Consider the following 227472-nt stretch of genomic DNA (forward strand, 5'->3'; position numbering starts at 1 on the left):
TACATGTCCCAGGCCTCGCGCTCGAACCAGCCCGCGGTCGGGAAGACCGAAACCACCGACGGCACCGGCGTCGCCTCGTCGGTCTCGACCTTCACCCGGATGCGCTGGTTGTGGTGCAGCGAGAGCAGGTGGTAGACGACGTCGAACCGGCGCTCGCGCTCGGGATAATCGACGCCGCAGATGTCGACCAGCTCTTTGAACAGGAGCGAGGGCTCGTCGCGAAGATAGGTCAGGACCTTGGCGATCGCCGCACCCTGCACGACGATGGTGAGCTCGTCCCGTGCGAGCGAGCTTGCGACCAGGACGTCGCCCAGAGCCGGCTCGATCAAAGCCAGCATCTCCTCGAGCGCCACCTTAGGCTGCGTCCAGATATGCGCGCTCATCTGCCCAAGCTCCCAAGAGGCTGCCGATCAGCGGACGATGGTGCCGGTGCGGCGGATCTTCTTCTGCAGCAGCAGGATGCCGTAGACCAGGGCCTCCGCGGTCGGCGGACAGCCCGGCACGTAGACGTCCACCGGCACGATCCGGTCGCAGCCGCGGACCACCGAGTAGCTGTAATGGTAGTAGCCGCCGCCGTTGGCGCAGCTCCCCATCGACAGCACGTAGCGCGGCTCGGCCATCTGATCGTAGACCTTGCGGAAGGCCGGCGCCATCTTGTTGCACAAGGTGCCCGCCACGATCATGACGTCCGACTGGCGGGGACTCGGCCGGAACACCACGCCGTAGCGGTCGAGATCGTAGCGCGAGGCTGCCGCATGCATCATCTCGACCGCACAGCAGGCGAGGCCGAAGGTCATCGGCCACATCGAGCCCGAGCGGGCCCAGTTGACGAGATCGTTGAGCTTCGTGACGAAGAAGCCGTCCTTCTGCAGACCGGCGTTGACCTGCTCGAACAGGTTGGCCTGGGTCGGAACCGGCGGAGCGATGTTGGTCCTCGTGCTCACTCCCATTCCAACGCTCCTTTGCGCCATTCGTAGATGAAGCCGACCGTGAGCACGGCCAGGAACACGATCATCGACCAGAACCCGAACAGGCCGATGTTCCCGAGGCTCACGGCCCACGGAAAGAGGAAGGCCACCTCGAGGTCGAAGATGATGAACAGGATCGCCACGAGGTAGAACCGGACGTCGAAGCGGCCGCGCGCGTCCCCGAACGGCTCGAAGCCGCATTCGTAGGCCGAGAGCTTCTCCCGCTCCGGATGCTGCGGCGCGACGAACAGGGAGGCGCCGATGATGATCACCGCAAGGCCGATCGCGATCGCGAGAAAGATCAGGATCGGCATATACTCGGCCAAGTACGCTTCCATCGCAGACCAGCCAGCTTCGAGGGTGCAGCGCCCGATGGCGCGGAGAAGCCCAGCATCGGACGCGGCGGAAGATAGGTCGGCAAGGCGCAAAAGCCAAGCGAAGGCACCTGTGCGCTTTCGCCGCGACCCCTTAGACCAACCTGCTGATTTTCAGAGACATTCGCGGAATGGGATGGCGAGGACGACGGGACTTGAACCCGCGACCTCCGGCGTGACAGGCCGGCGCTCTAACCGACTGAGCTACGTCCCCGCGTGCGGTGGGCGCTATGTAGAGAGGGCGGCCGATGCTGTCAACAGCGTCTTTTCCTGCGAGCGCGCCCTCCGGCCGTCAACGGTACGTGGCCTGCCACGTGCGGAGCTTGTCGTAGACGAAGCGCGTGATCCGCACGCCGCTGTTGAGTCCGGTGCCGTCCACGCCGTAGCCGTGGATCCCGTAGACGATCGGGCTGCCGCCGGCGAGCCGGGCATAGATGGCGCTGCCGCTCATCCCGCCCGAGGTATCGCAAGGGTAGTACAGCCGCTGGGTGTGGCGGCCCGTCGGCGGCGCCAGCTTGCACCCCGCATGCCACATCGTGCCGGGCGGCTTGTCGGCGGGGTAGCCGTCGATGGCGATCCCGTAGAGCGGCATCGGGTCCTTCCAGCCGTAACGGAACCAGCCGGTCCGGTTGCCCACGTCCTGGCTCAGGACAATCAGCGCGAAATCGAAGTCGCGCAGACCCTGGCTCATGTAGCCCAGGGTGGTGATCGCCTTCTTCCAGCCGATCACCCCATAAGGGGTTTTGCTGCCGTTGCGCGCCGGGGCGAAGCGGAAGCCGGGATAGAACGCCTCGCGCGCAAGATCGTAGACGCAGTGCCCGGCCGTCAGCACGTAGCGGCTGCCGATCAGCGTGCCGGTGCAGCGAGCCTCGTTCTCGATCCGGCCGATGGCCCGCCAGGGAGCGGCCGTGGTGGCGAAGATGCGGGTGCGGGTGTCGGGCCCGATCACCGTCTCGCTGCTCACCCGATCTCGGGCCGGATTTCGCCCGCCGGTGAAGCGCTCCTGCAGGGACGCGAGGAAGGCCGAGACCTCCTGCGCCGTCGGCGGCTGCTTGATCTTCCTGCCGTCCGGCGAGATCGCCACGGTGGTGAGCGCCTCCCGCAGCTTTCTCGGGTCCATGCGGGCATATTCCGCCGGCGTCCTGTCGACGAGCGCCGGGCGTTGCGGCGATATGGAAGCTTTGCTCCCGGCAGCCGTCGCGGCCGAGCCTGCGCCCGAGAAGCCGATGCCGAGCGCCAGCACGAGCGGGGACATGCGCCGGATGAAATCAAGACGGAACGAACGCATCAACCATCATCTCCGAACCTGATAATATGTTCCTCGGTAACGCTCCCGCAGAAACCGCAGGATGAACGATCGAGGACGGTCCGCTCGATAGCACGAGCGAGACGGAATTCGTTTATGTTTTTCGAGTCCGAATTACCATTTGATTTTTATCGATATTTTTCGCTTTTTGGTTCATTTGCGATAGCAGCCCGCGGGCGCTCGTGAAGCTCATGCCCGAGCGGATGGTCTTCCCTGCCTCGGTGTCACTTCCAGCACGACGCTGCCTGCGGCTATCCTCCTGCATCGCCGAGGCAAAGAACGTGATCGGGGAGGCCGGCAGCGTGACGAGCTTGCAGCAGCAGCGGATCGATCTGGCATGCGCCCTGCGTTGGGCGGCGCGGCTGGGCCTGCAGGAAGGTGTGTGCAACCATTTCTCGCTCGCGGTCGCCGACGAGGACGGGATCGTGCGCGGCGATCGTTTCCTGATCAATCCGTACGGGCTGCACTGGTCGGAGATCACCGCCTCCTCGCTGGTCCTGTGCGACGCCGAAGGCAACGTGCTCGAGGGCGAGCACGAGGTGGAGCCGACCGCGTTCTTCATCCACTCGCGCATCCATCGTGCGGCGCCGCAGGCGGTCTGCGTGCTCCATACCCACATGCCCTACGCCACCGCGCTGACCTTGCGCGCGGGCGGCAGGCTCGCGATGTGCGAGCAGAACGCCCTCATGTTCCATGGCCGCATCGCCTACGACGACGACTACAACGGCCTCGCCCTCGACGGCTCCGAGGGCGATCGGATCGCGCGCAAGCTCGGCAACGGCAGCGTCCTCTTCCTCGCGAGCCACGGTGTCATCGTCACCGGCCGCACCGTCGCCGAAGCTTTCACCGACCTCTACTATCTCGAATGCGCGGCCCGCGCGCAGGTGCTCGCGGCCTCGGGCGGCCACGCGCTCAGGACCATTTCCGAAGGCGTGCAGCGCCGCACGGCCCAGCAGCACATGCAGGAGTTTCCCGGCCTCGCCGAGCGCCTGTTCGGCGCCTACCGCCGCATGCTGGACAGGGAGGAGCCCGACTACCGCACCTGAGCTGCCTTGCGCCCGGCGGATGTGGCACCGGCATCGGGCGCGATCCGCCTGCCGCTCACCTCCGCGCCGGCATCGGGCGGCAACCGCATATAGGCGAGCGCCGAGAGGGCCGAGATCGCGGCGACGATCAGGAAGGTCGACAGGAAGTCGCCGGCCGCGAGCCGTGCGCCGCCGCGCGCCGCGAGCGAAAGATGCAGGAGAAGAGCGCCGGTGCCGACGCCGACGCTGAGGGAGAGCTGCTGCATCATGCTGGCGAAGCTCGTGGCGCGGCTCGTGGCCGCGCGCTCGATGTCGGCATAGGCCAGCGTGTTGATGCTCGTGAACTGGAGCGAGCGGAAGAAGCCGCCGGCCAGCAGCACGGCCAGCATGACGATGATCGGCGTGTCGGGCCGGAACAGGCCGATGGCGCCCAGGAAAGCGGCGCTCACGACGGCGTTGCCGATCAGCACGTTGCGAAAGCCCAGCCACTTCAGGATCGGCCCGGCCGTGAGCTTCATGGTGAGCGCCCCCAAGGAGGCGACGAAGGTGAGCTGGCCCGAGGCGAACGGGCTGAGCCCGAACCCCGCCTGCAGGAGGAGCGGCAGCAGGAACGGCACCGCCCCTACCCCGATCCGGAACAGAAAGCCGCCGACGATCGAGGCGTGGAAGGTGGGAACGCGCAGGAGCGAGAGGTCGAGAACCGGATGGGGCGTCCGTTGCGCGTGCCGGACATAGGCGAGGACGAACACGCCGCCGGCCGCGAGCAGCACCGTCGTCATCCACGCTGGGACGACGCCACGGCCGATGGTCTCGAACCCGAACACGAGCCCGACGAGCCCCACGGCGCTCAGAAGGAAGCCCGAAAGGTCGAGCGGCGGCGGGTCCGCCTCCTTGACCTCGGGGATGAACCGGCTGACCAGGACAAAGCCCAAAAGCCCGATCGGCACGTTGATCCAGAAGATCCAGCGCCAGTGCAGGTAGGTGGTGACGAAGCCGCCCAAGGGCGGACCCAGCGTCGGCCCGATCAGCGCCGGCACGGTGAGATAGGTCATGGCCCGGACCAGATCGGCCTTCGCCACCGAGCGGATCAGGACGAGTCGGCCCACCGGGACCATCATCGCCCCGCCGATACCCTGCAGGAGCCGGGCACCGACGAAGGCCGGCAGCGAGCCGCTGAGGCCACACGAGATCGACCCCAGCACGAACACCACGATGGCGGCCCGGAACACCCGGCGCGCCCCGTAGCGGTCGGCGACCCAGCCGCTGATCGGGATGAACACGGCGAGGCTGAAGAGATAGGCCGTGATCGCTAGGCTGAGCCGGAGCGGATCCTCGCCGAGCGAGGCCGCGATCGCCGGCAGCGAGGTGGAGAGAACCGTCGAATCCAGGTTCTCCATGAAGAGCGCGCAGGCGACGATCAGCGGGACGAGGACAGTGCGGGACAAAAGCCGGGACCCACGGCAGGAGGACGTCGGAGCATCTGCTTAGCACGGCCGGCGGCTGTCGCCTCGGGGCGAGAAGCATGGCGGCCGTGCGCCGGGAGCCGGCCTCTGCGGCAAAGCGAGGAGCGTGGCATGTAAGCTTCCGTCCACCCGACGGCGAACCTGTCGTTGCCGACTTTCTGGGCTACGAGGAGCATTCACCACCGGCGTCCACACTCCCACATGCAGGGGCGGCAAAAAAGCCCACATCATGACCGCCCGCATCATCGGCTGGAGCCATCTGCCGTTCGGCAAGCACGAAGGCCGCGATGTCGAGAGCCTGATCGTGGAGGCCGCGAACGCCGCACCCGCGGACACCGGGCTCGAGGGCTGGACGCATAAGGACGGCGAGCCAGCCCATGAGGCCGGAAGCCGCCTCGAGGCCGAAGGTCGAGCCGCCGGAGAGCGCTATCCCGTGCACCTCGCGTACGAGCCCGCCGAGTGCCAGGGCCGAAGCGTTGATCGTGCCGGTGGCACCGCCGCGTACGTCGACGGCCGCCATCGCCGCAGGCTCGGCGAGGATCGCCGTGACACCGGTGCGGGCCACAACGTCCTCGGCATTGCCGACGAGGAGTCCCTCGATGTCGGTCAGGCTGTTGCGCGGTCCCGGTCGGATCACGGCCTGCTCTCCTCGTAGGCACGTTCTCGTGACGCCCGCACGCGCCCGGGTGAAGCCCGTTTCATCATCCGGGAAGCGAATGGACAGCTATCAGGCGTACATAGTCCCGCAGCGAAGCGCCAGCGCGCCGCAAGAGGCGAGGAACCGAGCCATGACACCGCAAGAGCGCGAGCTGATCGAAGGCGTGATCCGGCGTGTCAACGAGGCGGCCGGGTCGACGCCGCCTCTCGACCCTGAAGCCGACCGGCTGATCCGCGACGGCCTCGGCCGGCAGCCGGCGGCCCTCTACCTGCTGGTCCAGGCCGTGCTGGTGCAGGACCAGGCGCTGCGACAGGCGCAGGCACGGATCGCTCAGCTCGAGGCCGACCTCGCCCGCGCACGCGAAGCGCCGCAGCCTGCGCCCGCTCCGGCCACGAGCTTCCTGCCGCCTGCCGGGACCACGAGCCCATGGGCGACGTCGCCACGGCCGGCCGCTCCGGCAACACCACCACCCCTACCCATGGCGCCCGCCATGCCCACGGGCCCGGCGATGCCGGCCACACCGGCCGCGGCAGCAGGGCCGTGGTCGCCGTTCGGCAGCGGCGGTGGCGGCTTCCTGCGCAATGCGCTGCAGACCGCGGCCGGGGTCGCCGGCGGGGCGCTGCTCGCGGAAGGCATCGGCTCCCTGCTGCACCATGGCTGGGGCAGCGGCTTCGTTCCACAGCAGCCGCAGACCGTGATCGAGGAGATCATCGTCGACCCGCAGCAGCAGGATGCCAGGCAGCACGAGCAGGCCGCCTTCGAGTCGGCGGGCGGCCTCTATCAGGACGCCCCCCCGGCCGGCGTCGATCCGGCGGTCTGGCCGGACGACGCTTCCGACCCGGGCAGCCAGGACGACGACACCTACGTCTGAGCCCGCAGCGACCTCTTCACGCGCTCGAGCGCCGTCGGCGCCGTCACCTCGGCCGAGGCTGGCAGCGTGGCGCGCGCCATGTCAAACTCGGGCGGCAGCGGGGAGAGCGGCATGCAGACGGAGGCCCTGACGGCAGCGGCCGAGACGGTGGTGGCGGCGAGGCTCGGCAGGCGGCGGCTCGGGCGGCTCCAAGCGCTCGAGCGGCTCGAGGACGGCTACGCGGTCCAGGCGGCGGCGAACGCCCGGCTCGAGGCCGTGCTCGGCCCGCGGGTCGGCCACAAGATCGGCGGCACCACGGCCGCGATGCGCCGCTACCTCAACGTGCCCGAGCCGATGGCGGGCGAGATCTTCACGGCACAGGCCCACCCCGACGGCGCTTCGGTCCGCCGCGACGACCATGTCCGGCTCGGGATCGAAACCGAGATCGCCGTCCGGCTCGGCCGCGACCTGCCGCCGCGCTCGGAGCCGTACCGCCGGGCCGACGTGGCGGAGGCGGTCGCGGCGGTCATGGCAGCGATCGAGCTGGTCGACGACCGCTACGAGGACTTCGCCACGATCGGCGCCGCCACCCTCATCGCCGACAACGCGTTCGACGCCGGCAGCATTCTGGGCGCGCCGGTGGCGGACTGGCGCGGCCTCGATCTCGGCCGTCTCGTGGCGCGGACCATCCGGGACGGGGTCGTGATCGCGGAAGGGACGAGCGATGCCCTCTACGGCCATCCCCTGGATGCGCTGGCCTGGCTCGCCGAGCGGCGCCGGATGCTGGGGCTCGGGCTCGCTGCCGGCAGCTTCGTGAGCCTCGGCAGCATCACGCCGGTGGCATGGGTGGAGGGACCCGCCCGCTACCGGATCGAGGTGGAGCGGCTCGGGGCGGTCGAGGTCGTAACCACGTAACGTTCGCGGCATCGTGTCAGCCTGGGACAGGCTGCCGCCGCGATCGGGCCTTGCCTTGCCAGTCGATCGCTGCGATGCGGTGGCGGACCCGTGTGGGAACGAGCGCCCCCGATGATGCTCTCGCCATGGACCGCCGAGCCGAATCGCACGCCCGGCCCGATGGACAAGGTCGTCGGCATCCTGCTCGGCGGCACCATCATCGCGCTTGCGCTGGCGACCCTCCTGTCGCTCCTCGCCCGTCACGGCTGGCTGCTCGACCTTCTGACGTTCGCCCGACAGCATCTGGTCGTGATCGGCCTCGTGCTGGCCGGGGCAGCGCTCCGGACGAAGCGCCGGCGCTGGGCGCTCGCCGCCGGGGCTCTTGCCGCCTGCAACCTCGTGCTGGTGCTGGCCCAGGCCGGTCCGGGCGCTCTCACGAGCCGCGCCTCGGCCTCGGGCGTCGAGCTTCGGGTGCTGACGCTCAACCTCCTGGCCGAGAACTACTACACCAAGCGGGTCGTGCGCTATCTCCGCGCCAGCGGTGCCGACATCGTGGCGCTGCAGGAGCTCACCCCCTACTGGGCGGAAAAGCTCGCGGAGCTTCAGGATATCTATCCTTATGTGAGCCCGCCGCTCCAGCCCTGGAAGTCGTCGTCGGTCATCCTGAGCCGGCATCCCTTCGTCGAGGCCGGCGCCATGCGCGCCCCGGCCGACACGGTGACCGGGAAATGGAACCGGCCGCTCCGGGCGGTGGTCGACGTCGGAAGCGAGCGGATCGCGGTCTATGTCGTCCACCCCGAGACGCCCCGCTCGTTGCAGCAGTGGCAGATGCGCAACCGCTACTTCGCCTGGCTCGGCGAGGAGGTGCGGCGGCTCGACGGCGAGCGGCCCCGGATCGTGCTCGGCGACTTCAACACCCCGCCCTGGTCGCCCTTCCTCCAGGATTTCGCGGCGGCAGCCGAGGTGCATCAGGCCGCAGCCGGCCTGCGTTGGCCGACGCGGCAGCCTCTGATCCTGGCACCCTATCTCTCCTGGCTCGGGGCACCGGTCGATCACATCCTGCTCTCGCCGGGGCTGGAAGCGGCCGCGTTCACGGTCGGCAGCGACGTGAAGTCGGACCACCTGCCGGTGATCGCGGATGTCTGGCTGCCGGCCCACCATGACGGGCCTTCGCCTCACCCCTCGGCGGCGAGACCCGCCCGGTAGCGCTTCCAGTTCCGGACGTACTTCGCCGTGCCGGCGTGGATGCGCTCGATCTGCTCGGGCCGCACCTCGCCCACGATCTTGCCGGGAATGCCCATGACGAGGGAGTTGTCCGGGATCTCCTTACCCTCGGGGATCAGCGCCTTGGCGCCGATCAGACAGTTCCGGCCGATCCTGGCTCCGTTCAAGACGACGGCGCCGATGCCGATCAGGGAGCCCTCGCCGATGGTGCAGCCGTGCAGCATGGCCTGGTGGCCCACGGTGACGTTCGGGCCGATCGTGAGCGGGAAGCCGGGGTCGGTGTGGCAGATGCAGCCGTCCTGGACGTTGCTGCCGCGGCCCACGGTGATGAGCTCGTTGTCGCCCCGGAGCACGGCCCCCCACCAGACCGAGGCGCCGGTCTCGAGCCGCACCTTGCCGATTACGACCGCAGTAGGAGCGATCCAGAACTCCTCGCTCTCGGTCTCGGGCCCGACCCCGTCCAGCCTGTAACGCATCGCGTTCTCCCCTCTCTCAGGCCTTGCCGGCATAGAGTCCGGCATGGGCCTGGCGCAGCAGGTTCTTCTGCACCTTGCCCATGGCGTTGCGCGGCAGCTCGTCCGTGAACAGCACGCGCTTGGGCACCTTGAAGCCGGCAAGCTGCGCCTTGCAGGCGGCGATCACCGCGGCCTCGTCCGGGGCGGCACCGGGCTTCGGCTTGATCACCGCGGTCACGGCCTCGCCGAGATCCGGGTGCGGCAGGCCGACCACGGCCGATTCGACCACGCCCGGCAGCTCGTCGATCACGGCCTCGACCTCGCTCGGATAGACGTTGAGCCCGCCCGTGATGACGAGGTCCTTGGCCCGGCCGACGAGGGTGAGATAGCCGTCCTCGCTCATGAGGCCGAGGTCGCCCGTGCGGAACCAGCCGTCCGCGGTGAACTCCTCCTCGTTCTTCTCGGGAGCGCGCCAGTAGCCTTTGAAGACGTTGGGGCCCTTGACCAGCACCGCGCCCACCTCGCCGGGCTTACACTCGCGGTCGGCCTCGTCCACGATCCTGACCTGCGAGCCCGGCAGCGGCCGGCCGACGCTGCCGGGGCGGCGCTCGCCATGGAGCGGGTTCGAGGTGTGCATCAGGATCTCGCTCATGCCGTAGCGCTCGAGAATGCGCTGGCCCGTCCGGCGCTCGAACGCACGATGGGTCTCGGCGAGGAGCGGGGCCGAGCCCGAGACGAACAGGCGGACGTGCGCGGCCTGCGCCGGGCCGAAGTCGGGCTGGTCGAGGAGACGGGTGTAGAAGGTGGGCACACCCATCATCACGGTGGCGCGCGGCAGGAGCTCCATCACCCTCTGCACGTCGAACCGCGGCAGCCAGAGCATCGCGGCACCGGCGAGGAGCGTGCAGTGGCAGGCGACGAACAGGCCGTGCGCGTGGAAGATCGGCAGCGCGTGCAGGAGGACGTCCTGATCGCCGAAGCCCCAGGCCTCTACGAGAACCTGCGCGTTCGAGGCGAGATTGCCGTGGGAGAGCGGGGCACCTTTGGGCCTGCCGGTGGTGCCCGAGGTGTAGAGCATGGCGGCGAGATCGTCGCTGCCGCGCGGCACGGGCTCGAAGTCGGCGGGCTCGGCCTCGGCGCGTGCCGGCAGGCTGCCCTGGCCTGCGGCATCGAGGGTGAGCACGGTCTTCACCCCCGTCTGCACGGCCACGGGCTGCAGCTCCGGGATGCGTGCAGGGTCGGTGACGAAGATCGCGGGCTCGGCGTTGCCCAGCATGTAGCCGACCTCGCCCGCCTGGTAGGCCGGGTTCATCGGCAGCGCCACGAGGCCGGCGCGTAAAGAGGCGAGATAGAGGAAGAGCGCTTGCGGCGACTTCTCGACATGGAACGCCACCCGATCGCCGGGTTCGGCACCGGCGGCCCGGAGCACCCGGGCGTAGCGCGCGGTCGCGGCGTCGAGCTCGGCGTAAGAGATGGTGCGGCCGTCCCCGGTCTCGATCACGACCCTGCCGCGGTCGACGGGATAACGGCTCTGGATCAGGGCGAAGAAGGACTGCTGCATGACCGGGCACCACCGAAGGGAATCTGCTGCCACGCCGTGGGCGGATCGCTCCTAGCACCGGGCGACGTGCTTGTCGAAGCGGCCGTGGGGCGAGGATGGAGAGCGGGCCCGCGCCGGCGGGTGCAGCCAAGCGCCCGTTCGAGAAGAAGGTCCGCGTGGGTCGCCTGAAGGGCGGTGAGGGTGGCGTCGAACGCCGTGGCCGCGCATTCAGGAAGGGGCATCCCGTTCCTGAAAGCAGCGACAAAGCCTCCATGGTGGCGCGGAGGGGAAGCGCCGCTTTCCCTCCGCTTCCCTCAGCCGATCTCGGCCGCGATCGCCTTGCCCTGCTCCTCGGTGCTGGCGCTTCCGCCCATGTCGCGGGTGAGCACACGGCCGCTCTTCAGGATGCGCTCGATGGCAGCGACGATGGCGGCACCCGCCTCGGGGTAGCCGAGATGGTCGAGCAGCATGGCGCCGGACCAGATCTGGCCGATCGGGTTGGCGATGCCTTGGCCCGCGATGTCGGGCGCCGAGCCGTGGACCGGCTCGAACATCGAGGGCCAGCGGCGCTCGGGATTGAGGTTGGCGGAGGGTGCGATACCGATCGTGCCGGTGACGGCGGGACCGAGGTCGGAGAGAATGTCGCCGAACAGGTTCGAGCCCACCACCACGTCGAAGCGCTCCGGGCAGCGGACGAAGTGCGCGGTCAGGATGTCGATGTGGTACTGGTCGAGGCGGACGTCGGGGTAGGCCGTCGCCATCGCCTTCACCCGCTCGTCCCAAAACGGCATGGTATGGATGATGCCGTTGGACTTGGTGGCGGAGGTGAGGTGGCGCTTCGGGCGGCTCCGTGCCAGCTCGAAGGCGTAGCGCAGGATCCGGTCGACGCCGAAGCGGGTGAAGATGCTCTCCTGCACCGCCATCTCGCGCTCGGTGCCGGCGTAGAGGCGGCCGCCGATCTCGGAATACTCGCCCTCGACGTTCTCGCGGACGATGAGGAAGTCGATGTCGCCGGGCTTCTTGCCGGCGAGCGGGCATGGCACGCCCTCGAACAGGCGTACGGGGCGCAGGTTGACGTACTGCTCGAAGCGGCGGCGGATCGGAATCAGAAGACCCCAGAGCGAGACGTGGTCCGGAACCGTGGGCCAGCCGACGGCGCCGAGGAAGATGGCGTCGAAGCTGGCGAGCCGGTCGATGCCGTCCTCGGGCATCATGCGGCCGTGGCGCTCGTAATGGCCGCAGCCCCAGTCGAACTCGGTGAACGCGAGGTCGATGTCGAAGCGCTTCGCCGCCATCTCGAGCGCCCGCAGGCCCTCGGGCACGACCTCCTGGCCGATGCCGTCGCCGGCGATCACGGCGATGCGATGCTGGCCGCCCATGCTGGTCCCCTCCCCTTCGTCGGTCGGCCGGCATCATAGAGGCACGGGTACCCGCAGCGAAGGGGGGGTCGGCTCAGGTCTCGCGCCAGTAGTGGCAGGCCGCCTCGTGGCCGGGCTCGACGGTCTCGAGCGGCGGCACGACGCGGGCGCAGAGCTCGGTGGCATGCGGGCAGCGGGTGCGGAAGACGCAGCCCGAAGGCGGGTTCAGGGGCGAAGGGAGATCGCCCTTGAGCACGATGCGGCGGCGGTTCTTCTCGAGCATAGGATCGGGCAGCGGCACGGCCGAAATCAGGGCCTGGGTGTAGGGGTGGCGCGGGTTCTCGTAGAGCTGGTCGCGATCGGCGATCTCGGCGACACGGCCGAGATAGAGCACCATCATCCGGTGGCAGATGTGGCGGACCACGGCGAGATTGTGGCTGATGAAGATGAGGGACAGGCCGAACTCGCGCTGGAGGTCCATGAGCAGGTTGACGATCTGCGCCTGGATCGAGACGTCGAGTGCCGAGACCGGCTCGTCGCAGACGATGAGCTTGGGTCTCAGGATCATGGCGCGTGCAATCCCGATGCGCTGGCACTGGCCGCCCGAGAACTCGTGCGGGTAGCGGTTGATCATCTGCGGCAGGAGGCCCACCGCACGCATCATCGCCTGCACACGGCTCCTGACCTCGGTGCGCGGCAGCTTCGGCTCGTGGGTCCGCAAGGGCTCGGCGATGATCTCGCCGATGGGCATGCGGGGGTCGAGGCTCGCGAGCGGGTCCTGGAAGATGATCTGGAGGTCGCGCCGGTAGCGGCGCAGCCGGCTCGTGTCGAGCCCGGTCAGGTTGTGGCCGAGCCAGGTGACCTGGCCCGCCGTGGGCGGGATGAGCTGGAGCACGGCCCGGCCGAGCGTGGATTTGCCGCAGCCCGATTCGCCGACGATGCCGAGCGTCTCGCCTTGCGCGAGGTCGAAGGAGACGCCGTCCACGGCCTTGAGCGGCACCCAGCGCCGGCGCAGGATCCCGCCCGCCGGGACGGGAAAGTGGACCTTGAGGTCGCGGACGGAGAGGATCGGAGAGGTCATGGAATGGCCTCGAGATGGCAGGACTTGGCGTGCACGGGGCCGTAAGGAGAGAGCGGCGGGCGCTCGATGCGGCAGCGGTCGTAGACGTAGGGGCAGCGGTCGGCGAAGACGCAGCCCGCGGGCAGGCGCTGCAGGTTGGGCGGCTGGCCCGGAATGGTCGGCAGCCTCGCGCCCACCGTCTCGTCGAGGCGCGGCGTCGAGAGCAGCAGGCCTTTGGTGTAGGGGTGCTGCGGGTGGGCGAAGAGATCCGCGGCCGGCGCGGTCTCGACGACGCGGCCGGCGTACATGACCATGACGCGCTCGCACAAGCCCGCGACCACGCCGAGATCGTGGGTGATGAGGGCTATCGCCATGCCGAGCTCGCGCTTGAGGCGGGCGAGGAGCTCGAGGATCTGGGCCTGGACGGTGACATCGAGCGCGGTCGTGGGCTCGTCGGCAATCAGAAGATCGGGCTCGCACAAAAGGGCCATCGCGATCATCACGCGCTGGCGCATCCCGCCCGAGAACTCGTGCGGGTACATGTCGAAGCGGCGGGCAGCCTCGGGGATGCCGACGAGATCGAGCATCCCGATGGCGCGCTTTCTGGCCTCGGTCTCGCCCATGCCCTTGTGCTCGCGCAGGACCTCGGTCATCTGGCGCGAGATCCTGAGAAACGGGTTGAGCGAGGTCATCGGATCCTGGAAGATCATCGCGATTTTCGCACCGCGGATCGCGTTCAGGCGCCTGGCCGGGAGGTTCAGGATCTCCTGGCCGCGGTAGCGGGCCGAGCCCGTGCTGCGGCCGTTCTTGGCGAGAAGGCCCATGATCGAGAGGAAGACCTGAGTCTTGCCGGAGCCGCTCTCGCCGACCACGCCCAGGCTCTCGCCGGCAGCGATCGTGAAACTCACGTGATCCGCCGCGAGCACCTCGCCGTCGGGTGTGGCGAAACGGGTGGTGAGATCCTGGACCTCGAGGACGGGGGTCATGTCAGGCTTCCAGGAGGAGGACACGGTAGCGCCAGAAGACGCGGTCGCTGGTGACGAGCGTCAGGCCTTCGAGCCGGGCCTGGGCGATCAGCATCCGGTCGAAAGGGTCGTTGTGGTGGAGCGGCAGAGATGCCGCCTCAAGGCTGTACCGGGCGGTCACGGGCAGCTCGACGAAGCCTTGCGCCGCTACGGCGGCCAACATGGCCGCATCCTCGAAACGGAGCTTGCCCTTGGCGCGCTTGATCGCCAGCTCCCATAAGTTGACGGCGCTGAAATAGACTTCGTGATTGGGGTCGTTGATGGCGGCGTAGGCGGCCGGCCCAAGACGCTCCGGCTCGACGACGAACCAGTAGAGCGCGTTCGAGTCCAGGAGGAGCCTCAAGCGTCGGCATCCTCTGGCGCCTGCCCTTTAACCCGCATGTCCTCCAGACAATCGTCGAGCTTGGAGGGAAAGCGGGGGTCACCCTCGTAGAACAGGCGCTCGAGCTCGGGATCGGGGTCCCAGGCGTCCGGGGCGGCCCAAGCCTGACCACGCAGAATGCCGGGCTTGCGCTCCTTTGGCAGCTCAGCGAAAGGCACGAGCTTCGCCACTGGCTTGCCGGCGCGGGCGATCACGATCTCTTCGCCCTTCTCCACCTCCTCGAGCAGGCTCGAGAGGTTGGTCTTGGCGGCATGGATGTTGACGGTGCGCATGAGGCCTCCAGCAAAGCCTAGCTAAGCTTAGCTCATGCTTGCCGCAAGGCCAAGCTCAGCGGTCCTTGGGGTCGAGGGCGTCGCGCAGGCCGTCGCCGATGAAGTTGAAGGCGAAGAGGGTGACGGCGAGAAAGATGGCCGGGAAGATCAGCATCCAGGGGGCGCTTTCCATCTGGCCCGCACCCTCGGAGATCAGCACACCCCAGGAGGTGTAGGGCTCCTGCACGCCGAGGCCGAGAAAGGAGAGGAAGCTCTCGGTGATGATGACCTCGGGCACGGTGAGGGTGACGTAGACGACGACGGGGCCGAGCACGTTCGGGATGATGTGGCGCAGCACGATGCGCCAGTTGGAGACACCGGCGGCGTGCGCCGCCTCGATGAACTCCTTGCGCTTCACCGAAAGGGTCTGGCCGCGGACGATGCGCGCCATGGTCAGCCATTCGACCGCGCCGAGCGCGATGAAGAGCAGAAAGATGTTCCGGCCGAACACCACCATCAGGATGATGACGAAGAACATGAACGGCAGCGAGTAGAGGATGTCGACGAAGCGCATCATCGCCTCGTCGACCTTGCCGCCGACGAAGCCCGCGACGGCGCCGTAGAGCACCCCGATGACGAGGCTCACCAGCGTCGCCGCCACGCCGACCGCGAGCGAGACGCGGGCACCGTAGAGGACACGCACGAACAGGTCGCGGCCGTTGTTGTCGGTGCCGAACCAGTGGCCGGTGGCGAGGTCGGGCGGGGCCGCGATCAGGTCCCAGTTGATCTCGTCGAAGGCATAGGGGCTGAGCCAGGGTGCCAAGATCGCGGCTGCCGTGATCAGGGCCAGCACCACCATCGAGACCACGGCGGCACGGTTCCGGAAGAGGCGCCGGCGCGCGTCCTGCCACAAGGAGCGGCCTTCCACCTCGCCCGCCTGGGCGAGGAGGTCGGCATGGGCTTGCCCGGACAGCATGTCAGTCGTGCCTCACCTTGGGATCGAGGAGGCCGTAGACGAGGTCGACCACGAGATTGAGCGTGATGATGAGCGCGGCGTAGACGATGACCACACCCATGACCACGGTGTAGTCGCGGTCCAGGGCGGCCTGCACGAAGTAGCGGCCGATCCCGGGAATGCTGAAGATCGATTCGATCACGACCGAGCCCGTGAGCAGCGCTGCCGTCATCGGCCCGAGATAGGAGACGACGGGGAGCATGGCGCCGGGGAGCGCATGCCGCAGGAGTACCAGCCGCTCGCGCAGGCCCTTGGCGCGGGCGGTGCGGACATGGTTGGCGTGAAGCTGCTCGATCATGGCTCCCCGCGCGAGCCGCGCCACGCGGGCAACCTGCGGCAGGGCCAGGGCGATCACGGGCAGGATCAGGAACTTCGGGGCGCCACCGCCCCAGCCGCCCACCGGCAGCCAGCCGAGATAGACACCGAAGATCAGGGTCAAAAGCGGCGCCATGACGAAGTTCGGGATCGCGATTCCGATCATGGCGAGGCCCATGGCGGTGTAGTCGACCCAGGTGTTCTGCCGGAGCGCCGCCACGATCCCGGCCGTGAGGCCCAGGGTCGTGGCCAGGATCACGGCGAGCCCGCCGACCTTGATCGAGGCCGGAGCCCCCTCGGCGAGGAGCTCCGTCACGGTGAAGTCCTTGGTGCGGTAGGAGGGGCCGAAGTCGCCTTTGAGCACGCCGCCGAGATAGCGCGCGTACTGCTGCCACAAGGGCTCGTCGAGATGGTAGGCGCGCTCGATGTTGGCACGGATCTCGGGTGGGATGGGCCGCTCCTGGTCGAACGGCCCGCCCGGTGCGAGGCGCATCATGTAGAAGCTCGAGGTGACGATGAGAAAGAGCGTCGGCACGCTCACGAGCAGCCGACGCAGCACGTGCCGGGACACGGGGGCTCAGCCTTCGAGCCACATCCAGCGCGAGCGGTGGATGTGCTTGGTGTTGTCGACGTAGCCCTTGAGCCTCTGCGAGACCAGCGCCTTCGAAACGTAGTAGTAGATCGGGATCCAGGCATCGGCGTCGATCGCGATCTTCTCGGCCTGGTGCATCAGCTCCATGCGCTTGCCCTGATCCCGGATCCGGCCCTGCTCCAGCATCAGCCGGTCGAACTCGGGGTCGCTGAACTGGCCGTAGTTCATGGGGCCGGTCCGGGTCTCGAGCAGCGAGAGGAAGTTCTGCGGGTCGTTGTAGTCGGCGACCCAGGCCGCGCGCGCCACGTCGAGCTGGTGCTGCTTGAGCATGTCGTAGTGGACCTTGGCCTCGCGGTTCACGAGCTCGGCCTGCACGCCGATCTGCTTCCACATCGCCTGGACCGCGACCGCGATCCGCTTGTGGTTCTCCGACGTGTTGTAGGCGAGCTCGAGCTTCAAGGGCTTGTCGGGTCCGAACCCGGCCTGCTTCAGAAGCTCCTTGGCCTTGGCCTGACGCTCCTTGAGCGGCAGCTTCGACCAGTCCGGCGCGTAAGGCTGTCCGTACTCGCCGGTACCGGGCGGCACCACGCCGTAGGCCGGCAGCTCACCGGTCTTGAGCACCTTGTCGGTGATCGCCTCGCGGTCGACGGCGAGCGAGAGGGCGCGCCGCACGTCGGGATTGTCGAACGGCGGCTTCTTCACGTTGATGGGGTAGTAATAGGTGCCGAGATAGGGATGGATCCGGGTCTCCTTGGGCAGCTCGCGCTTCAGGAAGTCGATCTGCTCGGAGGCGAAGTCGTCGGCATAGTCGATCTCGCCCGCGCGGAACCGCTTGGTGACGGCGTTCCTGTCCTCGTCGGGATAGTAGATCACCTTGTCGATCTTGACGTTGGCGGCATCGTAGAAGTTCGGGTTCCTGGCCGAAACCACGCGCGCGTGCGGCGTCCATTCGGTGACGTAGAAAGCACCGTTGCTCACGAAGTTGCCGGGCTTGACCCAGTCCTGCCCCTTCGCCTCGATCACGTGCCTGGGCACAGGGAACGCCGTGTAGTGGGTCAGAAGCTCGAGGAAGTAGCCGGTGGGTCCTTCGAGCGTGATCTCGAGCGTGCGATCGTCGATCGCCCGCACGCCCAGGTTCTCCATCCCCTTCATCTCGCCGGAATTCAGCTTGGCGGCGTTCTTGATCGGGTTCAGGATGTAGGCGTACTCGGCCGCCGTGGCCGGATCGATGATGCGGCGGAAGGAGTAGACGAAGTCCTCGGCGGTGACGGGCCGGCCGTCGGACCATTTGTGGTCGCGGAGCTTGAAGGTGTAGGTCAGGCCGTCGTCGCTGATGGTCCAGCTCTCGGCGGCACCCGGAATGGGCTTGGCGTCGGCGGCGTCGGTCATGAGGCCCAGAAAGGCGTCGCCGACGATGTAGTTCTCCCAGGTGCCCGAGACCATGTGCGGGTCGAGGCTCTTGGGCTCGCCCATCGTCGCCATGCGGTAGACCATCTCGGCACGGGCAACGCCATGGCCCGCGAGCGAGAGCGCTGCGAACGCGATCGCGGTGGCCGCCGCGGCGCGCAGCTTGCCTGAACTCATGTCTCCTACCTCCAAACCCTGGTGGCTTTCTTCCGGCTTGTCGCCGGTTTTCCGCGCATGGAGCCTAGGACTACCATGACATGGCCGCAATCTCGAAAGGTGGGATCAAGCGGACTGGCCTTTTCGGGGCGGCTGGCCCATCTTGCCGCCGCGCAACCCCGAGCTGAAGCTGATCGCCATGCCCTTGCATCGCATCATCCTCGACTGCGATCCCGGCCAGGACGACGCCTTGGCCATCCTCCTCGCCCTCGCCTCGAGGGAGGAGATCGAGGTGCTGGCGATCACCACGGTCGCCGGCAACGTGCCGCTGCCGCTCACGAGCCGGAACGCGCGACAGATCGTCGAGCTCGCCGGCCGGAGCGACGTTCCGGTCCATGCCGGCTGTGTCAGGCCGATCCTGCGCCCGCTCGAGACGGCGGAGTACGTCCACGGCAAGACCGGCCTCGACGGCGCCGAACTCCCCGAACCGCGCCTGCCGCTGACATCCGGCCACGCGGTCGACGTGATCGTGGAGACGCTCCTGCGCGAGCCGGCGGGGACGGTGACGCTCTGCCCGACGGGACCACTCACCAACATCGCGCTCGCCATGATCAAGGAGCCGGCGATCGTGCCGCGCATCCGGCAGATCGTGCTGATGGGCGGAGCGATCGAGCTCGGCAACACGACGCCCGCCGCCGAGTTCAACATCTACGTCGATCCACACGCCGCCGCCGTCGTGTTCGAATCGGGCGCCCCCATCGTCATGCACGGGCTCGACGTGACCCACAAGGCGCTGGTAACGGACGAGCGCCTCGCCCGGATCGGGGCGATCGGCACGCCGGTGGCCAAGGCCTGCGTGGGCCTCCTGGGCTTCTTCAACCGCTACGACCGCGACCGCTACCACATCCCCGGAGCGCCGCTACACGATCCTTGCGTCATCGCCTGGCTGATCCGCCCGGAGCTGTTCTCGGGCAAGCGCTGCCGAGTGGAGATCGAGACCGAAGGCCGCCACACGATCGGCCGCACGGTCGTGGACTGGTGGCACCGGATCGACCAGCCCGAACGACCGGCCAACGCGCTCGTCGTCAACGACATCGATGCGGACGGGTTCTTCGATCTCCTGACCGAGCGGCTGGCTCGGCTCTGAGGCGCCGCTCGGAAGCGCTCGCGTCAAGGGTTCGTCAATGGTACCAGGCACCATTCGTATTCGTTGACGCTGCCGAACGGCGCTTCAGCGGAGCGCGGCGACGCCGACAGATGCCGGGTTAGCCAACCCTGCCCGTTCTGTTAACGTATCTCGGGTCGTGGCAGAGGGAGCAGGCGGATGGCGCGAAAACGGGCGGACATCCTCGACCGGGCTCAGGAGCAGCCGCGCGGGCTCGTGCCCGAGCAGGTGCCACGGCCCGAGCGGCCGCACTACGCCGTCGTCGACATCGGCTCCAATTCCGTCCGGCTCGTGGTCTACGACCAGCTCGGCCGGGCACCCTTCCCGCGCTTCAACGAGAAGTCGCTCTGCCGCCTCGCGGCCGGGCTCGACGAGACCGGCGAGCTGCCGGCAGAGGGCTTCCGGCGCACGGTCGAGGCGGTCCGGCGCTTCCATGCCATCGCCGATGCCATGCAGGTCGCCCGGATCGACGTGCTCGCGACCGAGGCGGTGCGCCGGGCGACGAACGGCCCGGACCTCGTGGCGGCGATCCGCGAGCAGACCGGGCTTGCGGTCCGTGTCCTGAGCGGCGAGGAGGAAGCCCGCTACGCCGGGCTGGGAGTCATCGCCGGCTTCTACCGACCCGTCGGCCTCGTCGGCGACATGGGCGGCGGCAGCCTCGAGGTGATCGAAGCGCTCGAGGACCGGGTGGGCGAGCAGGCCGTGAGCCTGCCCTTGGGGGCCCTGCCGGTCCAGTCGCTGCTGGCGCGGCACGGCAAGGACGCCAGGGAGCACGTCGATGCGCTCCTCGCGGCACGGCTGCCCCCGGCTCTGATCGAGCCCGTCTTCCACGCCGTCGGCGGCGGCTGGCGCGCGCTCGCCAAGGCACACATGGCGGCCGGAAAAGCGCCTGTGCGCGTGGTGCACGGCTACACCATCGACGGCAGGGAGGCTCGGGCGTTCGCGAAGCGGCTGTGGCGCCTGCCCCCGGAGAAGCTCGCCGAGCTGCCGGGCGTGCCGGCGCGGCGGGTGCCCACCCTCGCGGCCTCTGCCCTCGTCATGGATCGCGTGCTCAAGCGCCTGGACTCGGAACGGGTGGTGTTCTCGGCTTTGGGCGTGCGCGAAGGCTGGCTCCTGATGCAGCTTCCCGAGGAGGAGCGCCGGCTCGACCCGTTGATCGAGGGTGCGTGCATCCTGGGCAGGCCTCTCGCGCGCGTCCCCGACTTCGGGGACGCGCTCGCCCGCTGGACCGAGCATCTGTTTCCGGGCGAGACCGCGGCCGACCGGCGGCTCCGGGTCGCGGCCTGCGCGCTCTCCGACATCGCCTGGCGCGATCATCCGGACGTGCAGGGCATCGAGAGCTTCCACCGTCTGCTCCAGTTCCCGTTCATCGGCATCGACCATCGGGAGCGGGTCTTTCTCGCGGCGGCGGTCCATGCCCGCTATCCCGGCCGGCTGGACGATCCGTGGCTCCAGCCCGCCATCGGCCTGCTCGCGCCGAGCGCCCGGCGGCGTGCCCAGATCCTGGGTCGCACCATGCTCCTGGGCTACAGGATCTCGGGCAGCGTGCCCGAGATCCTGGCTCGGGCCGGGCTGCGGATCGAGGCCGATCGCGTGCGACTCGAGGTGGCGCGTGCGGCGCGCGTGCCCGACAGCGAGGTCGTGGCGGACCGCCTCAGGCTGCTCGCGGACGCGATCGGCGTGCGCCGCACGGAGATCGTCGAGGCTGCCTGACACCGAGGCCTCGACGCCGGCCTCGCCTTGCGCCATCTAAAGAAGAGTGCCGAGGACAGCGGGCATCTCGGCGAGCGGTGGCGTGTGACGGACGATGACCAACTGGACCTTGCGCGACCTCGAGTACTGGGACGAGAAGATCCGGGAGAAGGTGGCCGAGATCGGGCTCGACTGCTACCCGCAGGAGTTCGAGGTGTGCGACCAGAACGCCATGCTGGGCTACATGGCCTATCATGGCATGCCGTCGCACTACCCGCACTGGAGCTTCGGCAAGGCGTTCGAACAGACCAAGACCATGTACGACCACGGCGTATCGGGCCTGCCGTACGAGATGGTCATCAACTCGAACCCTGCCCTCGCCTACCTGATGCGCGACAACTCCTTGTGCCTGCAGATCCTGACGATCGCACACGTCTACGGGCACAACGACTTCTTCAAGAACAATTTCACCTTCAAGACCACCGACGCCGGCGAGACCATCGCCTCGTTCAAGGCCAGGGCCGATCGGGTCAGAGGCTATATCGAGGACCCGTCGATCGGTGCGGAAGCCGTGGAGCTGTTCCTGGACGCGGCGCACGCGCTCTCGTTCAACCGCTCGCGCAATCTCGCGATCCGGAAGCTGAAGCCGGCCGAGCAGCGCGCACGCCTGCTCGATGCCGCGCGCCCGCCGGCCGACGCTTTCGCCGGCCTGCACAAGCGGGTCGAGGCCACTCATCCCGACCTCACGAAGGAGCCGCTCGAACCCGAGGCGGATCTTCTCCTCTTCATCCGCGACCACAACCGCGATCTCGCCGACTGGCAAAGGGACCTGCTCACGATCGTCGACGAGGAGGCGCGCTACTTCCTGCCGCAGATCGAGACCAAGATCATGAACGAAGGCTGGGCCAGCCACTGGCACCACCGGATCATGACCAGCCTCGACCTGCCGCAGGACCTCCATCTCGAGTTCCTGGTGCGCCACAACCAGGTGATCTGCCCGCATCCGGGCGGCCTCAACCCCTACCATGTCGGCTTCATGGTCTGGCGCGACATCGAGAAGCGCTTCGGCGGCGAGGGCTCGAAGGAGGCGCTCGCCAAGCTCATGGAGGTGCGCGAGGTCGAGCGGGACGTGAGCTTCCTGCGCCGCTTCCTCACCGAGGAGCTGTGCCGCGAGCTCGACCTCTTCACCTGGAAGCCGCGCGGCGAGCATCTCGTCGTCTCGGAGGTGTCGGACGAGGAGCACTGGTCCGACGTCAAGAACGCGCTCCTGAAGCAGATCGGCACGGGCAGCATGCCGGTGATCCGCATCCACGACGCCAACTACAGAGGCCGGCGCGGCCTCTATCTCGTCCACGAGCACGACGGCCGCGATCTCGACATGACCCACGCCGACAAGACGTTGAACCACCTCAAGACGCTCTGGGGCCACGAGGTCTATCTTCTGACCTACGTGCGCGGAAAGAAGACGCTGATGAGCGTCACGGACGCGGGCTTCGACGCGAAGCTCGTGAGCTGAGCGGTCTCCGCCCTCAGTGGAGGAGGGCGGCGAGCTCGTAGAACATGGCGCCCGTCACCGCCGTCGCCGGCAGGGTGACGATCCAGGCGACCACGATGTCGCCAGCGATGCTCCAGCGTACGGCGGAGAGCCGCCGGGCCGAGCCCACGCCGACGATGGCGCCCGTGATCGTGTGCGTGGTCGAGACCGGCACCCCGAGATGGGTGGCGAGGAACAGGGTCATGGCCCCACCGGTCTCGGCACAGAAGCCCTGCATCGGCTTCAGGTGCGTGATGCGCGAGCCCATGGTCTTCACGATCCGCCAGCCACCCATGAGGGTGCCCAAGGCCATCGCCGCCTGGCAGAGGAGGACGACCCAGAGCGGCACCTTGAACTCGCCGCCGAGGAGGCCCTGCGAGTAGAGCAGGACCGCGATGATCCCCATCGTCTTCTGCGCGTCGTTGCCGCCGTGGCCGAGGCTGTAGAGCGAGGCCGAGACGAACTGGAGGCGGCGGAAGTGACGGTCGACCGCGAACGGGGTGGCACGGAAGCACAGCCAGGAGACGACGAGGACCAGAAAGAGTGCCAGGAAGAAGCCCAGGAGCGGCGAGAGGACGATGGCGCCGCCGATCTTGGCGATCCCGCTCCAGACCACGGCACCCGTTCCGGCCTTGGCGATGCCGGCCCCCACGAGCCCGCCGATCAGCGCGTGCGAGCTGCTGGACGGGAAGCCCCACCACCAAGTGAGGACGTTCCAGACGATCGCCCCCATGAGCGCTCCGAAGACGACATGGGCGTCGGCCACCTCGGCGGCGACGATGCCCGTACCCAACGTGTTGGCGACGTGGAGGCCGAACACCAGGAAGGCGACGAAGTTGAAGAACGCGGCCCAGGCCACCGCGGCCTGGGGCGGCAGCACGCGGGTCGAGACGATGGTAGCGATCGAGTTGGCGGCGTCGTGAAAGCCGTTCAGGAAGTCGAAGGCGAGAGCGATGACGATCAGGCCCACGAGCAGCGGCAGGCCGAGCAGGACGGAGTCCATGTAGCGCCGTTCCCCGTTCAGACTTGCTCGATCACGATGCCCTGGATCTCGTCGGCGATATCGTCGAACCGGTCCACCACCCGCTCGAGATGATCGTAGATCTCACTGCCGGTGATGTAGGCCATCGGGTTGGTGGCGGCGTGGGTGCGGTAGAGGCGCTTCAAGCCGTTCTCGTGGATCTCGTCGGCGTGGCCCTCGATCTTGATGATCTGCCCGCACAGGCGGCTGATGCGGGCCGTCTCCTTGTGGATGTCGGCCAGGAGCGGCACCACCTCCTGCGTGAGGCCGGCGCACTGGACGATCGCATCGGCCATCTCGCGCATCTCGGGCTCGAAGTCGCGCACCTCGAACAGCATGATCGCCTTCGCGGTCTTCTGCATCTGGTCGATGGCATCGTCCATCGAGGTGATCAGGTCCTTGATGTCGCCGCGATCGAACGGGGTGATGAAGGTGCGCCGCACCGCGAGCATCACCTCGTGGGCGATTCCATCGGCCTCGTGCTCCTTGTCCATGATGGTCCGGCAGCACTGGACAACATGCTCGCCACCGTCCATGAGGCTGCGCAGCGCCTCGGCCCCGGCCACGAGAACGCGCGAGTGCGCCACGAACAGGTCGAAGAACCGCTCCTCCTTCGGCATCATAGCCTGGAACCAGCGCATCATTCCGTCTCCCCGCGCAGAACACGGCCAATCGCCGTATCCCGAACAGCTTGCAGGGCCGCCGGTTACGGCGGCCGGGCGCCGCACGCGACGCCCGGGCCCGTCTCTACATTATTCCGTGCCCCGTATGCGACGTCGCTGCGGCATCGGCGCCGAGCACGGCAGGTCCAGCATCCCGATCACCGGGGCGATGTGCGCCACGACCAGGAGCACGGCGACCAGACCGGCCCCAGCCATCGGGCCGCGTCGGCATCGCGTCGATGGCGAAAAATTCCTTCGAGCCAGCCCACCCGGCGTCATGGCTGCAATGCACAATAGGGCTAGCCAGATCAGGCTTTGCTCATTAGATTGTGCGTTGCAGCAAGGCTGTGGCTCTGGGCAGCCTTGCTCGCGACGGGGCCGGCTCCGGCCGCCCCATCTGCCTCGGGCGCAACGCCCGGGGTGTCGTCTCCCAGACGTTTAGCCTCCCTGATCTACTTGGCCGGGCCTTCGGGCCCGGCTTTTTCTTGTGTCTTCGCGCCCAGCGATCATCGCCGTCTCGTGCATCGCCCAACAGGGCGACTGCGTCAAGCCGCCTCGTGAGGCGCCCGGAGCGTACGCGCTGCGGCAGGTAGCCGATGATGCGATCGTTCCGCCCGATCACCGGACTTGCGGAATCTCCTACGACAGAATGTCGCAGCGGCTCGGCTGGGCCCTGCGGCGGCTTCCGACCGGCCTCTTTGCGGTTTTGCACGGCCGCGCTAGAGCGGGGGCTGGGGGGAAGCCGATACCGTGCTCGACGCTCTGGCACCCGTGGCGCTCTTGATCGCTCTCGGCTACGGGCTGAGGGCGAGCGCCTTCCTTCCCGAGGCGTCCTGGGCGCCGATCGACCGGCTGGTCTACTATATCCTGTTCCCGGCCCTTCTCGTGGACGGCCTGGCCTCGGCCGACCTGCGCGGCCTTCCGGTCCTGCGCGTGACGATCGTCCTTCTTTTCACGCAGCTCGCCATGGCGGCGCTCGCTGCGGCCTTGCGCGGACCGCTGCGCCTGAGCGGGCCTTCCTACACCAGCGTCCTGCAGTGCGTGGTGCGCTGGAACAGCTACGTGGCGCTGGCGCTCGCCCGCAGCCTGTTCGGCCCGGCCGGCCTGCCGCTGACGGCGCTCGCCGTCGCGGTGATGGTGCCCGCCTCCAACCTGCTGAGCATCGTCGCGCTGACGCGGCACGGCCGGGACGCCAGCGGCCGGGCCGGATCCCTTGTCGGCACGATCGCGACCAACCCCCTCATCCTCGCCTGTGCTCTGGGCGTGGCCATCAATCTTGCCGGCTGGCACCTGCCGAAGCCGCTTTCCGAGCCGCTCGCGATCCTGAGCCACGCCACCATGGCGCTGGGCCTGCTCACCGTCGGCGCCGGTCTCAGGCCTCACCTCGTCACGGCGCAGCCGCTCGTGATCGCGGTGGCGACCGCGATCCAGCTCCTCGTGAAGCCGGCCGTGGCGGCGGGGCTCGGGCTAGCGCTGGGCCTCGGGGCGACCCCGCTCATGGTGGTGATCCTCGCCTGCGCCGTCCCGACCGCGACCGCCTCCTACATCCTGGCGAGGCTCCTCGGCGGCGACGCCGAGCTGATGGCAGCGCTCGTCACGATCACGACCGTGGCGGCGCTCCTCACCCTGCCGCTCGTGCTGGGCCTCGTCCGGCTCGCCGGCTGAGCGCTTTCAGGGGCGTACGCCGCGCGGCCGCGCCGGTCTCGCCGGCCGCTCCGGGCGGACCACCTGCCCTTCCGGGCCGATGACACCCTTCACGAGGATCATGTTGGCGTAAGGGCGGCGCTCGAGCGTCGCGAAGATGGCGGCGCAGCCGCGCGCCTCCTCGTAGAAGCGGAAGCGCTCGATCGAGCCCATGGGCCAGGCACCCGCCACCTCCTGGACCATGGCGGCGAACGCCTCGTGCGCCTCGCCCAGCTCCTTGGGTCGGCCGTCGATCTCCATCCGCAGCACGGGCGCATCGACGTAGCCGTCGAGCGGCATGACCGAGAGAATCGCCCGCCCGGCGCGGACGAGATCGGTGTCCATCCGGATCACGGGCGGGCCCAGATAATGCGCCGGGAAGTTGGCGTCCACGATGGCGATGGTGTCGCCATGGCCCATGTCCCGCAAGGTCGCGAGCGCGTCGCCGCTCAGGAGCGGGTCGATGCCTAGAAGCATGATCTGCGGCCTCCTCCGTCGTCTGGGCCGCGCCAGACTAGCGGTCCGAGAACCTTCCGCCAGCGGATTCAACGTCTGGAGGAGAGGTCGGCGCCTCCATCCGTCCGGTACGCTTGTCCGTAGCCCGATCCTCGACTATTGGCTCTGCTGCGATCGCACGGACATGTGAGACGCAGGGAGATCGAATGGCCGCTTCCGACCGAGACCGGCATCCGTCATTCGCCGATCGATGTGCTGCGTGCTGAACCCGCTCGCCTGATTTGTCCGCTGTCGTTCCACCTGCCACCAGCGCACCACAACGGACAACGAACCGACGATGAGCCTCGGGACCCTCGAGCCCTACTTCGTGCTCGTGCTGCTGGTCGTGGTGTTCGCGACCATGGTGAGCGAGCGCTTCCGCATCGACGTCGTGGCGATGATGGCGGTCAGCCTCCTCCTGATCACGGGCGTGCTGCCGACCAAGGAGGTGCTCGCAGTCTTCAGCAACGAAGCGCCGATCACGGTCGCCGCCATGTTCATCCTGAGCGCCGCCCTCGAGCGGACGGGGGTAGTCGAGAGCGCCGGCGTGCTGTTCTCGCGCCACGCCTCGGGTTCGCCGCTCGCCGCCATGCTGGCGGTCACGATCGGCGCGGCCTCGGTCTCGGCCTTCATGAACAACACGCCGGTGGTGGTGATCCTCACCCCCGTGGTGATCGCGCTCGCCAACTCGATGGGAATCGCCCCCTCGAAGTATCTGATCCCGCTCTCCTATGCGACCGTGCTGGGCGGCACCTGCACGCTCATCGGCACCTCGACCAACATCGTGGCTTCGGGTGCAGCCGTGCAACAGGGGCTCGAGCCGTTCGGCCTGTTCGAGATCTCGCCCGTCGGCATCCCGTTGACGCTGATCGGCGTGCTCTACCTCGCCACGCTGGGCTTCCGCCTCCTGCCCAACCGCGAGACCTTCGCCGGCATCATGGCGGGCTCGCGGCAGCGGCAGTTCCTGACCGAGGTGCTCGTCCCTCTCGGCTCGCCGCTCATCGGCAAGTCGGTGGACGAAGCCGGGGTGGCCAAGAAGCTCAACGCGCGGGTGATCGACGTCATCCGCGACCGCATCTCGCTCGCGGGCGAGCTCGACCGCGTGGTGCTGCAGGCCGGCGATCGGATCGTGCTGCGTACCAACGTCGGCGACGTGATCGGCCTGCGCAACCAGTCGGACGTCGCCTTCGGCACCTCCGGCCAGCACGCGCTCGAGCCCATCGCGGCGCAGAACACGATCGTGATGGAGGGCATCGTCGGCCCGCACTCGCGCTTCGTCGGCTATCGCCTGGCCGATCTCAACCTGCGCCGGCAGTACAGCGTCTACATCCTGGCGGTGCATCGTCAGGGTGAGAATCTGGGCGGGAACTTCGATCAGGTGCGGCTCGCCTTCGGCGACACGATCCTGATGGAAGGCCCGCCCGAGGGCCTGAAGCGCCTGTTCGAGCAGGGGGCGCTCGTGAGCCTCGCCGAGCCGACCGAGCAGCCGTTGCGACGCAGCCGGCGCTGGCTCGCGATCACGGCACTCGTGGCCGTCATTGTACTCGCGAGCTTCGAGGTGATGCCGATCAGCGCCCTCGCCCTGATCGCCTCGGTCGCCGTGGTGGCGGGCGGCTGCCTCGACGCCGACGAGGCCTACAGCTCGATCCGCTGGTCGCTGATCATGCTGATCTTCGGCAGCCTCGCGCTCGGCCGGGCCATGGAGACGAGCGGGGCCGCGCGGCTCGTGGTGGAGGGGGTCATGCACCTGATCCAGGGCATGAGCCCCTACGTGGTCCTCTCGGTCACCTATCTCATGACGATGATCCTGACCGAGTTCCTGAGCAACAACGCGACCGCGATCCTCCTGACGCCGATCGGCGTGGGTCTCGCGCACGGGCTCGGCGTCGACCCGCGGCCGTTCGTGGTGGCGGTGATGCTGGCGTCCAGCAACGCGTTCGCGACGCCGATCGGCTATCAGACCAACACCTTCGTCTACAACGCCGGCGGCTACAAGTTCGGGGACTTCGTCAAGATCGGCCTGCCGCTCAACCTGATCACCTGGCTCGCCGCCAGCGTGCTGATCCCGTTCTTTTTTCCCCTGCACCCTTGAGGTTGCGCGGTCTCGACCGCGGGCCATCCACCCGGTAAGTATGTCACACGGGGCCGCCCGAAGCCGGCGGCTCCCTGGCAGCGTTCTGGAGGAGGCGGACATGCCGCGATGCGGGCGGCGCCGGCTGATCGCCGGTGCGATGGCGGTCGCTACGGCTTTCATGGTCCATGCGCCGGCAAGGGCCGAGCAGTTCATCAACGTGCTCACCGGCGGCACGGCCGGGGTCTATTACCCCTTGGGCGTGGCGCTGGCCAAGATCTACGGCGAGACCGTCCCGGATGCCCGGACCTCGGTGCAGGCGACCAAGGCCTCGGTCGAGAACCTCAACCTGCTCCAGGCCGGCAAGGGCGAGATCGCTTTCACGCTGGGTGATTCCCTGGCCCTGGGCTTCAAAGGCGACGAGGAGGCCGGCTTCAAGGCGCCGCTCCAGCGGCTGCGCGGGATCGCCGCGATTTACCCCAACTACATCCAGATCGTCGCGACCAAGGATTCCGGCATCCACACGCTCGCCGACCTCAGGGGCAAGCGCGTCTCGGTGGGCGCACCCAAGTCCGGCACCGAGCTCAACGCGCGCGCCATCCTAGGAGCCGCTGGCCTCGGCTACGACGACCTCGGCAAGGTCGAGTACCTGCCGTTCGCGGAATCGGTCGAGCTCATGAAGAACCGGCAGCTCGACGCGACCCTGCAGTCGGCGGGTCTGGGCGTGGCCTCGATCCGCGATCTTGCCGCGAGCGTGCCGATCGAGGTGGTCGCGATTCCGGGCGATCTCGTGGCACGGGTGGGGACTCCCTACGTCGCCGCCACCATTCCGGCCGGTACCTATGGCGGCCAGGCGGCCGACGTGCCGACCGCGGCCGTGGTCAATTTCCTCGTCACCCACGACAAGGTCTCGGACGAGCTCGCCTACGCCATGACCAAGGGCTTGTGGGAGCACGTGGACCAGCTCAAGGCCGCCCACGCCGCGGCCAAGGACATGAAGCTCGAGAAGGCGGCCAAGGGCATGCCGGTGCCGCTCCATCCGGGTGCGGAGCGGTACTACAAGGAGAAGGGCGTGCTCTAGGCGGGCCATCGACGACGAGCAGCAGGAGTCCTTCCCTTGAGCGCCGATCTCGGTGCGGGCGAGAATCCGGGAGCCTTGACCTGGGAGGGCGGCAAGGCCGGCCGAGCCGCCTACCTGATCGCCATCCTGTTCTCCACGTTCCAGCTCTGGACCGCGGCCTACAGCCCGCTGCCGAGCCAGATCGTGCGCTCGGTCCATGTCGGGTTTCTCCTGCTGCTCACGTTCGTGCTCCTGACCAACCGGCGCCGGGAGCGTGATGCGCGGTTCTGGACCGACTGGGGGCTCGGCATTCTCGCCTTCGTGGTCGGGCTCTATCACTGGGTGTTCTACGCGGATCTCATCCAGCGCGCCGGCGATCCCAATAGAATCGACCTGGTCGTCGGCGTGGTCGCCCTCCTCCTCGTCTTCGAAGCGGCGCGCCGGCTCATGGGGCCGGCCCTGCCGCTGATCTGCGCCGTCTTCGTGGCCTATGCCCTCTTCGGCCAATACCTGCCCTCGCCATTCAACCACCGCGGCTACGACTTCGCGCAGGTGATCGACCAGATGTTCCTCGGCACCGAGGGCATCTACGGTGTGCCGATCTACGTCTCGTCGAGCTTCATCTTCCTCTTCATCCTGTTCGGCTCGTTCCTCGAGCGGGCGGGCATGATCCGCCTGTTCACGGACGTGGCGCTGGGCACGGTCGGCCACAGCCGCGGCGGCCCCGCCAAGGTGGCGGTGATCTCCTCGGGTCTCATGGGCACGATCAACGGCAGCGGGGTCGCCAACGTCGTCACCACCGGCCAGTTCACGATCCCCTTGATGAAGCGCTTCGGCTACCCGGCCCACTTCGCCGGCGCGGTCGAGGCGACCTCGAGCATGGGCGGGCAGATCATGCCGCCCGTAATGGGGGCGGTGGCTTTCATCATGGCCGAGACCATCGACGTGCCTTACGCCGAGATCTGCAAGGCGGCGGCGATTCCGGCCATCCTCTATTTCGGCACGGCGTTCTGGATGGTGCATCTGGAAGCGGGCAAGCGCGGCCTCCTGGGGCTGCCGCCCGAGCAGTGCCCGAACGCGCTGCGGGCCCTCGAGCGCGACTGGCACCTGATCCTGCCGCTCGCGGCGCTCGTGTGGCTGCTCTTCAGCGGCTACACGCCGCTCTTCGCCGGCACGGTGGGCCTCGCCCTCACGGCACTCGTCGTCCTGGGCGCTCCCATTGCGGGTGCCATCGCCCCGCAGGCGCTGCGGCTCCTGTTCTGGGTCGCGATCGGGCTCGGCGCCTCCTCCTTCTTACGCTTCGGCATCGATGCCGTCGTCCTGCTGGTGGCGGCGCTCGTCCTCCTCTGCGCCTTCGTCAGGGGCGGGCGGGAGACGCTGGCCTTGTGCCGCGACAGCCTCGCCGACGGGGCGCGCCATGCGCTGCCGGTCGGCGTGGCCTGCGCTCTCGTCGGCACCATCATCGGCTCGCTCACGCTCACCGGGGCCGCCTCCAACTTCGCGAGCTACATCGTCGATGTCGGCCGCGGCAGCCTGTTCCTGAGCCTTCTGCTGACGATGGTGGCCTGCCTCGTGCTGGGCACCGGCATCCCGACGATCCCGAACTACATCATCACCGCCTCGATCGCCGGTCCCGCCCTCCTCGAGCTCGGCGTACCGCTGATCGTGAGCCACATGTTCGTGTTCTACTTCGGCATCATGGCCGACCTGACTCCGCCCGTGGCGCTCGCCGCGCTCGCCGCCTCGCCGATCGCAGGTGCGTCCCACATGCGGATCGGCTTCGAGGCGACGCGGATCGCGGTCGCGGGCTACGTGGTGCCGTTCATGGCGGTCTACGCGCCCTCCCTCATGCTGCAGCCGGGCGATCCGCTCGCGGCCACGATCGGGCCGGTCGCGGCCACGGCCTACGTGGTGCTGAAGGCGGTGGTGGCGATCGGGCTCTGGGGTGGTGCCGCCACCGGCTGGCTTCTCGGTCCGCTAGGGTGGGCCGAGCGGGCGCTCGCCGTGCTCGCAGCCTCGCTGCTGGTGGCAGCGCTGCCGGTCACGGACGAGGCCGGCTTCGCGCTCGCGGCCCTCCTCGTGGGCTGGCACTGGTGGAGTCGGCGCCGTCTGGCCGTGCGGCCAGCGTGATGGCCTTGTGCCTCGCTGCCGGCGCCGTGACGGTGCGGCTGGCGCTGGCCGCGTTCACGCTCGCCTGGACACACTCGGTCGAGAAGGTGCGGTGGGAGGAGGACTGGCGCATCGAGAACGGCGCTCTCGTCCTGGCCGAGGCGCGGGTCCAGGGCAGCGGTGCCGGGATGGAGCCGCCCGAGGGTGCCGTGTTCGCGGGCGGGTTCTGGCATTACCGGCCGGACCTGCCGCCTTTGCCCCGGCTCGAGCTCGCACGGAGCGGAGCGGTCCCGGACTGGAGCTTGTGCCACGACGGCCTCTGCGCCGAGCTCGGCGCGCTGCTGCCGGGCGAGACCGCGGGTCGAAGCGTCGTGCTGGGTCCCTGCCCCGGCTGAGCCTCTGCGCCCAAGGTCGGATTGGCAGCGGTGCCCGACAGAGGATAATCCCCCGATCGGGCCGGCGGGCGCTGGCTCCACGAGACGGGGAAAGAACGGTGATCCACAAGCTCGGCGCTTGTCTTCTGGCCCTGGGCCTCGCGGCCCCGGCACTCGCAGCCGATCCGGCGAAGAGCCTGGAAGAGGCCAGGATCGCGGCCGGCGAGGTCATGTTCCGCCAGAACTGCATGACCTGCCACTCGCCCGATACCGCGAAGAACGCCTTCGGCCCCAGCCTCAGCGGCGTGATTGGCCGGCCCGCGGGCAGTCTGCCGCGCTTCGCCTATTCGGATGCCTTGAAGAGCTCGGGGCTGGTCTGGACCGAGGACAATCTCAGGAAGTGGATGGCCGACAACGAGAAACTGGTGCCCGGCACGCGGATGCGGCACGTCAGCATCACCGATCCGGCCGCGCAGGATTTCCTGATCGCCTACATCAAGTCGCTCTGAGAGTCCCCATCCCTCCCTCACGGCCCGTGAGGGAGGGAACACAAGAGGCAGGCTGCGCGCTTCTACCCCCTCCCCGCCGAAGGCGGGAGAAGTTCGATCGCTGCGCGATCAAGGGTGGGGCCTCACTCGCCCGGCGCCGGCGCCAGCTCGCTCACGCTGACCCGGCGGGTGGCGGGGTCGATCACGAGGCGGCGGTCGTGGAAGCGCAGCACGCTCGGCTTGTGGGCGATGCTGACGATGGTGGTGCCGGGCAGCCGTTCCTCGATCAGCTCGTACATTCGGGCCTCGGTCGTCTCGTCGAGGGCCGAGCTCGCCTCGTCGAGGAAGAGCCAGTTCGGCCGGACCAGGAGGACGCGCGCGAAGGCGAGGCGCTGCTGCTCGCCCGGCGAGAGCACCATCGACCAGTTGGCGCTCTCGTCCAGGCGGCCGGCGAGATGCGCCAGCTTGCACGAGACCAGCGCCTCGCGCACCTCCGCATCGCCGTGTGCATCGGGCTTGTCGGGATAGCAGATCGCCTCCTTGAGCGTGCCGATCGGGATGTAGGGCTTCTGGGGCAGGAACAGCACCTTCGCCCCCTTGGGCACGCGGAGGATGCCCTTGCCGAAGGGCCACAGGCCCGAGAGCACGCGAAAGAGCGTGGTCTTGCCGCTGCCCGAGGGCCCCTGGATGACGAGCCGCTGGCCGGGCTCGACCACGAGATCGAGGTCCGACAGGAGCACGCGGCCGTCGGGGAGTGCCACCTCGACGTCCTCAAGTGTCAGCGCCGGGTGGTCCGCTGGAGCGACGTCGAAGCCGTGCTCCCTGGCCTGGGCTTCCTTCGTCGCCGCCATGGTGTTGGCGAAGGTGGTGAGTCGGTCGACGACGGCCTTCCAGTCGGCGAGGTTCGCGAACGAGTCGACGAACCAGGAGAGCGAGCCCTGCACCTGGGCGAAGGCGCCGGCCGTCTGGGTCATCACGCCGAGCGAGATCTCGCCCCTGAAGTAGCGTGGAGCCTGCACGACGATCGGGAAGACGCTCGCGACCTGGCTGTAGAACACGTTGAGCCAAGTGAGCCGCTTATAGACCCGCATATAATCCCAGAACAGATCGTAGATGCGTTGGAAAGCGTCCGAGAGCCGGCGCGCCTCGTCGGGCTCGCCCTTGTAGAGCGCTATGCTCTCGGCATTCTCGCGCACACGGATCAGACGGTAGCGGAAGTCGGCGTTGTAACGCTCGAGGTTGAAATTGATGCTGACCAGCCGCTTGCCGATGGCCCACGTCGCCCAGGAGCCGGCGATGGCGTAGAGCAGCGCCACCCAGACCATGTAGCCGGGCACCTCGAGCCCACCCAGAAAGTCCAGCGTCAGGCTGCCGGAGAGCTGCCACAGAACGAAGGTGAAGGTGCCGAGGGTCATGAGTTCGCTCAAGAGGCCGAGCACGATCGCGAGCGTCTGGGTCGTGAAGACGTTGATGTCGTACTCGATCCGCTGCTCGGGGTTGTCGGTGCCGTGGCCCGTCAGTTCCATGCGGTAGTAGGTGCGATCCGCGAGCCAGTCGCCGAAATAGACGTGGGTGAGCCAGCGGCGCCAGCGGATCGTGAGATACTGGCGCAGCCACATCCGGTAGACGGCGACGACGATGTAGATGAACACGAGGCCCGTGAACGAGAAGAAGAAGTCGGAGAGGCTCTCGAAGGAGATCAGGAGCTTCCAGAAGCTCGCCGCATCCTTGTTCTGCAGCGCGTCGAAGAACGCCCGGTTCCAGTCGTTGAGCAGCTTGGAGAGCCACACGAGAAAGACGCTCATCCCGATGATGACGGCGAGGAGCCCGCGGGCGAGCCAGCGCTCCTCGGACCACCAGTAGGGCGCCGTCAGCCGCCAGAGCTGGCTGAGGAAGCCGCGGGCATCGGCGACGCGGCTGATGACGGGATTGGTCATGAAGATCCCTCGACGCGGGCCAACGAGACGGTCCGACGCGAGGGGGTTAGCGGCAATCCGGCAAGCGGGCAAGGCGGCGGACCGTCCTGCTCCGGCCCGCCGGCCGTTGCCCACGCGAAGGTGAGCCTGCGCGAGTCCGGCGGGACTCTCAGGCGGCCTTCCGCTCGTCCTCGAGGGCGCCCACCACGGCACCGATCAGGAGCGCACAGGAGCAAGCACCGGGATCGAGCCGGTTGACGCTGGCAACACCCAGATCGGCGGCGAGCCCGTGCTTCGCCACCATGTGGGTGGTGGCGTGCAGGCCGTGCGCCGCCGCCGCCAGGACGCGGGCGCCGAGCTGATCGGTCCGGCCTTCGGCGAGAAGGCTCTCGAGGGCCTGCGCCACCGGGATCAGCACGTCGAGCAGCGTCTTCTCGCCCTTGCGCGCGTCACCCTTCCTCTCGACCGCGGCGACGCCCGCCCGGAGCATGGCCGCGAGCTCGGTCGGGCCGACCGGACCGGCGGGCGTCGCCCGGCCCATGCCGGTGAAGAGGGCGCCGTAGAAAGCACCCCCTGCCCCACCCGCCTCGGTCTCGAGCAGGTAGCCGATCCGCTCGAGGGCGGTGCGCAAAGGCATGCCCGCGATCTCGTCGCGCTGCGCTGCGACAGCCGCGAAGCCCTTCGCGAGGTTGGTCCCGTGATCGCCATCGCCGATCGCCTCGTCGAGCGCATCGAGCTCGGCGGCACGGTCCACGATCGTGCGATGCATCGCATCGATCGAGCGGGCAAGCATCTCCCTCATCCTGCACCCTCCCGGTGGTGCTGCTCTTGGCCGAGTCTGCCCACCAGCTAAGAACGCCCCGCCGCTGCGGTCAACTCCATCGGGCAAACGGGTCGCAGCCGCTGCCCGCCAAAAGGGCGAAGCTACTCGGCCGCGTGGCGCGCCTCGGGCGCGGCGACGATGACCGGATCCATCGCTGCGAGCTTCTCGGGGGCGATGTGGCAGAGGATGGTGTGGCCGGGAGCGAATTCGCGGCGTGGCGGAGGCTCGGTCTCGCAGATCTTGCCGAGCTTGCGGTGGCAGCGGGTCTGGAACGGGCAGCCCGGTGGCGGGCGCAGGGCCGAGGGGATCTCGCCTTCGAGGACGATGTGCTTCTTCCTGATCCGGGTATCCGCGATCGGCACGGCCGAGAGCAGGGCCTCGGTATAAGGATGGTAGGGCGGGTTGAACACCTCGTCGGTGGTGCCCTGCTCCATGATCTGGCCGAGATACATCACCACGACCCGGTCGGCGAGGTAGCGCACGAGCGAGAGGTCGTGGCTGATGAAGAGAAGCGTCGTGCGTTTCTCGCGCTGGATCTCCGTCAGGAGCTGGGTCACGGCCGCCTGGACCGAGACGTCGAGCGCCGAGACCGGCTCGTCCGCGACCACGACCTTGGGCGCTCCGGCGAAGGCGCGGGCGATGCCGACCCGCTGCTTCTGACCGCCGGAGAGCTGGCGCGGCCGGCGCCAGTAGAAAGCGCGCGGCAGCTTGACGAGGTCCAGGAGCTCGAACACGCGCTCGCGGATCCTCGCGGGATCGCTCTCGCCGCCGAAGCGCCGCACGACGCGGGCGATCTGTCCGCCCACGGTGTGGCTCGGGTTCAGCGTGTCGAACGGGTTCTGGAACACCATCTGCAGGGTGCGGATGGTCTCGGGCGGACGGTCCTGCACCGGTAGCTTCGCGATGTCCGTGCCGTTCAGGCGGATCTCACCGTCGGTCGCGGTCTCGAGGCCCATCACGACCTTGGCGAAGGTCGACTTGCCGCAGCCCGATTCGCCCACGATCGCCACGGTCTCGGCCTCGCGGGCGGCGAAGTCGAGCTGCTCGTTGGCCTTCACGGTCCGCACCGTCCGGCCGCGGACGAGGCCCAGGAGCGAAACGCTGCCGAGCTCGTAATATTTCTTGAGCCTGTCCACCTCGACGACGACGGGGCCGAGAGGTGCCGGCTCCGCCGCGCGCACGGGCGGCTTCGCCGCTTCCCAATCGATCTCGTCCCAGCGGCGGCAGCGGGCGGCATGGCCGGTCAGGGGATCGACGGTCTCCATCGCCACGCGGCCGTGGCCGCATTTCGCCTCGACGAAGAAGGCGCAGCGCGGGCCGAACCAGCAGCCTTTCGGCCGCTCGTGCGGCAGCGGGAGCTGGCCCGGAATGGGAACGAGCGGGCGGGTGTTCTTGTCGGCACCCGGCAGCGGGATCGAGCTGAACAGGCCGCGCGTGTAGGGGTGGCGCATCCGCTCGAACACCTCGCGCACGCTGCCGACCTCGGCGGCCTCGCCCGAGTACATGACGGTGATCCGATCGCAGGTCTCCTGGATCAGGCCGAGATTGTGCGAGATATAGAGCATCGAGGTGCCGAAGCGCGCCGAGATCTCCTTGATGAGCTCGACGATGCCGGCCTCGACGGTGACGTCCAGCGCCGTGGTGGGCTCGTCCAGGATCAGGAGCGAGGGGTTCGAGAGCAGCGCCATGGCGATCACGACGCGCTGCTGCTGGCCGCCCGAGATCTGGTGCGGGTAGGCGGCCATGATCCGCTGCGGATCCGGGAGCTTGACCGCGGCCAGCATCCGCACCGCCCGCTGCCTCGCCTCGGCCTGGCTCACCTTCTCGTGGTAGAGCGGGACCTCCACGAGCTGGCGGCCGATGGTGAGCGACGGGTTCAAGGACGCCATCGGCTCCTGGTAGACCATGGCGATCTTGGAGCCCCGGAGCTGGCGCAGCTCCTCCTCGCTCATCCCGGCCATGTCGCGGCCCATGAAGCGGATCGCACCTTTGGCGATCCGGCCGTTGCGGCCGAGATAGCGCATGATGGCGAGCGCCACGGTCGACTTGCCGCAGCCCGATTCGCCGACGAGCCCCACCGCCTCGCCCGGCATGACCCGCAAGTTGAAGTCGACCACGGCCGGGATCTCGCCCTGACGCGTGAGATAGGAGATCGAAAGATCCTCACACTCGAGGATCGGCTGGACGGGCTCGGCCATCGCGTCAGTCCTTCAGCGAGATCTCGCGCAAGCCGTCCGCGAGCAGGTTGAATCCGAGCACGAGCGACGACACGGCGAGTGCGGGCACCACCATCGCATGCGCCGCGAACACGCCGACCGGCACGGCCTCGGCGATCATCTGCCCCCAGTCCGGATCGGGCGGTGGCAGGCCCAGGCCCAAAAAGCCCAGGGTGGCGATGGTGATCGTGGTGTAGCCGAGCCGAAGGCACGCATCGACGATCAAAGGCCCGCGCGCGTTCGGCAGGAGCTCCACGAGCATGATGTACCAAGAGGACTCGCCTCGCGTCTGCGCGGCGTGGACATAGTCCCTGGTCTTGAGGTCGAGGACGAGGCCGCGCACGATCCGCATGATACCGGGGGCGGAGGCGAAAGTGACGGCGAGAACGATGTTGGCCCCGGACGAGCCGAGCCGGCTGATAATGACGAGGTAGAGCACCATTACCGGGAACGAGAGCAGCACGTTGGCGACGAACGAGATCGCCTCGTCCCACCAGCCGCCGCGATAGCCGGCGACGACCCCCATCAGCATGCCGACGACATAGGCCACGGCGGTGGCGAGCGTAGCCCAGACGAGGACGCGCTGCGAGCCCCAGATCAGACGGGAGAGGACGTCGCGCCCTTTGTGATCGGTGCCGAGCCAGAACACGTCCCCTTTGGGTCCGACGGCGCCCGGGAACTTGAAAGGGGCGATCGCCTGGTTCGGGTCGTGCAGCGGCAGGAGGGGTGCTATCAGCGCCACGATCACCCAGGCCAGCACGATGGCAGCACCGATCATCGCGACCGGGCTCTCGCGCAGAAGGCCGAGCGCTCCGAAGAGGGAGCGGAGCCGCGAGGGTGCGGCCGGGACATCGGTGCGGGTGAGGGTCGCCATCGTCTAGCGGAACCTGATGCGCGGGTTGAGCAGCATGTAGCCGAGATCCGAGACGAACTGCGAGAACACGGCCACGAACACGGCGACGAGCGTGCAGGCCTCGATGAGGTAGATGTCGCCGAAGGTGGCGGCGTCGTAGATCAGCTTGCCGAACCCTTTGTAGGCGAAGAACACCTCGACCACGATCACACCCGAGAGCAGCCAGTTGAGCTGCAACACGATGACGGTGAAGGGTGCGATCAGCGCGTTCCGGAGCGCGTGGGTCACGATCACCCGCCGCCGGGGCAGGCCCTTCAGGATGGCGGTGCGGATATATTGCGAGGTCATCACCTCGGCCATCGAGGCCCGGGTCATGCGGGCAACATAGCCGAAATCGTAGAGGACGAGGACCGTCACCGGCAGAACCATCTCGATCCAGTGGAAGCCGCCCGTCATCGACGAGGTGCCCGGCAGCCAGCGCAGCTTGAAGACGAACAGCGCCACGAGGAAAGTGGCCGAGGCGAACTCGGGCACGGAGGTCGTGACGATCGAGACGAAGGAGATGATCCGATCCAGGATCGAGCCCTCGCGCATCCCGGCGAGCACGCCCAAAAGCAGCGAGAGCGGGATCATGATCGCGAACACGCATAAAGCGAGGAGCCCGGTGTTCGCGAGCCGGTCCCACAAAAGCACGTTCACGGGCGTCTTGAAGCGGACGGACTGGCCGAAATCGCCTTGGAGCGCATGGCCGACCCACTCCGCATAGCGGACCAGGAACGGACGGTTGTAGCCGTTCTGCTCAAGCCAGAGCTCGCGCTGCTGCACCGACGAGTAGGGCCCGAGCACCTTTCCCGCCACGCCCAGCTTGTCGGTCTCGAAGATCAGGAACAGAACGAACGAGATCACCGCCATGATCAGCAGCATCGAGGCGAAGCGGCGGGCGGCGAGAAGGAGCATCGGACCTCGGGTCTGGCGGTGGGAGGAAGCGGGCCCGGGTTTCCGGGCCCGCCGTCGGGCGTCAGGCTTCGATCCAGACCTTGTGGAACTGGTGGTACTGGGTCGGATGCGCGGTCATGCCGTGCACCTTCTCCGAGGCGATGAAGAACTTGGGCTGCCACAGGGGCTGCACGATGACGGCGGCGTCCTGGAGGATCTTCTCGACCTTCTCCATGGCGGCCCGGCGCTTCTCGACGTCGACGTGGGATTCGGCCTCATCGAGGGCGGCGTCGAACTCCTTGCTCGCGAAGCTGGTCTCGTTCCAGGGCACGCCGGTGCGGTAACCGACCGAGAGCACCATCGTGCCGAGCGGACGGTGAGTCCAGGCAGTGATGCCGAACGGGGTCTTGTCCCAGATAGCCCAGTACTGCTCGGTCGGCATCAGGTTGATGTTGAGCTTGATGCCGGCCTCGGCGAGCTGACCTTGGAAGATCTCGCACACCTGCTGCTGCCAGGGGCCGTTGGTGTTGCCGCAGTCGATCGTGAGCTCGAGCCCGTCCTTGTAGCCGGCCTCGGCGAGGAGCTTCTTCGCCTGGGCCACGTCCCGCTTCAGCTTCGGCAGCGGGAAATATTCGGGATGAATCGGGGCCACGTGGTGATGCTCGCCCTCCGCGCCGCGGCCCTGGTAGACGAGCTGCGGGTAGACGGAGGCGTCGCAGCAGAGCTGGATCGCCCGGCGCACACGGTGGTCGGTGAAAGGCTTCTCCGTCACCTTCATGCGCATGACACCGGTCTGCGCCGTCTGCGCCTCGTAGATCTTCGCGTTCGGGATCGAGGACGCCATCTCGTAGGAGGCGATGTCGAACTCGTAGATCGCGTCGACCTGGCCCGAGGCGAAGGCCGCGAGCTGGGCTGCGGAAGCCGAGCCGTGGTCGTAGTAGTGGATCTCGTCGAGATAGATCGGGCCGAACATGTAGGGGTCGTCGATGTCCTTGCCCCAGTAGGGCATCCCGGTCCGCTTCAGGATGCACTTCTGGCCCACGGCGAAGTCGGCCAGGGTGTAGGGCCCGGTGCCGACCGGCCACTTCGAGAGATCCTTGCCGTGCTTCTCGAAGTCGCGGTGCAGGATCGCGGTCGGGTAGTTGTAGAGGTTCTCGGGCACCGACAGGATCGGCTTCGAGAAGTGGAGCCGGACCGTGTGGTCGTCGACCCGCTCGATGGCTCCCGGACGTTCGCGGCTGCCCATCTTCGGCGTGCCGTCGGCGTTCTTCTCGCCGGTGTCGTATTCCTCGGTGAGGCCGCTGAACAGGCCGATGTTGGACGAGCCGGTCTTGGGGTCGAGCCAGCGCTTGAAATTGAAGATTACGTCATCGGCGCCGAAATCGTCACCGTTGTTCCACTTCACGTTCTTGCGCAGGTAGAACGTCCAGGTCTTGAGGTCGTCGGAGACCTCCCAGCGCTCGGCGAGATAGGGACGCGTGACGTTGTCGGGCCCGGTATAGGTGAGATATTCGACGATGTGGCGCGACTGGTTCGACTTCTCGGTCCAGTCGAACAGCGCCGGATCGGCCATCTCCTGGATGCCCATGGAGACCCGCAGGATTCCGCCCATCTTCGGCTTCTCGTCGGCAGCGAGCGCCGGCGGCAGGATCTTCTCGCCCAGGATCTCGCCGGCCATGGCGTAGGCAGCCGTCGCCGACACGCCGAGCAGCGTCACCGTGCGCAGGAACTCGCGCCGGTCGCTCTTGCGCTCGGCGAGCTGCCGTCGCGCCAGATCCACGAGCGGATGCATCCGCCCCTCTCGTCCGTTGTCCCTCATCCTCATGCGCTCCCTAATCCTCGTTCGTCCCGCTGCAGACATATGATAGCCGCTCAACCTCCAGCCTGGAGGCTCAAGGAACGACCTCATGCCGCAACGCGACCGCTTTTGCGTGTCCAGCGACATGCGCCGTCCGGAACCGGTCCTCGATGCCTCCGGCCCAAGCCGCCGCATGGCTGCTTATGAGCAGGAACGATAGAGCCCGACCCGCGGGGTGTCAAAAAGGATGCCTGCCATCGCCGCCCCGCCGCCCCGGAACAAGTCGAGCGCGCCATTTTTGGACCTACCGGCACGCCGTGCGAGCGGCTATTCCTTGCCCCGTCCGCCCGAAGCCGTCGGCGTGGACGTCGTCGTCATCGGCCGACACGCATCGCCGGCACGACGCAAGAGGTTGCCCTGGATCGGGAAGGCGTGCCGGAGACCACCGGCGAGCCAGGGAATGATGCCTTGACCGTACGCAGCCTGCGTCATCTGTTCGAGCCCGAGCGGGTCGTGTGGGTCGGCCCGGAGGGGCCCGTCGCACCCTGGGCGCTCACCGCCGAGGCCAATCTCTGGGAGGCCGGCTTCGAGCGCCCGGTGCTGGCGCTGCGCAGCACCGGGCGGGCACCCGAGAAGGCGCGGATCGGGCATCTGTCCGAGCTGCCGCCCGGCGGGCACTGGCTCGCCGTGATCTGCCTGCCGCAGTCCGAGCCGGAGCGTCTCCTGCACGAGCTGGCGGCTGCGGGCTGCCGGGCGGCCGTCATCATCGGCGGCGGCTTTGGACCGTGGGCGCTCCCGCCCGAAGCCCAGCAGGCCGTGCTCGCCGCGGCGCGAACACTCGACATCCGGGTGATCGGGCCGGACCGGATCGGCCTCATCGTCCCGAGCCGGCGCCTGAACGCCGGCTCGGCCGCTGCCATGCCGCTTTCAGGCGATCTCGCCTTCGTCACCCAGTCGGATTCGATCGCCACCTCGATGCTCGAGTGGGCGGCGGTGCGCCGACTGGGATTCTCGAGCATCGTCTCGCTCGGCGACAGCACCGACGTCGAGCTCGGCGATATCCTCGACTATCTCGCCCTCGACACGACCACGCGCGCGATCCTGATCCATCTCGAGGGCATCGCCGACGCCCGCCGTTTCATGTCGGCGGCGCGTGCGGCCGCGCGCGTCAAGCCGGTCGTGGTGATCAAGGCGGGGCGCCAGGTCGGCATCGCCGCCTCGCAGGAACGTTCGGCCGGCATCCGGCTGCATCGCGACCGGGTCTACGATGCCGCCTTCGCCCGAGCCGGCATCGTCCGGGTCGAGACCATCGAGGAGCTGTTCGCGGCCGCCGGCCGTCTCGCCAACGCCGTGCGCCAGGTCCACGGGCTGCGCAACGGCCGGATGGCGATCCTGACCAACGGCCATGCTCCGGCCGAGCTCGCCGCCGACACCCTCCTGAAGGGCGGCGGCGTGCTCGTCCGGCCGACGGCTCGGATCTATACCGACATCACCCGTGCGGTAGGCCACACCGCCTCGCTCGCGAGCTCGATCGATCTCGGGCTCGAGGCGGACGCCCGCACCTACGAGGCGGCCCTCGACGTGCTGCTCGAGATGCCCGGCATCGACACGGTGCTCGTGATCCATGCGCCCGCTCCCGGCATCGACCCGGAGGAGGTGGCGAGAGCCGTGGCCGCGCGGGCGGATCGCAAGAAGCCGCGCAGCACGCAGCGGCCGGTGATCGCGGCCTGGCTCGGCGAGCGCAGCATGGAGAAGGCGCGGGGCGCTTTCGAGGCGGCGGCGATCCCGCACTTCACCGCACCGGAGCCGGCGGTGCGCGCCTTTCTGTACCGTGTGCAGTACGAGCGGCGGCAGTTCGTCTTGCGCCAGACTCCGTCCTCGCGGCCGGAGGATCTCGAGAACGGCCAGGCCGAGGCGGAGCGGGTCGTGAGCCGGGCGCTCGCGGCCGAACGCCGCTCGCTCAACGAGGCCGAGGCCATGTCGGTGCTGGAGGCCTACGGCATCGCCGGCGCTCCCACCCGGCTCGCCCCCGATCTCGGGGCGGCCGTGAAGGCCGCCAACGAGATCGGCTATCCGGTGGCGCTCAAGATCGTGAGCGCCAGGCTGCCGCAGAAGAGCGCCGCCGGCGGCGTGGCGCTCGACATCGCGAACGAGTCCGCGCTGCTCCGCCGCGGACAGCAGATGCTGGACCAGGTCCGGCGGGTGGCGCCCGACGTCCGGATCGAGGGGCTGCTCGTCCAGCGCATGGAGCGCTCGCTGTTCCCGATCGAGCTCTATATCGGCATGGAGCTCGATCCGACCTTCGGGCCGGTGATCGTGCTGGGCCACGCGGCGCTCGGCCCCACCAGCGGCGAGCTCGCCTATCTCCTGCCGCCGCTCGATTCGACCCTGGCCCATGCCATGCTGGACGAGACCGGCATCGGCCGGTTCCTCGTGCGCCAGCCCAACGGCGGGATGCTGATCGAACGCGTGGTCGAGACCCTCGTGCGCCTGTCGCAGCTCGTGGTCGATCTTCCGACCGTGCGCCGGGTCGCGATCGATCCGCTCCTGATCAGCCGCGACCGGCTGGTCGTGCTCGACGCCCATATCGACCTCGCTCCGGTTCCGCCCGGCACCGACCCCAATGCCCGGCTCGCCGTCCGACCCTACCCGCGCGAGCTCGAGCAGACCGCGCGTTTACGCGACGGCCGGTTGATCCGGCTGCGCCCGATCCGACCCGAAGACGCGCCGGCGCTGAAGGCGCTGTTCGAAGCGCTCACACCCGAGGACCGGCGGCGCCGGCTGTTCTCGTCGGTGCGCGAGATCTCGGACGAGTTCGCCGCCCGCCTCACCCAGATCGACTACGACCGCGAGATGGTGCTGGTGGCGGTCGATCCCGAGCATCCGGACGTGCTCCTGGGCGGTGCCCGGATCGCGGCCGACGCCGACAACCGCCGGGCGGAGTATTCGGTCACGATCCGCTCGGACCAGCAGGGCCTGGGCCTCGGACGAATCTGCTTCGAGCGGATCCTGGACTATGCGCGCTCACGCGGCATCGAGGAGGTCTGGGGCAGCGTTCTCGCCGAGAACGAGGGGATGCTGCGGCTGGCCGAGCGTCTGGGCTTCACGCGGCGGCGCGATCCCGAGATGCCGGACGTGTTCATCACGACGAAGCGCCTCGTCTGAGGAGCGGAGCGGGCGGGCTCGTCAGAGCTGGGGCGAGCCCTCGACCGGAAAGCGCTCGCGGATCCGGCGCAAAAGGAGATCGCGCAGCGCCCGGTAGGCGTCGAGCTTGGTCTCGCGCGAACCGTCGACCAGGCTGGGGTCGGGCATGTGCCAGAACTCGATCTCGCAATGGCTGTTGCGGGTGAGTTCGACCGCGCGGTGCTGGGCCTCGGGCGAGAGGGAGACGACGATGTCGAAATAGTCGTCGTCGAGGTCGTCGAAGCTCTTGGGACGGTGGCGCGAGAGATCGATGCCGATCTCGTCCATCGCCACCACCATGAAAGGATCGAGATCGCCCGCCCGCACGCCGGCACTCTGCACATAGACCTGTCGGCCGTGCAGGTAGCGCATGATCGCCTCGGCCATCGGCGAGCGGATGGCGTTGTAGGTGCAGGCGAACAAGACGCTGCCGGGCAGCTCTCGCATCAGCCGCGGATGTGCAGGACGCAGACGAGGGTGAACAGGCGGCGCGCGGTGTCGTGGTCGAGCTCGACCCGCCCCTGCAGCGCATCGCGCAGCAGGTCGGAGCCTTCGTTGTGCAGGCCGCGCCGCGCCATGTCGATCGCCTCGATCCGTGAGGGGGGAGCTCCCTTGATGGCCTGGAAGTAGCTGTCGCAGATCAGGAAGTAGTCCTTGATCACCCGCCGGAAAGGCCGGACGGCGAGCACGATCTCGGCGCTCTCCTCCCCCTCCTCCCTGCGGACGTCCATGACGAGGTTGGAATCCCGCAAGGAGAGGACGATGCGGTAGGGGCCGGAAAAGCCGTCGAGAAGCCGGAAGCGGTTCTCCTCGAGCAGGTCGAAGATCGCGACGTTGCGCTCGTGCTCGACCTCGGGGCTCCAGCGGACGATGCTCTTCTGGTCGAGCTCGATCGCGACGATGCGAGCGCTCGTGTCGGTCCGGTCGCTCACCCCTCGCCCCCGAGCCGGCGCTCGACGGCGAGCGCGTGCGCCTCGAGGCCCTCGGCACGGGCGAGGACGGCGGCCGCCGGCGCCAACGCCCTGAAGCTCGCGGGATCGCAGCCCAGAAGCGTGGTTCGCTTGAGGAAGTCGTACACGGCCAGACCCGAAGCGAAGCGCGCCGTCCGACTGGTCGGCAGCACGTGGTTGGGTCCGCCGACATAATCACCGATCACCTCGGGCGTAAAGGCGCCCATGAAGATGGCCCCGGCATGGCGGATCGTGGCGGCGAGCGCCTCCGCACGGGGGCCGATCAGCTCGAGATGCTCGGGTGCCAGGGCATCGACCAGGCGGTCGGCCTCGTCCAGCCGGTTCACGACGATGATCGCCCCGTGCGCCTGCCAGCTCGCCCGCGCGATTGAGCCGCGCTCGAGCGCGGCGAGCTGTGCCTCGACGGCAGCGGCGACGCGCTCGGCGAAGATGCGATCGTCGGTGATCAGGATGGCCTGAGCCTTCTCGTCGTGTTCGGCCTGCGAGAGCAGATCGGCCGCGATCCAGGCCGGATCGGCCACGGGCTCGGCCACGACCACGACCTCGGAAGGGCCGGCGATCATGTCGATGCCGACGCGGCCGAACACCTGCCGCTTGGCCTCGGCGACATAGGCGTTGCCGGGGCCCACGATCTTGTCGACCGGGGCGATGGCCGCCGTGCCGTAGGCCAGCGCCGCTACGGCCTGCGCACCCCCGATGCGGTAGATCTCGTCGACACCCGCGATCCCGGCGGCCGCGAGCACCAGCGGGTTGACGGCACCATCCGGGGTCGGGACGACCATGACGAGCCGCTGCACGCCCGCGACCCGAGCCGGGATCGCGTTCATCAGGACCGAGCTCGGATAGGCGGCGGTCCCGCCCGGAACGTAGAGGCCGACGGCATCGATCGGCCGCCAGCGCAGGCCCAGCGTCACGCCTCGGGCATCGACGTAGGCATCGTCCTGCGGGAGCTGCCGCTCGTGGAACGCCCGGATGCGCTCGGCCGCGAGCCCGAGCGCATCGAGGGCCGCAGGGCTGCACGCGGCACGGGCGGCCGCGAGCTCTTGAGCCGAGAAGCGCAAGCCTCCGGCGGCGAGCTTCAGCCGGTCGAAGCGCTCGGTGAAGCGCAGGACGGCCGCATCGCCTTCGGCGCGCACGGCGGCGATGATCTCGGCGACGACGGCACGAACGTCGGCCGTCTCCTCGCGCCGGCCCTCGACCAGCGCCCTGAAGGCATCGGCGAACCCGGCTTGCTTCTGATCGAGCAGCATCATGCGGGAGCGCTCCGGATCCAGCCCTCGCCCAGATGATCGCACGGCGTCACCCGGCAGGGCCGGGGCTCGCCGAAATCGTCGAGCCGGCAGGAGATCCGGTCGGTGCGAAGCTGGATCTGCACGTCGCCCTCGAAGACGAGGTCGATGTGGATCAGATGTTCCCGGCCCGGTTCGGTGGCGATGGTGAGAAGGGTCATCTCCTTGTCGAGCTGCGAGCCGTCGAGGCCACGATACTTGACCTCGGCGATGTCGTCGAACACGACGGCCGCCAGGCACTCGGTGAGGCCCTCGCACGAGGACCAGTCCTTCTGCCGCTCGCGTCGGTAGCGCGTGAAGGCGGCAGCGAAGCGGTGCTCTTCCGGCTGGAACACCATCTCCTTGAGGCAGACGCGAGCGTCCTGCAGACAGGCGGCGATCACCGCCAGGTCTTCGGCATCCGTGGCCTTGAGCCGCAGCTTCTCGCTCAACACGGGCCCTCCTTCACGGCACCCGCTCGATCTGGGCACCCACGGCGCCGAGCTTCTCCTCGAGCCGCTCGTAGCCCCGATCGAGGTGGTAGATGCGGTTGATCTCGGTCTGTCCCTTGGCCGCGAGACCGGCCAGAACGAGGGAGACCGAGGCACGAAGATCGGTCGCCATGACCGGAGCACCCTTCAGCTCCTTCACCCCGCGCACGAGCGCCGAAGCGCCGTGCACGTTGATCCGGGCCCCCAGCCGTGCGAGCTCCGGCACGTGCATGAAGCGGTTCTCGAAGATGGTCTCCGTGATCATGGCGGCACCGTCCGCCACACACATGAGGGCCATGAACTGCGCCTGCAAGTCCGTGGCGAAGCCGGGGAACGGCCGTGTCATGGCATCCGTGCCCCTGAGCCCGCCATCGGCGAGGCCCGCGACGAGGCCGTCGTCCGTTTCCTCGAGCATCATGCCCGCCTCCTCGAGCACTTCCTTGGCGGCGCCGAAGAAGTCGAGCCTGGCGTTCCCGAGCACGATCCGGCCGCCGGTGATGGCGGCCGCCATGGCATAGGTGCCGGCCTCGATCCGGTCCGGAATGATGCGGTGCACGGCACCGTGGAGCGCCGGCACACCCTCGATCTCGATGAAGCTGGTCCCTGCCCCTGTGATCTTCGCCCCCATGGCATTGAGGCAGTCGGCGAGATCGACGATCTCGGGCTCGCGGGCGGCGCCGGCGATGACGGTGGCGCCCTTGGCGAGGGCGGCCGCCATCATCAGGTTCTCGGTGGCCCCCACCGAGGGCTGCGGCAGACGGATCTCGGCTCCTTTCAGCCCCTGCGGTGCGCGTGCCTGGACGTAGCCCTCGACCAGCTCGATGGTCGCGCCCAGGCGCTCCAGGCCCATGAGGTGGAGGTCGATCGGGCGCGGGCCGATGGCGCACCCGCCCGGCAGCGAGACGCGCGCCTGCCCGGTGCGGGCGACGAGCGGGCCCAGCACCAGGACCGAGGCGCGCATCTTGCGCACGAGATCGTAGGGCGCGGTGTCGGAGAGGATCTCGGGCGCGTGCAGCACGATTCCGCCCGGCTCGCCCGCGACATAGGTCGCCGAGACACCCAGATGCTGCAGCAGGCGCTGCATCGAGGCGATGTCGGCGAGATCCGGGACGTTGTGGAGCTGCAGCGGCTCGTTCGTGAGCAGACTCGCGGCCATGATCGGCAGCGCCGCATTCTTGGCGCCACTGATCTCGACGGTGCCACGGAGCGGCACGCCGCCCCGGATGAGGATGCGGTCCATGAGGGTGCAGGAGCCTTCTGGCTAGAGCTTCGGCAGGGTCACGCCGCGCTGGCGCATGTACTTGCCCTTGCGGTCGGCATAGGAGACCTCGGGCTCGCCCTCGCCCTTGAGGAACAGGAACTGACAGATGCCCTCGTTGGCGTAGACCCGGGCGGGCAAAGGTGTCGTGTTCGAGATCTCGAGCGTCACGTGCCCTTCCCACTCGGGCTCGAGCGGGGTCACGTTCACGATCATGCCGCAGCGGGCATAGGTGCTCTTGCCGAGGCAGATCACGAGCACGTCGCGCGGTATCCTGAAATACTCGACCGTGCGGGCGAGGGCGAAGCTGTTGGGCGGGATGACGCAGCTCTCGCCGGTGCGCTCGACGAAGCTGCGCTCGGAGAAGTTCTTGGGATCGACCAGTGCGTTGTCGACGTTGGTGAAGATCCGGAACTCGGGCGCCACGCGCGCATCGTAGCCATAGGACGAGAGGCCGTAGGAGATCACACCCTCGCGGGTCTGCCGGTCGACGAACGGCTCGATCATGCCGTGCTCGAGGGCCATCTTGCGAATCCACCGGTCCGGCATGATCGCCATCGACGTGCACCTCGCTCGTTATCAGGGGGCCGGCCGCCCTTGTAAGGGATCGCTCACGGTTCCTCAATGTCCCGCGCACGCTCGCCGCCGCTACCTTCGGCCGGGGCGTTTTCCCGTGCCCGCTGCTGCTCCTTGCGCCGGCGCAGATTCTCGCGCATCGCCGCCGCGAGCCGTGCCGCACGATCCTCCCGCTCCGCGGGTCGCCGAACGCGATCCTTCCGATTCTCGCCCATCGCTCGAAACCGCCTTGCATCAGGGGCACGCGTGTGGCATTTACCACCGCGCCGCGGGGGCGCCATAGCCGGGTCGGACGTCGCCGTCCACCCGGGCTGGTTTTCTCGCCCCCACATCCGGCAGGCTGCTGTAGCTCAGTCGGTAGAGCGCGTCCTTGGTAAGGACGAGGTCGCTGGTTCGATTCCAGTCAGCAGCACCATCTTTCGAGCACTTAAGCGCTAAGTGGTTTCGCCGCTCCGCCGGCGCGCTACCACCTTGCAACCAAGGGCGGCGCCTTCCCACCTGCCGACAAGTACCACCAACCGGGCCATCACATGGCGCCTCGTCTCTGGTCTGCCGCCGACATCGATGCCGCGATCGCGCGGGTCACACCTGACCTGCTGGTGCTGCTCGGCGACGGCGTGCCGCGTACCGAGGCAGCGATCGCCACTGCCCTTGCCCGCCGACACGACAAGCACCGGGTCAGGCTCACCCTCATGCGCCTCGCCGTTCTCGAGCAGCTCGTCGAGCAAGGTGGCAAGTACAGCCTGGCAGTGCCGGAGATGGAGCCGGGCCGAGCTGCGGGCCGCTGTTCCGGCACGAGCAGGAGCATGGGGCAGGCGCAGGAGAAGCAGCTCGTAGCCGATGCTACCGAGCCGCCGACGTGCAGGAAGGACTGGCGAAGATCCAGTCGCTGGTCGCGAACGCGACCGACTTCTTCGAATGGGTCGACTGGTTCGACCACCTCGGCCGCAAGCTTGCGGTGGTGCCCGGCCAGGATCTGGTAAGAACCATCGTGTGGCCGCACGGCCAGCGCATAGCGTGGCGATTTGCCGGTCGATCCTCCAAAGGGGGATGCGAGATCGGGATCTCGGGTTGCCCGCAGCTGCGGGCCGAGCCTCATGCAGCGTCGACGGTTCTGGCCAGCAACTCCTCGCGGTCGCGCTCGTCGGCAGCGGGCGGCAGGAGCGCCTCGCGCATCAGCCACCGTTTCCGCTCCAGGAGCGCGTGCAGGTTCTGGTCGAACGAGGGTCGGCCGTCGGGGCGGACCGCCAACGGCAGGTGAATCGTCACGGGGCGCGTCTGGCCGATCCTGAGCACCCGCCCGTTGCACTGATCCTCGACGGCAGGGTTCCACCAGCGGGACAGATGGACGACGTGGTTGGCGCGGGTCAGGGTGAGGCCGACGCCGCCGGCTCGCGGCGAGAGGATCATGACGTCGAAGCCGTCGGGGCCCGCCTGGAAGCGATCCACCCTCGCCTGGCGCGTACCGCCGCCGACGCCGCCGTTGATGATCATCGGCGGCGCCGGCAGATCGTAGCGGCGCTGGATCAGGCCGGCGAGTCTCGCCTGCAGGTCCAGGTCGTCCAGGAACACGAGGGCGCGCTCGCCGCGCGCGGCGATGGCATCCAGCGCCCGCATCGCCAGCACGAGGCGCGCGGAGGCGGCCACGAACGCCGCGTCGTCCACGGCCGCCTCGGGGTCCGGGTGCAGGCAGACGGCGCGCAGCTTCTGGAGCGCTTCGAGCACCGCGCCGCGCCGCGCCGCCGCCCGAGCCCCGTCCACGACCGCCGCATAGGCCGCTGCCTGGGCGGGCGGCATCGCCAGCTCGCTCACCGCGATTCTGCAGGCCGGAAGATCGGGCAGTTCGTCCTCCTTCAGGCGGCGCAGGAGCAAAGGCGGAATCCGACCGCGGCGCCGGTCGAGCCTGCTCTTGAGCCATTTCAGCCGCTCGGTGTCGGGCTCGCGCTCGTACGTGGCGCTGAAGCTCCTGAGGTCGCCGAGATGGGCCGGATGAACCGTGTCGACGATGCACCAGAGATCGGCCAGCCGGTTCTCGACCGGCGTGCCCGTCATCGCCACACAGAAGTCCGCGTTCATGGCCTTGGCGGCGTCGGTCAACCGCACCCCCGGCGTCTTGATCTTCTGCGCCTCGTCGAACAGCAGCACGCCGAACCGGACGGCGCCGAAATCCCGGTCGTAATCGCGCAAGGTCTCGTAGGTCGTGAGCACCCAGTCGGCCTCCGCGAGCGCCTTCGTGCTCAGACTCGGGCGATCGTCCTCTCCCCTCGCCCGGATCGCGGCGAGATGACGACCGTAAGCCGCGACACAGCGCCCGAGACCGGATGCGGCGAGGTGCCGGTCGTGCTCGGCGCGCCAGTTCTCGAGCAGGCCCGTCGGCGCCACGATCAGCAGCGGCATCCGCTCGATCTTGCCCGCCGTCATCGCTTCCCGCAGCCAGGCGAGGAAGGCCAGCCCCTGCAGGGTCTTGCCGAGCCCCATGTCGTCGGCGAGGAGCACACCCGGACGGCCGGCGGTATAGGCCTCCTGCAGCCAGCGCAGGCCCTCCCGCTGGTGGGCCTTGAGCGGGGTTCGCAGGCAGCGCGGGATGGAAGGCTCGGGTGCCGGGCGCAGCCGGAACTCGCCCGCGACCTCGACTTCCTCCTCGTTGGGGGCGATCAGGAGCACGGTGCGCTCGGGCCGCGGCGATGGCTGGCGCTCCCCGCGCGCAGCCGCGAGATCGCGGAACGCTGCGAGCGTGTCGCCGTTCGCCGGAACATGGACGGTCTCGCCGTCCACTTCATAAGGAACGCTCGGCCGGCCGGCGCCTATCGCGTCCTCCACCTGCTGCCGAAGCTCCTCCGCGGCCGCCGGGTCGAGCTCGATCCTGCGGTCGCCGACGACGAGGCCGCCCGGCTTCGGCGCCGGTCCGCCCGCCGTCCCGCCGGTCTCGGGCCCGAACCAGTCGGTGCCCGCCATCTGCACCCAGGGCAGCACGCGCGGCTGCCACAAGCCCAGCCCGAGCACGCGCGAGCCGTAGCTCGCCGTCTCGCGGAACACGCGCTCGAGCACCGCGCTCTCGACCTCATCGCCCAAGGCCTCGCGCAGGAAGGCGCGCGGTGCCTCGAGCAGGCGGCGCTTCTTCGCGAGCGGCGCTCCCTGCAGCCGGCGAACCTCGCCCAGCGCCCGCTGCAGCGGCGGCTCCAGGACGACGTACCAGCCGTCGCCCAGCGCATAGAGCGGGCGGACGCCCGTGAAGCGATTGAACTGATCGTCGCCGAAGATGCGCTGCTTCTCGGGCGGCAGCAGCGGCGCATCTTCCTCGGCGTCGGCCCGGTGCAGGATCGGCACGAGCCGTGCTGCGCGCCCCTCGCCCACGAGGTCGAGCGAGAACGCATCGGCGATAGCAATCGTGAGCGTGCCGAGAGCACCCTGCGCGCTGGCGGCACCCGTCGCCTGAGCCGGCGGCAGCGCCTCGCGCAGCGCGGCGAGGGTGCGCATCCGTTCGGCGAGGTCGTCCGCGGCCGTCGCCTGGAGGCGGTCCACGGCCTCGGCGATCGCGAGGAGGGTGTCGGGCAGGCGCCGCCATGCCTCGCCGATCCGCAGCCAGGCGCCGGTGCGCTCGGCGCCCACAATCGGCTGTCCGCTCGGCCGCTGCCAGCGCAGGCTCGCCGTGAAGTCGGGCCGGTTGATGACGCCTCTGGTCTCGATCACCGCTACCGCCTCGGCCAGAGGCGGCAGGCCGAGCAGCGCCGCCTCGCGGGCGGTGAGCCGGGCCACTGCCGCGTGCTCGAGGCGCGCCGTCGCGCCTTCGGCGACGGCACTTCCGGCCGCGGCCAGCCGCTGCACGAGATCGACGCCGGGCAGGAGAGCGGGCGGCGCCGCGACGGCCCAGAGGTCGGTCGGGACCGGTCCCGTGGGGCCGAGGAGCGCCAGCTCCGTCGCGGCCGGCGTCACGGTGAGGGCGAAGCGGTGGCTCATCGCGGCTGCCAGTCGGTGGGGGTGAGATGCAGGCCGGCGCGCTTGGCGAGCAGCTTGGCGGCACGTCCCTGCCATAGACCGCTCTCCGACCCGCGGTGGGTAAGGCCTTCCGGCTCGGGTGCATCCGGAAACGGCAGTCCCCGTACCACGAGCTCGTCACGGTCGTAGCCGGCACACCCGAGCTGGGGAGCCTGCCGCCAGTCGGCAGGCCACGCACGCAGCCGGCCGTTGTGGCTCCACTCGCAGAGCACGAGCGGCCCGATCCGCATCAGCAGGACGGCATGGTTCGGGTCGCTGCTGCCCGAAAGGCAGCCGTAAGCACTGCCGAGCGCCCGGATCGCACGAGCCGAAGCATGCACGTTGCGCCCGAGCACGAGCCAGGCATCGTCGATCGCCCCTTTCTGCAGGCAGGCCGACCAGAACGCCTCGCGGTAACGCCAGTGGCGATCGAGAGCGTGCTCGTCGATCAACCGGAAGAAGGTTTCCAGCGACGCGCGGGCGAGCCAGCCACGGACGAGCCGGACCACCTCCTCGCCGGCTGCCGTCCAGTTCTGCGGCTTGAGGCGCGGATCGCCCAGATGGTGCAGGAGGAATTCCTGCACCTCGTCCCGCAGTGCCGCGTCCGGAGCGGCGCCCCCGAGCCAGGCCGCGACCAGCCCGGCCGCCATCGGCCCCCGCTCCTCGGGGAAGCGGAGCCGGCTCGCGGGGGCGAGGAAGGCCTGGGCGCGGCGGAGAGCCGTGCCGGCCGGCCCCGGCGCCTGCCGCAGCAGCGGCGGAAGCGTGGCAAGCGCCGCCCGCTGCACGGCGAGCATGTAGGCACCGGTGGCGCGGGCCGGATCGGCGAAGCCGCAGCGCTCGAGGATCTCCCCGACCGCTTCCGGGCCACGCAGGAGCCGCTCCGCGAGCCGCTTCGGCCCATGCTCGGCATCGAACAGCCCGACGAGCGCCTGCGCCTCGCGCCAGTGGCCGAGCCTGCGGTCCACGCTCGCCGCGATCAGGCGGGCGAGCGCGGACCCGGTCTCGCGCAGGCCCGGCAGCTTCGGATCGAAGTCGCGGACCCAGGCCTCGGCGAGGTTGCGCAAGGTGCGTCCGTGCCCGGCCGCCTGCGCCAGCACCGCCGGCAGCAGCCCCGGAAAACCCGCGGCCGGCGGTTTGCCGGACCACAGGATCCAGGGTGCGTCGCGCAGGTCCCGCGGCTCGGGCGGAGCCGCCGGAGGGCCGGCCGCGAACAATGCTCGCAGCCGGGCGCGAAGGGCTTCCAGGTGTGCCTCCTGCGGTGGCCGCGGCGGGCGTTCCCCGGCCCCGAGCTTCTGCAGCATGGCTGCGGTGTGCGAGGTCCCGCTCGGGAACCATGCGCGCGGCAGGGCGCCGAGCGCTGCCTTCAGTGCCTCGATCGCCTCCCGCGTCTCGCTCGCCGGGTAGTCGCTCACCGCACGCCCTCGAGCACGCGGCGGATCTCCTCCTTGAGCCGGCGCACCTCCTCTGCGGTGCGCGAGGAGAGCACGAAGCGGATGTCGATCCGGCGGTTCCTCGCGAGATCCTCTTCGCCCTCGCCGAGCGCGTCCGGCAGCGGCCGGGTCTCGCCATAGCCGGAAACGCCGAGCAGGCGCTGGTCCTCGGGGTTGAGCAGCGCGAGGAGGCCCGGCTGCCGCTCGACCGCGGCGCGGTAGACGGTAAGCGCCCGCTCGGCCGAGAGCTGGTAGTTGTCGCGGAACTGCCGGCGATCGCTGATCGGCCGCTTGTCGGTGTGCCCCTCGACCAGGACCGCCTCGAGCACGGGGGCATCACCCTCGCCGCAGCCCGCAACCTCGGGCCCGTGCGCATAGCAGGGAAGAACCTCGGCGAACACGTCGGCCAGCACGTTCACCGTCTGCCGCGCCTCCGGCGTGAGCTCGGCGCTGCGGGTGGGAAAGCGCAGGTCGCGCTCGGCCAGGCGCAGCACGCCCGAGCGCTGGTCGACCTGCACCTGCACGCCGCGCTCGCGCAGCCGCCGCTCCAGGCCGTCGAGCATGTCGATGCGCGCGCGGTTGCGCTGCTCGAGATCGGCCTCGAGCAGATCGAGCGCCTTGAGCAGCGTCGCCCGCTGCACCTCGAGCTGGGCCGCGAGCCGGAGGCTTTCGGCCTTGCGCTCCTCGGCCTCGCGCAGAGCGCGCGCCGCCTCCTCCCGCTTCGCCTGCACTTCCGCCTGCGCAGCGCGCAGCTCGGCCCGCAGCCGCTCGACATCGTCCTCGGAGGAGCGGAAGTTGAGCGCGAACACGGTGAGCATCAGGAGAAAGACGAACAGCACCCCGACCATGAGGTCGCTGATCGAGGCGAAATAGCCCTCGCCGGCCTCGTCGGCTTCGGAGGCGCGTGCCTCGGCCATGATCCGGGGCTCCCCTTAGCGCGACCTGTGGGCAGGTGCCGGCAGCCGCTCGGTCAGGTCCTGAAGCGTCTCCTCCAGGTTCCTGATGGCAGCGTCCAGATGCGTGGCCGCCTGGGCCATGTCCTTGTTGGTCTGGTTCACAAACCGCCCCACTTCATCCGTGAAGCCCTTGAGGCCGTCCTTCAGCGCCATGACCGTATTGGCGAGCGCCGTGTCGATGCCGGCGAAGCGGCCGGCCGATTTTCCCATCTCGTCCGTGAGCCCCTTGACCCCGGCGAGGAGGCTTTCCACGCGGTGCGCCACCCCGCCCAGCCGCTCGGTGGCGTCCGCGGCACGCCGCCCGCTCTCCGCGAGCGGCTGCAGCGCTTCCCGCACCGCGGTACCGGCCGTGGCGAGATCGCGCGCCGTGCCGGCGAGCGGTGTCGCTGCGGCGAGCGCTGCCTGCTCCAGCGCCGTGAGCTGACGGGCGGCACCATCGATGGCGGCGGCAAGGCGCGTCGTCTGGCCGTCGAGCTGGCGGGCACCGGTATCGAGCACCCCGCCCGCCGCCACGATCCGGCCGGCCGCTTCGCTGCCGGCACCCCGCAGCGCCTGCCCGGCCTCCTCGCCCGCGCTGCGCAAGGATCCGGCAGCCTGGGCGAGGGCCTCGACGAAGCCGTCACCGGCCTCGGCGAGCGAGGCCTTCACGAGCCTGGCACCGTCGCTCGTGCCCTGGAGCAGGTCCGCGGTCGTAGCACCCAGGGCACCGCGCATCTCTCCCAGCATCGTCTGCAGCTCGCCGCGCAGGCTCTCCACCGCCTGCGCCAGCCGCCCTGCCGCTTCGTCGGCCCCGCGCTGCAGCGCTCCGCCGCTCTCGACGGCGGCGCGATCGAGCACCTCCGCCACCTGCCGGGCGGTCGCTTCGAGCGCTGCGGTCGCAGCGGCCATGCGCTCGGCCAGGAGATCGAGCGCCGCCGTGCCGGTCGCCCGGCTGGTCTCGGCGAGCCCGTTCAGCGTCGCCAGCATCGCCTCGAGCTGCCGTGCCAGCCGCGCCGAGCTCGCCTCGGCCTCGCTGCCCATCCGGTCGGCCATGGCGCGCGCCGCCTCGGCCAGCGTGGCGGAAACGCCCTGGGCGGCGGTCTCGAAGCCCACAGCGGCGGCCTCCATGCGCCGGGCCAGCTCGCGGGCGGCGTCCGCACCGGCGTCGCGGGTCTGCTCGGTCGCCTGGCGCAGCGTCTCGACGAGGTTCGCCATCTGGTCGGTGATCCGCCCGAGCGCGGCTTCCGCTCCCTCGCCCATGCGCCGCGCCATGGCATCGGCCGCTTCCGCCATCCGTTCCGCGGCACCGCCGAGACCGGCCTGCAGTCTCTCGAGGCCGGCGCCGAGCCCGGTCAGGCTCGCGGCCACCTTCTCCATGTGATCGCCCGTCCCGCCTTCGAGCCGGCCGACGAAGGCATCGATCATCTGCCGCATCGCCTCCTCGTTGCTGGTGCCGACCCTGTCGGCGAGCCGCTCCAGCACCTCGACCAGAGGACCGATATGCTCGCCCAGCCGCTGATCGAAGGCGGCGTCGACGGCGCTGCCGAGGCTCACGGCGAGATCGTTCGAGAAGCTTTCGAGCTGGGCCGTCTGGCGATCGAGGAACCGGATCGTCTCCTGCTGCAGCAGCGCGGGGGTGATCAGCGGTGCTCGCGCCTCGAGCGCCGCCGTGAACCCGTCGAGCGCCTTTTCGACGGCGTGCAGTCGGTACTTGCGCGCAAACGCGAACCCGATCGACGCGGCGAGTCCTATGAGCGACGTGACGAACTTGAAGGAGGCCGTATCGAGCAGCGTCTTGAGCGCGTCGTTGCGCTGGTCGGCGCCGGCAGCGACGAGGCCACCGGCCGAGTCCAGCGCCACCGCGAGGCCCAGGAAGGTGAACAGCAGACCGGCGCCTACCAGGAGATTCGGCAGAGCGGCATGGTAGCGCAGATCGATGTCGGCGCGACGACAGAGGTCGAGATTGAACCACGTGCTCGGTCGCACCGTGCTGTGCACGATCCGCCCCGGCTCGCGCGGGAGAAGAAGCGTCTCGGCATAGTCGCGCCAGGCGAGTCCCAGGAGCTCGTCCCGACCGAGCTCGTCGCGCAGCTCCTCGAAAGCGGCGGCGAACCCTGCGGCGTCGCCGCTGGCTTCGATCCGCTGTCGCTCGCGGTCGAGGGCGGACTTCAATGCCCGGGTGCGGCGGACGAGGTGTTGGCCCGATATCAGCGCCCAGAGGATCAGAGCGGCCGACACCGTGGCGATGGTCAGAGGATGCGAGACGATCGGGGCAAAGATTTGCAGCATAATGGCTTGGTATCTTCCAAATTCTAAGATTTCTTAGCGAAAGCCGCGTGCAGCAGGCAATTGGCGATATTGCAACCTGGGCGTGAGCGACGGCCCACGATGCGGGGAAACGCCTCTGCCCGCAGCGCTGGCCCCGTATGCAGCTCGCAAGGCGGTTCGCATCGCAATTTGCGGCGCGCGATCGTGCCGGCGGCCATCTCGACCGTGTGGCCACAACCTCTACGTTGGCTCGATCCGTGCAAGGATCCCGGCGAGCCAGCGCCAGAGGAGCCGCCCGCCGTGCCGAGCCCGATCCAGGTCAGCGTGATCGTTCCGACCCGCAACCAGCTCGGCCGGCTGGCCGAGACGCTCGCCGGCATCGTCGCGCAGCAGGTAAGGTTCGAGGCCATCGTGGTCGATCGCGGATCGACGGACGGAACCTGGGCATGGCTCGGCGAAATGGCGCGGACCCGGCCCTGGCTGCGGCCCGTTCGCCGCGATGGCGCCAGCCTGCCGGAAGCGTGCAACCGCGCGCTACGGGAAGCACGGGCACCGCTCGTGGCCTTTCTCGATCCCGAAGACGCCGCCTGGCGCCCCGGCAAGTTGAAGACCCAGCGCGCGGCGCATGCCGCCGATCCCGACCTCGTGCTCAGCTTCACCGATCAAGCGCTGGTCGATACACGAGGCGACGAGCACGGCGGCTGGCTCGAGCGCCATCCCTTCTTGGCGTGTCGCATCGAAGGGGGCCGGGGCGTGCGTCGGCTCGATGCCGGTGCCGTGGCGGCGCTTCTCGCCGAAGACGCGATCGGCATCTCGACCGTGATGGCGCGCCGGGAGGCGCTGCTGCGCGCCGGGGGCTTCGATCCGGCGCTCGGCGGAGCGAGCGCGTGGGATCTCTGGCTGAAGCTTGCCCGGCAGGGTGCGCTCGCCTGCACGACGCAGCGCCTCGTCGAGCGGATGCCGCACGCCCGGACCCTGGTCTCGCCCCATGCGATGGCCGAGATCATCCGGCGCCATGGCGCTGCCATCGGCGGCGGTCATGCTTTCGCGCTGCGGGCGGCGTACGGCCGGCTGGCTCTCCTGGAAGCGGCCGCAGCGCGCGCCGCCGGCCGGCCCGGGACGGCGTTTCTCGCCCGGCTACGAGCCTTGCGTCTGACCCTCTCGCTCGGGTCGCCCGCACCGCCGCCGACCTCGGCGCCTGCCTCGTCGGGCAGCGGGCGCGCTTCTGTGTGGCGTGACGTAGCACCGGGCCCGCTCTAGACTGCCGGCCGAGACCATGGGAGGCCGGGCACGATGCAGCAGCGCGCGAACGAACGGATCGCCTACTTCAACGGCGAGTACCTGCCGGAGAGCCGGGTGGTGCTGCCGTTCCGCGACCGCGGATTCCTCTACGGCGACGGGGTGTTCGACACGACGCGCACCTTCGGCCACCGCCTGTTCAAGGTGAAGGAGCATATCGACCGGCTCTACCGCTCGCTGCGCTATCTCCGGCTCGATCCGGGCCTGTCGCCAGCGGAGATGGCCGGGATCACCGAGGCGGTGCTCGAGCGCAACCGGCATCTGCTCGGGCCCGACGAAGATTATTGGGTGTCGCAGCGGGTGAGCCGCGGCCCGAGCCGGATCGACGGCGAGGAGCCCGTGCAGGCCGGCCCCACCGTGATCGTCGAGTGCACGCCCCTGCCGCTGCGCGAGCGCGCCGGCCTCTATCGCGACGGCATCCGGGTGGTGGTGCCCTCGAACCGGCGCACGCCGCCGGACGCACTGACCCCGCGGGCGAAGACCACGAACTATCTCAACATGATCGTGGCCGACCAGGAGGTGACGGCGCTCGATCCCGGTGCCTGGGCGGTGCTGCTCGACATGAACGGGAACCTCGCCGAGGGGCGCGGGAGCAACATCTTCCTCGTCCGCAAGGGCGAGCTTTTGACCCCAGGCTCCCGCTACGTGCTGCCCGGCATCAGCCGCGAGACCGTGATCGAGCTCGCGGCCGAGCTCGAGACCCCTTGCCGCGAAGCCGATCTCGACCTCTACGATGCCTACAATGCCGACGAGGCGTTCCTCACCTCGACGAGCCTGTGCATCTGCCCGGTGCGCAGCATCAACGGTGTCCGGATCGGCGGCGAAGCGGTGTTCGGGCCGGTGACCCGGCGGCTCGTCGACGCCTACGTCCGGCTCGTCGGCTGCGACTTCGTCGGGCAGTATCTCAGGCGTCTCGGCTGACCCGCCGGTCGGCCGGAGCGGCCTTGCCGCTGCAACGGGCGCACAAGCCCGCGAGCTCCACCGTCGCGGTCTCGAGCCGGAAACGGGCGCGCTCGACGCAGCGGGACAGGGTGGCGGCGAGCTCGGGATCGTGGAACTCGGCGGCGTCGCCGCAGGCGCTGCAGATCAGGAAATAGGCCTGGTGCGGCCGCGCCGGCGAGGAGCAGCCGACATAGGCGTTGAGCCGGTCGATCCGGTGCACGAGGCCCTCGCGGGCGAGGAACTCGAGCGCGCGGTAGACCGTGGGCGGGGCGACGCGGCCGCGCGTGCCGGCGAGCTGCTCCAGGATCTGATAGGCACCGACCGGAGCATGGCTCTGCCAGACGAGCTCCAGCACCTGCCGGCGCAGGTCGGTGAGCCGGACACCGCGGGCAGCGCAGACGTCGGCCGCCTGCTCGAGCGCCGTGGCGACGCAGCGCCCGTGGTCGTGAGAGTCCGGCGTGAACGGATCGAGAGCCGAACGGGCCGTCATGCCTCCTTCCTTTCCCGTGATGCCGGCCTAGCGGCGCAGGCGAGGCGCCGCCTGTCAACCCCGTTCGTGGCGCGTGCGGCCGAGCAGGCTCGTGGCCGCGAAGAGCAGGACGGCAGCGGCCACCATCGCCGGCCCGGTCGGCAGGTCGAGCTCGAGCGACGCGAGCAGGCCGCCGAGCACGGCGAGGCAGCCCAGCGTGGCGGCGAGGAGCGCCATCTGCTCGGGCGTGCGCGCGAGCTGCCGGGCCGCGGCGGCCGGAACGACGAGCAGCGAGACGATGAGCAGCATGCCCACGATCTTCATGCCGATGGCGATGAGGCCGGCGAGCATGAGCGTGAAGAGGAAGCGCACGCGCTCGACCGGAACCCCCTCCACGGCAGCGAGCTCGGGATGGACGGTGGCCGAGAGCAGGGGCCGCCAGATACGGGCGAGACCGATGCCGATGACGAGGAGAAGCCCTGCGATCAGCCCGAGATCGCCCGGCGAGGTGGCGAGCACGTCGCCGAACAGGAAGCTCGTCACGTCGAAGCGGATGCGATCCATCCGGCTCAGGACGAGGAGGCCGACCGCGAGCGCGCCATGGGCGAACATGCTGAGCAGCGTGTCGAGCGGTAGGAAGCGCCGGCGCTCGAGATGCAAGAGGCCTACGGCGAGAAGCCCGGTGAAGAGCGCGACGCCGATGAGGATATGGAGGTGGAGCAGGGTCGCGAACACCACGCCCAAAAGGGCCGTGTTGGCCAGCGCCTCGCCGAACACCGCCATCCGCCGCCAGACGACGAAGCTGCCGAGCGGACCCGCTACCAGCGCCACGCCGATCCCGGCGAGACCCGCGCGGAGGACGAAGTCGTCGAGCATCAGCGCTCCTCCACCCCGAGCCCGGCATCGTCGGCCTCGAGCGCGGTGTGGTGGTGATCGTGGCGCCCCTCGCAACGAGGGTCGGGCCGGTGCGCGTAGAGAGCCATCACGTCGCTCAGGCGCTGGCCGAACAGACGCTGGAACACGGGGTCGCCCGCGACCTCGAGCGGCCGGCCGGCGCAGCAGACATGGCCATCGAGGCAGACGACGCGGTCGGTACGCGCCATGACGAGATGGAGATCGTGGCTGACCAGGAGCACGCCGGCCCCGGTCTCGTCGCGGATGCGCCCCACGAGCTCGTAGAGCTCCATCTGGCCGGCGACGTCGACCCCGCTCATGGGCTCGTCCAGGATCAGGAGCTCGGGTGCTCGCAGGAGCGCTCGCGCCAGCACGACACGGCGCAGCTCCCCGCCGGAAAGGCCGGTCATGGGGCGGTCGAGCGCATCCCCCATGCCGACCCGATCCAGCACGGCCAGAAGCTCCGGTCGGGGTGCGCGGGCGCCGAGCGCGAGGAACCGGCCGACGGTGAGCGGCAGCACGGGGTCGCACGAGAGCGTTTGCGGCGAGTAGCCGACCCGCAAGCCCGGCCGGCGCAGGACACGGCCGGCCTGTGGCGTCGCGATGCCGAGCAGGACGCGGACCAAGGTGGACTTGCCGGCGCCGTTGGGGCCGATCAGCGTCACGATCTCGCCGGGCCGCACTGCGAGATCGACCTCGTCGAGGACGACGAGGTCTCCGCGGCGCACCGTGACCCCTGTGGCCTCGACCAGGGCGTCCCGAGGACGAGACCGATCGGCGGATCGGGCGAGAGGCGCGCGGAAGGGCGAGGTGGCTTGCAGCATGCTCGTTATACTATAACATAACGTTCCGAAGCGGCATCTAGCACATCTCGAGGATGAAAAGCCAGTGCGTGCGCGTCTCGTTCCCACGATGCTCCTCGGCACCCTGCTCGCATGGGGCTGTCCCGTCGGGGCGGCGAAAGCCGGCCAGAGGGAAGCGCCCAAGGTGGTCGCGACCATCCTGCCGATCCATGCCTTGGTCGCGACCGTGATGCAGGGTGCCGGCGAGCCGGTGCTGCTCGTGCACGGGAACGTCTCGCCGCACGACTACCAGCTCAAGCCTTCGGATGCGCGCGCGCTACAGGAAGCGGACGTGGTGGTCCGGGTAGGCCCGAGGCTCGAAGCCTTTCTCGAGCGGGGGCTGGACGGCCTCGCGCGCAAGGCGCGGGTCGTGACGCTCATGGAAGCACCCGGCGTCAGGCTCCTGCCGGCGCGGGAAGGCGGGGTGTGGGAGCCGCACGAGCACGAGGATGCCGAGACTGCAGGGCACGCGGACCACGGCGAGGGGATGGACCCTCACATCTGGCTCGATCCCGCGAACGCCGAAGCCATGGTCCGTGCCATTGCCGCGGTGCTGGGCGAGGTCGACCTGGAGCGAGCCGCCCTCTATGCCACGAATGCGGAGCGGGCCACGGGCGAGCTAGCGGCACTGGACCAGGAGCTCCGGTCGGCGCTGGCGCCGGTGCGCGGCAAGCCTTTCATCGTGTTCCACGACGCCTACCAGTATCTCGAGCGCGCCTACGATCTCACGGCGGCAGGCTCGATCACCGTGAGCCCGGACCAGCCGCCCGGTGCCCGCCGTCTGGCCGAGCTGCGCCGGAAAATCGAGGAGAGCGGTGCGGTCTGCGTGTTCGGCGAGGCCAGGACCCCCTCCCCGCTGGTCGCGACCCTCGCCCAGGGCCGGAACGTGGGGACGGGGGAGCTCGACCCCGAGGGTATCGCGGGCATCGACCCCGGACCGGAAGCCTATGCCCGCTTGATGCGGCGGAACGTCGATACCCTGGTCCGGTGCCTCTCGGCAGGAAGCTGAACGGGCGATCCCACGACAAAACGGCCCGGGACTGGAAGGACCCGGGCCGAAGGAACGAGGAACTGGGAGGCGAGATCTCTTCTAATCGCAAGGGCCGGTCCGGTTCTGTGCGCTCGGTCACAAGCGTGCGCAAAAAGGCGTCGTACGGCCCTCCCCTGCGGGCACGCATGTCGAGCGGTGTTGAAACCAAGTAGGCGATGGGTTCTCATCACACTGCACAGCCGTGGTCGGCCGCCGACCCGGCCCAAAACGAACAGCGAACGTGCCCATGGAACCCGGACGCCCTCACCCGCTCGCCACGGTCGATCTCTTCCGCGGGCTCGACACGGCTCAGCTCCAAGAGCTCGAGCGCTACACGCGCACGCGCGCGTTCAAGGCGGGCCAGACCGTCGTCGAGTATCAGGACGACTCCCACGACGTGTTCTTCATCCTCTCCGGCAAGCTCAAGGTGACGATCTTCTCCGAGGCTGGCCGCGAGATCGCCTTTCGCGAGCTGACGGCCGGACAGAGCTTCGGCGAGCTTTCGGCGATCGACGGCCAGCCGCGCTCGGCCAACGTGATAGCGCTCACCGACGCCACGGTCGTGCTCATGACCGCGTCCGACTTCATGGCGGCCCTCAAGCGCCACCCCGATATCGCGATCGCCGTCCTCAAGAAGCTGACCCTCCTCGTCCGAGCACTCTCGGAACGGGTGCACGAGTTCGCAGAGAAGGTGGAGGTCCGGATCTGCCACGAGCTCCTGCGCCTCGCGCGCGATGCCATGCTGGGAACCAACGCTGCCCGCCTACGCCCCGCTCCCAAGCACGCCGAGATCGCGAGCCGGGTGAACACGCACCGCGAGGCGGTGTCGCGGCTCTTCAGCAAGCTGGCACGGCAGGGCATCGTCCAGCGTGGCCAGGGCGAGCTCGTGATCCGGGACGTGCAGGCCCTCGCGGCCTATGCGCGCCAGCTCCACAGCCACGGCTGAGGCGGCGATCACCCGAGGAAAGAGCGCCCCATGCATCGCCGGCCCCTTCTGGTTCTCTCGCTCCTGGCCGTTTTGCCGAGCATCCTCATCAGTTGCGGGAGCGGCAGGATCAGGCTCGGCGCCGTGGCCGCGGCCCAGCCGCCGGCAGCACCGATTGCGCCGGTCGCCACCGCCCTCTATGACGGCCCTGCCTTGCCGGATCGCGCATGCGCGCCGGTCGGTTGGAGCCGCTTGGATGGATGCTTCGGTCCGAGATCGCCGGGAGCCCGCTGCCCTTAGGTCCGAGACACCCCGGACCTGGCTTCTGCTCGGCCACAAGCAGGGCGACAACGGCCAGGTTCTGGCGCTGGCCGAAGCGCTCGGCTGGCCGTTCGAGATCAAGCGGATCGTCTATCGGCCCTGGGAGCTCGTGACCAACCGGCTCGTGGGCGTGACGCTTCTCGGCATCGACCGCAGGCGCTCGAGCCCGCTCGAGCCGCCCTGGCCCGAGCTCGTGATCACCGCCGGCCGGCGCAACGAGCCCGTGGCGCGGTGGATCCAGGCCCGCGCAGGCGGGCGGGGGCGGGTCAGGCTCGTCCATGTCGGCCGTCCCTGGGCGTCCACGGACGTGTTCGATCTCATCGTCACCACGCCGCAATACGCGCTGCCGGGGCGGCCCAACATCCTCCACAACGAGGCGCCGATGCATCGGGTGGCACCCGAACGGCTCGTGGCGGAGGGGGCCAAGTGGGCGCCGCGGCTCGTGCATCTGCCACGGCCGTGGACCGCGGTGCTGCTGGGCGGGCACATACCGCCCTATACGTTCGATCGCGAGGCCGGAACGGCGCTCGGCCGGCTGCTCGCGGCCACGGCCCGGCGGGACGGCGGCTCGCTCCTGATCTCCACGAGCGCCCGCACGCCGGCGAAGGTGGTGGACGCCCTCGCGGCCGAGCTCGACGTGCCGCATCTTCTCTATCGCTGGCGCCGCGACGATCCGGACAATCCCTATTTCGGCTTTCTCGCACTCGCGGAGCGGATCGTCGTCACCAGCGACAGCATGTCGATGCTGATCGAGGCGGTGGCGAGCGGGAAGCCGGTCTTCATCTTCGATCTCGCGACCGGGCCGGGCTCGATGCGGCCCGCAACCGACCGGGACGAGCGTCCGCCGACGCGGCGCCGGCTGCGGCAGACCCTCTCGCTGCGCTCGATCGCGTTCCATCTCGGGCGCTGGCTGGGCCCGCGCCAGCTCCTGCGCGACGTCGGCGCCATTCACCGCGCCCAGGTCGCCGCCGGCCGCGCGGTCTGGCTCGGCCAGCCCTGGCCGGAGACCCGCCGCGTCGAGCCGCTCGAGGACACGCAGCGCGCCGCGGACCGGGTGCGCGCCCTGTTCCGGCGGCCTTGAACGGCCGGGGGTCTTGCCGGCCGGCTGCTGCGAGCAGACATCTCCTGCGAGCGGGCGAGGTCCCGCGGCGGAGAGGATGAATGTGGATCACCGCGCGCAAGCCTCTGACGATACCGACTCCCGAGGAAGCGCTGCCGGGCCGCGACCGGCCGGCCTTCGCTCTGGCCGAGCGCCATTTCGTCAATGGCCGGCCGCTGCTGCCGCCTTATCCGGAGGGCATGGAGCTCGCCCTGTTCGGCCTGGGCTGCTTCTGGGGGGCGGAGCGGCGCTTCTGGCAGCAGCCCGGCGTGTGGGTGACGGCGGTGGGCTATGCCGGCGGACACACGCCGAATCCGACCTACGAGGAGGTCTGCACCGGCCACACCGGGCACGCCGAGGTCGTGCGCGTCGTGTTCGATCCCGAGGCGGTGAGCTACGAGCAGCTCTTGAAGCTGTTCTGGGAGAGCCACGACCCGACCCAGGGCATGCGGCAGGGCAACGACGTCGGCACGCAGTACCGGTCGGTCATCTACACCTACTCACCGGAGCAGGCGGCGGCGGCCGAGGCGTCGCGCGATGCCTACCAAGCGGTGCTGCAGCGGGCCGGCTACGGGGCTGTCACGACGGAGGTAGCAGCCGCACCTGCGTTCTACTTCGCCGAGAATTATCACCAGCAGTACCTCGCGAAGAACCCGCTCGGCTATTGCGGCCTGGGTGGTACCGGGGTGAGCTGCCCGATCGGCCTGCCGGCGTGACCGGCCTGCGAACGTCGGCGCACGTTCACGCTTTGTTAAGGGGCCGCCGTTAGAGTGGGCTCATGCTTGGCACACGGACCGGTCGATCCCTTCCTCGGCACACGATCGAGCGGATCCAGGCGCCAGGCTTGTCCTCCCTGACGTTGTGATGCCTCCCTGTGCTCGGGCCGCCGGCGAACCGGCGGCCCTCTTTCTGTCTACTGGCTGATCCAGAGCACGCGGGCGAGCCAGGCGACGTCGCCGGCATCGAGCGTGCGCTCCTCGCCGGCCTGGGCGAGGTGGCCGAGCGAGATCCGCTGTGCCGTCCGGCGCAGGAGGACGCCGAGCTCGACCTGCCCATCCTTGTGCCGTACGAGCACGCGATCGTTGCGGCGCACGCTGCTTTTGGGCGAGACGATGAGCATGTCGCCGGCCCGGAGCACGGGCGGTATCACGTCCCGGTCGAGCTCGATCGCATAGGCACTGTCGTCGCTGATGCCGGGGAACTCGATGTCCTCCCAAGGGCCGGGCTGCGGGAAGCCCGCCGCATCGAAGGCTCCCGCCTCGCGCTCCATCTGGGTCAGGCTCAAGCAGCGTATCCGCCGGGCCGGCGCCGTCGCGCTGCCGGCACCGTCCTCGAGCAGGCTCACGAAGTCGGCCATCGAGGTGGTGGTCGCCTCGAGGATCTTGGAGAGGCTCTCCGTGCTCGGCCAGCGGGGTTTGCCCTGCTTGGTGACGCGCTTGCTCTTGTTGAAGGTCGTCGGATCGAGGCCGGCTCGCTTGGCGAGGCCCGAGGCCGAGAGCCGGTTCCGCTCGGCGAGCAGGTCGATGCCCCGCCAGATCGCCTTGTGAGTCAGCATCTGAGCGATGCTCCCGCAGTGTTCTTGCCCCGTAGGAACAGTATCTTGACGTTTTTGGTCGCTGTCATTAGGGATATAGTCCGATGATGCTGCAAGTCTTCAGAGAATCTGCGGGGAAGTAGGAACATATGGCAAGACACGAGCAACGACACCCGGATAGGCTCGGCACCGACGGCGACGTGCCTGCGCCGCGCGCCATCGTCGTGTTCGAGGACCGAGCCGACAAGTCCGCGCTTCGGCTGCTCCGACCCGGCTTCCGGCACTGCTTCTGCCTCGTCGGCGCAGGGCGCACCTGGACGATCTGCGACCCCTTGAAGACACGGATCGAGATCGTGCCGCTCTTCGGCCCGAGCGAGGACGAGCTGGTCCGGCATTACGTCGGCACTGGCCGCAGCGTCCTCGTAGGCCGCATCGCCGCGACGACGGCGCCGTCCTGGAACCTGCGGCCCATGAGCTGCGTCGAGACCGTCAAGCGCGTGCTTCGTCTCCATGCACCTTGGGTGTTCACGCCAGCGCAGCTTTATCGAGCGCTCCTGCATCCGACGCGGCCGGGCGCCGGCTTCGCCGCCCGGCCGACCGGCGAGCGGCGCGTATCGTGTCCCCTTGACGGCGGCATTTTATAGGAATATTTTCTCAACATCCGACGCGCCGTCGCCACGGCGACGGATGCAGCACCGGGAGTTCCTGATGACCGGCCTTTCGCCAGAACTCGTTCGCAAGGGGTTCGAGCGCGCCCGCGAACGACGGCAGCCCTGGGAGCCCTTGTGGCGCGAGTGCTATGCCTTCGCCCAGCCGCAGCGCGGCCTCGGGCTCGGCGCCGAGTTCGGCCCGGCGCGGCGCTACAACGAGAGCCTGTTCGACGGGACCGCACCCGACGCGGTCGAGCAGCTCGCAGCGAGCCTGCTCGCCGAGCTGACGCCGCCCTGGTCGCAGTGGTTCGGCTTCAGGCCCGGCCACGACGTCCCGGTCGAGGATCGGCTGGCCCTCTCGGGCTGGCTCGAGGAGATGGCCGCCCGCGTGCGCGGGCATTTCGACCGGTCGAACTTCGCGGTCGAGATCCATCAGTGCTTCCTCGACCTCGTCACGGTCGGCACCGCCACCCTCCTGTTCCAGGAAGCCCCGCTGGGGGAGGCTTCGGCCTTTCGCTTCACGGCCGTGCCGGCAGCCGAGATCTACGTCGACGGCGACCAGAACGGCCAGATCCGCCAGATCTACCGGGTGAGCTCCCTCACCCCGGCCTCGCTCAAGAGCCGCTATCCGGATGCGAAACTGCCTTCCTGGCTCGCCGCGGAAGGCGAATGCCGGCCCGAGCAGCGGCTCGAGGTGATCGAGATGGTCACGGCCCAATCGCCGGGGCACGCCTACGTCGCCGTCCTGAAGCACCCCTCGGGCGAGGCCACCAAGGACCACCTGCTCGCGGAAGGCTCGTTCGAGCACTCGCCGTTCCTGACCTTCCGCTGGATCAAGGGGGCGGGCGAGCTCTACGGCCGCTCGCCGGTGATGACGGCACTGCCCGACATCAAGACGGCGAACAAGGTCGTCGAGCTGATCCTCAAGAACGCCTCGATCGCGGTCACCGGCATCTGGCTCGCCGACGACGACGGTGTCTTGAACCCGGCCAACATCCGCCTCGTGCCGGGGAGCATCATCCCGAAGGCGGTGGGCTCGGCCGGCCTCACCCCGCTGCAGGCCCCCGGCCGCTTCGACGTCTCGCAGCTCGTCCTCGACGATCTGCGCGCCCGGATCCGCCACACGCTGCTCACCGACCGGCTGGGACCCGTGGCCGACCGGACCATGACCGCCACCGAGGTGCTGGAGCGCTCGACCGAGATGACCCGGCTCCTGGGCGCCATCTTCGGCCGGCTGCAGGCGGAGCTCTTGAACCCGCTCCTCGAGCGGGCGGTGGCAATCCTACGCCGGCGCGGCGAGCTGCCGGGCCTCGTTCTCGACGGCCGCACCGTCGAGCTGCAGGCAAGGGCACCTCTGGCCCGCGCCCAGGCGCGCGAGGACGTGACCAACGTGCTGCTCTGGCTCGATGCCCTCGCCAAGCTGGGGCCGGGTGCCGCCCAGTCCGTCGACGTCGCGGCCACGGCGCGCTGGCTGGGCGCTCATCTCGGCGTGCCGGACGAGCTCGTCGTCGAGAGCCCGACCATCGGCTCGCTCGCAGCCGCCCTCGCCGGCCGGTAGGTGCGGCATGGCGGCACCCGAACATCTTTCCGGCTGGGCCTGGCTCGATGCGCCTGCGCAAGGAGCGCCGGACCTGCCCGAGGAAGCCTGCCGCAGCGCCGCTGCCTGTCTCGGCAGCGCCCACGGCCAGGTCCTTCTCCGCCACCTCAGGCTCCTGTTCCTGGACCGACGGGTCCCCCCCACCGCATCCGACGCCGAGCTGCGTCATGTGGAAGGGCAGCGGTCGGTGGTGAGCCACCTGCTGCAGCTCCTCGAGCGCGGGCAGGCCGGCCCGGTCCCGCCTTCGATCCACGACCTCAAGGAAAGCCCGCGATGACCGATCCAGTGAGCGATGCCGCAACGAGTGGTGATATCCCGGAGAGCGGGACGTCTTCACCGGCCGAGCGCCCGGCCTGGATTCCCGAGAAGTTCTGGGATGCGCAGCAGGGCCTCGTCCGCCTGGAGGATCTTGCCAGATCCTACCTCGAGCTCGAGCGCAAGCTCGGCAGCCGGCATCCGGAGCCCGATCCGGCTCCTGCCGCCGAGGAGAATCCTCCGGCAGCGGCAGCGCCGCAGCCGGCCGCAGGCTACAGGATCGAGACCCGCCATCCTCTGCTCCAGCAGGACGCCGAGCTCGACGCCAGGCTGCTCGCAGCCGGCTTCTCCGAGCCGCAGGCGCAGCTCGTCTACGATCTCGCGGCCGAGCGCCTCCTGCCGATGATCGAGGAGGCCTTGGGCGAGATCGAGGCGCAGCAGCAGCTCGAGCGGCTGCAGCGCCATTTCGGCGGCCCCGAGAGCTGGCGGCACACGGCACGCCAGCTCAAGAGCTGGGGCGAAGCCCATCTCGCTCCCGAGGTCTATGCGACGCTCGCCGCGAGCTACGAGGGGGTCCTCGCCATGCATCAGATGATGCGCGCGAACGAGCCCGAGCTGCTCGGCGGCGGCGAGGCGCCGCTGGCCGAGATCACCGAGGACACGCTCGTCCAGATGATGCGCGACCCCCGCTACTGGCGGCAGCGCGATCCCGAGTTCGTCGCCCGCGTCACAGCCGGCTTCAAGAAGCTCTACGCCGGCTGACGCGAGCCCCCGTCGGTCCGCGGACAACCGTCCGTCCGCCGCAGCGGCCCGCAGCACCGACCTCCCTGCCCCGAAGCACGCGGCCGACCCGGTTCCGGACGACCGGCATCGCTTCGGGAACCCTCCTCCAACCAGGGTAGGAAATCGATGTCCACATCGATCGACCAGGCTTTCGTGAAGCAGTTCCAGCGCGAGGTCCACGAGGCCTACCAGCGCCAGGGCTCGAAGCTGCGCCCGACCGTACGGGTCAAGACCGGAGTCGTCGGCAGCTCGACCGTGTTCCAGCGCGTCGGCAAGGTGGACGCCCAGAGCAAGGGCCGGCACGCCATGGTGCCGGTGAGCTCGAGCGAGTTCAGCTCGGTCGAGATCCCGCTCCTCGACTACTATGTCGGCGAGTGGATCGACCGGCTCGACGAGCTCAAGACCAACATCGACGAGCGGCAGGTGCTGGCGAACGCCGGCGCCTTCGCGCTGGGGCGCAAGACCGACGAGATCATCATCGAGAGCGGCCTCATGAAGGCCGAGACCGTCATCGGCGACGGCTCGACCGGCCTCACCAAGGCCAAGGTGCTGGCCGCGTTCGAGCAGCTCGGCGCCAACGACGTGCCCGACGACGGCCAGCGCTTCGCCGTGATCGGCTGGCGGCAGTGGTCGGACCTGCTCGACCTGCCGGAGTTCGCGAGCGCCGAGTTCGTCGGCGACGACGTGCTGCCCTGGCGCGGCACGCAGGCCAAGATGTGGCTCGGCACCATGTGGATCCCGCACTCGGCCCTGCCGCTCGCGAACGGGGTGCGCACCTGCTTCTGGTATCACAAGAGCGCCATCGGCCATGCCATCGGCCAGGAAGTGACCTCGGACATCACCTGGCACGGCGACCGAGCCGCACACTTCGTCGCCCATTTCATGTCGCAGGGTGCCGGCCTCATCGACGGCCGCGGCGTCATCAAGCTGCCCTGCCTGGAGGACTGAGCCATGGCCTGCAGCATCAAGGACCTGAGCGCCATCGCATATGCCAACGGCTTCACGCTCTGGCACTACCGCACCGGCGACAGCGCCGCCGACGTCGACAATGCCGGCTACTTCAACGAGGCCAGCCGCATGCTGCGCGTCGGCGACTTCATCCTCCTCAACGCCGGCCAGGGCACTCTGCCCACCCACGGCGTGCTCGTGGTCGCGGCCAACGCCAACGGCGTGGTCGACGTCACGAATCTCACCACCTTCGGCGCGATCAACACCGACTGAGCCGCAAGCGGCTGCCGGGCCCGTAGGGTCCGGCAGCCCCCGCCGTCTCCTCCGCGGCCTCCCGCCGGGCCAGACCTCGAGGATATCCATCATGCCGATCTGGCACGCCATCTGGCGCGACGCCTTCGTCCGCGCCTCGTTCATCGCGACCGTCCTCACGGCCAGCCCCGCTATCGCCGCTTCCTGCCCGCTGCTCTCGGTCGAGGATCTGGCGGAAAAGCTGCCCGCGGCCGACCGCTTCGAGTTCGAGACGGGGATGCTGCGCCCTTTCCTCGCTCTATGGGCGCAGCACCACGACGCTCCCTTGGCCGCGCCACCCGACGGCGTCGCCCTGTTCGCGTTCCGGGGCCGGCCGCTGCTGATCGCGTTCCGCCGGGCGGGCTGCCTCGTGGCCTTGCTCCCGGCCGAGCCCGCCGAGCTCTGGCAGGCGCTGCGCGAGCATATCGGCCCGATCGCCTGACACCCTAGGCACCCCGCTTCGGGAGAGGACCCATGCCGCTCACCGCCGTCGAGCTCTGCGCCACGGCGCTCGTCAAGATCGGTGCCAGGCCGATCTCGGATCTCGAGGAGGAGACCACCGAGGCGACCTGCGCGCGCCGCTTCTACCCGATCACGCGGGATGCGCTGCTCGCCGTCCATCCGTGGTCGTTCACTCTAGCCCAGGCCGAGCTGCTTCCGGATGCGGAGCCGCCGCTCGCCGACTTCGTCCGCAGCTTCCCGCTGCCGCCGGATCACCTGCGCACAATCTCGGTCGGCCCGCGTGGCCGCAGCCGCGGCCTCGCCTACCGTGTCCAGGGTGCCCGCATCCTGTGCGATGCGGATGCGATCACGCTCGCCTACCAGCGCCGGGTGGCCGAGAGCGAGCTGCCCGCCTTCTTCGTCCCGCTCCTCGTCACCCGGCTCGCCGCCGAGCTCTGCATCCCGCTCACCGAGAGCACGGGCCGGGCCGCGGAGCTGTTCCGCCTCGCCGAGGCCGAGCTGAAGCTCGCCCGGCTGATCGACAGCCAGCAGGCGACACCGCAGCGTGTCGACGACTTCACCCTGATCGGGGCGCGCCTGTCATGAGCCGCGCCTTCGTCACCAAGACCGCCTTCACCTCGGGCGAGCTCGATCCTCTGCTCTCGGGCCGGCTCGATCTCCGCGCCCAGGAGGATGGTGCCGCCCGGCTGCGCAACGTCGTCGTCCACCCGACCGGCGGGGTCTCGCGGCGGCCGGGGCTGCGGCTGGCGACGGTCCTGCCGGGTGTCATCCGCCTGATCGACTTCGACGGGTCGGACGGTGGTGAGCTGCTCGCCTTCGGCGAGCACCGTCTCGATGTCGTCAGGGACGGCGTGATCGTGGCTTCGCTCGACTGGACCCCCTGGGACGCCCGGCGCCTCGCCGACATCGGCCATGCACGCTGGGGCGAGCGCCTGTTCTTGTGCCATCCCGAGGTCGAGCCCTGGGAGCTCGTGCGCGACGGCGCCACGGCATGGCGCCTGCGTCCTTGGACCTACGAGGTCGACATCGAGAGCGCGGGCTACCAGCGCGCGCTCCTGCCGTTCGTGAAGTTCGCGCCGCCCGAGACCGCTCTTCAGCTCGACGACGCCACCGCGGAGCCGATCGCCGCCGGCCCGGTCCGCATCCGGACCGGCGAGCCCGTGTTCACCGAGCGGCACATCGGCGTCCTGATCCGGGTCAAGGGCAGGCACATTCGGATCGTCAACGTCGATCCGCTCGAGCCGGAGACGGCGATCGGCCTCGCCCTCGAGCCGCTGCCGGACGGCAGGCCGACCCGCGACTGGGCCGAGCAGGCCTTCAGCGAGGCGCGGGGCTGGCCCGCCTGCGTCGCGGTCCATCAGGAGCGCCTCGTCATCGGTGGCTCGCGCGATCTGCCCGACCGCCTGTGGTTCTCGAAGACCGGCCATCCGCTCAACTTCGATCCGGGTTCGGGCGAGGACGACGCCGCCTTCTCGTTCCGGCTCACGGGCGACGAGCACCATGCGATCCGAAGCCTGGTCCCCGGCCGTCAGCTCCAGGTGTTCACCCGCAGCGGCGAATGGATCGTGCCGGGCTCGATCCTGACGCCCGCGACCGTGCAGGCCCAGCTCCAGACCCGGATCGGCTCCTATGCCGAGCGGCGGATCGAGCCGGTCGACGTCGACGGTGCCACGCTGTTCGTCGGCGCTTCCGGCCGCGAGCTGCGCGAGTTTCTCTATGCCGACAGCGAGCAGGCCTACCAAGCCGCCGATATCGCCCTCCTGTCGCGGCATCTGCTCGTGGACCCCGTTGCCATGGGCTTCGACCGCCGCCGCCGCTGGCTCCTGATCGTGCGCGCCGACGGCAGGCTCGCCACGGTCGTGATCGACCGGAACAACAACGTCGTGGCCTGGAGCTTGCTCGAGACCGCCGGCGCGTTTCGCGACGTCGCCTGCCACCGGGGCGAACCCCACCTCCTGGTCGAGCTCGACGGCAGGATGCTCCTCGAGCGCTTCGAGGACGGGCTCGACGTCGATCATGCGACGAGCCCGACGAGCGACGCGCCGACGGCGGTGTGGACGGGCCTCGATCACCTCGACGGCCGGGAGGTGGCAGCGCTTCCCGACGGCGGCGAGCCCGTGCGCGTCACGGTGGCGGACGGCGCGATCGCGCTTCCGGTCGAGACGACCGGCGTCACGGTCGGCGCGCCTTACGCGCATGCGATCGAGCCTCTGCCGCTCGTCGTCCCCGCCGGTGCGGGCCTCGGCCTCGACCGCCCGTATCGCCCGGTGCGGATCACCTTCCGCCTCCTGAGCAGCACGGCGCTCCGCGTCGACACCGGTGCCGGACCGCGCCCCGTGCCCCTGCCCACGTCCGCGGACCGCGGCTTCTCGGGCGATGTCGCGGTGCGGGCCCTCGGCTGGCGCCGCGGGGCGAGCGAGCCGCCGTGGCGGGTCGGCCAGGACGATCCCGCCCCTTGCACGATCCTTTCCGTAACCACCGAGATCATGGGTGACGCGTGATGGGTGCCCTCAACAGCCTCGCGACCTTGGGTCTGAACCTCGCGCTCGGCCAGCAGGCGCAGCGCGTCCAGAACCGGAGCCTGCGCGAGCAGCGCGACCGGCAGATCGAGCAGATCCGGCTGCGTGACGCCGAAGCCCGCCGCGAGCAGGAGCTGGCGCTGAAGCGCCGGCTCGCCGAGGAGCGGGCACGGGCGGGGGCGGCCGGTGTCGGCAGCACCGGAGGGGCGGCCGACGCCATCCTCTCGGGCCTGGCTTTGGAGAGCCGGCAGGCCGAGGCCGCCCGGGCCCGACAGTCGGCCTTGCGCATCGACGAGATCAGGAAAGCCTACGACGGCCGGCGCCGCAGCAACCTGCTCGACTTCACCGGCCGCTGGCTCGCCTACGGCAGGAGCGGCGGCCGCAGCCGGAGCCTTCTCGATTGAAGGCGCAGGACGTGGTGAAGCGGTCCGGGCGCGCGGACACGAGGCGAGCACGGGCCGGGAAGGCCGAAGCGGCGGCGAGGGCGGCGCCGGCGATCATCCGCCCCGTGCCGCTGCTGGCCGGAACGAGCTTCACCCAGTTCGTCAACGCCTGGAACCTCGAGCAGAACCGGTCCACGCCCGATCTCCACCTCCGCATGGCCCGTTGGCTGGATGCGTGCTGGATCCGCGGCGACCGCCGGCTGCTGCTCATGGTGTTCCGCGACGCCGGCAAGTCGACGCTCGTCGGCCTGTTCTGCGGCTGGCTCCTCGGGCGCGACCCCGATCTGCGCCTGCTCGTGCTGTCCGCCGAGGCGAGCCTCGCCACCAAGATGACGCGCAACGTCCGCCGCCTGATCGAGCGCCATCCGCACCTCCAGCATCTCCGCCCGAAACGGCGCGAGGAATGGGCGTCCGACCAGCTCACCGTCGAGCGGACGGCCAACCATCGCGATCCGTCGCTGCTCGCGCGCGGCATCGGCGGCAACATCACCGGCTGCCGGGCCGACGTCGTGATCTGCGACGACGTCGAGGTGCCCAACACCGCCGACACGCCTCACAAGCGCTCGGAGCTGCGCGAGCGCCTGCGGGAGGTGGGTTTCGTGCTCGTGCCGGGCGGGCTGCAGCTCTTCATCGGCACGCCGCACAGCTATTACTCGATCTACGCTGCCGAGCCGCGGCCCGAGATCGGCGAGAAGGCGCCCTTCCTCGCCGGCTACCGTCGGCTCAGTCTGCCGCTCCTCGACGAGGGCGAGCAGGGCTTGTGGCCGGACCGGTTCGCGCCTGCCGCCGTGATCGGCCTCAAGGAGGAGAGCGGACCCGTCCGCTTCCGCAGCCAGATGATGCTCATACCGGCGCACACGCGCGAGATCCGCCTCGACCCCGATCGCCTCGTCCACTACGAGGCGCCGCTCGAGCTGCGCGAGGTCAACGGCGAGCTCGTCCTTACCATCGCTGGTCGGCGGATGGTGGGCGCCGCCTGCTGGTGGGATCCGGCGATGGGCCGGCCCGGCCGGGGCGATGCCAGCGTGGTGGCGGCGATGTTCACGGACGACAGCGGCGGCTACTGGCTGCACGGGATCCGTTATCTCACCGTCGCCGAGGACCACCCGGACGGGACGGACGCCGCTGCCCAGCTCTGCCGGCAGGTGGCCCGGTTCGTCGCCGAGCACGAGCAGCCGGGCATCATGGTCGAGACCAACGGTCTCGGCAAGTTCCTGCCGATGCTGCTGCGCCGCGAGCTTGCCGCGCAGGGCCTGGCCGTGGCGGTGGTCGAGCACGTGAGCACCCGGCGCAAGGACGAGCGCATCCTGAGCGCCTTCGACCCGCTCCTGGCCGCGCGCGCGATCCGCGCCCATGCCTCGGTCTGGGAAACGCCCTTCATCCGCGAGATGCGCGAGTGGCAGCCGGGCGCCAACGGTGCCGACGACGGGCTCGATGCGGTGAGCGGCTGCATCCTGTCGCAGCCGGTGCGCCTCGGCGCCCGCCCGACGACCCTCGTGCGCCGCGCTTGGCGGGGCATGCCGGGCGGCTTTCGCGCCGACACCAGATTTGCGCCGTGAACCGGGGCAGCCGGATGAAGGTCGGCAGCGGCGGCCGGCGGTCGGGGAGATTCGATGGAAAGACGCTCTCTGGAAGAAGGCCATGCCCGTGTCCGTCGCTCGGCCGCTGCTCGACCGTTTCGCCGGCCCTCCGGCCATGCTAAGAACCCGGCCGTGTCCTTTGGATGGGTGGCCGAGCGGTTTAAGGCAGCGGTCTTGAAAACCGCCAGAGGGGTGACCCTCTCGTGGGTTCGAATCCCACCCCATCCGCCACCGCTCCCAGGTCTGTTTTGGCCACATGGGTTCCGCAGACACAGGTGACACTTTCGATCCGAAAGGGTTCTCGACCGGATCGAGCCTGCATGTCTCGCGGTCGAAGTAGCCGCGATCATAGTCCGTAAAGCTGACCAGCCAAATCTCGTCACTCACCTGTTTGATGCCGACGCTTTGGCCAGCGAAGACTTGGCCGAGAGCCGTGGCCGATAACTCCGACCTGCTCTGAGGGTTGGGTTTTCGGCCGCAGGCGGCTCGGGTGCCCCCGTCCATATCGGTAGTCCCCGCCGAGGATCGCCGAAGATGGCCCGGACGCCCGAGCACCGCCGGCGCGCCGCGCCGGCCATCGCCGATATGGTACGCGCCGACGCGATCGCCCGCCTCGCCGGCATCGTCGACGCGATCGACCCGCCCGCCGTCTCCGGCCGGCCGAGGGCCGCAAGCGGCGGCCTGCCGCCGGCCTTCTCGACACCCGGAGCGTCGCGACCGGCCCGCAGCGCAGCCCACGCGGCTTCGACGCCGGCAAGAAGATACGCGGCAGAAAGCGCGTGCCGCACGCGGACACCCTGGGCCTGGTGCACGCGGTCCGGGTGGCCCCGGCGTCGGTGCAGGACCGCGACACGCCGAAGGTGATCGAGCCCGAGCGCGCCGCGAGTCCGCTCTTCGAGAGCTGGGCCGCTCTCGCCTTCGGCGAGGCCGCCACGGCACCGCCGATCCGGTGCGGCCTCGAGCTGGTCGGCCGCAAGGGCTTCCAAGTCGGGCCCCAAAGGGGGCGGGTCGAGCAGACCTTCGGGGTGCTTGGCCGCTGCCGGCGGCGGCTGGTCGAGCACGAGGGCGGCACCACCATGGCACGCACCATGACCTCGCGCGCCGCCCCGTTCACGACCGCCAACCGCTGCGAACACGAGCTCATGGCGTGACGGTTTTCGGCACGGTTCCGAGCGTGGCCGACGCGCAGGCCATGACCGAGCATCTGCGCTCTGGGTTGGTGGCGAGGATGCCCGCTGTCGTGCTGGAGGGCACGGTCGAGATGGACGAGGTCGCGGCGGCGATCGCCTCGTCCGTGGCATAGGACTGCGGCAAGGCTTCGCGCTCGTGCCGGTGCGGACCCGTCGGTCGCAGGTGCCGGAGAAACGGCATCGCCGCCGCTGGCGTGCCGGCGCGACCTGGAAGCGGGTGCATGCGGTCGCGCAGATCGAAGACATGCCCGGTATCCTTCAGCACCAGGGGCATCACGATGCATGATCGAGCAGCGGATCGGGTTGGTCTGGGCTGTGCGCCCTTGTCGCAGCTGCTCATCGCATCGTCCACCGGCGATAAAACTGGATCACAACCTACCAGTGAAAACCATGAATGGACACTTGTCGCGGGATTATCCGAGTACAATTTTTTACCGGAAGTTTCAAAGGGCCCCGGAAAGGAACAACAAAATAGCTATATCTTTAGGAGCCCAAATTACATATCAAATCTACCTGCAATAACTAGAAGGGTGAAAACGTCTCGAGATGGATCATGGCTGCCGATCAAGCCACGTCGGTCGATATGGCCTCGAGGCAGAAGCTGCCGTGCCTTCCCGCCGATGAACAGAGGCGGGGCCTGCAGCCCAACAACCAACACGCCACTCTAAAGGGGCGGGATCCGATAAGGTCTGCGCCAAAGCATCATCAATCGGGGAACGAGCCCATGCAATCGCATTCGAGTATGACTTGCCGAGGATCGCCGAACATCCCTCTCGAACTGGAAGGGGGCATCGCCGGCTGGTCGTAAGGCCAGATGCGGCTCGGGTACCGGATGAGCGATGGCGGCTGATGGTCAGAACGTGACTCTCTGACGGCGGGTAGGTACGAGAGCGTTAACGGTCGGCCATAGACACCAACCTGATCCGAATACCAGGGCGGTGTAGAGCATCATCTGGCTCGCAGGCCGCCCTGCTCCCATGCACGGTACCGTCACGTTGAGCGGCGGTAGTTCCGTCAATCTGCTCTACACGAATCCGGCGTTCTTATCCGCCTTCGGCTTCCTATACGGCGTGCCGACGGAAGCGGCGGGCAAGACTACGCACGTGTCTTGGGCTTGGTGCATTTCCGGCCAGTAATGGAAATCCGTGCGTCAGAATCGCGGATGCGAAGAAGAGCAGAAGATAGCCACTAAAAGACTATCCTAAGAACTGCCAACAATGAAAATGCCCATCACTTTGCGTCACCAATCGGTGACGTACACGCTCCTTTGCTCTGCGTTTTTCTCTATGACTTGCATGAGTCTGCGGGCGGCGCATGCGACCAACTTCTACGTCGACAACGCCGTCCCCAGCTCTGGCAACGGCACATCCTGGGCCTCGGCCTGGAAGGGCTTCTCGCGGATCAACTGGTCTGTGATCCGTCCTGGCGATACGATTTACATTTCCGGCGGTCCGGGTGTCTCAGCCAGCAAGACCTATTATGAGACGCTCACCATTGGTGCTAGCGGTTCTTCAGCCGGGCCGATTACCATCGCGAAGGGCACGGATCCCGGCCACAATGGTACCGTGATCATCGATGGACAGAATAGCCGCTCCTACGGAGTGGAAATTAACAGTCGCAATTATGTAATCATCAGGGATCTGACGATCCGCAACCATGCCGGCGCAGGCATCAGCGTGAAGTACACGACTGCCGGGGTTCTGGTCGAGAACAACAACATCTACTCGGGGGATCCGGGCTCGGGCAACGCACGCGGCATCGACGCACGCAACAATAACGGTGCAAATCCACTCATCGTTCGCAAGAATTATTTCAGCACACCGTCCAATACGGCAGCGCAAACCGATGGCATTTGGTCGTCAGGCAATAATGGCGTCGTCTACGAGAACAATCGTCTCGTCATCTCCAACAACAACACGACCGGGCACAGCGACGGCATCCAGTCCTACATGGATTACAGCATCACGATTCGTGGCAACTGGATCGAGCAGGCAAACACGGCACAGACCAACAATCACGGCATGTGGTTGTCCAATACCCAAAGCGGCGGAGTCATCAAGGTCTACAACAACGTGGTGCTCACTCCCAACCTGACAAGAGACAGCGCCGTCACGCACTGGGCCGAGCCGAGCTGGAGCGGGACCGGAACGATTCGACTGTGGAACAATACGATCTATGGTGGCCGCCGGAGCCTCAACCTCGACAAGACACCCAACGCTGAAGTTAGAAACAATATTCTCTGGCCGGCAGCCAATGGTCATGCGATATATATCGTAAACGGAGCCATCCCTTCGACCAACATCGACAACAACATAATCTGGGCACCTAACGCTAACATTGCCTACGTCTCAGGCCGTACTGTCTCCTGGTCGGGTTGGAAGTCGCTAGGTTATGATAGCAACGGGATGAATACGGATCCACAGTTCGTCGATTCTATTTCCAAGGATTATCACCTTCGGCCGACGGCACCCGCGATCGATATCGCTCGGATGCTATCCGAGGTGATCACCGATTACGACGGTACTCCACGGCCGCAAGGTGCCGCGCCCGACGTTGGCGCGTTCGAGCGCACGCCCAACTGAGCCAGCGGCGCTGCCGGCATCTTGAGCTACGGGGCCGCATCACGGCCCCGTAGCTGCCCAACGGCCGAGATGGAACTTGTGCCCGACTACCGGATCGGGCATTAATAATCATCTCGATCCATGGGGACGACATCGGTTCTGGCGAGCGAGGCCGAGCGTCGTGATAGGCTGCGATATCGTCTGAGAGTGCCGGGAGCAAGCAACATGAGGTGGCCGAGACCTGTCGCGGCTACCATGACAGTGGTCACGCCCGCTTTGGTGTTTGTTTTGGTGTTTCTCTCGGCGGCGTCAGCTGCCTTGGCGGTCGAGCGTTTCCCCACCCTTCCTCCCGGTGCGCCATTGCCGTCACCTGCGGCTTGTGTTCTGCAGGTACAGCCCTATGCAGAACGTGAGCACCGGCCCGCGAATGCCCGCTACAACGCCCGCCAGGGCAACCGGATCGCCTTCATCCATGGTGCCAGTCATGCCTACAACCAACGCTGGGCGCCGCGTGTCGATGGTCGGTTCACCGGTACCACCGAGCAGATCCTGCTATGGGCCGCCTGCAAATGGGGGATCAGCGGCGACCTGATCCGTAGCATGGCCGTGGTCGAAAGTGGGTGGAGGATGGACCAAGGCGGTGACTTCACCACCGATGTAACTTTCTGCACGCTGATAGGCGGCAGATCTCCTTGCGCCCAGTCTTATGGTATCATGCAGATCAAGGTCTCGTTTCACCCGGTCTGGCCGCTCGCGCGGTTGAGCACGGCTATGAACTCGGATTATGGGGCAGCATGGCTGCGTGCCTGCTTCGTAGGTGACTTCCGCTGGCTCGGGCATTCCTACCGCGCAGGAGACATCTGGGGGTGTGTCGGGGCGTATTATGCCGGCGAATGGTACAGCGATGCAGCAGAGGCTTACATCCACCGAGTTCGACAGCAAATGATCGAGCGTATCTGGGAGAGGCCGGACTTTTAACAACCTTCAATTTCCTTCCAGCCAATCACCTTCAACCCGAGCAGCCAACTCCATCGGGGAAGCAATACGGTAGTTCGATGTGTGACTTGCTGCGCAGTCGGTTGAGAAAGCGGTGAAAGAGCAGACGGTCAGCGACGAATGGATAGACGGTCCGCAGAACGAGACAGCCGACCGGGCCGAAAGCACGATGCATCGCCATCGGCAGCAGGACAGGGGCAGGACCGAATTCCCGCTTGAACGCATCCGGGGATCGGTGGAACTCCTCGGGCAGGGGTTCGCCCGTTATCATCATTTGCGCATAGCAGCGGTTGACTCCCCCGAAATCGTAGCGGCGATAGCCCTGTCCCTTGGCCCAGCAGATCGCTGCCCACTGGCAGGCGGCATTTGCCTGGAGCCGTCGATCCTCGCCGACCCAACCCGAGAGGCGGTCGGTCACCGTGTTGCCGAAGGCGGTGAGCCAAAAGGCAGCCAGCGTCCTGTCCCGATACCGAGCAAGGAACAGCTGCACCGATCCGATCGGATGAAGTGCATTCCATTGATGGTGCAGATACGCCCGTGATACAGGTGCAAAGCCTTGCATCCGTGCAGTCTTCTCGTGCAGCGTGTGGAACAGGTCAATATCGCCCCGATCACCGATCCGCACCTCGATGCCTGCCTGCCGGCTGCGCCGGATCTGGCGGCGTTTTCCGGGCGATAGGCCGGCAAAGATCCGATCGAGATTCGGTGACAGATCGAGGCGGAGCGTAGCAGTTGGTGCTACCGCTGGTGCGCCTGGTCTGTAGCCACGGGCCGTCAACGTAGACGCGACACAATTATCGTCCTCAGGCGGCTGCACGATCAGATGTCGAATTCCGGCTGCCCATGCCACGTACTCGACCTCGTCGAGCACGCTTGCCGTCTCCCTTGCACCTGCACCGGCAGCGATCAGTGGCCCCCGGGCCACGTAGCCGACTGCCCCCAGCGGCCCGAATTGTCGGGCGATGATATAGGCTCCCCCCATAATGTCACAACCGCGATATACTACTGCATGGTGGACTTTGAAGCCGATCGCCCGCTTGGTCCGCACCCACGCGCTCGTCTGCACGAGATCGCCACCTGGCGTTGCGGCGACGAAGCGGTCCCACTGCTCAGCTTCCGGCGACCCGACGTTGAGGTCACGTTCGGTCGTCCCTCGTCGAGCGATCGGAGCCTGCATTCGAGTCTCCTGCCACCTACAATACCATCAACTATAAACTACGACAACGCCAAAAACAAGCAAGATGCTCTTGGCGAAATTGTTAATAGCGATAGCGATCGCAATCTGTCTTGTCAATCACCGCAAGATTCCAACGGGCAGCAGATGTTCACTTCTTTGAATGAACAACTTTCGAGCTTGACCTCAGCTGAACCAGCCATCCTGCACCGTACCAGCGCACGACGCACTTACCCAGCCATCATAACTTTACCGGATGAACGTAGTACACATGGATGGAAAGCGTACGCGCCCATTCCTTGCCGGGACGCCAACCACGAAACCGCTTCACCAACTGACATCGACCGGTGTTCATCAGATAGTCGTGCTCAAATGGGTTCAAGTATATAAATTTGACACATCGCGGAAACAAGTCGATAGACTCAAACATTTGCTGAACAAAACAGCAAAAATCTGAACCGCGCAATGTGTTGTACATGAAGATGATAGTCACTTCGCTGGGTATCTTATAGGTGACAGCATCGCCGGAAACAAACTCAATCGGTGCATGACGATGCAAGCGGAAGCTCGATAGATTTTGCTGGGCCGTCCGGCGCAGGTGCTCTGAAAGTTCAAGTCCGAGCACGCGCTTGAACGGGAAGAGGCTCGCTAGGAACACGGCCCGGCCGTGACCAGAACCAATATCGAGAAACGTGTCCTCGGGTCCTGGTTGCACCCAGTGGAGCGCCCGATAGACAGGCAGCCAGCCACACGGTTTATCCGGAGGAACATTCATGGGGGCATAAGGGTTTGAACGGTCGGGAGGCGTAGTCCGTATGTCCAGCACACGATCGATAGTTCTCCAAAGAACTCCACGCGCGCGCTGGTGAGACCAGCGTAAAAGTTGCCAAGATGTCGCTAGATTGAGCTGAGCCATGATGATCTTCGTCTCCAATGGTAGTTTTGGCCGACATTCTCACATATCTCTATACATGTCAGTTTTTGCCATATACTCATCTACCACGGATCGAGCCAATGATGGTTCTGACAATAGGATGCCGCCTACAGGATGAGCGAAGAATGCTGGCCATAACTCGCCCGGCAGGACGTAGACCAATTTGATAGGCTGGCGGCAGCAAGACCGGATACCCGCCGAAAGCCAACTTGAAACCCGCAGGAGAGGAGCTGCTGGCCAATGGAAGAGGCAACTCGGCTGCAATCAAGGCCGCTAGATCACGATCGATGCCTCCAAGATCGTACCAACGGTATCCTCTCTCCTTGCCCCACTTGATTGCGGCCCAATGGCAGGCAACACCTGGCTGCAAACTTGAACCTTCACCGGTCCATCCAGCCAACCGATAGGTGATGGTATCGCCGAAAGCGGTGAGCCACATCGCCGCGAGTGGGAGACCTTTGTGGTAGGCCATCAGGATGAACACCAATCCTCGGGAGGCTAGAACTTCCCATTGGCGCTTGAGATAGGATCTGGAGACTGGCCTAAAACCCTGACGTAGGGCCGTCGCTTTGTGTAGCGCATGAAATGTGGCAATAGCCTCATGTCCGACAAACCGAACATTCAGACCTCGAGTCTCGGCCTGACGCACGTTGCGTCGCCGCGAACTCGACATGCGAGCAAGAATCTGATCGAGATCCATTGTAAGATCTACACGCAGTGTTGCTGGCGGCGCGACACATATCGCATCAGCTGTATAACCTCGAGCCTTCAATTCCTGTGCGATTACGTCACCTCCTTCTGGCGGCTGAATGATGAGATGCCAGACATGTTGTAAATTGGCGACATGCTCAAGAGCATCGAGCAATTGAACTGCTAGAGTGCAAGACGTCGGATCAACAAGAAGTGGGCCACGTGCTATGTAGGCTATGGTAGCGAAAGGTCCGAGACGCCGGACCAGCATCTGAGCGCCACCCAAGATCTTGCCATCACCCCAAGCAATAACGGGATAGCATTGCCAGCCGCCTCCCTCCTTGGTCCTTGCCCAGGCTGCCGTTTGCACGATGTCCCCACCGACGGCATTTGCCACGAAGCGGTCCCACATCTCAGGATCGGCCGCCATAATCGACAAATCGACATCCTGACACCCATGCAGCAAATCCCCTTCTACTGCATTATCACTCGAAGATGATGAAAAAATGTCGCTATGCATTCGATCACCTCCTCTCCCATCGATTATTTTACATAATAGATTTCAATCTATAAAATAGTGTCTGATGCGTCCGTAGCTTTGACCAATATCATCATAGCCATACTTCGCATGACGACGAAGGTCGACTTGATTTAGTATGATTCCAAGAAGCGGTATTCCACTCTTGGTCAAGATATCGAGGCCATTCACAGCAGCTGTGATGCTGGTCTTTCCCCATTGCACCACAAAGATCGCGGCATCTGCCAGTGGCGCCACAAGCCGAACGTCCGCGAGCCCGAGAGCAGGTGGCGTATCCAAGATGATGTAGCCGTAATGCCGGCGAAGCTCGGTCATCAGCAACCGCATCTTCTCCAGCCCGATCAGATCGGAGGGGCTGACCATACGCCCCCTCGACGAGGTCGAGATGAAGTGGAGCCGTCTCTCATCCGAAAACTCTTGAATGCTCTCGTCCAGGCTGCACTTTTCGAGCATGAGCTCCACGATACCGGCTTCGACGGGCTGTGCCAGCGTGCGTGCTATGCTCGGCCGGCGCAGATCGAGGTCCAGCACCAGCGTGCGGCGGCCCGACCGCGCCAGCGAGGCGGCAAGGCTCAGCGCAAGCGTGGTCTTGCCTTCGCCCGGCTGCGTCGATGTGACGAGGAGGACCTGCGGCGAGGCACCGGTCCGAGGATCCAGAATGGTCGTCTGAAGCCCTTTGATGGCTTCCGCATAGGTCGAAGCCGGCCGGTCGAGGAGATAACGGAGGATGCCTCGGCTACGGGCCGAACGACCGAGGCGCGGTATCAGTCCCAGCATCGGAACACCAAGCATCCGCTCGACCTGCTGGCCGTTGCGTAGGCCGCGGTCCAGATGCTCGAGCAGAGCTGCCAGCGCAGTACCGGCCATCAGGGACGTGACCAGGCCGGCCGCGGCCATGATGCCGAGCTTAGGAAAGCTCGGCTTGTCGGGAGGCTCCGCGCTGTAGATCACCCTGGCATCGGGCTCGAGGAGTTCCTGTTGCTCCTCGATTTCCTTGGAGCGAGCGAGAAAGGTCTCGTAGAGCAGGCGCTTGGCTGCTGCGACGCGCTCGAGCTCGCGGAGCGGGACGCTCGCCTGCCCGGCCGCGGCATAGCGCTCCTTCGCCTGGGCTAGCGCCTGCTCGAGCGCGTGCTCGCGCATCCGCGCCACCACCAGCTCGTTCTCGAGATTGCGGACGACGTTGCCGATCTCCTGTCCAATGCGGCGTATGACGTTGTCGCGCTGTGCTCTGACCTCGATCACGCGTGGGTGCTTCTCGCCGTAGACCTGCGAGAGCTGCGCCTCCTCGCGCTGCAGCTCTGCCTTCTGCTGTTGCAGATTGAGGATGATCGGAGACGTCTCGACCTCCGAGAGAGAGTCGAGCCGCTGGCCTTGGGTCGTGAGCGCATGCACTTGGCTCACGCGCGCTTCCTTGGCCGCGCGCTCGGCCTGTGCCGTGGCCAAGGCCGCCTGAAGGCTGGTGAGCTGCTGCGCATCCAGGCTGCCGTCGCGGCCGTCCATGAGGCCATTGGCGGCCCGGTAGTCGCTCACCGCGGTCTCCGCCTTCAGGACGTCATCGCGAAGCTGTCTGGCCCGCTCGGAAACGAGCTGGGCTGCGCGCTGCGTCTTGGCCAACTTATCCGCGAGCTGGGACTGGATGTAGCGCTCGACGGTGGTGTTCACGATTCGGGCCGCCTCCTCGGCGCTTGCAGAGGAGAAGCGCACGGTTACAATTCGGGATTCGCCCTCCTGAACGACCTCGAGGCGGTCCAAGAACCGGTCGATGACGAGCTCGGTCGAACTGCCGTCCGGACCAGGTGTGCGTGCTGCTTCGGAGATCTCGGCGTGCTCGGCCCGTGGCACCAGTTGATCGGCGAAGCCTGCGACGGTGAGCCAGTTATTCACCAGCCAACGCCGTGCCTTGAACGCTAAGGACGTCTCCCTAGAGCGCAGCACGGGATTGTAGTCGGGGTTCCGGTCGAGCCCGAGCGCGAGGACCACCTCCTTAGCCAGCGCGCGAGAACGCAACAGCTTGATCTGGGTAGCGATCGCCGAGGTCTCGCCCGGGAGCGTGCCCGCCCGGTCGGCCGCGACCGCCTTCAGCTCGACGGCACGGATCGCCGAAGGCTCGATCATCACCGACGAGGTGGCAGTGTAGAGCGGCGTGAGCTGCAATGTCACCAACAGGATCGCCCCGGTGAGCAGCACCGTCGTCCCCAAAATGACGAGCTTCCGGCGCCGGAGTGCGCCTAGCACAGCCCTCAGATCGAGGTTGTCGCCATGCGCATTGAGACCCTCCATGATCCTCCCTCCTTCGGATCTCTCTGTCGGCCGGCTCGTGTCATGGGGCAGCCGACAGGGAGGCCCCTGTCCGGTTGGAAAAGGCGATTGCACGTGCCCGGGGACCGACCTCGGCCGACCACCCCCGGATCACCCGACGCGGAGCCCCAGCAGCTGCCGGCCGAGCAGCAAGCGCGAGCAGGGGGAAGAAGAGGTCGGCTGATCCACGTACCGTCAGGTGCGGATCGACGAGCATCAGGACCAGAATGACCATGAGATAGGTGAAGGCGGTGGCAGCGGCGACACCAATGGCATCGACACGCTCGCAGGTGACGCGCCAGAGCGCTCGCGCCACGATGCCGACGAAGAAGACGAACGCGAGCAGGAATGGCAGGCCACCGATCCAGAGCAGCCAGACATAGCCGCTCTCGATGTAGACGAACTCCCGCCACGGTTCGGGAGCAGGAACGCGTGGGGCGGGGCGTACGCCCGTAAGCCAGTTCGTGCCGGAAAGCAACTCGGGGAGGAAGAAGCGCTGGAGATTCTCGACGCGTCCCTGCCAGCTGTGCGGGATCCCAGCCGAGCTCTCGAACCCGGCCAGCCTCGCCTCGATCACTGGCCAGAACAGCACTGCTGCCACGCACGCGGCAAGGCCACCCGCGAGCAGGAACCGGCGCAGGCGGCCGGTAATGCAGCCGATCGAGACCACCGCCACGACAAGGCCGATATAGCCGGAGAACTCTCCGGCGACGACGCAGCCCGAGAGGAAAAGACCGGTCGCGGCTATGAGAAGCCAGCGCCGACGACGTGCCTGAAGCAGCATCGTGAGAGCTGCGACCAGATTCATGATCATGAGATCGGCCACGCCGAAAGCCGACGCCACGGTGGAGGTGCCCCGATCCGTTGATGGCTCGTTGTGTCCCTCGAATGGTTGATCGTAGTGATGGTGCAGAAACTCTGGCACACCTGCAAGGTTCTGCACTTGGAGAATGGCAATGACAGCTACGATTGCAGCCGATACCATCGAGACATATAGGCACCACTTGACTTGTTTTTCGTCTGCGATTGCTGCACGGAATAGGCGATAGAGGAGGTAATACTTCCAGAGAACGATGGCGTAGAGGACATCGTCAGCGGTGAGCGATAGCCCTCGCAGGTGGAGTGCGACGAGCGGCAGGATCGAGCTCGTCACCGCCATCAGCACGAGAGCCAGATCCAGCCGGTCGAAGCGTGGCTCCCGGTAACCGCCGCCCAGCATGAGCAGAAGCGTGCGCAACGCCATGGCCGCGAGGAGGACGAGGAGCAACAATTCGTTCGGCCGTAAAATCGGGATGAAGTCGCCACGCGCGATACCGACTATCAAAGGATTGGTCAGGAGGAACAGATAGGCCGCATAGCGGGGTCGAGCGACAACCGCGGCGAAGCACAGCGCCAGAAGCGCAGCCAGGGCGGGTGCGCCTATTGCTTCGAGAAGCGGACCCGCTACCATCATCGCCCTATCCTGCCGATACCGGGGGCAGCGGGTCGCCCCCATTCGGTGGCATTACTCTGGCCGCGGCACAGAGCCGGCCGGCCAGAAGTCCTTGGAGACGGGCCGGAAGCAGAAGCGCCAGCTCGCGCGAGCCCCTGAGCCAGTGGATCGCGAGATAGCATAAGGCACTCAAAATGCCGGCTGTGAGCGCGGCGATCATGCTCTGGTAGGAGGTACCGACAGCACCTCCCAGTGCGTAGGCAACCAGAAGACCGGGGCTGATTGCGATGGCGGCGAGGAGGAACTTTGTCAGCAGCTCGCGCCCGATCGGGGCAGGTGCCTGCGGCAGGGTACTGTCTTGGGCACGGTAGAGATAAACTGCGGCCACGAGGTTGGCAGCAGAGAAGATGATGCCCAACATCCAAAGACGGCCGATGCTTGGCACCGCCATCGTGGCCAGAACCCCAGCCAGGACAATCGCGAGCCGCACGGCGGTGGCGCGCAACGGCAAATTCGAATTATAGCGTGCGTAGCAGGCCGAGGTCGAGATGACAATGGCCGCCTCGCTGATGACGCCCAAGCCCAGGCTGCCAATGCAGGCGGTGAGGAGCGCCACGCCCTCCGCACCGCCCATGGCGCCGAAGGCCGCTGCGTGTGCCAAGGTCTCGGGCATCGTTACGAGCAGGAGGCTGATCGGGATGGCGACAAAGCTCATCAGGGCGAGGCTGGTGCGGAAGGTGGTCGCGAACTCGGCGAGATCCCCGCGGCTGAAGCTGCGGGAGAGCCGCGGCAGCTGGGCTGTGGCGAGCGGTGTCGCGGCCAGTGCGATCGGCAGCTGGAACAGGCTGTAGCCGATCTGGAACGCTACGGTGCCACCGGGCACGCTACCAGCCACGAGCAAAAGTACCAGGAACACCGCCCAGTAAAGGCTCGTATAGACACCCGAGTTGATGCCCGTCTTGAGGATGCGTCGGACCTCCGGATCGCGCCAGCCCGCGCGCGGCAGAAGCGTGATGCCGACCCGTCGCGCCCCCCACCACTGGGCAAAGGCATGGAGCGCCACTGCGGCCGTGGTGCCCAGACCTAGAAGGGTGAGTTGCGGCAGCGTGATATCGACGAGGGTCGTGCCGGTCCCGAACAGGTATGCTGAAAGGAGCAGCACGAGCGTGGTGCCGATGTTCTCGAGCACCGGTGCCGCCGCAGCGAACGCGAAACGACCATGCGCCTGCTGCACTGCACCCCCAATCCCGGCAATGGCATAGAGGATGATCTGCGGCATGAGCATCGCAAGAAGCGGCCAGCCCACCTGGATCTGCCATCCCGGTGCTGCGTCGATCTCGGTGCCTGCAGCGATTGTGCCGAGAAGCAATGGTGCCAACGCCAAACTCAAGGCGAGAATCAAGGAGAAGATCAGGACCGCGACGCCGAGGAAACCGCACACGACTCGGCGTGCCGCATCGCGGTTCCGGGCGTCGAGATGGCGCACCAGGGGCGGCACCAGAAGTTGGGCCAAGAGCGTGCCCGTGAGCAAGCCATAGAGAGTGCTCGGAAGAAGGGCGGCGGTTTGATAGAGATTGCAGAAGAATGTTGGCCCCAGAACGGCTGCGACTGTCGCCATACGGGCGAAGCCGCTGATGCGACTGATCAGAATCCAGACCGTCACCGTCCTCGTATCGGCGGCGAGAGAAGTGGGCTTGCTGTGCTCGAGATCACCTTCGGCTCCTTCCACGTGCATGGGCCTCGCCTTCAGCAGAAGAAGCGGTAGAGTTCATCCCCGGCAGCCCGCGTGATCGCATCGGGCACCGCCGGGTCCGTGAGCAGATGGGTGATGCGGCCGAGTGTGCGCCCGGCCTCCTCGCCGCAACGATCAAGATAGCCTTGTGGCCACCATCGCAGCACCGTGATCAGCCGCTCCTCGGTGGCGTACTTGCGCTTATAACGCACGAGGCCGGGCTGACCGACATCGGAGAAGCCGAGATCCAGCCACTCTAAGCCGTGCTGGCGGCCCAGTCTGATACCCTCCCACAGGAGGAGGTCGTTGGGCCGGAATGCCTGGTCGGTCGAAGCGTTGAACTTGTAATAGAGTGTTCCACACCATTCGAGGAACAAGATCCCGGCCACGGGCTCGCCTGCGACCTCGGCGAGCAGGAGCGTCATGCTGTCATCGGCAGCGAACGCCGCGTGGAGGTTTTCGAAAAAGGCCAGCGGCTGGGCGAGTAGACGGTACTTGGACTTACGCACATGACAGTGTAGGCGATGGAAGGTCCGTATGTCGTCGATCGCCCTGGTCTCACGGATCACAACTCCACTGCGCTGCGCCTTGCGCACGTTCTGTCGCGCAGGGGATGGCAGGGCAGCCCAGATCTCCTCCTCCGGGCGTGTGAGATCGATTCCGTGCCACAGGCCTTGCCCTACGACCGAGAAGCGCTCGTCCGCCAATGGCTCTAGGCTGCGCAGGCAGCGAAGAGTCACCGGCAACCCGAAATCCAGGATCGGCTGAACGAGCTCGCGCCAAGTCTGCGCATTGTCAACCAAAGGATCGCAATAATCGGAGAACGGCAGGCTGACGATACGCTCGCCGCGTAGATCCGAGATCCGGCTGTAGAGGATCGCCGCTTCGATGTTGTCGGCCTCGCAAGCCATCGAAGCCGAGATTTCGAAACCATAGGTGCTCGTCAGAACTGCGAGCCAGCCAGGCGAGGAGAACAGGCTACCGATCGGACGTCGTGCCAGGCGATGGTAGGCCGGACTCTGCGGGACACGGGCAAGACGGGCACTCATGCTGCCTTCGCCAGCCGGAATGGGGGTAACTCAACCGTCCGGATCACGGCCCGTCTCGCTGCGGTCTCAAAATCGGCTAAGGAAAGCTCTTCCGGCGCCCGCTCGAGCGCGAGACCCTGCCGACTTAGCCAGCGCGCGATCTCGATCTGGTGCATGTCCACAACCTCGTTGTGCCGAGGATCGCGTGGCACCAGTATGGGGAACTTGCCGGCCTTGAGCGCTGCCAGCGCCGAGCCGCACCCTGCGTGCGCGACGACCACATCGGCTTCGTGCATCGCCTTATCGAGCGCCTGCGCTGCGACGAATGGACGAGCGGCGAGGTCGAGGCCATCGACCGGCGTAGGGCCGGTCTGCCACAGCACGTCGATCTCGGATGGCAGGATCGCAGCTGCACGCTCGAGGAGGCGTCGGAAGCCCCGCTCCATGCCCAAGGTCACCACCACCCGTCGCAAGGGACGGGGCTCGACAGATACGCTCTCGAAACCGTCGAACACGGAGCCGCCGAAGCGCCAGTTGCCGTGCGAAACATGCGGGTACTGGCGATAGAGGCGAATTCCCGGAACCGACTGCAGCAGCCGACCAGTAAGCGAGGGCTGACCCACGCGGGCAGCGCTCTCGATATAGTGTGCCTCGATACCGCGAAGCGCAGCGTAGGGCAGGAACGACAGAGCGATCCCCGAGCCCGTGCTGACGACGCGCGTGATGGTCTTGCGCTTGCCAATGATCCGCTTGGCGTACCACATCGCCCGGCCGACTCCGGCAACATCACGCTCGGCGATGTAGGGAATGAACAGCCGGTCCTCGCCATCGAGGAGCGTGCGGCCCTGCTCACTGTCGAAGGTGACCCACAGGCGGTCGCCGCGCCGGCCGTCGTCGATCCGGTCCGCCAGTTCGTGGAGCTGGGCCAAATGCCCGCCTGTGCTGGCGACAAAGAGGGTGCTCATGAAGAATGTCAATCGCTAGCGGGTGTTGCAGTCGAAGAGCACGGCGTAGGGTGTACGGAGCAGGAGCACCAGATCGAGGCGGAGAGAACGCCTTTCGACATAGGCGAGATCGAGTTCGAGCATCTCTGGCATCGAGAGTCGGTTGCGTCCGCTCACCTGCCACAGCCCGGTGATGCCGGGTCGGCACTCGTCGCGGCGCCGCTGCCGCGGTGTGAACAGCTCGACCTCCCAAGGCAGGCAGGGGCGAGGCCCCACGAGCGCCATATCGCCACGAATGACGTTGATCAGTTGTGGTAGCTCGTCGATGCTCAGCCGCCGCAGCCACCGGCAGGCCGGGACGATACGCGGATCGTGCTCCAGCTTGAAAATACCATCCTCGGTCTCGGGGCCGGCTCCTTCCAGGAGCTCGCGTGTGTTGAAGGCCCGTTGTTCCAAGTCGTCGCTGGCGACGTACATCGTGCGTAGCTTCAGCATTGTGAACGGGCGTCCGTGCTGACCGATACGGGTTTGACGGAATAGGATCGGTCCCGGGCTCGCGGTCCAGATCAGCGCCGCGGCTGCCAGCAACAAAGGTGCTGCGAGCACAAGCAGCAGAGGTGCGAGGACGAGATCGAGGACCCGTGAGGCGGACCACCTTGACTGACGCCGAACGACGGCGTGCCAGGGATAGCTCTCTTGAGTGCTGGACCCACTCCGTGAAGTGGAGATTGTGCCTGAATCCATCGAATCCGTCAGCATGGCTGGTTTCGTTCAGTCGGTACGGCTTCATCCACCGGTACGTAGCTGGGCTAGAGCGAGTCACCTGTCAGCACCTGTCGGCTGCCCTGGCGCGGGTGTATCTCTGGCAGTTGCTTCGGCACTTGGCCGCGCTCGAACCTGTAACTGGCCAGTGAGGGACGCAACGGGACTGCCTCGTCCAGGGCCAAGCGCAGCGCATTGGCCACATAGTCGATCTGCACTTCGGTGAGCTGAGGAAACATTGGCAGCGACAGCAGTCGCCCGGCCGCACGCTCGGCCGTAGGGAGAGGAGGATGCTTCTCCGCGGCGAACGCCGGCTGACAGTGGCAAGGTATCGGGTAATGAATGCCAGTGGCCACACCGGCCATGCTGAGCTTCCGCCGGAGCTCGTCCCGCTGCTCGGTCAGCACGACCATAAGATGGTGACTGCTAACGGCACGTGGATCGATCGTGACCAATTCCAGCGGTAAGTCAGCCAAAACCGCGGCGTAGTGGCGTGCCGCCTGCGCGCGGCTGGCATTCCAGGCATCCAGATGCTTCAGCTTGACGGCCAGGATTCCGGCTTGCAGGGCGTCCAAGCGATGGTTGGTGCCGCCCGGTTCATGGCGGTGTGGAGCGTTCCGTGGGCGACCATGATTGCTCATGACGCGAACGCGCTCGGCAAGCGCGGCATCGTCCGTGACGATGGCGCCGGCATCACCGAAGGCGCCCAGATTCTTGCCGGGATAGAAACTGAAGCATCCGGCTTTGGAAAGGCTCCCGGTGCGCCGACCTTGCCACCGGGCTCCATGTGCCTGCGCCGCATCCTCTATGACCACGATGCCGGCTGGATCGGCGACACGATGGATCGCGTCCATGTCGACCGGCTGACCGTAAAGATGGACAGCGATCACCGCCGCCGTGCGCGGACTGATCGCGGCAGCAACCGTTTCGGCCGTCATGAGGAGAGTCGTGGGATCGACATCCACGAACACGGGCCGAGCACCAGTCGCCACCACCGCTTCGGCGGTGGCGATGAATGTGTTGGTAGGCACGATGACCTCGTCGCCGCGACCGATGCCGAGCGCTGCCAGCGTCAGCTCGATCGCTGAGGTACCGTTGTCGACACCGACACAGTGCCGCGTGCCGCAATAGCTGGCCCAAAGAGTCTCGAAGCGCTCAACGAGCTCACCGCCGATGAAGCTGCCTGAGCGGCTTGCAAGGTGCCAGATTTGGTCGAGTTCCGGCCACAGGCCGGCATGCATCGCCGCCAAATCGAGGAACGGCACGTTCACAGCACGGCATCCTGCACGATGGAGCCCGGCATGTCGGGCTGCCAGCTCGCAAGGCTCAGCGGATACTCCACCTCGATGGTACGTCGCGCGTGCAGCGACCGATCAATGGCCTCGAGTATCGCGATGATCGCGAGCGCGTCGATCCCGTTGCTTTCTGGGTTCCTGCCGTCCCGGATGCACTCGACGAACCGTCGGTCCTGAAGTGCCAGCGGCTCGCTCGCCTGGATATAAGGCGAGACGACGTCGCCATAGCGGTAAGAGATCGGCCGCTCGTGGGTCGGTCCGGACCCACCGGTCTCGAGGCCGCGATCGTAGATGCGCACGCGCTCCTCGGCCAGGTCGTCATAGACCACCATCTTTCGGCTGCCCACAAGGGTCACGGTCCGCGTCTTGCGCGGGTCCAGCCAGGAAAGGTGAATAAATCCTGTGACCTTGGGGTCGTTGTATTCGACCCGGATAAAGGCGAGATCCTCGACATGTGGGTAGGCGAGGGAAGCCCCCCATGCCGTCACTGCCTTCGGCGCTGACCGAAGAAGGAAATTCATGATCGAAAGGTCGTGCGGCGCGAGATCCCACACGACGTTGACATCCGGCCGGTAGAGGCCAAGGTTCAGGCGCGCGGAGTGGATATAGTAGATGTCGCCGAGCTCGCCGCTATCGAAGCGACGCCGCATCTCGCGGATTGCGGGATTGAATTGGAACGTGTGCCCGACCATGAGAACGATGCCGGCGCGCCGGGCTTCCTCGACGACGAGCCGCGATGCCTCGAGCGAGGTCGCGAGCGGCTTCTCGACCAGCACGTGGAGCCCATAGCGGATCGCCGTCAGCGCGAGCTTCGCGTGTGTCTGCGCCGGTGTCGCGATGACGAGCGCATCGACATGCGGTAGAGCCGCCTCAAGATCTGCGAACACCCGTACGGCAGGAAAGGCGACAAGGACCGCCTTAGCTGCTTCGGGGTCGGGCTCCACCGCGATTACCTCGCGAACCTCGGATAAGCTGCTAAGAACTCTGACGTGCTTGGAGCCCCAATAGCCGCAGCCCACCACTCCGACCCGTATACCCGTGCGCGGCCCGACGCCACCCGTCCCGCATATACGGCTCGCCGCGCTCCGATTGTCGTCGTGACGCAATCCCCGCGCATTCGTCATCGCGCTTCCCTCCCAGTTTATTAATTCTTTTTAAGAACTCGCTCTATAACACGGGCGAAATTCTCTATAAGGAATAACCTCATAGATGACAAGTGCTTTTTAAAGATTTGCCGTTTTCTCTTTATAGTTATCCAATTTGCTGCATCAGGTATCTTTAAGGGATTGAATTAGGGACTTCTCCAGATGTCTGAACCATCTAGAGCCTCTTTGGGTGGTCTGTCAGGCGAGGGGCTGGAGGAGCGGTGCGCGAGCGTGCTCGCATGAGCGCTGCTTCGGCCCGGCCACGGTAAGCCTGCGTTCCGGCTCGACGCCGCCCGCTTGCCCGTGCAGCCGTTTGTCGCGTTCCGCCGCGGGCTTCGGCTCGGCAGACGGCAGACCGCAAGCGACAGCCGCGGCCGGCGGCCTCGACCTGCGGTCGTGCCGCCACGGCCGGGCTCGCACCTCCTGGCCGTGGCGCGAGGTATTGGCCCGGACCGGCACCAGTACCCGCACCCCCTCGGCCCAGGCTGCTCGACGGCCCAGGCGAGGCAGGCGCAGGTCACCGGGCTGACCGGCCGCCCCTCGACGAAGCGCAAGAACATGTGTTCCTGCGCCGGCAGCCACAGCCCATGGCAGGCCAGCGCCTTCGGCTCAGGGTCGGCCGGATCGGCCGCGCGCATGGCAAAGCGCAGGACCCCATCAGCGGTCCAGCAATCGAGCGCCGGCTGCGCCAGGCGCGAGAACCGGACCTCGTCCGGCAAAGCCGAGCGCCCGGGCGGGTCGCGGCCAGTCGGATCGGCCGGGCGCGGCGCCTTCGTGCCGGTGGCCGCAGAAACCTGGCAGCGCGATTCCGGGCGCGAAGCCGTCCCGAACGCCCCTCGAAGCTCCTCGGGACGCATCGCCCGCCGAAATCTAGGATTGTGATCTTGCGCCGCCCGGCGGCGCGCGGCCGCCCTGCGACTCAGGCGAACAGGCCGGGCTGGCCGTCGTCCTCGCCGGCGCGGCGCGGACGCGATGCCCGCTTCCGATATGGCAGCTCTCCGCGCCGCGATCTGGGGTTGGCCGAGTCGCCCTCGGCCACCGGCCATAGCCCGCTGGCGGCCATGCGCCAGCGGACCCGGAGGGATCTCGACGTGGCTCGGGCCAGGAGCCGGACACGCCAGCGCGATCCCTTCCCGCCGGCACCAAGCCCTTGAGCGCCTCGACCACCTGCGCCGCCTGCCCGGCCCCCACGGGCTGAAGCCGGCTTCGGTGGCTGCGGCGGGGGTGGCGTATCCTCGGTGATGGTCGAGATCCCTCCGGAGGGCATGCCGTGGAGGAGGATGGCGTGGTCGCCCTGCCGCGGCCAGAAGCGAGCGTCACCGGTGTCCCGTTGCCGGCCGGGCTGCGGGTGGCGAGCCGGGCCGGTTCACCGCGACGCTCCTGCCAGCCTGCCCGCGCCGCGCCCGCCACATCGGGGAGCTGCGGCCCCGGCTCGAGCCGAAGGGCGTCTCCACCGGCCAGCTCGCCGAGGCGCCGACCGCGCCAGCTTCCTCTCACGAGAGCTCCAGCCCGGCGCTGGAGCTCTTCCGTTCGGCCAGCGCCCCGTAGGAAGCCGTGCGCGATGGCGCCGTGTTCCGTTCTGATCGGGTCCAGTTCGTTGCCAGAGGCGAAAAAAGCCGCCACTGGCGCGATGGCCCCGTTGGCGGGCAAAACCCGCACGGACGGCGGCGCTTTCGCTGGGAGAGAGATGGTGCGGTCGAGAAGACTCGAACTTCCACGGCCTTTCGGCCACCAGGCCCTCAACCTGGCGCGTCTACCAATTCCGCCACGACCGCGCTATGTGACGTTGGGCCGGTTCGTCGCCGGCCCGCGCGGTCTAACAAAAGAGAATCGGCCTTGCAAGAGCCTCTCGTGGTCTCGAACGCCGCAATCGAATGGCGCACCAGCGACGGCCTCGTCCCCTATCCCGAGGCCCTGGCGCTGATGGAGGAACGGGTCGCGGCGATCCGTGAGGGGCGGGCACCGGAGCTGGTCTGGTTCCTCGAGCATCCGCCGCTCTATACGGCCGGCACCAGCGCCGAGCCTTCGGAGCTGATCGACCCCGACCGGTTCCCGGTCTACGCGGCGGGTCGCGGCGGCCGCTACACCTATCACGGGCCGGGCCAGCGGGTGGCCTACCTCCTGCTGGACCTCAAGCGGCGCGGCGGCGACGTCCGGCGGTTCGTGCAGGCGATCGAGGACTGGGTGATCCGGGCGCTCGCCCGGCTCGGGGTCAAGGGCGAGATCCGCGAGGGCCGGGTCGGGATCTGGGTCGTGCTGCCGGACGGGTCCGAGGCCAAGATCGGCGCCATCGGCGTGCGCGTGCGGCGCTGGGTCAGCTATCACGGGGTCGCGATCAACCTGAACCCCGATCTCGACCATTTTCAGGGGATCGTTCCTTGCGGCATCAGCGAGCATGGGGTGACCTCGCTGCACGCCCTGGGTGCCGAGGTCGGCATGGCGGAGCTCGATGCGGCGTTGCGCGCGAGCTTCGCCGAGGTGTTCGGGAAGGAGTGAGGATCCATGCACCGGCCGCTGGCGCGTCTCACCTTGCTCCTGGCGCTGACCATGGCCGGTCGCGAGGCGGCGGCGGCCTGCGCCGACACGGCGATGCCGGGCGTGCAGTGGCGTCGCTGCTTCCTCGACGGCTCGGACCTCACCGGCCAGGACCTGACCGGCGGCGATCTGCGCGACAGCTCGTTCAAGCGGGCGCGGCTCAGCGGCGCCAGGCTCGCGAATATCCAGGCGCGCCGGGCGAAGTTCGTCTCGGCCGAGATGGAAGGGGTGGACCTGAGCGGCGCCGATCTCACCCAGGCCGACTTCACGGACGCCAACCTCGCCGGCGCCAAGCTCGTGGGCGCGAGCCTGAGGGGTGCGCGCTTCTACGACGCCGACCTCAGAGGCGCCGATCTCTCGCAGGCGATCATGGACGGCGTGGATCTCCTGCGCGCCAACGTCTCCGGCGCGCGCTGGGTCGACGGCCGCACGGTCTGCGCGGAAGGCTCGATCGGCCAGTGCCACCCCGGCCCCGCGACGGCAGGGCCGGCGGCCAAGGTCGAAGGGTGAACCTCAGAGCGGCAGCCGCCTGCCCTCCTCGAGCAGCGCCAGAAGCTCGTCCGGCGGTAGCGGGCGGCTGAAGACGAAGCCTTGCAGCTCGTGGCAGCCGAAGCCCTTGAGGATCTCGAGCTGCTCCCGCGTCTCGACCCCTTCCGCCACCACCTTGAGCTTGAGGCTGGTGGCAAGGGCGATGATCGCCTGGGCGAGCGCGGCGCTGTTGGGATCGCGCTCCACGTCGCGCACGAAGGAGCGGTCGATCTTGAGCGAGCCGATCGGAAACGTCTTGAGGTAGCCCAGGGACGAGTAGCCCGTGCCGAAATCGTCGACGGCGAGCCGGATGCCCAGGGCCACGAGCTCCTTCAGCCGGCGCGCGGCCTCGGGCGCGTCGCGCATGATCACACTCTCGGTGAGCTCGAGCTCGACCGCGCCCGGCGGGAACTCGGAGCTCCGGATCGCCTGCTCGATGGTGGCGACCAGGTTCTTCTCCTGGAACTGGCGGGCGGAGAGGTTGACGGCGAGCTGCAGGCCGCTGTGGCCCATGCGGTGCCAGCGCCGCACCTGCGCGCAGGCCGTGCGCAGAACCCAGGCGCCGATGGGGACGATGAGGCCGGTCTCCTCGGCGAGCGGGATGAACTCGGCGGGCGGGACGAGGCCGAGGTCGGGATGGAACCAGCGCAAGAGCGCTTCCACGCCGACGATAGCACCGTCCGCGAGGCTCACCTTGGGCTGGTAGTAGATCACGAACTCGCCGTGCTCGAGCGCCTTCCTCAGCCGGCTTTCCAGCATCAGCCGCTCGAACGCGGCCGCGTTCATGTCGTCGGTATAGAACTGGTAGTGGTTGCGGCCTTGCTCCTTGGCACGGGAGAGCGCGTTGTCGGCGTTCTTGATCAGGGCCTCGGCATCGTCGCCGTCGTGCGGGAACAGGGCGAGCCCGATGCTGGCACTCGTCGTCAGCTCGTGGCCGTCCACGACGAGCGGTGGCCGCAGGCTCTCGAGCAGCTTCTGCGCCACCTTGGCGGCGGCCTCGGCCCCGCTGACGCCGAGCAGCAACACCATGAACTCGTCGCCGCCGAGCCGGGCCACGGTATCGCTTCTCCGCAAGGCCTGGACCAGCCGGTCGGCCACGGCCTTGATCACCTGATCGCCGGTCTCGAGGCCCAAGGAGTCGTTGATCAGCTTGAAGCGGTCGAGATCGACCAGCATCACGGCGAGAAGCTGCCGGTTGCGCCGCGCGCGCTCGATCGCCTGTGTGAGCCGGTCGTGGAACAGGAGCCGGTTGGGCAGACCCGTGAGCGGGTCGTGGTAGGCGAGGCTCCTGAGCGTCTCCTCGGTCTGCCGGCGCACGGTGATGTCGCGGACGACCAGCACGGTCGTGCGCCGGCCACCCTGCTCGAAGAAGCTGCCCTCGACCTCGACCGGGATCAGCTCGCCGGAGCGGCGACGGATCAGAACCTCGACCGGGGTCGGACGTCCCGGCGATTCCAGGAGCCGCTGCAGGAGGCCGCCGCCTTGGCCGGCACCGGGCGGCAGGAGAAGATCGACGGAAGCACCCACCGCAGCGTCGCGTGGGTAGTCGAAGATCGCCTCGGCCGAGCGCGACAGCCAAGTGACCATACCCTCGGGGTCGACGAGGACGATGCCGTCGGCCACGCTGTTCATGACCGCGTTCAGCCACGATTCGCCGTTGCTCGGCGGCGGCGTCTTCTCGCCCGAGCGCTGCGCCTCGACGAGCAGCGCCTCGATGCCGGCCGCACCCCGGAGCGGCACCATCCTCAACTCGAGCTCGCGCTCGCCGCCGCGCAGGCTGCAGGGCAGCACGATGCGCTCCTCGCCGCCCCGACCGCCCGCGAGCATGCGGGCGAGCGCTTCGGCGAGGCGCTCGTGCGTGCCCGGCGCAGCGAGCCGGTCGGCGAGCGCGTGGCCGATCAGCTCCGCGCGCGACCGCCCGATCAGGCGCTCGAAGGCGCCGTTCACCTGCCGGATGCGCAGTTCGGGCCCGACCACGAGAAGAGGCTCGCGCAGACCGTCCAGGAGAGCCTGGAGGTGCCGCTCGCCCCCGATAGAAGCGTTGCCCGATCCGGGCAGCCAGATCACCACCTGGACGAGCTGGTCGGTCATCGCCATCAGGCAGGCCTCGAGCAGCTCCTCGCCCCGGCCCGTGGGCCAGGGCAGGCGGCAGCGCAAAGGGGCCTGCGCCGCCAGCGCCTCGTCCAGCCAGTCGAGCCAAGCGGCGAGAAGCCGTGCCGGCAGGAGGCTGCCCAGGGACTGGCCGACATGGTGGCGCAGCCGGTCGCCCAGAGGCTCCGCGAGCCGGGGGGCGGCCCAGTGGAGCCGTCCGGTCGGATCGACGAGCAGGAGAGAGGCGCCCAGCACGTCCGCGAGGATCGCGGCATGACGCTCGAGCATCGCGGGCGGCAGCGTGTCGGCCCAGGCCTCGGCGACATCGACCAGCGTGCCGACGATGCGCTCGACAAGCTCGCTCTCGGGATCGCGCTCGGCGCGTGCCGTGTCCTGGACCCAGCGCAGCTCGCCGCTCTTGCGCTTGAGGCGGTAGCGCACCGTCCCCGGCTGCCCGGCGAGGAGGCGCTGGTTGCGCCGGTGGAGCTCGGGCGCATCGGCGGGAGCGACGAGGGCGAAGAACCCACCCATCGCCTCCAGCTCCTCGGGCTCGTAGCCGGTGAGCTCGACGAGGCGCGAATCGGCATAAGAGAGGCGCAGCCGGCAGTCTACCCCGACCGCGAGCTCGTAGAAGCAGGCTTCGCTCAGCGCCGCGAGCAGCCGGGCGGACTCGCCGGGCGAGCATCGGGCCCGCGGCTGGAGCCCGTGGCCGAGCTCGAGGCACACCGCGTACGAATCGGAAAGCAGTGCCCGCGCACGCGCCGTCACGGGCGCGCTCTGCCCGGCGATGCCGCGCAGCCGGAGCTTGCCGACAAAGTCCTCGCCGCTGACCGCAGCGCTCATCAGTTCCGCGAACGATGCGTCGGGCTCGATCACGCTGCGCAGCGCTCGCATGCTCCGGCCGACGAGCGTGTCCGCGGCGAGCCCGCTGGCCTCGGTGAAAGCGCGGTTGACGAGGCGGACGACGGGGGCTGGCCGCGCCCGATCGATCCGCTGCAGCAGGATCACCGCTCCCGGAATGAGGTCGAGGAACGGACGGAGTTCGGGGTCGTCGAGCAATCGGCCATCCGCCTTCACGGCCCCGTGCGCTCCCTCGGGCTCCGGGTCGGTTCCACGATGCGTGAGCTCGCCTCAACGGCGAATAAGGCCGTAGCAAACCAGTCCGCCACAGGAAAGCGGCTTCGCCGCCGAGGAAGCGCTCAACGCGAGCGCATCGCGGCGAGCGCTGCCGGCACCCGTTCGCTCAGGTCCTCGGCGATCAGCCCGGGGCCGCTTCCTTCGGCTGCCGTGGCATGGAGCCAGACCGCGGCAGAGGCCGCCTCGAAGGCCGGCACGCGCTGGGCGAGGAGGCCCAGGATCAGCCCGGCCAGCACGTCGCCGCTGCCGGCCGTGGCGAGGTCCGGCGGAGCCGATGGCTGGATCGTCGCCCGCCCGTCGGGTGCCGCCACCACCGTGTCGCTACCTTTGAGGAGGACCACGGCGTTGGAGGCCCGGCTCGCGGCGAGCGCCCGACCGAGGCGATCGCCGGTCGCATCGAACAGCCGCGCGAACTCGCCGTCGTGCGGTGTCAGCACGCAATCGGGGCGAAGGGCACCGAGGAGATCCTGCCGGCAGTCGGCGAAGCTCGTGAGCGCATCGGCGTCGAGCACCGTGGGCCGGCCCGCCGCGAGCACCGTCGCGACCAGCTCGCGCGTCGCCGGCCCCGTCCCGATGCCGGGGCCGATCAGGAGGGCCGAGAAGCGGGGATCGGCGAGCAGCCGGCCGAGCGCCGCGGCGTCGGCCGCGGGCTTGGTCATCACGGCGGTGAGCTGCGCGGCATAGACCGGCAGCGCCTCGGGCGTGCAGGCGATGCTGACGAGGCCGGCACCGACGCGCAGCGCCGCCCGCGCCGCGAGCCGGGTGGCACCGGTCGTCTCCTTGGGACCGCCGACGACGAGCGCGTGTCCGAAGCGGTATTTGTGGCTCTCGGCGGTACGCTCGGGAACGAGGTGGCGCCACAAGCCCGGACCGTTGGCGCGCAGGCCGGAATCGTGTGCCGCCACCACCTCGTCCGGGATGCCGATGTCGGCGAGCACGGTCTCGCCGCAGAGCAGCCTCCCCGGCAGGAGGAGATGGCCCGGCTTCAGACGGCAGAAGGTGACGGTGAGCCGTGCCGCAGGTGCCGCCCCCAGCACGGCACCGGTGGCACCGTCCACACCCGAGGGCACGTCGACCGCCACGACCGGCAGGCGGCGCTCGTTCAGCGCGCGGACCACCTCGGCGGCAGCACCGTCCAGAGGACGCGCGAGCCCGGCCCCGAACAGCGCATCGACGACGAGGTCCGCCCCATCGAGGCCCGCCGGGCCCACCGGCTCGATCGGCTCGTCCCAGGCCGCGGCCGCCCAGGCGGCATCGCCCTTCAGGCTCTGGCACGGCACGAGGCTCGCCACCCGTACCGGCCAGCCGGCGCGGCGGAGCTGCCGGGCCACGACCCAGCCGTCGCCACCGTTGTTGCCGGGGCCGCACAGGACCAGCACGGGCCGGGGCGGCAGGCGGGCGGTGACGGCACGGGTGACGGCCCGGCCGGCATTCTCCATGAGCCAGGGCCCCGGCCGCCCGGCGGCGATCGCCGCCCGATCGACGGCCGCCATCGTGGCGGGCGGCAGGAGGATCCCGTCGGAGCGCATCGGCGCCGCCCGCCCGTCTCAGGCCGTGTGGTGGCGGGCCTGAGCGGCGCGCTCGATCGCGGCCGCCACCAGACGATCGACGTGCAGGCGGTGACGGATCAGCTCGAGCATCCGCAGCTCCGCCTCGACCGGCCTGCCGTCGGCGGCGGCGACGTCGCAGGCGAGCACGTAGGCGGTCTCGCGCAGAGGCTGCGGCAGCGAGCGGGCCATGCGCTCGAGCGCCACCTCGAGCCCGTCCTCCTGCTCGAGCAGCTCGGCGCAGTCCTTGCCGACCTCGATGATCCGCGCCGGATCGAAGTTCTGGAACGCCGGCAGATGGCGCACGAGACGACCCATGACCTCGAGCTCGCGGTCCGACATCCGCCCTTCCGCCGCCGATACCAGCACCATCGCGTAGATGAGCGCCGCGTGGTGATCGAGTTCCTTGTTCATCGCTCCGTCCGATGGGAGTAGTCGTGCCGCCCCGGCTCGCGGCCGCCGCAAGGGTGCCAGGCCCGCCGGCAGCAGGTTGCCACGACGAGGAGGCCTTCATGAGCATCGAGATCCATTCCGAGGTGGCGCAGGCCCTCGCCCACGGCCGCCCCGTCGTGGCGCTCGAATCGACCCTGATCTGTCACGGCTTGCCGCGACCGCGCAACCTCGATCTCGCCCGCGCCGTCGAGGCGGCCGTGCGCGCCGAGGGCGCGGTGCCGGCGACGATCGCCGTCGCGGACGGCAGGATCCGGGTCGGGCTCGACGACGACGATCTCGTCCGGCTCGCCCGCGCCGAAGGGGTCGTGAAGTGCTCGCCGCGCGATCTTGCGATCGTGCTGGCCCGAGGAGCGCTCGGCGCCACCACGGTCGCGGGCACGATCCGGGTCGCCGCCGCGGCCGGAATCAGGGTGATGGCGACGGGCGGCATCGGCGGCGTGCATCGCGGCGGCGAGACCAGCCTCGACGTCTCGGCCGATCTGCACGAGCTGGCGAGAAGCGGGGTTGCCGTCGTCTGCAGCGGGGCGAAGATCATCCTGGACCTGCCGCGCACGCTCGAAGTGCTCGAGAGCCTGGGCGTGCCGGTGGTCGCCTTTGGCACGGGCGACTTCCCCGCCTTCTACGCCCGCGAGAGCGGCCTTACGGTGCCGCGGATCGACGACGTGGCCGGCCTCGCGGCTCTCCTTCGCGCCCAGGCGACGCTCGGCTGGCCGAGCGGCATGGTGATCGCCAATCCGCCGCCGGCAGACCTCGCTCTGCCGGCGGCGGAGCTCGAAGGCTGGATCGGCGCGGCCCTGGCCGAGGCACGGACGCAGGGCATCGCCGGCAGGGACGAGACGCCCTGGCTCCTGGCCGAGCTGGCCCGACGCAGCGCCGGCCGGACGGTGACGCTCAACGAGGCGCTGGTCCTGGACAATGCCCGGCTCGCCGCCCGGCTCGCGGCCGCCTGGCGGCTCCCGGATGCCGGCGGCTGATTTCGCCCGCACTGCCGTTTTCTCTTGACCGACTAAACTTTAACGGGAGAATATTTCAGTCTCATCGCGTTTGGAGCGATCACGGTTCGATGCGCAGCCCCGCCTGCCATAGCGCAGCGCCTCGCCGCCTGCTGATCGTCGGCGACGTGGCGCTGAGCCGTAGCTTGATGCGTATGGTGCTGAGCCGGCTCGACTACGTGGTCACCTGCGTCGCCTCCGCGCAAGAAGCGCTGACCGCCCTCGCCCACACCCGCTTCGCGCTGGCGCTGATAGCGCTCCAGCTTCCCGATGTGCCGGGGCTCACCCTGGCGCGGCGGCTGCGCGACTGGCCCGAGCCCACGGGCTCGATGCCGATCCTCCTCTTCGGCGACGCATGGGACACGGAGCGCATCCTCGAGGACTGCCGCGAGGCGCGGCTGCAGGGTTATCTGCCGAAGCCGATCTCGATCGGGCGCCTCGTGTCCACGGTCTGCGACCTGATCCAGCGAGCGCCATCACAACCGGAAGCCCCGACACCCATGCCGCACCCTCCTGTGGCCATCGAGCGCCTGCTTGCTTTCACCGATGGCGACCTGCAGCTCGAGCAGGAGCTGGTCTCGCTCTACCTCGCGACCGCCGGCGTCTACCTCGACGAGATGCGGATGGCCCTGGACGGCGGCGCCGACTGGAACAGGCCCGCGCACGGCCTGAAGGGAGCGAGCGACAATATCGGGGCCGTCGAGATGGCGCGGCTCGCGGCGGCCGCCGAGATGGCTCCGCCCTCGCCCGCCGAGCTCGCCCGCCTCGAGCAGGCGCTGGCGGCGGTGCGCCGGTTCTTCCGCGAGCGCCATGCCATCGCTGCGGCGAACACGGCCTCGACCGGGCCGACGAGCCGCGGCCTGCCGTGAGCACACCCTCCTGGTTCCAACCGAAACCGCGCTCGCACGGCCGTTGAATCGCGGCAACACCTTCGAGTGAGACTTGCGGTCTTGCCACAAGCCGCTTGATTAGCCGAGAAGTTTCGCCTGTTATCCGCTCACGCCTGCCGATCCGGCCGGAAGAGCCGGGCCGTTTGAACGCCCGTTCGCGACGGGCCTCGATCGATCTCACGTCGGGTGGCAAGAGGATCTTCTGATGCGAAAGAGCGCTAGACTCATCGTTCTGGCGGCGCTTTGCGGTGCCATGACGGCCTGCAGCGCGGTGCAGCCGGCCGGCGGCATCGATCCGAACGGCTTCGATGACGTCGACCTTCTCACGACCGATGTGGACGCCGCGCGGACGATGGCGCCGCAGGGCTCCTCGTTCAGCCAGGGCCTGCGCACCGGCTACTTCGCCCTCGCCGACCAGCAGAAGGCCGAGATGGACCTGGCCGATCAGGTTCACTTCACGAGGAAGGCCGTGTCCTCGGCCAAGGGGCTCAACGTCCAGCCCGACATGGTGGGTCTACGCAAGCTTCCCGCCGATCGGGTGGGCGAGTTCGAGGCGGCGCGGGCGCGCCTGATGGCGGGCCTCGATCGCGGCGGGCGTCTCAAGGCCGCTGCCGCGGCGGCGCGCGCCCAGGTGTCCTACGACTGCTGGCTCGAGGAGACCGAGGCCGGCAACGAGACGGCGGCAGCCGCCTGCAAGCAGGCGTTCGAGGACGCCATGCGCGAGGTCGAGAACGCGCTCGTGACCGGTGCCGGCAACGAGTACGTCGTGTTCTTCGCCTGGAACGCGGCCGACATCACGCCCGTCACCGCGAAGGTGCTGGACCAGGTCGCGACCGACTACAAAGCGGGTCGGGTCGCCCGGGTCTACGTCGCCGGCCACGCCGACCGCTCCGGCAGCGACGCCTACAACCTGAAGCTCTCCGAGCGCCGGGCGCGTAGAGTTGCGGCCGAGCTCGCCACCCGCGGCGTGCCGCAGGAGCAGATGAAGGTGGAATGGTTCGGCGAGACCCGCCCGCGCGTGCCCACGGCCGACGGCGTGCGCGAGGCGCAGAACCGGCGCGTCGAGGTGGTGTTCCAGTAGGCGGCCTCTACGGAAACCTGTCGACGGAAGCCCCGCCCGTCGTGGCGGGGCTTCCGGTGCGAAATGCCGGCCGTGTGGTCGGAGCAACCGGCGCACGCTGCCACGGAGGCCCGAATGGCAACGGCCAAGGTCTTCAGGTTCGGCGACAGTCGAGCCGTCCGGCTGCCGAAGGAGTTCCGCCTGTCGAGCGGCGAGGTCGAGATCTTCCGGCGTGGCGACGGGATCGTGCCGCGCGAGAAGTCGCGCGACCTCGGCCGCGCGTTCGACCTGCTCCGTGCGCTCCCGGACGATGTCCCGACCGAGCGACGCGACGACCCGCCCCGGCTTCGACATGGCCGCAAGGCCCGACCGGCTGGACCTGGAAGCGCAAGGGCGAGGTCGTCGGCAGCCGGGTAGCGGAATCCCGTCCCCCCGTACCGCGCCCTTCGTCCTTCATCCCCCCGTGACGCTCATGTGCCGGCTCAAGGCCGGGCGGTTGTGGCGGCGGTCGATGACGAAATCGTGGCCCTTGGGCTTCCTCGCGATCCCGTCGCGGATCGCCTGCAGGAGCTGCTCGTCGCTCTCCGAGGCGCGCAGCGCGCTCCTGAGGTCGACCGCGTCCTCCTGGCCCAGGCACATGTACATGGTGCCGGTGCAGGTCACGCGCACCCGGTTGCAGCTCTCGCAGAAATTGTGGGTCAGCGGCGTGATGAAGCCGAGCCGGCCGCCGGTCTCCTCGATCCGGACGTAGCGCGCCGGGCCGCCCGTCCTGTAGGGAATGTCGGTGAGCGTCCAGCGCTCGGACAGGCGGGCGCGCACGAGCGAGAGCGGCAGGTACTGCTCGGTCCGGTCGCCGTCGATCTCGCCGAGCGGCATGGTCTCGATCAGCGTGAGGTCGAACCCTTCCGCCCCGCACCAGGCGATCATGCGGTCGAACTCGTCCTCGTTCACACCCTTCAAAGCCACCATGTTGATCTTGACCGCGAGCCCCGCCGCCTTCGCGGCTTCGATCCCGGCCATGACCTTGTCGAACTTGCCCCAGCGCGTGATCGCTTCGAACCGCTCGCGCTTCAAGCTGTCGAGCGAGACGTTGATCCGGCGCACGCCGGCACGGTAGAGCGCTTGCGCGTGCCGCTCGAGCTGGCTGCCGTTGGTGGTGACGGTAAGCTCCTCGAGAGCACCCGTCCCGAGATGCCGGCCGAGCTGCTCGATCAGCCACATCACGTTGCGCCGCACGAGCGGCTCGCCGCCGGTGAGCCGGATCTTCCTGACTCCGAGCTTCACGAACGCCGTGCACAGACGGTCCAGCTCCTCGAGGGTCAGGAGCTCCGCCTTGGGCAGGAAGGTCATATCCTCCGCCATACAGTAGACGCAGCGGAAGTCGCAGCGGTCGGTGACCGACACCCGAACATAGGTGATGCTCCGGCCGAACGGATCGATCACCATCGACACAAGCCCCCACTCTCGTTATGCCGCCCGAGGATGGTCCGACATGACGCGCTATGCACGTAAGATCATAGCGCGATGTAGGCCGTGTTGCGAACCTTGTCCACCGGCAAGGCCGAAAAGGTGTCGCGCACCGCGGCGCTGCCGGGCGGGCCGGGAGTAGAGGTCCATGAAGATCGCGTTCCGGGCGGCCCCGACCGAGGAGGCGCGCCGCGCGCTCGCCGCCCTGCAGCACCGTTACGGCGCGCACGACCCGGCCGAGGCCGACGTCATCGTGCCCTTGGGCGGCGACGGCTTCATGCTCGAGATCCTCCACACCCATCTCGACCTCGCCCGGCCGATCTACGGCATGAACCTCGGCACGGTGGGCTTTCTTCTCAACGCCTATGCCCTCGACGGCCTCGAGGAGCGCATCAGCCGTGCCCAGCGCGTCGAGCTCTATCCCTTGCGGATGCGCGCCCGCCTCGCCGACGGCGAGGTCAGGGAGGCGCTCGGCATCAACGAGGTCTCGATCTACCGCGAGACCCGTCAGGCGGCCTGGCTCAGGATCGCGATCGACGGCGTCACCCGCCTGCCCGAGCTCGTCTGCGACGGCGTCCTGGTCGCGACCCCGGCGGGCTCCACAGCCTACAACCTCTCCGCCCACGGGCCGATCATCCCCTTGGGCGCCAATCTCCTGGCGCTCACCCCGATCAGCCCGTTCCGCCCCCGCCGCTGGCGCGGGGCGCTGCTGTCGAGCCGCTCCTGCTTCCGCATCGACACGCTCGATCCTCTGAAGCGTCCCGTGAGCGCGGTCGCCGACTTCACCGAGGTTCGCGACGTGGTGAGCGTCGAGATCTGGGAGGACCGCTCGATCTCCTTCCACCTCCTGTTCGATCCCGAGCACAATCTCGAGGAGCGGATCCTGAAGGAGCAGTTCATCCCGTGAAGGCGCCCTGCGGCGTGCCCGGCGGCGGGCCGCCGCCGTCGGAATGACGAAGGCTCGGAGCGTGCGATGCGGAGCAGGCACGCCGCACCGGGAGCGCCGGACGGCAGTTCGGCGACGAACGCGCCGAGCTTCGCCTCGTGCCGGCGCTGCGCCGTTCTCAGCCAGCCGTGCCGGCCGGCGCCTCCGTCCTGAGGGTGACGAGGACGGCGCGGAAGTCGTTGACGTTGGTCAGCGTCGGCCCGGTGACGATCTGATCGCCCAACGCCGCGAAGAAGCCGTGGCCGTCGTTCTCGGCCAAGCTCGCCCGGGCGTCGATCCCCAGCGCCCGCGCTCGCGCCAGCGTGTCCGGGGTCACGATCGCCCCCGCCACCTCCTCCGCACCGTCGATCCCGTCCGTGTCCCCGGCCAGCGCCCACACCCCCGCGAGACCCTGCAGCGCCACCGCCAGCGACAGCAAAAGCTCGACGTTGCGCCCGCCCCGGCCCGAGCCCTTGACCGTCACCGTGGTCTCGCCGCCCGAGAGCAGCACGCAAGGAGCCGGGAGAGGATGGCCGTGCATCGCCACCGAGCGCGCGATCCCGGCCAGCACCTTGCCCACCTCCGCCGCCTCGCCCTCGATGGCATCGCCCAGGATCAAAGGCGTCACCCCGGCCGCCCGTGCCACCTCGGCTGCGGCTTCCAGGGAGCGCTGCGGGGTCGCGATCAGCACCGTCTCGGCGCGCGCGAGGCGCGGATCGCCGGGCTTGGGCGTCTCGTCCCGCGCCTCCTCGAGATGGCGCAACACCGAAGCCGGCTCCGTGAGCCCATAGCGGGCGAGGATCGCACGCGCATCGGCGAAGGTGGTGGGATCGGGCACGGTCGGGCCGCTCGCGATGGCCGAGAGATCGTCGCCCGGCACGTCCGAAATCACGAGGCTCAGCGTGCGCGCCGGGAACGCCGCCGCCGCCAGCCTGCCGCCCTTGATCGCCGAGAGGTGCTTTCGGACACAGTTGATGGCCTCGATCGGGGCGCCCGAGCGCAGCAGCGCCCGGTTGACCGCCTGCTTGTCGGCGAGGGTGAGACCCTCGGCCGGCAAGGCCAGGAGCGAGGAACCGCCGCCCGAGATCAGAGCGATGACGAGATCGTCCTCGGAAAGGCCCCGGACCAGCTCGAGGATGCGCCGCGCCGCCGCCGCGCCGTTGGCGTCGGGCACGGGATGCGCCGCCTCGACGATCTCGATCCGCTCGCACGGGCAGCCGTGGCCGTAGCGGGTGACGACGAGGCCCTCGAGCGGCCCCGGCCAGTGGCGCTCGAGCGCCTGCGCCATCGCGGCCGAGGCCTTGCCGGCGCCGACCACCACCGTCCGGCCCTTGGGTGGTGTCGGCAGGTGCCGGGGCACGATCCGCGCCGGCAGGGCGGCGTCGATCGCCGCCTGGAACATCGCCCGCAGCAGCTCGCGCGGCATGCTGGTCATCGGCTTGCCTCCCGTCCCTGGGCTCTCGGCTCGACAGGGCTTCTAGCGCCGGTTCGGAGCGGAACGGAAGGGATCCCGTTCAGCTTCCCTTCATGGTATTGGGCACCATGAACAACCGTTAGAGCCGGCTTGGCGCGGGTCGGGCGCCTTGTCGTGACCGGGCAAGGGCCCGGCCACCCGGCCTCCTGTCCTGCCGCCTGAATGGCCGGCCGTGACACCGGAGAACCGCCCCGCCCGAAAACCGCTCTCATGCTGCTGGCCCGCTCGAGGTGCCGTCAGCGCGTGCCGCTGCCGACCTCGTGGTTGGCCATGATCTCGAGTGCTCGGACCAGGCCCGAGTGATCCCAGGCAGCACCACCGTGCGCGGCGCAAGCGTTGAACAGCTCCTGCGCGGTCGCGGTGCTGGGCAGGCTCAGGCCCAGGGCCTTGGCCGACTGCAGTGCCAGGTTCAGGTCCTTCTGGTGCAGCTCGATCCTGAAACCCGGCTGGAAGGCGCGCTTGATCATGCGCTCGCCGTGCACCTCCAGCACCTTCGAGCTCGCGAACCCGCCCATCAGGGCCTCGCGCACCCTGGCCGGATCGGCACCGGCCTTGGAGGCGAAGAGGAGCGCTTCCGCCACCGCCTCGATGGTGAGCGCCACGATGATCTGGTTCGCGACCTTGGCGGTCTGGCCGTCGCCGTTGCCGCCGACCAGCGTGATGTTCTTGCCCATGAGCTCGAACAGGGGCTTGACCTTGTCGAACGCCGACCGCGGGCCGCCCACCATGATCGAGAGCGTCGCGTTCTTCGCGCCCACCTCGCCGCCCGAAACCGGCGCATCGAGATACTCGCCGCCCAGCTCGTTGATCCGCCGCGCGAACTCCTTGGTCGCGATCGGGCTGATCGAGCTCATGTCGACCACGATCTTGCCGGGCGAGAGCCCCTCGGCGACGCCGTTCTCGCCGAACAGCACCGCTTCCACGTGCGGGGTATCCGGCACCATGGTGACGATCACCTCCACGGCCGCGGCCACCTCCTTGCCCGAGCCGCAGGCCACACCACCCTGGTCCAGGAGCGCCTGCGGCACGCCGCTGCGCGAATGCAGGTGGAGCGTGTGCCCGCCCTTCAGCAGGTTGAGGGCCATCGGCGTGCCCATGATGCCGAGCCCGATGAAGCCGACCTTCATGTCCCGTTCTCCATTCTTGGGGTGGCCCGTTCAGGCCGAGCGCGTGCGATGGGGGGCGAGCCAAGCGAGCCCTTCCCTGGTCGTGGTGCCGGGCTTGTACTCGCAGCCGATCCAGCCCCGGTAGCCGGCCTCGTCCAAGAGCCGGAACAGGAAGGGAAAGTTGATCTCGCCCGTGCCCGGCTCGTGACGCCCCGGGTTGTCGGCGATCTGGACGTGCGCGATCCGGCTCTGGTGCTTGCGGAAGGTCGCCGCCAGCTCGCCCGCGGTGCGCTGCTGGTGGTAGAAGTCGTACTGAATGAACAGGTTATCCGCGCCGACCTCGGCGATGATCCGTGCCGCCTGGTCCGGCGTGCGGACGAAGAAGCCCGGAATGTCGAACGGGTTGATCGGCTCGAGCAGGAGCTTGATCCCGGTGCGGGCGAGCTTGGCCGCGGCGAAGCGCAGGTTCGCGACCAGCGTGCGGTGCGCCGCCGCCTCGGACACGTTCTCGGGCCGGATGCCGACGAGGCAGTTGACCTGCTCGCAGCCGAGGGCGGTCGCATACTCGATCGCCCGATCGACACCGTCACGGAACTCGTCCACCCGCTCCGGCAGGCAGGCGATGCCGCGCTCGCCCTTGCCCCAGTCGCCAGCCGGCAGGTTGTGCAGCACCTGCACGAGGCCGTGGCGCCGCAGCCGTTCGGCCAGAGCCTCCTTGGGGTAAGGGTAGGGAAAGAGATACTCGACGCCTGCGAACCCGTCCTCGGCCGCAGCCTCGAACCGGTCGAGAAAATCGAGCTCGCCATAGAGCATGGTCAAGTTGGCCGCGAATTTCGGCATGGAAGATCTCCTGGTTCCGGCTCGGGCTCTCAACGGGCGGACGCTGCCGGTCCTGCCGCCTCGTCGGCCCCGTTGCTCCGGAGCACCGACCCGGAGACGTCCTCGAGGGTGAGCGAGGGATCGAGGCACAAGATCTCCTCGAACTCGGTGACGTTGTGGATCTCGGTGCCCATGGCGATGTTGGTGACGCGCTCGAGGATGAACTCGAGCACCACCGGCACCTGGTGCTCGGCCATGAGCGCCCTGGCTCTGGCAAAGGCCTCCTTGAACTCGTTCGGACTCTTGACCCGGATCGCCTTGCAGCCCAGGCCCTCGGCCACCGCGACGTGATCGACCCCGTAGCCCTCGACCTCGGGGTTGTTGACGTTCTCGAACGCGAGGCTGACCTCGAAGTCCATCTGAAAGCCGCGCTGCGCCTGGCGGATCAGGCCGAGATAGGAGTTGTTCACGACCACGTGCAGATAAGGCAGCCTGTGCTGGGCGCCTACCGCCAGCTCCTCGATCAGGAACTGGAAATCGTAGTCGCCGGATAGCGCCACGATCTCGCGCGCAGGATCGGCCGCGCGCACGCCGAGCGCCGCCGGCAGGGTCCAGCCCAAGGGCCCGGCCTGGCCGCAGTTGATCCAGTTGCGAGGCTGGTAGACGTGCAGGAACTGCGCGCCCGCGATCTGCGAGAGGCCGATGGTGGTGACGTAGCACACGTCGCGGCCGAAGGTCTCGTTCATCTCCTGGTACACGCGCTGCGGCTTGAGCGGCACCTGGTCGTAGTGGGTCCTGCGCAGCATGTGCTGCTTGCGGTGCAGGCACCGCTCGGCCCAGGCGCTCCAGTCCTTGAGCCGGCCTTCGGCCTTCCATTCCTTCGCCACCTCGACGAGCAGCTCGAGGGCGGCCTTCGCATCCGAGACGATGCCGTAGTCGGGGTTGAACACGCGCCCGATCTGGGTCGGCTCGATGTCGACGTGCACGAAGCGGCGCCCCTTCGTGTAGCTCTCGATCGAGCCCGTGTGTCGGTTGGCCCAGCGATTGCCGATGCCGAACACGAAGTCGGAATGGAGGAAGGTGCGGTTGCCGTAGCGGTGGCTGGTCTGCAGGCCGACCATCCCGGCCATGAGCGGATGATCGTCCGGGATCGCGCCCCAGCCCATGAGCGTGGGGATCACCGGAACACCGGTGGTCTCGGCGAACTGCACGAGCAGGTCGCAGGCATCGGCGTTGATGATCCCGCCGCCGGCGATGATCAGGGGCCGCTCCGCCTCGTTCAGCATCGAGAGCGCCTTCTCGATCTGCCGTCGACTCGCGTGCGGCTTGTAGACCGGCAGAGGCTCGTAGGTGTCGACGTCGAATTCGATCTCGGCGGTCTGGACGTCGATCGGAAGATCGACGAGCACCGGGCCGGGGCGGCCCGAGCGCATGAGATGGAACGCCTGCTGCAGCACGCGCGGCACGAGGCCGGGCTCTCTGACCGTCACCGCCCACTTGGTCACGGGCTTGGCGATCGCCTCGATGTCGACCGCCTGGAAGTCTTCCTTGTGCAGCTTCGCGCGCGGCGCCTGGCCCGTGATGCACAAGATCGGAATCGAATCGGCCTGCGCGGCGTAAAGTCCGGTGATCATGTCGGTACCGGCCGGCCCCGAGGTGCCGAGGCACACGCCGATATTGCCGGGCTTGGCGCGGCTGTAGCCGTCGGCCATGTGCGAGGCAGCCTCGACGTGACGGGCGAGGATGTGACGGATGCCGCCATGGGCGCGCAGGGCGGCATAGAGCGGGTTGATCGCGGCGCCGGGCACGCCGAAGGCGGTGGTGACCCCTTCCTTCTCCAGCACCCGCACCGCCGCTTCCACCGCGGTCATCTTGGGCATCGGTCGCCTCCCCTGACGAGTTGCATCTGCCCGCCAAGATAGCCGATGCCGGCCACACCACCTACATGTTTTCGGATGCGTTTTCGTATCGTGGAAAAGACATGCCAAGCCCTTGATCTACCTATCATCTCCGATCGGGCTCGGATGGCGCTCTCTGCCGCGGATCTGTTCCTGCACGGCCGAGAGCCCGCCGACTTCGGCCGTGACCGCGCGCGCGGCCTCGGCGACCAGAGCGCCCAGAAGGCCGAGCTGATGGTCGGGGATGCGCGCGGTCGGACCCGAGGCCGAGATCGCAGCCAGCGGCATCCCGTGCTCGTCCAGGATCGGGGCGGCGACGCAGCGCAGGCCGATGGCGTGCTCCTCGTCGTCGATGGCGTAGCCGCGCCGCCGCACCTGCTCGAGGTCGGCCCTCAAGGCCTTGGGGGTGGCGAGCGTCTTGGCGGTGACGCGCGGCAGGCCGTGGCGCTCGAGCACACGCGCCACCTCGCGCTCGGGGAGCCAGGCGAGCATGGCCTTGCCGACACCCGAGCAGTGCATCTTGACCCGGCCGCCCGGCCGCGCGATGGCGCGCATCATCTGCCGGCTCTCGACCTGGCCCATGCAGATCGCCTCGCCCTCGTCCATGACGTAGAGGTTGACGGTCTCGCCGCTGTCCTCCATCAGCCGGCGCATGTAGGGGCGGGCCATCATCAGCACGTCGCGGGTGCGGGCGAAGGCGTTGCCGACGACGAAGGCCTGCACGCCGACCTGCCAGAGCGCGGCCAGAGGGTCGAAGCGGACGAAGCGGGCCTGCTGCAGGGTGGTGAGCAGACGGTGCGCGGTCGAGGGCGGCAGGCCCACGATCTGCGCGAGCTCGGTCAGGGTGAGCCCGTCGTGGCTGCGCGCCACCGCCTCGAGCAGGGCGATGGCGCGGGTCAGCGACTGGACCTGGCCGGCGGCGGCGCTGTCGGCGGCCGGTCGGCGGGTTCGGATCTTGGCGGTGGGGCGAGCCATGGCCTTGCGGTGCAGTTTCCACGATACGGGCACTATTCCATAGCGCTCCCGCCTGTGTCAGCCGGCATCTCGTCAGGTCATGGGGCCGCCCGCCCGGACGGTACCCTCCATCGATGGCATTCGTCGCACGGCAGCGCCTGGCCGGCCTTCAGAAGGCCTTCTGGAACGCGTCCTTGACGTGGCCGAAGCGCGGCTCGCAGCCGCCGAGGGAGATCCCGGCGGAGGCGAGCAGCAGCAGCACCAGCACGGCGCGGAGGCAACGGTTCATCATGCTCCTTGCTCCCGGACAGGTCGGTCACCGGACCTTTCGCCCGAAGAAGCGCGCAAGGCCGGGACCGTTCCTTCACATGGCCGCGCCGATGGCGCTGGTCGCCGCCGGCCGCGAGAATGACGCACCGGAGCATGCCTCCGCCCGCGAACCTGCCTGTGCGCTGTGGCCTTTTGCTGGACGGCGCAAACCGCTATCAGTGGGCCGGGACGAGGAACGGCGTGGCCGGGAGGAACCCGGCCGGACGGGGCCGACAAGGGAGGCGAGGATGAAGGCCGAGACGGGCGGGGTCGCCATGATCCGGCGACGGCTTCTGACGGGCGCTGCGGCGGTCGCGGGCACCGCGGCGCTCGGGCTGCCGGCGGTGCGTCGCGCCCGCGCCGCGCAGGTGCTCAAGGTCGGCACCTATGGCGGCTACTTCAAGGATTCCTTCGACGAGCACATCTACCCCGACTTCACCCGCGAGACCGGCATCGAGATCGAGTCCGTCGCCGAGCCCACGGGCGAGGCCTGGCTGGTCCAGCTCGAGACCGCGGCCCGCGCCGGGCAGGCGCCGGCCGACGTCTCGATGATGGCGCAAGTACCCCGCTTCAAGGGCGAGAAGGCGAAGCTCTGGGCGCCGCTCGACGAGGCGAGATTGCCCAACGCCAAGAACCTGCAGCCGCACTTCGTGCAGCGCTACCCGGACGGCAGGATCGCCAGCGTCGGGGCGGTGTCCTGGTACATCACGCTCGTCACGAACACCCGGGTCTATCCGGAGCCGCCGGCCTCCTGGCAGGCGCTGTGGGACCCGGCCAACGCGGACCGGCTGGGCCTTCTCGCCCTCGCCACCAACTCCTTCCTGCTCGAGATCACGGCCAAGACCTTCTTCGGCGGCACCGACGTCCTGAGCACCGACGAAGGCCTCGAGAAGGTCTTCGCGAAGCTCGCCGAGCTCAAGCCCAACGTCAGGCTCTGGTATCGCGACGAAGGCCAGTTCCAGCAGGCGCTGCAGGCCGGCGAGATCCCGATGGGGCAGTACTACCACGACGTCACCGGCCTCGCCGCCAGCAAGGGCGAGCCGGTGCGCTCGACCTTTCCCGCAGAAGGAGGTGTTCTCGACTCCGGCTCCTGGTGCGTCTCGAAGGCGTCCAAGGCGCTGGATGCGGCCCACGTCTTCATCGACTACATGTGTCGGCCCGAGATCCAGGCGAAGCTCTCGCGCAAGGTCGGCACGGCGCCCACCGTCCGGCGCGAGCTGCTCGATCTGACGCCGGAAGAGTTCGCGGCCGTAGCGAGCGACATCCCGCCCATCATCCCGCGCTACGACCTCTACGCCGAGAAGGGCGACCTCATCGAGCAGAAATGGACCGAGATGATCGCGGGCTGAGCGGGTGGCAGCAGGAGCGATGTCGGGCTTGCGCATCGAGGGGCTGAGCAAGTCGTTCGGCCACGTCCACGCTCTCGCCGATGTCGATCTCGATATCCCACACGGGCGGTTCATCTGCTTGCTCGGCCCCTCGGGCTGCGGCAAGACCACCCTACTCCGCCTGATCGCGGGCCTCGAGACGCCGACGAAGGGCCGGATCCTCCTCGATGGCGTCGACATCACGCGCGTGCCGGCGCACAAGCGCGACTTCGGGATGGTGTTCCAGTCGCTGGCCCTGTTCCCCCATCTCAGCGTGGGCGAGAACGTGGCCTACGGCCTGCGCGTGCGTGGGGTCGACCGGGCGAGGCGCCGGCAGCGCGCGGAGGAGCTTCTGGCCCTCGTCCGCCTGCCCGGCGTGCTCGACCGCCCCGTGGCCCAGCTCTCGGGCGGGCAACGGCAGCGGGTCGCGATCGCGAGAGCGCTGGCGCTCGCCCCCAAGCTGTTCCTGCTCGACGAGCCGCTCTCGGCGCTCGATGCCAAGCTCAGGGAGGCGATGCAGGTCGAGCTGCGGCTCCTGCAGCAGAGGCTCGGCATTTCGACCATCGTCGTCACCCACGACCAGCGCGAGGCCATGACCATGGCCGACATCGTCGTGGTCATGGACCACGGCCGGGTACAGCAGGTGGGCGCTCCGCTCGCGATCTATCGCGAGCCCGCGAACGCGTTCGTCGCGGGTTTCATCGGCCTCAGCAACCTGCTCCAGGGCACCCTGGCCGAGGACGGGGTGCGGATCGACGGTCATGCCGTCCGCGTGGCGCGCCTCCCGCCCGGGCTCGTGCCGGGTGCCGCCGTCACCCTTTCCGTGCGGCCCGAGGAGGCGCATCTGCGCCCGTTCGGCGAGCCGGGCCCGAACCGCCTCCCGGCCGAGGTCGCCTTCGTCCGCGATCTCGGTGCCAGCGTCGAGGTCACGGCGCGCTGCGGCGAGGCGGAGCTCCTGGTCGTCATGGCTCCGCGCGAGCGGCCCTCCGACCTCGCGCTCGGCGGGCGGGTGATGGTCGAGCTGCCGGCCGAGGCCTGCGTGGTGCTGGCCGCATGATCCACCGGGACCGCCCGCAGGATTGGCGCGGCTGGGCCGCTCTCGCCTGGCCCGCCGCCATGCTCGGCACGTTCTTCGTCGTTCCGTTCGGGATCATGCTGGGGGTGAGCTTCTTCCATCGGGTGGAAGGCGGCTTCTACGAGCCCGCCTTCGAGCTCGCCAACTACGCCCGCTTCCTCACCCCTTTCTTCGCCCAGGTGCTGGGCTTCTCGCTCGGCATCTCGGCGCTGGCAGCACTCGTGGTGGTGGCGGTCGCCTTTCCCTTCACCTACTGCCTGACCCGCCTGCCCCGCCGCTCGCAGGTGGGCTTTCTCGTCTTCATCCTGGCCGTGCTCTCGCTCTCCGAGGTCATCGTCGGCTTCGCCTGGTCGACGCTGCTCTCGCGCACGGCCGGGCTTTCCAACCTGCTCGTCTGGCTCGGGCTCCTGGCCCGGCCCCAGGCCTGGGCGCCGGGATTCTGGGCGCTCCTCGTCGGCCTGTGCTATCTCGGCTTTCCTTACGCCGTGCTCGTCCTCTACCCCGCCCTCTCGCGGCTCGACCCCGAGCTGCCCGAGGCGTCGCGCATGCTGGGCGCCTCGCCGCTCCTCACCTTTTTCCTGATCGTGGTGCCCTCGCAGCGGCAGGCTCTTTTGAGCGCCTTGATCATGGGCTTCGTGTTCAATCTCGGCGCCTTCCTCCTGCCGCAGGTCCTGGGCCGCCCGCAGCACTGGACGCTCTCGGTCCACATCACCGATCAGGCCGTGTTCCAGTCGAACCTGCCCTTCGCCGCTGCCATGGCGGTGTTCCTGATGGGGTTCAGCCTGGCACTGATCGGCCTCACCCTCCTTCTCGGCCGGCGAGGTGCGCGACCATGACGCGCTCGCCCGGACGCCGCCTGTTCCTTGCCGCCGTGATGCTGTTCCTCGCGGCCCCGCTGCTGGTCGTGGCCGGTGTGTCGGTCAACGCGCAGCGCCAGCTCCTCTTCCCGCCCAGGGGCTTCTCGCTGCGCTGGTACGGCGAGCTGCTCGCCCAGAGCGACTGGCTGAACGCCTTGAAGAACAGCCTCGTCATCGCCACGAGTTCGGCGGCGCTCGCCGTCGCGGTCGCCTTTCCGCTCGCCTGGTTCTTGTGGCGCTACCGCGTGCGCCATGCCCGCCTGCTCTGGGCGCTGGGCGTCGCTCCCTTCACCTTGCCGCCGGTGGTCACGGCACTGGGCTTTCTCGTGTTCTGGATCAGCGTCGGCCTCTACGGCGCCATGCCGGCCACGATCGTGAGCCATGCGATCTTCTTCCTGACCCTGCCTCTGGTCACGATCTCGCTCGGCCTCGAATCGATCGACCGGCAGCTTCTCGAGGCCGCCGCCACGCTGGGCGCCGACGACGGAGCCACCTTCCGCACCATCGTCCTGCCGCTGCTCCGGCCCTACCTGATCTCGGGCTACGCCTTCGCGTTCGTCTTGAGCCTGAACGAGTACATCATCGCCTACATGGTCGCCGGCTTCACCGTCGAGACCCTGCCGATCAAGATCTTCAACAGCCTGCGCTACGGCTACACGCCGGTCATGGCGGCGGTCTCGGTCCTGTTCGTCCTCGTGGCGGGGCTGATCTTCGGCCTGATCGCGCGCTTCGGCGACCTGCCGAAGCTCCTGGGCGCCTATGCCGGCCGCGATTGACGGGCGCATCCGCTCGGGACGGACCGGCTGGCGCACCCTTCTGCCGCCTCGTCTCGGCCGACCTCGATCCCGAGCCGCGCCGCCTGACGGCCGTCCCGACCGCCCTGCTCCCGTGCGACTGGGCGATTGGCGTCGGCTATGAAGCAGCGTATGGTTCATGCTCGCAAGACATGGGCGCGAGGAAAGCGACCCTCGGGAACGTCGACGCGGCTGCCGAAGCAGCCCGATCAGGGAGCGTAGGACATGACGAGGTGGCAGCTCTCGAGGCGCCGGCTCCTCGAAGGAGCGGCGGGTGCGGTCGTGGGCGGCGTCGCGCTGGGCCGGGCGCGCGGCGCGCATGCCGCGGGCAAGCTCTCGCTCGGCTTCTGGGACCACTGGGTCCCCGGCGCCAACGACGTGCTCACCCGGCTCTGCCACGAGTGGGCCGAGAAGGAGAAGGTCGAGCTCCAGATCGACTATCTGCCCTCGCAGGGCAACAAGGATCTCCTGACGATCCAGGCCGAGGCCCAGGCACGCGCCGGCCACGACATCCTGTCCTTCCGGGTCTGGGAGGCCGCGAGCCACGCCGAGGACCTCGAGCCGGTCGACGACGTCATGCAGGAGATCCTCGCCAGGAACGGGCCGGTGAACCCGGTCGTCGAGTATCTCGGCCGTCAGGACGGCCGCTGGGTGGCGGTGCCGTCGACGCCGGGCTCGCAGCTCAAGGTGCCCTGCTCGCGCTTCGACCTGCTCAAGGAGCATGCCGGCCTCGACGTGATCGCCATGTACCCGCCGGACGGGCCGGCCAACCAGGAGCTCGCGGCCGGATGGACCTGGGACGCGTTCCTGGCCGCCGCCGAGAAATGTCACAAGGCCGGCTATCCGTTCGGCCTGGGCCTCGGCACCACGTCGGACTCGGTCGATTGGGTCGGCGCGCTGTTCAACGCCTTCGGTGCCCGGCTCGTCGACGAGAAGGGCGGAATCACCGTGCGCTCGGACGAAACCCGGGCGGCTCTCGACTATATGAAGCGGCTCGCCGCCTTCCTGCCGCCCGACGTCATCGCCTGGGACGACGCCTCGAACAATCGCTGGCTGATCTCGGGCAAGGGTGCCCTGATCCTCAACCCGCCCAGTGCTTGGGCGGTGGCCAAGCGGGACGCGCCGCAGGTCGCCGAGAAGTGCTGGACGCACGCCATGCCCAAGGGGCCGCGCGGGCGCTTCGCGCCGTACCTGCCGATCAACTGGGGCATCTGGAGCTTCTCGAAGAACAAGAGCGCCGCCAAGAGCCTCCTGGCCCATCTCTCGACGAAGGAAGCGGTCCGGCAGTTCGTCGCCGGCAGCCACGGCTACGACATCCCGGGCTACGTGGCCTTCAACGACTTCGACACGTGGCGCGAGGAAGAGCCGCCCAAGGGTACCCTCCGGCACTATCCCGCTGCCGGCGACGAGACCTACTCGATCGCCATGGCGCCGGCACCGGCCAAGATCGCCGTCCAGGCCTACAGCCAGGCGACGATGACCAAGATGGTGGCCCGCATGATCCAGGGCGGCGACAACGCCGACAAGGCGATCGCCTGGGCCGAGAGCGAGCTCGAGGGCTTCATGCGGACCTGACGGCACGCCGCGGGTGCAGGGCGCACCCGCGGGCGATCCGCAAGCGGCGAGGAAGGAAATGGCCCAGGTCTCCACCGCCAGCACCGTTCATCGCTCCTCGCCGCCTCGGGCGGTGTTCTGGAGCCTGTCGCGGCGGCGCTCGGCCAAGGCGTTCCTCATGTGCCTGCCGCTGATCGCGATCATTCTGGGCCTCGTCCTGTATCCGGCCGGCTACGCCGTGCATCTCGCGACCTTGAACAAGTCGATGCAGCGCTTCGTCGGCTTCGGGAACTTCACGTTCCTGTTCTCGCGCGAGCTGTTCTGGATGGTCGTGAAGCAGTCGACCATCTTCGCCGTCACGGCCGTGGCCTTCAAGGCCCTGATCGGCTTCGTCGTCGCCCATCTCGTGCACAACCTGCCCACGAAGGGGCAGCGCAAGTGGCGGGGCATGCTGCTGATCCCCTGGGTGATCCCGCCGGCCATGAGCACGCTCGTCTGGTGGTGGCTGTTCGATCCCTCCTACAGCGCCCTCAACTGGCTTCTGGCCGGGGTCGGCATCGGGCCGGTGCCCTGGCTCGGCGATCCCTACTGGGCGCGCTTCTCGGTGATCCTGGTCAACGTCTGGTACGGCTCTCCGTTCTTCTTCATCATGTATCTCGCCGCCCTGAAGTCGGTGCCGGAGGAGCTCTACGAGGCGGCCGCCATCGACGGCGCCAACGCGCTGCAGCGGCTCTGGTACGTGACGCTGCCGATGCTGCGGGGAATCATCGCGATCACCGTCCTGTTCTCCCTGATCGTCACCTTCGCCAACTTCGACATCGTCCGCATCCTGACCAACGGCGGCCCGAGCGACCTCACCCACGTCTTCGCCACCTACGCCTTCAAGCTCGGCATCGAATCCAACGACATACCGCTCGGTGCCTGCGTGTCGCTGTTCATGCTGCCGATCCTGGGCCTGGCCGCGATCTTCATCCTGCGCGACGTCCACCGTCGCAGCACGCTCGCCTGAGCGGAGAACGCACCATCATGGCGATCGAGACGGCCCCGGCGAACGCCTCCCGCGCTGCGGCGCCCCCCGCATCCGCCACGCTCGCCAGCCGGCGGCGCTGGGCGCTCGTCCTGTCCTACGCCTTCCTGATCCTGTTCTGCGTCTTCTTCCTGGCTCCACCCGTCTACATGCTGATCACCTCGCTGAAGACGAGCCAGGAGATCGCGAGCCAGAGCGGCAGCCCCTGGCTGGTGACCTCGCCGACCCTCGCGAACTATATCGGCCTCCTCACCTCGCCGACCTTCCTCACCTTCTTCAAGAACTCGTTCGCCGTCTCGCTCATCGTCGTGGCGGTCACGATGGTCGTCAGCACGCTGGCCGCCTTCGCCATCGCCCGCATGCGCTTTCTCGGCTCCGCGGCGCTCGCCACCGGCGTGTTCCTGACCTACCTGGTCCCCGACACGCTGCTCTTCATCCCGATGTTCAAGATCTTCAACTTCCTGCACGAGCTGACCGGCATCGAGTTCATCAATCACTGGTGGGTGCTCTGCATCATCTACCCGACGCTCACCGTGCCGTTCTGCACCTGGGTGCTGATCGGCTATTTCAGCTCGATCCCGAAGGAGCTCGACGAGGCGGCGATCGTGGACGGCGCTTCCTATCTCCAGATCCTCACCAAGGTGTTCCTGCCCGTGGCGCTCCCGGGCCTGATCGCCGCCACGATCTTCGCCTTCACCGTCTCCTGGGCGCAGTTCCTCTACCCCCTCGCCTTCACGACCACGACCGATCAGCTCGTGCTCTCGGTCGGCATCGTCACCTCGCTGATCAAGGGCGACGTCTTCAACTGGGGGCAGATCATGGCGGGGGCGCTCCTGGGCGCCGCTCCGCCTCTGATCATCTACGCCTTCCTCATGGACTACTACATCGCCGGCCTCACCGCCGGCGCCACGAAGGGCTGAGGCCGGCTCTCAGCCGGGTGCGGCACCCTGGGTGTTCACGTAAACGGCGTAGAGCGACTGGCTCGCCACCATGAACAGCCGGTTGCGCTTGGGTCCGCCGAAGCAGATGTTGCCACAGACCTCGGGCAGGCGGATACGGCCGATGAGCTTGCCCTCCGGGGTCCACACGGTGACGCCGCTGTAGCCGACGGCGCGGCCGGCGTTGCTCGAGATCCAGACATGGCCGGTCACGTCGCAGCGTATGCCGTCGGGGCCGCACTTCACGCCATCGATCATGCAGTCGGTGAACAGCTTCCGGTTCGAGAGCTTGTTGTCCGCACCGACGTCGAAGACGTAGACCTCGCCCTTGCCGCCCGGCCCCTGATCGCCCGGCCCTTTGCCCGTGCTGCAGACGTAGAGCTTCTTGTAGTCGGGCGAGAAGCACAGGCCGTTGGGATCCGGCACCTCGTCCTCGGTGATGACGAGGTCGAGTCGGCCGCTCGGGTCCCAGCGGTAGCAGTTGGTCGGCAACTCCCGCTTCGCGAGGCCGTTGCCGACCGCCTGACCGATGCGCGCGTTGAAGCGGCCCGCCGGGTTGCTCGGCCCGCCCGCGGCGTCGGGCGCACCCTCGTAGATCAGGCCGCCATAAGGCGGATCGGTGAACCAGATGCTGCCGTCGGGATGCGGCACGGCATCGTTGGGCGAGTTGAGGCGCTTGCCGTTGTAATTGTCGGCAATGACCGTGATCGAGCCGTCGAGCTCGTAGCGGACGACGCGGCGGGTGACGTGCTCGCAGGAGATCTGGCGGCCCTGGAAGTCGAAGGTGTTGCCGTTGCTGTTGTTCGACGGCATGCGGAAGACGCTGACGTGGCCGTCGTCCTCCAGCCAGCGGAGCTGCCGGTTGTTCGGGATGTCGCTCCAGACGAGATAGCGGCCTTGGGCGTTCCAGGCCGGACCCTCGGCCCACAGTGCCCCGGTCCACAAGCGCGTGATCGCGCTGTTCGGCACCACGAGCTGGTTGAACGCCGGATCGATCGTGAGGACGTCGGGATCGTTGAAGTAGGTGGTCGGCGCCCCGCCCGGACCGAAGTCGCGCGGCGGGGTCGTGACGGTGCTGGGCGGTGCCGCCGGTCCCGTCGGCGCCTGGGTCTGGGCCAGCGCCACGCCGGTGCCCAGCGCCGTTGCCCCGGCGGCGATACCGCCGAGCAGGCTGCGCCGCGACAGCGTCGAGGCGCGAACGTCGGCTACCTCCGCGCGCCGCTCTTCCTGCCCGCCCGGCACCGATCGGACCGCATGGTCGGACTCGGAGCGTTCCTGCTGCATGATGGTCATCCTCCCTGATCGCGCGGCCGGAAAGGCCGCACGGCTCGTCGGCATCCCGCCGTCTGCCCGCCGTCGAGGCCGTGCCGCCGCCTCGTGCCGTGCCCGGTGGACCCGATGGCGCGACACGCCCCGAAAGGCGTGCTTCGACTCGCGAGATCCCCGACGAAAACAGTGAAGTATTTCTCGGTATCGAGCAATAGTCGTGTGGATCTGCACGATCGACGGAAAACCGCCCGGATCAATTTCTTTTTTTCACATTCTTGGAGGATAGTATCTACGAGGTTGATGAGCCCGCACGCTCAGGTTGCCTTGTTCGCAATGCAGCAATCCATCGGGATAGGAGTGGCGATGCTGTAGGAAGATGGTTCAATCTGGACGAAAAACCATGATTCATTTAGATTAGACTTGGTGGCGTCTGATGGCCGGCGCACCTTGGGCGAAAGCTGGTGGCGTGATCCGGCATCGGCGGGCCGCTCGCCGAGGAGGGGTCTCGGCGCTCATCGACAGGGAGGCAGACATCATGAAGTCGGTGACCAACATCCTGCTCGCGTTCGGCCTCTGCGCCGGAACCGCTGCGGCCAAGGCCGAATGCTCCCTCGACAGCTGGCAGGACTGCAAGGGGAAGCCCTGGGTCACCGGCGAGAAGATGGAGACGCCGATCGGCGAGCGCTGGTGGCCCAACAAGCTCTGGGGAGAGGGCGACGAGGCCGGCTCGACCAACTGGTACACCAGGCCGGAGGTCGTCCAGCGGGCTCTGGCCGAGGCCGATAAGGGCAAGGTCTACCGCCTCGGCCGCGTCTACGACGCCGACATGCCGACGTTCGGCCCGCGCAAGTGGGTGCTGCGCATCCCCGGCTCGCCTACCGGCGGCCCGTTCGGCGCCAGTGGAACCATCTACCACGACGATTTCCTGAGCACCGAGATCAGCCAGATCGGCACCCAGTTCGACGGCCTCGGCCATATCGGCGTCCAGGTGGGGGAGCCCGGCGACAAGCGGGAGATGCGCTACTACAACGGCGTCACCGAGGCCGAGATGATCGACGAGACCGGGCTCAAGAAGAACGGCACCGAAAAGCTCCACCCCATCGTGGCGCGCGGCATCCTGATCGATGTCGCCGCGGCCAAGGGTGTGGAGATGCTCGACAGGGGCTACGAGATCACGATGGCCGACGTGCGCGCCGCTCTCGCGAAGCAGGGCATGGCGGACTTCCGCTTCATGGAGGGCGATGCCGTCATGTTCCACACCGGCTGGGGCAAGCTCTGGAAGAAGGACAACGCCCGCTTCAATTCGGGCGAGCCCGGAATCGGCGCCGAGGTCGCGAGGTGGCTCTCGGACGAGGTCAAGGCCGGCGTCTACGGCGCGGACACGTGGGCGGTCGAGGCTGTGCCCAATCCGGACCCGGGCTGCGTGTTCTGCATCCACCAGCACCTGCAGACACGGCACGGCATCGTCAGCCAGGAGAACGCCGTGTTCGACGACCTCATCCGCGACGAGGTCTACCGCTTCCTCTACGTCTACAGCCCGATGCCGATCGCGGGCGCCACGGGCTCGCCCGGCGCTCCGCTCGCGATCGACTGATCGCTGCTGCGTCGCGCGGCCCCGCTTTCCGGCTGTACAACCCGCAGCGATCAAGGCAGATTGGGGGTTGGGAGGCATGCCCGTCGCTGCGATGCCGGCTGCGGGGGGTGAAGAACGAGCGATGCGTGCGATCCTGGATCCACGGCCCGAGGCCGTACCGGGGCGCGAAGCGTCCAGCAGCAGCACGGTGGCGGCTGCCTTTCCGGAAGCAACGAGAACGACGGGGCAACCAGGTCCGGTACGGCTCCGGTCGATCCGGGCCGACAACGGCGAGGCGTGCGCCGGCAAGCAGCACACGTCACGCAGCAGGAGAGGCTGAGAACATGCGGTATCTTCGCACGACCGTGGCAGCCGTCGCCTTGGGCGCGGCCGTAGGCATGGCGCCGCCGCCGGCGCAGGCCATCGACCCGGGTCGGATCCAGAACGCCGACAAGAACCCGAACGACTGGCTGACCTACCACGGCAGCTACAAGAGCTGGCATTACAGCGCGCTCGACCAGATCAACACGACCAACGTCAAGAACCTGAAGGTCGCCTGGATACACTCGCCGGGCCGGGCCACGCGCGGGCTGCAGTCCTTCCCGCTCGTGGCCGATGGCGTCCTCTACTACACGGGCTCCTACAGCCGCGTCTTCGCCCTCGACGCCGCCACCGGCGAGATGCTCTGGTCCTATATCCCGCAGCTCAACGAGGACCTGATCGCGGCGCAGACGCACACGCCCTACACGCGCGGCATCGCGCTCGGTCACGGCCACGTCTATGTCGGCACCATGGACGGGCGCCTGATCGCGATCGACATGAAGACGGGCAAGCCCGTCTGGGAGACGAAGCTGGTCGACTCCGAGAAGCTCACCGTCGGCTTCACCGGAGCCCCCCTCGTGGTCAAGGACAAGGTGATCATCGGCGCTCAAGGCGGCGAGTGGCCGTGGCGCGGGCCGATCTTCGGCGTCGATGGCGCTACCGGCCAGAAGAAGTGGGAGTTCTTCACCGCCGGCGGCACGCCCGAGGCGCAGAAGACCTGGGGCAACGAATCCTGGCGGACCGGCGGCGGCGGCGGCTGGATGCCCGGCACCTACAACGCCGAGAAGAACCTGGTCTACTGGGGCACCGCCAACCCCGCGCCGCTCTACGACTGGGCCGGCGCCAAGTGGCAGACCGAGGGGCCGCGACCGGGCGAAAATCTCTACACGAGCTCGGTCATCGGCCTCGATCCCGATACCGGCCAGCTCAAGACCTACTTCCAGACGCTGCCGCACGACGCCTGGGACTTCGACGACGCAGTCGGCGAGTTCGTGCAGCTCGAAAAGAACGGACAGAAATACGTCGTCCACCCGAACAAGGGCGGCTACGTCTACGTCTTCGACCAGGATCTCAAGTTCAAGAACGCCTGGCCGCTGGCCGACAACATCAACTTCATCAAGGGTGTCGACAACAACGGCAAGCTGATCGGGCGGCGCGACCTCCCCGAAGGCAAGTCGACCGACCTCTGCCCCGCCATCAATGGCGGCATCTCCTGGAACTCCGGCACCTACAATCCGCAGACCGGCCTCTACTACAAGGTCGGCAACGAGTGGTGCATGGACCTCGAGGTCGTGAAGACCACGCCCGTCACCGAGCCCATGGTCCAGCTCAACATCGGCGCCAATTTCACGATCAAGGATCCGCCGGGCGGCAAGGCCTACGGCCACGTCGACGCGCGCGATCCCCTGACCGGCCAGACCGCGTGGCGAATCGACTTCCCCGAGCCGCCGCTGGCCTCGCTGCTCTCGACCGGCGGCAACCTGCTGTTCGTGCCGGATGCGCGCGGCGTGCTCCACGCCTACGATGCCCGCACCGGTGCCGAGCTCTGGTCGCACAATAACGGTCTCGGCCACAATGGCGGGATCATCAGCTACAACGCCAAGGGCAAGCAGTACGTCACGGTCGCGGTCGGCTGGGGCTCGCTCGTCGGCGAGGGCTACGGCGCCCTCTTCGGTGAGCCCTACAAGTCCATGCCCATGGACCAGGGCTATCTCGTCACCTACACGCTGCCCTGAGGGCCAGGACGTCATCGGACGGGGTGGGAGCGCTGCGCTTCCGCCCCTTCCTTTCCATGCCGGAGGTCGGCTGCTTGATCGCATCGATGAGGGGAAACGTGCTGCTCCTGGCTGTCGCCTGGGTGGCAGCTTCGGGATGGTCCGCGCCGGGTGCCTGCGCCGGGCTCGATGTCAAGAGCGACGAGGATGCGGCGCGGCTGTTCGCGACGGTCTGCGGCTTCTGCCATCAGGACGGCGGGCGTCGGGCCGGCAAGGGACCGCAGCTCATGGGGACGACCCGGAGCGACGAGTTCATCATCAACCGGATCGCCACCGGCAAGCCCGGGCAGATGCCGGCGTTCGGCGCCAGCCTCTCCCAGGAGCAGATCGAAGCGATCCTCCACTATATCCGCAATCTCAAGCCCAAGGAGGCGACCGGATCGTGAGGCTCCGTCTCGAAGCGATGCGGGTGGCGCTCGCGGGCCTCGTCGCGTGGGCGGCCGTGCTGCCGCCCCTGGCGGCGCGCCCTTTGGAGGACATCCAGCGACGCGGCGTGCTCGTGCTCTGCGCCCATCCCAACGCGCTGCCGTTCGCCAGCAAGCGCGGCTCGACCCGTGGCCTGCAGATCGACCTCGCCGACGAGATCGCCCGCCGCATGGGGCTCCGCCTCGATATCGGCTGGGTCACCGAGGGCTTCCAGTACCGCGCGGTGGACTGCGACATCGTCATGGATGCGATCGTCGACGAGGACGCGCTGGCGGAACGGAACCTCAAATGGTCGACCCCCTACCAGCGCAGCGGGGTGGCGCTGGCGCTCCGGCCGGGATCGCCCGGGATCGAGCGCTTCGCCGATCTCGGGCCCGACGCCCGGATCGGGGTCCAGATGGGCTCGCTGGCGCAGGTCATCCTCGGGAAGAGCGGCCTCAAGGTCATCCCGTTCGGGTTCGAGGACGAGATGGTGGCGGCGGTGGCTGCCGGCGAGATCGACGCCGCCGCCGTAACCCCGGCCAGCATCGGCTGGTTCAACCACGAGCATCCGGATCGGACCCTGACCGTCGTTCATGCCTACGAGCACGAGCCCGAGCTGGCCTGGGACGTGGCCGTGGGCCTGCGCCGTTCCGACCGGTTCCTGCGCCGCGCGATCGACCGGGCGGTGCAGTCCATGCTCGACGACGGCACGATCGGCCGCATCTATGCCGCCTACGGGATCGAGCACCGGCAGCCGACCACCCAAAAGCCGCTGCTGATCGAGCGCAAGAGCCAGATCGGGGAAGAGGCATGCATCCGTCTCGGCAACCAGCGGGACTGCACGGGCTCGCGCTGAGCCTCCTGCTCGCGGCCTCGCCCGCCTCGGCCGCGGGCAGCGGGCTCGCGTTCGTCAGCAACGAGAAAGGCAACACGCTCACGGTGCTGGACACGCGCACCGACAGGGTCGTCCGCTCGATCGACGTCTGCCACAGGCCGCGCGGCATGGACTGGAACGCGGACCGGAGCCGGATCTATGTCGCCTGCGGCGACGACGACGCGATCGGCATCGTCGACGTCGCGGCGATGAAGCTGGTCGACACCATCCCGCACATCGCCGATCCCGAGGCGTTCATGGTGGATGCCGCCCGGGGACAGCTCTACGTCTCGAACGAGGACGACGCAGCGCTGTCGATCGTCGACCTCGCCCAGCGCAAGGTGGTGGCGATGATCGAATCGGGCGAGGAGCCCGAGGGCGTCTACCTGACCAGGGACGGCCGGCGCGTATGGCTGACCGCCGAAGCCTCGAACCTCGTGCACGTCATCGACGTCGAGCGGCGCGAGACGCTGGCCGACATCGTCGTCGGCACCAGGCCGCGCCGCTTCGCGGCACCGCCCGACGAACGGGAGATGTGGGTCTCGTGCGAGCTCGCCGGCAAGGTCGACATCATCGACACGGCGAGCCTCCGGGTCGTGCAGAGCATCCCCTTCCTGCCGACCGGGGTGCGGCAGGAACAGGTGACGCCGGTCGACGTCGTCATGACCGGCGACGGCAGGACCGCCTTCGTGGCGCTCGGCGGCGCCAACCGCGTGGCGGTGGTCGACGTGGCGCGCCGCGAGGTCCAGAAGTACGTCCTGGTCGGGCAACGCCCCTGGGGCCTGACGCTGAGCCGGGACCAGAGCCGGCTCTACGTCACCAACGGCATGTCGGACGACGTATCGATCATCGACACCCGCTCGCTCCAGACCATCCGCTCCGTGCCGGTGGGACAGATCCCCTACAAAGTCCTGCTCGACGAATGACGCGCCTGCTTCTGCCGCTCGTGCTGGCGCTGCTGACCCTTACTCGCGTCGCAGCGGCCGCGACGCCGGTGACGCTGGGCTATGTCGGCCTCGCCGACGACCCGCGCCATCGGCCGCTCCGGCTCTACACCGGCGTCGTGCTGCGGCCCGAGATCCGTCCGGTCGACGGGGCACGCCTGGCGATCAAGGACGCGCGGGCGGTCGGGCGCGCGCTCGACCTCGCCTTCGGGCTCGAGGAGGTGACGGTCACGGGTGCGGAGGAAGCGGCCGCGGTGGTGGAGCGGCTGGCCGCCGACAAGGGGGTACGCTTCGTGCTCGCCGATCTGCCGGCACCGATGCTGGCGCAGCTCGCAACCACTCCGGCCGGCAAGGAGGCCGTTCTGCTCAACGTCTCGGCGACCGAGGACGTGCTGCGCGGCACGTCCTGCGCGCCGGGCCTGTTCCACACGATCCCGAGCCAGGCCATGCTCGCCGACGCGCTGGCGCAATACGCGGCGCTGATGCAGTGGCGCCGCATCCTGCTGGTGGCAGGCCCCGAGCAGGCCGACGAGGCGCTGGCCCTCGCCTATGCGCGGGCCGTCCAGCGCTTCGGCGGCAAGATCGTCGACACCCGCCGCTTCGTGAGCACGCGCGACCCCCGCCAGCGCGAGCAGAACAATGTCCGCCTCTTGACCCAAGGCGTCGACTACGATGCCGTGCTGGTGGCCGACAGCGTCGGCGAGTTCGGACGCTCCTTCCCCTACCAGACCGTGCTGCCGCGGCCGGTGATCGGCAGCGTCGGCCTGATGCCCTCGGCCTGGCACTGGGCCTACGAACGCAGCGGCGCGCCGCAACTGAACCAGCGCTTCCAGCGCGAGGTCGGCAGCGCGCGGCCGATGAGCGATGAGGAGTTCGCCGCCTGGGCGGCGGTGCGGTCGGTGATCGAGGTCTACAGCCGCACCCGCTCGACCGACTTCGCCGTCCTGCGGCAGGCCCTCGCGGACGAGGGCACCAGCTTCGACGTCTACAAGGATCAGCGCGCGAGCTTCCGGCCCTGGGACCATCAGTTGCGCCAGCCGATCCTGCTGCACACGGCCGATGCGGTGATCGCCACCGCCCCGATCGACCGGTTCCTGCACGAACGCAACCAGCTCGACACGCTGGGCGTCGACCAGCCGCAGACCGATTGCCGGTTCTGAGTGCTGGCGCTCAAGGCGACATGTTCCGCAGCCGCTCCTCGGCCTCGCCGCGGCATGCGGCCTCGACGCAGGCCCGGCGTCGCCGCGCATCGCGCCGCAGCTCCTCGGGCAGCCACCAGCCGTTGCGCGCGTACCAGTCGGTGCAATCCTCGGCCAGGATCTCGAGCCGGCCCCGGTGGTCGGCGCTGCGGAACAGCGCCGCGCGCTCGGCGGCATCACGCGCGCAGAGCTGCTCGATCCAGGGCCAGGTCGCGCCGGACCGGAGCTCGGGGCGCTCCCGCTCCTCGCAGCCGCGGCGGAAGACGTCCTCGACCGGGTCCGCCAGAGCCGGCCCTGTCGCCAGCGCCACGAGCGCCAGGACTACGACCCCGCGCATGCGCCGAGATCGACGGTCTGGAGCAGGTAGGCATAGCCGGGATCCGGCGGCTGGCCGTGACGCTGCAGGTAGCGGTTCTCGACCGCATAGGCCTGCCGCTCCCGCGCCAGGAAGCGCTCGCACGGCCTCAGATCGGCGAACGCGCCGTGGATGTCCTGGAGATGATGGACGATCTCGTGCAGCAGGACCGCGCGCGACCGCACGTCTCCCGCGGGGTCGAGCCGGTCGCTCAGGAGAATGCCGCGCTGCGGGTCGTAGGAGCCTTGCGCGCCGCACGCACCCCGGCAGCCGATCGCCGCGATCTCGGCGACCGGGGCGACGGTGACCCGCGGCAGTGCCGAAGGCGGCGGGTATCCGGAGAGACTGCTGGCCGTCGCCAGCAGTTGCGCGACCAGCGCGGCCGGTACGATCATGACGGGCTTCTCGACGTGGCCATGCCAGCGATACGGACGACTGACCCGCGCGATCGGTCGGATTTCCGCCTCCGGCGACAGGCGCGCGCCGAAATGGATGCCTTCGTCCGGTGGCAGCGCGGCTAACCGCTAGGGAACGAACGGCCCTGCCAACACGATCACATCAGCGTGATCGCACCTGCGCCGAGGCCCGGCATGCCGGCCTTGCCGGCGTGCCGGGTTGCCCGGTTCCGGGCACGAGCGGCTCGCAGCCTCGTCGCCTGCCCCGCGCTTCGCCCCGGAACCGGACGAAGACGTCAGGGCTGCGCGGGGGCGCATTTCCCGGCCATCGTCATGGCCTGCCCCGCCGGGCACCGTCCGGTAGCGGTCTCGGTCTCCGGCTGCGAGCCCGTGGCTTCCGTCGCGGGCGCTGCTTGGCCCTGACCGCTGCCGCCGGCCGTTTGCGGCGGTGTGGAGGTCGAAGGCTCCGGCGATCGGGCGGCCTGCGCGGGAGCCGCCTGGCCCTGGCCGCTGCCGCCGGCCGTAGGGGCCTTGGCCTTCAGCTCATCCGCGAAGCCATTGCCCGCTACGGCGGCAACGAGAATGGTCGTGATCGTGAGAAAGCGAATGCGCATGTGGACCTCTCCTGAAAAGTACCTTCGGCGCTCGGGTTCGGCGCCGAGGATGCGAGGCGCGATGCCTTCGAACGACGGTTCCCGCCCGTGGTTCCGGGCCGGAACGGGCCTTCGCTGACCTTGCCGTCCTGCCTCACCTTCCCGGGAAGGTGGCGGGATCATCGTCGGCGCACCCGTGCGGGTGCGGACGAAGGAGGCATTCTGTCCCGTATCCTTCCGAGCACATCCCGCAGCCGACCCTAGCGAGCCCCGGAACGAACCTCGAGCCGAAGGCGTTTGAGGGTCGGTTGCCGCCTCGGATCGGAATGCCACGTTGACCAGCGACACGCCGGCTGCGACCGCATCGGTCGAGACCGCTTCCCGACGTACGATCATGGTCGTCGAGGACGAGGTGCTCGTTCGGCTCGGCACCGCCAGCGATCTGCGGGCGGCGGGTTACGACGTGCTCGAGGCGGCCGATGCCCAGGAAGCGCTGGCGATCCTCGACGCCGGCATCACGGTCGACCTCGTCTTCAGCGACGTGCACCTGCCGGGCCCCATCGACGGCATAGCCCTCGCCGCCCTGCTGCGGGCACGTCATCCTGCGGTCGCCGTCGTCCTCACCTCCGGGCTCCCGCTGCCGCCCACCGTCGAGGCGCTCGGGCTCCGGGGGTTCATGCCGAAGCCGTACACGGCCATGGATCTCCTCCGCCTTCTCGGCGAGCGGCTGGGCTGAGGCCATGGCCGGAACGGAGCCGCGCGCGCCGTCGACCGCCACGGTGCTGGTCGCCGACGGCGAGGTGCTCGTCCGCCATGCGCTCGCCGACTATCTGCGCCGGTGCGGCTACGAGGTGATCGAGGCCGCGAGCAGCGACGAGGCGCTCACCGTGCTCGCCGAGCCCGGACTCGCGATCGGGGTGATGATCTGCGACGTGACGATCGGCGGGTCGCTGAGCGGCTTCGCGCTGGCAGCCTGGGCGCGCGCCAGCCGGCCGGGGCTGCAGGTGCTGCTCGCCGGCAATGTCGAGAAGGCGGCCGATGCGGCGGCCGGGCTGTGCGACGAGGGGCCGGCGCTGGCACGGCCCTATGATCCGCAGCTTGTCGTCGACCGTATCAAACGGCTGCTCGCCGCCCGCGATCGTCGAGGCTGAAGTCGATCTCCGTGACACGACGACCCGACGATGCGTGTTCTCACGGGAGACGGTCACGGCGGCCGCCGCCATCGCGAGCCGCCTGCGTGCGGGTGACCGCTCCGGCGGATGGTTCATGATGGCGGCTCCCGACCCGAGCTCGAGGTGGTCCGATGGCGTCCGACCATGCAACCCAGCCTGTCCCGATCCTCGGCACCGACGGAGAACGGCGCGAGCCGGCTCGCTCCACCGCTCGGCTGCTCGTTGCGGGCACGTCTCGACGGCCGGACGCGCAGCTCGCCGAGATCGAGGCGCGAATCGCGCGCTGGCTCGGCCGGTTCGCGCTCGCGAGCAACGACACCGCGGGCCTGCTCGCGGGCTTCGCCGGGCAGCTCGTCGCGCTCGGCCTGCCCTTGATGCGGGTGGCAGCCGGCTCGCAGGTGTTCCACCCCCTCTATGCCGCCAAGGTCTATTACTGGCGCCGGGACCTCGGCGTGGAGCGGGAGGATTTCGCCCGCGACGTCCCGGGACACGACGGCTGGGAGACCAGCCCGTTCCGGCAGATGGTGTCCACCGGAGCGGCCGAGCTGCGCCGCACGCTCGGAAGCTCCTACCATCGGGGCGAGTTCCCGCTCCTCGACCGGCTCGTGCGCGAGGGCTGCACCGACTATCTCGCCTTCAGGATCGGCTTCGCTCCCGAGGCGACGCTGGGCCAGATCCCGGGCGTGCTGGTCTCGTTCCAGACCGATCGTGCGGGCGGCTTCACCGAGGCCGAGGCGGATCTCGCCCGTGCTCTGGCCCTCCACTATGCCCACGCCTACAAGACGCTGAGCAGCGTGCACGCCGGCCGGGTACTGATGCGGACCTATCTCGGCGCCGACCCGAGCCGCCGCGTGCTCGACGGCGCCATCGCTCGCGGACAGGCCGAGACCGTGCAGGCGGTGCTCTGGTACAGCGACCTCGAGGGCTTCACCCGGATCGCCGACACGGCGGCACCGGACGCGCTCATCGGTCTGCTCAACGCCTATGCCGACTGCCTCGTCACCATCATCGCCGAGCATCGCGGCGAGGTCTTGAAGTTCATGGGCGACGGCATTCTCGCCATGTTCCCCTTGGGGGACGACAGCCCGTGCGCACGGGCGCTCGATGCGGCCGAAGCGGCGCTCGGCGCCGTCGACCGGCTCGCCCGGGAGCGCGCGGCCGAGGGGCTGCCCTGCACCGGCATCCACCTGGCGCTGCACGTGGGCGAGGTGCTCTACGGCAACATCGGCAGCCGCGAGCGGCTCGACTTCACGGTCGTGGGGCCGGCCGTCAACGAGGTGGCGCGGATCGAGGCCATGTGCCGCCAGCTCGAGCAGCGGGTGGTGACCTCGACCGCGTTCGCGCAGGCCGCGGGCGAGGCACGCTCCCGCCTGGTCTCGCTCGGGCGCTACGCACTCCGCGGCGTGCGTCGGCCCGAGGAGCTGTTCACGATCGACCCCGAGAGCGGCGATGCGGCGCACTGAGCGCGCCCTTCCCGCCTCCGGGCGGCACGATCTCCTGCCGCAGGCCGCCAGCGTGGCTCGCGAGCGTGATCCCGCCGCCGAGTTCGGCCCTTATCTCGCGCGAGGTCCGGGCGAAGATCGAGGACGATCGGAGCCGCCGTCTCCTCGCGGGAAGGCGATCACGACGTGGATCATCCATCGCCTTCATATCGTCGGGATGCGCCCTCCAGCAGGAGGGTCGATCGCGCCGACGCCTGCCGGCCGATGGCATCTCCTTTCCGCCGGGATGCGGGCAGCAGGGCGGCGAGGCTCTGCGCGTATCGGGCGGCAGCCTCGACCGGGATGTTGGTAAAGCTCAACAGCAGGCCCGGGCCGCAGCCGGCCTCGACCGCCCAGGTGCTGAGCGGCACCGGCCCGAGGCCGGCTGCGGCCGCCCGTCGTGCCAGCGCCACATCGTCGGTCCCCGGGGGCAGTCGCAGCAGCAAATTCATGCCGGCATGGCCCGCATCGACCACAGCCCGGTCGTCACAGGCCTCACGAAGGGCGGCGAGGAGAGCATCCCGGCGGCGCACGTAGAGAGAACGCATGCGCCGGAGGTGACGGCCGAGATGCCCCGCCGCCATGAACTCGGCGACCGCCCGTTGAATCGGGGGTGCCTGTGCGGGCGCCAAACAAGACGCCACCGCCGCGAAACGCTCTACCGCCTCCGGCGGCAGCACGGCGTAGCCGAGGCGCAGGGCGGGCATCAGTACCTTGCTGAAGGTGCCGACGTAGATCACCCGTCCGGACGCATCGAGGCTCTTCAACGCCGGCAGCGGCGGGCCCTCCAGACGGAACTCGCCGTAATAGTCGTCCTCGACGATCCAAGCACCGCTCGCCCCGGCCCAACGCAGCAGCTCGAGCCGCCGCGGCAGCGACAGGCGCATGCCGAGCGGCGCCTGATGCGAGGGTGTGACGACAACGAGGCGGACCCCCGGCGCACGGGCCATGCCGCGCCGCACGTCGAGCCCCTCTCCGTCCACAGGAATCGGCACCAGCTCGGCACCGGCGAGCACGAGACCCTGCCGGGTGCGAGGAAACCCTGGATCCTCCATCCAGACCCGATCGCCCGGCCGCAGCAGGGCGCGGCTGATGAGGTCGAGCGCCCCGGCGAAGCCGGCGGTGACGAAGATCTGGCCGGCGGTGCAGGCGATCCCCCGCGCCACACCGAGATAGGTCGCGAGCGCGGTGCGCAGCTCCGGGTCTCCCGCCGGGTCCGGGTAGCCCATCGCCGCCTCCGTCAGACGTGACGCGTGCCGGGCCACGAGACGGCACCAGAGCTTGCGCGGAAACGCGTCGACGGCCGGCAGCCCCGGCTGGAACGGGCGCACGGGCGCGGGCTGGTCGAGGTCGAGCGGATCGGCGGCAAGCGGCGACGGGCCGGAGGGGCCGTCACCGGACGGCGACAGGCGCAGCGCCGGGTTGACGATCGTTCCCGCCGGACCGCGCCCGACCACCAGGCCCTCGCCGGCGAGCCAGTCGTAGGCCGCCTTGACCGTGCCGCGGGCGACGCCGAGTTGCGCCGCCAGGCTGTTCCAGGACGGCAGGCGCGCTCCGGGTGGCAGCCGCCCATCGGTGATGGCCGAGCGAATGCGCGCGTGGATCTGGCGGTAGACCGGACCGGCCTGCGACGGCCCGAGCGTGATGCCCTCGATGATGCCTCCCGACCTGCCGCCTTGTGCCATGGTACAGCTCTTTCAACGCATTTTGGTGCTGCTGTTTATACCGTGGTGCCACCATTCTCCACCGCACCGGCAGCGGGCAAGCGCCCGCTGCGCTGGAATGGAGAGTGGAGGATGGAACAGAGGCTGGACGCGAGCGCCGTCGCCCCCGAGGCCATGAAGGCTGTGCTGGGTGTCGAGGCCTATATCCGCGGCTGCGGGCTGGAGCCGGGCCTGATCGACCTGGTGAAGATGCGGGCCTCGCAGATCAACGGCTGCGCCTTCTGCCTGGACATGCACAGCCGGCACGCGCGCCGGCGCGGCGAGACCGAGCAGCGGCTCTATCTCCTGAACGCCTGGCGCGAGGTGCCGCTCTACAGCCCGCGCGAGCGGGCAGCGCTCGCCTGGACCGAGGCGCTGACCAAGATCGCCGAAACACATGCCCCGGACGCGGACTATGCCGAGCTCTGCCGGCACTTCTCGACGCGGGAGATCGTGGACCTGACCACATTGATCGGCCTGATCAACCTGTGGAACCGTCTGGCGATCGGCCTCCGCGAGCCGCTGCCGGCCGGCCTGGCCGACGCTGCCTGAACAACGCTTCGAGGAGGTCTGCCATGCGGCACACGCCGGCACCGTTCCCGATGCGTCGGCGAGACCTGACCGAGGCGCTGGCCGCGGGTCTGCTCGCCCTGGCCGCCTCCAGCCCTTCGCGACGGGCCCATGCGGAAGGCGATACGATCCACAAGGTCCTCGAGCAGACGCTCCCGGGCCTGCCGGGCAAGGTCCTGACCGCGGTGGTGGTGGAGTACGCGCCGGGCGGACGCTCGCCGCCGCACCGTCACGATGCCGCCTTCGTCTTCGCCTACGTCCTCTCGGGCAGCATCCGCTCCCGGGTCGAGGGTGACGAGGCGGTCATTTACCGGGCCGGACAGAGCTGGCTCGAGCCGCCCGGCGCGCACCACCTCGTCAGCGAGAACGCCAGCGATGTGGAGCCCGCGAGCCTGCTGGCGGTGATCGTCGCCGATGCGGGGGCAAGGGTGACGGTCTACGACCGCTGAGGACCGAAGGGAACTCGGATGGATCGAGAGCGAGGGCAAGACGGCCCACCCGTTCCGGGGCCTGCCCGGCCGCCGTCGTCGTGCGGCTCCAAGGCTCTTTGCAATCGGGTCGGGAGGGTTAACGAGCGTTCATGACACCTGGTACCACGAATTCGATACCATTGATCCTGAGCGGGCGCTCCCGATCCGGCCGAAAACGGCTTTAGCGGGCCGGTCCGCGATGGCCGAGGAGGAGCAAGGCGACCGCGATATGTCACCCGTGACGATCACCCTGATCGGCGGCCCGACCGCGCTGATCGAGGCCGGCGGGTTCCGCTTCCTGACCGATCCCACCTTCGACCCGCCCGGCGACTACACCCTGCCGCACGTGACCTTGCGCAAGACCCAGGGCCCGGCGCTGAGCGCCGATGCGATCGGTCCGATCGACGCCGTCCTCCTCAGCCACGACCAGCACGCCGACAATCTCGACCGCGCCGGGCGGGCATTCCTGCCCAAGGCCGCGCACGTGCTCACGACCGTGACCGGCGCCGGGCGGCTCGGCGGCGATGCGGAAGGCTTGGCCCCCTGGACGACGCGCCGGCTCGCGCGGCCGGACGGCGGCACGGTCACGATCACCGCCACACCTGCACGCCACGGCCCGGCCGGCATCGAGCCGCTGGCGGGCGAGGTGATCGGCTTCGTGCTCGGCTTCGGCGACGGCTCGACCCGGCCGATCTACCTCACCGGCGACACGGTATGGTTCGAGGGTGTCGCCGAGGTCGCCCGCCGCTTCCGCCCCGGCGTTGTGGTGCCGTTCGCCGGCGCGGCACAGACCCGCGGGCCGTTCCACCTCACCATGGACACCAACGATACGCTCGAGACTGCCGCCGCCTTTGCGGACGCCATCATCGTGCCGGTCCACACCGCGGGCTGGGCGCACTTCACCCAGGATGCAGGCGATCTCGCGAAGGCGTTCGCGGTGTTGGGGTTCGGCCCGCGGCTCAGGTTGCTCGAGCCGGGTGTCCCCACCGTGATCGAGCCTCCGCCCTCGCCCTAGCAGGCAGGCCCCAGCCGCCCTCTCGGCTCCTCACGCCGGCTCGAGCAGCCTGGGTCCGGCCCCCTCCTCGGACAGCACGTCCCAGGGATTGCGCAAAGGACAGTCCTTGAGCGAGAGGCAGCCGCAGCCGATGCAGCCGTCGAGCTCGTCGCGGAGCCTGGCGAGCTTTTGGATCCGCTGGTCGAGCTCGTCGCGCCACCTGGCGGAGAGCTCGCGCCAGTCCTCCGCGGTCGGCGTGCGTCCGTCCGGCAGGGCGCGCAGCGCCTCGGCGATCACGGCGAGCGGGATGCCGACCCGCTGCGCCACCTTGATGACCGCGACCCGCCGCAGCACCTCGCGCGGGTAGCGGCGCTGGTTGCCGCGGTTGCGCCAGCTCCGGATCAGGCCCTTGGCCTCGTAGAAATGGATCGTCGAGACGGCCACCCCGCTGCGGGCCGCCACCTCGCCGACGCTGAGATCCTTGCCGACGTCGCGTGGACCGATCCTGGCCATCACCCCTTGACCTCAACCTAACTCGAGGTCCTATGCCCTGGGGCCGATGGTGTGACAAGGCAGGAGTCCCCGAGGCATGGAGAGGAAGATCCAGCTCGCGCTCATCTACGGCAGCACGCGCGAGGGCCGGTTCTGCGACAAGGTGGCCCGATGGGCGATCGCCGAGATCGAGCGGCACGGCGCTTTCGCTCTCGACGTGATCGACCCGGCCGCTCCCGAGTTCGGCCGCCATGCGCTGGCGCCACGGATCGGGCGGGCCGACGGCTTCGTCGTCGTGACGCCGGAGTACAATCACTCCTATCCCGCACCGCTGAAGGCCCTGATCGATTCCATCAAGAAAGAGTGGCAGGCCAAGCCGGTCGCGTTCGTCTCCTATGGCGGCATCTCGGGCGGCCTCCGAGCGGTCGAGCATCTGCGCCTCGTCTTCGCCGAGCTGCACGCGATCGGAATCCGCGACAGTGTGAGCTTCGCCCATGCCAGGGACCGGTTCGACGCCGAGGGCGGGCTGCACGACCCGGAGGCCGCGCGGCAGGCGATGGCGACCATGCTCGCGCGCCTCGCCTGGTGGGCGACGGCGCTCCGCCATGCGCGCGCGGCCAACCCCTACGAGGTCGCGGCATGAGCGGGATCGGTTCGAACACGGGCACGGTGGCGGGTGCCCGCGTCCTGGTCCTGGGTCGGTCGCCCGAGGTGCTGGAGACGGTGATACGGGAACTGGCGGCGCTCGGCGTCGCCGTCGCGGGCTCGGTCGAGCCCGAGCAGGCGGCCGAGCGTTTCGATGCCGGAGCATTCGACCTGATCGCGTTCGGCCGGGGCCTGCTCGGTCCCGTGAGCGAGCGCCTGAAACGGGAGTTCGCGCACCGGAACCCGAAGGTCCGCTTCCTCGACACCTACGCTCCCCTCGCGGTCCGGCAGATCGTGGCGGCGCTCGCGGGCACGGATGGCACTCCCCCGGTCGATCTCGCCGCCTACTGCGAGCGGATCGGCTATAACGGTCCGCGGACACCCACGATCGAGACGCTGCGAGCGCTCCACGAGCTCCATCCTGCCGCGATCCCGTTCGAGGCGATCGACGTCCTCCTGAACCGTGGCGTCGACCTCGCGCCGGCCGCGATCGACGCGAAGCTGATCCATGCCCGGCGCGGCGGCTACTGCTTCGAGCACAACGGCCTGTTCGGGCGGGTGCTGACGATGCTCGGCTTCGCGGTCGAGTGCCTCGTCGGCCGGGTGCTCTGGATGGCGCCACCCGGCGCCGCGCCGCGGCCGCGCACGCACATGGCGCTGCGGGTGACGATCGACGGCGAGCCCTGGCTCGCGGACGTCGGCTTCGGCGGCTGCGTGCCGACGGCACCCTTGCGCCTGAACACCAGCGAGCCGCAGCCGACCCGGCACGGAGACTTCCGCGTCGTCCCGTTCGGCGCCTCCTTGCGCGTGCAGGCCCGCCTCGGCGAGGCCTGGACGTCGCTCTACGAGCTCGCGCGCGAACCGCAGCTCGACGTCGATTACGAGCCCGCGAACTGGTTCACGGCCACCCACCCGAGCTCGCTCTTCCGGCAGAACCTGATCGTCGCCCGGACGACGCCGCAGGCGCGCTACGCGCTCTTGAACGCGCGCTTGACCGTGCGGATGCCGGACGGCCGCGAGGAGCGCGAGGTCCTGAGTGCGGCGCGGCTCGAGCAGGCCCTGGCCGAGCTGTTCACGCTGCCCGTCGAGCCCGCCTGGCGACCGCTGATCGAGCGGGCGGCCGCGATGGCATCGTAGCGCTCCCCTTCGGCAGGGTCCCTGCCCCGGCCCGCCGGCACCGCGCCGCTCGATCCCTTCTCGGCCGTTGCGACATTCGACCGCTGCGGTGATTGTCCGCCATTCGGCCTCAAGGTAGAGTCGCGCATCGCACGCCGGAGCACGGGCCGGACGTGCCGGACGAAGATCACGGACCTCGAGGACGGGCTCGGCGTCCGGCCCGGCGGCACCGCCGGGCGGTCCTGAGGCCTCGTGATCCGCGAGCGCGGCCAACCCGCTGGTGAGGAGCTGCCATGACCACCCCTGATCCCATCGTCATCGTCGGCGCGGCCCGCACGCCCATGGGCGGCTTCCAGGGCGAGCTGGCGAGCCTCGCCGCGCCCGAGCTCGGGGCGGCGTCGATCCGGGCCGCCGTCGAGCGCGCCGGCCTGAGGCCGGAGGACGTGCAGGAGGTCATCATGGGCTGCGTGCTGCCGGCCGGCCAGGGTCAGGCTCCGGCCCGCCAGGCTTCGCTCGGCGCCGGCATCCCGGAGAGCACCGGCTGCACCACGATCAACAAGATGTGCGGCTCGGGCATGAAAGCCGTCATGCTCGCCCATGATCTGATCACGGCCGGCAGCAACGACGTCATGGTGGCGGGCGGCATGGAGAGCATGTCGAACGCGCCTTATCTTCTCGACCGGGCGCGCGCCGGCTACCGCATGGGGCACGGCCGGGTGATCGACCACATGTTCCTCGACGGACTCGAGGACGCCTACGACAAGGGCCGCCTGATGGGCACCTTCGCCGAGGACTGCGCCCAGCACTACCAGTTCACCCGCGAGGCGCAGGACCGGTTCGCGGTGACCTCGCTGACGCGCGCCCAAAAAGCGGTCGCGGACGGCACCTTCGACGCGGAGACGGTGCCGGTCACCGTCCGCACCCGTAAGGGCGAGAGCGAGGTCAGGAAAGACGAGCAGCCGGGCAAGGCGGTGCCGGACAAGATCCACCTCCTGAAGCCGGCGTTCCGGCCCGACGGCACGGTGACCGCGGCCAATTCGAGCTCGATCTCGGACGGTGCCGCCGCACTGGTGCTGATGCGCCGCTCCGAGGCCGAGCGGCGCGGCCTCACGCCGCTCGCCGAGATCAAGGGCCACAGCACCCATGCCCAGGCACCCGCCTGGTTCACCACCGCCCCCGTCGGCGCCATCCGCAAGCTCCTGGAGCGGGTCGGCTGGACGAAGGAGGAGGTCGATCTCTACGAGATCAACGAGGCCTTCGCGGTGGTGACGATGGCGGCGATGCACGAGCTCGGCCTGCCGCACGAGAAGGTCAACGTGCACGGCGGCGCGTGCGCCTTGGGTCATCCGATCGGCGCCTCCGGAGCTCGGATCCTCGTCACCCTCCTGACCGCGCTCGAGCGGCACGGCCTGCGCCGCGGCATCGCCTCGCTCTGCATCGGCGGCGGCGAGGCCACCGCGGTCGCGATCGAGCGTCTGTCCTGAGCGGATAGGGAAAGGCCCCGCGCCATGATCCTGACCGAGGAGCAGCTCCAGATCCAGAGCACGGCGCGGACCTTCGCCCGCGAGCGCCTGGCGCCTTTCGCGGCGGCATGGGACAGGACCCATGCCTTTCCCGCGGCGGCGCTGCGGGAGATGGGCGAGCTCGGGTTCTTCGGCATGCTGCTGCCGGAGGCTTACGGCGGCTCCGACACCGGCCAGATCGCCTATGCCCTGGCGCTCGAGGAGATCGCGGCCGGCGACGGCGCCTGCTCCACCATCATGAGCGTCCACAACTCGGTCGCCTGCATGCCGATCCTGAAGTTCGGCACCGAGGAGCAGAAGCGGCGCTTCCTGCCGCTGCTCGCGAGCGGGCAGTGGATCGGCGGCTTCGCCCTGACCGAGCCCCAGGCCGGCTCGGACGCGGCACGGATCGGGACGCGCGCCCGGCGCGACGGTGATCATTACGTCCTCTCCGGCACGAAGCAGTTCATCACCTCGGGCAAGAACGGCCGGCTCGTGATCGCCTTCGCGGTCACGGACCCGGCAGCCGGCAAGAAAGGCATCACCGCTTTCATCGTCCCGACCGACACGCCCGGCTACAAGGTGGCGCGGGTGGAGGAGAAGCTCGGCCAGCACGCCTCGGACACCTGCCAGATCGTGTTCGAGGATCTGCGCCTGCCGGCCGGGCTGCGTCTGGGCGAGGAAGGAGAAGGCTACCGGATCGCGCTCGCCAACCTGGAGGGCGGGCGGATCGGCATCGCCGCACAATCCATCGGCATGGCGCGCGCCGCGTTCGAGGCGGCGCGCGACTATGCCCACGCGCGGACGGCCTTCGGCAAGCCGCTGATCGAGCATCAGGCGATCGCTTTCCGGCTCGCCGACATGGCGACGCGGATCGCGGTGGCGCGGCAGATGGCGCTCCATGCCGCAGCCCTGCGCGAGGCGGGCCGGCCCTGCCTCACCGAGGCGTCGATGGCGAAGCTCTTCGCCTCGGAGATGGCCGAGGAGGTCTGCTCCGCCGCCATCCAGATCCACGGCGGCTACGGCTATCTCGCGGACTTCCCGGTCGAGCGCATCTACCGCGACGTCCGCGTCTGCCAGATCTACGAAGGAACGAGCGACGTCCAGCGCATGGTCATCGCGCGCAACCTCTGACCCGGCCCGCTCGACGCCCTGCGGGCCTCAGCCGTGCCCGCGCTCGAGCAGCGCCGCGAGCGTGGGCGAGAGGCCGGCGTGGGGCTTTCGCGGCGGCGGAGCGAAGCTGCCGGCGCGCGCCGCGCCGGGGTCGAGCCGGACCAGCGTCTCGGCGTGGCAGACCGCGCTCGACACCCCGTCCACCACCGGCACCGGCAGCTCCCCTTTCAGCGCGCGGGCGAGCCCGGCGAGTGGTGCCCCGGCGACGATCACCACGTCCGCCCCGTCCTCCTCGGCCGCCATCAGGCACAGCTCGCGGAGCTGCCGTGCATGGTCGGCCTGTACGCTGCCGATGCTCGCGAGCGGCTGGCGCAGCGAGCGGATGCTCGCGAGCCGGCCGAGCAGCCCGTTGTACGCCACGCATTCCCGGTACCAGGCGGTGATCCGCCGCGAAATCGCGACGATCGAGAAGCGCTGACCGAGCAGGCAGGCGCTCACGAGCGCGGCTTCGGTCATGCCGACCACCGGGATGTCCAGAGCCTCCTTGAGGCCGGGGACCCCCGGATCGCCGAACGCTGCCACCACCACCGCGTCGTGCGCATGGCGACGCTCGGCGACGAGCTCCGCCACCGCCTGGGCGGCGATCTGCGCCTCGAACCGGGTCTCGATGTAGGCGACCCCGTAGGGTGCCGTTACCATGGTGATCTCGGTGCCGGGCGAGGCGGCCCGCCTCGCCTCCTCGGCGATCAGCCGCGAAACGCTCTCCGAGATGTTGGGATTGACGACGAGAAGACGCATGGTCCGATCCTGAAGGCTCAAAAGGTTGGCGAGCGCCCACCGCGGCGGGTGCGGAGCTCACTTGCGAGGCGTGTCGGTCTCGAAGGGATCCGGTGCCGCACCCGGAGGCGGGTTGCTGGCTTGCGCCAGCGCCAGCTCGTGCGCGAGCGCGGCAGCGGCGGACGGATCGCCCGGCCCGCTGCCGGCGGCGAGCGCCGGCAGGATGTGGCCGTTCACGATCTCGCGGAAGATCTGGACGTTCCCGGCATCCCTGAGGCCGCCCTCGATCGGGAGCAGACTCGTCATCACCACGACCGTGTCACGCTTCGGCAGCACCACGATGAACTGGCCCTTGAAGCCCATCGTGTCGTACTCGGGCTCGCTCGTGACGATGTCGTTGATCCACCAATAGTCGCCGAAATAGGGCACCACGCCGGGCGAAGTCATCTGCCTGACCCATCCGGCGGAGACGAGCTGCCGACCCTGCCATTTCCCCTCGTGCAGGACGAGGAGGCCGATCTTCGCCATGTCGACGGGCCGCAGCCGCAGGCCCCAGCCGGTCGAGACCAGACCTTTCTGGTCGGCGCGGCCCCAGGCCCAGTTCTTCATGCCCAAGGGCTCGAACAGCTTCTGCTCGGCATAGACCTGGATCGGCATGCCGGCGGCGGCACCGAGCACGGCTGCGGTCAGGATCGGGTTGATGTCGGTGTACTCGAACGTCGTCCCGGGCGGGATCTTGGGCTGCGCCTCGGCCGCGAGCTGCAGCCGGTCGGGTGCCGCGTAGTAGATCGGGTCGTCCTTGGACTTGAAGTCGTAGTGCAGGCCGGAGGACATGGTCAGGATGTGCCGGACCTCGAGATCCTGCTTGTCGGTGAACTTCTCCGCGAGGTCGGGGCGCAGCTTCGCCACCAGCTCGCCAACCTTGGCGTCGAGGCGGAGCCTGCCCTCGTCCACCAGCATGCCGGCGAGGATCGCGGTCACGCCCTTGGTGATCGAGTAGAGCTCGTAATTGTAGTCGCGATCCAGCCCGCCGCTGTAGCGCTCGAACACGAGCTTGTCGTCCTTGACCACGAGCAGACTGCGCACGTCGAGCTTCTCGTCGCGCAGCCACTGGGAAAGCTGGACGAGACGCATCGGGTCCACGCCCACGTCCTGCGGTCGGGCGGAAGGCAGGTCCGAAGGTGCGGCGAAGGCGGGCAGCGGCGCGGCGAGTGCTGCGAGCACGACGAGGGAGGCGGCCCAGCGGCGGGCGGCGTTGCGGATCGTCATGGTGGTCATCCTGGGTCTCGGATTGCAGGCTCAGCGCTCGGGGGCGTCGTTGAACGCCAGGTCGGTGCCGGGGATACCCTTGCTGCGGGCGCTCCGCGCCAGCTCGTCGCGCAGCGCCTCCTGCCCCGCCGCCGCGGCCGCCGGCGTCACGCGCGTGTGCATGGCAGGCAGCACGTAGTCGTTCACGATTTTCCGGTAGAGATTGATGTAGGTGGCATCCCTAAGCCCGCCTTCGGTCGGCAGGATGCTGGTCATCACCACGACCGCGTTCTCCTCGGGTAGCACGGTGATGAACTGCCCCTTGAAGCCCATGGCGCCGAACTCGCGCTCACTGTCCACGATGTGGTTGATCCAGCAGTAATAGCCGTAGTCGCTGGCGGCCTTAGTGGTCGGGGCCGACATCTGCTCGACCCAGCTCTTGGGCACGACTTGGCGGCCCTGCCACTGGCCGCCGTGCAGCATGACGAGGCCGAGCTTTGCCATGTCGACCGCACGCAAGCGCAGCCCCCAGCCGCCCGAGACCGAGCCGGCCTTGTCCGCACCGGTCCAGTGATAGTTCTTCATCTGCAGAGGCTGGAACAGCCGCTCCTCGGCGAGCCGGTCCTCGGGCTCGCCGGCCGCGGTCGCGATCGCGGTGCCGACCAGCACCGGGTTCACGTCGGTGTACTCGAAGGTCTGCTCCGGCGGCACCCGTGCCGTCGTGCCGAGCGCCACCTGCAGCCGGTTCGGGGCCGTGTAATAGAGCGGGTCCGTGCCTTCGACCTGCTTGTAGTAAAGCCCGCTCGACATCGCCATGAGATGGCGCATCTCGATGTTCTGCTTGTCGGCGAGAGCCTGCTCGAACTCGGGATGCGCCTTCATGATCCAGTCGGCGACCTTGTCGGTGGGCCTGACCTTGCCCTCGCCGGCCACGATGCCGAACAGGAGCGAGGTCACGGTCTTGGTGACGGAGTAGAGCTCGTAGTTGTGGTCGCGGCTCAGCCCGCCGCTGTAGCGCTCGAACACGAGCTTGTCGTCCTTGACCACGAGCAGGCTGCGCACGTCGAGCTTCTCGTCGCGCAGCCAGGCGGAGAGGCGGGCGAGTTTCAAGGGGTCCATGCCGACCTCGCCGGGCTGCGCGGTCGGCAGGTCGGTCGCCGGCTCGGCCGCCGGAGCCGGCAGGCTCGCGGTCGTGGCGCCGAGGAGAAGCGAGCCCAGGAGGAGCCGCCGGAGGCGGCGGCTCGGGTGCAGGTGACGAGCCTCCATGATCTTTTCCTTTGCGTGCTCTGGCGGTGGAAAGTGGCGTGGGCCGGCTCTAGACGGGCAGCTTCCGGCTATAGTCGATCGACATCGAGCACAGGAACAGGAGCGCGCCAGCGGCGGCGAAGTACATCAGCGCCAGGAAGTAGGAGCCGGTCGCGGAGACGATCAGGCCGACGATGATCGGCGTCGAGATGCCGCCGATATTGCCGCCGAGGTTCATGGCGCCGCCCAGGAAGCCGGTGCGCTCCCGGGTCGCGAGGATGGACGGGATGACCCAGTACAGGCCGCACCAGCGCAGGAAGAACAAGGTGGTGGAGAGCAGGACGACGACGGCGACCGCGTTCGTGACCTGGGAGACCAGGAAGACCGAGACCGTGGCGATGACCGCGGCGACGCCGAACAGGGTACGATGGACGGCGTTGGACGACCCTCCGCGGGCCTTCCAGAGATCGGACAGGTATCCGCCGACCAGCTCGCCCACGAAGCCGGCGAAGAAGATGATGAACGACGCGCCGCCGAGCTGCTTGATGTCGAAACCGTGGACCTTGTAGAGGTAGTTCGGCATCCAGGTGAGCAGGCCGTACCACACGGTGTTGAAGAACATCCAGCCGAAGCACATCGCCCACACCGACCGATAGTGGAAGAAGCGCATCGGGCTGCCGCCGACCACCGCCGGCGACTGGGCGTCTTCCGCGGCGTGCGCCTCCTCGAGGTAACGGGCCTCGGCGTCGTTGACGCTGGGATGCTCCCTGGGGTCGTTGCGGATATAGTACCAGCACCACAGCCCGGCGAGCATGGTGCCCACACCGGCGACGACGAAGGACAGCCGCCAGGAGTCGAGGCCGGCGATCAGGCCGGCGATGACGATCGAACCCAGCGCGGCGCCGAGCGGCGCGCCGCCGTCGAGCAGCGTGGCCCCGCGCCCACGCTCGTTGCGGGTCAGCCACATCGCGTTGAGCTTGCCGCCGGCGGGATAGATCGGCGCCTCGGCGGCGCCGAGGCCGAGACGGGTGAGGAGCAGCAGCACCCAGCCCGTGCTGACGGCGGCGATGGCCTGGAAGAAACCCCAGCCGATGGTGGCGGCGGTGATCACGATCCGGGGTTTGAACCGGTCGGCGAGCATGCCGCCCGGTACCTGCATGAACGCATAGGTCCAGAAGAACGAGGAGAGCACCAGACCCTGGATGGCCGGGTCCATGCCGAACTCCTTGCCGATGATCGGCATGGCCACCGACAAGGAAGCGCGGTCGATGTAGTTGATCGAGATCAGAAGCAGCATCATCCAGAAGATTTTCCAGCGCACGTTGGTCCGCGTGGTAGTCGCGGCGGCGCCGGCGGCCGGGGGGGCGGTGGAGGTGGAGGCGATGCTCATGTCCGGGTCTTCCTGCTGCGGCGATGACGGGTGGGATGAAGGACGGGCTCAAGCCACCTCGCGGAACAGCCGACCCCAGCCCTGGACCCGGCGCGGGTCGGCGCCGGCGAGGCGGAGCGAGCTCCAGAGCGCCGTGGCGACCGAATCGTAGATCGGGATGCCGATCTCCTGCTCGAGCCGCTCGACCAGAGGCGCGCCCTTGAGGTTGGTGCATAAGATCGTGATGGCCTGCGGCTTCGCTCCCGCCACCTCGCGCACCATGGCGGTCAGGGTCGCGGCCGAGACCTCCGAGAACGAGAAGTTGCCACGGTCGCCCAGGTGGCGCTCGGCGACGCAGGCGAAGCCTTCCTTGCGGAAGTTCGGAACGATGCGCTCCTGGATCTCGTCGAGATAGGGGGTGACGAGGCCGAAGCGCTCGACGCCGGTGAGGCGGAAGATCTCGACCAGAGCGAGTACGGAGGAGGTCGCCTCGATGCCGGTGCGCTCGGTGATCGCGGCGCAGAGAGCGCGGTCCTGGTCGAGCCCGAGCCAGCTCGCCGAGGTGCCGTTCCAGCAGATCGCCTGCACCCTGGCATCGGCGAGAAGCGAAGCCGCCTCCAGCATCGGCTCGTAGGCGAACTGGCCGAGCGCTGCCTGGTCCAGCGAGATCTCGGTGACGCGGAACCGGCCGAAATGGACCGACACGTCGGGCAGAGCGGCCACCATGGCGCTCGAGACCGGTTCCAGGATGGTGTTCGAGGATGGCGTCAGCATCCCGAGAAGGGTGCGGCGGGTCATGGCAGGTGAAGCCTCCGAGGATCGGTGCCGGATGGTGCCGGCCCGGCGGTGCGGCCGGGCGGATGGCGCAGGCGGACGGCGCAGCCGCGGGCACGGCTGCGGCACGGGCCGGCGATGGCGGCCGCGAGGCGGTCTCGCGGCGCGGGGTCGAGCAACGGCATAGCCTTCCCTTTCGCGAGCAGCGTCCGGCAGGGCGGAAGGATCGCTCTCGCACGTCAATTTTGAATTTTGCATGCAAAATTTTGTATGGTGGCTTGCCTAGCCGCATTGCCGGCGCGCTGTCAAGCCTATATCTGCTGGCTCGAGGTGATTTCCCCCGACTCGGCCCGCCGAGCCGGAAGCTGTGGAGGCTGATCGTGGCGCTGCCCGATGCGATCGATGGCGAGGCGATGTCCGCGCATGGCGTGGCCGAGGCGGCGCGGCCGATTCGGCGCCGGCCGCTGCACGACGAGGTCACCGAGCGGCTGCGCGACATGATCGTCGAGGGCCAGCTGGCACCGGGCACGCGGGTGAACGAGGCCGCCTTGTGCGGGCAGCTCGGGGTCTCGCGCACGCCTCTACGCGAAGCCCTGAAGATCCTGGCGGCCGAGGGGCTGGTCGATCTGCTGCCGCGCCGGGGCGCCCGGGTCGCCGGCCTGAGCGCTGCCGAGCTCGGCGAGCTGTTCGAGGTGCTGAGCGGGCTCGAGCGGACGGCCGCCGAGCTGGCTGCGGCGCGGGCGAGCGAGGCGGACCTGGCCCGGCTCACAGCACTGCAGGCGCGGATCGAGCAGCACCATGCCGCCCGCAACCGGCACGACTACGCGCACGACAACCACGCGCTGCACGAGGCGATCGTGGCGCTTTCGGGCAACGCGGTGCTGAAGGAGGTGCACGCGCGGCTGATGACCCGGGTGCGGCGCGCGCGCTACATGGCGCTTCTTTCCCAGGAGCGCTGGGACGAATCGGTGGCCGAGCACGCCGGCATCCTGGCGGCGCTCGCGGCCAGGGACGCGCGGCGCGCGGGCGAGCTGATGCATCGTCACGTCGCCCGTACCGGCGAGGTCGTTCGCGCCGCGCTCGCGGGCTGAGCGGTCAGGCCGCGCCCGAAGGAGGCTCGCTCCGGCGGGGAGCGGCGGCGTCGACGACGGTGAGCGCCGTCATGTTGACGATGCGCCGCACGGTCGAGGTGGGGGTCAGGATGTGCACCGGCCGCGCCGGGCCGAGCAGGATCGGCCCCACCGTCACCCCCTCGCCGGCCACGATCTTGAGGGCGTTGAAGGTGATGTTGGCGGCATCGAGGTTCGGCATGACCAGGAGGTTCGCTTCGGCCGAGAGCCGCGAATCCGGGAACACCCGGTCCAGGATCCGCTTGGAGAGCGCAGCATCGGCATGCATCTCGCCCTCGACCTCGAGGTCGGGTGCGAGACGCTCCAGGAGCTCGCGCGCGGCGCGCATCTTCCGCGCCGATTCCGTGTCGGCCGAGCCGAAGCTCGAATGCGAGAGCAGCGCCACCCGCGGGGTCAGGCCGAAGCGGCGCACCTCCTCGGCCGCGAGCAGCGCCATCCGGGCGAGCTGCTCGGCCGTGGGGTCCGGGTTGATGTAGGTGTCGCACACGAACACCGTCTGCCTGGGCAGCATGAGGAGGTTCATGGCGGCGAAGGCCTGTACCCCTTCGGCGAGGCCCACCACGTCTGCCACGTGCTCGAGGTGGCTCTGGTACGAGCCGAACGTGCCGCACAACAGCCCGTCGACCCGGCCGTCGCGCAGGAGCATCGCGCCGATCAGGGTCGCGTTGCGCCGCATCTCGACGCGCGCCGCCTCGGGCGTCATGCCGCGCCGGCGCATCAGGCGGTAATAGACCTCGGCGGCCCGCGCGAGCTCGGCCTCGTCGTCGAGGCTCATCACCTCGTAGTCGCGCTCCGCCTCGAGGCGCAGCCCCAGCTCGCGCACGCTCGCCGCGATCGCATCCGGCCGGCCGATCAGGACCGGGCGCGCCAGCCCCTCGTCGACCACCACCTGCACCGCGCGCAAGGTCCGCGAATCCTCGCCCTCGGCATAGGCGATGCGCCGCCTGACCTCGGTCTCGGCGGCGGCGGCGAACACCGGCTGCATGATGGTGCCGGAGGTGTAGACGTAGCGCTCGAGCTGATGGCGGTAGGCCTTGAGGTCCTGGATCGGCCGGGTCGCCACGCCGCTGCGCATGGCGGCTTCGGCCACCGCCGGCGCCACGGTCGTGATCAGGCGCGGATCGAACGGGCGCGGAATCAGATACTCGGGGCCGAAGCGGATATCGTGCTTGCCGTAGGCCGCCGCCACCACGTCCGAGACGTCCGCCCGGGCCAGCTCGGCGATGGCGCGCACGCAGGCGAGCTTCATGTCCTCGTTGATCGTGGTGGCGCCGACGTCGAGGGCGCCGCGGAAGATGAAGGGAAAGCACAGGACGTTGTTGACCTGGTTCGGGTAGTCCGAGCGCCCGGTGGCGATGACGCAGTCGGGCCGGACCGCGAGCGCCAGCTCCGGCCGGATCTCGGGCTCGGGGTTGGCGAGTGCCAGGATCAGTGGCCGCTCGGCCATCTTCTCGACCATCTCGGCCGTGAGCACGCCCGCGGTCGAAAGGCCCAGGAACACGTCGGCCTCGGGCACGATGTCGGCGAGCGTGCGCGCGTCGGTGTCCTGTGCGTAGCGGGCCTTCTGCGCGTCGAGGCTGACGAGGCGGCCGGTGTGGAGCACGCCCCTGCTGTCGGTGACGAAGATGTTCTCCTTGCGCACGCCCAGGCCCACCGCGAGATCGAGGCAGGCGATCGCGGCGGCCCCCGCCCCCGAGCAGACGAGCTTGACGTCCTCGATCCTTTTCCCCACGACCTCGAGCCCGTTGAGGAGCGCGGCGGCCGCCACGATCGCGGTGCCGTGCTGGTCGTCGTGGAACACCGGAATCTTCATCCGCTCGCGCAGGCGGGTCTCGATCGTGAAGCACTCGGGCGCCTTGATGTCCTCGAGGTTGATCCCGCCGAAAGTGGGCTCGAGCGAGGCGATGATCTCGACCAACTTGTCGGGGTCGGTCGCGTCGATCTCGACGTCGAACACGTCGATGCCGGCGAACTTCTTGAACAGGCAGCCTTTGCCTTCCATCACGGGCTTGCCGGCAAGCGCACCGATGTTGCCGAGGCCCAGAACCGCGGTGCCGTTCGAGATCACGGCCACGAGGTTGCCCTTGGCCGTGTAGTCGTAGGCGGTGAGCGGGTCCTGCCTGATCGCGAGGCAGGGTGCGGCCACGCCGGGGCTGTAGGCCAGGGCGAGGTCGCGCTGGTTGGTCATGCCCTTGGTGGGGGTGACCGCGATCTTGCCGGGTGTCGGATAACGATGATAGTCGAGCGCGCTCTGGGTCAGCGGATCTTCCATGACAGCCTCCCGGCAGGCTCGGTCGCCTGCTCGACATGCTACGGGCGGGATCGGATTCCGGATCCTACCATCCCGCCCGACGAGCGGCAGCGCCTAGCGCGCGTGGCCCTGCCAGGGCCTGCGCGCGAGCGCGGCGACCAGGCAGACCGTGCCGAGCCCGGCCATGCCGAGCCCGAGGAGGCGCAGCATCGTGTCGGCGGTGGCGCCCGAAGCGACCTGCCCCTGCCAGCCGCCGTGGACCGCGGCCGTGGAACCCGATGGATCGTAGAGATTGCCGGGATGAGGGCCTTCCGGACGGGGAGCCAGCATGCCGCGCTCCTGGAACGTGCCGACCAGGCGGGTGGTCACGGCCTGCGGCAGGAGGGAGCGGGCGGCCTGGAGCAGCCGCCCGGCATCGCCGACCGTCACCTCGGCTCTCGGGTGATGCATCAGGCGCACGATCGCCTCGGCCACCTGCGCGGGCGGGTAGACCGGCGCCATGGCCTGAATGTCGTGGCCGGTGTAGTTGGCGGCGTGCTGGAAGATCGGGGTGTCGATCGCCGCCGGCATGACGGTGCAGACGTGAATGCCGGGCTCGTCCTTGACCTCCATGCGCAAGGCCTCGCTCAGGCCGCGCACGCCCCATTTGCTGGCGACGTAGGCGGCGGAGTAGATCTGGCCGACGCCGGCGACGATGGAGGCGATGTTGATCAGGGTGCCGCGCCGGCGCCGACGGAAATGGGCGAGCGCCACGCGTGCGCCATAGGCGGTGCCGAGAAGGTTGGTCTGGACGACGCGGGTGAAGTCCTCGGGCGGCACCTCGTCGATGCGGCCGATCAGGAGCACGCCGGCGTCGTTGATCCAGGCGTCGAAGCCGCCGAACTCGCGCTCGGCGCGGGCAGCGAGCTCCTCGACCTCGGGATAGGAGCCGACGTCGGTGGGCACGGCCAGGGCGCGGGCACCGAGATCGGCGCACTCGCGCTCGACCTCCTCGAGCTGGTCGGCGGAACGGGCGGCGAGCACGACCCTGGCACCGCGACCGGCGAAGGCATGAGCGGTGGCGCGGCCGATGCCGCTCGAAGCGCCCGTGATGACGACGACCCGATCCTTGAACTCCATCGCTGGCTCCTTCACGCGCGTGAGAGGGGTGAGCGGCGATACGGCGCGCCCGCCGGTCGGTCGGATCAACCGGCAGCGCCCGAGCCCGTTCCTATGCTCCGCGACGATCAGGAAAGCCGCCGATGCCGGTACCCGTCGCGGCTCAGCCGCCCTCGTAGCCGAGCAGTGTCGTCATCGGCACGTCGAGCCTGGCCCGGCCCTTGAGCCCCATGAGCTCGATCAGGAACACCGCCCCCGCCACCTCGGCCCCCACCTTCCGCAGGAGCTGCACCGAAGCCTGCGCCGTTCCGCCCGTGGCGAGGAGATCGTCGATCAGCACCACCCGGCTGCCGGCGGGCACGAGCCCTTCCGCCACCTGCAGCGTGTCGCTGCCGTATTCCAGATCGTAGGCGTGGCTCACCACGGCACCCGGCAGCTTTCCCACCTTGCGCACCATCGTGAAGCCGATGCCGAGCTTGTAGGCTACGGGTGCAGCGAAGATGAAGCCGCGGGATTCGATGGCGGCGAGCACGTCGGGGCGGTAGGCTCTGACCGCGTCGGCCAGCCGCTCGACCGTCTCCCGCCACGCCTCGGCATGGGCCAGCAACGTGGAGATGTCGTAGAACAGAATTCCGGGCTTGGGAAAGTCCGGGATCGTCCGGATGTGAGCCTTGAGATCCATGCGCGTTCGTCCCGTCCCGACCATGGTGGAGCCGCCGGTGCTCCGTGATGGCACGCCGCCGCCGCGCCGCCAAGCCATGACGCGACGCCAAGCCCTCGCCGCGGGCTGCGGCCTCGCGGCCGCGGCCGCCGCGTGGGCGGCCGCTGCTTCGGCCGAGACGGCGGGCGAGCTCTTCATCGAGACGGCCAAGGGCCCCCGACGCTTCACGGTCGAGCTCGCCGACACGCCCGAGACCCGGGCGAAAGGCCTCATGTTCCGCGAGAGCATGCCGGTCGACCATGGGATGCTGTTCGACTTCGGGACGGAGCAGCCGGTGGCGTTCTGGATGAGGAACACGCCGCTCCCGCTCGACATGCTGTTCATCGACGCGCACGGGGTCGTGGTCGGCATCGCGCGCGACACGACCCCTTACTCGGAGGAGCCGATCCCCTCGGGCCGGCCGGTCCGGGCGGTGCTCGAGGTCAACGCCGGCACCGCCGAGCGCCTCGGCATCGTACCGGGCGCTCGCGTGCGGCATCCGATCTTCGCGACCGGCGGCTGAGCGCGTCGGCGCCACCCGACCGAGCCGCTTCTCCGCCCGCCTTCCTGGCCTCCGCCGCCCCTGGCCGGGAGAAGGTCTGCCGAAGCCGCGAAAGCCGGATGCCGCCGCGACGCCGGCCACGGCTCGCGAGGGCCGCTCGCTCTTGCCGCCCGCAGCAGGTGCTGCCGACCGTCTTTCCCGAAGCGGGCCGCGGATCGAAGGCCGGACGTGGCGCGGCTACGATCCGCCGGCGCTCCGACGTCCATGGGCGCCGTGTCCCGCCTCCGTCCCGCCGACGGGCTCGTCCACGTCGGCACGCGGGCTCGGCCGGTCGCCGGAAGCCTCGTGTGCCTCGCGATAATCCTGCTCGCGCACGAGCCAGTAGACCCCGCCCAGGGCCAGCACGGCGAGCGCCAGGCCGATCAGGGTGAGCGGCTCGGTCTTGGTCGCGTCGATGAGGATGAACTTGCGCACGAGCGCCAGGAGCGCGATCAGCACCACGGTCTGGACCTGGACGATGCTGTGCTTGCGCTCGAGCACGCCCAAGAGCGAGTGCTTGAACTCGAGCGCGATCAGCACGGTCATGATCATGCCGAAGATGGTCTGGAACACCGTCTGGTTGGCCGGATCGACCGCGTCGACCAGCAGCAGCATCACGATGCGGGCGCTCAGGTGCCAGGTCGCGGCCAGGATCACCGCCGCGATCAGAAGCGTCAGGATGAGGCAGACGATCTGCTCGAACCGCTCGTAGAAGGTGAGCGTGCTCCAGTTCTCACGGGTCTCCTGAAAGCTGTTCCTCGTGTTCATGCAGCGGTCTCGGTCACAGGGAATGTTCTAGGGGTCTGGAGACGGAGCGCGGGTCGGATGGCCCGATGGCGAGGGTCGAGCATCTCGGGAAGCTGCCGGGTCATTCTCGGGCGTGCCGCGGATGCCCCGATGTCGTCGGCGCGACGCCATGCTTCGCGGAGCTTTGGTCCACGCACCTTCGACGACGGAGCTCGACGCTGTCGATCATGGGCGTCGCTCCAGGTCAGATTACGCGCGATTCCCGACATCTGGAAGAGCGATGCCGACCGGCTGCGCCGGGCCTCCCGCGGCTGTGGCGGGACGACACCCACGAGCGGTGCCGCCGGCAGGTCGTGTGCCCGGCTCCAGCTCAGGATCAGCGGGGAGGCCCGATCCCACCGGCACGCCCCGTCCACCGTCGGTCGCGTCCGGCGGACCCGCCATCGGCACTGCCGGCCCATGGCCGCGAGCCATCCGCAGAGTCCGACGTGCACGACCGTCTCAGCCGTCCCTGCTGGACGACCGCCCTCGTGCACCCACGTCCTTCCGTCCTCACGCCGGGGCAATCCTGCCGGACCTCGGCGCGACGGCAGGCGCCGGCCAGCCGTCGATCCGCATCGGCACGCGCGCCCCGTTCCCGAAGCTCTCTGCCGATCGGGCGAGGATCGGCCGCCCGCGATCACGCCCGCCCGCCGTGCGTCTTCGCGCGAGCGAATCGGGCTGCTCCAGCGAGCGGCGCCACACGACACGGTGCCGGATCGGGGCATCATCGATCTAGGCTTTTCATCCTAAATATGCTACGTTCCTCATCCGTCGAGCAACCCGCCGCGGTTCGGAGCCGAGCGATGGACGTGACGAGCAGCCCCTCCCCCGACCGGCCGAGGCTCACCCGGGCCGAGGCCGCGCGCCTGAACGGCGCGAAGTCCCGTGGTCCCGTCACCGAGGCCGGCAAGCGCCGCTCCGCCATGAACGCGCTGAAGCACGGGCTCACCGCCGACCGCTTCACGCTCTCCCGCGGCGAGGACGCCGAGGCCTACGCCGAGCTCGAATCCCGCCTCGCCGCGCGCTTCGCGCCGCAGGACGAGATCGCGGCCCATCTCGTGCAGCGCCTGGCCTCGGTGATGTGGCGCCAGTACCGGGGTGATCGGATCGAGGCCGAGGTGCTGGCCCAGCGCGAGCGGCGGCCCGATTCCAGCTACATCGGCGGCTACGTGCCGGGCTCGCCCTTGGTCTGGGACGCGGGCCGCTTCAACGCCGTGCAGCGCTACCAGGCGCGGCTCGACCGGATGCTGTTCCGCCTGCTCGACGCCCTCGCCCGCCACGAGCCTCTGCCCGAGCCGGACGAGGCCGCGGCAGCGCCGGTCGAGCCGGCCGCGGCCGGGTCCGTAGCGGCACCGGCGGCAGCCGGGGCGACGCCACGAGACGAGCCCGCGATCGCGCCCCGCAGCGCGGCAGCGCGACGAAACGAGCCGACGGCGCCGCGAAACGAACCCACGGCGGCGGCTACGGATGGAAAGGCCTCGCCGCACGCCGCGCTGCCGCCCATGGGCGAAGCCGGAAAACCGGCGCCCGCCTCGGCGCCCGATATCGGGCCGTCCCGTAGCATGGGGGTGGAGGCGTTCCTGCAGATGCGCCGAGGCATCGCGGCCGGGCAGGCAGCGGGGTGGGGCGGCCCGGCGCCGGCGGGCGCGCCGCTGCGAAACGAACCCGAGAGGGCAGCAGCGGCGGCGTCGGTCGGAGCGCCGGTCACGCTGCCGAAGGACGGGCAAGATGCCGTCGCCCGAAGCGCCGGCAGCCCCGCGGCGCCACCGCCCGCTCTGCTCGAGGCTTCCGCGCCCGATCGCCGCCTCGAGCTTCGGTATCTCCTGGCGAGCGGCGACCGGGCCGGCGTCGAGCGCTTCGTGGAGGCGGGCCACATGAGCCGGCTCGGGCCGGCGTGGTCCGAGGTGCTGCCCGCCACGCCGGACTGCCCGACGGCGGTCAATCCGCGAGCCGCTCGCAGAAGCGGATGATCCTGGCGCAGGCCTCCTCGAGCAACGCCGTGCTCGTGGCGTAGGAGATGCGGAAATAAGGGTCGAGGCCGAAGGCGCTGCCATGGACCACGGCGACCCCCTCCTCGTTCAGGAGCTCGCGCGCGAAGTCCTCGCTGGTGGCGAGCGTCACCCCCTTGGCCGTGCGCCTGCCGATGACCCCGGCGCAGCTCGGATAGACGTAGAAAGCGCCCTCGGGCCGATGACAGCGCAGGCCAGGAGCGCGGTTCAGCATGTCCACGACGAGGTCGCGCCGCTCCTTGTAGACCGCGTTGCGCTCGGGCAGGAACGAGAGATCGCCGGTAAGGGCCGCCACCGCCGCCGCCTGGCTGATCGAGGACGGGTTCGAGGTCGACTGCGACTGGATGACACCGATCGCCTTGATCAGCTCCTTGGGCCCGCCGGCATAGCCGATCCGCCAGCCCGTCATGGCATAGGCCTTGGAGACGCCGTTGACCGTGAGCGTGCGACTCCTGAGCGAAGGCTCGACCTGGACCGCGGTCGCGAAGGTGAACCCGTCGTAGACCAGGTGCTCGTACATGTCGTCCGTCATCAGCCACACGTGCGGATGGCGGACGAGGACGTCGGTGAGCGCCTTGAGCTCTTCGGCGCTGTAGGCGGCACCGGTCGGGTTGTTGGGCGAGTTGAGGACGACCCACTTGGTCTTGGGCGAGATCGCCTCCTCGAGGTCCTCGGGCCGAAGCTTGAAGCCGGTCTGCTCGGGACAGGAGACGAACCTGGGCGTACCACCCGCGAGCAGCACCATGTCGGGGTAGGACACCCAGTAGGGGGCGGGGATCACCACCTCGTCACCGGGCTCCACCGTCGCCATGAAGGCGTTGTAGAGCACCTGCTTGCCGCCCGTGCCGACGGTGATCTCGTCGGTGCGGTACTCGATGCCGTTCTCGCGCTTGAACTTCAGGGCGATCGCCTGCTTCAGCTCGGGCGTGCCGTCCACGGCCGTGTACTTGGTCTCGCCCCGGCGGATGGCCGCGATCGCCGCCTCCTTGATGTGCTCCGGCGTGTCGAAGTCGGGCTCGCCGGCGCCGAGGCCGATCACGTCGCGGCCTTGCGCCTTCAGCTCGCGCGCGAGATTGGTGACCGCGATGGTGGGCGAGGGCTTGATGCGGGCGAGGCTCGAGGACAGGATCGACACGCTTGGAGACTCCCGGCGCTGCAGTCGGCCCCCCTCTTAGTTCCGAGCGCCCGCTCTGACAACCGCCGCCACACGGCCGACCTCGGGCGCTCGGCCCGGCGCGGCCTCGCCCGCGGAGCTCGGGCAGGGCGCCCGCGCCGTACGGGCCGAAGCGCCGACACCGTTCCGGTCCTGCGCGTGGCCGGCAGGGCCGCGCCCGTTTCCCGGCCGCCGAACCGTCCGCCAGCGGGTGTACCGCACGCCCGGGCCTCGCCGCTCCTCGCCGACGTCCGGCGGACTCCGGGACCATCATGGCGGCACCGGGATCAGGACGCGACGCGACGAGACCAACCGCAGCCGGCTGCCGGGAAGCCGTACGGACTGCGGCACGACGACCCTCGCACCGGGTGCCGGCGACGGCTGCAGCACGTCCGCCCGGCCCGTGGCCGGGATCAGCTCGAGGACGCCGCGACCCGAGACGCCTGCGGCCCCACGGCTCGGCGCAGCCGGAGACGGGCGCCGCTCCGGGAAGGTTGCCGGCCGCAGAGGCAAGGCTGCCGGCCGCAGGCTCGTCAGGCCAGCGACGGAACGCGGCCCGATGCGGCCCCACATGCTCTCCGGTACGGCATCCCGCCCTTCCCCGATCCGGCCCGCGGCCGGCAGGAGACGGACGAAGCCGCGCGCCGCTGCCGTCTGCAGCGGCGGCGAAACGCGCGGGCGCAGCACGTCGGGGGCTACCCCTTCGCGACCTCCCGTCAGCTCGGGCGCACGCCCCAGCCGTACCTCCTGCCAACGGTCGTAGACCTTCTCGCGGTAGGCGCGCCCTTCCTCCTCGCGCGCGGTGTGGTAGCGCTCGACGGCTCTGGCCCAGGAGGGGGAGCTGTCGCGCAAGCGGCTCAGGAAGCCGGCGCCGTAGGCGACGTTGCGGGCGGGATCGAACGCCTCGTCGAGGCTCGCGAACGCCCCCGGATGGTGCATCAGGTTGATCTGCATGCAGCCCACGTCGATGTTGCGCCGCCCGCTGCGCTGCAGGCCTTCGACATGGGCGATCGCCTCGGCCTTGGTCGCGAAGTAGCGGCCATCGCCGCCGCTGTTCACGGTCCAGGGCCAGGGCGCCGTCCGGCCCCGGCGCGCGTCGTAGCGCCCGGACTCGCTGAGCGCCACGGCGCCCAGAAGGCCCGGCGGGACCCGGCTCGATGCCTCGGCGGCCCGGATCGCGGCAGCGCAGAGCTCGGCGTCGTCGGCCAGCGCCGGCCGCACGACGGGCGGACCGGCAAGGAGGAAAAGCGGAAGGAGAAGAACGACCAGCCGCACCGGTATGCGCATCCTCTCGTGTGCCGCCGAGAGGATGGCACGCGAGGGCTTAAGCCATCCTTAAGGCCCGACCGGAGCCGATGCCGCAGATCCGGACGGGCGCCGGCACGGGGCGCGGCACATGATGCGCGAGCTCGAGCACGGTCTCGGTCAGAAGGCGGACGAGCTCGCCCAGGAGTTCCTGCAGCCAGGCGAAGCCGGCGTGCGGCTCGTGGCTGGCCTCGTCCATGAACAGGCTGCGCCGGAGCTCGAGCTGGAGCGCATGGCTGCCCTGGAGCGGCCGGCCGTAATGCTCGGTGATGTGGCCGCCGGCATAAGGACGGTTGCGCGCGACCTTGAGCCCGGCGGCGGCGAGGAAGCGCTCGGCCACCTCGACGAGCCGCGGATGGCAGCTCCGCCCGAAGCGGTCGCCCAGTGCCACGTCGACCGGCGCCTCGTCGCGCAGCGGCGGCTGGACGGTGGGCATGGAGTGGCAGTCGAGCACGAACGCGGCGCCGAAGCGCTGGCGCCGCTCGCGGACGAGACCTGCGAGCTCGGCATGGTAGGGCTCGTAGACCTCAGCGAGCCGGCGCTCCAGTTCGGCGACCGTCAGGCGCTCGCGATAGATGGGCTCGCCCATGAGGCGGGTAGGAACGATGCCGAGGCCGGCGCGTGCCTTGACGGTGAGTCTCAGGTCGGGGGCCGCTGCCGGGTCGAGGAGTGCTTCGGGGTCGAGCTCCGAGGCCTCGCGGTTGAGGTCCACGACGGCGCGCGGGTAGGTGGCGGCGATCAGCGTGGCGCCGGCCGCGCAGCCGCGGACGACCAGCTCGTCGATCGGGCCGTCCTCGAGCGGGCGGAGCTGCTCGGCGGTCACCCGGAGCTGGGCCAGGAGGTCCTCCGGATAGAGCCGGCCGCTGTGCGGCGAGGAGAGCACGACCGGCGAGTGCTGGCCGACCGGAGCAACGATCAGGTAGGGCACGCTCTGAGACTGCTGCATCGCCTTTCTTCGCCCGTGGTGCCGGGGACAACACCATAGCGCGATCGGCGCCGCAAGCGGCGACGGGGCCGCAGCAGCGGATATGCCACGCCGGCCCGCAAAACACCCCTTGCGCCGGCCCGCGGTTTTGCCTAGAAGCCGGGGCCACGGGCGCGTAGCTCAGCGGGAGAGCACTACGTTGACATCGTAGGGGTCACTGGTTCAATCCCAGTCGCGCCCACCATTCCCGTCGAGAACCTCGCCAGGAACTCTTTCTCGGGTTCCATCTTCCGAGGCGCAGCGATCCTGCCTCGTCATCCGACGTCGTCATTCGGTCGTCCGCAGCGTACATCGTCGCCCTCGCCGTGCTCCCGCGCAGCTCGGCCGTCGTCACCCGAGCCGGAGCGGAACGGTCCGGATGGGCGGGAAAGGATTGCGTGCAACCATCCGTCACATCGCGTCGTGGCGATATGAGCCCCTAGCTTTCTGCTGCGAAACGAACGACGCCTCGTTGGACCGATCGGACATGATCCGGCTTTTCCCGCTGCGCTCGACGAGCGGCAGCCCCTGGCGGCTCGGCACCGCGGTGCCGCTTTGCGACGTCGCGAACGAGCCGGCCGCCATGCGACGGCTGGCGGACGCCGGTATCGTCGAGCGATGATGCCACCTCCCCTGCCGCCCGACGAGTCCGCGCGTCTCGAGGCGCTGCATCGCCTCGACATCCTCGACACGGCACCCGAGCCCGTGTTCGACCGCATCGCCCGGCTCGCCGCCAGCCTGTTCGCGGCGCCGATCGCGTTCGTGAGCCTCGTCGATGCGGAGCGTCAGTGGTTCAAGGCGCGCTGCGGCATCGACACCACGGAAACCCCGCGCGAGCACGCCTTCTGCGCCCACGCGATCCTCGCCAGCGCGGCGCTCGTCGTCGAGGATGCGCATGAAGACCCCCGCTTCGCCGACAGCCCACTGGTGACCGACACCCCGCGCATCCGCTTCTACGCGGGTGCACCGATCGTCACGAGCGACGGCTTCCGCCTTGGCGCGGTCTGCGCGATCGACACGGTCCCGCGCTCGCCCACCGCCGAGCAGATACGCGGTCTCGAGGACCTCGCGGCCATCGTCGCGACCCAGCTCGAGCTGCGCCGCACGGCGCAGGAGCACACGATCTACCGGGCGATGGTCGAAGCGATGCCGGACCAGGTCTACGCCAAGGACCCGGACAGCCGCTTCATCGCCGCGAACCTGGCCACCGCCGCCTTCATGGGTGTGGCGAGCGCCAAGGATCTCGTCGGCAGGAGCGATACCGACTTCCATCCCCCGGAGCTCGCCGAGGCCTATCGGCGCCACGAGCAGGCCGTGCTCGCCCGAGGGGAGGCCATCGTCGTCGAGGAGATCGTGAGGCGGCGCGACGGCAGCACGCGCTGGCTCTGCTCGCTCAAGGCGCCGATCCGCGACGAGAGGGGCCGGATCGTCGGCCTCGTCGGGCACAATCGCGACATCACCGCGGAGAAGCGGCTGCGGGAGGAACTGGCAGCGACGCGGCAGCACCTCCAGGACGCCCTCGAGAACATGGCGGACGGCCTCGTTCTCTACGACCAGGACGAGAGGATCGTCCTGTGGAACAGGAAGGTCGAGGAGCTCTTTCCGCGCAGTCTGGAGGAGCGGGTGGCCGGCCGCCCCATCCACGAGCTCGCGCGTGCGATGGCGCTGCGCGGCGAATACAAAGGAATCGGCGCGCTGGACGCGGAGTGCTGGTTCGCGGAGCAGTACGCCGGCTTTCTCTCCCCGGAAGGATCGGCGTTCGAGACCGCGAGCGGGATCTGGCTCCAGGGCATCGCGCGTCGGACCAGCTCCGGCGGGCTGGTCGTGGTCTACCGCGACATCACCCGGCTGAAGCACGCCGAGGCGGCGGCACAGGCGAACGCGGCCCGGCTCGGCGCGATCCTGGACACCGTGCTCGACGGCATCGTCACCATCGACGAGCAGGGCACGATCGAGGCAGTCAACCCCGCTGCCGAGCGTCTGTTCGGCTATGCCGCCGAAGAGATGATCGGCCGCAGCATCACCATGCTGATGCCGGAGACCCATCGCCTCGCCCATGGCGACCGCATCGCCCGCTATCTCGTCACCGGCGAGCGCCGGGCGATCAGGATCGGCTGCGAGGGGGAAGGACGACGCAAGGACGGCGCCGTTTTCCCGGTCGAGCTCACCGTCGGCGAGACCCGGCTCCACGGCCGCAGGCTGCTCACCGGGGTCGTGCGCGACGTCACGGAACGCAAGGAGCGCGAGCGCGAGCTCGCGGCGGCGCGGGTGGCCGCGGAGGCTGCGGCCGAGGCCAAGGCGCGCTTCCTCGCCCAGATGAGCCACGAGATCAGGACGCCCATGACCGCGGTGCTGGGCTTCGCCGAGCTGCTCCGGGCGAGCGTGCTCGATCCCGAGCAGAAAGCCCAGGTCGAGATCATCCTCAAGACCGGCCGGGATCTCCTCGCCATCCTCAACGACGTGCTCGACTTCTCGAAGCTCGAGGCCGGCAAGCTCGAGATCGCGCACGAATCCTTCCGTCTCGACCGGCTCCTGCAGGAGCTCGTCTCGGTGGCGAGCGTCCTGCTCGCCGACAAGCCCGTCGGATTCGAGCTTCTGGCCGACCCGTCCCTGCCCTCGGCCGTCACGGGCGATCCCATCCGGCTCAAGCAGGTGCTCACGAACCTGCTGGGCAACGCCGCCAAGTTCACCGAGAAGGGATGGATCCGGCTCCAGGCGATGCCGGCGAGCGACCGCGTCGTGCGCTTCGCCGTCACGGATACCGGCCCCGGCATCGCGCCCGAGCAGCGGGGAAAGCTGTTCGAGAGCTTCAGCCAACTCGATACCACGCGCGGTCGGCACGGCGGCACCGGACTGGGGCTCGCGATCTCGAAGCAGCTGGTCGAGCGCATGGGCGGCCGGATCGGGGCCGAGAGTGCCTCCGGACAGGGCTCGACCTTCTGGTTCGAGCTACCGCTCTCACCCGCGGCCGAGGCGCCATCGCCGTCGCCCCCGGCCGAGGTGGGGATGCGCCCTCTCTCGGTGCTGGTGGCGGACGACGTGTTCACCAACCGCGAACTCCTGAAGGCGCTGCTGCAGCGCGACGGGCATCGGGTGCGGCTCGTGGTCAACGGGGCGGAGGCGGTGACGGCGGTGCGGGACGAGGTACCGGATCTCGTGCTCATGGACGTGAGCATGCCGGAGATGGACGGGCTCGAGGCGACACGGCGTATCCGCAGCCTGGGCGGGGCGGCGGAATCGGTACCGATCGTGGCCATCACCGCGCATGCCTTCGCCGCCGACGTCGAGGCCTGCCGCAACGCCGGCATGAACGACCATCTCGCCAAGCCCATCGACCCGCAAAAGCTGCGCGAGGTCCTCGCCCGGATCGGTCCGAGGTCAGCCGGCGCGAGCCGGGATGCCGTCCCGCCGGAGCTCACGGACGTCACCGTCGCGCGGCAGCACGCTGCCGGAGGCACGGGCTGACATGCGGCACTCCGACAACGTGCACAACGTGCAAGGATCGCGCCGGGTCCGTGCCATCGGCCTGCGGGACCGGCTGATTCTCTGGCTCGCGCTGATCATCGGCCTGCTGTTCGTCGTCGACGGCGCCGTGCTGCAGCTCGTCGTCCTGCCGAGCTTCGAGCAGGTGGAGAACGCCGAGGCCGAGAGGAGCTTCGACCGCGCGCTCAACGCCCTGAACGGCGAGCTACAGGAGCTGCACGCCAATGCCGCCGATTATGCGACCTGGGACGACAGCTACGCGTTCGCGGCGGGCGAGGAGAATGGCTATGCCGAGACCAACGGCACGCCGGTGTCGATGGGGCACCTCGACCTCGCCGTGTTCGCCGTGCTCGACCGGCAGGGTGCGCTTCGCCTCGGGCGGCTGCGGCACGAGGACGGCGTGGCTCCCTTACCCGACGCGCTGCTGCCGACGCTGCTCGAGCTGCAGCGGCGCTTCGCGCACGAGGGCGGCGAAGGGATCGTCAGCACCGCGCACGGCCTCTGGCTCGCCTCCATTCAGCCGATCCTGCGCAGCGACGGCAGCGGACCGCCGGTAGGCACCTTGATCATGGCCCGCTGGCTCGATGAGAAGGTGCGGGCCAGGCTCGAGGAGCGGACCCAGGAGCGGATCGCCTTCTGGCGTGCCGATGGTACTCTTCTGCCGCTGCAGGAAGCGGCGGCGCTGCGCGAGCTCGTGCAGAGCGGCGCGACGCACCTGCTGCGGGTCGACGAGGGGGACGACGTCGCCGTCCATGGGCTGCTGCGCGACGTCGCCGATGCGCCGGCGCTGCTGCTGCGGGTCGACACGCCGCGCAGTGCCACCCGCCTCGGCGCCGAAGCGGTCCGGACGGCGACGCTCGGCCTCGTCGTCAGCGCCGTGGTGGCGCTCCTCGTGCTGCGGCTGCTCCTGCAGCATCTGGTCGTGAGCCCGCTCTCGATCCTCGCCACGCACATGCTGGGCATCCGGCGCACGGGCGATCTGTCGCGCCCGCTCGTGCTCGAGCGCGACGACGAGATCGGCGCCCTCGCCCGCGCCTTCGACGACATGCGGACGCGCCTGCATGCCGCGCATCGGGAGCTGCGCGACGTCTTCGACAGCGTCGGCGACCTGTTCTTCGCGCTCGACCGCGAGTTCCGCTTCATCGTCGTCAACCGCGCCTGCCTCGAGACCTGGGGCATGACCGAGGAGCAGGTGATCGGCCGGCCGATTCTCGCCGTGCTGCCGCGGCTCGAGGGCAGCGAGTGCTTCGAGGCGATGCGGCGGGTGTTCCTGAGCGGCAGGCCCCAGCGGATCGAGACCTTCTCGCCGATCATGCAGTGCTGGGTCGAGTTCTATGCCACCACCCGTTCCGACGGCAGGCTCACCGTCCACCTCCAGGACATCACCAGGCGCAAGGAGGCCGAGCGGGCGAAATCGGCCTTCCTCGCCACGATGAGCCACGAGATCAGAACCCCGCTCACCGCCATCCTGGGCTTCGCCGACCTTCTGGCGCGCTCGCCGCTCTCGCCCGAGCAGCAGAAGCACCTGCGCATCGTCCGCGACACCGGCAAGACCCTGCTCACGGTGGTCAACGACATTCTCGACCTCTCCAAGCTCGAGGCCGGCAAGATGAGCCTCGAGCGGATCCCGGTCGATCTACCGGCACTCCTGCGCGAAGCCCTGGCCACGGTCGAGCTCCTGGGCGCCGAGAAGGGCCTCGCCTTCCGCGCCGAGATCGCAGCCGACCTGCCGTGCCGGGTCCGGAGCGATCCGGTGCGGCTGAAGCAGGTGGTCGGCAATCTGCTGTTCAATGCGCTCAAGTTCACGGAGAAGGGTGGCATCACGCTGCGGGCGCGCATCGTCGACCGTGACGATGCGCAGGTGCGGGTGCGCGTGGAGGTGGAGGATACCGGGATCGGGGTGGCGCCCGAGCATCTGCCACGGCTGTTCACGATGTTCGAGCAGGCGGATCAGACCACGACGCGCCGCTTCGGCGGGACGGGCCTGGGGCTCGCGATCTGCAAGCGGCTGGTCGAGACCATGGGCGGGACGATCGGCGTCGTGAGCCGGCCCGGAGCCGGCAGCACCTTCTGGTTCGAGCTGCCGCTCGAGCCGGCTGCGGCGGAGGAGCGGCCCGAGCCCGTCCGCGCCACCGCCGACGCACCGGGCACGGACCGGGCGCTGCGCGTGCTCGTCGTCGACGACATCGCCACCAACCGGATGCTGCTCTCGGCCCTGCTCGGCGGGCTCGGACATGCGCCGGCCATGGCCGAGGACGGAATCAAGGCGGTCGAAGCGGCGACCCGCGAGCGGTTCGACCTGATCCTGATGGACCTGCACATGCCGGGCATGGACGGGTTCATGGCGACCCAGGCCATCCGCTCGGGCGGCGGACCCAATGCCACCACACCGATCGTGGCGCTGAGCGCCGACGTGCTGCCGGAAACGGCCCGTGCGTGCCGGACGGCCGGCATGGACGGCAATCTCGCCAAGCCGATCGAGGCGGAGCGGCTCAAGGAGGTGCTCGGAATGGCCGCTGCCCGGTCCACAGACGGGGCCGGCAGCATCGCGGCCTGACGGCTCGCCGGCGCCGCTCAGCCGAGCGGCGGCAGGACCACGGCACCGAAGGCGGCGGTGCTCGCGAGGAGCGTCCGGGCGAAGTCGCCGGCATAGCTCCTGGGCGCGGCGAGCTCGAAGGTGGGGGCCGGCTCGAGCGGCCAGAGCGTGACGCCGATATGGGCCATGCTGGTCACCGCGACGTCGCCGGGGCCGAACGCGCGCGGGTGCAGGTCGATCGGCAGCACCCGCTGCAGCGCCTCGCGGGCGTGCGGACCGGTGACGCGGACCACGGCGTAGGCGTCGGACTGATCGACGGCCGAGGCGAGGCCGGCGAGCATTTCGGCAAGGCGGAGCCCAAGGCCCTCTTCGTGGAGAGCGAGCCACTTGCCGGGGCCGACGCCGAGAAAGGCGATCCCGCCGGATGCGGCCCGCTTCGGCCCTTGCGGCAGGTCGAGCCCGAAGCGGTCGCGGACCAGCCCGGCGAGCTCGGCGGCACGGCCGCGGCGGGCCTGAACACCCATGATGACGAGGCCGGCCCGCTCGCGCAAGGTCACGCCATTGCCCTCGCCGTGCCGGCCGGCGGCGAGGAAGCCTTCCAGCGGCAGGCGGGGTGCCAGCAGCGGCTGAAGATCAGGCATGGAGGCGCTTTCCTTCGGGATCGACGAAGACCGGCGAGCAGACCTCGACCTCGACGTCGCCGCCGCGGACGGGATCGTGAGCGCGCACGCGCTCGCCGTGACGCTCGGCCCCGCGGCGCAGCAGGCCGAGGCCGATCCAGTGACCGAGGCTCGGCGAGAACGCGACCGAGGTGAGATAGCCCTCGTCGTTCTCGGCGGTGGCGGCGACGCCGAGCTGCAGGAAGTGGGCGCCGGCGCGCAGGCGCTGCGCGCGCTCGACCGGCTTCACGCCCACGAGCGTGGGGCGGTCGGGATCGGTGAGGCCCGGCCGCTGCGCCATGATGCGGCCGATGAAGTCCTTCTTGGTCGAGAGCATCTTGCCGAGGCCGAGGTCGCGCGCCGTGGTCTGGCCGTTGAGCTCGCCGCCGGCGACGTGGCCTTTCTCGATCCGCATCACGCTCAGGGCCTCGGTGCCGTAAGCGGTGATGCCGAAGTCGGCGCCCGCCGCCATGACGGCGCGGGCGAGCGCGTCGCCGAAGCGGGCCGGCACGGCCAGCTCGTAGGCGAGCTCGCCCGAGAAGGAGAGCCGGAACAGGCGTGCCGGCGTGCCGCCACAGACCGTGAGCTCGGCCGAGGCGAGATAGGGGAAGCCTTCGTTCGAGACGTCGAAGCCGGGGTCGACCAGCCGGCGCACCACCTCGCGGGATTTCGGGCCGGCGATGGCGTACTGCGCCCACTGGTCGGTGATCGAGGCGAGCTGCACGTCGAGCTCGGGCCACAAGACCTGGCGGCAGAACTCGAGATGCTGCATCACCTTCACGGCGTTGGCCGTGGTGGTCGACATCACGTAGTGATCGGGCGCGAGCCGGGCGCTGGTGCCGTCGTCCATGACGAACCCGTCCTCGCGCAGCATGAGGCCGTAGCGTGCCTTGCCGACGGGAAGGGTCGAGAACATGTTGACGTAGACGCGATCCAGGAAGATGCCGGCGTCCTCGCCGCGGATGTCGATCTTGCCGAGGGTGGAGACGTCGCACATGCCGACGGCGGAGCGCACGGTCGTCACCTCGCGCACCACGCTCTCGAGCCAGTCCTTCTCGCCCGGCCGCGGGAACCACTGCGCGCGGAGCCACAGGCCCGCCTCGACGAACACCGCCCCCTGCTCCTCCGCCCAGGCATGGCCGGGCGTGCGCCGGGTCGGGCGGAAATGCCTGCCGCGATGCTCGGCAGCGAACGCGCCGATCGTGACCGGAACGTGCGGCGGGCGGAGCCGCGTCGTTCCGGTAGCCGGGATCGTGCGGCCCGTGAGCGCCGCCATGATGGCGAGGCCGTTGACGTTCGAGGTCTTGCCCTGATCGGTCGCCATGCCGAGCGTGGTGTAGCGCTTCAGGTGCTCCACGCTCGTGAAGCCCTCGCGGTGGGCGAGGGCCACGTCCTTGTCGGTGACGTCGTTCTGCTGGTCGACGAACGCCTTCTTCCTGGCCCCCGTCACCTGCCAGAGCGGCGTCGTGCTGCCGGCATCGTCGCTGGTCGCGGGCAGCTCCGGCAGGACGGCCGCGAAGCCCGCCGCCTCGGCGGCCTCGACGCCGGCCCGAGCACCGCCCGACAGCGCGTCGCCCAAGGCGAAGGCGCCGGCGGCGGCACCGGCCACGCGCATGCCGGGAGGCAGCGGCTCGCCCGGCACGAAGGCGGCGAGCGCTTCCGACCATCGCGGCCGGCCACCCAGATGGGTCGCGAGTCCGAGCGCCGGGTTCCAGCCGCCGGACACGGCGAGGAGGTCGGCCGCAATCTCGAGCCGCCTGCCGGAGGCGGTCTCGACGGCGAGCTTGCGCACGCCGCCCGCACCGCCGTGAGCATCGAGGACGACCGCACCGGCATGGACCTCGGTCCCGGCACGTTCCGCGGCCTTGGCCGAGCCGGCCGGAGGCTCCGGGCGGGCGTCGATCGCGGCTGCGACCTCGATCCCGGCGGCCCGGAGATCGGCCACGGTGCGCCAGCCATCGTCGCTCGTGGTGAACACCACCGCCCGGCGTCCGGGCGTCACCCCGAACCGGTTGAGGTAGGAGCGCACGGCCGAGGCCAGCATGACGCCGGGCCGGTCGTTGCCGCCGAAGACGATCGGCCGCTCGACGGCACCGCCGGCGAGCACGGCCTGGTGCGCCACGATCTTCCAGTAGCGCTGCCGCGGCTCGTGAGGGCCGGGCACGGGGCGATGGTCCGCGACCTGCTCGAGGGCGGCATAGGTGCCGCCGTCGTAGACGCCGAACACCGAGGTGCGGCGCAGGATCCGGACCTCGGGCAACGAGGCGAGCTCGGCCTCGGTCAAGGCCGCCCAGTCGGCTCCCGCCATGCCGCCGACCTCCAGCCGCTCCGACAGGAGCCGGCCGCCGAGAGCGAAATCGGCGTCACATAAGATCACCCGCGCTCCGGCACGCCCCGCGGCGAGCGCCGCCATGAGGCCGGCGGGCCCCGCGCCGATCACGAGCACATCGCAGAAGGCGTGCGCCTTTTCATAAGAATCGGGGTCGGGCTCCCCCGACGCCCGGCCGAGGCCGGCGGCACGGCGGATCAGAGGCTCGTAGAGCTTCTCCCAGAGCGCCGCCGGCCACATGAAGGTCTTGTAGTAGAAGCCGGCGACGAACAGCGGCGAGAAGAGCTGGTTCGCCGCCATGATGTCGAAGGCGAGCGAGGGCCAGCGATTCTGGCTCGCGGCCTCGAGGCCGTCGTAGAGCTCGATCGTGGTGGCCTTGGTGTTGGGCTCGCGCCTCGCACCCTTGCGCAGCTCGACCAGCGCGTTCGGCTCCTCGGGGCCGGCGGTGAGGATGCCGCGCGGACGGTGATACTTGAAGGAGCGGCCGACGAGCCTGATGCCGTTGGCGAGAAGGGCCGAGGCCAGCGTATCACCGGGATGGCCCTCGAGCACGCGGCCGTCGAAGGTGAAGCGGTAATACCGGGTGCGGTCGACCAGCCCGCCGGTCGCGAGGCGGTTGGGCTGGAGCCCGGCCTGGGTGAGCCTGCCGACGATCATGAGCCGGCCTCCTCGCCGCGCGGCCAGGTCACGGCCAGGATGGTATGGCTGGTGGTGTCGCGCGTGACCTCGAGCCAGCTGCGGCAGCCGCTGCCGTGGTACCAGAGCTCGCGATGCGGTCCGGCTGGGTTGTCGCGAAGATAGACGTAGGCGTGCCAGGCCTCGGGCGAGGCATCGGCCGTCGGGCGCGCCTTCAGGGCCGCGTCGCCGAGATAGGTGAACTCGTGCACGTCGCGCTCACCGCAATAGGGGCAGGGGATCCGCATAGGCTCGGGCTCAATGCAGGTTCGGTTGCGCGCCCTGGCCCTTCTCGTCGATGAGATGGCCGGTCGCGAAACGGTCGAGGCGGTAGGCGGCAGCCGCGGGATGCGGCTCGTTCCTGGCGAGGAGATGGGCGAAGCACCAGCCCGAGGCCGGCGTCGCCTTGAAGCCGCCGTAGCACCAGCCGGCATTCAGGTAGAGTCCGTCCAGAGGCGTCTTGTCGATGATCGGCGAGCCGTCCATCGACATGTCCATGATGCCGCCCCAGCTCCTGAGGATCCGCAGCCGGCCGATCATCGGCATGAGCGCCATGCCGCCCTCGCACACGTCCTCCACCACGGGCAGGTTGCCGCGCTGGGCGTAGGAGTTGTAGCCGTCGATGTCGCCGCCGAAGACGAGGCCGCCCTTGTCGGACTGGCTGATGTAGAAGTGCCCGGCGCCGAAGGTGATGACGCCGGGGATGAGGGGCTTCACTCCTTCCGAGACGAAGGCCTGGAGCACGTGGCTCTCGATCGGCAGCCGCAGGCCCGCCATCGCTGCCACGCGCGAGGTGTTGCCGGCGACGGCCAGCCCGACCTTGGCGGCGCGGATCGTGCCCTTCGTGGTCTCGACCCCGGCGACGCGCCCGCCTTCCATGAGAAAGCCCGTCACCTCGCAGTTCTGGACGATGTCGACGCCGCGCGCGTCGGCGCCACGCGCGTAGCCCCACACCACGGCATCGTGTCTGGCGGTGCCGCCGCGGCGCTGCAGGAGCCCGCCCGTGATCGGAAAGCGCGCGTCGTCGAAGTTGAGGAAGGGAGCGATCGCCCTGACACCCTCGCGGTCGAGCAGCTCGGCGTCGACGCCGTGCAGGCGCATGGCGTTGCCGCGCCGCGCGAAGGCGTCGCGCTGGGCGTCGGAGTGGCACAGGTTCAGCACACCGCGCTGGCTCACCATCGCGTTGTAGTTGAAATCCTGTTCCAGCCCTTCCCAGAGCTTCATCGACCACTCGTAGAACGGGATGTTGCCGGGGAGCAGATAGTTCGAGCGGATGATGGTGGTGTTGCGCCCGGCGTTGCCGGAACCGATCCAGCTCTTCTCGAGCACGGCGACGTCGGTCAGCCCATGCTCCTTGGCGAGGTAGTAGGCGGTGGCGAGGCCGTGCCCACCGCCGCCCACGATCACGATCTCGTAGCGCTCCTTGGGGCGGTCGATGTCGCGCCAGGCCGGCCGCCAGTCGCGATGGCCGGAAAGCGCGTTCGCGACGAGCGAGAAGATCGAGTATCGCTGCTGCTGCATTCTTGTCCCTGCCGTCGCCATCCCCGTGTCTCGGGCGCCGCCCCGCGGAGCGCCCTGCTCAGCAGTCGAGCGTGGTCTCGCGCTCCCAGGAGGTCAGGTGACGCGCATAGGCGTTCCACTCCTCGTGCTTGAGCTTGAGATAGGCGTTCACGAACTCCTGGCCGAGGCCGTGGCGCAGGACCGAGGATTCCTCGAGCGCCCGGAGCGCGTCCAGAAGGTTGAGCGGCAGCTTCTTCGCGTCGGTGACGGTGTGGCCGTCGCTGTACATGTTGATGTCGAGCCGCGGGCCCGGGTCGCGCTTGGCGGCGATGCCGTCGAGCCCGGCGGCGAGCAGACTCGCCTGCAGCAGGTACGGATTCACGGCACCGTCGGCGAGCCGGAGCTCGAACCGGCCGGCATCGGGGATGCGGATCATGTGGGTGCGGTTGTTGCCGGTGTAGGTGACGCTGTTCGGCGCCCAGGTGGCGCCCGAGGTCGTCCTGGGCGCGTTGATGCGCTTATAGGAGTTGACGGTCGGGTTCAGGATCGCCGCCAGCGCGTCGGCGCTGTGGATGATGCCGCCGATGAAATGGTAGCCGAGGTCGGAGACGCCGAGCTCGCCCGTGGCGTCCTCGAACAGGTTGGTGTCGTGGCTCCAGAGCGAGACGTGCGCGTGGCAGCCGCTGCCGGTCAGGTTCGTAAACGGCTTCGGCATGAAGGTCGCGCGCAGCCCGTGCTTCTCGGCGATCGCCTTCACCATGTACTTGAAGAACGAGTGCCGGTCGGCGGTGACGAGGGCGTTGGCGTAGTGCCAGTTCATCTCGAACTGGCCGTTCGCGTCCTCGTGGTCGGCCTGGTACGCGCCCCAGCCGAGCGAGAGCATCGCGTCGCAGATCTCGGCGATCACGTCGTAGCGCCGCATCAGCGCCGACTGGTCGTAGCAGGGCTTGACCTGCCGGTCGCCGGGATCGGCGATGGCCTCGCCGTCCGGCGTGATGAGGAAGAACTCGCACTCCACGCCGCTCTTGAGCTCGTAGCCGCGGCTGCCGGCGGCCGCCATCACGCGCTTGAGGACGTTGCGCGGCGCCTGCTCGACCGGCTGGCCGTCCATCCAGAGATCGGCCGCGAGCCAGCCCACCTCGGGCTTCCAGGGAAGCTGGATCAGGCTCTCGGGATCCGGCACCGCGAACAGATCAGGGTGCGCCGGCGTCATGTCGAGCCAGGTCGCGAAGCCGGCGAACCCGGCGCCGGTGCGCGCCATCTCGCCGATGGCGGCCGCCGGCACGAGCTTCGCCCGCTGCGTGCCGAAGAGATCGGTGAAGGAGATCAGAAAGTACTTGATGCCGGCGGCCTTCGCGGCCTGCCCCAGATCCGTCGCCATGCCTCCACTCCCATGCTTGCTTGCCGTCGGCATTCGCCCGGCCCGAGTTTCGTTATCGTTGCGACCGAAGGTCGTCAGAAGGTGCTTCCCACACCCGGGATCCAGTTCGTGCCGGCGAGCGGGACGCGCGCCATCGCGGCCGCTTCGACGGTGAGCGCCACGAGATCCTCGGGCTCGAGATTGTGCACGTGGCTCTTGCCACAGGCGCGCGCGATCGTCTGCGTCTCGAGCGTGAGCACCGCCAGGTAGTTCGCGAGCCGCCGGCCGGCCTTGATCGGATCGAGCCGGGATGCCAGCTCGGGATCCTGCGTCGTGATGCCGGCGGGATCGCGACCCTCGTGCCAGTCGTCGTAAGCACCCGGCACCGTGCCGAGAGCCTCGTACTCGGTGGCGAACTTGGGATCGTTGTCGCCGAGCGCGATGAGCGCCGCCGTGCCGATCGCGACCGCATCCGCCCCCAGCGCCAGCGCCTTGGCGACATCCGCACCGGTCCGGATGCCGCCCGAGACGATGAGCTGCACCTTGCGGTGCATGCCGAGATCCTGCAATGCCTGCACCGCCGGGCGGATCGCCCCCAGGATCGGCAGGCCGACATGCTCGATGAACACCTCCTGCGTCGCCGCGGTGCCGCCCTGCATGCCGTCGAGCACCACGACGTCGGCCCCGGCCTTCACCGCCAGCGCCGTGTCGTAGTAGGGCCGGCTCGCCCCGACCTTGACGTAGATCGGCTTCTCCCAGTCGGTGATCTCGCGCAGCTCCTCGATCTTGATCTCGAGATCGTCGGGGCCGGTCCAGTCGGGATGACGGCAGGCCGAGCGCTGGTCGATGCCTTCGGGCAGGTCGCGCATGGCGGCGACGCGCTTGGAGATCTTCTGGCCGAGCAGCATGCCGCCGCCGCCGGGCTTGGCCCCCTGCCCCACCACGACCTCGATCGCATCGGCCTTCCTGAGGTCGTCCGGGTTCATGCCGTAGCGGGAAGGCAGAACCTGATAGACCAGGATCGAGGAATGGCCGCGCTCCTCGGGCGTCATACCGCCATCGCCCGTGGTGGTGCTCGTGCCCATGGCGCTGGCGCCGCGGCCCAAAGCCTCCTTGGCGGGCCCGGAGAGGGCGCCGAAGCTCATGCCGGCGATGGTGATCGGGATCTTGAGCGTGATCGGCTTCTTCGCGAAGCGCGTGCCGAGCACGACGTCGGTGCCGCACTTCTCACGATAGCCCTCGAGCGGGTAGCGCGAGATCGAAGCACCTAGGAACAGCAGGTCGTCGAAGTGCGGAACCTTGCGCTTGGTGCCGCCGCCGCGGATGTCGTAGATGCCGGTGGCGGCGGCGCGCTGGATCTCCGAGATGGTGTAGGGATCGAAGGTGGCCGAGAACCGGGGCGCGGTCCGGGGCAGGTTGCCGGGCGGGGTCATGCGGCGATCCTCGCTCAGTAGGCGTCGACGTTGTCGACGTGGAAGTTGTAGAGGCGGCGGGCCGAGCCGTAGAAGCGGAACTCGTCCGGCGAGACCTTGCCCTCGAGCCCGGCGCGGGCGAGGACGTGTTCGAGGATGGCCCGCTCCTCGGCGCCCATGGGCTTCTCGATGCAGTCCGCACCCAGGCTCTTCACCGTGCCGCGCACGAAGAGGCGCGCCTCGTAGAGCGAATCGCCCAGAGCCTCGCCGGCATCGCCCAGGACGACCAGATTGCCCCGCTGCGCCATGAAGGCGCTCATCGGGCCGATCGAGCCCTTCACGACGATGTCGATGCCCTTCATCGAGATGCCGCAGCGCCCCGAGGCATTGCCCTCGATCACGAGGAGCCCGCCGCGGCCGGTGGCGCCGGCGGCCTGGCTGGCGTTCCCCGCCACCCTGACCTCGCCCGACATCATGTTCTCGGCGACTCCGACCCCGGCGTTGCCGCGGATCAGCACCGTGGCGTGCTTGTTCATGCCGGCGCAGTAGTAGCCGACGTGCCCCTCGATCTCGACCGTGACCGGCGCGTCGATGCCGACCGCGATCGCGTGGCGGCCGCCGGGGTTCGTGATCTGCCAGTGGGTCTCGTTCGTGTCCGGGCCCAGCCGGTGCAGCGCCGCGTTGAGCTCGCGCAGCGGCGTGACGCTGAGATCGACGGTCGGCATCAGACGCGCTCCCAGACATAGACGGTGGCGGGCTCGGGCTCGAACACACGGGCGGTCTCGATGCCGGGCAGACCCACGAGCGCACGGTACTCGGAGCCGAAGGCGACGTAATCCTCGGTCTCGGCCATGACCGCGGGCTTGCAGGCGATGGGATCGCGCAGGACCGCGAAGCCGTTCTCGGTGCCGACGACGAAGGTGTAAAAGCCGTCGAGATCCTCGAGGCTCGCTTCCAGCGCCTCCTTCAGGCTCGCCCCTTGGCGCATGCGCCAAGTGAGATAGCCGGCCGCGACCTCGGTGTCGTTCTCGGTCTCGAAGCCGAACCCCTCGTGCTGCAGGAGCCGCCGCACCGCATTGTGGTTGGAAAGGGAGCCGTTGTGGACGAGGCACTGGTCCATCCCGGTCGAGTAGGGATGAGCGCCGTCCGTGGTCACCGCGGATTCCGTCGCCATGCGGGTATGGCCGATGGCATGGGTGCCGCGCATGTGGGGCAGGTCGAAGCGCTCGCTCACCCTGGCCGGCAGGCCCACGCCCTTGTAGAGCTCCATCCGCCGGCCGATCCCGACCACCTTGACGTCCGGCCGCGCCGAAGCGAGCCAGACGCGCGCCCGCTCGACCTCCTTGGCGGGGACGCGGGCGACGACGTGATTGTCGTGGACGGTGCTCTCGACGGGGGTGCCGAGCGCCGTCTCCAGCTCGCCCAGGAGTTTCTCGGTCGAGCCCGGACCGCCTTCGACGCGGAGCGTCAGCTTCACGCGCTCGGGCTCGCCGGCGCCGTAGACGGCGAACCCGGCGCTATCGGGACCTCGGTCGCTCATCGTCTCCAGCATCGCCGAGACGAACTCGCCGAGCTTGGGCTCGAGCGCCGGATTCTTGAGGAACAGGCCAACGATGCCGCACATGCGGGGCTCCAGAAGGCAGGAAAGCTCGTAGGCCCCGTATAGCCCAATCGTCGGCACCGATCAACTGTTGAGAAAGAATCTTTCGCTAGAGGAAAAGAACGCCATCAAGCGTCGCGGCGGTAGACGATGATCGAGAGATAGGTCATCGGCCGGACCAGCAGCTCCTCCGGCCCGTGGGGCGCTGCCGAATCGAACAGGAGCGAATCGCCGGGGCGGAGATGGTACGTGCTGTCGCCGTGCCGATAGACCACCTCGCCGGTCAGCATGTAGATGAACTCGACCCCGCCATGCTGGAACGCGGTATAGGGGACCGCATCCTCGCGCAGCGTGATGAGATAGGGCTCGACCACGAGATCGCCGCCGAGACCGTGCCCCAGGAGTCGGTAGATGTGCCCCGCCTTGGTGCCGCGGCGCTCGATCACGAGCCCCTGCCCCGCCGGCACGTAGGAGCAGTCGCGGCGCTCCTCGAACGCGGCGAACAGGGTGGTGAGCGGCACGTTGAGAGCCGCGGCCAAGGCCTGAAGGGTCGAGAGCGAGGGCGAGATCTGGCCGTTCTCGATCTTGGAGAGCATGCCGGTCGAGATCCCGGCGGCGTTCGCCAAGTCCTGTACGGTGAGCCCGAGCCGATGCCGCAGGGTCCGGACCTGTCCGCCCAGCGCCCGCTCGAGCGTCCGCTCGCCGACCTCGGGGGCACCCGAGCCGGTGCGCAGCTCGGGCTCGGCAATCGTGCGGGACGAGGATTTCATGCCAACGCAGCCTTCTCGACCTCGGCGACCAGAGTCACGGTGCAGTATAGGACGCGGCAGCACCTGCCAGCTACCGCGCCGCGCGCTGCTAGCCGGCGATGCCCGCCTGGCGCCGCGCCGCAGTGAGCGTGTTGCGCAGGAGGCAGGCGATGGTCATGGGGCCGACCCCACCCGGCACGGGCGTGATGGCGCCCGCCACCCCCAGCGCCTCCTTGAACGCCACGTCGCCCACGATCCGGGCCTTCCCCTCGGCATCGGTCACGCGGTTGATGCCGACGTCGATCACGATCGCCCCCGGCTTGAGCCAGTCGCCGCGGACGAGCTCGGGCTGACCGACCGCGGCCACGAGGATGTCGGCGCGCCGGCACTCCTCGGGCAGGTCGCGCGTGCGCGAGTGCGCGATGGTGACGGTGCAGCTCTCGCGCAGCAGGAGCTGCGCCATCGGCTTGCCGACGATGTTGGAACGGCCGACGACCACGGCGCGGGCACCGGCGAGCGGGGGTGCGAAGGCCTTGAGCAGGAGGAGGCAACCCAGGGGCGTGCAGGGCACGAGCCCGTCGAGCCCCACCGCGAGACGCCCGGCGTTCACGACGTGGAAGCCGTCGACGTCCTTCTCGGGCGCTATGGTGGCGAGGATCCGCGCGCTGTCGATGTGCCGCGGCAGCGGAAGCTGAACCAGGATGCCGTGCACCGCACGATCGCGGTTCAGGGCTTCCACGAGCGCCACCAGCTCGGCTTCCGTGGTCTCGGCCGGCAGGCGATGCTCGAGCGAGCGCATGCCGGCCTCGGTCGTCTGCTGCACCTTGTTGCGCACATAGATCCGGCTCGCCGGATCGTCGCCGACGAGGACGACGGCAAGGCCGGGCTCGAGCCCGTGCCGTGCCCGGAGATCCGCGGCCTCCGCCGCGATCTCCGCCCGCATCCTCGCTGCGAACGCCTTACCGTCGATCCATCGCGTGTCCATCATGTCGGGCCTGCTCCCCCGCACTCGTTCTCCGGCCGGCGCGCATCACCGCGGCGGAGAATGGGGTTGTTTTTCTTGCTTGTAAATTAAATTTCTTCCTAGGTAACAACGACGCGCCGATCCGTCATCTGCCCATCCGCCGGACTCCCCGAGGATAGTTCCGCCATTGCCTTCGACGCTCGAGTCATAGCCGCGCCCTCTTGACAGGTCCCTGCCACCGTCCGAAGCTGTTCATCTGAAGAAAATACGTTGCTTCCAGGTGAACGCTGCCTGGCATCTCCGAGAGCATCGGAAGCCGCAGACCTGGACCGAAGGGGGGCCAGCTAGCATGATGCCGGATCTCGGCGCACGCATCGAGGCCATGTACCGGAGCGATCGGCTCTACGCATGGCTGTTCGTCCTAGCACTTTGGATCGTCGTGGGCTTCGTGCTCGTCTCGGTATGGGGGCTCGTCGCCGATGCGCGGGTGCAGACCGCGATGACGGCGGGCGCCGTCCTCGTGCTGCTGTTCAACACGGCCTCGATCGGCGCCATGGTGCGACACTATCACGAGGACAAGGCCTTCATCTACGGCCTCGACATCAAGTACCTGGACGCCCTGGAGGCGCAGCGCCGCAATGCCGCGGCCCTCATGCGCCCGGTCGAGCGCGGCACCTGAGCGGTGCCGCCACGCGAGCGAAACGGCAGAGACTTACCGGGGCAGAAGATCATGGCCATGCGGCGCTACGAGCCGCCCCAGCAGGGACGCGCGGGGCAGTTGTTCGATACGGTCTTTCTCGTGATTCTCGTCTATCTGAGCCTGTTCACACCCCTGATCCTGGGCCTGACCGGCGGCGGCACCAAGGTCGCCGAGGTCGCCGAGAAGAGCTGGACGGCGCTCGGCCAGAACGCGGTCATGCAGGCGCAGTGGGAGAAGCTTGGCTACACGGCGGAGACGGCCGCGGAGATCATCACCAAGCGCTTCGATTACGGCATCAACGTCGTGGCGCTGATCGCCACGGCTGCGATCATCATCGGCTATTTCTGGTTCGTGCTCAGCTTCTCCGAGAAGGAATATCGCGAGGTCATCGCCGAGAAGTTCGGCGAGACCGGGCGGCGCTGAGGAGAGGGGGACCGATGAGCGTCTGGAACCTGCTCGAGTACGCCGCCTGGGCGGCGTCCGCTCTGATCTTTCTCTGGATGGTCCTCGATGCGGTCCGGGTGAGCCGCGACTACAGCGAGGACGTGCTCCTGTCCTCGCGCGAGGGCGAGGTCGAGCTCGCCGACGAGCTCGAGGCGCGGAGGGACTGAACCCATGGCGACCGTCGTGCAAGAGGCCGCTCCGCAGCGGCTGACCCTGCTCCGGGTCCTGGGGCCCGGCCATGTCTGGGCTCTGGGTGTCGGGATCGTCCTCGTCGGCGAGTTCATGGGCTGGAACTTCTCCGTCGCCAAGGGCGGTGCCTTGGGCTCGCTCATCGCCTGCTGGATCATCGGCCTGCTCTACACCTGCGTGGCGATGATCGATTCCGAGGTCACCTCGACCGTGGCCGCGGCCGGCGGGCAGTATGCCCAGGCCAAGCACATCATCGGCCCCTTGATGGCGTTCAACGTCGGCCTCTACCTCGTCATGGCCTACACCATGCTGGAAGCCGGCGACGCCCTCATCGTGGGCGACCTCGTCAAGGCCGCGGCTGCCCAGGCGGGCCACGCCGATCTCGACACCAAGCCGTTCGCGCTGCTGGCGATAGCACTTCTGGCGCTCCTCAATTACCGCGGCGTCTTCATGACGCTCACGGTCAACTTCGTCATCACCGCGATCGCGTTCGTCTCGATCGTCGCCCTGTTCATCGGCACCCAGCCCTGGAACCCGGGTGCGGCTCTGTTCCACCGCGACCTTCTCGTGGATCTGCCCTATGGCTGGATCGGCGTCATCGCCTCGTTCCAGTTCGGCATCTGGTACTATCTCGGCATCGAGGGCACCTGCCAGGCAGCCGAGGAGGTGCGCTCGCCGGCGCGCTCCTTGCCCTTCGGCACGATGAGCGGGATCATCACCCTCCTGATCGCGGCCTCGCTCACCTGGTACGTGGCCGCGGGCATCCTGCCCTGGGAGTATCTGGGCCAAGCTTACACGCCACTCTACGACGCCGCGCGGCTCACGGGCTCGACCTTCCTCACCGTGTTCCTGTTCGTGGGCACGCTGTTCTCGGCGGTGGCCTCGGCCAACGGCTGCATCAACGACGCCGCGCGCGCCTGGTTCTCGATGGGCCGCGACCGCTACATGCCGATCTGGTTCGGCGCGGTGCATCCGCGCTACCGGACACCCTACCGCTCGATTCTGTTCCTGATCCCGATCGCGGCCTCGTTCGCCTTCACCGGCCTTCTGGACCAGGTGATCACTTTCTCGATCCTCTCCGGGCTCCTGGGCTACACCTTCATGCCGATCAACATGTGGCGCTTCCGGAAGAAGTGGCCCCTGGGCTCGATCAAGCGCGGCTACGTCCATCCCTTCCATCCGCTGCCGGCGGTGGTGCTCCTCGTCTTGTGCATCACCACGTTCTTCGCGACCTTCCTCGGCTACGGGCCGCAGCTCATCGCCATGATGTGCTTCTACATCATCGCCTCGGCATGGTTCGCCTTCCATCGCTACAAGTACGTCCGGCGCGGCGATCAGTTCACCATGCCCTGGCCCCGGCCCGCGGGCTACTGAGGGAGGGATCACCGATGCTGACCCGGATCTTGTGCGCCACCGACGGCTCGCGCGTCTCGGAGCGGGCGGTGGCCTTCGCGGTGGAGCTCGCCAAGCGCTGCAAGGCTCCTCTCACCTTCCTCACCGTCATCACGGTCTCGGCCGAGACGGCCGCCCGCAGCCCGTTCTGGGACACGAACCTCCTCGATGCCGGAGCGGCGCAAACGCGCCACGAGCTCGCCGCGGCCGCGCGGCTCGCGAGCGAAAGCGGGCTCGCCGGGGTCGACTACGCCACGGTGCAGGGCCGGCACATCGGCAAGGCCATCGCCTACTATGCCCACGAGCACGGCTACGATCACATCGTGATGGGCAGCCACGGCGCCACCGGCATCGAGCGGCTGATGCTGGGCTCGGTGGCCTCGGACGTGGTGGCGGCGGCGCACTGCCCCGTCACCGTCGTGCGCTGAGCGAAGGAGCGCCGCCCGCCATGCCGCTCGCGGCCGCCGGCCTGCTCCTTGCGATCCCTGCCGCCGTCGCCCTGGTGCACGCCTGGCGGCGGGAGCAGCGCCGGGCGCGGGCGTGGCGGGCGGAGCTGTTCGCCGATGCGCTGGACCTGATCGAAGGACCGGCGCTCCGTCAGGACGGGCTCGACTATCCCGTCCTGCGGGGCCGCTGGCAGGGCCTCGCGGTGGAGCTGAAGCCGATCGCCGACACGGTGGCCATGCGCAAGCTTCCCTCGCTCTGGCTGCAGGTGACGCTCACGGCACCTACCGGTGCCTCGGGCATCGCCGACGTGCTGCTGCGACCGCTCGGCGTCGAGTACTGGTCGCCCGCCTCCGACCTGCCGGTGAGCGTGCCGACACCCGCCTCTCTGCCCGAGACGGCCCAGATCCGGCTCGACCACGAGGGTGCCGCGAGCCTCCTGCCGCTCGTTGCCGCCCACGCGGCGCTCCTCGCCCGGCCGGCCACGAAGGAGCTCCTGATCACGCCCAAGGGTGTGCGCCTCGTCGTCCAGCTCGCCGAGGCCGAGCGCGGCAGCTATCTTCTGTTCCGCGAGGCGCGGTTTGCGATCCGACGGATCGAGCGGGCCGCTCTCGAGGAGATGCTCGTCGCGACCGCCCGGATCCTCGAAGATGTGCGCCGGGCCATGGCAGGAAGGAACGATGGCTACCGCCCGACGCTCGATGCAGCGGCCTGAAGCCCGCCCGCCGCAGCCCCTTCTCGTGCTGGCCGTGGCGATCGTGCTGCCCGGCTGCGGCCATCTCCTGCTCGGCCTGCAGCAGCGGGCGATGATGTTCCTGTTCTTCATCGTCCTGCTCGGCCTCGTCACCTACCATCTGACGACACCCGAGCATTCCTTCCTCGGCCGCTACGCCGGGGGCCTCTTCGTCTACGCGATCTCGCTCACCGACGCCTACAAGCTCGCCCGTATGCGCTTCGAGCGCTGGCGCTCGGGGCAGGCGCCGGCCGTGCCGCCGCGCTGAGCCCCGACCCGGCCGTCGATCGAGCCCACGAGCCGCCATCTCCTCCTTGCCGCTATGGCTGGCGAGGACGTATCCTGACGGGCTTTCACATTGGTGTGAAGGCGGCGGTCCGGAAGAAGATGGACGAGGATGGCGACGAGTCCGGCCAGGGAGCGCCGGGCCGGAATCCCCAGCTCCAGGCCCGGACGCGATCGGCCGGGGTGGACGACAGGCGCGAGCCCGAGGCGACTACCGCGCGCAACCGGGAGCTCGAAGCGGCATGCGCGACGCTCGCCGAGCGCTGCCGGGCCGCCGAGGAGGCGCTGCACCGAAGCGAGGAGCATCGCCGTCTCCTGGCGCAGGCGATCGAAGGCGTCATCTACGATCTGGACCTGTCCACTTCGCAGGCCCGGCACTCCGAAGGGCTCCTCGACCTCGTCGGCATCCGGCCCGACGAGGCTCCCTCCAGCCCGGAATGGTGGATGCGCCTCATCCACCCCGAAGACCTCCCGATGGTCGAGCAGGCCACGCGCGCGTTCCTGTCCGGCTCGGCCGAGCAGATGGCCCTGGAATATCGCGTCCGGCATCGCGACGGGCACTGGATTCACGTCTGGGACCGAAGCTCCATGCTGCGCGACCCGGACGGCCGCCCGCTCCGCCTGGTCGGGGTCGTGACCGACATCACGGACCGAAAGCAGGCCGAGGAGGCGCTTCGGGAAAGCGAGGTGCGTTTTCGCTGCGCCATCGAGGAGGCGCCGATCCCGGTCATGATGTACGCCGAGACCGGCGAGCTCCTGGCCATGAGCCGAACAGTGACGCAGATCACCGGCTACTCCCGGGAAGAGCTCACGGACCTCGATGCCTGGCTGCGGCTCGCCTATGGCGAGCGCGCCGACGAGATCAGAGAGATCGTTCGAGCGCACTTCGAGAAGAGGAGCGCGTTTCCCGAAGCCGAGTTCGTCATTCGGACGGCGAGCGGCGAGGAGCGCACGTGGCAATTCACGGCAGGCAAGCCCGACCGCCTCGCCGACGGGCGCCGCTACACCGTCGCCTTCGCCATGGACGTCACCGAGCGCAAGCAGGCCGAGCGGACCTGCCAGCAGGCCAAGGAAGCGGCCGAGCGGGCCAACGCGGCCAAGTCGCGCTTCCTCGCCGCTGCGAGCCACGATCTGCGGCAACCGCTCCAAGCACTCGATCTCCAGCGCGCCATTCTCGCGCGCAAGATCGCCGATCCCGAGCTGCTGGAGACCTTGCGGGAGCTGGGCCTGTCGATCGACGTGATGCGCAACACCCTCGACACCCTGCTCGACCTGAGCCAGCTCGAGACCGGGGCGATCAGGCCCGAGATCCGCGAGTTCGACCTCGAGGGGCTGTTCCAGCGGATCGGCAGCGAGTTCCGGCAGCTCGCTGCCGCCAAGAGGCTCGAGCTCACCGTGGTGCCGACTTCGGTGATCGTGCGCAGCGATCCGCGCCTGCTCGAGCGGGTCCTGCAGAATCTCGTCTCCAATGCCATCAAGTATACCCGAGCCGGCAGGATCCTGCTCGGCTGCCGGCATCGCGGCGGGAAGGCACGGATCGAGGTCTGGGATACCGGCATCGGCATCGCAAAGGATCAGATCGAGGCGATCTTCGAGGAGTTCTACCAAGTCGCCAACCCGGCGCGCGAGCGCCGGTTCGGCCTGGGACTGGGCCTGTCGATCGCGCAGGCGGCTGCCGAGCTTCTCGGCAGCCGCCTTTCCGTACGCTCGACCGTCGGCAAGGGCTCGGTGTTCTCCCTGGAGGTGCCGCTCGTCCGTCGTGCCGAGCCGGGGGAGCCGCTGCCGCGCGGCAGCCGGGCGAGCGCCGACGTCGAGAATCTCTCGGCCACGATTCTCCTCGTCGAGGACGATGCGGCGATCTGCGGCGGCTTGCGGGCGCTGCTCGAACTCGAGGGTTATGCCGTCACGGCGGTTGCGGGCGGCCGCGAGGCGCTGGCGCTGGTCGAGCAGGGAATCTGCCGACCGGGCCTGGTGATCGCCGACCAGAACCTGCCGGGCGACCTTTCCGGCGTGGAGACGGTGCGGCGCCTGCGCCGCCTGCTCGGGTCGCGCCATCTGCCGGCGCTGATCGTCACGGGCGATGTCCTACCCGAGCATCTGGCGGCGATCCGGCTGGCAGCGCTGCCGTATCTTACAAAACCGGTCGATCCGAACGAGCTGCAGATCGTCATCCGCAGCCTGATCGGGCGCAGCGCCGGCACAGCCGCCATCCGAGCTGCCGTGCCACGGTCACGCAGCGAGTCGACCATCCGCAGCATCGGGCCCAGCGTCTTCATCGTCGAGGACCATCCGGCCCAGGCACGATCCTTGCGCAACCTGCTCGCCATGGCCGGCCACCCCGCAGCAATCTTTGCCAGCGCCGAGGAATTCCTGCGTGCCTATCGCCCTGGCACGCCGGCGTGCCTGATCGTCGACATCCATCTTCCGGGCATGAGCGGACTCGAGCTGCAGCGGGAGCTGACCCGCCGAGGCGATGGGCCGCCCTGTATCTTCATCACCGGCCGAGGCGAGCTGGCACAGGTCGTCCAGGCCATGCGGGAAGGCGCCGCCGACTTTCTGATCAAGCCGGTCGGCGGGGAAGAGCTGCTGGCGAGCGTGAACCGGGCGCTGGAGCATGTCCGCTCGCCCGAGACGGTGGATACCCTGGAGGCGGCGGACCCGCTGAGCCGGCTGACCGCGCGCGAGCGCGAGGTGGTCGAGCTCGTCGCCGCCGGCCTGCCCAACAAGGAGGTGGCGTACCGGCTCGGAATCAGCCAGCGCACCGTGGAGGGCCATAGGGCGCGCGCCATGCACAAGCTCGAGATCCGCACGCTGGCCGAGCTGGTTCGCCTGCTGCTCGCTTCGGGCCCCGGCGTGCGCCAGGATATCGTCTGATTGGCCCTGAACGTCCAAGATGCGCAATCAAGGCTGCCTTACGCTTCCAACGCTCGACGCGCGTAAGAATCCCTACGTACAATCCACGGATTTCATCAGGCGCTCATGATGGGTAGGGGTTGGTATACGGGTCCGACCGATCCGTGGCCAAGGATCAGGGGGCAGCTCCGCAAGGCTGGGCACGAGCGGGAGGAAAAGGAGGCCGGGCCGGACTTCGCCCACCGACGACGGCGGCCGCGAGGCCGGCTCGGCCTTCCCTGTCTGGTTTCGGGCCGAGATCATCCTCGCCGATCACGGGAGACATCGCGGCCATGCGCCGGATGAGAATGGAAAGCGACGCAGCGACGATTCAACTCCACGGCGAGATTGCGCGGCTGATGACGCGTACGACCGAGAGCTATCTGATCGGGCAGATCGCCGAGCTGCAGGCCGATCTCGTCGAGATACGCCGGATCAGGGCCGGCCTCGTCCGAACGGCCAGGGTTTTCGCCGACGGCCGACGAGCACAGGTCAAGCGTCGTATCGCCGACATCGAGGCACGCATAGCGCAGCAGTGCCAGCTGATCGCGACCCAGGCCGCGGCCGGCCTCGACACCACGGCCTCGGAAGCGCTGCTGCAGGATCTGGAACGCGTCCTGGAGCTGACCCGCACCTGCTACCGGCTGCTGTAGCCGGACGGCTGCCGCCTCCGCGACCGCACGCCGGAACCTGCCTTCCGCCTGGGGCGTTCACGCCCAATCCAGGCCGTCCGGGCCGGGACGATCGGAGGGAAGCATGCGTGCGCTCTGCTGGCACGGCAAAGCCGACATACGCTGCGACACGGTGCCCGATCCGCGGATCGAGGAACCGCGCGATGCGATCATCAAGGTGACGAGCTGCGCCATCTGCGGCTCCGACCTCCACCTCTACGACGGCTTCATGCCCGGCATGGAGCAGGGCGACATCCTGGGCCACGAGGCCATGGGCGAGGTGGTCGAGGTCGGGCGGGAGGTGACGAACCTCAAGGTGGGCGAGCGGGTGGTGATCCCGTTCACCATCTTCTGCGGCGAGTGCGAGCAGTGCCGGCGCGGCAACTTCTCGGTCTGCGAGCGCAGCAACCGCAACAAGGACCTGGCCGACAAGGTCTTCGGCCACACCACGGCGGGCCTCTTCGGCTACACCCACCTCACCGGCGGCTACGCGGGCGGCCAGGCCGAATATCTGCGGGTGCCGTTCGCCGACAGGACGCACATCAAGGTGCCGGGCGGGCTCGGCGACGAGCAGCTCCTGTTCCTGAGCGACATCTTCCCCACGGGCTGGCAGGCCGCCGTCCAGTGCGATCTCCAGCCGACCGACACGGTGGCGATCTGGGGCTGCGGGCCGGTGGGCCAGATGGCGATCAGGAGCACCGTCCTCCTGGGTGCGAAACGGGTGATCGCGATCGATACCGTGCCCGAGCGCCTCGCCATGGCGCAGGCCGGCGGGGCGGTGACGATCGACTTCATGCAAGAGAGCGTCGTCGAGCGCCTGAACGACCTCACCCAGGGCAAGGGCCCCGAGAAATGCATCGACGCGGTCGGGATGGAGGCGCACGCCACCGCCACGCTCGATTCGATCTACGACCGCGCCAAGCAGGCCCTGATGCTGGAGACCGACCGCGCGCACGTGCTGCGCGAGATGATCCATGTCTGCCGACCGGCGGGCGTGCTCTCGGTGCCGGGGGTCTATGGCGGCCTCCTCGACAAGTTCCCGTTCGGCGTCCTGATGAACAAGGGTCTCACCGTGCGCACCGGCCAGACCCACGTCAATCGCTGGACCGACGACCTTCTGCGCCGGATCGAGGAAGGCCAGATCGATCCCTCCTTCGTCATCACCCATAAGGTGCGGCTCGAGGACGGCCCCGCCATGTACAAGACGTTCCGCGACAAGGAGGACGGCTGCATCAAGGTGGTGCTGAAGCCCTGAAGGAGAAGCGTCATGGCGTATCGCTACCACCGGTCCTCGCCCTGGTACGACGCGGATCCTTCGACCCGAGCACTCGCACAGGGGCTCGGCTGGTTCAGCGTCGGGCTGGGGCTGGCCGAGCTCCTGGCGCCGCGGCCCCTCGGCCGCTGGCTCGGCCTCGAGGAGCATGCCGGGCTGATCCGCGCCTACGGCGCGCGCGAGCTCGCGGCCGGGATCGGCATCCTCACGCGCGGCGACCCGACGCCCTGGCTCTGGGCCCGGGTCGCCGGCGATGCGCTCGACCTCGCGACGCTCGCGACCGGCATCGGTGACGACAATCCGCAAAGGGGCAATGTGGGCATCGCGCTCGCGGCCGTGGCCGGCGTCACGGCGCTGGACGTGATGTGCGCCCAGGCCCTGGCTGTCGGCCGGAGCGAGCCACCGACGCCGATCCGCGACTACAGCGACCGGCGCGGCTTCCCGCGTCCGCCCGAGGCGATGCGGGGTGCAGCGCGCGATTTCGCGGTGCCGCAAGACATGCGGATACCGGAAGCGCTGCGCCCTTACCCGACCGCTTGAGCCCGACCGCCAGTCGGGAGGCGTGCCGGGCATGCCTCCCGGCGGGTCAGGCGTAAGGATCCGCGGCGTCGCGCAGCCCGTCGCCCAGGAAGTTGAAGCCGAGGACGACGACGATCACCGGCACCACCGGAAACAGGAGCCACGGATAGAGGGCGATCACGTTGACGTTCTGGGCGTCGTTGAGGAGAACACCCCAGCTCGTCATCGGCGGGCGCACGCCGAGGCCCAGGAACGAGAGCGCGGTCTCGCCCAGAATCATGCTCGGGATCGAGAGCGTCGCCGAGGCGATGAGATGGCTCATGAAGGAGGGGATCAGATGCCGGCCGATGATCCGGGCGGGCGAAGCGCCCATGAGCCGTGCGGCCTGCGCGAAGTCCTCCTCGCGCAAGCTGAGGACCTTGGAGCGGACGGCACGCGCCAGGCCCGTCCAATCGACGAGCCCCAGGATGATCGTGATGCCGAAGAAGACCCAGAGCGGATCCCAGGTGACCGGAAGGGCCGCCGAGAGCGAGAGCCACAACGGGATCATCGGAAAGGAGCGGATGATCTCGATCAGGCGCTGGATCAGCGTGTCGATCCAGCCGCCGTAATAGCCGGAGATGCCACCCAGGACGATGCCAAGGACGAAGCTCACGGCGATGCCGATCAGGCCCACGGTGAGCGAGATGCGCGCCCCATAGGTGATGCGGGAGAACAGGTCACGGCCGAGCCGGTCGGTGCCGAGAAGGAAGAAGGTGCCGCCTTCGGCCGGGCAGACGAAATGGAAGTCCATCTCCCACCGGCCCCAGAACCTGTACCTGTCGCCCTGGCAGAAGAAGCGGAGCTTCTGGACCTTCGTGTGGTCCGGCTCGTAGATGCGCCGCAGGCTCTGCATGTCGAGCCGGTACTTGTAGCCGTAGACGAACGGCCCCTGGAGCACCCCGTCGTGGAAGAGATGGATCATCTGCGGCGGGGCCTGGATGAAACGGGCGTTGCGGGTGTGCTGATCGTAAGGTGCGATGAATTCGCTGATCAGGATCGAGCCGTAGCAGAAGAAGAGGATGACGGCGGAGACCACGGCCAGATGGTGCCGCCGGAACTTCCACCACATCAGCCGCCACTGCGAGGCGGTGTAGAAGCGCTCCTGCTCCGGCGTGAGCTGTTCGACGTCGTAGGGGTCGAACGGCGCGGTATCGACGTAGCGGGGCGGCAGCGGCTCGAGCACGGGACGCGGGCTCATCGGGTCTGCCCTCCCTCGAAGCGGATGCGCGGATCGAGCCAGGCGAGGAGCAGGTCCGAGATCAGGACGCCGATCACGACGAGGCAGGATTCCAGCATCAGGAACGAGCCCGCGAGATACATGTCCTGGGTCTGGAGCGCCCGGACCAGGATCGGACCCGTGGTCGGCAGCGAGAGCACCACCGCGACCAGGGCCGAGCCCGAGATGAACTCGGGCAGAAGATTGCCGATGTCGGCGATGAACGGGTTCAAGGACATCCGCAGAGGATATTTCGCCAGCGCCTTCCAGGGCGGCAGGCCCTTGGCCTTGGCGGTGACGTAGTAGGGCTTCTGCAGCTCGTCCAGGAGGTTGGCGCGCAGGCGCCGGATCATGGCGGCGGTGCCCGAGGTGCCGATCACGATGACCGGGACCCACAGATGCTGCAGGACCGAGACGAACTTACCCCAGCTCATGGGCTGATCGAGATATTCGGGATCGACCAGCCCGCCGATCGAGGTGCCGAACCAGACGTTGGCGATATAGAGGAGTACCAGCGCCAGGAGGAAGCTCGGCGTGGCGAGGCCGAGGAAGCCCAGGAAGGTCAGCCCGTGGTCGGCCCAGCTATATTTGTGGGTGGCGGAATAGACCGCGATCGGGAACGAGACCGCCCAGGTGAACAGCACGGTCGAGAACGAGATGACGAAGGTGAGGAAGACGCGGTCGCCGATCACCTCCGTCACCGGCCGGTCGTACTCGAACGAATAGCCGAGATCGCCGTGCAGGAAGCCCCAGGCCCAGTAGACGTACTGCTCCCACAAGGGCCGGTCGAGGCCGTAGAGATTGCGTAAGTACTCGATCTTGCCCGCCTGCGCCCCCTCGCCTTGCGACTGTAGCTCGGCAAGCATGGTCGAGAGGTAATCGCCCGGCGGCAACTGGATGATGATGAAGACGATGATGCTGATCGCCATCAGCGTCGGCACCATCACGAGCAGGCGATGCGCCACGTAGCGGAGCACGCTCTCTCCCCCGTCCAGCCTCACCCAGACCTTACCCCTGCCCGCAGCCGCGGTCAGCAGGCAAGGAGCCGGCCCGTCAGGAACGGGGTGGCGGACCTTGCGGACGGGGTCGAGGTGGCTTGGGGAGCATGCCCAGCCGAGCGAGCGCGGCGCGGCAGATCAGCGCCTCCGGCATGCCCGTGCTCTTGCAGCGCGTCTCGGCGGTCTGCAGGAGGGTGAGGCCTCCGACCAGCGCATCGCCGTCCCAGCGCTGAAGCGCCTTCACCATTCCTTCCTGGACGCGCGGTGGCAACGGCGGGCGTAGGGCAGCCACGGCCGCCTGCGCCGACGAGCCTCCCGCCACCTCGCCATGCAGGCGCAACAGCCGCAAGAGATACGCAGCGGTGCTGCGCAGGATGCGCACCGGCGCCTCGCCCTCGGCCAACAGCCGGTCCAGAGCGCGGTCGAGCCGTACCGTCTCGCCCAAGACCGCCGCTTGAACGGCGTCCTCGATCCCAAGCGCGGAGCTGTCGCCCACCACGGCCGTCACATCCGCGAGCGTGGCACGCTGTCCGGGCGCATCGGCCAGGTAGAGTGCCAGCTTCTCGATTTCAGCGCGGGTGACGGCCCGGTCGCCGCCGAGATTGGCCACGAGGTAAGCGAAGGCATCCGGCTCCACCTGCAGCCCGTGCTCGGCCAGAAGCTCGCGCACGGAGGTCTCGAGCTTTCCGCCCTCCTCCCGGTAGCAGGGGAGAGCCACGGCCTTGGCGGCCGCCTCGATCAGCCGGCGCAGGCTCGAGCCGCCGCCGAGCTCGCCGGCCTCGAGCAGGACGAAGCCTTCCTGCTGCGGCAAGGCCAGAAGATCGCGCACGGCAGGCGAGATGCCGTCAACGGCGTCGCGCACGCGCACGAGCCGGCGGCCGCCCATGAGGCACAAGGCCTGCGCCTCCTCGACCAGCCGGCCGGGCGCCTCCCGCAGCTCGTCGGCCGAAAGCTCGCTCACCCGGAACGGGTCCTCGAGGTCCTCCACGACCGTCCTGGCGAGTCGCCGTGCCCGCTCGGCGACGAGACCGGCATCGGGACCATAGAGGAGGACGGTGGATACCGCCGGGTCGGGCTTGGCGAGAAAGCTCTCGACCCGTCCGGCCGTCAGCCTCAAGCCTTCTGCTCCGAGAAATAGAGCGAAAGCATGGTGCGGATCTGCCGGGCCACCTCGCGCGCGGCGCGGCGCTCCGCATCCTGCTCGGCGACGAGCGTGGCGAAGGGGTCGCTCTTCACGTTGAAGCTCACGACGCGGCGCGTGGCCGAGCTGTAGACGATCTGCTGGTCGGCCTTGCGCTTGAGGCTGAAGACGGCGCCCAGGATCAGGTTCCTGCGCGTCGCCGTGTCGTTGAGCTGGATCGCGAGATCGGTCTGCTCCTCGAGGAGCTGCACCTCGAGGTCGTAGCGCGGCGCTACGACCGTACCGCTCGGGTTCAGCTCGTCGAGGAGATAGTTACGGAAGAACTGGCCTCTCGCCCCACCCTGCCCGGCGACCTCGATTGCGGCCAGCTCGGGCACGGTCCTCGCCTCCTGCTGCGGCCCGTAGATCGGCCGCAAGCCGCAGGATGCCAGCGCCGGCAGGGCCATCACGACGAGGAGCCCCAGCCGGCGGCGGGACCGGTCCGGCTCAGACCACCACATTCACGATCTTGTCCGGCACGACCACGACCCGGCGCGGCGGCTTGCCGTCCATGGCACGCTGCACCGCCGGGTCCGCGAGCGCTCTCGCTTCCGCCTCCTCTCTGCCGCAGCCGCGCGGCAGCTCGATCTCCGCCCGGCGCTTGCCGTTGACCTGAACGGCGATGGTCACCGTGTCGGCCACGAGCCAGGCAGGATCGGCCACGGGCCAGGGCGTGTCGACCAGGAGCCGGTCCTCGTGGCCGAGGAGCCGCCACAGCTCCTCGGTGAGATGCGGGATCATCGGCCCGAACATGACGACGAGGGCCTCCAGGGCCTCGCGGGTCAGCGCCTGCTCGGCCGGCGTCTCGGGGGCGAAGGCCTCGATCGCGTTGGACAGCTCGCGCAGGAGCGCCACGGCCTTGTTGAAATGGAGCCGCTCGAGCTCGCTCGTGACCTGGGCGATGGTCTTGTGGACCTGCCGCCTGAGCGCCGTCCCCTTCTCGCCGAGCCCCGCTGCCGGTGCCGGAGTCCCCGGCGGCGGCAGCTGGGTGCTGCGCTCCTCGACCAGCCGCCACAGGCGGTTGATGTAGCGCCAAGCCCCGTCCACGCCGGCATCGGTCCACTCGAGGTCGCGCTCGGGCGGGCTGTCGGAGAGCATGAACAGCCGCGCCGTGTCGGCCCCGTAGCCCTCGATGATCGTCGTCGGGTCGACGGTGTTGCGCTTGGACTTGCTCATCTTCTCGACCCGGCCGGCGATCACCGGCCGCTGGCCCCGGACGGTCACCCAGTTGCCGGCCGAATCGCGCACGACCTCGGCGGGCTCGAGCCAGTTGCCGGCCTCGTCCTTGAAAGTCTGGTGCGTGATCATGCCCTGGGTGAACAGACCCGCGAACGGCTCGTCGAGATCGAGATAGCCGCAGGCGCTCATTGCCCGCGTGTAGAAGCGGGAATAGAGGAGATGGAGGACGGCATGCTCGATGCCGCCGATATACTGATCGACCGGCAGCCAGTAGGCTGCCGCCTCGCGCGTGAACGGCAGTTCGGTGGCGTGGGCGTCGCAGAACCGCGCGAAGTACCAGGAGCTCTCGACGAAGGTGTCGAACGTGTCGGTCTCGCGCCGTGCCGGCGCGCCACAGCGCGGGCAGTCGACGTGCTTCCAGGTGGGATGCCGGTCGAGCGGGTTGCCGGGCCTGGAGAAATCGACGTCGTGGGGCAGCTCCACCGGGAGCTGCTCCTTCGGTACCGGCACGATGCCGCAGCGCTCGCAGTGGATCACCGGGATCGGGCACCCCCAGTAGCGCTGGCGCGACACGCCCCAGTCGCGCAGGCGCCAGGTGGTTTCGCCCTGGCCGCGTCCGAGCCGCTCGAGCTCCTCGGTCGCCCGCCGCTTGCCGCTCTCGACGTCGAGCCCGTCTAGAAAGCGCGAACGGTAGAGCCGCCCGTCACCCACATAAGCCTCGGCGCCGATGGTGAAGGTGGCGGGATCGGCATCCGGCGGCAGAACGACCGGGATCACCGGCCGCCCGTACTTGCGGGCGAAGTCGAGATCGCGCTGGTCGTGCGCCGGGCAGCCGAAGATGGCGCCGGTGCCGTAGTCCATCAGCACGAAATTGGCGACGTAGACCGGCAGCTCGATTTCGGGATCGAACGGATGCCGGCAGTGCAGCCCCGTGTCGAAACCCCGCTTCTCCTGGGTCTCGATCTCGGCCTCGCTGGTGCCGCCGCGCAGGCACTCGGCGATGAAGTCGGCAAGAGCCGCATCACGGCGGGCGAGCTCGGCGCTGAGCGGATGGTCGGGAGCAAGGGCGATGAACGAGGCGCCGAACAGCGTGTCGGGCCGGGTCGTGAACACTTCGATCACGCCCTCGCGGCCGACGAGATCGAAGCGGACCCTGGCACCCGTCGACTTGCCGATCCAGTTCCTCTGCATCAGCCGGACCTTCTCCGGCCAGCGCTCGAGCCGGTCGAGGGCGCTCAGGAGCTCCTCGGCGAAGGCGGTGATCCTGAAGAACCACTGCGAAAGCTTGCGCCGCTCGACCAGCGCCCCGCTGCGCCAGCCGCGGCCGTCGATCACCTGCTCGTTGGCGAGCACGGTCTGATCCACCGGGTCCCAGTTGACCCAGCTCTCCTTGCGATAGACCAGCCCCCGCTCGAGCATGTCGAGGAACATCGCCTGCTCGTGCTTGTAGTAGGCCGGATCGCAGGTCGCGATCTCGCGCGACCAGTCGAGCGAGCAGCCGATCGCCTTCATCTGCTCGCGCATCTCGGCGATGTTGGCGTAGGTCCAGGTGGCGGGGTGGACGCCCTTTTGGATCGCCGCGTTCTCCGCCGGCAGCCCGAACGCATCCCAGCCCATGGGATGGAGCACGTTGAAGCCCTGCGCCCGCTTGAGCCGCGCCACCACGTCGCCCATGGTGTAGTTGCGCACGTGCCCCATGTGGATGCGCCCCGAGGGATAGGGGAACATCTCGAGCACATAGTATTTCGGCCGCGACGGGTCGGCCGCGGCCTCGAAGCAGCGGCGCTCCTGCCAGATCTTCTGCCACTTGGCCTCGGTGGCGCGGAACGGATAGCGGGACATCGAACCTCGATCTGCTCGAACGTGCTGCCGGTACCGGCGAGCGCCGTACGGACGGACGATCCGAGCGCTCAGGGGGAAACGCGACCGGCCCTCCTCGGGCCTAACCGGCGGCCTCGAGACTGGCGATGCGCAGCTCGCGCGCCTTGGTCAGGATCTTGTCCTCGAGCTCGGTCGCCGTCTTGGGATCGACGGGCTCGTCGACCCATTCGCCGCGGCTGCCGCGCGCCTGCCGGAACACGGACACCTTCACCGCGTCGGCCCGCAAGGACCGATCGAGGATCAGGACGTGCACCTTCAGGCGCTCATTGGGGGCGCTCGCCGGCTGGTACCAGTCGGTGATGATCAGGCCACCGAACGGATCGGCCGAGGCGAGCGGCATGAAGTTCAAGGTCTCGAGTGCGCCGCGCCAGAGATAGGCATTGACACCGATGCCGCCGCTGCCACCGCCCTGGTCGAGCGCCGCCGTTTTGTTGCCCGAGCCGAAGATCGTGATGCCGTCCTTGCCGGTGAAGGTGCCGGTACGATCGCGGAGCCGCTGCTCTTTGGGATCGAACACCGTGAACTTGTCGTATTGCGGCGTGACGCCGCAGCCGGCCAGGGTCAGGGCGGCGAGGAAAACGAGCGTCAACGCGCGGGGGGCTGCAGGCGTGATCATGGCCGTCACTGGTCGCAGGAGGAGGGCAAGGGCCGAAACCCCGCCGTCACGATGTGGCGCGGACCATAGCACAAACGACCCGAAGCGCTACCCGCTCCGACGACACGGTCAGAAGTTGAGGCGAACACCGATACGGCCGACCGCCACCGGCTGATCCTCGCGCTCGGCGCTCGGGACGGAGCCCACCGCGATGCCGCTCTCGAGCGTCAGCCACGACCAGGCGGCGAGATCGGTGTTGAGCATCAGCACGTCGTGCGGGGCGGTCTGGGAGCCGACGGCCGGCTGGCCGAAAGCGAGCGCCGCACTGAGCCGGCCATAGCCGATCGAGGCCGACAGCAGATCGACGTCCGTACCCATGAACTGCGAGCGGCCATAGCCGCCGCCGAGGCTCCAGCCGGACCAACGCATGGCGCCGCCGACCGAGAGCGAGGTCTGGCCTGTCCGCCGGTTGCGCGGATAGAGCGTGCTGCGGCCGGCCGAGAGGCCGAGCTGCTCGAACCGGTCGCCCGGATCGAAGTCGATGGTGAAGTCGAAACGCGGACCACCGAGGTCTGCCTCGTCGTGCGTGCTGCTCCACGACGAGCCAGCGGCATAACGAGGGGTGAAATCGAGCGACAGACCCGAGCCGGCATCGTCACGGCCGATCCCGGGCTGGCCGTCGAAGGTCCGATCGGGTACGGCCTCGCTTCCGACCGCACCATAACCGCCCGGCACGAGCTCGAGCGCCAGCACCTGCCCGCTCGTGAGTACCCAGAGGGCCACGGCCGCCACAAGCCCGCACGAAGCACGAGAAGCGAAACTCTTCACCACGGCACGCACCAGCGATTTCACGGTCCTCCATATAGCATGCCGGTACGTTCGGGACGAGTGCATCGCTGCAACTTTCCTACCCGCGGATGCACGCGATCGGCGAATGGCGGGATGCGCCGGCACAGGAGAGAGCAGCGGGCTCGAGGCCCGCTGCTTCCGCAAGAGCGAGGCGATCCCGGCTCAGAAAGCGAGGCCGAGGCGGCCGACGGCCTGCCAGCCCGATCGCTCCGCCCCGCCCTCGACGTCGTTGTCGAAGAAGCCGACATCGCCGGCGAGCACGAGGCCCGGCATCAGCGCGATGTCGGCCGAGAACACCAGGTTCGAGGGCTTGTCGACGGCGACACCGTTGAAGGTCAAATTGTCGCTGTCGACAACCTTGCCGTAATTGATCGACACGTTCGTCGGCCCGAGCGCGGCGCCGATGCCGATATTGTAGAAGCTCTTCTCGAGAGCGCCGAATTTCTCCGTGCCGTAGCCGCCGCCGAGCTTGAAGCCGAACAAGTCGACGTTGGCGCCGCCGTAGATGCCCGAGCAGTCGTCGTCGCCGGCGGCCTTCCAGTCGCAGACCGCCCCGGTGATCGAGGCGAGAACGCCGACACCGCCGAGCGAGCCCTTGTAGAGGGCTGCGGCCTCGACGAAGTTCTGTGCGGTCACGGCCTTGCCGGCGAGGCTGTCGCCGTTGCCGGCGCCGCTGCTCAGCGCCGCCTGCTGCGGGGTGTAGGAGACGCCGATCTGGAACCCGCCGAAGCTCGGCGTGTAGTAGCGGATCTTGGTCGCGTCGTTGGTGTTGTCGAGCTTGAAGGTGGCGCCGCCGGCGAAAGTATCGATCACCGAGCCGTCGATGCCGCCCGTGCCCGCCGCGATGGTCTGCGCACCCACGGCGCTGGTATCGGACGCACCGTCCTCGTCGCCGAGGCGGACCTCGCCGAAGCCGCCGCGGACGAAGATCCAGCTCTCGTCCGTGTTGTCGGCCCGATTGGTATCGGCCTCGAACTCGACCGTGCCGCCGTACTCGAGCCCGGTGCGCTCGTCCTTGGCGCGGGCGACGACGTGGACCTCGGTGTCGTTCGAGAAGTCGAGATCGCGCGAGAACGCGTTGTTCAGCCGCGCGTCGTCGAGCTGGCCGCCGTGCATCCGGAAGCGCGCGAAGCCGGTCAGGGTCAGATCGGGATAGCCGCCCGGCTTCACCTCGGCCGCTCCGGCCACCGAGGGGACGGCCGCAGTCATCAGGCCAGCGCCAAGAACCGCAGTCGTGCCCAGAAGGATCTTTCTGAGCGTCATGGATGTCTCCTTGCTGTTGGGAAAGGCGGTCCCACAGCGGCATTTCCTTGGTTCCAGCCACATGACCCGTGCCATCGGGCCGCGAGCGGTCATCCTCGTGTTTCGATCTCACCACTGCCCGCCTTCCGGCGCTCTTATCTCCAGCCTCGTCGACACACGGCAACCCGAGAGCGCCCAGGCCAACCCTTCTTGCGCGCTCCTTGTGTTTCATCCGCAACATGGACATGCAAAGGAAAAGGCGGCGGGGGAGATCCCCGCCGCCTCTCGGGAATGCCGTGGCGCTTCGGCTCAGAACGCCAGGCCGAGACGACCCACCGCCTGCCAGCCCGACCGCTCCGGCCCGACCCGCGCATCGTTGTTGAAGAAGCCGACGTCGCCCGCGAGCACGAGGCCCGGCATCAGCGCGTAGTCCGCCGAGAACACCAGGTTCGAGGGCTTGTCGCCCGCCCAGAACGCGTTGGTGTCGATCGCCTTGCCGTAGGTCACCGACACGTTCGCCGGGCCGTAGCCGTAGCCCACACCCGCCGTGTACCAGGTCCGGTCGGCATCGCCCACCTTCTCGTCGGCGTAGCTGCCCGCCACCTTGAAGCCGAAGATGTCGAACGCGGCACCCGCCTGCCAGCCGTGCCAGCTCCCGCCGCCGAACACGCTCGAATCCTTGAGGTCGCCGGTGATCCCCACCACCGAGGCGGTCACCCCAACCCCACCGAACTCGCCCTTGTAGGTCAGACCGGCGTCGACGACGTTCTGCGCCTCGACCCCCTTGGTCGCCAGGCTGTCGCCGTTGCCAGCGCCCGAATCGACCGCCGCCTGCTGCGGGGTGTAGGAGATGCCGAACTGGAAGCCGCCGAAGGTCGGCGTGTAGTAGCGGATCTTGGTCGCGTCGTTGTTGTTGAGCAGGTAGACCACCGGCGTGCCGATGGTGTCGATCACCGAGCCGTCGATGCCGCCCGTGCCCGCCGCGATGGTCTGCGCACCCACCGAGCTGTTGTCGGCGACACCGTCCTCGTCGCCGAGGCGGATCTCGCCGAAACCGCCGCGGACGAAGATCCAGCTCTCGTCCGTGTTGGCGGTGGCATTCGTGTCGGCCTCGAACTCGACCGTGCCGCCGTACTCGAGCCCGGTGCGCTCGTCCTTGGCGCGGGCGACGACGTGGACCTCGGTGTCGTTCGAGAAGTCGAGATCGCGCGAGAATGCGTTGCTCAGCCGCGCATCGTCGAGCTGGCCGCCGTGCGCCCGGAAGCGCGCGAAGCCGGTCAGCGTCAGGTCGAGCGCGCCGCCCGGCTTCACCTCGGCCGCTCCGGCCACAGAGGGGACGGCCGCGGTCATCAGGCCAGCGCCAAGAACCGCAGTCGTGCCCAGAAGGATCTTTCTGAGCGTCATGGATATCTCCTGTTTCGTGTCATCAAACGCAGCGGCGATTGCGTTCCCCGGATGGCCTCGGCCGTTCGGCGCAGAGTGTGAAGCGCTATTCTTCTGGCGCCACTGCCCACCTTCCGGTCTTTGTTATCCAGACAGGTGGGCAACGAAGCAATGGCGCAGTAGCCCAATCGTGCATTGTTGCAGCGCAGATGTGCCGGATCTGCAACAAGCGCCATCGACTCATGAAAAAGCGGCGGGAACTTTCCTCCCGCCGCTCTCAACCGCAAAGAAGCGTTGCTATCAGAAGGCGAGACCGAGGCGGCCCACCGCCTGCCAGCCGGAATCACCCACGGCGCCGATAGTGCGTCCCGGACGGGCGCTGTTGTCGAAGAAGCCGACGTCGCCCGCGAGCACGAGGCCCGGCATCAGCGCGTAGTCCGCCGAGAACACCAGGTTGTAAGGCTTCCGGCCGGCCCAGAAGCCGTTGTCGTCGATCACCTTGCCGAAGGAGACCGAAACGTTGGCCGGGCCGATGCCATAGGCGGCACCGGCCGTGATCCAGGTCCGGTCGGCGTCGGCTACCTTCTCGTCGCCGTAGCTGCCCGCCACCTTGAAGCCGAAGAGATCGACACTGGCCCCCGCCTGCCAGCCGTGCCAGCTCCCGTCGCCGAACACGCTCGACCCTTTCAGGTCGCCGGTGATCCCCACCACCGAGGCCAGCACGCCGACCCCGGCGAACTCGCCCTTGTAGATCAGGCCGCCATCGACGACGTTCTGCGCCTCGACGCCTTTGGTGGCGAGGGCATCGCCATTAGCGGCGCCGCTGCCGACGATCTGGTCCTGCGGCGTGTAGCTGACCGCGATCTGGAACCCGCCGAAGCTCGGCGTGTAGTAGCGGATCTTGGTCGCGTCGTCGGTGTTGGTCAGGAACACCACGGGCGTGGCAATGGTGTCGATCACCGAGCCGTCGATGCCGCCCGTACCCGCCGCGATCGTGTTGCCGCCGACCTCGCTGTCGTGGGCCACACCGTCTTCGTCGCCGAGGCGGACCTCGCCGAAGCCGCCGCGGACGAACAGCCAGCTCTCGTCCGTGTTGGCGGTGCTGTTGGTATCGGCCTCGAACTCGATCGTGCCGCCGTACTCGATCCCGGTGCGCTCGTCCTTGGCACGGGCGACGACGTGGACCTCGGTGTCGTTCGAGAAGTCGAGATCGCGCGAGAACGCGTTGTTCAGCCGCGCGTCGTCGATCTCGCCGCCGTGCGCCCGGAAGCGCGCGAAGCCGGTCAGGGTCAGATCGGGATAGCCGCCCGGCTTCACCTCGGCCGCGCCGACGACCGTCGGAACGGCCGCGACCGTCAGGCCGACACCGACAACTGCAGTCGTGCCCAGAAGGATCTTCCTGAGCGTCATCGCCATCTCCTGTTCTCGTGTCGAACGACCGCAGTGCTAATTATTATACTGATTGGCTCCGAGCCTCAGGCATGGAGCAGAAAAGCTTCGACGTCTGCCGCGTCGCCACTCGCTACTGTCGACGTTCTTCCTAAAGATTGCGGCACGAAGCAACCCGACTCGATCGGAACGAGACATGGCCGCATCGCGTTGTGCCCGATATGCAACAAGATGGTTCCCCGAAAGGAAAAGCGCCCCATAACGCCACGGCATCGGCGCGTCAGGCGACGGGCTCGAGCAACCCCATCCTGGCGAGATCGAGGAGCAGCTTGTCGAGCTTGGCCGGAGGCTCGGCCGGAAAAGCCGCGAGCAGACCGCGACGGGTGAAGCGCTCGTGCGCCAGCACCCAGGCGACCTGCGCTTGAACCTCCGCCGGCACCTCGACCGCTTGGCGCGAGCCCCCCTTGACCAGACCGTGACGGCCGCCCTGCGACACCAGGCGCACCCCAGCCCCTTTCACCCGATAAGCCTCGTCGGCCTTCTCGATCAGATCCGGCAGGTCGTAGCTATCGCGCGGCCAATGGAAGCCGGCCATGAACCGGAGCATGTCGTCGACCGCCCGGTCCTCGGCCAGGCACCGTGCGATCGTCCGCCCGATGGCCTCGAGTCGTTCCTTGAGCGCCGCCCGATCGCGCGGCAGGTTGGCGCGGCCGATGCTCTCGTGCACCATCCGCTCGAAGGCGTAGGAGACCGCATCCATCCCGATCGGGTAGGTGACGCCGAAGGCGATGTGGGCGCAGGCGCCGTCGTCGGCGAGCGCGTAATGATACTGGCCGCGCGGCAGGTAGAGCAGATGGCCGGGCTCGAGGCGCACCTCGCGCCACAGCTCGCCTTTGGCCTTGTCCTTGTAATCCTGGGTCAGCGCCTCGAACCAGGGATGCTTGATCGGCCCATCTTCCCGCCCCTGGAAGACCATCCAGGTCTTTTCCCCCATGACGTGCATCGCGAACACGTCGTGGTAGTCGTAATGGGCCTTGAAGGCCTGCTTGCGCTTGGAGGAGAGATAAAGGTTGGCCTGGACCTTGCCGCCGAGCGCCTGCTCCATCGCCCGCGACACGGCCGAGAGCTCGGGTGTGAGCTGGTCGATGTCGTTGAGAACGAGGGTCGCACCCTTGGCCAGGAACTGCTTGACGCGCGCGGGATCGGGCCGCAGCACGGTGCCGCCGTCGCGGCCGGGCGCCGGCTGGCAGTAGGCGGGCGGCTGGATCTGCTCCTTGTCGAGCACGAGCAACATCGAGGGCGCAGCCCAGATCGTGGTCATGCCGAGTAGGCGGTTGAGGACGTCCCAGTTCATGACGTCCCGGAACTTCTCGGGCGGGCCTTGCAGGTGGAGAGGCTGCTGCCCCAGATAGTCGCGCAGGAAAGCCTCGGCGCCGAGTGGCGCCAGGATGTCGTCGAAGGTCATGACCGGCCTCCCGAGTGCCGTCCCGAACGAAACGTACCGGAGCTAGTAGACGATGGTGGAGCTTGGTCAACAGGCGGCCTCGGAGGTGGCGGAGAACCTGGCCGAGGTGCGGCGGCGGATCACGGCGGCCGCCGTGGCGGCGGGGCGCGATCCCGGCTCGGTGACGCTGATCGCGGTGAGCAAGTCGCAGCCACCGGAGCGGATCGAGGCAGCGCTTCTCGCCGGGCAGCGCATCTTCGGCGAGAACTACGTGCAGGAAGCGAAGGGACGCTGGCCCGCCTTGCGCGAGCGCTTTTCCGGCATCGAGCTGCACCTCGTCGGCCACCTCCAGAGCAACAAGGCAGCCGAGGCCATAGCGCTGTTCGATGTCATCCAGACACTCGACCGGCCCAAGCTTGCGCGCGAGCTCGCGAAGGAGATGACGCGACAGGGCAAGCACCCGCGCCTGTTCGTCCAGGTCAACACCGGCGAGGAGCCGCAGAAGTCGGGCGTGGCGCCCGGCGAACTCGACGGTTTTCTTTCGCTCTGCCGCGGCGAGCTCGATCTCGTGGTCGAGGGGCTGATGGCGATTCCGCCCGAGGACGAGGACGTGGCGCTCCACACCGCCCTTCTCGCGAAGCTCGCCCGACGTCACGGGCTCGCGAGCCTGAGCATCGGGATGAGCGGCGACTACGAGACCGCAATCCGTTTCGGCGCCACGCATGTCCGGGTCGGCACGGCGATCTTCGGCGCGCGCAGCCCGAGGCGGGCCTGAGCCATGCGCCACCGTTCGAGGATCCCACTTTAGAACCTCTGTACCCTCGTCGCCTTCTGTGACACTTCTCGGGCGCGACGCGCGGCGAGCGGCCGGGGAAACGGTCCCCTGCGGCGCGGCGTTGGTCGCACCGGTTTGCTTTCACCCCTCATTGTGGGAGGCAGAATGCTCAAGGCATGGATGCTCGGCTGCTCGCTCGCCGTGCTCGCGGCCGGCACGGCCATGGCGGACGGTAACGCTGCCAACGGCGAGAAGGTGTTCAAGCGCTGTCAGGCCTGCCACGTGGCCAACGCCGATCAGAACCGTGTCGGCCCCTCGCTGCACGGCCTGTTCGGCCGCAAGGCCGGCACGAAGGAAGGCTTCAACTATTCCGAGGCCATGAAGAAGAAGGGCGAGGAGGGTCTCACCTGGGACGAGGAGACCCTCGCCAAGTATCTCGAGGACCCGAAGGCCTACATCCCCGGCAACAAGATGGCGTTCCCGGGGCTGAAGAAGGAGGACGAGCGCGAGGACGTCATCGCCTATCTCAAGGAGGCGACGGCGAAGTGAGCCTCGTCCGGGGCGATCACGCGGAGCGGCTCAGTCGATCCGCGTGATCTCCTCGTAGAGCAGGCGTGCCTCGCTCGCGGGTCCGCGGCGCTGGCCGAGCGCCAGGACTCGCAGCACGCGCACCCGCATGGGCTCGGTCAGGGTGATGACGTCGCCCGGACGGACGAGCTGGTGGGTCTTCTGCACGATCTGCTCGTTGAGCCGCACGCGGCGCGCCGCCACGATCTCCTCGGCGAGGCCGCGATGCCTGATGAACCGCGCGTGCCACAGCCATTTGTCGAGCCGGAGCGCGTTCGGGTCGGTCACGTCGACACCTTGAGCTGCGCCAGAACAGCGAACGGCGACGGGCCGGTGCGGCCGGCGGCGGCGCGGCGTCCTTTCTCGTGGCGCTCCGCCTTCGGGCGGTGCCGCGGGGCTTTCCGCTGGGGCGGGCGGGTGAACGTCCCCTCTTCGCCGTTCTCCGAGGTCGCCGCCCGAAAGCCCAGCGCCTCCACGACCGCGAACAGCTCGGCACGGCTGAGCCCGGCCTCGGCGGCGAGCGCAGCCGGCACGGTGAAGACCCGCGTCCCCCGCGCCGCGGTACGGATCCGGGCGGCGAGCCGCTCGAGGATGTCGACGCGCAGCGCGAACCCGCCGAAGCTCGCGAAGCCTACCGCGATCACGTCGTGCCGCTCGCCGGCCGGAGCCGGCCGCAGCACCGTGCGCCCCGGCGGCGGCACGGCGACCGCCCGGCCATGGAAGATCCGCAGCAGCCGGGCGCGCGCCTCGTTGGCGGCGGGCCGGAGCAGGTCGGGCACGTAGAGATGGAGCATGCCGAAGCGCACGCCGAGCCTGGTCAGCATCCGCCGGTCGGCCTCGTCGAGGCCTGCGACCAGGCTCTCCGCCTCCTCGCGCGCCATGCTGCCCAGATGTTCGACCAGCCGGAAAGCGATGCCCCGGCCGGGGCCGCCGAGCTCCGCGCCGCGCGAGGCCAGCTCCAGTGCCTTCAGCCTCTCGAGCCGCCGGCCGATCCAGTCCTCGAGCCAGCGCTCGAGCCGCCTGCGGACGGCCTCCTGACCGGCCGCATCGAAGCCGCCGTCCACCTCGAGCTCGATCCGGGGCCGCAGGATGCCGGTCCCCCGCCGGAGCTGGGCCACCACAGCCCCCCGCCAGAGGATGCAGTCCTGCTCGTCGAGCGACAACGCGTCGTCGTCCGCTGCTGCCAGCTCGCCCGCCTTGCGCCGCAGCGCCGGCTGGGCAGCACGCCGTGCCGCAGCCGCGAGCAGACGGCGGTCGGCATCGGCGTCGGGCGTGGCGATGGCGAGCTTCAGGCCCTCGATCCGGCCGACCAGATGGCCGTCGACGACGACCTCGCCGTCGGCCTCGACGAGCGCCGCGTGCTCCCCCCGCTCACGGAGCGAGCGCAGGAGAGCCGAGGTGCGGCGATCGACGAAGCGCTGGATCAGGCGCTCGTGCAGCGCATCGGAGAGGCGGTCCTCGACCTCGCGCGCCCGCTCCTGCCAGTGGGCGGCGTCGCGCAGCCAGGCCGTGCGGTGCGACATGTAGGTCCAGGTGCGGATATGCGCGATCCGGTTGACGAGCGTGTCGATGTCGCCGTCGGTCCGCTCGAGGTGCGCGATCATGCCCCCTACCCAGTCGTTGGGCAGAACGCGCTCGGGGCCGGTCAGGTGCTTGTAGACCGTGGCCAGAAGGTGGAGATGCGCGTCGGTCAGGGTCTTCCTGAAATCGGGGATCTGGCAGACCTGCCAGAGCAGCCGGACCCGCTCCGTGCCTTGCGCCGCGGCGCGGATGTCGTCGCGGCGAGAGAGAAGGACGAGGCTCCGGTGGTCGAGCGCGTCCCTCACCTTGACGAGACAGTCCAGCTCCGGTGCCCGGTCGAGGCTCGCCGTCAGCGTGTCGACGCTGCGGAAGTCGAGATCGCTGTTGCGCCAGCGCAGCGCCTTCAAGGGCGGGAAGGTATGGCTTTCGATGGCCTCGATCTCGCGCTCCTCGAACGGCTGGCAGCCGTTCGTGCCGCCGAAGGTGCCGCTCGCCATGTGGCGGCCGGCACGGCCCGCGATCTGTGCCATCTCGGTGGTGGTGAGGCGTCGGCTCTCACGGCCGTCGAACTTGGTGAGGTCGGCGAAGGCGACGTGGGCCACGTCCATGTTGAGGCCCATGCCGATGGCATCCGTGGCGACGAGGTGCTCGACCTCGCCGGCCTGGTACATCGCGACCTGGGCATTGCGGGTGCGCGGCGAGAGCGCCCCCAGCACGACCGCGGCACCGCCCCTCTGCCGGCGGATCACTTCGGCCAGCGTGTAGACCTCGGCCGCCGAGAACGCGACCACGGCGCTGCGCCGCGGCAGCCGGTGCAGCTTTATGTCTCCGGCGAAGGAGAGGGTGGAGAAGCGCGGGCGGGTGACGATCTCGGCGGAAGGGACGAGCCGCTTCAGGATCGGCCGGATCGTGTCCGAGCCGAGGAACATGGTCTCCTCGTAGCCGCGCGCGTGCAGGAGCCGGTCGGTGAAGATGTGGCCGCGCTCGTAGTCGGCACAGAGCTGGATTTCGTCGACGGCGAGGAACGCGACCTCGCGATGCATCGGCATCGCCTCGACCGTGCAGATCAGGTAGCGCGCGTCGTCCCTGCCCACCTTCTCCTCACCGGTGATGAGAGCGCAGGAATCCTTGCCGCGAACCGCGACGACGCGATCGTAGATCTCGCGTGCGAGGAGCCGCAGGGGGAAGCCCATCATGCCCGACTGGTGGGCGAGCATGCGTTCGACGGCGAAATGGGTCTTGCCGGTATTGGTCGGCCCTAAGACCGCCACCACCCGGCCAGGGGACGCAGGCTGTCGAACCATGGGCTCAATGTTGCCCCTGGCAGGTCGCTTGGCAAGAGGTTCGCACCGGCGTGAGTGGTCGGAAGCGGCAGCGGCCGCTAGATATGGTGGCAGGTCCGCTCATCCCGAGCGGCAATGGCGTGCGCATGGAGCCGAGCCGGCGCATCATCTCCTTGCTGTTCGAGGGAGCCCCCGATGCGGTCTGGGAGGCGCTGGCCGATACCGCCCGCTTCAACGAGGCGGCAGGCTTGCCCCGGCATCAGATCCGAGAGCTGCCGGGGCCGGACGGCAGCATCACCTTCATCGGCAGCGCCCGCATGGGCCCGCTGCGGCTCGAATGGGAGGACCTGCCTTCCAACTGGGTGCGGGGGCATTGGTTCGAGCACCGGCGCGCCTTCCGCAGCGGCCCGTTTCGCACGTTCTACGCCCGCTGCCAGCTTCATCCCGAGGGCGGGGGCTGCCGCGGCGAGTACACGCTCGAGGTCGAGCCGCGCGGCCTTCCCGGCTCCCTCCTCGCAGGCGGCTTCCTGGCATCGGGGGAGCGCGTGGTCCGCAGGCTCGCCGCCGAGGCCGACCGGTTCGCGCTGGGCGGGCGGCCCGTCGCCTTCACCCCTCCCCCGCCCGCCCTGAGGCCGGCCGCGCGCGAGCGTCTGACGCGGCTCGCGCAGGAGCTCGACCGGTCGGCCTACGGCCACGAGCTGGGCGAGCTCCTCGCCCGGTATCTGATCGAGGCCGGCGAGATCGATGCGCAGCGAATCCGGCCGCTCGAGCTGGCACGGCGCTGGGTAATACCGGAGCGGCACGTGATCGAGGCCTGCTTGGAGGCGACACGGCTGGGCCTGCTCGAGCTGCGCTGGGACCTGCTCTGCCCACGCTGCCGGGGAGCGAAGGCGAGCACGGGCAGCCTCGACCGGCTGCCGGAAGGAGCGCATTGCGGCACCTGCAACATCGCGTATGGTCGCGACTTCTCGCGCAACGTCGAGCTGACCTTCCGCCCGGCGGCCGCCATCCGGCCGCTCGGGGACGGCGAGTTCTGCCTCCTCGGCCCCATGAGCACGCCGCACATCTGGGCACACGTGACACTGGCCCCAGGCGAAGAGCGGCTCATCGAGCTCGAGCTTCCGCCAAGCTTCTACCGCCTGCGCACGCTCGAGGCCGGCCCCGAGGCCGACATCGAGCACGGGTCCGGCCCCTTTCCCACGGTGAGCCTGACGGCCGAAGGAATCACGGCCGGTGAACCCTCGCCGCCGGGACGGGTGCGCCTGCGCAATGCTTTCTCGCATCAGCGCACCGTCGTGATCGAGGAGCGCGCCTGGGTGCGGAACGCGCTCACGGCGGACCGCGTCGCTACGCTTCAGGCCTTCCGCGACCTGTTCTCGGCCGAGGTTCTCCGGCCCGGCGACGAAGTCGCGATCCGCCGGGTGACGCTGCTGTTCAGCGATCTCAAGGGCAGCACGGCGCTCTACGATGCCATCGGCGACGCCGCGGCCTACCGCCTGGTCCGCGAGCACTTCGCCTATCTCGCCGGCATCGTGCGCGAGCACGACGGCGCGATCGTCAAGACGATCGGCGATGCGGTCATGGCGGCCTTCCACGACCCGCTGCAGGCGCTCACCGCCGCCATCGCCATGCAGGAGCGGATCGCGGCCTTCAACGCGACGGCGCGCGCGCCGATCGTGCTGAAGCTCGGCCTCCACGAAGGCCCCTGCATCGCCGTCACCCTCAACGAGCGCCTGGATTATTTCGGCGGCACGGTGAACCTCGCCGCCCGGCTCCAGGGCGAGAGCCGCGGCGGCGACGTCGTGCTGTCGCGAACGCTGGCGACGACGCCCGGGGCAGAACGCCTTCTCGCCGCCCACGCCCCGGTCGAGGAGACGGCCCGGCTGCGCGGCTTCGCCGAGCCTGCCGCCTTCGTCCGGCTACGCTTCGGTGCGGTGGCAGGTGGCGGCTGAGGCGTGGGCGGGCGGGCTTCCGTGCGGCCGGTCGGTGCAGTGGTTGCGCTCGATCTGGATCGTGGCGTGGGTCACGCCGAACCGCTCGGCGAGCGCATGCTGGAGCTCGTGAAGCACCGTGTCGTGGTCGGCCTCCTCGGCGATCGAGGCATGGAGCGTCATCAGCGTCCGGCCGGGCAGGATCGACCAGGCATGGACGTGGTGCACGTCGAGGACGCCCTGGACCGAGTCGGCGAGTTCGGCCTGCAAGGCGTCGACGTCGATATCCTCGGGCGTACCCTCCATCAGCACGTGCCAAGCGCGCGCCAGGTTCGACCAGGCGCCGCGCAGGATGAGAAGGGCCACGAGCACGGAGAGGATCGGGTCGATCGGGGTCCAGCCCGTCCACAAGATCACGAGCGCCGCCAGGATGGCGCCGATCGAGCCCAAGAGGTCGCCCACGACGTGGAGGGCTGCGCCACGCAGGTTGAGATCGGTCTCCTCGTGGCGGTGCAGGATCGAGAAGGCGGCGATGTTGACGACGAGTCCCAAGGCCGCCACGGCGAGCATCGGCCCGCCGAGCACGGGCACGGGTGCCAGGAGGCGCTGCCCCGCCTCCACCGTGATCCAGATCGCGATGACGATGAGAGCACCGCTGTTGATCAGCGCCGCCAGGACCTGGATGCGGCCATGCCCGTAGGAGCGCTCCGGCGTGGCCGGGCGGCGGGTGACGCGAAACGCGTACCAGGAAAGGCCCAGGGCGGCGGTGTCGGTGAGCATGTGGCCGGCATCGGCCAAAAGCGCCAGCGAGCCGGCGAGGAGCCCGCCCGCCACCTCCGCCAGCATGAAACCACCCGTGAGCAGGAGCGCCCACAAGACCCGGCGCTCGTTGCCGGCCTCGACATGGTCGTGGTGGTCGTGACGATGGTGGGCGTGGTGCGCGGGGGCGGTCATGCTCGGGTGCTGCTGTCCGGAAGAGCGGCCGTCAAAGGCCGGTGTTGCGATACAGGCGGTCGAGCTCGATCCGGTCGCCCAACGCCTCGCTCGAGAAGCCGGCTGCGCCCCGCAGCGGCATGGTGACGATCCAGCAATCGGCGTCGCGGCGCCACACCTGCATCCAGCGCTCGCGGCTGTCGACCAGCCAGATCTCGCGTACCGACGGCAGCTCGATGTAGCGGCGCACCTTGCCGCCGAGATCGTGGTCCGCCGTGCTCTCGGCCAGCACTTCGACGATCAGGAACGGCTCCTCGACATAAGGGGCACCCTCCGGCTCCCGGCCCGAAGCAGCGACGTCCGCCTTGTAGTGGTTGTAATCGTCGAGCCGGATTCCGGCCTCGACGATCGCCCGGCAGGGCGGGCGGCGCTCCAGCCGCCGGTCGATCTCGCCCCAGCAATTGCCTGCGATCGTGCCGTGGGCCTCGCTCGGCGGCGCCATGGCGACGATCTCGCCGTTGACCAATTCGTAGCGCGTGTCGGTTCCGTCGTCCCAGGCCAGGAACTCGCCTACGGTCATCGTCATCCGCCGGGCCGGCTCGCCCATGTGGCACTCCTCCGCTCGAACGGGCCAGGATTAGCACGGCGCCCCCGGCCGTTGAACCTCCGCGCTGCCATCCCCAAATCGGGCGCAGCCCTTTCAACCTGCCGTCACCACAGGGAAATCCGAGCCGCCATGACCGAGACCGTGCAGCCGTTCGAGGCCGATGTCAGCCGTGTGCTCGATCTGGTCATCAACTCGCTCTACAAGGAGCGCGACATCTTCCTGCGCGAGCTGATCAGCAACGCGTCGGACGCGTGCGACAAGCTCCGCTACCAGTCCCTGAGCCAGCCCGAACTCCTCGAGACCGATCCCGATCTCAAGATCCGCATCCTGGCCGATGCGGCCCTCGGCCTGCTCACGGTCACCGACAACGGCATCGGCATGAACCGCGAGGATCTGTGCGAGAACCTGGGCACCATCGCGCGCTCGGGCACGGCCCGGTTCCTCGAGCAGCTCTCGGGCGACAAGGACAAGGACCTGAAGCTGATCGGCCAGTTCGGCGTCGGCTTCTATTCCGTGTTCATGGTGGCCGACAAGGTGGTGGTCCAGACCAGGAAGGCGGGCGAGGACAAGAGCTGGATCTGGGCTTCCGACGGCCGCAGCGGCTACACGGTGCAAGAGGCGCCGGCCACGGTCCCGCGCGGCACCTCGATCACGCTCCATCTCAAGGCCGACGCCAAGGAATATCTCGACGGCTGGAAGATCCGCCAGATCGTGCGGACCTACTCCGACCATATCGGCATCCCGATCCTCCTGGAGGTGCGCGAGAAGGCGGGCGACGGCAAGGCGAAGGCCGAGGAGCCGCAGCAGATCAACGAGGCCAGCGCCATCTGGACCCGGCCCAAGAGCGAAATCAGCGAGGACCAGTACCGGGAGTTCTACCACCACGTCGCCCACGCCTTCGACGAGCCGTTCGCGCGGCTGCACTTCACGGCGGAGGGTGTCCTCTCCTACACGGCACTCCTGTTCGTCCCGAGCACGCGTCCGTTCGATCTCTTCGACCCGAAGCGCCGCCACGGCGTGAAGCTCTACGTGCGCCGCGTGTTCATCACGTCCGACCTCGAGGCGCTGATGCCGCGCTATCTGCGCTTCGTGAGCGGTGTGGTCGACAGCGAGGATCTCCAGCTCAACGTCAGCCGCGAGACGCTGCAGCACGGGGCGGTGATCGCCAAGATGAAGAAGGCGCTGGTGCGCCGGCTTCTGGACGAGATCGCGGCCAAGGCCAAGGCGAGCACGGCGGCATCGGCCGATGGCGAGGCCAAGCCCGACGGCGAGGCCAAAACCAAGAGCTACGAGGACTGGTGGGCCGAGTTCGGCTCCGTCCTCAAAGAAGGTCTCTACGAAGACGCCGAGAACCGCGAGAAGCTCCTGGAGCTCGCCCGCTTCCGCAGCACGCACGGGGCCGGCTGGACCAGCCTCGCCGACTACGTGGCGCGGATGAAGGAGGGCCAGGACGCGATCTACTATATCAGCGGCGAGAGCCACACGGCGCTGCGCACGAGCCCGCAGCTCGAGCAGGCGCTGGCCAAGGGTGTGGAGGTGCTGCTCCTCGACGATCCCGTGGACGATTTCTGGCTGCCCGAGGTCAAGGACTACCAGGGCAAGCCGTTCCGCTCGCTGACCCGGGGCGAGGTCGACCTCTCCGCCATCAAGGCCGAGGGCGAGGCGGAGAAGGAGAGCGAGCCGAAGCTCGACGACGAAGCGCTGAAGCGTCTGATCGCCCGCCTCAAGACGGCGCTCGGCGAGGAGGTGACCGACATCCGCTCGTCCAAGCGCCTGCGCGACAGCGCCGTCTGCCTCGTCGCCGACGAGCACGGGCTCGACCTCAGGCTCGAGCGCTTCTTGAAGCAGCACAGCCAGATCGATCGGCTCTCCAAGCGCGTGCTCGAGATCAACGGCCAGCACGAGCTGATCCGGCGCATGGCCGAGATGGCAAAGGACGAGACCAAGGGGCTGCAATTCGACGAGCTGGCCCGGCTCCTGCTCGACCAGGCGCGGATCGTCGAGGGCGAGCCGATTCCCGATCCCGGCGCCTTCTCGCGACGGATGAGCACTTTCCTCGCCAAGGGCCTCGCGGCCTGAGCGCACACGACGGCCGCGACCGGGCTCATACCCAGTGGGCGAGGTCGCGGCCGAGAAGGGCCGAGAGCCGCTCGTTGTGCGGGCGGAAGTAGGCGCGCAAGCGCTCGCGCGTCTCCTCGTGCATCGGCGGGTAGCGGAACGGCCGCGCGTTGGCCTCGCTCAGGGGCTCGACGACGTGGCGGAACAGGAAATAGCGCAGGCGCGCCGGAACGACGGCCTTGTAGGCCCGGTTCACGCGCGAATCCGGTGCCCGCAGCATGCGCTGGAGCCGTGGGAAGCGGGGCACGCTCGCCGTGTTGTGGCGTTCCTCGGGCGGCTCGAACGTGGGATCGTCGATGCCGAGCCAGCCCAGAAGCCGCGACAGATAACGGCTGTCCTGCTGCATGTCGTCGTAGAGCAGGACGTGGATGCGCTCCGGTGGAAACCAGCGCCGGAAGCGCTCGAGCTGCTCGGCATAATGACCGTGCTCAAGATAGGCGCGCTGGGCGCGGTCGTGGGTGCTCGTAGGGTCGAGCGCCGGCTCGCGCGCGAGCGCCTCCTCGAACGAGCCGGCCGGTTCCACCCCGACCGAGCGCTGGTACCAGTAGGCCGAATAGGCCCGGTCGATCGGGTTGCGCAGCACCGCGACGATCCGGGCATCGGGATTGTAGCGGCGCAGCCGCTCCGGCACGTAAGGAAAGAACAGGAGCTCCACGTTGGAGAGGCCCACGAGCTCGGCGTCGATGGTCTCGGGGTAGTTGAGGGCCAGCTCCTGCTCCAGCCGGCGGTACTGCTCCTCCAGAACGAAGCAGGCGATCTCCTTGCGAAAAGGCAGGAAGATGCGCGGATGAAGCTGCAGGTAGCGGTGAAGCGAGGTGGTGCCGCTCTTCTGGGCACCCACGAGGAAGAAATCGATTTTACGCCGCATGCGAGGAATTCGTCCGTGCTGTCAGGAACCGCCACAGCAGGCCCGCGGCCTTGACCGGGTCGGCATGGGTCCAGATGCCGCAGCAGCGCCGCACGCAGAGCCAGGCGGCGATCTGCTGCGCCGCCAGAGCCCCGGCCACGGCTGCTGCGAGGCCGATCGCGCCGAAGGCGGGGGTGAGCGCCAAGCCGCCCGCGAGCATGGCCGCCGTGCCGCCCAGCGCCACCGCCATGCGCACGGCCCCGTGCCCGGTCATCATCAGCACGTAGGGTGCGGAGCCCACGAACGCGACGAACGCCGTTCCCAGCGCCAGCACGAGGAGGATCGGGGCGCCGTCGCGGTAGAACGGGCCGAACAGCAGTGTCAGCAGCTCGCCCGGAGCCACTGCCAGAACGACGAGCGCCACGAGGCAAGGCAGGGCGGCGACCGTCGCCGTCATCTGGAGGAGCGTCTGCAGCCGCTCGTGCTGCCTGCGCACGTTGAGGCGCGCGATCTCGGGTGCCGTCACGTCGTTGACCACCGTGAGGAGAGCGAGCAGCCTCACGACCCGACTCGCCGCCCCGTAGAGCGCCACTTCGCTCTCGGAACGGAACATGCCCAGGATCCAGATGTCGGCCTGGAGCACGATCAGCATCCCCAGCTGCGAGACGAGCAGCGGCAAGCCGAGCCGGACGAGCGGCCACCAGCCCGGACCACGCGGTGCCGGCTTCCAGGAGGGTGGCAGCCTTCTCGCGAGAAGCGCTGCTCCCAGCATCGTGGCCATGGCCGTCGCGGCAGCCGAGATCAGGAGCGCTCGCCGCGCATCGAGGCTCATGCCCAGCGCCCAGGCACCGCCGACGGTAGCGGCAAGCAGGCCGGTCGACAGGACGCCGCCGAAGGCCGTGCCGCCGAAAAGGCTCGCCAGCCTGATGTCGCGGCAGCCCCGGAACAGCTCGGCCAGGGTGAGCTGCACGGCGAAGCAGGCGAGCCAGGCGGCCGCAGCCGGCATCGCCTCGGCCAGAGCGGCCGAGCCGAACACGCGATACCCCAGCCACGGGCCGAGCAGAACGCCCCCACCTGCCCCGATCACGAGCCCGGCGAGCGCCACGGCCGCGAGAGCACGCCAGGCCACCGCTGCGGCCGCAACGACGTCGTCGCACCCGAGATGTTCGGCCACGAGCCTGAGCCCGACCTGCTCGAGGCCGAGGCGCGCCACGGTGGCGGCGGCGGCCACGATGCTGAAGGCGAGCAGATAGATGCCGAGCTCGGCCGGCGGCATCAGGCGCGCCAGCATGGCCGTGATCCCCAGGCCCAGCGCGGCGCCGATGCACTTGCCGCCGAGCGCCCAGATTCCACCGCCCACGAGGATCGCGGTGAGCGAGCGCTGCCGGCCTTTAGCCTCGGACCGGCCCGACACCGCGCCGGCATTCATGATCATGCTGCCGCCGTCCACCGGCATGCTTTCGTCCTATCCATCGTCCGCTTTCCTTGCAGCGCGCGCTGCAGCCGCGCCGAGCCGAAGTCGGCATCACGGCCATGATGCAAGTCCGGCCCGGCAGTCTCACGAAATCGGCCGGTGCTGGCAAGCCGCATGGATGCCTCGAGCTTCTCCCGACCATGTCGGTGCGCCCGAGCCCATGCCACGGCAGCATTGACATCGCCTATTGGGTCCTGCGTGATAGACTGGGCGTGATGAGGTTCGATCCAGATTCGGGGACATGATCGGTGACGGCACGTTTGTCTGCCGCGAACAAAACTGAAGGAAGCACCAGGAAAGGGCCTGTAAATCTTCTGATCCTCATCGACAAGTTCGACTATTGGAATTCTTCCGTCAGCGGGCCTGTCCGATATTTCTCCTGGCTCGTGGAGCGGCTCGATCGGCGCCGCTTCCGACCGGTCGTCTGCAGCCTGCGCGCGGCCGGCCCGGCGGAAAAGGTCCTGCGCCGGCTGGGGCTCGAGGTGCGCTTTCTCGGCCTCGGCAAGTACCAGCCGCGGGCGGTCCTGCGGGTGATGCAGCTCGTGCGCAGCGAGCGCATCGACCTCATGCACCTGAACGGCTACGCCTCGACGACCATCGGCCGCATCGTGGGGCTGCTCACGGGCGTGCCCGCCATCGTGCAGGAGCACTATGTCGATCCCGGCATCACCCGGCCGCAGATGCTGCTCGAGCGCACGCTGGCGCGGGTGGCGCGCTCGCCGGCCATCGCCGTCTCGGCCTACGCGGGCCGGTTCCTCACCGAGGCCAAGGGCTTCGACCCGGCGCAGGTGGAGGTGATCTGGAACGGCATCCCGGTCGAGCGGTTCGCCTCGGCTCCACTTGCCGCCGGCGTGCGGCTGCGCGAGCGGTGGGGCCTGCCGCCGGATCGGCCGGTCGTCGGCACGGTGGGGATGCTGCACCCCAACAAAGGCCATCGCTTCCTGATCGAGGCGGTTCGGGAGCTCCTGCAGCGCGGGCTCGAGGCGAGCCTCGTCGTCGTCGGCGAGGGTGCCGTACGCGCGGACCTGGAGGCGCGATGCGCCGCGCTCGGCCTCGACGGCCGGGTGTTCCTGGTCGGCCGGCATCTCGACATGCCGGCCGTCTACCGCGCCTTCGACATCTATGCCCAGGCCTCGATCAGCGAGGCCGCGGGCCTCAGCGTGCTCGAGGCCATGGCGAGCGGTCTGCCGATCGTCACCAGCGCCGCCGGCGGGCCGAACGAGGTGATCACCGATGGCGTTTCGGGCCTGATCGTGCCGACCGAGGACTCGGGCGCCCTGGCCGCAGCCATCGCGAGGCTCGTTCGCGAGCCGGGACTCGCCCGCAGGCTGGCCGCCGGTGCCGCCGCGGCGAGCCGCTCCTTCGATCTCGACGAGACCGTGCGCCGGATCGAGGCCGTGTACGAGCGCGTGCTGGAGCAGCGGGCCGCGGCCTGACGCTCCGGGTAGCACCTGCTTCCCACGAGGGCGCGCGCCGCCTAGAACCACCGACGAGGTGGAGCGGCAGGAGAGGCGATGGCGATCTCGGATTACCTGCGGCGCTTGCGCAGCCGCATCGGGCACGAGCTCGTGCTCCTGCCCTCCGTCGCCGTGATGATCCGCGACGATGCCGGCCGGCTGCTGCTCGTGCGCAACCGCGACGACGGCACCTGGCAGACCGTGGGCGGCGGGATGGACCCGAACGAGCAGCCGGCCGATGCCGCGGTGCGCGAGGCGTTCGAGGAGACCGGGCTCGTGGTCGAGCTCACGCGCGTGATCGGCGTCTATGGCGGCCCGCTCTTCTGCCTGACCTACCCGAACGGCGACGTCGTGTCCTATGTCGGGATCGCGTTCGCGGCGCGGGCGACGGGCGGGGCCGAGCGTCCCTGCCAGGACGAGGTCGACCGCCTCGGCTGGTTCGAGCGCGATGCCGCCCTCGCCCTGCCGATGGCGCCGCATACCCGCATCCTGATCGAGGACGCGTTCGAGGACGCGCCCCGCGCCCGCTTCGCGCCTCCGAGCTGGCGTCCGGGCAGAGAATAGCCGTTTCGGCGGGCGGCTTGCCGGAGGCCGTCCCGGCGGTATACTCCGCGCACTTTCTCACCCGGATCGGACCTGGGCACCTCGGGAGCGTGCCGGCTCCGGACCAGCAAGGACGAAGGCACCATGGCTACGGCACTCAAGGATGTGCGAATCCAGCTCCAGGATCAGCGCCTGTTCCGCGAGCACTGCTACATCGACGGTGCCTGGATCGCAGCGGAGGACGGCCGCACCGTCAAGGTGACGGATCCCGCCACCGGCGAGATCATCGGCACCGTGCCGAGCCTGGGCGTGGTCGAGACCCGGCGCGCGATCGAGGCCGCGGAGCGGGCGCTGCCGGCATGGCGCGCCAAGACCGGCAAGGAGCGCGCCCAGATCCTCCGGCGCTGGTTCGAGCTCGTCATGGCGCACGCCGACGATCTCGCCTATCTCATGACCCGCGAGCAGGGCAAGCCCGTGGCCGAGGCCAAGGGCGAGATCGCCTATGCCGCCTCGTTCCTCGAATGGTTCTCGGAAGAGGCGAAGCGAGTCTACGGCGACGTCATCCCGCAGACCGTGGCCTCGCGCCGGATCCTCGTGCTGAAGCAGCCCGTGGGCGTGTGCGCGGCGATAACACCCTGGAACTTCCCGGCGGCGATGATCACGAGGAAGGCCGGCCCGGCGCTCGCCGTCGGCTGCACCATGGTGGTCAAGCCCGCGAGCGCCACGCCCTACTCCGCCCTGGCGCTCGCCGAGCTCGCCGAGCGGGCGGGCGTGCCGAAGGGCGTGTTCAACGTGATCACCGGCAGTGCGGGGACCATCGGCACCGAGCTCTGCACCAACAAGAAGGTGCGGAAAGTGTCGTTCACGGGCTCGACCGAGGTCGGCAAGATCCTGCTGAAGCAGTGCGCCGACACGGTCAAGCGCGTGTCGATGGAGCTCGGCGGCCACGCTCCCTTCATCGTCTTCGACGATGCCGATCTCGACAAAGCGGTGGAAGGTGCCATCGCCTGCAAGTTCAGGAACTGCGGCCAGACCTGCGTGTGCACCAACCGGATCTACGTCCAGGCCGGCGTGTTCGACACGTTCGCGCAGAAGCTCGCGGCCGCCACGGCGAAGCTGAAGGTCGGCCCCGGCACCGGTGCCGACGTGCAGATCGGGCCGCTGATCGACGAGAACGCCGTGCAGAAGGTCGAGGAGCACATCGGCGACGCCACCGCCAAGGGCGCTTCGATCCTCCTGGGCGGCAAGCGCCACGCGCTCGGCGGCCACTTCTTCGAGCCCACCGTGCTCGCGAACTGCAACGCCGAGATGAAGATCGCGCACGAGGAGACCTTCGGCCCGGTCGCTCCTCTCTTCCGCTTCGAGACCGAGGAGGAGGTGATCCGGCTCGCCAACGCTTCCGACGTGGGCCTCGCCGGCTACTTCTACACCCGCGATCTCGGCCGCGCGTTCCGGGTCGCCGAGGCACTCGAGGTGGGCCTGGTCGGCGTCAACGACGGTGTCATCTCGAACGAGGTGGCGCCCTTCGGCGGCGTCAAGGAGAGCGGCATGGGCCGCGAGGGCTCGAAGTACGGCATCGACGAGTATCTCGAGATCAAGTACGTCAGCCTCGGCGGCATAGGCTGAGGTCCATGACCACGTTCGATCTCTTCATCATCGGCGCCGGCTCCGGCGGCGTCGCGTGCGCGCGCCGCGCCGCCTCCTACGGCGCCAAGGTCGGCATCGCCGAGGCGCGCCGTGTCGGCGGCACCTGCGTGATCCGCGGCTGCGTGCCGAAGAAGCTGATGCACTACGGCGCCCATTTCGGCGAGGCGCTCGCGGACGCCAGGGCCTATGGTTGGCAGATCGGCGAGCGCCCCCCGCTCGATTTCGAGGCTTTGTGCCGAGCGCGCAACCAGGAGATCGACCGGCTCAACGGCATCTACATCGACATGCTGAAGAAGGCCGGCGTGGAGCTGTTCACGGGTCGGGCCAGGGTCCAGCCACGCTGGTCGGGCGACGGCTTCGTCGTCGCCGTGGGCGAGCACGAGATCCACACCCGGCGCATCCTCGTGGCCGTCGGCGCCCATCCGAGCCTGCCCGAGATCGACGGCATCGAGCATGCCATGACCTCGGACGAGGTGCTGGAGCAGGTCTATCCCCTGCCCCGCCGGCTCGTCGTCGTGGGTGCCGGCTATATCGGGGTCGAGTTCGCGAGCATCTTCCGAGCGCTCGGCGCCGACACGACGCTGGTGCTGCGCGGCGATCTGCCCTTGCGCGGCTTCGAGGAGGATCTCCGCCGGCATCTGACCGACGAGATGCGGGCGCATGGCCTGAAGATCCAGCCCGACACCCGCGTCGAGCGGATCGAGCGCACGAGCGACGGCTTCGCCCTCCACACCAACCGCGGCGTGATCGCGTGCGATCGCGTGATCTACGCCACCGGCCGTGCCCCCATCCCGAACACGCGCGGGATCGGGCTCGAGGATCTCGGTGTGAGGATGAGCGACATCGGCGTCATCCAGGTCGATCGCGGCTATGCCAGCAACGTGAAGGGGATCTTCGCCGTCGGCGACTGCAGCGACCACGGCGGGCACGGGCTGGGTGCCGCCCAGTTCGATCTGACGCCCGTGGCGATCGCCGAAGGCCGGGCGCTCGCCGAGGCCCAGTTCAACGACAACCCGCAGACCGTCGCCTACGAGACCATCCCGACCGCGGTGTTCGCCCTGCCGCAGGCGAGCTCGGTGGGCCTGAGCGAGGCCCGTGCCCGCTCGCTCGGCTACGATGTGACGATCTATCGCACGCGTTTCAGGCCCATGGTGCACACGCTGACCGGCGGCAGCGGCCGGACCATGATGAAGCTCGTCGTTGACAAGGCGAGCGATCGCGTGCTCGGTTGCCATATGGTCGGGGAGGACGCGGCAGAGATCATCCAGGGCTTCGCCGTCGCCCTCACCGCGGGCGCCACCAAGGCCGTCTTCGACGCCACCGTGGCGCTGCACCCCACCGCCGCCGAAGAGTTCGTCACCATGTATCAGCCGGCTCAGAGCTAGAAGGCCGGATGGATCGTCTTCTCGAGGGAATTCTACCGATGGCACGCGACTGGCAGCCGGATTCCTGGCGCAGCCGACCTGTCCAGCAGATGCCGGCCTATCCGGATGCGGCGGCCCTGGCCGAGGTGGAGCGTCGGCTCGCGAGCTATCCGCCGCTCGTGTTCGCGGGCGAGGCCAGAACGCTGAAGGAGCGGCTGGCCGAGGTCTGCGCCGGGCGGGCCTTCCTCCTCCAGGGCGGCGACTGCGCCGAGGCCTTCGCCGATTTCCAGGCCGACAAGATCCGCGACACGCTGCGCGTGCTCCTGCAGATGGCGGTCGTCCTCACCTTCGGTGCCGGCATGCCGGTCGTGAAGCTCGGCCGAATCGCCGGTCAGTTCGCGAAGCCGCGCTCGGCACCCACCGAGGTCGTGAACGGCAAGGAGCTGCCGAGCTACCGCGGCGACATCGTCAACGCGATCGACTTCGACGAGACGGCGCGCGTCCCCGACCCCTACCGCCAGCTCCAGGCCTACTCGCAGGCCGCGGCCACGCTCAACCTCCTGCGCGCCTTCACCCAGGGCGGCTACGCCTCGCTCACGCGCGTGCACCAGTGGACACTGGGCTTCCTCGACCGGAGCCCACAGGGCGAGCGCTACCGCGACATGGCGCACCGGATCACGGAAGCGCTCGATTTCATGCGGGCCTGTGGCGTCACCGATCTCACCACGCCCGAGATCACCCGCACGCAGCTCTACACCTCGCACGAGGCCCTGCTCCTGGGCTTCGAGCAGGCCATGACCCGGGTCGATTCGACCTCGGGCCTCTGGTACGACACGAGCGCCCATTTCCTGTGGATCGGCGACCGCACCCGCCAGCTCGACGGGGCGCACGTCGAGTTCTGTCGCGGGATCGCCAATCCTCTGGGAGTCAAGGCCGGTCCCACCATGACGGTCGAGGACCTCCTGCGTCTGTGCGACGTGCTCAACCCGCAGAACGAGCCCGGCCGCCTCACCGTCATCAGCCGCATGGGCCACGACAAGATCGAGAAGCACCTGCCGATCCTCGTGCGCGCGCTCAAGAGCCACGGCCGCAACGTGGTCTGGGCGTGCGATCCCATGCACGGCAACACGATCAAGTCGTCGACCGGCTACAAGACCCGCCCGTTCGACCGCATCCTCTCCGAGGTGCGGAGCTTCTTCGCCATCCACAAGGCGGAGGGCACGCACGCCGGCGGCATCCATCTCGAGATGACCGGCCAGGACGTGACCGAGTGCACCGGCGGCGCTCAGGCGATCACGGACGCCTGCCTGCAGGATCGCTATCACACCTACTGCGACCCGCGCCTCAACGCGCAGCAGGCGCTTGAGCTCGCCTTCCTGATGGCCGAGGCGCTGAAGGAGGAGCGCCAGCTCCTGCGCGCGGCGTCGTAGGCGATCCTCGCGAAGGGAGGTCCGCGCAGGGACTTCCCTTCCCGCCCCTCACCCGCCGATTGACACCGTCGCACCTGCCCTCTTAGCTCCTGCCTCTGGTGGATTGGGGGAAGCCGAGCATGGCGCCGAGTGACGGCGAGGTCGGGCGCTACTCCGACAAGTACTTCGTCAAGACGCGCACGATCGTCGAGCGGTTCGGCGATTGTCGTGTGACCTATGCGGTGTTCATGCGCCGCCCGGTCGTGTTCACGCCACGGCTCGCGGTCGAATGGCTGCAGCGCGTGCTGGCCGAGCGCGGGACGGAGGCCGAGATCGACCTGCTGCACGCCGAGGGCGACTGGGTCGGCGCCGGCGAGCCGCTCCTCTACATCACGGGCCCGTTCCGCCACCTGGTCGATCTCGAGACGATCTTCCTGCAGCGACTCGGCCCCGCCTGCGTCGCCGCCTACAACGCCTACACCATGGCGACCGACCTGCCCTACGTCGCCTTCCTCGCCATGGACGCGCGCCACTGCGCGGGCGCCGAAATGGCCGAGATGATGGCCTATGCCGCCTCGGTCGGCTCGGCGCGGGCGCGGCGCGAGACCGGGGCCAAGGGCTTCATCGGCAACGCCACCGACGCCACGGCGCACTATTTCGGCCAGCCCACCGGCCTCGGCACCATGCCGCACGCGCTGATCGGCTATGCCGGCAGCACGGTGCGCGCGGCCGAGATGTTCCACGAGACCTTCCCCGACGATCCGCTCTACGTGCTGGTCGACTATTTCGGCCGCGAGATCACGGACGCGCTCGAGGTATGCCGCCGCTTTCCCGAGCTCGCCGCACAGGGGCGTCTCGGCGTGCGACTCGATACTCATGGCGGCCGGTTCATCGAAGGCCTGGACGTGGCGGCATCCTACGCCGTGCTCGAGCGGCACGTCCCGCACGCGATCCGCACCTACCGCACCCACGAGGAGCTGAGCTGGCTCACGGGCACGGGCGTCACGGCGGCCGCGATCTACCACATGCGCGAGCAGCTCGACGCCGCCGGCTTCGACAAGGTGAAGATCATCGCCTCCTCCGGCTTCGGTCCATCCAAGTGTAAGCTGATGGCGAGCGTGAGGGCCCCGATCGACATCATCGGCACGGGCTCCTATCTGCCGGAGCGCTGGACCGAGACCTACGCCACCGCCGACATCATCGCCTATAACGGCGAGTACCGGGTCAAGGTCGGCCGCGAGTTCCTGTTCCCGGCGCACAGGGCGCGCAGCGGCGCTTGAGCACGACCGCCTCGCCGATGCCGGCGCTCGGCTCGCCGAACCTGCTCCGGCTTCTGCGTGACGCCCTGGTCGGGGCGCTGCCGGCGCTCGCGGCCGTGGCAGTGCTCGAGCTCACGGCCGAGCTGCGCTGGTGGCAGCTCCTGCTGGCGCTCGCCATCGGTGCTGTGACAGCGCTCCTCGTCGCCTGGTCCTGGATCCGCCAAGTCCGACACTTCGCTGCCTGGGTATTACGGCTGGCCGGTCAGGAGCGCGCCGACGATCCGCCCGAGCCTTATGTCGTCTACGCGCTCGAGTGGATCGTCTGGCCGGTGCTCGAGCTCATGCGCACGCTCGCCCGCACGCGCCGGCACGCCGCGGCTCAGGAGCGGCTCCTCGCGGCCGTGATCGAGGCCCTCCCCGACCCGGTCTTTCTCGTCGATCAGAGTCTCGTCGTCCGCCTCGCCAACCGGGCCGCACGGCGCGGCTTCGCGCTGCCTCCCGGCGAAGTCCCTCTCGGCCGGGCGCTCAGGGACCCGGCCATCTTCGGCGCGGTCCAGGCGGCGCTCGGCGGCGGGATCTCGGGCAGCGTCGTCTACAACCCGGTGAGCGACCGCCTGAAGCAGTTCGCGGCGCGCGTGGAGCCCGTCGATCTCGGCGACGGCGGCCGTGGCGTGATCCTGGCGCTGCGCGAGCAGACCGAGCAGGTGATGATCGAGCGGATGCGCTCGGACTTCGTCGCCAACGCGAGCCACGAGATCAGAACCCCCCTCGCCTCGCTGATCGGCTTCATCGAGACCCTGCGCGGGCCGGCGCGCGACGACCAGGAAGCGCGCGAGATGTTCCTCGCCACCATGGCCGAGGAAGCGGCCCGGATGACGCGGCTCGTGGACGATCTCCTCTCGCTCTCCCGGATCGAGGTCGCCGAGAGCCGCCGCCCGGAAGAGCGGATCGAGCTGCCCGAGCTGCTCGCACGGATGGCCGAAACGCTCCGGCCGGTCGCGGAGCGCAGCGGGGTCGCGCTCGAGCTCGCTCTGGCGCCGCTCCCGCCGGTGCGCGGCGATGCCGACCAGCTCCATCAGCTCTTCGGCAACCTCCTCGACAACGCCGTCAAATATGGCGCCTCGGGAAAGCGGGTGCGCATCGAGGCCGAAGCGCTGCCCATGGCCCCGCCCGAGGCCGGTCCGCTCAGCGGGCGGGCCGCCGTGCGGGTTGCGGTGATCGACTTCGGCGAGGGCATCCCGCCCGAGCACATCCCGCGGCTCACCGAGCGGTTCTACCGGGTCGACAAGGCGCGCTCGCGCCGTGTCGGCGGCACGGGTCTGGGCCTCGCCATCGTCAAGCACATCCTCCGCCGCCACGAGGGCCATCTCGCGATTCAGAGCGAGCTCGGCCGCGGCAGCCGCTTCACGGTCTATCTGCCCGTGGAGGAAAGCTGACCGCCGTCACGAAGCTGTCACGGAATTGCCATAGGAGTCGCGCACGGGCCGGCTAGACCGGGCGGTGCGCGGGCGCCGGAACGTGAGACCGGCGCCTCGCGCCCTGCGAGCGAACGAGAGAGGCAGCCATGAAGCGTTTTGCTGGAGCGCTGGCGACCGCCGTTATGGTCGGCATCGGTGCGCATGCCGCGACCGCGGCCGATATCTCCGGTGCAGGCGCCACCTTTCCCTACCCGGTCTACGCCAAGTGGGCCGAAGCCTACAAGAAGGAGACCGGGATCGGCCTCAATTACCAGTCGATCGGATCGGGCGGCGGCATCAAGCAGATCACGGCCGGGACCGTGACCTTCGGCGCCTCCGACATGCCGATGAAAGCTGCCGATCTCGAGAAGAACGGCCTTATCCAGTGGCCGCAGATCATGGGTGGCGTGGTGCCGGCGCTCAACGTCCCCGGCCTCGCTCCGGGCCAGATCGTCCTCGACGGCAGGACGCTCGCCGATATCTACCTCGGCAACGTCACGGCCTGGAACGATCCGGCGATCCAGAAACTCAACCCGGACGTGAAGCTGCCCGACACGGCGATCGCGCCGGTCTACCGTTCCGACGGCTCTGGTACCAATTTCCTGTTCACGAACTATCTCGCCAAGGTGAGCCCGGACTTTCAGTCCAAGGTCGGCTCGAACACTTCGGTTCAGTGGCCGGTCGGCATCGGCGCCAAGGGCAACGAGGGTGTCGCCAACATGGTCAAGCAGACCGAGGGCGCGATCGGCTATGTCGAGTACGCCTATGTCAAGCAGAACAGGATGACGTACGCGAAGCTCGTGAACCAGGCCGGCAAGCCGGTCGAGCCCAGCGCCGAGAGCTTCCAGGCCGCAGCCGCCAACGCCGACTGGGCCGCCGCCCCCGGCATGGGCGAAATCCTGACCAACGAGCCCGGCGAGAAGAGCTGGCCCATCACCGGTGCCAGCTTCATCCTGATGCACAAGGAGCCCAAGGATCCGGCCGCGGCCAAGCAGGCGCTCGACTTCTTCGCCTGGGCGTTCGCCCGCGGCGACAAGATGGCGCAAGATCTCGACTACGTGCCGATGCCGGACCAGGTGGTGAGCCAGATCCAGGAGAGCTGGCGGGCCAGCATCAAGGGCACGGGCGGCGAGCCGCTCTGGACCGCGTCCCGGTGAGCGGCATTCCTGGCTGACGACCGGCGCATGGGAAGGCTGCTCCGTGGGGCAGCCTTCTTCGTGGCCGGAAGCTGCGGACGAACTCCATGGCTAGCGCAACCGTGACCGAGGCGGTGCCAAGTGCCCTGCCACGCGAGATCCTGAAGATCGCCCGCCGGCAGCGCGTTCAGGATCGCTGGTTCCATCTCGCCTGCCTGTTCTTCGCGATCCTCGTGCTGGCGCTGCTCGGCGGCGTCATCGTCTCGCTGATCGACGGGGCGCTGCCGGCACTGCGGAAGTTCGGCCTCGGCTTCGTCACCGCCGAGGTCTGGAATCCGGTCACCGAGGAGTTCGGGGCGCTGGCCCCGATCTACGGCACGCTCGTCACCTCCCTGATCGCGATGCTGGTCGGTGTGCCGGTGAGCTTCGGTATCGCGCTCTTCATGACCGAGCTGTGCCCGATGTGGCTGAAGCGGCCGCTCGGGATCGCGGTCGAGCTCCTGGCCGGCATTCCCAGCATCATCTACGGCATCTGGGGCCTGTTCGTGCTGGCTCCCTTCCTGCAATCGGTCGTACAGCCCTTCCTGATCCACACGCTGGGGACACTTCCCGGCATCGGCTTCCTGTTCAAGGGGCCACCCTATGGGATCGGGGTGCTCACGGCGGGCCTGATCCTCTCGATCATGATCCTGCCCTTCATCAGCTCGATCATGCGCGACGTGTTCGAGACCGTGCCGCCGATCCTGAAGGAATCGGCCTACGGGCTCGGCGCCACCACCTGGGAAGTGGTGTGGAAGGTGGTGCTGCCCTACAGCCGGGTGGGTGTGACCGGCGGCATCATGCTGGGGCTCGGCCGAGCGCTCGGCGAGACCATGGCCGTCACCTTCGTCATCGGCAACGCGCACCGCATCAGCGGCTCGATCCTGGCGCCAGGCACCACGATCTCGGCCGCGATCGCCAACGAGTTCACCGAGGCCGTGGGCGAGACGTACACCTCCTCGCTGATCGCCCTGGGCCTCCTTCTGTTCGCCATCACCTTCCTCGTCCTCGCCTGCGCCAAGTTCATGCTCCTGCGCATGCAGAAGAAGGCGGGAGGCTGAGCCGATGCGGCCCACGAATCTCTATCGCCGTCGCAAGCTCAAGAACCGGATCGCGATCGGCCTCTCTCTCGCGGCCGCTGCCTTCGGCCTGTTCTGGCTGGTCGCGATCTTGTGGACGCTCGTCGTGAACGGCGCCGGGGCGCTCACGGTCGAGGTCTTCACCCAGACCACCCCCCCTCCGGGCAGCGCCGGCGGCCTCGCCAACGCGATCTTCGGCAGCCTCGTGATGACCGTGGTGGGCACCCTGATCGGGGCACCCGTCGGCATCATGGCCGGGACCTGGCTCGCCGAGTACGCCAAGAACAGCCCGCTCGGCGAGACGGTCCGCTTCATCAACGACATCCTCTTGAGCGCGCCCTCGATCGTCGTGGGGCTGTTCGTCTACGTGCTGTTCGTGCTGCCGATGGGGCACTTCTCTGCCTGGGCCGGGGCGGTGGCACTGGCGGTAATCGTGGTGCCGGTCGTGGTCCGCACCACCGAGGACATGCTGAACCTGGTGCCCGTCGGCCTGCGCGAGGCGGCGGCGGCACTCGGCAGCCCGCGTTGGAAGGTGATCACGCTCGTCTCCTACCGTGCGGCCCGGAACGGCATGATCACGGGTGTCCTCCTCGCCGTGGCGCGGGTCAGCGGCGAGACCGCGCCGCTCCTGTTCACCGCGCTCAACAACCAGTTCTGGAGCACGGACCTGAACGCCCCCATGGCCAACCTGCCCGTGACCATCTTCCAGTTCGCGATGAGCCCCTACGAGGACTGGCAGCGGCTGGCCTGGGCCGGCTCGCTCCTCATCACCGCGACCATCCTTACCCTCAACATCATCGCCCGTGCGCTCGCGGCGGTGACCAACAAGGGCTGACCCCGATGGCGATCGCGACCGCATCCGCCGCCAGCATCTTCCGGGCACCCACGGCGGCGCTCCCGGAGAAGGTGTCGATCCGCAACGTCGACTTCTTCTACGACAAGTTCCACGCCCTGAAGGGCATCAGCCTGCCGCTCCACGAGCACCGTGTCACCGCCTTCATCGGTCCCTCTGGCTGCGGCAAGTCCACGCTTCTGCGCATCCTGAACCGGATGTACGACCTCTACCCGCGCCAGCGCGCCACGGGCGAGGTCCTGCTCGACGGCGAGAACATCTTGAGCCCGAGCCAGGACGTGAACCTGCTCCGCGCACGGGTCGGAATGGTGTTCCAGAAGCCCACGCCGTTTCCGATGTCGATCTACGACAACGTCGCCTTCGGCATCCGCCTCTACGAGCGCCTGCCCAAGGCCGAGATGGACGAGCGCGTGGCGACCGCGCTGCAGAAGGCGGCGTTGTGGGACGAGGTCAAGGACAAGCTGCACCAGAGCGGGCTCGGGCTTTCGGGCGGGCAGCAGCAGCGCTTATGCATCGCGCGCAGCGTGGCGGTGCGGCCCGAGGTGATCCTGCTCGACGAGCCCTGCTCGGCGCTCGATCCGATCTCGACCGCCAAGATCGAGGAGCTGATCGACGAGCTCAAGGCCGAGTACACGATCGCGATCGTCACCCACAACATGCAGCAGGCGGCGCGCACCTCCGACTACACGGCGTTCATGTACCTGGGCGAGCTGATCGAGTTCGGCGAGACCGACCAGGTCTTCACCAACCCCCGGCACCAGCGCACACAGGACTACATTACCGGCCGCTTCGGCTGAGGAGGACTTCGATGGCCGACACGACGAAACCGGACGTCCTGGCCCGCGGCCACACCGTCCGCGCCTACGACCAGGAGCTGGCGGAGCTTACCACCCTGATCTGCCGAATGGGCGGCCTCGCCGAGCAACAGGTGGCGGGTGCCGTCGATTCTCTGCTCCGCCGCGACGTCGGGATCGCCGCCACCGTGATCCAGCGCGACGACGAGGTGGACGCACTCGAGGAGCGGGTGGACCAGCACGTCATCCGGCTCCTCGCCCTGCGCCAGCCCATGGCGGTCGATCTCCGGATCATCGCCATGGCGCTCAAGATCAGCAACGACCTCGAACGGACCAGCGACTACGCCGTCAGCATCGCCAAGCGCGCCCAGCGCCTGGCCGAGCAGCCGGAGCTGCGGCCGATCGCGAGCATCCCGCGCATGGCCAGCGCCTGCGTCGCCATGATCAAGGACGTGCTCGACGCCTATGTCGACCGCGACGCCGACAAGGCCATGGCGGTGTGGAACCGCGACCACGAAGTGGACGAGCTCTACGACAGCCTGTTCCGCGAACTGATCACCTACATGCTCGAGGACCCGCGCACGATCAGCCGCTGCATCGATCTCCTGTTCATCGCGAAGAACCTGGAGCGGATCGGCGACCATGCCACCAACGTGGCGGAGAAGATCCACTACATGATCCACGGCTCGCAGATCAACCGGCCCCGCCACGAGGTGGGCTGAGGCGGAGGGCAGCCATGAGGCCAGTCATCCTGATCGTCGAGGACGAGCCACCCTTGCAGAAGCTCCTGGCCTACAACCTCGAGGCTGCTGGTTTCGCCGTGGTCCAGGCCTATGACGGCGAGGAGGCGATGACGCTCGTCGAGGAGCGCGCCCCCGACCTCGTTC

At 68.9% G+C, this 227472-nt stretch carries 205 protein-coding genes and 5 tRNA genes (2 of these 210 running past the window's edge); 101 read left to right on the forward strand and 109 right to left on the reverse strand.

Going from position 1 to position 227472, the window contains the following annotated elements; translation table 11 throughout:
• The 5 genes from U1T56_RS00750 to U1T56_RS00770 form a co-directional block, all read right to left on the reverse strand.
• On the reverse strand, nt 1-383 hold the 5' portion of the coding sequence (locus U1T56_RS00750) for an NADH-quinone oxidoreductase subunit C (protein ID WP_418157515.1). It extends 244 nt beyond the left edge of the window; the window shows 383 of its 627 coding nt (coding positions 1-383); it begins with the start codon at nt 381-383; the stop codon falls past the left edge of the window.
• A 27-nt stretch (nt 384-410) separates the two neighbouring features.
• Nucleotides 411-950, reverse strand: coding sequence for a NuoB/complex I 20 kDa subunit family protein (locus tag U1T56_RS00755; protein WP_418157516.1), 540 nt, complete (start codon nt 948-950; stop codon nt 411-413).
• Nucleotides 941-1306: an NADH-quinone oxidoreductase subunit A gene (locus tag U1T56_RS00760; RefSeq protein WP_418157517.1), complete on the reverse strand. Its 366-nt coding sequence runs from the start codon at nt 1304-1306 to the stop codon at nt 941-943. Before U1T56_RS00760 ends, U1T56_RS00755 begins: the two co-directional genes overlap by 10 nt.
• A 173-nt stretch (nt 1307-1479) precedes the next feature.
• Nucleotides 1480-1556, reverse strand: a tRNA-Asp gene (locus U1T56_RS00765).
• A gap of 78 nt (nt 1557-1634) precedes the next feature.
• On the reverse strand, nt 1635-2630 hold the full coding sequence (locus tag U1T56_RS00770; protein ID WP_418157518.1) for a trypsin-like serine peptidase: 996 nt from the start codon (nt 2628-2630) through the stop codon (nt 1635-1637).
• 320 nt (nt 2631-2950) lie between these two features.
• Here U1T56_RS00770 and U1T56_RS00775 point away from each other — a divergent pair, with 320 nt between their 5' ends.
• Complete coding sequence (locus tag U1T56_RS00775; RefSeq protein WP_418157519.1) at nt 2951-3694, forward strand: aldolase; 744 nt, start codon at nt 2951-2953, stop codon at nt 3692-3694.
• On the opposite strand, the gene U1T56_RS00780 is transcribed toward U1T56_RS00775, so the two are convergent.
• Together U1T56_RS00780 and U1T56_RS00785 are read right to left on the reverse strand one after the other, a co-directional pair.
• Nucleotides 3682-5118, reverse strand: a complete 1437-nt coding sequence (locus tag U1T56_RS00780; RefSeq protein WP_418157520.1) for an MFS transporter — start codon at nt 5116-5118, stop codon at nt 3682-3684. The two genes, U1T56_RS00775 and U1T56_RS00780, sit on opposite strands and share 13 nt — an antisense overlap.
• Before the next feature lie 181 nt (nt 5119-5299).
• Nucleotides 5300-5773 carry a P1 family peptidase gene (locus U1T56_RS00785; protein WP_418157521.1) on the reverse strand — a complete coding sequence of 158 codons (474 nt, stop codon included), beginning with the start codon at nt 5771-5773 and terminating at the stop codon, nt 5300-5302.
• A gap of 151 nt (nt 5774-5924) precedes the next feature.
• On the opposite strand from U1T56_RS00785, the gene U1T56_RS00790 reads away from it, so the two are divergent.
• From U1T56_RS00790 to U1T56_RS00800, 3 genes are all read left to right on the forward strand, one after another.
• A complete protein-coding gene (locus U1T56_RS00790) occupies nt 5925-6665 on the forward strand; it encodes a DUF2076 domain-containing protein (RefSeq protein ID WP_418157522.1) in 741 nt (246 codons plus the stop codon).
• Nucleotides 6666-6776: 111 nt separating this feature from the next.
• Entirely contained in the window at nt 6777-7559 is a 783-nt protein-coding gene (locus U1T56_RS00795; RefSeq protein WP_418157523.1) for a 2-keto-4-pentenoate hydratase, read from the forward strand.
• A 111-nt stretch (nt 7560-7670) separates the two neighbouring features.
• A complete protein-coding gene (locus U1T56_RS00800) occupies nt 7671-8744 on the forward strand; it encodes an endonuclease/exonuclease/phosphatase family protein (protein WP_418157524.1) in 1074 nt (357 codons plus the stop codon).
• Here U1T56_RS00800 and U1T56_RS00805 read toward each other — a convergent pair.
• From U1T56_RS00805 to U1T56_RS00850, 10 genes are all read right to left on the reverse strand, one after another.
• Nucleotides 8714-9238: a gamma carbonic anhydrase family protein gene (locus U1T56_RS00805; protein ID WP_418157525.1), complete on the reverse strand. Its 525-nt coding sequence runs from the start codon at nt 9236-9238 to the stop codon at nt 8714-8716. The two genes, U1T56_RS00800 and U1T56_RS00805, sit on opposite strands and share 31 nt — an antisense overlap.
• A gap of 16 nt (nt 9239-9254) precedes the next feature.
• The gene (locus tag U1T56_RS00810) at nt 9255-10778 is read right to left on the reverse strand and encodes a malonate--CoA ligase (protein WP_418157526.1); all 1524 of its coding nucleotides are present in this window, start codon (nt 10776-10778) and stop codon (nt 9255-9257) included.
• A gap of 293 nt (nt 10779-11071) precedes the next feature.
• On the reverse strand, nt 11072-12136 hold the full coding sequence (locus tag U1T56_RS00815; RefSeq protein WP_418157527.1) for a tartrate dehydrogenase: 1065 nt from the start codon (nt 12134-12136) through the stop codon (nt 11072-11074).
• A 73-nt stretch (nt 12137-12209) separates the two neighbouring features.
• Nucleotides 12210-13196 (reverse strand): ABC transporter ATP-binding protein, encoded by a 987-nt coding sequence (locus U1T56_RS00820; RefSeq protein ID WP_418157528.1) that lies wholly within the window; start codon nt 13194-13196, stop codon nt 12210-12212.
• The gene (locus tag U1T56_RS00825) at nt 13193-14161 is read right to left on the reverse strand and encodes an ABC transporter ATP-binding protein (protein ID WP_418157529.1); all 969 of its coding nucleotides are present in this window, start codon (nt 14159-14161) and stop codon (nt 13193-13195) included. Before U1T56_RS00825 ends, U1T56_RS00820 begins: the two co-directional genes overlap by 4 nt.
• 1 nt (nt 14162) lies before the next feature.
• Nucleotides 14163-14543: a type II toxin-antitoxin system VapC family toxin gene (locus U1T56_RS00830; RefSeq protein WP_418157530.1), complete on the reverse strand. Its 381-nt coding sequence runs from the start codon at nt 14541-14543 to the stop codon at nt 14163-14165.
• Nucleotides 14540-14854: a type II toxin-antitoxin system Phd/YefM family antitoxin gene (locus U1T56_RS00835; protein WP_418157531.1), complete on the reverse strand. Its 315-nt coding sequence runs from the start codon at nt 14852-14854 to the stop codon at nt 14540-14542. The genes U1T56_RS00830 and U1T56_RS00835 overlap by 4 nt, the downstream gene beginning before the upstream one ends.
• A 55-nt stretch (nt 14855-14909) precedes the next feature.
• Nucleotides 14910-15809 carry an oligopeptide ABC transporter permease OppC gene (gene oppC / locus U1T56_RS00840; RefSeq protein WP_418157532.1) on the reverse strand — a complete coding sequence of 300 codons (900 nt, stop codon included), beginning with the start codon at nt 15807-15809 and terminating at the stop codon, nt 14910-14912.
• A gap of 1 nt (nt 15810) precedes the next feature.
• The gene (gene oppB, locus U1T56_RS00845) at nt 15811-16734 is read right to left on the reverse strand and encodes an oligopeptide ABC transporter permease OppB (RefSeq protein WP_418157533.1); all 924 of its coding nucleotides are present in this window, start codon (nt 16732-16734) and stop codon (nt 15811-15813) included.
• 6 nt (nt 16735-16740) lie between these two features.
• Nucleotides 16741-18339 (reverse strand): peptide ABC transporter substrate-binding protein, encoded by a 1599-nt coding sequence (locus U1T56_RS00850; RefSeq protein ID WP_418157534.1) that lies wholly within the window; start codon nt 18337-18339, stop codon nt 16741-16743.
• A gap of 178 nt (nt 18340-18517) precedes the next feature.
• Between U1T56_RS00850 and U1T56_RS00855 the strand changes: the two genes are divergently transcribed.
• The 3 genes from U1T56_RS00855 to U1T56_RS00865 all read left to right on the forward strand — a co-directional run bounded on the left by U1T56_RS00855 (nt 18518) and on the right by U1T56_RS00865 (nt 22691).
• Nucleotides 18518-19465: a nucleoside hydrolase gene (locus U1T56_RS00855; RefSeq protein WP_418157830.1), complete on the forward strand. Its 948-nt coding sequence runs from the start codon at nt 18518-18520 to the stop codon at nt 19463-19465.
• Nucleotides 19466-19642: 177 nt separating this feature from the next.
• A complete protein-coding gene (locus tag U1T56_RS00860; RefSeq protein ID WP_418157535.1) occupies nt 19643-21196 on the forward strand; it encodes a Ppx/GppA phosphatase family protein in 1554 nt (517 codons plus the stop codon).
• A gap of 94 nt (nt 21197-21290) precedes the next feature.
• The gene (locus U1T56_RS00865) at nt 21291-22691 is read left to right on the forward strand and encodes a SpoVR family protein (RefSeq protein ID WP_418157536.1); all 1401 of its coding nucleotides are present in this window, start codon (nt 21291-21293) and stop codon (nt 22689-22691) included.
• 13 nt (nt 22692-22704) lie between these two features.
• On the opposite strand, the gene U1T56_RS00870 is transcribed toward U1T56_RS00865, so the two are convergent.
• Both U1T56_RS00870 and U1T56_RS00875 read right to left on the reverse strand, forming a co-directional pair.
• Entirely contained in the window at nt 22705-23712 is a 1008-nt protein-coding gene (locus tag U1T56_RS00870) for an inorganic phosphate transporter (RefSeq protein WP_418157537.1), read from the reverse strand.
• Nucleotides 23713-23729: 17 nt separating this feature from the next.
• Nucleotides 23730-24374 (reverse strand): DUF47 domain-containing protein, encoded by a 645-nt coding sequence (locus tag U1T56_RS00875; RefSeq protein WP_418157538.1) that lies wholly within the window; start codon nt 24372-24374, stop codon nt 23730-23732.
• A gap of 768 nt (nt 24375-25142) precedes the next feature.
• Between U1T56_RS00875 and U1T56_RS00880 the strand changes: the two genes are divergently transcribed.
• Entirely contained in the window at nt 25143-26057 is a 915-nt protein-coding gene (locus U1T56_RS00880; protein ID WP_418157539.1) for an AEC family transporter, read from the forward strand.
• Nucleotides 26058-26063: 6 nt separating this feature from the next.
• Here U1T56_RS00880 and U1T56_RS00885 read toward each other — a convergent pair whose 3' ends face one another.
• The gene (locus tag U1T56_RS00885) at nt 26064-26552 is read right to left on the reverse strand and encodes an RbsD/FucU family protein (RefSeq protein WP_418157540.1); all 489 of its coding nucleotides are present in this window, start codon (nt 26550-26552) and stop codon (nt 26064-26066) included.
• A 316-nt stretch (nt 26553-26868) separates the two neighbouring features.
• Here U1T56_RS00885 and U1T56_RS00890 point away from each other — a divergent pair, with 316 nt between their 5' ends.
• The 5 genes from U1T56_RS00890 to U1T56_RS00910 all read left to right on the forward strand — a co-directional run bounded on the left by U1T56_RS00890 (nt 26869) and on the right by U1T56_RS00910 (nt 32693).
• Nucleotides 26869-28662 (forward strand): SLC13 family permease, encoded by a 1794-nt coding sequence (locus U1T56_RS00890; protein WP_418157541.1) that lies wholly within the window; start codon nt 26869-26871, stop codon nt 28660-28662.
• A 100-nt stretch (nt 28663-28762) separates the two neighbouring features.
• On the forward strand, nt 28763-29722 hold the full coding sequence (locus tag U1T56_RS00895; protein ID WP_418157542.1) for a TAXI family TRAP transporter solute-binding subunit: 960 nt from the start codon (nt 28763-28765) through the stop codon (nt 29720-29722).
• Nucleotides 29723-29758: 36 nt separating this feature from the next.
• Entirely contained in the window at nt 29759-31831 is a 2073-nt protein-coding gene (locus U1T56_RS00900) for a TRAP transporter permease (RefSeq protein WP_418157543.1), read from the forward strand.
• Nucleotides 31831-32205 carry a DUF1850 domain-containing protein gene (locus tag U1T56_RS00905; protein WP_418157831.1) on the forward strand — a complete coding sequence of 125 codons (375 nt, stop codon included), beginning with the start codon at nt 31831-31833 and terminating at the stop codon, nt 32203-32205. The genes U1T56_RS00900 and U1T56_RS00905 overlap by 1 nt, the downstream gene beginning before the upstream one ends.
• 98 nt (nt 32206-32303) lie before the next feature.
• Nucleotides 32304-32693: a c-type cytochrome gene (locus U1T56_RS00910; protein WP_418157544.1), complete on the forward strand. Its 390-nt coding sequence runs from the start codon at nt 32304-32306 to the stop codon at nt 32691-32693.
• Between the two features lie 122 nt (nt 32694-32815).
• On the opposite strand, the gene U1T56_RS00915 is transcribed toward U1T56_RS00910, so the two are convergent.
• The 6 genes from U1T56_RS00915 to U1T56_RS00940 all read right to left on the reverse strand — a co-directional run bounded on the left by U1T56_RS00915 (nt 32816) and on the right by U1T56_RS00940 (nt 41208).
• Nucleotides 32816-34609 (reverse strand): ABC transporter ATP-binding protein/permease, encoded by a 1794-nt coding sequence (locus U1T56_RS00915; protein ID WP_418157545.1) that lies wholly within the window; start codon nt 34607-34609, stop codon nt 32816-32818.
• A 148-nt stretch (nt 34610-34757) separates the two neighbouring features.
• Nucleotides 34758-35390, reverse strand: coding sequence for a dihydroxyacetone kinase subunit DhaL (dhaL, locus tag U1T56_RS00920; RefSeq protein ID WP_418157546.1), 633 nt, complete (start codon nt 35388-35390; stop codon nt 34758-34760).
• A gap of 122 nt (nt 35391-35512) precedes the next feature.
• The gene (locus U1T56_RS00925; RefSeq protein ID WP_418157547.1) at nt 35513-37609 is read right to left on the reverse strand and encodes an ABC transporter ATP-binding protein; all 2097 of its coding nucleotides are present in this window, start codon (nt 37607-37609) and stop codon (nt 35513-35515) included.
• Between the two features lie 4 nt (nt 37610-37613).
• A complete protein-coding gene (locus tag U1T56_RS00930) occupies nt 37614-38501 on the reverse strand; it encodes an ABC transporter permease (protein WP_418157548.1) in 888 nt (295 codons plus the stop codon).
• Between the two features lie 3 nt (nt 38502-38504).
• On the reverse strand, nt 38505-39437 hold the full coding sequence (locus tag U1T56_RS00935; protein ID WP_418157549.1) for an ABC transporter permease: 933 nt from the start codon (nt 39435-39437) through the stop codon (nt 38505-38507).
• A gap of 61 nt (nt 39438-39498) precedes the next feature.
• Nucleotides 39499-41208, reverse strand: a complete 1710-nt coding sequence (locus U1T56_RS00940; RefSeq protein ID WP_418157550.1) for an ABC transporter substrate-binding protein — start codon at nt 41206-41208, stop codon at nt 39499-39501.
• Nucleotides 41209-41682: 474 nt separating this feature from the next.
• Between U1T56_RS00940 and U1T56_RS00945 the strand changes: the two genes are divergently transcribed.
• Nucleotides 41683-44379 carry a bifunctional acetate--CoA ligase family protein/GNAT family N-acetyltransferase gene (locus tag U1T56_RS00945; protein WP_418157551.1) on the forward strand — a complete coding sequence of 899 codons (2697 nt, stop codon included), beginning with the start codon at nt 41683-41685 and terminating at the stop codon, nt 44377-44379.
• 21 nt (nt 44380-44400) lie between these two features.
• Here the strand turns inward: U1T56_RS00945 and U1T56_RS00950 are convergent, their stop codons facing one another.
• From U1T56_RS00950 to dcd, 6 genes are read right to left on the reverse strand one after another with little or no spacing between them, the layout of a single operon-like run.
• Nucleotides 44401-44844 (reverse strand): arsenate-mycothiol transferase ArsC, encoded by a 444-nt coding sequence (locus U1T56_RS00950; RefSeq protein ID WP_418157552.1) that lies wholly within the window; start codon nt 44842-44844, stop codon nt 44401-44403.
• Nucleotides 44844-45329 carry a UPF0262 family protein gene (locus U1T56_RS00955; protein ID WP_418157553.1) on the reverse strand — a complete coding sequence of 162 codons (486 nt, stop codon included), beginning with the start codon at nt 45327-45329 and terminating at the stop codon, nt 44844-44846. Before U1T56_RS00955 ends, U1T56_RS00950 begins: the two co-directional genes overlap by 1 nt.
• Complete coding sequence (gene hisD / locus U1T56_RS00960) at nt 45326-46621, reverse strand: histidinol dehydrogenase (protein ID WP_418157554.1); 1296 nt, start codon at nt 46619-46621, stop codon at nt 45326-45328. The genes U1T56_RS00955 and hisD overlap by 4 nt, the downstream gene beginning before the upstream one ends.
• Nucleotides 46618-47088 (reverse strand): DUF2948 family protein, encoded by a 471-nt coding sequence (locus U1T56_RS00965; protein WP_418157555.1) that lies wholly within the window; start codon nt 47086-47088, stop codon nt 46618-46620. The genes hisD and U1T56_RS00965 overlap by 4 nt, the downstream gene beginning before the upstream one ends.
• A gap of 13 nt (nt 47089-47101) precedes the next feature.
• On the reverse strand, nt 47102-48367 hold the full coding sequence (murA, locus tag U1T56_RS00970) for a UDP-N-acetylglucosamine 1-carboxyvinyltransferase (protein ID WP_418157556.1): 1266 nt from the start codon (nt 48365-48367) through the stop codon (nt 47102-47104).
• Nucleotides 48368-48388: 21 nt separating this feature from the next.
• Entirely contained in the window at nt 48389-48943 is a 555-nt protein-coding gene (gene dcd / locus U1T56_RS00975) for a dCTP deaminase (protein WP_418157557.1), read from the reverse strand.
• Nucleotides 48944-49300: 357 nt separating this feature from the next.
• Here dcd and U1T56_RS00980 point away from each other — a divergent pair.
• A tRNA-Thr gene (locus tag U1T56_RS00980) sits at nt 49301-49376 on the forward strand.
• A 19-nt stretch (nt 49377-49395) separates the two neighbouring features.
• On the opposite strand, the gene U1T56_RS00985 is transcribed toward U1T56_RS00980, so the two are convergent.
• From U1T56_RS00985 to zorA, 5 genes are all read right to left on the reverse strand, one after another.
• Nucleotides 49396-49689 carry a hypothetical protein gene (locus tag U1T56_RS00985; RefSeq protein ID WP_418157558.1) on the reverse strand — a complete coding sequence of 98 codons (294 nt, stop codon included), beginning with the start codon at nt 49687-49689 and terminating at the stop codon, nt 49396-49398.
• A 367-nt stretch (nt 49690-50056) separates the two neighbouring features.
• Nucleotides 50057-52918 (reverse strand): DEAD/DEAH box helicase, encoded by a 2862-nt coding sequence (locus U1T56_RS00990; protein WP_418157559.1) that lies wholly within the window; start codon nt 52916-52918, stop codon nt 50057-50059.
• The gene (locus U1T56_RS00995) at nt 52915-54348 is read right to left on the reverse strand and encodes an EH signature domain-containing protein (protein WP_418157560.1); all 1434 of its coding nucleotides are present in this window, start codon (nt 54346-54348) and stop codon (nt 52915-52917) included. The genes U1T56_RS00990 and U1T56_RS00995 overlap by 4 nt, the downstream gene beginning before the upstream one ends.
• The gene (locus U1T56_RS01000) at nt 54345-55283 is read right to left on the reverse strand and encodes a hypothetical protein (protein ID WP_418157561.1); all 939 of its coding nucleotides are present in this window, start codon (nt 55281-55283) and stop codon (nt 54345-54347) included. The genes U1T56_RS00995 and U1T56_RS01000 overlap by 4 nt, the downstream gene beginning before the upstream one ends.
• A gap of 15 nt (nt 55284-55298) precedes the next feature.
• Nucleotides 55299-57590 (reverse strand): anti-phage ZorAB system protein ZorA, encoded by a 2292-nt coding sequence (gene zorA, locus U1T56_RS01005; protein WP_418157562.1) that lies wholly within the window; start codon nt 57588-57590, stop codon nt 55299-55301.
• Nucleotides 57591-57869: 279 nt separating this feature from the next.
• Here zorA and U1T56_RS01010 point away from each other — a divergent pair, with 279 nt between their 5' ends.
• Entirely contained in the window at nt 57870-58829 is a 960-nt protein-coding gene (locus U1T56_RS01010) for a glycosyltransferase family 2 protein (RefSeq protein ID WP_418157563.1), read from the forward strand.
• Between the two features lie 33 nt (nt 58830-58862).
• A complete protein-coding gene (locus U1T56_RS01015) occupies nt 58863-59789 on the forward strand; it encodes an aminotransferase class IV (RefSeq protein WP_418157564.1) in 927 nt (308 codons plus the stop codon).
• Here the strand turns inward: U1T56_RS01015 and U1T56_RS01020 are convergent.
• From U1T56_RS01020 to U1T56_RS01030, 3 genes are read right to left on the reverse strand one after another with little or no spacing between them, the layout of a single operon-like run.
• Nucleotides 59773-60300, reverse strand: coding sequence for a Fur family transcriptional regulator (locus tag U1T56_RS01020; protein ID WP_418157565.1), 528 nt, complete (start codon nt 60298-60300; stop codon nt 59773-59775). The genes U1T56_RS01015 and U1T56_RS01020 overlap by 17 nt on opposite strands.
• A 54-nt stretch (nt 60301-60354) precedes the next feature.
• Nucleotides 60355-61155, reverse strand: coding sequence for a metal ABC transporter permease (locus U1T56_RS01025; RefSeq protein WP_418157566.1), 801 nt, complete (start codon nt 61153-61155; stop codon nt 60355-60357).
• Nucleotides 61155-61997 (reverse strand): ATP-binding cassette domain-containing protein, encoded by an 843-nt coding sequence (locus U1T56_RS01030; protein WP_418157567.1) that lies wholly within the window; start codon nt 61995-61997, stop codon nt 61155-61157. The genes U1T56_RS01025 and U1T56_RS01030 overlap by 1 nt, the downstream gene beginning before the upstream one ends.
• Before the next feature lie 64 nt (nt 61998-62061).
• Between U1T56_RS01030 and U1T56_RS01035 the strand changes: the two genes are divergently transcribed.
• The 4 genes from U1T56_RS01035 (at nt 62062) to msrA (ending at nt 66106) form a co-directional block, all read left to right on the forward strand.
• On the forward strand, nt 62062-63024 hold the full coding sequence (locus U1T56_RS01035) for a zinc ABC transporter substrate-binding protein (RefSeq protein WP_418157568.1): 963 nt from the start codon (nt 62062-62064) through the stop codon (nt 63022-63024).
• A 268-nt stretch (nt 63025-63292) separates the two neighbouring features.
• Entirely contained in the window at nt 63293-63991 is a 699-nt protein-coding gene (locus U1T56_RS01040) for a Crp/Fnr family transcriptional regulator (RefSeq protein WP_418157569.1), read from the forward strand.
• A gap of 235 nt (nt 63992-64226) precedes the next feature.
• Nucleotides 64227-65372 (forward strand): mitochondrial fission ELM1 family protein, encoded by a 1146-nt coding sequence (locus U1T56_RS01045; RefSeq protein ID WP_418157570.1) that lies wholly within the window; start codon nt 64227-64229, stop codon nt 65370-65372.
• An 80-nt stretch (nt 65373-65452) separates the two neighbouring features.
• The gene (gene msrA / locus U1T56_RS01050; protein ID WP_418157571.1) at nt 65453-66106 is read left to right on the forward strand and encodes a peptide-methionine (S)-S-oxide reductase MsrA; all 654 of its coding nucleotides are present in this window, start codon (nt 65453-65455) and stop codon (nt 66104-66106) included.
• 197 nt (nt 66107-66303) lie between these two features.
• Here the strand turns inward: msrA and U1T56_RS01055 are convergent, their stop codons facing one another.
• On the reverse strand, nt 66304-66945 hold the full coding sequence (locus U1T56_RS01055) for a helix-turn-helix transcriptional regulator (RefSeq protein ID WP_418157572.1): 642 nt from the start codon (nt 66943-66945) through the stop codon (nt 66304-66306).
• A gap of 128 nt (nt 66946-67073) precedes the next feature.
• Here U1T56_RS01055 and U1T56_RS01060 point away from each other — a divergent pair, with 128 nt between their 5' ends.
• From U1T56_RS01060 to U1T56_RS01120, 13 genes are all read left to right on the forward strand, one after another.
• Entirely contained in the window at nt 67074-67568 is a 495-nt protein-coding gene (locus U1T56_RS01060) for a hypothetical protein (protein ID WP_418157573.1), read from the forward strand.
• A 64-nt stretch (nt 67569-67632) separates the two neighbouring features.
• Nucleotides 67633-69132, forward strand: a complete 1500-nt coding sequence (locus U1T56_RS01065; protein ID WP_418157574.1) for a portal protein — start codon at nt 67633-67635, stop codon at nt 69130-69132.
• 7 nt (nt 69133-69139) lie between these two features.
• The gene (locus U1T56_RS01070; protein ID WP_418157575.1) at nt 69140-69448 is read left to right on the forward strand and encodes a Bbp19 family protein; all 309 of its coding nucleotides are present in this window, start codon (nt 69140-69142) and stop codon (nt 69446-69448) included.
• Nucleotides 69445-70188, forward strand: a complete 744-nt coding sequence (locus tag U1T56_RS01075; protein ID WP_418157576.1) for a capsid assembly protein — start codon at nt 69445-69447, stop codon at nt 70186-70188. Before U1T56_RS01070 ends, U1T56_RS01075 begins: the two co-directional genes overlap by 4 nt.
• A gap of 147 nt (nt 70189-70335) precedes the next feature.
• Nucleotides 70336-71157, forward strand: coding sequence for a phage capsid protein (locus U1T56_RS01080; RefSeq protein ID WP_418157577.1), 822 nt, complete (start codon nt 70336-70338; stop codon nt 71155-71157).
• A 3-nt stretch (nt 71158-71160) separates the two neighbouring features.
• Nucleotides 71161-71430, forward strand: a complete 270-nt coding sequence (locus tag U1T56_RS01085; protein WP_418157578.1) for a hypothetical protein — start codon at nt 71161-71163, stop codon at nt 71428-71430.
• A 91-nt stretch (nt 71431-71521) separates the two neighbouring features.
• Nucleotides 71522-71890 carry a hypothetical protein gene (locus U1T56_RS01090; RefSeq protein ID WP_418157579.1) on the forward strand — a complete coding sequence of 123 codons (369 nt, stop codon included), beginning with the start codon at nt 71522-71524 and terminating at the stop codon, nt 71888-71890.
• Nucleotides 71891-71922: 32 nt separating this feature from the next.
• Entirely contained in the window at nt 71923-72495 is a 573-nt protein-coding gene (locus U1T56_RS01095; protein ID WP_418157580.1) for a phage connector family protein, read from the forward strand.
• Nucleotides 72492-74411, forward strand: a complete 1920-nt coding sequence (locus U1T56_RS01100; RefSeq protein WP_418157581.1) for a phage tail protein — start codon at nt 72492-72494, stop codon at nt 74409-74411. Before U1T56_RS01095 ends, U1T56_RS01100 begins: the two co-directional genes overlap by 4 nt.
• Nucleotides 74411-74833, forward strand: coding sequence for a hypothetical protein (locus tag U1T56_RS01105; protein ID WP_418157582.1), 423 nt, complete (start codon nt 74411-74413; stop codon nt 74831-74833). Before U1T56_RS01100 ends, U1T56_RS01105 begins: the two co-directional genes overlap by 1 nt.
• A 113-nt stretch (nt 74834-74946) precedes the next feature.
• Nucleotides 74947-76431 (forward strand): phage terminase large subunit, encoded by a 1485-nt coding sequence (terL, locus tag U1T56_RS01110; protein ID WP_418157832.1) that lies wholly within the window; start codon nt 74947-74949, stop codon nt 76429-76431.
• Between the two features lie 162 nt (nt 76432-76593).
• A tRNA-Ser gene (locus U1T56_RS01115) sits at nt 76594-76683 on the forward strand.
• A 548-nt stretch (nt 76684-77231) separates the two neighbouring features.
• Nucleotides 77232-77603: a hypothetical protein gene (locus U1T56_RS01120; RefSeq protein WP_418157583.1), complete on the forward strand. Its 372-nt coding sequence runs from the start codon at nt 77232-77234 to the stop codon at nt 77601-77603.
• On the opposite strand, the gene U1T56_RS01125 is transcribed toward U1T56_RS01120, so the two are convergent.
• The gene (locus U1T56_RS01125) at nt 77593-77916 is read right to left on the reverse strand and encodes a hypothetical protein (protein WP_418157584.1); all 324 of its coding nucleotides are present in this window, start codon (nt 77914-77916) and stop codon (nt 77593-77595) included. The two genes, U1T56_RS01120 and U1T56_RS01125, sit on opposite strands and share 11 nt — an antisense overlap.
• Nucleotides 77917-78937: 1021 nt before the next feature.
• On the opposite strand from U1T56_RS01125, the gene U1T56_RS01130 reads away from it, so the two are divergent.
• Nucleotides 78938-80224 carry a right-handed parallel beta-helix repeat-containing protein gene (locus tag U1T56_RS01130; protein WP_418157585.1) on the forward strand — a complete coding sequence of 429 codons (1287 nt, stop codon included), beginning with the start codon at nt 78938-78940 and terminating at the stop codon, nt 80222-80224.
• 234 nt (nt 80225-80458) lie between these two features.
• A complete protein-coding gene (locus tag U1T56_RS01135; protein ID WP_418157586.1) occupies nt 80459-81181 on the forward strand; it encodes a lysozyme family protein in 723 nt (240 codons plus the stop codon).
• 31 nt (nt 81182-81212) lie between these two features.
• Here the strand turns inward: U1T56_RS01135 and U1T56_RS01140 are convergent, their stop codons facing one another.
• The 12 genes from U1T56_RS01140 to U1T56_RS01195 all read right to left on the reverse strand — a co-directional run bounded on the left by U1T56_RS01140 (nt 81213) and on the right by U1T56_RS01195 (nt 96946).
• Nucleotides 81213-82376 (reverse strand): lipid II:glycine glycyltransferase FemX, encoded by a 1164-nt coding sequence (locus U1T56_RS01140; RefSeq protein ID WP_418157587.1) that lies wholly within the window; start codon nt 82374-82376, stop codon nt 81213-81215.
• Nucleotides 82377-82614: 238 nt separating this feature from the next.
• A complete protein-coding gene (locus tag U1T56_RS01145; protein ID WP_418157588.1) occupies nt 82615-83289 on the reverse strand; it encodes a methyltransferase domain-containing protein in 675 nt (224 codons plus the stop codon).
• A 76-nt stretch (nt 83290-83365) separates the two neighbouring features.
• Nucleotides 83366-84517, reverse strand: a complete 1152-nt coding sequence (locus U1T56_RS01150) for a lipid II:glycine glycyltransferase FemX (RefSeq protein ID WP_418157589.1) — start codon at nt 84515-84517, stop codon at nt 83366-83368.
• Nucleotides 84518-84559: 42 nt separating this feature from the next.
• On the reverse strand, nt 84560-86815 hold the full coding sequence (locus U1T56_RS01155) for a GumC family protein (protein WP_418157590.1): 2256 nt from the start codon (nt 86813-86815) through the stop codon (nt 84560-84562).
• 40 nt (nt 86816-86855) lie between these two features.
• Entirely contained in the window at nt 86856-88286 is a 1431-nt protein-coding gene (locus tag U1T56_RS01160; RefSeq protein ID WP_418157591.1) for a hypothetical protein, read from the reverse strand.
• Nucleotides 88287-88290: 4 nt separating this feature from the next.
• The gene (gene murJ / locus U1T56_RS01165) at nt 88291-90000 is read right to left on the reverse strand and encodes a murein biosynthesis integral membrane protein MurJ (RefSeq protein WP_418157592.1); all 1710 of its coding nucleotides are present in this window, start codon (nt 89998-90000) and stop codon (nt 88291-88293) included.
• Nucleotides 90001-90011: 11 nt separating this feature from the next.
• On the reverse strand, nt 90012-91046 hold the full coding sequence (locus tag U1T56_RS01170) for a lipid II:glycine glycyltransferase FemX (RefSeq protein WP_418157593.1): 1035 nt from the start codon (nt 91044-91046) through the stop codon (nt 90012-90014).
• Nucleotides 91043-91990: a glycosyltransferase gene (locus tag U1T56_RS01175; protein ID WP_418157594.1), complete on the reverse strand. Its 948-nt coding sequence runs from the start codon at nt 91988-91990 to the stop codon at nt 91043-91045. The genes U1T56_RS01170 and U1T56_RS01175 overlap by 4 nt, the downstream gene beginning before the upstream one ends.
• 15 nt (nt 91991-92005) lie before the next feature.
• Nucleotides 92006-92698, reverse strand: a complete 693-nt coding sequence (locus U1T56_RS01180; protein ID WP_418157833.1) for a sugar transferase — start codon at nt 92696-92698, stop codon at nt 92006-92008.
• A gap of 80 nt (nt 92699-92778) precedes the next feature.
• Complete coding sequence (locus U1T56_RS01185; protein WP_418157595.1) at nt 92779-94002, reverse strand: DegT/DnrJ/EryC1/StrS family aminotransferase; 1224 nt, start codon at nt 94000-94002, stop codon at nt 92779-92781.
• Complete coding sequence (locus U1T56_RS01190; protein ID WP_418157596.1) at nt 93999-95150, reverse strand: Gfo/Idh/MocA family protein; 1152 nt, start codon at nt 95148-95150, stop codon at nt 93999-94001. The genes U1T56_RS01185 and U1T56_RS01190 overlap by 4 nt, the downstream gene beginning before the upstream one ends.
• 1709 nt (nt 95151-96859) lie before the next feature.
• Nucleotides 96860-96946: transfer RNA gene (locus tag U1T56_RS01195), tRNA-Leu, on the reverse strand.
• A 61-nt stretch (nt 96947-97007) separates the two neighbouring features.
• On the opposite strand from U1T56_RS01195, the gene lipB reads away from it, so the two are divergent.
• Both lipB and U1T56_RS01205 read left to right on the forward strand, forming a co-directional pair.
• Nucleotides 97008-97667: a lipoyl(octanoyl) transferase LipB gene (lipB, locus tag U1T56_RS01200; protein ID WP_418157597.1), complete on the forward strand. Its 660-nt coding sequence runs from the start codon at nt 97008-97010 to the stop codon at nt 97665-97667.
• Nucleotides 97668-97673: 6 nt separating this feature from the next.
• Nucleotides 97674-98216: a pentapeptide repeat-containing protein gene (locus U1T56_RS01205; protein WP_418157598.1), complete on the forward strand. Its 543-nt coding sequence runs from the start codon at nt 97674-97676 to the stop codon at nt 98214-98216.
• A gap of 3 nt (nt 98217-98219) precedes the next feature.
• Here U1T56_RS01205 and U1T56_RS01210 read toward each other — a convergent pair whose 3' ends face one another.
• From U1T56_RS01210 to U1T56_RS01220, 3 genes are all read right to left on the reverse strand, one after another.
• Nucleotides 98220-101384: an EAL domain-containing protein gene (locus tag U1T56_RS01210; protein WP_418157599.1), complete on the reverse strand. Its 3165-nt coding sequence runs from the start codon at nt 101382-101384 to the stop codon at nt 98220-98222.
• 140 nt (nt 101385-101524) lie between these two features.
• Nucleotides 101525-102991, reverse strand: coding sequence for an NAD(P)H-hydrate dehydratase (locus tag U1T56_RS01215; RefSeq protein ID WP_418157600.1), 1467 nt, complete (start codon nt 102989-102991; stop codon nt 101525-101527).
• 18 nt (nt 102992-103009) lie between these two features.
• Nucleotides 103010-103423: a tellurite resistance TerB family protein gene (locus tag U1T56_RS01220; RefSeq protein ID WP_418157601.1), complete on the reverse strand. Its 414-nt coding sequence runs from the start codon at nt 103421-103423 to the stop codon at nt 103010-103012.
• Between the two features lie 98 nt (nt 103424-103521).
• On the opposite strand from U1T56_RS01220, the gene U1T56_RS01225 reads away from it, so the two are divergent.
• From U1T56_RS01225 to U1T56_RS01240, 4 genes are all read left to right on the forward strand, one after another.
• Nucleotides 103522-104436: a pseudouridine-5'-phosphate glycosidase gene (locus U1T56_RS01225; protein WP_418157602.1), complete on the forward strand. Its 915-nt coding sequence runs from the start codon at nt 103522-103524 to the stop codon at nt 104434-104436.
• An 89-nt stretch (nt 104437-104525) separates the two neighbouring features.
• Complete coding sequence (locus U1T56_RS01230; protein ID WP_418157603.1) at nt 104526-105323, forward strand: Hpt domain-containing response regulator; 798 nt, start codon at nt 104526-104528, stop codon at nt 105321-105323.
• Nucleotides 105324-105549: 226 nt separating this feature from the next.
• On the forward strand, nt 105550-106425 hold the full coding sequence (locus U1T56_RS01235) for an OmpA family protein (protein WP_418157604.1): 876 nt from the start codon (nt 105550-105552) through the stop codon (nt 106423-106425).
• Nucleotides 106426-106539: 114 nt separating this feature from the next.
• Nucleotides 106540-106821 carry an antitoxin gene (locus tag U1T56_RS01240; protein ID WP_418157605.1) on the forward strand — a complete coding sequence of 94 codons (282 nt, stop codon included), beginning with the start codon at nt 106540-106542 and terminating at the stop codon, nt 106819-106821.
• Between the two features lie 36 nt (nt 106822-106857).
• Here the strand turns inward: U1T56_RS01240 and moaA are convergent, their stop codons facing one another.
• A complete protein-coding gene (moaA, locus tag U1T56_RS01245) occupies nt 106858-107850 on the reverse strand; it encodes a GTP 3',8-cyclase MoaA (RefSeq protein WP_418157834.1) in 993 nt (330 codons plus the stop codon).
• Nucleotides 107851-108019: 169 nt separating this feature from the next.
• Between moaA and U1T56_RS01250 the strand changes: the two genes are divergently transcribed.
• Nucleotides 108020-108778 (forward strand): NAD kinase, encoded by a 759-nt coding sequence (locus U1T56_RS01250; protein ID WP_418157606.1) that lies wholly within the window; start codon nt 108020-108022, stop codon nt 108776-108778.
• Nucleotides 108779-108935: 157 nt separating this feature from the next.
• Here the strand turns inward: U1T56_RS01250 and U1T56_RS01255 are convergent, their stop codons facing one another.
• The 6 genes from U1T56_RS01255 to U1T56_RS01280 all read right to left on the reverse strand — a co-directional run bounded on the left by U1T56_RS01255 (nt 108936) and on the right by U1T56_RS01280 (nt 115339).
• A complete protein-coding gene (locus tag U1T56_RS01255; protein ID WP_418157607.1) occupies nt 108936-110231 on the reverse strand; it encodes a glycerate kinase type-2 family protein in 1296 nt (431 codons plus the stop codon).
• A gap of 275 nt (nt 110232-110506) precedes the next feature.
• Entirely contained in the window at nt 110507-111397 is an 891-nt protein-coding gene (glxR, locus tag U1T56_RS01260; RefSeq protein WP_418157608.1) for a 2-hydroxy-3-oxopropionate reductase, read from the reverse strand.
• 30 nt (nt 111398-111427) lie between these two features.
• Entirely contained in the window at nt 111428-112216 is a 789-nt protein-coding gene (gene hyi / locus U1T56_RS01265) for a hydroxypyruvate isomerase (protein ID WP_418157609.1), read from the reverse strand.
• 29 nt (nt 112217-112245) lie between these two features.
• Nucleotides 112246-114075: a glyoxylate carboligase gene (gcl, locus tag U1T56_RS01270; RefSeq protein ID WP_418157610.1), complete on the reverse strand. Its 1830-nt coding sequence runs from the start codon at nt 114073-114075 to the stop codon at nt 112246-112248.
• A gap of 117 nt (nt 114076-114192) precedes the next feature.
• Nucleotides 114193-115068, reverse strand: a complete 876-nt coding sequence (locus U1T56_RS01275; protein ID WP_418157611.1) for an IclR family transcriptional regulator domain-containing protein — start codon at nt 115066-115068, stop codon at nt 114193-114195.
• Nucleotides 115069-115216: 148 nt separating this feature from the next.
• A complete protein-coding gene (locus tag U1T56_RS01280; RefSeq protein WP_418157612.1) occupies nt 115217-115339 on the reverse strand; it encodes a hypothetical protein in 123 nt (40 codons plus the stop codon).
• 265 nt (nt 115340-115604) lie between these two features.
• On the opposite strand from U1T56_RS01280, the gene U1T56_RS01285 reads away from it, so the two are divergent.
• The 7 genes from U1T56_RS01285 to U1T56_RS01315 all read left to right on the forward strand — a co-directional run bounded on the left by U1T56_RS01285 (nt 115605) and on the right by U1T56_RS01315 (nt 122950).
• Nucleotides 115605-116705, forward strand: a complete 1101-nt coding sequence (locus tag U1T56_RS01285) for an ABC transporter substrate-binding protein (protein ID WP_418157613.1) — start codon at nt 115605-115607, stop codon at nt 116703-116705.
• Between the two features lie 19 nt (nt 116706-116724).
• Entirely contained in the window at nt 116725-117780 is a 1056-nt protein-coding gene (locus tag U1T56_RS01290; RefSeq protein ID WP_418157614.1) for an ABC transporter ATP-binding protein, read from the forward strand.
• The gene (locus U1T56_RS01295; RefSeq protein WP_418157835.1) at nt 117780-118634 is read left to right on the forward strand and encodes an ABC transporter permease; all 855 of its coding nucleotides are present in this window, start codon (nt 117780-117782) and stop codon (nt 118632-118634) included. The genes U1T56_RS01290 and U1T56_RS01295 overlap by 1 nt, the downstream gene beginning before the upstream one ends.
• Nucleotides 118631-119431 carry an ABC transporter permease gene (locus tag U1T56_RS01300; protein ID WP_418157615.1) on the forward strand — a complete coding sequence of 267 codons (801 nt, stop codon included), beginning with the start codon at nt 118631-118633 and terminating at the stop codon, nt 119429-119431. Before U1T56_RS01295 ends, U1T56_RS01300 begins: the two co-directional genes overlap by 4 nt.
• A gap of 243 nt (nt 119432-119674) precedes the next feature.
• On the forward strand, nt 119675-121024 hold the full coding sequence (locus tag U1T56_RS01305) for an ABC transporter substrate-binding protein (protein ID WP_418157616.1): 1350 nt from the start codon (nt 119675-119677) through the stop codon (nt 121022-121024).
• Between the two features lie 157 nt (nt 121025-121181).
• The gene (locus tag U1T56_RS01310; protein ID WP_418157836.1) at nt 121182-122012 is read left to right on the forward strand and encodes a carbohydrate ABC transporter permease; all 831 of its coding nucleotides are present in this window, start codon (nt 121182-121184) and stop codon (nt 122010-122012) included.
• A gap of 17 nt (nt 122013-122029) precedes the next feature.
• Nucleotides 122030-122950: a carbohydrate ABC transporter permease gene (locus U1T56_RS01315; protein ID WP_418157617.1), complete on the forward strand. Its 921-nt coding sequence runs from the start codon at nt 122030-122032 to the stop codon at nt 122948-122950.
• A gap of 9 nt (nt 122951-122959) precedes the next feature.
• On the opposite strand, the gene U1T56_RS01320 is transcribed toward U1T56_RS01315, so the two are convergent.
• On the reverse strand, nt 122960-124252 hold the full coding sequence (locus U1T56_RS01320; RefSeq protein WP_418157618.1) for an SMP-30/gluconolactonase/LRE family protein: 1293 nt from the start codon (nt 124250-124252) through the stop codon (nt 122960-122962).
• Nucleotides 124253-124772: 520 nt separating this feature from the next.
• Between U1T56_RS01320 and U1T56_RS01325 the strand changes: the two genes are divergently transcribed.
• From U1T56_RS01325 to U1T56_RS01350, 6 genes are all read left to right on the forward strand, one after another.
• Nucleotides 124773-125831, forward strand: coding sequence for a cyclase family protein (locus tag U1T56_RS01325; RefSeq protein WP_418157619.1), 1059 nt, complete (start codon nt 124773-124775; stop codon nt 125829-125831).
• A 323-nt stretch (nt 125832-126154) separates the two neighbouring features.
• A complete protein-coding gene (locus U1T56_RS01330; protein WP_418157620.1) occupies nt 126155-127867 on the forward strand; it encodes a pyrroloquinoline quinone-dependent dehydrogenase in 1713 nt (570 codons plus the stop codon).
• A gap of 98 nt (nt 127868-127965) precedes the next feature.
• On the forward strand, nt 127966-128292 hold the full coding sequence (locus U1T56_RS01335; protein WP_418157621.1) for a c-type cytochrome: 327 nt from the start codon (nt 127966-127968) through the stop codon (nt 128290-128292).
• Complete coding sequence (locus U1T56_RS01340) at nt 128289-129170, forward strand: substrate-binding periplasmic protein (RefSeq protein WP_418157622.1); 882 nt, start codon at nt 128289-128291, stop codon at nt 129168-129170. The genes U1T56_RS01335 and U1T56_RS01340 overlap by 4 nt, the downstream gene beginning before the upstream one ends.
• Complete coding sequence (locus U1T56_RS01345; protein ID WP_418157623.1) at nt 129125-130114, forward strand: PQQ-dependent catabolism-associated beta-propeller protein; 990 nt, start codon at nt 129125-129127, stop codon at nt 130112-130114. Before U1T56_RS01340 ends, U1T56_RS01345 begins: the two co-directional genes overlap by 46 nt.
• On the forward strand, nt 130111-131292 hold the full coding sequence (locus tag U1T56_RS01350) for an ABC transporter substrate-binding protein (RefSeq protein ID WP_418157624.1): 1182 nt from the start codon (nt 130111-130113) through the stop codon (nt 131290-131292). Before U1T56_RS01345 ends, U1T56_RS01350 begins: the two co-directional genes overlap by 4 nt.
• 10 nt (nt 131293-131302) lie before the next feature.
• Here U1T56_RS01350 and U1T56_RS01355 read toward each other — a convergent pair whose 3' ends face one another.
• The 3 genes from U1T56_RS01355 to U1T56_RS01365 form a co-directional block, all read right to left on the reverse strand.
• Nucleotides 131303-131668, reverse strand: a complete 366-nt coding sequence (locus U1T56_RS01355) for a hypothetical protein (protein WP_418157625.1) — start codon at nt 131666-131668, stop codon at nt 131303-131305.
• On the reverse strand, nt 131653-132081 hold the full coding sequence (locus U1T56_RS01360; RefSeq protein WP_418157626.1) for a hypothetical protein: 429 nt from the start codon (nt 132079-132081) through the stop codon (nt 131653-131655). The genes U1T56_RS01355 and U1T56_RS01360 overlap by 16 nt, the downstream gene beginning before the upstream one ends.
• 296 nt (nt 132082-132377) lie before the next feature.
• On the reverse strand, nt 132378-132695 hold the full coding sequence (locus U1T56_RS01365; protein WP_418157627.1) for a hypothetical protein: 318 nt from the start codon (nt 132693-132695) through the stop codon (nt 132378-132380).
• Between the two features lie 313 nt (nt 132696-133008).
• Here U1T56_RS01365 and U1T56_RS01370 point away from each other — a divergent pair, with 313 nt between their 5' ends.
• The 3 genes from U1T56_RS01370 to U1T56_RS01380 all read left to right on the forward strand — a co-directional run bounded on the left by U1T56_RS01370 (nt 133009) and on the right by U1T56_RS01380 (nt 135309).
• Nucleotides 133009-133410 carry a response regulator gene (locus tag U1T56_RS01370; RefSeq protein WP_418157628.1) on the forward strand — a complete coding sequence of 134 codons (402 nt, stop codon included), beginning with the start codon at nt 133009-133011 and terminating at the stop codon, nt 133408-133410.
• 4 nt (nt 133411-133414) lie between these two features.
• Nucleotides 133415-133825 carry a response regulator gene (locus U1T56_RS01375; RefSeq protein WP_418157629.1) on the forward strand — a complete coding sequence of 137 codons (411 nt, stop codon included), beginning with the start codon at nt 133415-133417 and terminating at the stop codon, nt 133823-133825.
• A gap of 152 nt (nt 133826-133977) precedes the next feature.
• A complete protein-coding gene (locus tag U1T56_RS01380; RefSeq protein ID WP_418157630.1) occupies nt 133978-135309 on the forward strand; it encodes an adenylate/guanylate cyclase domain-containing protein in 1332 nt (443 codons plus the stop codon).
• 170 nt (nt 135310-135479) lie between these two features.
• Here U1T56_RS01380 and pdxR read toward each other — a convergent pair whose 3' ends face one another.
• Nucleotides 135480-137012 carry a MocR-like pyridoxine biosynthesis transcription factor PdxR gene (gene pdxR / locus U1T56_RS01385; RefSeq protein WP_418157631.1) on the reverse strand — a complete coding sequence of 511 codons (1533 nt, stop codon included), beginning with the start codon at nt 137010-137012 and terminating at the stop codon, nt 135480-135482.
• A gap of 111 nt (nt 137013-137123) precedes the next feature.
• On the opposite strand from pdxR, the gene U1T56_RS01390 reads away from it, so the two are divergent.
• The 3 genes from U1T56_RS01390 (at nt 137124) to U1T56_RS01400 (ending at nt 139085) form a co-directional block, all read left to right on the forward strand.
• Nucleotides 137124-137582, forward strand: a complete 459-nt coding sequence (locus U1T56_RS01390) for a carboxymuconolactone decarboxylase family protein (protein ID WP_418157632.1) — start codon at nt 137124-137126, stop codon at nt 137580-137582.
• Between the two features lie 23 nt (nt 137583-137605).
• Complete coding sequence (locus U1T56_RS01395) at nt 137606-138049, forward strand: cupin domain-containing protein (RefSeq protein ID WP_418157633.1); 444 nt, start codon at nt 137606-137608, stop codon at nt 138047-138049.
• Between the two features lie 250 nt (nt 138050-138299).
• A complete protein-coding gene (locus U1T56_RS01400) occupies nt 138300-139085 on the forward strand; it encodes an MBL fold metallo-hydrolase (protein WP_418157634.1) in 786 nt (261 codons plus the stop codon).
• Nucleotides 139086-139115: 30 nt separating this feature from the next.
• Here the strand turns inward: U1T56_RS01400 and soxR are convergent, their stop codons facing one another.
• Nucleotides 139116-139577 (reverse strand): redox-sensitive transcriptional activator SoxR, encoded by a 462-nt coding sequence (gene soxR, locus U1T56_RS01405; RefSeq protein WP_418157635.1) that lies wholly within the window; start codon nt 139575-139577, stop codon nt 139116-139118.
• Between the two features lie 76 nt (nt 139578-139653).
• Here soxR and U1T56_RS01410 point away from each other — a divergent pair, with 76 nt between their 5' ends.
• The 4 genes from U1T56_RS01410 to U1T56_RS01425 all read left to right on the forward strand — a co-directional run bounded on the left by U1T56_RS01410 (nt 139654) and on the right by U1T56_RS01425 (nt 143953).
• A complete protein-coding gene (locus U1T56_RS01410) occupies nt 139654-140199 on the forward strand; it encodes an NADPH-dependent FMN reductase (RefSeq protein ID WP_418157636.1) in 546 nt (181 codons plus the stop codon).
• On the forward strand, nt 140196-141338 hold the full coding sequence (locus tag U1T56_RS01415; RefSeq protein WP_418157637.1) for an arylamine N-acetyltransferase family protein: 1143 nt from the start codon (nt 140196-140198) through the stop codon (nt 141336-141338). Before U1T56_RS01410 ends, U1T56_RS01415 begins: the two co-directional genes overlap by 4 nt.
• A 272-nt stretch (nt 141339-141610) precedes the next feature.
• On the forward strand, nt 141611-142801 hold the full coding sequence (locus tag U1T56_RS01420; protein ID WP_418157638.1) for an acetyl-CoA C-acetyltransferase: 1191 nt from the start codon (nt 141611-141613) through the stop codon (nt 142799-142801).
• 24 nt (nt 142802-142825) lie between these two features.
• Nucleotides 142826-143953 (forward strand): acyl-CoA dehydrogenase family protein, encoded by a 1128-nt coding sequence (locus U1T56_RS01425; RefSeq protein ID WP_418157639.1) that lies wholly within the window; start codon nt 142826-142828, stop codon nt 143951-143953.
• 27 nt (nt 143954-143980) lie between these two features.
• Here the strand turns inward: U1T56_RS01425 and U1T56_RS01430 are convergent, their stop codons facing one another.
• From U1T56_RS01430 to U1T56_RS01450, 5 genes are read right to left on the reverse strand one after another with little or no spacing between them, the layout of a single operon-like run.
• The gene (locus U1T56_RS01430; RefSeq protein ID WP_418157640.1) at nt 143981-144730 is read right to left on the reverse strand and encodes an aspartate/glutamate racemase family protein; all 750 of its coding nucleotides are present in this window, start codon (nt 144728-144730) and stop codon (nt 143981-143983) included.
• A 57-nt stretch (nt 144731-144787) separates the two neighbouring features.
• Entirely contained in the window at nt 144788-145978 is a 1191-nt protein-coding gene (locus U1T56_RS01435) for a serine hydrolase domain-containing protein (protein WP_418157837.1), read from the reverse strand.
• 30 nt (nt 145979-146008) lie between these two features.
• Nucleotides 146009-147223, reverse strand: a complete 1215-nt coding sequence (locus U1T56_RS01440; protein WP_418157641.1) for a serine hydrolase domain-containing protein — start codon at nt 147221-147223, stop codon at nt 146009-146011.
• A gap of 49 nt (nt 147224-147272) precedes the next feature.
• Nucleotides 147273-148592, reverse strand: a complete 1320-nt coding sequence (locus U1T56_RS01445; RefSeq protein ID WP_418157642.1) for an MFS transporter — start codon at nt 148590-148592, stop codon at nt 147273-147275.
• A 48-nt stretch (nt 148593-148640) separates the two neighbouring features.
• Entirely contained in the window at nt 148641-149369 is a 729-nt protein-coding gene (locus U1T56_RS01450) for a maleate cis-trans isomerase family protein (protein WP_418157643.1), read from the reverse strand.
• 356 nt (nt 149370-149725) lie between these two features.
• On the opposite strand from U1T56_RS01450, the gene U1T56_RS01455 reads away from it, so the two are divergent.
• Entirely contained in the window at nt 149726-150436 is a 711-nt protein-coding gene (locus tag U1T56_RS01455; protein WP_418157644.1) for a GntR family transcriptional regulator, read from the forward strand.
• 4 nt (nt 150437-150440) lie between these two features.
• On the opposite strand, the gene U1T56_RS01460 is transcribed toward U1T56_RS01455, so the two are convergent.
• The 3 genes from U1T56_RS01460 to U1T56_RS01470 form a co-directional block, all read right to left on the reverse strand.
• Complete coding sequence (locus U1T56_RS01460) at nt 150441-152747, reverse strand: NADP-dependent malic enzyme (protein ID WP_418157645.1); 2307 nt, start codon at nt 152745-152747, stop codon at nt 150441-150443.
• A gap of 93 nt (nt 152748-152840) precedes the next feature.
• On the reverse strand, nt 152841-153845 hold the full coding sequence (locus U1T56_RS01465; protein WP_418157646.1) for an SDR family oxidoreductase: 1005 nt from the start codon (nt 153843-153845) through the stop codon (nt 152841-152843).
• 142 nt (nt 153846-153987) lie between these two features.
• On the reverse strand, nt 153988-154506 hold the full coding sequence (locus U1T56_RS01470; protein ID WP_418157647.1) for an adenine phosphoribosyltransferase: 519 nt from the start codon (nt 154504-154506) through the stop codon (nt 153988-153990).
• On the opposite strand from U1T56_RS01470, the gene U1T56_RS01475 reads away from it, so the two are divergent.
• Entirely contained in the window at nt 154505-155047 is a 543-nt protein-coding gene (locus tag U1T56_RS01475) for a DUF192 domain-containing protein (protein ID WP_418157648.1), read from the forward strand. The genes U1T56_RS01470 and U1T56_RS01475 overlap by 2 nt on opposite strands.
• Before the next feature lie 216 nt (nt 155048-155263).
• On the opposite strand, the gene U1T56_RS01480 is transcribed toward U1T56_RS01475, so the two are convergent.
• Nucleotides 155264-155833, reverse strand: a complete 570-nt coding sequence (locus U1T56_RS01480; RefSeq protein WP_418157649.1) for a phosphate-starvation-inducible PsiE family protein — start codon at nt 155831-155833, stop codon at nt 155264-155266.
• An 824-nt stretch (nt 155834-156657) separates the two neighbouring features.
• Between U1T56_RS01480 and U1T56_RS01485 the strand changes: the two genes are divergently transcribed.
• Nucleotides 156658-157824, forward strand: a complete 1167-nt coding sequence (locus U1T56_RS01485) for a hypothetical protein (protein WP_418157650.1) — start codon at nt 156658-156660, stop codon at nt 157822-157824.
• Here U1T56_RS01485 and U1T56_RS01490 read toward each other — a convergent pair.
• From U1T56_RS01490 to U1T56_RS01500, 3 genes are all read right to left on the reverse strand, one after another.
• Nucleotides 157793-158998 carry a pyridoxal phosphate-dependent aminotransferase gene (locus tag U1T56_RS01490; RefSeq protein ID WP_418157651.1) on the reverse strand — a complete coding sequence of 402 codons (1206 nt, stop codon included), beginning with the start codon at nt 158996-158998 and terminating at the stop codon, nt 157793-157795. The genes U1T56_RS01485 and U1T56_RS01490 overlap by 32 nt on opposite strands.
• Before the next feature lie 288 nt (nt 158999-159286).
• Nucleotides 159287-160303 carry a transglycosylase SLT domain-containing protein gene (locus tag U1T56_RS01495; protein WP_418157652.1) on the reverse strand — a complete coding sequence of 339 codons (1017 nt, stop codon included), beginning with the start codon at nt 160301-160303 and terminating at the stop codon, nt 159287-159289.
• A gap of 37 nt (nt 160304-160340) precedes the next feature.
• Entirely contained in the window at nt 160341-161267 is a 927-nt protein-coding gene (locus U1T56_RS01500; RefSeq protein ID WP_418157653.1) for an N-formylglutamate amidohydrolase, read from the reverse strand.
• Between the two features lie 148 nt (nt 161268-161415).
• On the opposite strand from U1T56_RS01500, the gene U1T56_RS01505 reads away from it, so the two are divergent.
• From U1T56_RS01505 to U1T56_RS01520, 4 genes are all read left to right on the forward strand, one after another.
• Nucleotides 161416-161490, forward strand: a tRNA-Val gene (locus U1T56_RS01505).
• Nucleotides 161491-161772: 282 nt separating this feature from the next.
• Nucleotides 161773-161907: a hypothetical protein gene (locus tag U1T56_RS01510; RefSeq protein WP_418157654.1), complete on the forward strand. Its 135-nt coding sequence runs from the start codon at nt 161773-161775 to the stop codon at nt 161905-161907.
• The gene (locus U1T56_RS01515; protein WP_418157655.1) at nt 161904-164750 is read left to right on the forward strand and encodes a PAS domain S-box protein; all 2847 of its coding nucleotides are present in this window, start codon (nt 161904-161906) and stop codon (nt 164748-164750) included. Before U1T56_RS01510 ends, U1T56_RS01515 begins: the two co-directional genes overlap by 4 nt.
• A 1-nt stretch (nt 164751) precedes the next feature.
• Nucleotides 164752-167325, forward strand: a complete 2574-nt coding sequence (locus U1T56_RS01520; protein ID WP_418157656.1) for an ATP-binding protein — start codon at nt 164752-164754, stop codon at nt 167323-167325.
• Nucleotides 167326-167342: 17 nt separating this feature from the next.
• Here U1T56_RS01520 and U1T56_RS01525 read toward each other — a convergent pair whose 3' ends face one another.
• The 10 genes from U1T56_RS01525 to folD form a co-directional block, all read right to left on the reverse strand.
• On the reverse strand, nt 167343-167945 hold the full coding sequence (locus tag U1T56_RS01525; RefSeq protein WP_418157657.1) for a sarcosine oxidase subunit gamma: 603 nt from the start codon (nt 167943-167945) through the stop codon (nt 167343-167345).
• Complete coding sequence (locus U1T56_RS01530; RefSeq protein ID WP_418157658.1) at nt 167938-170949, reverse strand: sarcosine oxidase subunit alpha family protein; 3012 nt, start codon at nt 170947-170949, stop codon at nt 167938-167940. Before U1T56_RS01530 ends, U1T56_RS01525 begins: the two co-directional genes overlap by 8 nt.
• Nucleotides 170946-171215 carry a sarcosine oxidase subunit delta gene (locus U1T56_RS01535; protein WP_418157659.1) on the reverse strand — a complete coding sequence of 90 codons (270 nt, stop codon included), beginning with the start codon at nt 171213-171215 and terminating at the stop codon, nt 170946-170948. Before U1T56_RS01535 ends, U1T56_RS01530 begins: the two co-directional genes overlap by 4 nt.
• A gap of 10 nt (nt 171216-171225) precedes the next feature.
• The gene (locus U1T56_RS01540; RefSeq protein WP_418157660.1) at nt 171226-172488 is read right to left on the reverse strand and encodes a sarcosine oxidase subunit beta family protein; all 1263 of its coding nucleotides are present in this window, start codon (nt 172486-172488) and stop codon (nt 171226-171228) included.
• A 58-nt stretch (nt 172489-172546) separates the two neighbouring features.
• Nucleotides 172547-173848 carry a type III glutamate--ammonia ligase gene (gene glnT, locus U1T56_RS01545; RefSeq protein WP_418157661.1) on the reverse strand — a complete coding sequence of 434 codons (1302 nt, stop codon included), beginning with the start codon at nt 173846-173848 and terminating at the stop codon, nt 172547-172549.
• A gap of 74 nt (nt 173849-173922) precedes the next feature.
• Entirely contained in the window at nt 173923-175260 is a 1338-nt protein-coding gene (locus U1T56_RS01550; RefSeq protein WP_418157662.1) for an FMN-binding glutamate synthase family protein, read from the reverse strand.
• A gap of 14 nt (nt 175261-175274) precedes the next feature.
• Nucleotides 175275-175964, reverse strand: a complete 690-nt coding sequence (locus tag U1T56_RS01555) for a protein glxC (RefSeq protein ID WP_418157663.1) — start codon at nt 175962-175964, stop codon at nt 175275-175277.
• Nucleotides 175964-176863, reverse strand: a complete 900-nt coding sequence (locus U1T56_RS01560) for a class II glutamine amidotransferase (RefSeq protein ID WP_418157664.1) — start codon at nt 176861-176863, stop codon at nt 175964-175966. The genes U1T56_RS01555 and U1T56_RS01560 overlap by 1 nt, the downstream gene beginning before the upstream one ends.
• Before the next feature lie 104 nt (nt 176864-176967).
• Complete coding sequence (locus U1T56_RS01565; RefSeq protein ID WP_418157665.1) at nt 176968-177609, reverse strand: helix-turn-helix domain-containing protein; 642 nt, start codon at nt 177607-177609, stop codon at nt 176968-176970.
• Between the two features lie 88 nt (nt 177610-177697).
• Entirely contained in the window at nt 177698-178576 is an 879-nt protein-coding gene (gene folD, locus U1T56_RS01570; RefSeq protein WP_418157666.1) for a bifunctional methylenetetrahydrofolate dehydrogenase/methenyltetrahydrofolate cyclohydrolase FolD, read from the reverse strand.
• Nucleotides 178577-178901: 325 nt separating this feature from the next.
• Here folD and U1T56_RS01575 point away from each other — a divergent pair, with 325 nt between their 5' ends.
• The 11 genes from U1T56_RS01575 (at nt 178902) to U1T56_RS01625 (ending at nt 188115) form a co-directional block, all read left to right on the forward strand.
• The gene (locus U1T56_RS01575; protein WP_418157667.1) at nt 178902-179231 is read left to right on the forward strand and encodes a hypothetical protein; all 330 of its coding nucleotides are present in this window, start codon (nt 178902-178904) and stop codon (nt 179229-179231) included.
• A 57-nt stretch (nt 179232-179288) separates the two neighbouring features.
• The gene (locus tag U1T56_RS01580) at nt 179289-179675 is read left to right on the forward strand and encodes a hypothetical protein (protein ID WP_418157668.1); all 387 of its coding nucleotides are present in this window, start codon (nt 179289-179291) and stop codon (nt 179673-179675) included.
• Between the two features lie 14 nt (nt 179676-179689).
• Complete coding sequence (locus tag U1T56_RS01585) at nt 179690-179863, forward strand: hypothetical protein (RefSeq protein WP_418157669.1); 174 nt, start codon at nt 179690-179692, stop codon at nt 179861-179863.
• Nucleotides 179864-179867: 4 nt separating this feature from the next.
• Nucleotides 179868-181259, forward strand: coding sequence for an APC family permease (locus U1T56_RS01590; RefSeq protein ID WP_418157670.1), 1392 nt, complete (start codon nt 179868-179870; stop codon nt 181257-181259).
• 14 nt (nt 181260-181273) lie between these two features.
• Nucleotides 181274-181705, forward strand: coding sequence for a universal stress protein (locus tag U1T56_RS01595; protein WP_418157671.1), 432 nt, complete (start codon nt 181274-181276; stop codon nt 181703-181705).
• Between the two features lie 20 nt (nt 181706-181725).
• Nucleotides 181726-182436 (forward strand): hypothetical protein, encoded by a 711-nt coding sequence (locus tag U1T56_RS01600; RefSeq protein ID WP_418157672.1) that lies wholly within the window; start codon nt 181726-181728, stop codon nt 182434-182436.
• Entirely contained in the window at nt 182402-182722 is a 321-nt protein-coding gene (locus tag U1T56_RS01605) for a hypothetical protein (protein WP_418157673.1), read from the forward strand. The genes U1T56_RS01600 and U1T56_RS01605 overlap by 35 nt, the downstream gene beginning before the upstream one ends.
• 119 nt (nt 182723-182841) lie before the next feature.
• A complete protein-coding gene (locus U1T56_RS01610; RefSeq protein ID WP_418157674.1) occupies nt 182842-185613 on the forward strand; it encodes a response regulator in 2772 nt (923 codons plus the stop codon).
• A gap of 377 nt (nt 185614-185990) precedes the next feature.
• The gene (locus U1T56_RS01615; protein ID WP_418157675.1) at nt 185991-186284 is read left to right on the forward strand and encodes a hypothetical protein; all 294 of its coding nucleotides are present in this window, start codon (nt 185991-185993) and stop codon (nt 186282-186284) included.
• Between the two features lie 103 nt (nt 186285-186387).
• The gene (locus U1T56_RS01620; protein WP_418157676.1) at nt 186388-187557 is read left to right on the forward strand and encodes a zinc-dependent alcohol dehydrogenase; all 1170 of its coding nucleotides are present in this window, start codon (nt 186388-186390) and stop codon (nt 187555-187557) included.
• Between the two features lie 12 nt (nt 187558-187569).
• On the forward strand, nt 187570-188115 hold the full coding sequence (locus U1T56_RS01625) for a cyclase dehydrase (protein ID WP_418157677.1): 546 nt from the start codon (nt 187570-187572) through the stop codon (nt 188113-188115).
• A 46-nt stretch (nt 188116-188161) separates the two neighbouring features.
• Here U1T56_RS01625 and U1T56_RS01630 read toward each other — a convergent pair whose 3' ends face one another.
• The 11 genes from U1T56_RS01630 to U1T56_RS01680 form a co-directional block, all read right to left on the reverse strand.
• A complete protein-coding gene (locus U1T56_RS01630) occupies nt 188162-189334 on the reverse strand; it encodes an ABC transporter permease (RefSeq protein WP_418157678.1) in 1173 nt (390 codons plus the stop codon).
• Nucleotides 189331-190329: an ABC transporter permease gene (locus tag U1T56_RS01635; protein ID WP_418157679.1), complete on the reverse strand. Its 999-nt coding sequence runs from the start codon at nt 190327-190329 to the stop codon at nt 189331-189333. Before U1T56_RS01635 ends, U1T56_RS01630 begins: the two co-directional genes overlap by 4 nt.
• A 76-nt stretch (nt 190330-190405) precedes the next feature.
• A complete protein-coding gene (holA, locus tag U1T56_RS01640; protein ID WP_418157680.1) occupies nt 190406-191467 on the reverse strand; it encodes a DNA polymerase III subunit delta in 1062 nt (353 codons plus the stop codon).
• A complete protein-coding gene (gene lptE / locus U1T56_RS01645) occupies nt 191464-191991 on the reverse strand; it encodes an LPS assembly lipoprotein LptE (protein WP_418157681.1) in 528 nt (175 codons plus the stop codon). Before lptE ends, holA begins: the two co-directional genes overlap by 4 nt.
• Nucleotides 191978-194551, reverse strand: coding sequence for a leucine--tRNA ligase (gene leuS, locus U1T56_RS01650; protein ID WP_418157682.1), 2574 nt, complete (start codon nt 194549-194551; stop codon nt 191978-191980). The genes lptE and leuS overlap by 14 nt, the downstream gene beginning before the upstream one ends.
• Nucleotides 194552-194651: 100 nt before the next feature.
• Complete coding sequence (locus tag U1T56_RS01655; RefSeq protein WP_418157683.1) at nt 194652-195179, reverse strand: DUF3576 domain-containing protein; 528 nt, start codon at nt 195177-195179, stop codon at nt 194652-194654.
• A 135-nt stretch (nt 195180-195314) separates the two neighbouring features.
• Entirely contained in the window at nt 195315-196037 is a 723-nt protein-coding gene (locus U1T56_RS01660) for a hypothetical protein (RefSeq protein WP_418157684.1), read from the reverse strand.
• 159 nt (nt 196038-196196) lie between these two features.
• Entirely contained in the window at nt 196197-197297 is a 1101-nt protein-coding gene (locus U1T56_RS01665) for a porin (protein ID WP_418157685.1), read from the reverse strand.
• Nucleotides 197298-197585: 288 nt separating this feature from the next.
• On the reverse strand, nt 197586-198680 hold the full coding sequence (locus U1T56_RS01670; protein ID WP_418157686.1) for a porin: 1095 nt from the start codon (nt 198678-198680) through the stop codon (nt 197586-197588).
• Between the two features lie 279 nt (nt 198681-198959).
• Nucleotides 198960-200069 carry a porin gene (locus U1T56_RS01675; RefSeq protein ID WP_418157687.1) on the reverse strand — a complete coding sequence of 370 codons (1110 nt, stop codon included), beginning with the start codon at nt 200067-200069 and terminating at the stop codon, nt 198960-198962.
• Between the two features lie 259 nt (nt 200070-200328).
• On the reverse strand, nt 200329-201513 hold the full coding sequence (locus tag U1T56_RS01680; RefSeq protein WP_418157688.1) for a JmjC domain-containing protein: 1185 nt from the start codon (nt 201511-201513) through the stop codon (nt 200329-200331).
• Nucleotides 201514-201565: 52 nt separating this feature from the next.
• On the opposite strand from U1T56_RS01680, the gene U1T56_RS01685 reads away from it, so the two are divergent.
• On the forward strand, nt 201566-202267 hold the full coding sequence (locus tag U1T56_RS01685; protein WP_418157689.1) for a YggS family pyridoxal phosphate-dependent enzyme: 702 nt from the start codon (nt 201566-201568) through the stop codon (nt 202265-202267).
• Nucleotides 202268-202432: 165 nt separating this feature from the next.
• Nucleotides 202433-202816: a c-type cytochrome gene (locus U1T56_RS01690; protein WP_418157690.1), complete on the forward strand. Its 384-nt coding sequence runs from the start codon at nt 202433-202435 to the stop codon at nt 202814-202816.
• 30 nt (nt 202817-202846) lie between these two features.
• Here U1T56_RS01690 and U1T56_RS01695 read toward each other — a convergent pair whose 3' ends face one another.
• The gene (locus U1T56_RS01695) at nt 202847-203122 is read right to left on the reverse strand and encodes an RNA-binding S4 domain-containing protein (RefSeq protein ID WP_418157691.1); all 276 of its coding nucleotides are present in this window, start codon (nt 203120-203122) and stop codon (nt 202847-202849) included.
• Nucleotides 203119-205659 carry a helicase-related protein gene (locus tag U1T56_RS01700; protein ID WP_418157692.1) on the reverse strand — a complete coding sequence of 847 codons (2541 nt, stop codon included), beginning with the start codon at nt 205657-205659 and terminating at the stop codon, nt 203119-203121. The genes U1T56_RS01695 and U1T56_RS01700 overlap by 4 nt, the downstream gene beginning before the upstream one ends.
• 83 nt (nt 205660-205742) lie before the next feature.
• Here U1T56_RS01700 and U1T56_RS01705 point away from each other — a divergent pair, with 83 nt between their 5' ends.
• Entirely contained in the window at nt 205743-207590 is a 1848-nt protein-coding gene (locus tag U1T56_RS01705; RefSeq protein WP_418157693.1) for an adenylate/guanylate cyclase domain-containing protein, read from the forward strand.
• On the opposite strand, the gene U1T56_RS01710 is transcribed toward U1T56_RS01705, so the two are convergent.
• Nucleotides 207558-208523, reverse strand: coding sequence for a cation diffusion facilitator family transporter (locus U1T56_RS01710; RefSeq protein ID WP_418157694.1), 966 nt, complete (start codon nt 208521-208523; stop codon nt 207558-207560). The genes U1T56_RS01705 and U1T56_RS01710 overlap by 33 nt on opposite strands.
• Nucleotides 208524-208554: 31 nt before the next feature.
• Nucleotides 208555-209109 carry a Uma2 family endonuclease gene (locus U1T56_RS01715; protein ID WP_418157695.1) on the reverse strand — a complete coding sequence of 185 codons (555 nt, stop codon included), beginning with the start codon at nt 209107-209109 and terminating at the stop codon, nt 208555-208557.
• Nucleotides 209110-209238: 129 nt separating this feature from the next.
• Between U1T56_RS01715 and htpG the strand changes: the two genes are divergently transcribed.
• Nucleotides 209239-211188, forward strand: a complete 1950-nt coding sequence (gene htpG / locus U1T56_RS01720) for a molecular chaperone HtpG (protein ID WP_418157696.1) — start codon at nt 209239-209241, stop codon at nt 211186-211188.
• A 25-nt stretch (nt 211189-211213) separates the two neighbouring features.
• Here the strand turns inward: htpG and U1T56_RS01725 are convergent, their stop codons facing one another.
• Nucleotides 211214-212095: a sulfotransferase domain-containing protein gene (locus U1T56_RS01725; protein ID WP_418157697.1), complete on the reverse strand. Its 882-nt coding sequence runs from the start codon at nt 212093-212095 to the stop codon at nt 211214-211216.
• The gene (locus U1T56_RS01730; RefSeq protein WP_418157698.1) at nt 212085-213530 is read right to left on the reverse strand and encodes a lipopolysaccharide biosynthesis protein; all 1446 of its coding nucleotides are present in this window, start codon (nt 213528-213530) and stop codon (nt 212085-212087) included. Before U1T56_RS01730 ends, U1T56_RS01725 begins: the two co-directional genes overlap by 11 nt.
• 266 nt (nt 213531-213796) lie before the next feature.
• On the opposite strand from U1T56_RS01730, the gene U1T56_RS01735 reads away from it, so the two are divergent.
• The 13 genes from U1T56_RS01735 to phoB form a co-directional block, all read left to right on the forward strand.
• Nucleotides 213797-214984 (forward strand): glycosyltransferase, encoded by a 1188-nt coding sequence (locus tag U1T56_RS01735; protein WP_418157699.1) that lies wholly within the window; start codon nt 213797-213799, stop codon nt 214982-214984.
• A gap of 78 nt (nt 214985-215062) precedes the next feature.
• Nucleotides 215063-215569 carry an NUDIX domain-containing protein gene (locus U1T56_RS01740; RefSeq protein ID WP_418157700.1) on the forward strand — a complete coding sequence of 169 codons (507 nt, stop codon included), beginning with the start codon at nt 215063-215065 and terminating at the stop codon, nt 215567-215569.
• A gap of 123 nt (nt 215570-215692) precedes the next feature.
• A complete protein-coding gene (locus U1T56_RS01745) occupies nt 215693-217174 on the forward strand; it encodes an NAD-dependent succinate-semialdehyde dehydrogenase (protein ID WP_418157701.1) in 1482 nt (493 codons plus the stop codon).
• A gap of 5 nt (nt 217175-217179) precedes the next feature.
• Entirely contained in the window at nt 217180-218580 is a 1401-nt protein-coding gene (gene gorA, locus U1T56_RS01750) for a glutathione-disulfide reductase (RefSeq protein ID WP_418157702.1), read from the forward strand.
• 38 nt (nt 218581-218618) lie between these two features.
• Complete coding sequence (locus U1T56_RS01755; protein WP_418157838.1) at nt 218619-219989, forward strand: class II 3-deoxy-7-phosphoheptulonate synthase; 1371 nt, start codon at nt 218619-218621, stop codon at nt 219987-219989.
• A 119-nt stretch (nt 219990-220108) separates the two neighbouring features.
• On the forward strand, nt 220109-221248 hold the full coding sequence (locus U1T56_RS01760) for a nicotinate phosphoribosyltransferase (protein ID WP_418157703.1): 1140 nt from the start codon (nt 220109-220111) through the stop codon (nt 221246-221248).
• Nucleotides 221245-222663, forward strand: a complete 1419-nt coding sequence (locus tag U1T56_RS01765) for a sensor histidine kinase (protein ID WP_418157704.1) — start codon at nt 221245-221247, stop codon at nt 222661-222663. Before U1T56_RS01760 ends, U1T56_RS01765 begins: the two co-directional genes overlap by 4 nt.
• A gap of 128 nt (nt 222664-222791) precedes the next feature.
• Complete coding sequence (gene pstS / locus U1T56_RS01770) at nt 222792-223841, forward strand: phosphate ABC transporter substrate-binding protein PstS (protein ID WP_418157705.1); 1050 nt, start codon at nt 222792-222794, stop codon at nt 223839-223841.
• Nucleotides 223842-223927: 86 nt separating this feature from the next.
• Entirely contained in the window at nt 223928-224920 is a 993-nt protein-coding gene (pstC, locus tag U1T56_RS01775; protein WP_418157706.1) for a phosphate ABC transporter permease subunit PstC, read from the forward strand.
• Between the two features lie 4 nt (nt 224921-224924).
• Nucleotides 224925-225773, forward strand: coding sequence for a phosphate ABC transporter permease PstA (gene pstA, locus U1T56_RS01780; protein ID WP_418157707.1), 849 nt, complete (start codon nt 224925-224927; stop codon nt 225771-225773).
• Between the two features lie 5 nt (nt 225774-225778).
• Nucleotides 225779-226588: a phosphate ABC transporter ATP-binding protein PstB gene (gene pstB, locus U1T56_RS01785; protein WP_418157708.1), complete on the forward strand. Its 810-nt coding sequence runs from the start codon at nt 225779-225781 to the stop codon at nt 226586-226588.
• An 11-nt stretch (nt 226589-226599) separates the two neighbouring features.
• Nucleotides 226600-227307, forward strand: a complete 708-nt coding sequence (gene phoU / locus U1T56_RS01790; RefSeq protein WP_418157709.1) for a phosphate signaling complex protein PhoU — start codon at nt 226600-226602, stop codon at nt 227305-227307.
• 14 nt (nt 227308-227321) lie between these two features.
• A protein-coding gene (gene phoB, locus U1T56_RS01795; protein ID WP_418157710.1) for a phosphate regulon transcriptional regulator PhoB crosses the window boundary here: on the forward strand, nt 227322-227472 show its 5' portion. 614 nt of this gene lie beyond the right edge of the window; the window shows 151 of its 765 coding nt (coding positions 1-151); it begins with the start codon at nt 227322-227324; its stop codon lies beyond the right edge, outside the window.

The sequence above is a fragment of the Benzoatithermus flavus genome, assembly GCF_037908215.1.
Taxonomy (GTDB): domain Bacteria; phylum Pseudomonadota; class Alphaproteobacteria; order Geminicoccales; family Geminicoccaceae; genus Benzoatithermus; species Benzoatithermus flavus.

Bases quoted from the DNA above. Each gene is read 5' to 3' on its own strand.
- U1T56_RS00755 (WP_418157516.1), bottom strand. From the start codon at position 950: ATGGGAGTGAGCACGAGGACCAACATCGCTCCGCCGGTTCCGACCCAG.
- U1T56_RS00760 (WP_418157517.1), bottom strand. From the start codon at position 1,306: ATGGAAGCGTACTTGGCCGAGTATATGCCGATCCTGATCTTTCTCGCG.
- U1T56_RS00770 (WP_418157518.1), bottom strand. From the start codon at position 2,630: ATGCGTTCGTTCCGTCTTGATTTCATCCGGCGCATGTCCCCGCTCGTG.
- U1T56_RS00790 (WP_418157522.1), top strand. From the start codon at position 5,925: ATGACACCGCAAGAGCGCGAGCTGATCGAAGGCGTGATCCGGCGTGTC.
- U1T56_RS00795 (WP_418157523.1), top strand. From the start codon at position 6,777: ATGCAGACGGAGGCCCTGACGGCAGCGGCCGAGACGGTGGTGGCGGCG.
- U1T56_RS00800 (WP_418157524.1), top strand. From the start codon at position 7,671: ATGATGCTCTCGCCATGGACCGCCGAGCCGAATCGCACGCCCGGCCCG.
- U1T56_RS00805 (WP_418157525.1), bottom strand. From the start codon at position 9,238: ATGCGTTACAGGCTGGACGGGGTCGGGCCCGAGACCGAGAGCGAGGAG.
- U1T56_RS00810 (WP_418157526.1), bottom strand. From the start codon at position 10,778: ATGCAGCAGTCCTTCTTCGCCCTGATCCAGAGCCGTTATCCCGTCGAC.
- U1T56_RS00815 (WP_418157527.1), bottom strand. From the start codon at position 12,136: ATGGGCGGCCAGCATCGCATCGCCGTGATCGCCGGCGACGGCATCGGC.
- U1T56_RS00820 (WP_418157528.1), bottom strand. From the start codon at position 13,196: ATGACCTCTCCGATCCTCTCCGTCCGCGACCTCAAGGTCCACTTTCCC.
- U1T56_RS00825 (WP_418157529.1), bottom strand. From the start codon at position 14,161: ATGACCCCCGTCCTCGAGGTCCAGGATCTCACCACCCGTTTCGCCACA.
- U1T56_RS00835 (WP_418157531.1), bottom strand. From the start codon at position 14,854: ATGCGCACCGTCAACATCCATGCCGCCAAGACCAACCTCTCGAGCCTG.
- oppC (WP_418157532.1), bottom strand. From the start codon at position 15,809: ATGCTGTCCGGGCAAGCCCATGCCGACCTCCTCGCCCAGGCGGGCGAG.
- U1T56_RS00850 (WP_418157534.1), bottom strand. From the start codon at position 18,339: ATGAGTTCAGGCAAGCTGCGCGCCGCGGCGGCCACCGCGATCGCGTTC.
- U1T56_RS00855 (WP_418157830.1), top strand. From the start codon at position 18,518: ATGCCCTTGCATCGCATCATCCTCGACTGCGATCCCGGCCAGGACGAC.
- U1T56_RS00860 (WP_418157535.1), top strand. From the start codon at position 19,643: ATGGCGCGAAAACGGGCGGACATCCTCGACCGGGCTCAGGAGCAGCCG.
- U1T56_RS00865 (WP_418157536.1), top strand. From the start codon at position 21,291: ATGACCAACTGGACCTTGCGCGACCTCGAGTACTGGGACGAGAAGATC.
- U1T56_RS00870 (WP_418157537.1), bottom strand. From the start codon at position 23,712: ATGGACTCCGTCCTGCTCGGCCTGCCGCTGCTCGTGGGCCTGATCGTC.
- U1T56_RS00875 (WP_418157538.1), bottom strand. From the start codon at position 24,374: ATGATGCGCTGGTTCCAGGCTATGATGCCGAAGGAGGAGCGGTTCTTC.
- U1T56_RS00885 (WP_418157540.1), bottom strand. From the start codon at position 26,552: ATGCTTCTAGGCATCGACCCGCTCCTGAGCGGCGACGCGCTCGCGACC.
- U1T56_RS00890 (WP_418157541.1), top strand. From the start codon at position 26,869: ATGAGCCTCGGGACCCTCGAGCCCTACTTCGTGCTCGTGCTGCTGGTC.
- U1T56_RS00895 (WP_418157542.1), top strand. From the start codon at position 28,763: ATGCCGCGATGCGGGCGGCGCCGGCTGATCGCCGGTGCGATGGCGGTC.
- U1T56_RS00905 (WP_418157831.1), top strand. From the start codon at position 31,831: ATGGCCTTGTGCCTCGCTGCCGGCGCCGTGACGGTGCGGCTGGCGCTG.
- U1T56_RS00915 (WP_418157545.1), bottom strand. From the start codon at position 34,609: ATGACCAATCCCGTCATCAGCCGCGTCGCCGATGCCCGCGGCTTCCTC.
- dhaL (WP_418157546.1), bottom strand. From the start codon at position 35,390: ATGAGGGAGATGCTTGCCCGCTCGATCGATGCGATGCATCGCACGATC.
- U1T56_RS00925 (WP_418157547.1), bottom strand. From the start codon at position 37,609: ATGGCCGAGCCCGTCCAGCCGATCCTCGAGTGTGAGGATCTTTCGATC.
- U1T56_RS00930 (WP_418157548.1), bottom strand. From the start codon at position 38,501: ATGGCGACCCTCACCCGCACCGATGTCCCGGCCGCACCCTCGCGGCTC.
- U1T56_RS00935 (WP_418157549.1), bottom strand. From the start codon at position 39,437: ATGCTCCTTCTCGCCGCCCGCCGCTTCGCCTCGATGCTGCTGATCATG.
- U1T56_RS00940 (WP_418157550.1), bottom strand. From the start codon at position 41,208: ATGCATCCGCTCGTGGATCTGGCGCGACGGCAGCTCGCCGAGCGCAAG.
- U1T56_RS00950 (WP_418157552.1), bottom strand. From the start codon at position 44,844: ATGCGAGAGCTGCCCGGCAGCGTCTTGTTCGCCTGCACCTACAACGCC.
- hisD (WP_418157554.1), bottom strand. From the start codon at position 46,621: ATGATGCTGCTCGATCAGAAGCAAGCCGGGTTCGCCGATGCCTTCAGG.
- murA (WP_418157556.1), bottom strand. From the start codon at position 48,367: ATGGACCGCATCCTCATCCGGGGCGGCGTGCCGCTCCGTGGCACCGTC.
- dcd (WP_418157557.1), bottom strand. From the start codon at position 48,943: ATGGCGATCATGCCGGACCGGTGGATTCGCAAGATGGCCCTCGAGCAC.
- U1T56_RS00990 (WP_418157559.1), bottom strand. From the start codon at position 52,918: ATGAGCCACCGCTTCGCCCTCACCGTGACGCCGGCCGCGACGGAGCTG.
- U1T56_RS01000 (WP_418157561.1), bottom strand. From the start codon at position 55,283: ATGGCCGAGGCACGCGCCTCCGAAGCCGACGAGGCCGGCGAGGGCTAT.
- zorA (WP_418157562.1), bottom strand. From the start codon at position 57,590: ATGCTGCAAATCTTTGCCCCGATCGTCTCGCATCCTCTGACCATCGCC.
- U1T56_RS01015 (WP_418157564.1), top strand. From the start codon at position 58,863: ATGCAGCAGCGCGCGAACGAACGGATCGCCTACTTCAACGGCGAGTAC.
- U1T56_RS01020 (WP_418157565.1), bottom strand. From the start codon at position 60,300: ATGACGGCCCGTTCGGCTCTCGATCCGTTCACGCCGGACTCTCACGAC.
- U1T56_RS01025 (WP_418157566.1), bottom strand. From the start codon at position 61,155: ATGCTCGACGACTTCGTCCTCCGCGCGGGTCTCGCCGGGATCGGCGTG.
- U1T56_RS01030 (WP_418157567.1), bottom strand. From the start codon at position 61,997: ATGCTGCAAGCCACCTCGCCCTTCCGCGCGCCTCTCGCCCGATCCGCC.
- U1T56_RS01040 (WP_418157569.1), top strand. From the start codon at position 63,293: ATGGAACCCGGACGCCCTCACCCGCTCGCCACGGTCGATCTCTTCCGC.
- U1T56_RS01045 (WP_418157570.1), top strand. From the start codon at position 64,227: ATGGATGCTTCGGTCCGAGATCGCCGGGAGCCCGCTGCCCTTAGGTCC.
- msrA (WP_418157571.1), top strand. From the start codon at position 65,453: ATGTGGATCACCGCGCGCAAGCCTCTGACGATACCGACTCCCGAGGAA.
- U1T56_RS01055 (WP_418157572.1), bottom strand. From the start codon at position 66,945: ATGCTGACTCACAAGGCGATCTGGCGGGGCATCGACCTGCTCGCCGAG.
- U1T56_RS01060 (WP_418157573.1), top strand. From the start codon at position 67,074: ATGGCAAGACACGAGCAACGACACCCGGATAGGCTCGGCACCGACGGC.
- U1T56_RS01065 (WP_418157574.1), top strand. From the start codon at position 67,633: ATGACCGGCCTTTCGCCAGAACTCGTTCGCAAGGGGTTCGAGCGCGCC.
- U1T56_RS01070 (WP_418157575.1), top strand. From the start codon at position 69,140: ATGGCGGCACCCGAACATCTTTCCGGCTGGGCCTGGCTCGATGCGCCT.
- U1T56_RS01075 (WP_418157576.1), top strand. From the start codon at position 69,445: ATGACCGATCCAGTGAGCGATGCCGCAACGAGTGGTGATATCCCGGAG.
- U1T56_RS01080 (WP_418157577.1), top strand. From the start codon at position 70,336: ATGTCCACATCGATCGACCAGGCTTTCGTGAAGCAGTTCCAGCGCGAG.
- U1T56_RS01085 (WP_418157578.1), top strand. From the start codon at position 71,161: ATGGCCTGCAGCATCAAGGACCTGAGCGCCATCGCATATGCCAACGGC.
- U1T56_RS01090 (WP_418157579.1), top strand. From the start codon at position 71,522: ATGCCGATCTGGCACGCCATCTGGCGCGACGCCTTCGTCCGCGCCTCG.
- U1T56_RS01095 (WP_418157580.1), top strand. From the start codon at position 71,923: ATGCCGCTCACCGCCGTCGAGCTCTGCGCCACGGCGCTCGTCAAGATC.
- U1T56_RS01100 (WP_418157581.1), top strand. From the start codon at position 72,492: ATGAGCCGCGCCTTCGTCACCAAGACCGCCTTCACCTCGGGCGAGCTC.
- U1T56_RS01105 (WP_418157582.1), top strand. From the start codon at position 74,411: ATGGGTGCCCTCAACAGCCTCGCGACCTTGGGTCTGAACCTCGCGCTC.
- U1T56_RS01125 (WP_418157584.1), bottom strand. From the start codon at position 77,916: ATGCCCCTGGTGCTGAAGGATACCGGGCATGTCTTCGATCTGCGCGAC.
- U1T56_RS01130 (WP_418157585.1), top strand. From the start codon at position 78,938: ATGAGTCTGCGGGCGGCGCATGCGACCAACTTCTACGTCGACAACGCC.
- U1T56_RS01135 (WP_418157586.1), top strand. From the start codon at position 80,459: ATGACAGTGGTCACGCCCGCTTTGGTGTTTGTTTTGGTGTTTCTCTCG.
- U1T56_RS01140 (WP_418157587.1), bottom strand. From the start codon at position 82,376: ATGCAGGCTCCGATCGCTCGACGAGGGACGACCGAACGTGACCTCAAC.
- U1T56_RS01145 (WP_418157588.1), bottom strand. From the start codon at position 83,289: ATGGCTCAGCTCAATCTAGCGACATCTTGGCAACTTTTACGCTGGTCT.
- U1T56_RS01150 (WP_418157589.1), bottom strand. From the start codon at position 84,517: ATGCATAGCGACATTTTTTCATCATCTTCGAGTGATAATGCAGTAGAA.
- U1T56_RS01155 (WP_418157590.1), bottom strand. From the start codon at position 86,815: ATGGAGGGTCTCAATGCGCATGGCGACAACCTCGATCTGAGGGCTGTG.
- U1T56_RS01160 (WP_418157591.1), bottom strand. From the start codon at position 88,286: ATGATGGTAGCGGGTCCGCTTCTCGAAGCAATAGGCGCACCCGCCCTG.
- murJ (WP_418157592.1), bottom strand. From the start codon at position 90,000: ATGCACGTGGAAGGAGCCGAAGGTGATCTCGAGCACAGCAAGCCCACT.
- U1T56_RS01170 (WP_418157593.1), bottom strand. From the start codon at position 91,046: ATGAGTGCCCGTCTTGCCCGTGTCCCGCAGAGTCCGGCCTACCATCGC.
- U1T56_RS01175 (WP_418157594.1), bottom strand. From the start codon at position 91,990: ATGAGCACCCTCTTTGTCGCCAGCACAGGCGGGCATTTGGCCCAGCTC.
- U1T56_RS01190 (WP_418157596.1), bottom strand. From the start codon at position 95,150: ATGACGAATGCGCGGGGATTGCGTCACGACGACAATCGGAGCGCGGCG.
- U1T56_RS01205 (WP_418157598.1), top strand. From the start codon at position 97,674: ATGCACCGGCCGCTGGCGCGTCTCACCTTGCTCCTGGCGCTGACCATG.
- U1T56_RS01215 (WP_418157600.1), bottom strand. From the start codon at position 102,991: ATGCGCTCCGACGGGATCCTCCTGCCGCCCGCCACGATGGCGGCCGTC.
- U1T56_RS01220 (WP_418157601.1), bottom strand. From the start codon at position 103,423: ATGAACAAGGAACTCGATCACCACGCGGCGCTCATCTACGCGATGGTG.
- U1T56_RS01225 (WP_418157602.1), top strand. From the start codon at position 103,522: ATGAGCATCGAGATCCATTCCGAGGTGGCGCAGGCCCTCGCCCACGGC.
- U1T56_RS01230 (WP_418157603.1), top strand. From the start codon at position 104,526: ATGCGCAGCCCCGCCTGCCATAGCGCAGCGCCTCGCCGCCTGCTGATC.
- U1T56_RS01235 (WP_418157604.1), top strand. From the start codon at position 105,550: ATGCGAAAGAGCGCTAGACTCATCGTTCTGGCGGCGCTTTGCGGTGCC.
- U1T56_RS01240 (WP_418157605.1), top strand. From the start codon at position 106,540: ATGGCAACGGCCAAGGTCTTCAGGTTCGGCGACAGTCGAGCCGTCCGG.
- moaA (WP_418157834.1), bottom strand. From the start codon at position 107,850: ATGGTGATCGATCCGTTCGGCCGGAGCATCACCTATGTTCGGGTGTCG.
- U1T56_RS01250 (WP_418157606.1), top strand. From the start codon at position 108,020: ATGAAGATCGCGTTCCGGGCGGCCCCGACCGAGGAGGCGCGCCGCGCG.
- U1T56_RS01255 (WP_418157607.1), bottom strand. From the start codon at position 110,231: ATGACCAGCATGCCGCGCGAGCTGCTGCGGGCGATGTTCCAGGCGGCG.
- glxR (WP_418157608.1), bottom strand. From the start codon at position 111,397: ATGAAGGTCGGCTTCATCGGGCTCGGCATCATGGGCACGCCGATGGCC.
- hyi (WP_418157609.1), bottom strand. From the start codon at position 112,216: ATGCCGAAATTCGCGGCCAACTTGACCATGCTCTATGGCGAGCTCGAT.
- gcl (WP_418157610.1), bottom strand. From the start codon at position 114,075: ATGCCCAAGATGACCGCGGTGGAAGCGGCGGTGCGGGTGCTGGAGAAG.
- U1T56_RS01275 (WP_418157611.1), bottom strand. From the start codon at position 115,068: ATGGCTCGCCCCACCGCCAAGATCCGAACCCGCCGACCGGCCGCCGAC.
- U1T56_RS01280 (WP_418157612.1), bottom strand. From the start codon at position 115,339: ATGATGAACCGTTGCCTCCGCGCCGTGCTGGTGCTGCTGCTGCTCGCC.
- U1T56_RS01285 (WP_418157613.1), top strand. From the start codon at position 115,605: ATGAAGGCCGAGACGGGCGGGGTCGCCATGATCCGGCGACGGCTTCTG.
- U1T56_RS01290 (WP_418157614.1), top strand. From the start codon at position 116,725: ATGTCGGGCTTGCGCATCGAGGGGCTGAGCAAGTCGTTCGGCCACGTC.
- U1T56_RS01300 (WP_418157615.1), top strand. From the start codon at position 118,631: ATGACGCGCTCGCCCGGACGCCGCCTGTTCCTTGCCGCCGTGATGCTG.
- U1T56_RS01305 (WP_418157616.1), top strand. From the start codon at position 119,675: ATGACGAGGTGGCAGCTCTCGAGGCGCCGGCTCCTCGAAGGAGCGGCG.
- U1T56_RS01310 (WP_418157836.1), top strand. From the start codon at position 121,182: ATGTGCCTGCCGCTGATCGCGATCATTCTGGGCCTCGTCCTGTATCCG.
- U1T56_RS01315 (WP_418157617.1), top strand. From the start codon at position 122,030: ATGGCGATCGAGACGGCCCCGGCGAACGCCTCCCGCGCTGCGGCGCCC.
- U1T56_RS01320 (WP_418157618.1), bottom strand. From the start codon at position 124,252: ATGCAGCAGGAACGCTCCGAGTCCGACCATGCGGTCCGATCGGTGCCG.
- U1T56_RS01325 (WP_418157619.1), top strand. From the start codon at position 124,773: ATGAAGTCGGTGACCAACATCCTGCTCGCGTTCGGCCTCTGCGCCGGA.
- U1T56_RS01330 (WP_418157620.1), top strand. From the start codon at position 126,155: ATGCGGTATCTTCGCACGACCGTGGCAGCCGTCGCCTTGGGCGCGGCC.
- U1T56_RS01345 (WP_418157623.1), top strand. From the start codon at position 129,125: ATGCATCCGTCTCGGCAACCAGCGGGACTGCACGGGCTCGCGCTGAGC.
- U1T56_RS01350 (WP_418157624.1), top strand. From the start codon at position 130,111: ATGACGCGCCTGCTTCTGCCGCTCGTGCTGGCGCTGCTGACCCTTACT.
- U1T56_RS01355 (WP_418157625.1), bottom strand. From the start codon at position 131,668: ATGCGCGGGGTCGTAGTCCTGGCGCTCGTGGCGCTGGCGACAGGGCCG.
- U1T56_RS01360 (WP_418157626.1), bottom strand. From the start codon at position 132,081: ATGATCGTACCGGCCGCGCTGGTCGCGCAACTGCTGGCGACGGCCAGC.
- U1T56_RS01365 (WP_418157627.1), bottom strand. From the start codon at position 132,695: ATGCGCATTCGCTTTCTCACGATCACGACCATTCTCGTTGCCGCCGTA.
- U1T56_RS01375 (WP_418157629.1), top strand. From the start codon at position 133,415: ATGGCCGGAACGGAGCCGCGCGCGCCGTCGACCGCCACGGTGCTGGTC.
- U1T56_RS01380 (WP_418157630.1), top strand. From the start codon at position 133,978: ATGGCGTCCGACCATGCAACCCAGCCTGTCCCGATCCTCGGCACCGAC.
- pdxR (WP_418157631.1), bottom strand. From the start codon at position 137,012: ATGGCACAAGGCGGCAGGTCGGGAGGCATCATCGAGGGCATCACGCTC.
- U1T56_RS01390 (WP_418157632.1), top strand. From the start codon at position 137,124: ATGGAACAGAGGCTGGACGCGAGCGCCGTCGCCCCCGAGGCCATGAAG.
- U1T56_RS01395 (WP_418157633.1), top strand. From the start codon at position 137,606: ATGCGGCACACGCCGGCACCGTTCCCGATGCGTCGGCGAGACCTGACC.
- U1T56_RS01400 (WP_418157634.1), top strand. From the start codon at position 138,300: ATGTCACCCGTGACGATCACCCTGATCGGCGGCCCGACCGCGCTGATC.
- soxR (WP_418157635.1), bottom strand. From the start codon at position 139,577: ATGGCCAGGATCGGTCCACGCGACGTCGGCAAGGATCTCAGCGTCGGC.
- U1T56_RS01410 (WP_418157636.1), top strand. From the start codon at position 139,654: ATGGAGAGGAAGATCCAGCTCGCGCTCATCTACGGCAGCACGCGCGAG.
- U1T56_RS01415 (WP_418157637.1), top strand. From the start codon at position 140,196: ATGAGCGGGATCGGTTCGAACACGGGCACGGTGGCGGGTGCCCGCGTC.
- U1T56_RS01420 (WP_418157638.1), top strand. From the start codon at position 141,611: ATGACCACCCCTGATCCCATCGTCATCGTCGGCGCGGCCCGCACGCCC.
- U1T56_RS01425 (WP_418157639.1), top strand. From the start codon at position 142,826: ATGATCCTGACCGAGGAGCAGCTCCAGATCCAGAGCACGGCGCGGACC.
- U1T56_RS01430 (WP_418157640.1), bottom strand. From the start codon at position 144,730: ATGCGTCTTCTCGTCGTCAATCCCAACATCTCGGAGAGCGTTTCGCGG.
- U1T56_RS01435 (WP_418157837.1), bottom strand. From the start codon at position 145,978: ATGACGATCCGCAACGCCGCCCGCCGCTGGGCCGCCTCCCTCGTCGTG.
- U1T56_RS01440 (WP_418157641.1), bottom strand. From the start codon at position 147,223: ATGGAGGCTCGTCACCTGCACCCGAGCCGCCGCCTCCGGCGGCTCCTC.
- U1T56_RS01445 (WP_418157642.1), bottom strand. From the start codon at position 148,592: ATGAGCATCGCCTCCACCTCCACCGCCCCCCCGGCCGCCGGCGCCGCC.
- U1T56_RS01450 (WP_418157643.1), bottom strand. From the start codon at position 149,369: ATGACCCGCCGCACCCTTCTCGGGATGCTGACGCCATCCTCGAACACC.
- U1T56_RS01460 (WP_418157645.1), bottom strand. From the start codon at position 152,747: ATGGAAGATCCGCTGACCCAGAGCGCGCTCGACTATCATCGTTATCCG.
- U1T56_RS01465 (WP_418157646.1), bottom strand. From the start codon at position 153,845: ATGGAGTTCAAGGATCGGGTCGTCGTCATCACGGGCGCTTCGAGCGGC.
- U1T56_RS01475 (WP_418157648.1), top strand. From the start codon at position 154,505: ATGCGCGTTCGTCCCGTCCCGACCATGGTGGAGCCGCCGGTGCTCCGT.
- U1T56_RS01470 (WP_418157647.1), bottom strand. From the start codon at position 154,506: ATGGATCTCAAGGCTCACATCCGGACGATCCCGGACTTTCCCAAGCCC.
- U1T56_RS01480 (WP_418157649.1), bottom strand. From the start codon at position 155,833: ATGAACACGAGGAACAGCTTTCAGGAGACCCGTGAGAACTGGAGCACG.
- U1T56_RS01485 (WP_418157650.1), top strand. From the start codon at position 156,658: ATGGACGTGACGAGCAGCCCCTCCCCCGACCGGCCGAGGCTCACCCGG.
- U1T56_RS01495 (WP_418157652.1), bottom strand. From the start codon at position 160,303: ATGCGCATACCGGTGCGGCTGGTCGTTCTTCTCCTTCCGCTTTTCCTC.
- U1T56_RS01500 (WP_418157653.1), bottom strand. From the start codon at position 161,267: ATGCAGCAGTCTCAGAGCGTGCCCTACCTGATCGTTGCTCCGGTCGGC.
- U1T56_RS01510 (WP_418157654.1), top strand. From the start codon at position 161,773: ATGATCCGGCTTTTCCCGCTGCGCTCGACGAGCGGCAGCCCCTGGCGG.
- U1T56_RS01515 (WP_418157655.1), top strand. From the start codon at position 161,904: ATGATGCCACCTCCCCTGCCGCCCGACGAGTCCGCGCGTCTCGAGGCG.
- U1T56_RS01520 (WP_418157656.1), top strand. From the start codon at position 164,752: ATGCGGCACTCCGACAACGTGCACAACGTGCAAGGATCGCGCCGGGTC.
- U1T56_RS01525 (WP_418157657.1), bottom strand. From the start codon at position 167,945: ATGCCTGATCTTCAGCCGCTGCTGGCACCCCGCCTGCCGCTGGAAGGC.
- U1T56_RS01530 (WP_418157658.1), bottom strand. From the start codon at position 170,949: ATGATCGTCGGCAGGCTCACCCAGGCCGGGCTCCAGCCCAACCGCCTC.
- U1T56_RS01535 (WP_418157659.1), bottom strand. From the start codon at position 171,215: ATGCGGATCCCCTGCCCCTATTGCGGTGAGCGCGACGTGCACGAGTTC.
- U1T56_RS01540 (WP_418157660.1), bottom strand. From the start codon at position 172,488: ATGCAGCAGCAGCGATACTCGATCTTCTCGCTCGTCGCGAACGCGCTT.
- glnT (WP_418157661.1), bottom strand. From the start codon at position 173,848: ATGGCGACGGATCTGGGGCAGGCCGCGAAGGCCGCCGGCATCAAGTAC.
- U1T56_RS01550 (WP_418157662.1), bottom strand. From the start codon at position 175,260: ATGACCCCGCCCGGCAACCTGCCCCGGACCGCGCCCCGGTTCTCGGCC.
- U1T56_RS01555 (WP_418157663.1), bottom strand. From the start codon at position 175,964: ATGCCGACCGTCGATCTCAGCGTCACGCCGCTGCGCGAGCTCAACGCG.
- U1T56_RS01560 (WP_418157664.1), bottom strand. From the start codon at position 176,863: ATGTGCGGCATCGTTGGCCTGTTCCTCAAGAATCCGGCGCTCGAGCCC.
- U1T56_RS01565 (WP_418157665.1), bottom strand. From the start codon at position 177,609: ATGAAATCCTCGTCCCGCACGATTGCCGAGCCCGAGCTGCGCACCGGC.
- folD (WP_418157666.1), bottom strand. From the start codon at position 178,576: ATGATGGACACGCGATGGATCGACGGTAAGGCGTTCGCAGCGAGGATG.
- U1T56_RS01575 (WP_418157667.1), top strand. From the start codon at position 178,902: ATGATGCCGGATCTCGGCGCACGCATCGAGGCCATGTACCGGAGCGAT.
- U1T56_RS01580 (WP_418157668.1), top strand. From the start codon at position 179,289: ATGCGGCGCTACGAGCCGCCCCAGCAGGGACGCGCGGGGCAGTTGTTC.
- U1T56_RS01585 (WP_418157669.1), top strand. From the start codon at position 179,690: ATGAGCGTCTGGAACCTGCTCGAGTACGCCGCCTGGGCGGCGTCCGCT.
- U1T56_RS01590 (WP_418157670.1), top strand. From the start codon at position 179,868: ATGGCGACCGTCGTGCAAGAGGCCGCTCCGCAGCGGCTGACCCTGCTC.
- U1T56_RS01595 (WP_418157671.1), top strand. From the start codon at position 181,274: ATGCTGACCCGGATCTTGTGCGCCACCGACGGCTCGCGCGTCTCGGAG.
- U1T56_RS01600 (WP_418157672.1), top strand. From the start codon at position 181,726: ATGCCGCTCGCGGCCGCCGGCCTGCTCCTTGCGATCCCTGCCGCCGTC.
- U1T56_RS01605 (WP_418157673.1), top strand. From the start codon at position 182,402: ATGGCTACCGCCCGACGCTCGATGCAGCGGCCTGAAGCCCGCCCGCCG.
- U1T56_RS01610 (WP_418157674.1), top strand. From the start codon at position 182,842: ATGGACGAGGATGGCGACGAGTCCGGCCAGGGAGCGCCGGGCCGGAAT.
- U1T56_RS01615 (WP_418157675.1), top strand. From the start codon at position 185,991: ATGACGCGTACGACCGAGAGCTATCTGATCGGGCAGATCGCCGAGCTG.
- U1T56_RS01620 (WP_418157676.1), top strand. From the start codon at position 186,388: ATGCGTGCGCTCTGCTGGCACGGCAAAGCCGACATACGCTGCGACACG.
- U1T56_RS01625 (WP_418157677.1), top strand. From the start codon at position 187,570: ATGGCGTATCGCTACCACCGGTCCTCGCCCTGGTACGACGCGGATCCT.
- U1T56_RS01630 (WP_418157678.1), bottom strand. From the start codon at position 189,334: ATGAGCCCGCGTCCCGTGCTCGAGCCGCTGCCGCCCCGCTACGTCGAT.
- lptE (WP_418157681.1), bottom strand. From the start codon at position 191,991: ATGTGGTGGTCTGAGCCGGACCGGTCCCGCCGCCGGCTGGGGCTCCTC.
- leuS (WP_418157682.1), bottom strand. From the start codon at position 194,551: ATGTCCCGCTATCCGTTCCGCGCCACCGAGGCCAAGTGGCAGAAGATC.
- U1T56_RS01665 (WP_418157685.1), bottom strand. From the start codon at position 197,297: ATGACGCTCAGAAAGATCCTTCTGGGCACGACTGCGGTTCTTGGCGCT.
- U1T56_RS01670 (WP_418157686.1), bottom strand. From the start codon at position 198,680: ATGACGCTCAGAAAGATCCTTCTGGGCACGACTGCGGTTCTTGGCGCT.
- U1T56_RS01675 (WP_418157687.1), bottom strand. From the start codon at position 200,069: ATGACGCTCAGGAAGATCCTTCTGGGCACGACTGCAGTTGTCGGTGTC.
- U1T56_RS01680 (WP_418157688.1), bottom strand. From the start codon at position 201,513: ATGACCTTCGACGACATCCTGGCGCCACTCGGCGCCGAGGCTTTCCTG.
- U1T56_RS01685 (WP_418157689.1), top strand. From the start codon at position 201,566: ATGGTGGAGCTTGGTCAACAGGCGGCCTCGGAGGTGGCGGAGAACCTG.
- U1T56_RS01690 (WP_418157690.1), top strand. From the start codon at position 202,433: ATGCTCAAGGCATGGATGCTCGGCTGCTCGCTCGCCGTGCTCGCGGCC.
- U1T56_RS01700 (WP_418157692.1), bottom strand. From the start codon at position 205,659: ATGGTTCGACAGCCTGCGTCCCCTGGCCGGGTGGTGGCGGTCTTAGGG.
- U1T56_RS01705 (WP_418157693.1), top strand. From the start codon at position 205,743: ATGGTGGCAGGTCCGCTCATCCCGAGCGGCAATGGCGTGCGCATGGAG.
- U1T56_RS01710 (WP_418157694.1), bottom strand. From the start codon at position 208,523: ATGACCGCCCCCGCGCACCACGCCCACCATCGTCACGACCACCACGAC.
- U1T56_RS01715 (WP_418157695.1), bottom strand. From the start codon at position 209,109: ATGGGCGAGCCGGCCCGGCGGATGACGATGACCGTAGGCGAGTTCCTG.
- htpG (WP_418157696.1), top strand. From the start codon at position 209,239: ATGACCGAGACCGTGCAGCCGTTCGAGGCCGATGTCAGCCGTGTGCTC.
- U1T56_RS01725 (WP_418157697.1), bottom strand. From the start codon at position 212,095: ATGCGGCGTAAAATCGATTTCTTCCTCGTGGGTGCCCAGAAGAGCGGC.
- U1T56_RS01730 (WP_418157698.1), bottom strand. From the start codon at position 213,530: ATGCCGGTGGACGGCGGCAGCATGATCATGAATGCCGGCGCGGTGTCG.
- U1T56_RS01740 (WP_418157700.1), top strand. From the start codon at position 215,063: ATGGCGATCTCGGATTACCTGCGGCGCTTGCGCAGCCGCATCGGGCAC.
- U1T56_RS01745 (WP_418157701.1), top strand. From the start codon at position 215,693: ATGGCTACGGCACTCAAGGATGTGCGAATCCAGCTCCAGGATCAGCGC.
- gorA (WP_418157702.1), top strand. From the start codon at position 217,180: ATGACCACGTTCGATCTCTTCATCATCGGCGCCGGCTCCGGCGGCGTC.
- U1T56_RS01755 (WP_418157838.1), top strand. From the start codon at position 218,619: ATGGCACGCGACTGGCAGCCGGATTCCTGGCGCAGCCGACCTGTCCAG.
- U1T56_RS01760 (WP_418157703.1), top strand. From the start codon at position 220,109: ATGGCGCCGAGTGACGGCGAGGTCGGGCGCTACTCCGACAAGTACTTC.
- pstS (WP_418157705.1), top strand. From the start codon at position 222,792: ATGAAGCGTTTTGCTGGAGCGCTGGCGACCGCCGTTATGGTCGGCATC.
- pstC (WP_418157706.1), top strand. From the start codon at position 223,928: ATGGCTAGCGCAACCGTGACCGAGGCGGTGCCAAGTGCCCTGCCACGC.
- pstA (WP_418157707.1), top strand. From the start codon at position 224,925: ATGCGGCCCACGAATCTCTATCGCCGTCGCAAGCTCAAGAACCGGATC.
- pstB (WP_418157708.1), top strand. From the start codon at position 225,779: ATGGCGATCGCGACCGCATCCGCCGCCAGCATCTTCCGGGCACCCACG.
- phoU (WP_418157709.1), top strand. From the start codon at position 226,600: ATGGCCGACACGACGAAACCGGACGTCCTGGCCCGCGGCCACACCGTC.